Annotated in this window: 149 protein-coding genes, 3 tRNA genes, 1 other RNA gene, 1 pseudogene and 1 riboswitch; of the genes and pseudogenes, 99 read left to right on the plus strand and 55 right to left on the minus strand. The window is 64.4% G+C overall.

Annotation, left to right across the window (positions count from 1 at the left end; all coding sequences use genetic code 11):
- Positions 1 to 49 precede the first annotated feature (49 nt).
- Positions 50 to 2,503 (plus strand): ABC transporter permease, encoded by a 2,454-nt coding sequence (locus B8446_RS01275; protein ID WP_048846428.1) that lies wholly within the window; start codon positions 50 to 52, stop codon positions 2,501 to 2,503.
- Positions 2,504 to 2,512: 9 nt separating this feature from the next.
- Here B8446_RS01275 and B8446_RS01280 read toward each other — a convergent pair whose 3' ends face one another.
- Positions 2,513 to 4,372, minus strand: a complete 1,860-nt coding sequence (locus B8446_RS01280; RefSeq protein ID WP_048846431.1) for a putative bifunctional diguanylate cyclase/phosphodiesterase — start codon at positions 4,370 to 4,372, stop codon at positions 2,513 to 2,515.
- A gap of 166 nt (positions 4,373 to 4,538) precedes the next feature.
- Here B8446_RS01280 and B8446_RS01285 point away from each other — a divergent pair, with 166 nt between their 5' ends.
- Both B8446_RS01285 and B8446_RS01290 read left to right on the plus strand, forming a co-directional pair.
- Complete coding sequence (locus B8446_RS01285; protein WP_048846432.1) at positions 4,539 to 5,168, plus strand: NUDIX hydrolase; 630 nt, start codon at positions 4,539 to 4,541, stop codon at positions 5,166 to 5,168.
- Entirely contained in the window at positions 5,134 to 6,273 is a 1,140-nt protein-coding gene (locus B8446_RS01290) for a glycosyltransferase family 4 protein (RefSeq protein WP_048846434.1), read from the plus strand. Before B8446_RS01285 ends, B8446_RS01290 begins: the two co-directional genes overlap by 35 nt.
- Here B8446_RS01290 and B8446_RS01295 read toward each other — a convergent pair.
- Positions 6,248 to 7,231, minus strand: coding sequence for an aldo/keto reductase (locus B8446_RS01295; RefSeq protein WP_048846625.1), 984 nt, complete (start codon positions 7,229 to 7,231; stop codon positions 6,248 to 6,250). The genes B8446_RS01290 and B8446_RS01295 overlap by 26 nt on opposite strands.
- Positions 7,232 to 7,376: 145 nt before the next feature.
- On the opposite strand from B8446_RS01295, the gene B8446_RS01300 reads away from it, so the two are divergent.
- Positions 7,377 to 8,687 carry an O-antigen ligase family protein gene (locus tag B8446_RS01300; protein ID WP_148505789.1) on the plus strand — a complete coding sequence of 437 codons (1,311 nt, stop codon included), beginning with the start codon at positions 7,377 to 7,379 and terminating at the stop codon, positions 8,685 to 8,687.
- The gene (locus B8446_RS01305; RefSeq protein ID WP_048846435.1) at positions 8,687 to 8,869 is read left to right on the plus strand and encodes a hypothetical protein; all 183 of its coding nucleotides are present in this window, start codon (positions 8,687 to 8,689) and stop codon (positions 8,867 to 8,869) included. The genes B8446_RS01300 and B8446_RS01305 overlap by 1 nt, the downstream gene beginning before the upstream one ends.
- Positions 8,870 to 8,897: 28 nt before the next feature.
- On the opposite strand, the gene B8446_RS01310 is transcribed toward B8446_RS01305, so the two are convergent.
- The 4 genes from B8446_RS01310 to B8446_RS01320 all read right to left on the minus strand — a co-directional run bounded on the left by B8446_RS01310 (position 8,898) and on the right by B8446_RS01320 (position 10,744).
- Positions 8,898 to 8,972 (minus strand) — tRNA-Thr (locus tag B8446_RS01310).
- A gap of 103 nt (positions 8,973 to 9,075) precedes the next feature.
- Complete coding sequence (locus B8446_RS01315) at positions 9,076 to 9,303, minus strand: hypothetical protein (RefSeq protein WP_048846436.1); 228 nt, start codon at positions 9,301 to 9,303, stop codon at positions 9,076 to 9,078.
- Between the two features lie 112 nt (positions 9,304 to 9,415).
- Complete coding sequence (locus B8446_RS16390; RefSeq protein WP_199484024.1) at positions 9,416 to 9,583, minus strand: hypothetical protein; 168 nt, start codon at positions 9,581 to 9,583, stop codon at positions 9,416 to 9,418.
- Positions 9,584 to 10,744 (minus strand): Mrp/NBP35 family ATP-binding protein, encoded by a 1,161-nt coding sequence (locus B8446_RS01320; RefSeq protein ID WP_084711969.1) that lies wholly within the window; start codon positions 10,742 to 10,744, stop codon positions 9,584 to 9,586. It lies immediately after the preceding gene.
- A 258-nt stretch (positions 10,745 to 11,002) separates the two neighbouring features.
- Here B8446_RS01320 and B8446_RS01325 point away from each other — a divergent pair, with 258 nt between their 5' ends.
- The 7 genes from B8446_RS01325 (at position 11,003) to B8446_RS01355 (ending at position 22,424) form a co-directional block, all read left to right on the plus strand.
- Positions 11,003 to 12,160 (plus strand): OpgC family protein, encoded by a 1,158-nt coding sequence (locus B8446_RS01325; protein ID WP_048846437.1) that lies wholly within the window; start codon positions 11,003 to 11,005, stop codon positions 12,158 to 12,160.
- A gap of 80 nt (positions 12,161 to 12,240) precedes the next feature.
- Positions 12,241 to 13,776, plus strand: a complete 1,536-nt coding sequence (locus tag B8446_RS01330) for a DegQ family serine endoprotease (protein ID WP_048846439.1) — start codon at positions 12,241 to 12,243, stop codon at positions 13,774 to 13,776.
- Positions 13,777 to 13,789: 13 nt separating this feature from the next.
- The gene (locus B8446_RS01335) at positions 13,790 to 14,914 is read left to right on the plus strand and encodes an FUSC family protein (protein WP_241767580.1); all 1,125 of its coding nucleotides are present in this window, start codon (positions 13,790 to 13,792) and stop codon (positions 14,912 to 14,914) included.
- A gap of 61 nt (positions 14,915 to 14,975) precedes the next feature.
- Positions 14,976 to 16,442 (plus strand): mannitol dehydrogenase family protein, encoded by a 1,467-nt coding sequence (locus B8446_RS01340; RefSeq protein WP_048846441.1) that lies wholly within the window; start codon positions 14,976 to 14,978, stop codon positions 16,440 to 16,442.
- Between the two features lie 174 nt (positions 16,443 to 16,616).
- On the plus strand, positions 16,617 to 18,140 hold the full coding sequence (locus B8446_RS01345) for a glucan biosynthesis protein (RefSeq protein WP_048846442.1): 1,524 nt from the start codon (positions 16,617 to 16,619) through the stop codon (positions 18,138 to 18,140).
- Entirely contained in the window at positions 18,116 to 20,278 is a 2,163-nt protein-coding gene (gene mdoH, locus B8446_RS01350) for a glucans biosynthesis glucosyltransferase MdoH (RefSeq protein ID WP_048846444.1), read from the plus strand. The genes B8446_RS01345 and mdoH overlap by 25 nt, the downstream gene beginning before the upstream one ends.
- Positions 20,279 to 20,303: 25 nt before the next feature.
- Positions 20,304 to 22,424 (plus strand): S9 family peptidase, encoded by a 2,121-nt coding sequence (locus B8446_RS01355; protein ID WP_048846445.1) that lies wholly within the window; start codon positions 20,304 to 20,306, stop codon positions 22,422 to 22,424.
- An 8-nt stretch (positions 22,425 to 22,432) separates the two neighbouring features.
- Here B8446_RS01355 and B8446_RS01360 read toward each other — a convergent pair whose 3' ends face one another.
- Entirely contained in the window at positions 22,433 to 22,882 is a 450-nt protein-coding gene (locus tag B8446_RS01360; protein ID WP_048846447.1) for a hypothetical protein, read from the minus strand.
- A gap of 617 nt (positions 22,883 to 23,499) precedes the next feature.
- Positions 23,500 to 24,564, minus strand: coding sequence for a 2OG-Fe(II) oxygenase family protein (locus B8446_RS01365; RefSeq protein WP_048846450.1), 1,065 nt, complete (start codon positions 24,562 to 24,564; stop codon positions 23,500 to 23,502).
- 480 nt (positions 24,565 to 25,044) lie between these two features.
- Here B8446_RS01365 and B8446_RS01370 point away from each other — a divergent pair, with 480 nt between their 5' ends.
- The gene (locus B8446_RS01370; protein ID WP_048846452.1) at positions 25,045 to 26,604 is read left to right on the plus strand and encodes a Hint domain-containing protein; all 1,560 of its coding nucleotides are present in this window, start codon (positions 25,045 to 25,047) and stop codon (positions 26,602 to 26,604) included.
- A 102-nt stretch (positions 26,605 to 26,706) separates the two neighbouring features.
- On the opposite strand, the gene B8446_RS01375 is transcribed toward B8446_RS01370, so the two are convergent.
- Both B8446_RS01375 and B8446_RS01380 read right to left on the minus strand, forming a co-directional pair.
- Positions 26,707 to 27,390 (minus strand): extensin-like domain-containing protein, encoded by a 684-nt coding sequence (locus B8446_RS01375; RefSeq protein WP_048846455.1) that lies wholly within the window; start codon positions 27,388 to 27,390, stop codon positions 26,707 to 26,709.
- Positions 27,387 to 28,325 carry a LysR substrate-binding domain-containing protein gene (locus B8446_RS01380; protein WP_048846456.1) on the minus strand — a complete coding sequence of 313 codons (939 nt, stop codon included), beginning with the start codon at positions 28,323 to 28,325 and terminating at the stop codon, positions 27,387 to 27,389. The genes B8446_RS01375 and B8446_RS01380 overlap by 4 nt, the downstream gene beginning before the upstream one ends.
- A gap of 200 nt (positions 28,326 to 28,525) precedes the next feature.
- Here B8446_RS01380 and ahpC point away from each other — a divergent pair, with 200 nt between their 5' ends.
- The 3 genes from ahpC to B8446_RS01395 all read left to right on the plus strand — a co-directional run bounded on the left by ahpC (position 28,526) and on the right by B8446_RS01395 (position 32,031).
- Positions 28,526 to 29,089 carry an alkyl hydroperoxide reductase subunit C gene (gene ahpC, locus B8446_RS01385; protein WP_048846458.1) on the plus strand — a complete coding sequence of 188 codons (564 nt, stop codon included), beginning with the start codon at positions 28,526 to 28,528 and terminating at the stop codon, positions 29,087 to 29,089.
- A gap of 193 nt (positions 29,090 to 29,282) precedes the next feature.
- Positions 29,283 to 30,866: an alkyl hydroperoxide reductase subunit F gene (gene ahpF, locus B8446_RS01390; protein ID WP_048846461.1), complete on the plus strand. Its 1,584-nt coding sequence runs from the start codon at positions 29,283 to 29,285 to the stop codon at positions 30,864 to 30,866.
- Positions 30,867 to 30,954: 88 nt separating this feature from the next.
- Positions 30,955 to 32,031 (plus strand): DNA topoisomerase IB, encoded by a 1,077-nt coding sequence (locus tag B8446_RS01395; protein ID WP_048846462.1) that lies wholly within the window; start codon positions 30,955 to 30,957, stop codon positions 32,029 to 32,031.
- Between the two features lie 345 nt (positions 32,032 to 32,376).
- Here the strand turns inward: B8446_RS01395 and dps are convergent, their stop codons facing one another.
- A complete protein-coding gene (dps, locus tag B8446_RS01400; RefSeq protein WP_048846464.1) occupies positions 32,377 to 32,907 on the minus strand; it encodes a DNA starvation/stationary phase protection protein Dps in 531 nt (176 codons plus the stop codon).
- A gap of 122 nt (positions 32,908 to 33,029) precedes the next feature.
- Positions 33,030 to 35,534 (minus strand): glycosyltransferase family 2 protein, encoded by a 2,505-nt coding sequence (locus B8446_RS01405; protein WP_048846466.1) that lies wholly within the window; start codon positions 35,532 to 35,534, stop codon positions 33,030 to 33,032.
- An 85-nt stretch (positions 35,535 to 35,619) separates the two neighbouring features.
- On the opposite strand from B8446_RS01405, the gene B8446_RS01410 reads away from it, so the two are divergent.
- The 9 genes from B8446_RS01410 (at position 35,620) to B8446_RS01450 (ending at position 45,334) form a co-directional block, all read left to right on the plus strand.
- Positions 35,620 to 36,621 carry a glycosyltransferase family 2 protein gene (locus B8446_RS01410; RefSeq protein WP_158507506.1) on the plus strand — a complete coding sequence of 334 codons (1,002 nt, stop codon included), beginning with the start codon at positions 35,620 to 35,622 and terminating at the stop codon, positions 36,619 to 36,621.
- A gap of 113 nt (positions 36,622 to 36,734) precedes the next feature.
- Positions 36,735 to 37,682 carry a phosphate ABC transporter permease subunit PstC gene (gene pstC, locus B8446_RS01415; RefSeq protein WP_048846469.1) on the plus strand — a complete coding sequence of 316 codons (948 nt, stop codon included), beginning with the start codon at positions 36,735 to 36,737 and terminating at the stop codon, positions 37,680 to 37,682.
- A gap of 8 nt (positions 37,683 to 37,690) precedes the next feature.
- Complete coding sequence (gene pstA / locus B8446_RS01420; protein WP_048846633.1) at positions 37,691 to 38,530, plus strand: phosphate ABC transporter permease PstA; 840 nt, start codon at positions 37,691 to 37,693, stop codon at positions 38,528 to 38,530.
- Positions 38,527 to 39,330, plus strand: a complete 804-nt coding sequence (gene pstB, locus B8446_RS01425; protein WP_241767581.1) for a phosphate ABC transporter ATP-binding protein PstB — start codon at positions 38,527 to 38,529, stop codon at positions 39,328 to 39,330. The genes pstA and pstB overlap by 4 nt, the downstream gene beginning before the upstream one ends.
- A 20-nt stretch (positions 39,331 to 39,350) precedes the next feature.
- Positions 39,351 to 40,061, plus strand: coding sequence for a phosphate signaling complex protein PhoU (gene phoU, locus B8446_RS01430; protein WP_048846471.1), 711 nt, complete (start codon positions 39,351 to 39,353; stop codon positions 40,059 to 40,061).
- On the plus strand, positions 40,058 to 40,774 hold the full coding sequence (gene phoB, locus B8446_RS01435; protein WP_048846473.1) for a phosphate regulon transcriptional regulator PhoB: 717 nt from the start codon (positions 40,058 to 40,060) through the stop codon (positions 40,772 to 40,774). Before phoU ends, phoB begins: the two co-directional genes overlap by 4 nt.
- Positions 40,775 to 40,912: 138 nt before the next feature.
- Complete coding sequence (locus tag B8446_RS01440; protein ID WP_053053604.1) at positions 40,913 to 42,004, plus strand: sensor histidine kinase; 1,092 nt, start codon at positions 40,913 to 40,915, stop codon at positions 42,002 to 42,004.
- A 127-nt stretch (positions 42,005 to 42,131) separates the two neighbouring features.
- Positions 42,132 to 43,139, plus strand: a complete 1,008-nt coding sequence (pstS, locus tag B8446_RS01445; protein ID WP_048846475.1) for a phosphate ABC transporter substrate-binding protein PstS — start codon at positions 42,132 to 42,134, stop codon at positions 43,137 to 43,139.
- 98 nt (positions 43,140 to 43,237) lie between these two features.
- Positions 43,238 to 45,334 carry a prolyl oligopeptidase family serine peptidase gene (locus tag B8446_RS01450; protein ID WP_048846477.1) on the plus strand — a complete coding sequence of 699 codons (2,097 nt, stop codon included), beginning with the start codon at positions 43,238 to 43,240 and terminating at the stop codon, positions 45,332 to 45,334.
- 129 nt (positions 45,335 to 45,463) lie between these two features.
- Here B8446_RS01450 and B8446_RS01455 read toward each other — a convergent pair whose 3' ends face one another.
- Positions 45,464 to 46,393, minus strand: a complete 930-nt coding sequence (locus B8446_RS01455; RefSeq protein WP_048846479.1) for a LysR family transcriptional regulator — start codon at positions 46,391 to 46,393, stop codon at positions 45,464 to 45,466.
- A 132-nt stretch (positions 46,394 to 46,525) separates the two neighbouring features.
- On the opposite strand from B8446_RS01455, the gene B8446_RS01460 reads away from it, so the two are divergent.
- The gene (locus B8446_RS01460; RefSeq protein WP_048846481.1) at positions 46,526 to 47,245 is read left to right on the plus strand and encodes an SDR family oxidoreductase; all 720 of its coding nucleotides are present in this window, start codon (positions 46,526 to 46,528) and stop codon (positions 47,243 to 47,245) included.
- Positions 47,246 to 47,283: 38 nt separating this feature from the next.
- Here B8446_RS01460 and B8446_RS01465 read toward each other — a convergent pair whose 3' ends face one another.
- The 3 genes from B8446_RS01465 to B8446_RS01475 form a co-directional block, all read right to left on the minus strand.
- A complete protein-coding gene (locus B8446_RS01465) occupies positions 47,284 to 47,886 on the minus strand; it encodes a cysteine hydrolase (protein WP_048846484.1) in 603 nt (200 codons plus the stop codon).
- Positions 47,883 to 49,316 carry an amino acid permease gene (locus B8446_RS01470; RefSeq protein WP_048846486.1) on the minus strand — a complete coding sequence of 478 codons (1,434 nt, stop codon included), beginning with the start codon at positions 49,314 to 49,316 and terminating at the stop codon, positions 47,883 to 47,885. The genes B8446_RS01465 and B8446_RS01470 overlap by 4 nt, the downstream gene beginning before the upstream one ends.
- Positions 49,317 to 49,449: 133 nt before the next feature.
- Positions 49,450 to 50,637, minus strand: coding sequence for a lytic transglycosylase domain-containing protein (locus B8446_RS01475; protein ID WP_048846488.1), 1,188 nt, complete (start codon positions 50,635 to 50,637; stop codon positions 49,450 to 49,452).
- Positions 50,638 to 50,876: 239 nt separating this feature from the next.
- Between B8446_RS01475 and B8446_RS01480 the strand changes: the two genes are divergently transcribed.
- From B8446_RS01480 to B8446_RS01500, 5 genes are all read left to right on the plus strand, one after another.
- Positions 50,877 to 51,335 (plus strand): flagellar basal body-associated FliL family protein, encoded by a 459-nt coding sequence (locus tag B8446_RS01480; RefSeq protein ID WP_048846490.1) that lies wholly within the window; start codon positions 50,877 to 50,879, stop codon positions 51,333 to 51,335.
- Positions 51,332 to 52,387, plus strand: coding sequence for a flagellar motor switch protein FliM (gene fliM, locus B8446_RS01485; protein WP_048846492.1), 1,056 nt, complete (start codon positions 51,332 to 51,334; stop codon positions 52,385 to 52,387). The genes B8446_RS01480 and fliM overlap by 4 nt, the downstream gene beginning before the upstream one ends.
- Before the next feature lie 18 nt (positions 52,388 to 52,405).
- Positions 52,406 to 52,864 carry a DUF6468 domain-containing protein gene (locus B8446_RS01490; protein ID WP_241767582.1) on the plus strand — a complete coding sequence of 153 codons (459 nt, stop codon included), beginning with the start codon at positions 52,406 to 52,408 and terminating at the stop codon, positions 52,862 to 52,864.
- Positions 52,865 to 52,868: 4 nt separating this feature from the next.
- A complete protein-coding gene (locus B8446_RS01495; RefSeq protein WP_048846494.1) occupies positions 52,869 to 53,594 on the plus strand; it encodes a MotE family protein in 726 nt (241 codons plus the stop codon).
- 62 nt (positions 53,595 to 53,656) lie between these two features.
- Positions 53,657 to 56,215: a hypothetical protein gene (locus B8446_RS01500; RefSeq protein ID WP_148505791.1), complete on the plus strand. Its 2,559-nt coding sequence runs from the start codon at positions 53,657 to 53,659 to the stop codon at positions 56,213 to 56,215.
- 140 nt (positions 56,216 to 56,355) lie between these two features.
- Here B8446_RS01500 and B8446_RS01505 read toward each other — a convergent pair whose 3' ends face one another.
- Complete coding sequence (locus B8446_RS01505) at positions 56,356 to 57,519, minus strand: TetR/AcrR family transcriptional regulator (protein ID WP_148505792.1); 1,164 nt, start codon at positions 57,517 to 57,519, stop codon at positions 56,356 to 56,358.
- On the opposite strand from B8446_RS01505, the gene B8446_RS01510 reads away from it, so the two are divergent.
- The 14 genes from B8446_RS01510 (at position 57,448) to B8446_RS01575 (ending at position 74,670) form a co-directional block, all read left to right on the plus strand.
- Positions 57,448 to 58,587, plus strand: a complete 1,140-nt coding sequence (locus B8446_RS01510; protein ID WP_048846641.1) for an efflux RND transporter periplasmic adaptor subunit — start codon at positions 57,448 to 57,450, stop codon at positions 58,585 to 58,587. The genes B8446_RS01505 and B8446_RS01510 overlap by 72 nt on opposite strands.
- Before the next feature lie 3 nt (positions 58,588 to 58,590).
- Complete coding sequence (locus tag B8446_RS01515) at positions 58,591 to 61,740, plus strand: efflux RND transporter permease subunit (protein ID WP_048846503.1); 3,150 nt, start codon at positions 58,591 to 58,593, stop codon at positions 61,738 to 61,740.
- A 2-nt stretch (positions 61,741 to 61,742) separates the two neighbouring features.
- Positions 61,743 to 63,227, plus strand: coding sequence for an efflux transporter outer membrane subunit (locus tag B8446_RS01520; protein WP_048846506.1), 1,485 nt, complete (start codon positions 61,743 to 61,745; stop codon positions 63,225 to 63,227).
- Between the two features lie 20 nt (positions 63,228 to 63,247).
- Positions 63,248 to 63,631, plus strand: coding sequence for a hypothetical protein (locus tag B8446_RS01525; protein ID WP_241767583.1), 384 nt, complete (start codon positions 63,248 to 63,250; stop codon positions 63,629 to 63,631).
- A gap of 832 nt (positions 63,632 to 64,463) precedes the next feature.
- Complete coding sequence (locus B8446_RS01530) at positions 64,464 to 65,036, plus strand: hypothetical protein (protein ID WP_148505794.1); 573 nt, start codon at positions 64,464 to 64,466, stop codon at positions 65,034 to 65,036.
- A gap of 14 nt (positions 65,037 to 65,050) precedes the next feature.
- On the plus strand, positions 65,051 to 65,782 hold the full coding sequence (locus B8446_RS01535) for a flagellar hook assembly protein FlgD (RefSeq protein WP_048846511.1): 732 nt from the start codon (positions 65,051 to 65,053) through the stop codon (positions 65,780 to 65,782).
- A gap of 142 nt (positions 65,783 to 65,924) precedes the next feature.
- Complete coding sequence (gene fliF / locus B8446_RS01540) at positions 65,925 to 67,592, plus strand: flagellar basal-body MS-ring/collar protein FliF (RefSeq protein ID WP_048846512.1); 1,668 nt, start codon at positions 65,925 to 65,927, stop codon at positions 67,590 to 67,592.
- 4 nt (positions 67,593 to 67,596) lie between these two features.
- Positions 67,597 to 68,592 carry a flagellar motor switch protein FliG gene (locus B8446_RS01545; protein ID WP_048846514.1) on the plus strand — a complete coding sequence of 332 codons (996 nt, stop codon included), beginning with the start codon at positions 67,597 to 67,599 and terminating at the stop codon, positions 68,590 to 68,592.
- The gene (locus tag B8446_RS01550; protein ID WP_048846516.1) at positions 68,589 to 69,257 is read left to right on the plus strand and encodes a FliH/SctL family protein; all 669 of its coding nucleotides are present in this window, start codon (positions 68,589 to 68,591) and stop codon (positions 69,255 to 69,257) included. The genes B8446_RS01545 and B8446_RS01550 overlap by 4 nt, the downstream gene beginning before the upstream one ends.
- Positions 69,258 to 69,291: 34 nt before the next feature.
- Positions 69,292 to 69,597: a flagellar motor switch protein FliN gene (gene fliN / locus B8446_RS01555; RefSeq protein WP_048846645.1), complete on the plus strand. Its 306-nt coding sequence runs from the start codon at positions 69,292 to 69,294 to the stop codon at positions 69,595 to 69,597.
- 137 nt (positions 69,598 to 69,734) lie between these two features.
- Complete coding sequence (flhA, locus tag B8446_RS01560; RefSeq protein ID WP_048846647.1) at positions 69,735 to 71,783, plus strand: flagellar biosynthesis protein FlhA; 2,049 nt, start codon at positions 69,735 to 69,737, stop codon at positions 71,781 to 71,783.
- A 21-nt stretch (positions 71,784 to 71,804) separates the two neighbouring features.
- Positions 71,805 to 72,869: a flagellar biosynthesis protein FlhF gene (locus B8446_RS01565; RefSeq protein WP_048846518.1), complete on the plus strand. Its 1,065-nt coding sequence runs from the start codon at positions 71,805 to 71,807 to the stop codon at positions 72,867 to 72,869.
- Between the two features lie 11 nt (positions 72,870 to 72,880).
- Positions 72,881 to 73,729: a nucleotide-binding protein gene (locus B8446_RS01570; protein WP_084711977.1), complete on the plus strand. Its 849-nt coding sequence runs from the start codon at positions 72,881 to 72,883 to the stop codon at positions 73,727 to 73,729.
- A 140-nt stretch (positions 73,730 to 73,869) separates the two neighbouring features.
- Positions 73,870 to 74,670 (plus strand): NAD kinase, encoded by an 801-nt coding sequence (locus tag B8446_RS01575; RefSeq protein ID WP_048846522.1) that lies wholly within the window; start codon positions 73,870 to 73,872, stop codon positions 74,668 to 74,670.
- Between the two features lie 8 nt (positions 74,671 to 74,678).
- Here the strand turns inward: B8446_RS01575 and accC are convergent, their stop codons facing one another.
- Genes accC through aroQ form a run of 3 tightly spaced genes read right to left on the minus strand, consistent with a single transcriptional unit; the run spans position 74,679 to position 76,932 of the window.
- Positions 74,679 to 76,019, minus strand: coding sequence for an acetyl-CoA carboxylase biotin carboxylase subunit (gene accC / locus B8446_RS01580; protein WP_048846524.1), 1,341 nt, complete (start codon positions 76,017 to 76,019; stop codon positions 74,679 to 74,681).
- 11 nt (positions 76,020 to 76,030) lie between these two features.
- Complete coding sequence (locus B8446_RS01585; RefSeq protein ID WP_048846526.1) at positions 76,031 to 76,480, minus strand: acetyl-CoA carboxylase biotin carboxyl carrier protein; 450 nt, start codon at positions 76,478 to 76,480, stop codon at positions 76,031 to 76,033.
- Complete coding sequence (gene aroQ / locus B8446_RS01590) at positions 76,477 to 76,932, minus strand: type II 3-dehydroquinate dehydratase (protein WP_048846527.1); 456 nt, start codon at positions 76,930 to 76,932, stop codon at positions 76,477 to 76,479. Before aroQ ends, B8446_RS01585 begins: the two co-directional genes overlap by 4 nt.
- A gap of 393 nt (positions 76,933 to 77,325) precedes the next feature.
- On the opposite strand from aroQ, the gene B8446_RS01595 reads away from it, so the two are divergent.
- Positions 77,326 to 77,763: a septal ring lytic transglycosylase RlpA family protein gene (locus B8446_RS01595; RefSeq protein ID WP_148505795.1), complete on the plus strand. Its 438-nt coding sequence runs from the start codon at positions 77,326 to 77,328 to the stop codon at positions 77,761 to 77,763.
- Between the two features lie 21 nt (positions 77,764 to 77,784).
- Here B8446_RS01595 and B8446_RS01600 read toward each other — a convergent pair whose 3' ends face one another.
- The gene (locus B8446_RS01600; RefSeq protein WP_084711979.1) at positions 77,785 to 78,891 is read right to left on the minus strand and encodes a YihY/virulence factor BrkB family protein; all 1,107 of its coding nucleotides are present in this window, start codon (positions 78,889 to 78,891) and stop codon (positions 77,785 to 77,787) included.
- 458 nt (positions 78,892 to 79,349) lie between these two features.
- On the opposite strand from B8446_RS01600, the gene B8446_RS01605 reads away from it, so the two are divergent.
- Positions 79,350 to 80,483 (plus strand): type III PLP-dependent enzyme, encoded by a 1,134-nt coding sequence (locus B8446_RS01605; protein WP_048846529.1) that lies wholly within the window; start codon positions 79,350 to 79,352, stop codon positions 80,481 to 80,483.
- A 7-nt stretch (positions 80,484 to 80,490) separates the two neighbouring features.
- Here the strand turns inward: B8446_RS01605 and B8446_RS01610 are convergent, their stop codons facing one another.
- Genes B8446_RS01610 through B8446_RS01620 form a run of 3 tightly spaced genes read right to left on the minus strand, consistent with a single transcriptional unit; the run spans position 80,491 to position 82,282 of the window.
- Positions 80,491 to 80,856: a hypothetical protein gene (locus tag B8446_RS01610; RefSeq protein WP_148505796.1), complete on the minus strand. Its 366-nt coding sequence runs from the start codon at positions 80,854 to 80,856 to the stop codon at positions 80,491 to 80,493.
- Positions 80,857 to 80,885: 29 nt separating this feature from the next.
- The gene (locus tag B8446_RS01615) at positions 80,886 to 81,191 is read right to left on the minus strand and encodes a rod-binding protein (protein WP_084711980.1); all 306 of its coding nucleotides are present in this window, start codon (positions 81,189 to 81,191) and stop codon (positions 80,886 to 80,888) included.
- Positions 81,191 to 82,282, minus strand: coding sequence for a flagellar basal body P-ring protein FlgI (locus B8446_RS01620; RefSeq protein WP_048846656.1), 1,092 nt, complete (start codon positions 82,280 to 82,282; stop codon positions 81,191 to 81,193). The genes B8446_RS01615 and B8446_RS01620 overlap by 1 nt, the downstream gene beginning before the upstream one ends.
- A gap of 359 nt (positions 82,283 to 82,641) precedes the next feature.
- Here B8446_RS01620 and dksA point away from each other — a divergent pair, with 359 nt between their 5' ends.
- The 4 genes from dksA (at position 82,642) to B8446_RS01640 (ending at position 83,931) form a co-directional block, all read left to right on the plus strand.
- A complete protein-coding gene (gene dksA / locus B8446_RS01625) occupies positions 82,642 to 83,055 on the plus strand; it encodes an RNA polymerase-binding protein DksA (protein ID WP_048846532.1) in 414 nt (137 codons plus the stop codon).
- 59 nt (positions 83,056 to 83,114) lie between these two features.
- Positions 83,115 to 83,189: transfer RNA gene (locus tag B8446_RS01630), tRNA-Thr, on the plus strand.
- 62 nt (positions 83,190 to 83,251) lie between these two features.
- Positions 83,252 to 83,467, plus strand: coding sequence for a hypervirulence associated TUDOR domain-containing protein (locus tag B8446_RS01635; protein ID WP_199484025.1), 216 nt, complete (start codon positions 83,252 to 83,254; stop codon positions 83,465 to 83,467).
- A complete protein-coding gene (locus B8446_RS01640; RefSeq protein ID WP_053053610.1) occupies positions 83,464 to 83,931 on the plus strand; it encodes a DUF3465 domain-containing protein in 468 nt (155 codons plus the stop codon). Before B8446_RS01635 ends, B8446_RS01640 begins: the two co-directional genes overlap by 4 nt.
- Positions 83,932 to 83,984: 53 nt before the next feature.
- Here B8446_RS01640 and clpA read toward each other — a convergent pair whose 3' ends face one another.
- A complete protein-coding gene (gene clpA, locus B8446_RS01645) occupies positions 83,985 to 86,312 on the minus strand; it encodes an ATP-dependent Clp protease ATP-binding subunit ClpA (protein ID WP_048846534.1) in 2,328 nt (775 codons plus the stop codon).
- Positions 86,313 to 86,500: 188 nt separating this feature from the next.
- Positions 86,501 to 86,854 (minus strand): ATP-dependent Clp protease adapter ClpS, encoded by a 354-nt coding sequence (gene clpS, locus B8446_RS01650; protein WP_048846663.1) that lies wholly within the window; start codon positions 86,852 to 86,854, stop codon positions 86,501 to 86,503.
- 356 nt (positions 86,855 to 87,210) lie between these two features.
- Here clpS and B8446_RS01655 point away from each other — a divergent pair, with 356 nt between their 5' ends.
- The 3 genes from B8446_RS01655 (at position 87,211) to ggt (ending at position 91,074) form a co-directional block, all read left to right on the plus strand.
- A complete protein-coding gene (locus B8446_RS01655; protein ID WP_053053612.1) occupies positions 87,211 to 88,302 on the plus strand; it encodes a D-alanyl-D-alanine carboxypeptidase family protein in 1,092 nt (363 codons plus the stop codon).
- Between the two features lie 134 nt (positions 88,303 to 88,436).
- Positions 88,437 to 89,243 carry a type I methionyl aminopeptidase gene (gene map, locus B8446_RS01660; RefSeq protein WP_048846667.1) on the plus strand — a complete coding sequence of 269 codons (807 nt, stop codon included), beginning with the start codon at positions 88,437 to 88,439 and terminating at the stop codon, positions 89,241 to 89,243.
- A 1-nt stretch (position 89,244) separates the two neighbouring features.
- A complete protein-coding gene (ggt, locus tag B8446_RS01665) occupies positions 89,245 to 91,074 on the plus strand; it encodes a gamma-glutamyltransferase (protein ID WP_053053617.1) in 1,830 nt (609 codons plus the stop codon).
- Positions 91,075 to 91,086: 12 nt separating this feature from the next.
- Here the strand turns inward: ggt and nudC are convergent, their stop codons facing one another.
- A complete protein-coding gene (nudC, locus tag B8446_RS01670) occupies positions 91,087 to 92,028 on the minus strand; it encodes an NAD(+) diphosphatase (RefSeq protein WP_053053619.1) in 942 nt (313 codons plus the stop codon).
- 144 nt (positions 92,029 to 92,172) lie between these two features.
- On the opposite strand from nudC, the gene ffs reads away from it, so the two are divergent.
- The 8 genes from ffs to B8446_RS01715 all read left to right on the plus strand — a co-directional run bounded on the left by ffs (position 92,173) and on the right by B8446_RS01715 (position 100,385).
- Positions 92,173 to 92,270: signal recognition particle sRNA small type (gene ffs / locus B8446_RS01675), an RNA gene on the plus strand.
- Between the two features lie 476 nt (positions 92,271 to 92,746).
- Positions 92,747 to 95,167, plus strand: a complete 2,421-nt coding sequence (locus B8446_RS01685; RefSeq protein WP_084711982.1) for a TonB-dependent receptor — start codon at positions 92,747 to 92,749, stop codon at positions 95,165 to 95,167.
- A 34-nt stretch (positions 95,168 to 95,201) separates the two neighbouring features.
- A complete protein-coding gene (locus B8446_RS01690) occupies positions 95,202 to 95,987 on the plus strand; it encodes a tetratricopeptide repeat protein (RefSeq protein ID WP_048846538.1) in 786 nt (261 codons plus the stop codon).
- A 107-nt stretch (positions 95,988 to 96,094) separates the two neighbouring features.
- Positions 96,095 to 98,209 (plus strand): DNA polymerase III subunit gamma/tau, encoded by a 2,115-nt coding sequence (locus B8446_RS01695; RefSeq protein WP_048846675.1) that lies wholly within the window; start codon positions 96,095 to 96,097, stop codon positions 98,207 to 98,209.
- 29 nt (positions 98,210 to 98,238) lie between these two features.
- A complete protein-coding gene (locus B8446_RS01700; RefSeq protein WP_048846540.1) occupies positions 98,239 to 98,562 on the plus strand; it encodes a YbaB/EbfC family nucleoid-associated protein in 324 nt (107 codons plus the stop codon).
- Positions 98,563 to 98,566: 4 nt separating this feature from the next.
- Positions 98,567 to 99,169 (plus strand): recombination mediator RecR, encoded by a 603-nt coding sequence (gene recR / locus B8446_RS01705; RefSeq protein WP_048846542.1) that lies wholly within the window; start codon positions 98,567 to 98,569, stop codon positions 99,167 to 99,169.
- Complete coding sequence (locus tag B8446_RS01710) at positions 99,166 to 99,912, plus strand: SDR family oxidoreductase (RefSeq protein WP_048846544.1); 747 nt, start codon at positions 99,166 to 99,168, stop codon at positions 99,910 to 99,912. Before recR ends, B8446_RS01710 begins: the two co-directional genes overlap by 4 nt.
- Positions 99,909 to 100,385 (plus strand): GNAT family N-acetyltransferase, encoded by a 477-nt coding sequence (locus B8446_RS01715; RefSeq protein ID WP_048846546.1) that lies wholly within the window; start codon positions 99,909 to 99,911, stop codon positions 100,383 to 100,385. The genes B8446_RS01710 and B8446_RS01715 overlap by 4 nt, the downstream gene beginning before the upstream one ends.
- Here B8446_RS01715 and B8446_RS01720 read toward each other — a convergent pair.
- Complete coding sequence (locus B8446_RS01720; protein WP_053053621.1) at positions 100,355 to 100,954, minus strand: hypothetical protein; 600 nt, start codon at positions 100,952 to 100,954, stop codon at positions 100,355 to 100,357. The two genes, B8446_RS01715 and B8446_RS01720, sit on opposite strands and share 31 nt — an antisense overlap.
- The gene (locus B8446_RS01725) at positions 100,929 to 101,246 is read right to left on the minus strand and encodes a TIGR02300 family protein (protein WP_048846679.1); all 318 of its coding nucleotides are present in this window, start codon (positions 101,244 to 101,246) and stop codon (positions 100,929 to 100,931) included. The genes B8446_RS01720 and B8446_RS01725 overlap by 26 nt, the downstream gene beginning before the upstream one ends.
- Positions 101,247 to 101,428: 182 nt before the next feature.
- On the opposite strand from B8446_RS01725, the gene aroA reads away from it, so the two are divergent.
- The 6 genes from aroA (at position 101,429) to B8446_RS01755 (ending at position 113,312) form a co-directional block, all read left to right on the plus strand.
- Positions 101,429 to 102,775 carry a 3-phosphoshikimate 1-carboxyvinyltransferase gene (aroA, locus tag B8446_RS01730; RefSeq protein ID WP_048846548.1) on the plus strand — a complete coding sequence of 449 codons (1,347 nt, stop codon included), beginning with the start codon at positions 101,429 to 101,431 and terminating at the stop codon, positions 102,773 to 102,775.
- On the plus strand, positions 102,772 to 103,443 hold the full coding sequence (gene cmk, locus B8446_RS01735) for a (d)CMP kinase (RefSeq protein ID WP_048846550.1): 672 nt from the start codon (positions 102,772 to 102,774) through the stop codon (positions 103,441 to 103,443). The genes aroA and cmk overlap by 4 nt, the downstream gene beginning before the upstream one ends.
- Before the next feature lie 322 nt (positions 103,444 to 103,765).
- The gene (gene rpsA, locus B8446_RS01740; RefSeq protein ID WP_048846552.1) at positions 103,766 to 105,481 is read left to right on the plus strand and encodes a 30S ribosomal protein S1; all 1,716 of its coding nucleotides are present in this window, start codon (positions 103,766 to 103,768) and stop codon (positions 105,479 to 105,481) included.
- Between the two features lie 305 nt (positions 105,482 to 105,786).
- A complete protein-coding gene (locus B8446_RS01745) occupies positions 105,787 to 109,134 on the plus strand; it encodes a glycosyltransferase family protein (RefSeq protein ID WP_048846554.1) in 3,348 nt (1,115 codons plus the stop codon).
- 69 nt (positions 109,135 to 109,203) lie between these two features.
- Positions 109,204 to 112,218 (plus strand): glycosyltransferase, encoded by a 3,015-nt coding sequence (locus B8446_RS01750; RefSeq protein WP_241767585.1) that lies wholly within the window; start codon positions 109,204 to 109,206, stop codon positions 112,216 to 112,218.
- 71 nt (positions 112,219 to 112,289) lie between these two features.
- On the plus strand, positions 112,290 to 113,312 hold the full coding sequence (locus B8446_RS01755; protein WP_148505797.1) for a CgeB family protein: 1,023 nt from the start codon (positions 112,290 to 112,292) through the stop codon (positions 113,310 to 113,312).
- 87 nt (positions 113,313 to 113,399) lie between these two features.
- Here the strand turns inward: B8446_RS01755 and B8446_RS01760 are convergent, their stop codons facing one another.
- Positions 113,400 to 116,156, minus strand: a complete 2,757-nt coding sequence (locus B8446_RS01760; protein ID WP_373277117.1) for a M16 family metallopeptidase — start codon at positions 116,154 to 116,156, stop codon at positions 113,400 to 113,402.
- Positions 116,157 to 116,238: 82 nt separating this feature from the next.
- Between B8446_RS01760 and B8446_RS01765 the strand changes: the two genes are divergently transcribed.
- Positions 116,239 to 116,790 carry a hypothetical protein gene (locus B8446_RS01765; RefSeq protein ID WP_241767586.1) on the plus strand — a complete coding sequence of 184 codons (552 nt, stop codon included), beginning with the start codon at positions 116,239 to 116,241 and terminating at the stop codon, positions 116,788 to 116,790.
- A 12-nt stretch (positions 116,791 to 116,802) separates the two neighbouring features.
- A complete protein-coding gene (locus B8446_RS01770; RefSeq protein ID WP_084711984.1) occupies positions 116,803 to 117,819 on the plus strand; it encodes a glycosyltransferase in 1,017 nt (338 codons plus the stop codon).
- Between the two features lie 214 nt (positions 117,820 to 118,033).
- Here the strand turns inward: B8446_RS01770 and B8446_RS01775 are convergent, their stop codons facing one another.
- The 8 genes from B8446_RS01775 to B8446_RS01805 are packed head-to-tail and all read right to left on the minus strand — an operon-like array spanning position 118,034 to position 123,527.
- A complete protein-coding gene (locus B8446_RS01775) occupies positions 118,034 to 118,327 on the minus strand; it encodes a hypothetical protein (RefSeq protein WP_048846689.1) in 294 nt (97 codons plus the stop codon).
- Between the two features lie 28 nt (positions 118,328 to 118,355).
- On the minus strand, positions 118,356 to 119,078 hold the full coding sequence (gene ccmI, locus B8446_RS01780; RefSeq protein ID WP_048846558.1) for a c-type cytochrome biogenesis protein CcmI: 723 nt from the start codon (positions 119,076 to 119,078) through the stop codon (positions 118,356 to 118,358).
- The gene (locus B8446_RS01785; RefSeq protein WP_048846560.1) at positions 119,075 to 119,533 is read right to left on the minus strand and encodes a cytochrome c-type biogenesis protein; all 459 of its coding nucleotides are present in this window, start codon (positions 119,531 to 119,533) and stop codon (positions 119,075 to 119,077) included. Before B8446_RS01785 ends, ccmI begins: the two co-directional genes overlap by 4 nt.
- Positions 119,530 to 120,126, minus strand: coding sequence for a DsbE family thiol:disulfide interchange protein (locus B8446_RS01790; RefSeq protein ID WP_048846562.1), 597 nt, complete (start codon positions 120,124 to 120,126; stop codon positions 119,530 to 119,532). Before B8446_RS01790 ends, B8446_RS01785 begins: the two co-directional genes overlap by 4 nt.
- The gene (locus tag B8446_RS01795) at positions 120,123 to 122,105 is read right to left on the minus strand and encodes a heme lyase CcmF/NrfE family subunit (protein WP_048846564.1); all 1,983 of its coding nucleotides are present in this window, start codon (positions 122,103 to 122,105) and stop codon (positions 120,123 to 120,125) included. The genes B8446_RS01790 and B8446_RS01795 overlap by 4 nt, the downstream gene beginning before the upstream one ends.
- Positions 122,106 to 122,107: 2 nt before the next feature.
- A complete protein-coding gene (ccmE, locus tag B8446_RS01800; protein ID WP_048846565.1) occupies positions 122,108 to 122,653 on the minus strand; it encodes a cytochrome c maturation protein CcmE in 546 nt (181 codons plus the stop codon).
- Complete coding sequence (locus B8446_RS16395; protein WP_199484026.1) at positions 122,650 to 122,799, minus strand: hypothetical protein; 150 nt, start codon at positions 122,797 to 122,799, stop codon at positions 122,650 to 122,652. The genes ccmE and B8446_RS16395 overlap by 4 nt, the downstream gene beginning before the upstream one ends.
- Positions 122,796 to 123,527 carry a heme ABC transporter permease gene (locus B8446_RS01805; protein WP_048846691.1) on the minus strand — a complete coding sequence of 244 codons (732 nt, stop codon included), beginning with the start codon at positions 123,525 to 123,527 and terminating at the stop codon, positions 122,796 to 122,798. Before B8446_RS01805 ends, B8446_RS16395 begins: the two co-directional genes overlap by 4 nt.
- A 209-nt stretch (positions 123,528 to 123,736) precedes the next feature.
- Between B8446_RS01805 and B8446_RS01810 the strand changes: the two genes are divergently transcribed.
- Positions 123,737 to 124,156 carry an EVE domain-containing protein gene (locus tag B8446_RS01810; protein ID WP_048846567.1) on the plus strand — a complete coding sequence of 140 codons (420 nt, stop codon included), beginning with the start codon at positions 123,737 to 123,739 and terminating at the stop codon, positions 124,154 to 124,156.
- Between the two features lie 15 nt (positions 124,157 to 124,171).
- Here the strand turns inward: B8446_RS01810 and B8446_RS01815 are convergent, their stop codons facing one another.
- A complete protein-coding gene (locus B8446_RS01815) occupies positions 124,172 to 124,672 on the minus strand; it encodes a hypothetical protein (protein WP_053053623.1) in 501 nt (166 codons plus the stop codon).
- A gap of 277 nt (positions 124,673 to 124,949) precedes the next feature.
- Between B8446_RS01815 and B8446_RS01820 the strand changes: the two genes are divergently transcribed.
- Positions 124,950 to 125,789 carry an EcsC family protein gene (locus B8446_RS01820; protein ID WP_048846695.1) on the plus strand — a complete coding sequence of 280 codons (840 nt, stop codon included), beginning with the start codon at positions 124,950 to 124,952 and terminating at the stop codon, positions 125,787 to 125,789.
- Between the two features lie 6 nt (positions 125,790 to 125,795).
- Here B8446_RS01820 and B8446_RS01825 read toward each other — a convergent pair whose 3' ends face one another.
- Positions 125,796 to 125,981 (minus strand): hypothetical protein, encoded by a 186-nt coding sequence (locus B8446_RS01825; protein WP_048846569.1) that lies wholly within the window; start codon positions 125,979 to 125,981, stop codon positions 125,796 to 125,798.
- A 179-nt stretch (positions 125,982 to 126,160) separates the two neighbouring features.
- Here B8446_RS01825 and aat point away from each other — a divergent pair, with 179 nt between their 5' ends.
- The 8 genes from aat to B8446_RS01865 all read left to right on the plus strand — a co-directional run bounded on the left by aat (position 126,161) and on the right by B8446_RS01865 (position 135,113).
- On the plus strand, positions 126,161 to 126,757 hold the full coding sequence (gene aat / locus B8446_RS01830) for a leucyl/phenylalanyl-tRNA--protein transferase (RefSeq protein WP_048846697.1): 597 nt from the start codon (positions 126,161 to 126,163) through the stop codon (positions 126,755 to 126,757).
- A gap of 93 nt (positions 126,758 to 126,850) precedes the next feature.
- Positions 126,851 to 127,525 carry a hypothetical protein gene (locus B8446_RS01835; RefSeq protein WP_148505798.1) on the plus strand — a complete coding sequence of 225 codons (675 nt, stop codon included), beginning with the start codon at positions 126,851 to 126,853 and terminating at the stop codon, positions 127,523 to 127,525.
- A gap of 1 nt (position 127,526) precedes the next feature.
- Positions 127,527 to 128,105: a hypothetical protein gene (locus B8446_RS01840; RefSeq protein ID WP_241767587.1), complete on the plus strand. Its 579-nt coding sequence runs from the start codon at positions 127,527 to 127,529 to the stop codon at positions 128,103 to 128,105.
- Between the two features lie 144 nt (positions 128,106 to 128,249).
- Positions 128,250 to 128,615, plus strand: a complete 366-nt coding sequence (locus B8446_RS01845) for a hypothetical protein (RefSeq protein WP_048846571.1) — start codon at positions 128,250 to 128,252, stop codon at positions 128,613 to 128,615.
- Positions 128,616 to 128,666: 51 nt separating this feature from the next.
- Positions 128,667 to 129,149: a thioredoxin-dependent thiol peroxidase gene (gene bcp / locus B8446_RS01850; protein WP_048846702.1), complete on the plus strand. Its 483-nt coding sequence runs from the start codon at positions 128,667 to 128,669 to the stop codon at positions 129,147 to 129,149.
- 83 nt (positions 129,150 to 129,232) lie between these two features.
- Complete coding sequence (locus B8446_RS01855; protein WP_048846574.1) at positions 129,233 to 132,427, plus strand: AsmA-like C-terminal region-containing protein; 3,195 nt, start codon at positions 129,233 to 129,235, stop codon at positions 132,425 to 132,427.
- 49 nt (positions 132,428 to 132,476) lie between these two features.
- Complete coding sequence (locus tag B8446_RS01860) at positions 132,477 to 133,625, plus strand: HD-GYP domain-containing protein (protein WP_048846576.1); 1,149 nt, start codon at positions 132,477 to 132,479, stop codon at positions 133,623 to 133,625.
- A gap of 75 nt (positions 133,626 to 133,700) precedes the next feature.
- Positions 133,701 to 135,113, plus strand: a complete 1,413-nt coding sequence (locus tag B8446_RS01865; protein WP_084711991.1) for a replication-associated recombination protein A — start codon at positions 133,701 to 133,703, stop codon at positions 135,111 to 135,113.
- Between the two features lie 5 nt (positions 135,114 to 135,118).
- Here B8446_RS01865 and B8446_RS01870 read toward each other — a convergent pair whose 3' ends face one another.
- Positions 135,119 to 135,934, minus strand: coding sequence for an aminoglycoside phosphotransferase family protein (locus B8446_RS01870; RefSeq protein ID WP_048846580.1), 816 nt, complete (start codon positions 135,932 to 135,934; stop codon positions 135,119 to 135,121).
- Between the two features lie 65 nt (positions 135,935 to 135,999).
- Between B8446_RS01870 and B8446_RS01875 the strand changes: the two genes are divergently transcribed.
- From B8446_RS01875 to B8446_RS01890, 4 genes are all read left to right on the plus strand, one after another.
- Positions 136,000 to 136,971 (plus strand): RluA family pseudouridine synthase, encoded by a 972-nt coding sequence (locus tag B8446_RS01875; RefSeq protein WP_048846581.1) that lies wholly within the window; start codon positions 136,000 to 136,002, stop codon positions 136,969 to 136,971.
- 77 nt (positions 136,972 to 137,048) lie between these two features.
- On the plus strand, positions 137,049 to 139,526 hold the full coding sequence (locus B8446_RS01880) for an AsmA family protein (RefSeq protein WP_048846584.1): 2,478 nt from the start codon (positions 137,049 to 137,051) through the stop codon (positions 139,524 to 139,526).
- A complete protein-coding gene (locus tag B8446_RS01885; RefSeq protein WP_048846586.1) occupies positions 139,523 to 140,221 on the plus strand; it encodes an ATP12 family protein in 699 nt (232 codons plus the stop codon). Before B8446_RS01880 ends, B8446_RS01885 begins: the two co-directional genes overlap by 4 nt.
- Before the next feature lie 180 nt (positions 140,222 to 140,401).
- The gene (locus B8446_RS01890) at positions 140,402 to 140,593 is read left to right on the plus strand and encodes a hypothetical protein (RefSeq protein ID WP_148505799.1); all 192 of its coding nucleotides are present in this window, start codon (positions 140,402 to 140,404) and stop codon (positions 140,591 to 140,593) included.
- Here the strand turns inward: B8446_RS01890 and B8446_RS01895 are convergent.
- Both B8446_RS01895 and ispF read right to left on the minus strand, forming a co-directional pair.
- Entirely contained in the window at positions 140,586 to 142,097 is a 1,512-nt protein-coding gene (locus B8446_RS01895) for a hypothetical protein (RefSeq protein WP_048846589.1), read from the minus strand. The two genes, B8446_RS01890 and B8446_RS01895, sit on opposite strands and share 8 nt — an antisense overlap.
- The gene (gene ispF, locus B8446_RS01900) at positions 142,094 to 143,305 is read right to left on the minus strand and encodes a 2-C-methyl-D-erythritol 2,4-cyclodiphosphate synthase (protein WP_048846590.1); all 1,212 of its coding nucleotides are present in this window, start codon (positions 143,303 to 143,305) and stop codon (positions 142,094 to 142,096) included. Before ispF ends, B8446_RS01895 begins: the two co-directional genes overlap by 4 nt.
- A 575-nt stretch (positions 143,306 to 143,880) precedes the next feature.
- Between ispF and B8446_RS01905 the strand changes: the two genes are divergently transcribed.
- Complete coding sequence (locus tag B8446_RS01905; RefSeq protein WP_241767588.1) at positions 143,881 to 144,741, plus strand: PhzF family phenazine biosynthesis protein; 861 nt, start codon at positions 143,881 to 143,883, stop codon at positions 144,739 to 144,741.
- Positions 144,742 to 144,990: 249 nt separating this feature from the next.
- Entirely contained in the window at positions 144,991 to 146,427 is a 1,437-nt protein-coding gene (locus B8446_RS01910; RefSeq protein WP_048846594.1) for a glycosyltransferase family 2 protein, read from the plus strand.
- Positions 146,428 to 146,429: 2 nt separating this feature from the next.
- Here the strand turns inward: B8446_RS01910 and B8446_RS01915 are convergent, their stop codons facing one another.
- Positions 146,430 to 148,226, minus strand: a complete 1,797-nt coding sequence (locus B8446_RS01915; protein ID WP_048846595.1) for a glycosyltransferase family 2 protein — start codon at positions 148,224 to 148,226, stop codon at positions 146,430 to 146,432.
- A 329-nt stretch (positions 148,227 to 148,555) separates the two neighbouring features.
- Between B8446_RS01915 and B8446_RS01920 the strand changes: the two genes are divergently transcribed.
- Both B8446_RS01920 and B8446_RS01925 read left to right on the plus strand, forming a co-directional pair.
- A complete protein-coding gene (locus tag B8446_RS01920) occupies positions 148,556 to 149,731 on the plus strand; it encodes a glycosyltransferase family 2 protein (protein WP_048846596.1) in 1,176 nt (391 codons plus the stop codon).
- 96 nt (positions 149,732 to 149,827) lie between these two features.
- Positions 149,828 to 152,110, plus strand: a complete 2,283-nt coding sequence (locus B8446_RS01925) for a hypothetical protein (protein WP_048846597.1) — start codon at positions 149,828 to 149,830, stop codon at positions 152,108 to 152,110.
- Between the two features lie 75 nt (positions 152,111 to 152,185).
- On the opposite strand, the gene B8446_RS01930 is transcribed toward B8446_RS01925, so the two are convergent.
- From B8446_RS01930 to metZ, 4 genes are all read right to left on the minus strand, one after another.
- Positions 152,186 to 153,589, minus strand: a complete 1,404-nt coding sequence (locus B8446_RS01930) for a sugar porter family MFS transporter (RefSeq protein WP_053053627.1) — start codon at positions 153,587 to 153,589, stop codon at positions 152,186 to 152,188.
- A gap of 168 nt (positions 153,590 to 153,757) precedes the next feature.
- The gene (locus tag B8446_RS01935; protein WP_048846598.1) at positions 153,758 to 154,708 is read right to left on the minus strand and encodes a CPBP family intramembrane glutamic endopeptidase; all 951 of its coding nucleotides are present in this window, start codon (positions 154,706 to 154,708) and stop codon (positions 153,758 to 153,760) included.
- Positions 154,705 to 155,178 (minus strand): Co2+/Mg2+ efflux protein ApaG, encoded by a 474-nt coding sequence (apaG, locus tag B8446_RS01940; RefSeq protein ID WP_048846600.1) that lies wholly within the window; start codon positions 155,176 to 155,178, stop codon positions 154,705 to 154,707. Before apaG ends, B8446_RS01935 begins: the two co-directional genes overlap by 4 nt.
- Before the next feature lie 18 nt (positions 155,179 to 155,196).
- Positions 155,197 to 156,408 carry an O-succinylhomoserine sulfhydrylase gene (metZ, locus tag B8446_RS01945; protein WP_048846707.1) on the minus strand — a complete coding sequence of 404 codons (1,212 nt, stop codon included), beginning with the start codon at positions 156,406 to 156,408 and terminating at the stop codon, positions 155,197 to 155,199.
- Positions 156,409 to 156,498: 90 nt separating this feature from the next.
- A riboswitch (SAM riboswitch) is annotated at positions 156,499 to 156,578 on the minus strand.
- Between the two features lie 129 nt (positions 156,579 to 156,707).
- Here metZ and B8446_RS01950 point away from each other — a divergent pair.
- A tRNA-Gly gene (locus B8446_RS01950) sits at positions 156,708 to 156,781 on the plus strand.
- A 513-nt stretch (positions 156,782 to 157,294) separates the two neighbouring features.
- Here B8446_RS01950 and xylB read toward each other — a convergent pair.
- The 7 genes from xylB to B8446_RS01985 form a co-directional block, all read right to left on the minus strand.
- On the minus strand, positions 157,295 to 158,827 hold the full coding sequence (gene xylB / locus B8446_RS01955; RefSeq protein ID WP_084711986.1) for a xylulokinase: 1,533 nt from the start codon (positions 158,825 to 158,827) through the stop codon (positions 157,295 to 157,297).
- A 168-nt stretch (positions 158,828 to 158,995) separates the two neighbouring features.
- The gene (locus B8446_RS01960; protein WP_053053628.1) at positions 158,996 to 159,538 is read right to left on the minus strand and encodes a hypothetical protein; all 543 of its coding nucleotides are present in this window, start codon (positions 159,536 to 159,538) and stop codon (positions 158,996 to 158,998) included.
- Positions 159,539 to 159,590: 52 nt separating this feature from the next.
- A complete protein-coding gene (locus B8446_RS01965; protein ID WP_048846603.1) occupies positions 159,591 to 160,325 on the minus strand; it encodes a 2OG-Fe dioxygenase family protein in 735 nt (244 codons plus the stop codon).
- Between the two features lie 31 nt (positions 160,326 to 160,356).
- Positions 160,357 to 161,607 carry an NAD(P)/FAD-dependent oxidoreductase gene (locus B8446_RS01970; RefSeq protein ID WP_048846605.1) on the minus strand — a complete coding sequence of 417 codons (1,251 nt, stop codon included), beginning with the start codon at positions 161,605 to 161,607 and terminating at the stop codon, positions 160,357 to 160,359.
- Between the two features lie 119 nt (positions 161,608 to 161,726).
- Positions 161,727 to 162,308, minus strand: coding sequence for an RDD family protein (locus B8446_RS01975; protein WP_048846607.1), 582 nt, complete (start codon positions 162,306 to 162,308; stop codon positions 161,727 to 161,729).
- 81 nt (positions 162,309 to 162,389) lie between these two features.
- Complete coding sequence (gene argJ, locus B8446_RS01980; RefSeq protein ID WP_048846711.1) at positions 162,390 to 163,622, minus strand: bifunctional glutamate N-acetyltransferase/amino-acid acetyltransferase ArgJ; 1,233 nt, start codon at positions 163,620 to 163,622, stop codon at positions 162,390 to 162,392.
- A 218-nt stretch (positions 163,623 to 163,840) separates the two neighbouring features.
- Positions 163,841 to 164,758: a peptidylprolyl isomerase gene (locus B8446_RS01985; RefSeq protein WP_048846609.1), complete on the minus strand. Its 918-nt coding sequence runs from the start codon at positions 164,756 to 164,758 to the stop codon at positions 163,841 to 163,843.
- Between B8446_RS01985 and B8446_RS16675 the strand changes: the two genes are divergently transcribed.
- From B8446_RS16675 to B8446_RS02030, 10 genes and pseudogenes are all read left to right on the plus strand, one after another.
- The gene (locus B8446_RS16675) at positions 164,757 to 164,888 is read left to right on the plus strand and encodes a hypothetical protein (protein ID WP_264921691.1); all 132 of its coding nucleotides are present in this window, start codon (positions 164,757 to 164,759) and stop codon (positions 164,886 to 164,888) included. The two genes, B8446_RS01985 and B8446_RS16675, sit on opposite strands and share 2 nt — an antisense overlap.
- Before the next feature lie 176 nt (positions 164,889 to 165,064).
- Positions 165,065 to 167,776: a preprotein translocase subunit SecA gene (secA, locus tag B8446_RS01990; protein WP_048846611.1), complete on the plus strand. Its 2,712-nt coding sequence runs from the start codon at positions 165,065 to 165,067 to the stop codon at positions 167,774 to 167,776.
- Between the two features lie 174 nt (positions 167,777 to 167,950).
- Positions 167,951 to 168,700, plus strand: a complete 750-nt coding sequence (locus B8446_RS01995) for a YebC/PmpR family DNA-binding transcriptional regulator (RefSeq protein ID WP_048846613.1) — start codon at positions 167,951 to 167,953, stop codon at positions 168,698 to 168,700.
- Complete coding sequence (ruvC, locus tag B8446_RS02000) at positions 168,697 to 169,203, plus strand: crossover junction endodeoxyribonuclease RuvC (RefSeq protein ID WP_048846615.1); 507 nt, start codon at positions 168,697 to 168,699, stop codon at positions 169,201 to 169,203. Before B8446_RS01995 ends, ruvC begins: the two co-directional genes overlap by 4 nt.
- Before the next feature lie 10 nt (positions 169,204 to 169,213).
- Positions 169,214 to 169,819 (plus strand): Holliday junction branch migration protein RuvA, encoded by a 606-nt coding sequence (gene ruvA, locus B8446_RS02005; protein ID WP_048846713.1) that lies wholly within the window; start codon positions 169,214 to 169,216, stop codon positions 169,817 to 169,819.
- Positions 169,816 to 170,889: a Holliday junction branch migration DNA helicase RuvB gene (ruvB, locus tag B8446_RS02010; protein ID WP_048846617.1), complete on the plus strand. Its 1,074-nt coding sequence runs from the start codon at positions 169,816 to 169,818 to the stop codon at positions 170,887 to 170,889. Before ruvA ends, ruvB begins: the two co-directional genes overlap by 4 nt.
- The gene (locus B8446_RS02015; protein ID WP_048846619.1) at positions 170,882 to 171,295 is read left to right on the plus strand and encodes a YbgC/FadM family acyl-CoA thioesterase; all 414 of its coding nucleotides are present in this window, start codon (positions 170,882 to 170,884) and stop codon (positions 171,293 to 171,295) included. Before ruvB ends, B8446_RS02015 begins: the two co-directional genes overlap by 8 nt.
- Positions 171,296 to 171,378: 83 nt before the next feature.
- Positions 171,379 to 172,143 (plus strand): protein TolQ, encoded by a 765-nt coding sequence (tolQ, locus tag B8446_RS02020; protein WP_199484027.1) that lies wholly within the window; start codon positions 171,379 to 171,381, stop codon positions 172,141 to 172,143.
- Positions 172,144 to 172,148: 5 nt separating this feature from the next.
- Positions 172,149 to 172,583: a protein TolR gene (gene tolR, locus B8446_RS02025; RefSeq protein WP_048846621.1), complete on the plus strand. Its 435-nt coding sequence runs from the start codon at positions 172,149 to 172,151 to the stop codon at positions 172,581 to 172,583.
- 11 nt (positions 172,584 to 172,594) lie between these two features.
- Positions 172,595 to 172,899: pseudogene (locus B8446_RS02030) on the plus strand (energy transducer TonB); the annotation flags it as partial.

Genomic DNA, 172,899 nt, shown 5'->3' on the forward strand with positions numbered 1-172,899 from the left:
CCGCGTCATCCCCTACGATTCATAGTTCAGTGGACAAGCTCTAGCGGGTATGTGGGTGGCCCTGGCCTGTCTTGCGCTGGGCACGGCGGCAATGGCGCTTGTGGGGGGTGTTCGCGTATCGGTCGAGCACGGGATCGACGCGCAGCGACGCGCGCTTCTGGGCGGCGATCTGGTGATCGAGAGCCCCGACCCCATTCCGGATGCCGTGCGCGACGTTCTGATCCACGCTGGTGGTCACGTGATTGCGGGCGTGCGCATGCGCTCGATGCTGTATGGACCGTCCAGCGCACGTCTTCTGGTGGAAGCCGAGGGAGTAGAGCCCGGGTGGCCGCTGGTCGGACACGCGACCCTGGCGCCGAAGGGAACGATCGGGACCGGAATAGCCGGGAATGGCCTGCTGGCGGAGCCGATCATCGCCGACCGCCTTCATCTGCACGCGGGCGATACCGTGAGCCTCGGCGGCTATAACATGATCTATCATGCGGCATTGGCCGGCACGCCGGACGGAGGCAGCGTGGCCCTTGCACCGCGCGTGATCGTAGCACTCCCGGATCTGCAGTCGGCCGGCCTGATCCGGCCCGGCATGCTGGCGACATGGTCATTGCATGCCGCCTGGACCGGAGACGGCGCGAACAGGACGCAGCGCGTGCGCGCCGTGGAACATGAGCTTGCCGTACGTTTCCCGGGAGTGGGCTGGCATGTGCGCGACGTGCGCGATGCGGCGGCCGGCCTGTCGCGTCTCGTCACCGAGCTCGGGCAGTTCATGGCCCTGCTAGGCCTGACCGCGCTGCTGCTCGGAGGACTGGGCGTCTCATCGGGCGTTGCAGCCTGGATGCGGGGCCGTCGGCGAACGATCGCGATCCTTTCCAGCCTCGGCGCATCGCAGCGTCTGGTAGCGCAGATCATGGCGGCACAGATCGGCCTGCTTTGCGGGGCCGGCGTCGTCGCCGGCGCGATTGCAGGCGCCGTGATCGCGATTGCGGTGGTCAGGCTCAGTGCCGCCGTGCTGCCGGTCGCGCCCGCGGACGGTGCGATCGCGCTTTCGGCGCTATTTGCGCTGTTGATCGGCGGCCTGACGGCTCTGCTGTTCGCAAGCCCGTCCGTCATGCGTGGGCTCGCGGCGCCGCCAGCCACACTGTTCCGTGACGATGTCTCCAATGTCGAGCGGCCGCGCCGGATCGTGGCCGTGTCGACCGCCATCGGCATCGCGCTGTTCGTGATTGTGGTTGCAACCGCGCAGGATCGCATCGTGGCGCTCGGCTTCCTAGGGGCCATGCTCGTGGTGCTCGGGGTCTTCGCCGGTCTCGGTGCAGGTTTGCGCCGCATCGCGCATGCCGCGTCGCGCCGAAGCACGGGAGTAGTGCGGCTGGCATTGTCGTTCATCGGCCGTGCGCAAGGACCGGCACCGCGCCTCGTGCTGGCTCTCGGAGCCGGGTTATCGGGACTGGCAGCGATCTGGATCGTCGATGGTGCATTGCAGGCACAATTTGCGGAGACGATGCCCCGGACGGCGCCCTCGTTCTATTTCGTCGATATCCAGCCGGGCGACGTTCCGACCTTCGAGGCCATCGTGCATCGCATGCCGTTCGTGCAGGACATGCAGACGCTGCCGTCCATGCGTACGCGGGTCGTTGGCGTGAACGGCGTCCCGGCGGAACGGGTCGCAGCCTCGGCCCGGACACGGTGGGCCCTGCGCGGCGATCATGGTCTGACGATCGAACCGCATGCGGCGGCGGGCACGGACATCACGTCGGGACGCTGGTGGAGCACCGATTATGACGGGCCGCCGCTCCTGTCGCTGGATGCGGGGCTGGCCGAAGGGTGGGGCGCAGGCGTGGGCTCGCGGGTGACGCTCAACGTGCTCGGTCGGGACATCGACTTCCGGGTCGCCTCGTTGCGTCACGTGCAATGGCAATCCCTGCAGATGAACTTCGCTTTTATCGCATCTCCGGGATTGCTTTCCCATGCGCCCCACACCGTGATCGCGACGCTGCGCACGGACGGCAGCGTCGCGCATGACGCCGATCTTCTCGCGGCGGTCACCGACGCCCTGCCCGGCGTGACCGGTATCAGGGTGGCGGATGTGCTGGCGGTGCTGTCGAACCTGGTCGGCAAGCTCGCCCTGGCATTGTCCGCAATGGCAGGCGTCATGCTGGTTTCGGGCGTTTTGGTCCTGATCGCGACGTTGCTGGCGGGACGGCCCGAACGCATGGCGGACGGGGCGGTATTGCGCGCGCTCGGCGCATCGGACGCACAGTTGCGCCAGCTCTGGTTTATCGAATTCCTGTTTATTGGCGCAGTTGCCGGCGTGGGAGCGGGATGTGTGGGGATCCTGCTGGCCGATGTCGTCCTGCGGGAGGTCCTGTTCCTGCCAATGGCGATTGCGCCCCTGCGGATCGTGGCGGTCGTCGTGCTCTCGCTTCTGGTGATGTTCGGTGCCGGACAGTTCGCACTGCGCGCGATGCTGTCGGCACGGCCGGCCTCCCTGCTGCGCGGACGGTAAGGCCTCTGGTCAGGATGCGATCTGCATGACAGGCAGCGGATGCGCCGTGATCGATCGTGCGACAAGGTCCGCATAATACGCAATAGGGGCGGGGCGGCCGAACAGGTAGCCCTGGATCTGGCCACAGTTCAGGCTGCGCAGCAGATCCAGCTGTGCCGTTGTTTCGACGCCTTCGGCGACGACGGCAACATCCAGTGCCTCGCTCATGCTGATGATTACCTGCACAATGGAACGCGTCGCCGAATCATGGACCATGTCCCGCACGAAGGAGCGGTCGATCTTGATGCGATTGAAGGGAAACTGTCGCAGATAGGTCAGGCTGCAGTAGCCGGTGCCGAAATCGTCCATCGAGATCGGTGTGCCGCCGGCTCGCAGGCGGCGCAGCATGTCCAGATTTCGCGCCTGGTTGGTCAGCATGATCGATTCGGTTAGCTCCAGCTCCAGACGATGGGCCGCCAGCCCGCATTCACGAAGCGTCTCCGCAACGACGTCGGCCATGTCGTCCTGCTGGAACTGGGCCGCGGAAACGTTGACCGCGACATGGAGATGTGAGGGCCAGCGTGTGGCCTCCAGGCAGGCTTCGCGCAGCACCCAGCGGCCGATCTCGCCGATCAGCGCACTCTGTTCGGCCAGCCCGATGAACTGCAGCGGCGGCACGATGCCGCGCTTCGGATGCCGCCAGCGCAGCAGGGCCTCGAAGCCCAGCAGTTCCTCGCTATAGGCCCTGAACTGCGGCTGATATTCCAGAAACAGCTCACGACCCGCGATCGCGCTGTGCAGATCGGCTTCCAGGGTCGCGCGCATGACGGCCGCCGCGGCCATGAAAGGTTCGAACCGGCAGATCGTGCCGTGCGCCGTGTCCTTGGCACGATAGAGCGCCAGATCGGCCCGACGTCGTGCCGTGTCAGGGTCGGTCGCATCATCGGGTGCCACGCAGATGCCGATGCCGCTCGACATGTAGAGCGTCGCATCTCCGATCGGCAGGGCCGCGCAGATGGCATCCTGTGCGGCCTGCGCGACGGCAAGCGCATCTTCGGCGATGTCGATGGGCGCAATGATGGCGAACTTGTCGCCGCCCATGCGACCGACGATCGCCCCGGGCGCTGCCGACGCGCGAAGTCGTTCCGCCATACGGCAAACGACCTCGTCTCCCATCGTGTAGCCGTGCAGATCGTTCACGGCATGAAACCGATCCAGGTCCAGCGACAGGAGCGCCGATCTGGCTGCACGCGGACCGATCCGGGTCGCCATATGACGTTCCATCGCCTTGCGCCCAGGCAATCCGGTCATGGGATCGGTCTCGTCGAGATCGCGCTTCCTCAGCATCGGACGCGCATCGGTGATCAGCAGCAGGATCCCGGTTCGGCGTTGCACCCGGGTGCTGCGGGCAGACACGCGAGCCTCGAGACCGCCGCCACTGCAGGTCCGAAGTCTGGTAACCACCGTGCATCCACCCCCGTCTGCAGCGTTCCCGGCAAGATCGTCCAGAAGTGCCGGCGACAGATCCAGGGATTCGACACAGGCCCCCGCCCCATAGCCCGTCAGCATGCAGAAGGCAGGATCGGCATCCATGATGCGTGACGCCGATATAAACGCCATGGCGCCCGGCGCGGTCGCCGCCCATCCGTGGCGCGCGGCAAGCCATCGCCATTGAAGCGGCGACAGGCCAGAGGGCGCTGGCTGCCAAGCCGTGCCGGTCAGGGCGCTGGCGAGAATGGCGAGCAGACACAGGATGATAGGCGTCCCGGACGACAGCGCTGCTGCGTCGCCCGAGCGGGTGGCCGACAGGACCAGCGCCCCCGCGACACAGGCGCCGGTCGTGGCCGCCAGGGCCATCAGTCCGGAGCGTGGAAGCGGGAAATTGGGCATCGGTTGGGCTTTCGTCCGTCTCGGCGCGAACCAACCGCGTCGTCGAGGCTCCTCATGGTTGCCGAGCGCTGGTTAAAAAATCGAAAACTTTCCCCGCCCCCTGAAAGAGGCCATGAACGATGCCGCGTCATGGGGCACGTTACCGGGCAGGGAAGGACGACACGCAATGAGTGAACCGGACTGGCTGACGTGGACCCGGGAAATGCAGGCAATCGCGCAGACTGGTCTTGCCTACGCAACCAGCGTCTATGACCGGGAACGTTATGAGCAGCTTCGGACGCTCGCGAGCCGCATCATGGCGACCCATACCGGTGCACCGGCAGACCGCATCGCGGATCTGTTCGCAGGCCAGCATGGTTACGCGACCCCCAAGATCGACGTCCGGGCCGCAGTGTTCGACGAGGCAGGCCGCATTCTGATGGTGCGCGAGCGGCTGGATCACGACCGCTGGACACTGCCGGGCGGCTGGGCCGAGACTGACATCTCCGCCGCGGCGAACGCGGTCAAGGAGGTGCGTGAGGAGAGCGGCTATGGCGCACGGGTGCGCAAACTCGCCGCAGCCTGGGACCGCACGACACAGGGCCACCCGGCCGATCCGTTTGCGGCACTGAAGATGTTCTTCCTGTGCGACCTCGACGGCGGCGAAGCGCGCATCAGCATCGAGACATCGGAAGTCGGATGGTTCGCACGCGATGCAATCCCCGACGACCTGTCGCGCGGGCGCGTGCTGCCGGGCCAGATCGCGTGCATGTTCGCCCATCATGACAACCCCGGACGACCGACCGATTTCGACTGACACCGCGATCATCCTGCCGCAGAGGGAGCGCTACGCGCCGGGAGAGGCCGGTGCGATCGCCCTGCTGGCAGCGCGGCTTGCGGGGCGGGATGACCGGATCCTGGGTATCGCGCCCGCTGGTGCACCCTATCCGGCCGGATCCTTCACACCGGTACGCCCAGCCGCATTCGGGCTCAGCGATACGGCCCGTTATGCCCGGGGATGTGTATCGGCGCTCGGCAGCCGGCTGCCAGACCTGATCGAGGTCCATAACCGGCCGGATGTCGCGCTCGGGATCGCCCGCGCGCTCCCGCATATGCCGATGTTGCTGGTGCTGCATAACGATCCGCAGGGTATGCGCGATGCCCGCACGCCCGAGGCCCGCATCGCATTGCTGCGCCGCATGCGGATTGCGGGCGTGTCGGACTGGGTACGCGCGCGGTTTCTGGACGGGCTGCCGTCGTCTGCGGACATCATGGCGGTCCTGCCGAACTGCATCGACTGCAAGGCGCTGCCGAACCCGGTTCCCATGGCCGAGCGGCGTCGGGAGATCCTGTTTGCCGGACGTATCGTCGCGGACAAGGGCGCGGATGCTTTTGTCCGGGCCTGCGCACAGATCCTGCCGCGCTGGCCCGGCTGGACCGCGCGCATGATCGGTGCGGATCGCTTCGGCGCCGATACGCCACGAACGGCTTTTCTCGACGCCTTGGTACCGCAGGCCCGGGCGGCCGGGATCGTCATGGACGGCTATCGGCCGCACGACGTGGTCCTGAACGCAATGGCACAGGCGGCTGTTGTCGTGGTCCCGAGTCGCTGGCCGGAACCCTTCGGACTGACGGCCCTCGAATCGATGGCCACGGGCGCCGCCCTGATCGCATCCTCCAAAGGCGCCTTGTCGTGGGTCGTGCAGAACGGCGGCCTGATCGCGGATCCCGATGAGCCGGCCGTACTGGAGACGGCGCTGGAGCACGTCCTGAGCGATCTGCCCCTGCGTGAAAGCCTTTCCGCGCAGGGACAGGCCCGAGCCCGTCTCTTCGATGTCGCGGAGGCTCGCGAGCGCCTTTCTGTCTTGCGCGCGGACGTGCGCGCCCGGCCGTTTCTCAGTCCCGAACCGGCGGGGCCATGAATTCGGGGCCGACCGGGTCCGGCACGTCACGTGCCAGAATGGCGTCGATCTCGCTCTTGTCCTCGTCCGTAAGAGACCATCCGAACACGTCGCGCACGCCGTCGATCTGCTCGGGCTTGCGGGCACCCCACAGGGCGATCATCGGACCCTGATCCAGTACCCACCGGATGGCCAGTGCCATCAGCGACTTGTCGTGCCGGGCCGCGATCGCCCTGAACCCGTCGACGGCCGCCAGATAATGGTCGAAGCGGGGCTTCTGGAACTTCGGATCGCCGCTGCGCAGATCGTCCTTCGGAAAGGTCGTGTCCTTCGTCATGCGGCCGGCCAGCAGACCGCGGCAGAGCGGGCCATAGGCCAGTCCCACCATATCGTGCTCGATCATGAACGGCAGCAGGTCGCGCTCGATGTCGCGCTCGAACAGGTTGTAGGGCGGCTGCACCACGGACAGGGGCGCGTGCGCACGGAACGTCTCGATGTCGGCAATCGAATAGTTGCTGACGCCCAGGGCCCGGACCTTGCCTTCCTTCTGCAGGGCCGCGAGGGTCTCGGCGGTTTCGGCGATCGGTGTCTTCGGGTCGGGCCAGTGAACCTGATAGAGGTCGATCACGTCCGTGCGCAGGCGGCGCAGCGAATCCTCGACTTCCTTGCGGATCCGCGCAGGCGTACTGTCCCGGAAGGGCTTTTCGTCCTTCCAGTTCAGGCCGACCTTGGTCGCGACGGCGACCTTGTCCCGTCGGCCTTCCAGCGCCCGTCCGATGACGTCTTCCGAATGGCCGAAGCCATAGACCGGCGCCGTGTCGATCAGGTTGACGCCCTCGTCGATCGCGCGATGGATCGTGCGGATGGCATTGTCGTCGTCCGGACCGCCCCACATCCAGCCGCCTATGGCCCAGGTTCCCAGTGCGACGCGGGAGACGGGGCGGTCGAGACCGGGGATCGTGATCGTGTCGGATGACATGAAGTATTCCTTCAGCGGCTGCATGAAATGTTTCACCCGACACAATGAAGCGAGCGTTCTTCGGGTTTCATCGTGACGTCGAATACCTCTTGTGACGCAAAGGGGGGTTGCGGCATCGCGCGCGGACCGCCATCAGCGGCAAATCATGGTGCAGCGATCCAAACTCCTCAGAGGTCTCGACGGGATCGGCACTGCGGCGACGTTCCTTCTGCCGCTGGGACTGACGCATCTGCGCGGGATCGCGGAAGTCTGTATCGACATCCTGGCGATCGGGCTGCTGGCCCGCTCGGGCGTAAGTGGCACATGGGCCTGGGCGCGCGCGCCCTGGTTTGTGCTGTCGCTTGTGTGGTGGGGATGGCAGGTGGCGTGCTCGATGCCCGTCGCTCCGTTCGGAGCCGGCGGCTGGGGCGGATTTCTGCAAGCGCTCGCGGCCGTCCGTTTTCTGGTCATGGTCGCGGCACTGCAGAGCTGGACCCTGCGTGACAGGCGCGCGCTCGTCTGGATGATGGGCCTTCTGGCGGCCTGCTGCCTGTATATCGGGGGGCAGATCCTTATTCAGGCGCTCTTCGGCTACAACCTGTTCGGCGTGCCTCGCTTCCATGACGGCACGCTGACGGGTCCCTACCGCACCCCGCGCGCCGCGGCGCCGTTGTCGCGGCTCGCGCTTCCCACATTGATGCTCGGCTGCGCGTGGGTAGGGCAACGTCTGGCCGGGTTCAGGGCCATCGCTGCCATGAGCGGCCTTGCGGTTCTCGCGATTGCCCTGAACGTGCTGGCCGGCCAGCGGATGCCGCTGGCGCTGCTCGTCCTTGGTATTGCGATCTGCGCCGCGCTCTATCGCCCCTTGCGCCCGGCATTTCTGGTATCGGCGGTATTGCTGCCGGTTCTGGTGGCTCTCTCCGCCATCGTGTCACATGCCAGCTTCGTCCACCTCGTCGTGCTGGCGCATCAGCAGCTGACGCATTTCGGCCAATCGCCGTATGGGCAGATTTTCACGCGCGCAACCGTCATGGCGATCAGCAATCCGCTGACCGGGCTCGGCTATGACGCATTCCGGCACGGCTGCGCGGATCCCGCCTATTTCCATGGGCTCCGTCTTCTGGGAAGCGTGCCGGGCGACGATGGGGGCGGGCGTGCGATCTGCGTGCAGCACGCCCACAATCATTATCTGGAAGCCGTCACGAATGCGGGCCTTCCAGGGCTCGGACTGTTCTGCGCGATGATCGCAGGCTGGCTCGTGGCGCTCTGGCCTCAGCCGGCCAGCACGTCATCATCCGTGCAGGCGTTTCGGATCGGCGTGTTCGCAGCCATCATCGTGCAGGAATGGCCCTTCGCCTCGTCCAGCGATTTCATGAACCTGCCGCTTGGCGGCTGGGCTTTCCTTCTTCTTGGCACCGGACTGGCAGCCACGCATTTGCCACAAAGCGGGCGCGTTATGTGGGCGTGGAGGTCCTGATGACGTATCCGAGAATACTGTTGTTGCTGGTGACGGCGTGCACGCTGTCCGGGTGCTATGTCGGGCCGCCCGGCTGGCACCGGGGGTGGCATCGCGGCTATTATGGCGGCCACGCCGGCTGGTATGACGAGCATAACGCATGGCGCGGCGACTGGCACGGAGGCGGCTGGCGTTATCGCTGACGCCGAACTGACTTTTCCGGAAGAAGGCTGGTGCCGGGTGAGGGATTTGAACCCCCGGCCTTCGGTTTACAAAACCGCTGCACTACCACTGTGCTAACCCGGCGAACCAGGCGCCGTTTTCGGGCCAATGCCGTCGCGCGTCAAGAGCGCGTGACGGCATTGCCTGCATATCGTCGAGGGCTGTCGTGACGACGCAGTTCGCGCCGTTACTGCCATTCCGAGCCAACCGTCGAGACATTGACGATGAACGCAGGGACCGTATGGCCATCGGGGCGGCTCATGGCCGATGGCTGGCCGTGTGTTTCGTAGTCGTTCACGGATGATGCCTGGGTATCGACCGAGCGGTCGGGCATCATCGGCGGTTCACCCGGAACAGGCGGATCGACCGCAAAGACCGAAGGCGTTCTGTCCGGACGGTATCCCATCGCATGCATGGTCGCTCTCCTGAGATGCGGGCTGACGGACGATCCGTCGCGGCCCGCGATAAAAGCGACTTTGATGACAGACAGTTGCAGGACAAAGTGTTGCGCAACTGTGACAAGCGGCTCAGCGGGCTGGTTTTTCCAGATCATCCGGGGGCGGCAGGTGAGACGAGCCTTCGGTAAATCCATAGCCGTCACGCGATAGTCCGCGATGGTGAGGTGTTGTCCCGCACGCCGACAGCAGGACGAGGATCGCGGAGAAGGCAGCCGCGCGCAGCACAGGCAGGCGCATCTAGCGCCCCCTCAGACGGGCACCGATCGTCTCGGCAAGCGTCGTATAGGCGCGTGCGCCTTCGCTCTCGGGCGCCGCAAGGATGATCGGCGTGCCTTCATCGCCGCTGGCCCGGATGTCGGCGAGCAGCGGGACTTCGCCAAGGAAGGGCACACCCGCCCGCTCCGCCTCGGCGCGCGCGCCGCCATGCCCGAACAGCTCGGTGCGATGGTTGCAGTTCGGGCAGCAGAAATAGGACATGTTCTCGACCACGCCGAGCACTTCAGTGCCCATCTTCTCGAACATCGCCATGCCGCGTCGCGCGTCCAGCAATGCGATGTCCTGGGGTGTCGAGACGATGACCGCACCGCGCAGGTTGAGCTTCTGGGCGATCGTCAGCTGCGCGTCGCCGGTCCCGGGCGGCATGTCGATCACGAGCACATCCAGCGGTCCCCAGTCGACCTCGCCCAGAAACTGGCCGAGCGCGCCCATGACCATCGGTCCACGCCAGATCATCGCCTGGTTTTCGTCGACCAGGAACCCGATCGACATGGTCTTCAGGCCCCAGGCTTCGACCGGAATGATGCGACCGTTCACGACTTCCGGCTTGGCATGACTGCCGAGCATCCGGGGCAGGGAGGGGCCATAGATGTCGGCGTCCAGCAGCCCCGCGCGGAATCCCTGACGCGCAAGGCCGACTGCGAGATTGACCGCGGTCGTCGACTTGCCGACGCCGCCCTTGCCGGAGGCAACCGCGATGATGGCACCGACCTGCGGCAGCAGCTTCTCGCGCCCAGGGCCGTGCGGGCTCGGGGCTGGTCCGCCCGGCGCATTGGCCGCAGGGCCGAGATTGAACGGCCGATGTCCGCCGCCGGCGGCGGCGGGCAGGGGGCCGGGCGGCCGTGCGCCGGTGAGCACGATCGTCGCGCGCGAGATCCCGGGAAGGCGCGTGATGGCCTGTTCGGCCTGCGGACGCAGCGGCTCGATCCGGCTGGCATCGTCTCGGGATGTTGCCAGCGAGATCCGGGCGTGACCGTCGGTTACGGACACGCCATCGAGTTTTGCGAAGCTCAGCACGTTCGAGCCGTCGCGCTCGTCCCGTACCAGCCGCAGCGCGTCGGAAATGCGTCGTGCCTCGGGCGACTGCGCGCCTTCGGGATCGTTCGGAGGCAGATCGGTCATGAGCGCGGTCCAGAAAAAACGGTGTGAACGGGACAAAACGAGGCGGGGCCTGCAAGAGACCCCGAGTCTAGTTCAGGTGAGGTACATCAGGAAAGGCGGTCAACCAGAGGACAGCCTTTTCACATTTCGTAAGCTGTCACATCGATGCGGGCTTGCTATGCGACGCGCACGACGCACTGTGCGTTCCCCCGACTCGTCGCGGTCGCCGCGTCCGCTTGTGGACAAGATCCGCTCCCATCGCAGGAAACGAACGATTTCATGACGCTCGCGCGCCCGGCCACGCCGGTACAGCCAGACGCCGTATCCGAAATCCGCCCGGCTGCCCGACCCCATCAGCGCGATCACCGTGTCGATGCGCTGCGTGGCCTGGCACTCCTGATGATGCTGGTCGATCATGTGCCGGACGACATGGTCAATCGCATCACCATGCGCAATTTCGGCTTCGCGGATGCGGCCGAGATTTTCGTGCTGCTGGCGGGCTATGCGTCGTATCTCGCCTATGGACGCCTGATCGAGAAGAGCGGCTGGCGCGCAGGCATCGAGCGAATCCTCGGACGCTGCGTGAAGCTCTATTTCTACCAGACCGGCATGCTGATGCTGTTCGTCTGGACGGTCCGTCACTGGCGTCACTACCAGCCTGTGCCCGAGTACATCCTCGAACCAGAACTTGCGCATGGCTACGACTGGCTCTGGCGGGTGCTGACGTTCGATGCGCTGCCAAGCTATCTCAACATCCTGCCGCTCTACATCATCCTGCTGGCGCTGTTCCCCCTGTTCTATCTCGGACTGCGGGAGCGGCCCTGGATCCTGTTTGCAGGAAGCGCCCTCGTCTGGGCGGCGGCCAACCTCAATCCGGCCCTGACGCTCAAGAACTGGCTCGATCCGAACGGCTGGTATCTGGACCCGTTCGGCTGGCAGTTCCTGTATGTGCTTGGCATCCTGGCAGCCGCATTCGCGCGCGATCGGGGCGGCGATCTTCCCTATCATCCTCATGTCAGGGTCGCGTGCTACGCCTACATCGTGGGCGCGATCTACGTCTCGTTTCCCTATGCCTATTTCCATGTCCCGCAGCTCTGGCCGTGGCCGGTGCCCCCTGGCGAAGGCAAGACCACGTTCGCGCCGTGGCGTCTGCTCGACATCATGGCGATCTTCTATCTGGTGCAGTCGTCATCCGTGGCGCGGCGCTTCTCGGACGGCCGCATCGGCCAGGCGCTGGCCATGCTGGGACGGCATTCGCTCGAGGTGTTCGCGCTCGGCAGCGTTCTGGACCTGATCGGCCGTCTGACCTTCGGAACGTTCGGCAGCAGCCTGACGCTTCAGATTCTGGTCAACGTCGTGGGCCTCGGCCTGACATTCGCCCTTGCGATCCCGCTCGATCTCTACCGCAGGCGGAAACGGGCGGCAGCCAGACGATAGGGCGTCTACCGGTGCATGGCGTCATGACGATGCCACTCTGGTGACGGGCGCCCCGGTCGTGGGATAGACTGCGTGTCGTGATGACGCATATCAGACCGACCCGATCCGCCCGCCTGCGTATCGCCGCGACCCTGGCCACGAGCCTTGCGGCGTTCGCGGCCTTTCCTGCGCCGTCCCGGGCCGATGCTCCCGCGCCGTCCACGTCCACGCCGCGCATGATCCCGGTCAGCTTTGCCGACATGGCGCAGCGCCTTCTGCCAGCCGTCGTGAACATCTCGATCTCCGGGACGCTGCGCCCCGGTCAGGACGAACAGGACGATGGCGGCGGCAGCGGCGAAGAGGATCAGGGACCGCAGATCCCGCAATTCCCGCCCGGTTCGCCGATGGATCGCTTCTTCCATCAGTTCATGGACCATCCGCCGGGCGAGGAAGCCGAGCCGCGCAAGATCCAGGCGCTAGGCTCCGGCTTCATCATCGACCCGGCAGGCTATGTCGTGACGAACAACCACGTCGTGGCCGAAGCCGACACGGTGTCGGTCACATTGCAGGACAACACGGTCCTGCCGGCCAGAATCGTGGGCCGAGATCCCAGCACGGACCTCGCGCTGCTCAAGGTCGAGAGCAAGACGCCGCTGCCCGCCGTCCCGTTCGGGGACAGCGACACGGCCCGCGTGGGCGACTGGGTGCTGGCGATCGGCAATCCGTTCGGCCTGTCCGGCACGGTGACCGCGGGCATCGTGTCCTCGCGCGGGCGCGACATCCAGGCCGGGCTATATGACGATTTCATCCAGACTGACGCCTCGATCAATCGCGGCAATTCCGGCGGTCCGCTGTTCGATCTGCATGGCAACGTGATCGGCATCAACACGATGATCTATGCCGCAAGCGGCGGCTCGGTCGGCATCGGTTTCGCGATCCCGTCCGACGACGCGCGCGTCGTCATCGACCAGCTTCGCAAGACGGGCCACGTCTCACGCGGATGGATCGGCGTGAAGGTGCAGAACGTGACGCCCGAGATCGCGTCGTCGCTGAAACTCTCGCCCGCACGCGGCGCGCAGATCGCGAGCGTGGACGACAAGGGACCTGCGGCGAAGGCAGGGCTCCAGAAGGACGACGTCGTGCAGTCGGTGCAGGGCAAGCCCATCGAAGGGCACATGCTGCCGCGGCTGATCGCGCAGATGCAGCCGGGCAGCACGGTGGATCTCGGAATCTGGCGCAAGGGCAAGACGATGGCGATTACGGTCACCGTCGCCCGCTCGCCCGACCAGCCCGCACCACCGGCCAAGGGGCAGAAGCCGGGCCCGTCGGAAGTGTCGCTGGCACCGCTGGGCCTGAGCGTTTCCCTCCTGGATGATGCGTTGAGGCAGAAGAACCATCTGGGCGATGACCAGCGCGGCGTTCTGGTTTCGGCCGTGACGTCCGGTGGGCCCGCCGCAACGCATGGAATCAAGGTCGGCGACCTCGTGACCGAGGTCGGGCAGGATGAGGTCGATACGCCGGATGCGGTCCAGCAGGCGCTGACCCGCGCGCAGGGCCAGAAGGCGCGGTCGATCCTGCTCCTGGTCCAGAACGAGGCCGGCCTGCGCTGGGTGCCGTTCCCGCTTTCGCCGCACTGAGGGACAGCGCGGCATGACGGAGGACGCCGCCGAATCGCGGGTCTGTCAGGTACCGGGGCCATTGCGCCCGATCTCGCCCGAGCCGTTGCGTTCGGGCGTCCGCCGGACCGATATCAGGCCTGCCGTGCGGCAGACGGTCCGCATTCTGGTGTCAGTCATGGCGGCCTGGCTCGTCGGGCTGATCTTCGGGCTGCACGAGACCATCTGGGCGCTGGTCACGGCGCTGATCGTCACGCAGTCGAGCATATCGCAGACCGTGACGACCGCCCGCGACCAGCTCAACGGAACATTCGTGGGCGCTGTCGCCGGAACGCTCGCGATCACGGCGTATCAGTTCGTGGACGCGCGCTGGACGATCTTCTGGATCGCGCTGGCGCCGCTCGCCTTTCTCGCCTCCCTGCGTCCGTCCCTCCGTTTCGCAGGCGTGACGCTGATGATCGTCTATTTGTTCCCGTCCACCGGCAATCCGTACACGCCGCTGGCCGAACGATTGGGCGCGATCTTCAGCGGCGTCATCGTCTCGGTGCTCGTCTCCTATCTCGTGCTGCACGCAAGTGCCCGGAGGCATGCCTTTGACACGGCGGCAAAGCTGCTGCGCGAGGTCGAGGCGATGCTGGATGCCGCATTGCGGCAGTCCGAATCGTGGTCGCAGATCGAGGAACGCAACCAGGCCTGCGTGCTGGACCTGACGGAACTCACCGATGCGGTCGCCGAGGCGCGGCGGGAGTTTTTCGGCAATCTCGATCGGCGCGATCCGGTCCTGGTGACGTTGCCCGACCTGATGCGCAGGCTGCAGCAGGACGCGGCCCTGATCGCGCGTGCGATCGACGCGGGAAAAGGAGTGGGCGAAAGCGGGCGGGGGTTCGAGCGGCTGCATGCCGTGCGGCCCGGCGTCAGTCATGCGATCCGCACGCTGGCGCAGGTCTGCGAGCGTCAGGCGGCGCGCGGCAAGGACCGGCGGCCAAAGCTGACACGCGCCGATGTCTTCTCGAAACTCGAACATCTCGGCCCCGATGCGCTGCCGGAAATGCGCTTCGTCATGGTGCTTCTGCGGCAGGATCTGGAGACGGCCGTCAGTGTCCTGATGGAGTTCGGGGAGGCGAGCGCGGACAAGTTGCGGGCAACCGTGGCTCGGTGAGGGTCGTTGGACGTGATATGAACGCGCCGTTACCGGTTCGAAAACAAGAGGAGATTGCTCGATGATCACGCGCAAGACGCTGGATGCCCTGCCCGAGGGCGTACACGGTCCCGCCTATGACATCGGTTCCGTGACACCCGGGATCGTCCATTTCGGGGTCGGCAACTTCTTTCGCGCGCATCAGGCTTACTATGTCGATCGTGCCATGGCCCTGCCGGGTGCCTCGCTCGACTGGGGGATCATCGGCGTCGGCCTGACCGCCGGCGAGCGCTCCGAGCGCAAGGCCCGGACTTTCCGCGAGCAGGACTGCCTGTATTCGCTGACGGAAACGGCGGCATCCGGCGAGAGCCATGTCAGCATCATCGGCGCCCTGCGTGGCTACGAGCTGGCGCCCGGTGGCGAAACCGCCGTGCTGGATACGCTCGTTTCCCCCGCCATCCGCATCGTCTCCATGACAATCACGGAAGGCGGCTACAACATCGACGAGAACACGGGACAGTTCCGTCTCGACACCGACGCCGTGCGTCATGACCTTGCCAATCCCGACAAGCCGCGCACCATCTTTGGCTTTGTCGTCGAGGCGCTCCGCCGTCGGCGTGAGGCAGGCCATGGCGCGTTCACCGTGATGTCGTGCGACAATCTGCGTCACAACGGCGATGTGGCGAAGCGCGCGTTCCTCGGCTTTGCCAAGGCGCGCGATGCGGATCTGGCGGCGTGGATCGAAGCCAATGCGACGTTCCCGAACGGGATGGTCGATCGCATCACACCGACGGTGTCCGGCGCGATCGCCAGGCGGCTGAACGATGCGAGCGGTCTCGACGACGAACTGCCCCTGGTTGCCGAGGATTTCACGTCGTGGATTCTCGAGGATCGTTTCTGCGCCGGACGGCCGCCGCTCGAGAAGGTCGGCGTGAAGTTCGTGCCCGACGTCACTCCGTACGAACATATCAAGATCCGCATCCTGAACGCTTCGCACATCATGCTTGCGTTCCCCGGCATCCTGCTCGGTTACGAGCATGTTCACGAGGCGCTGGCCGATCCCGACCTGAAGGCGATGCTCTCGGCCTATCTCGACAAGGACGTCCTGCCGCAGATCGAGGCTCCGGCAGACGTGAACCTTCAGCAGGCCAAGGAGCAGGTGCTGAGCCGGTTCTCGAATGCCGCGATGGCGGACCAGCTGCTGCGGGTCGGCAGCGATGGATGCTCCAAGGTGCAGGTGTTCTGGACCGAGACGGTGCGCCGGTCGCTTCAGGCCCATCACGATCTCTCGCGCATCGCATTCGGGATTGCCGTCTATCTTGAGGTTCTGTGCGGTCATGACGAGCGGGGCGGCACGTTCGAGCTGTCGGAGCCGACCTATACCGACAAGGATCGCGCGCTGGCGAAGGACAGCGATCTGGCGGCAGGCCTGAAGCTTCCGGCATTCGATGCCTGGCGCGATCTGGATCATGCGAAGCTCGACGCGGCTGTCGTCGAGGCACGGCGCACGATCCGCGAAAAGGGCGTCAAGGCCGCACTGCCGCGCTGACGACACGCCGGCAAGCGTTCTTGACGCGAAATGGTCGGCCGGCGATGACTTTGTCGTAAAAAGGCCACCATTGCCTGTCGGAAGACTTGCAGGATACGGGCGTGTGCCTATGGTCGCGCCCGATTTGCCCCGTACGACGGGGCTAGTGTCGATCATTGGGCCGGAGGGGTTGATTTGCTGCGTCGCGATCTCGTCAAATTGGGCGCAGGCCTGTCATTACTGGGAGCTGCCGGCCGCGCCGGACGAGCCGTGGCAGCCGATGCGGGGCCCACGCCCTTCGATGACAGCACGGTGCGCGATATCGCGGCCAGGATGGCCAAGAGCAGTTACTCCGCGCCGTCGCAGAAGCTGCCCGACGCCATTTCCAACATGAATTTCGATCAGTTCGCAGGCGTTGCCTTCAAGCCGGATCAGGCGCTGTGGCACGGGCAGAACCTCGCGTTCGACATCGAGTTCTTCCCGCGCGGCTACCTCTACAAGCCCCGGATCGACATGTACGAAGTCGTGGACGGCAAGGCCGCGCCCGTGCCGTACAACCCCGACATGTTCACCTACGCGAACCCTGAACTGCGCGTCACCGATAACCTCGGTTTCGCGGGCCTGCGTATCCGCAACGCCATCAACACGCCCGGCGTGATGGAAGAATGCGCGGTGTTCCTCGGTGCGTCCTATTTCCGTGCGGTCGCCAAGGGGCAGAACTACGGCCTGTCGGCGCGCGGTTTCGCAAATGGGACCGGCGACCCGAAGGGTGAGGAATTCGCGACGTTCCGGGCCTACTGGATCGAGCGGCCGAATCCCGGTGTCGATTCGATGGTCCTGCACGCGCTGCTCGACAGCCCGTCGGTCGTCGGTGCGTTCCGGTTCACGATCCGGCCCGGCACCACGACGGTGTTCGACGTCCAGTCGCAGTTCTTCCCGCGCACGACTATCACGCAGGGTGGTGTCGCGGCCCTGACCGGCATGTTCTATTTCGACACCAACGACCGCAACCGCGTCGATGACTGGCGCCCTGCCGCCCATGACAGCGAGGCATTGCAGCTCTGGACCGGGGAAGGGCAGCAGCTCTGGCGCCCGCTTGCCAATCCTGTCGACCTCCAGTTCTCCGCCTTTGCCGACACGAGCCCGCACGGGTTCGGCCTGATGCAGCGCAAGCGTTCCTTCGTCGATTACGAAGACCTGGCCCTGAATTACGAGAAGCGCCCATCGCTGTGGATCGAGCCGATCGGCGACTGGGGCGAGGGTGCGGTCGATCTGGTCGAGATCCCGACGCCGAACGAGGTGAACGACAACATCGTCTCGTTCTGGCGTCCCAAGGCCCCCCTGCAGGCGGGCAAGGAATATACCTTCACCTATCGCATGTACTGGGGCTGGGATAATCCGTGGCCGACGCAGCAGGCCCGGATCGTCGCGACCCGCGTGGGGTCCGTCGTCGATCAGCCGACGGAACGGTTCTTCGTGATCGATTTCGCGGGCGCTCCGTTCGATCATCTGGCACCCGATGCGAAGTTCCATCTCCTGCCGCAGAGCTCGGTCGGCACGATCAAGAACGTGGTCGTGGAACCCAACCCCGACATTCATGGTTGGCGCACGACATTCGAGTTCGATCCCGCGGGCGCCAAGAGCGCGGAACTGCAGTGTCAGCTCGCCAATGATCAGGGACCGGTTTCGGAGAAATGGATGTATCGGTGGACGCCCTGAAGCATCGCACGGTCGCGCACGACACGGAGCCCGGGGCGTTTCTTCCGCCTGAGGCGCCGATTCACATGCCGGTCCAGAACCTCGCGGCGATGCCGGAGCGGTTCCACCGGGAAAGCACGCCGGAGACGGCCCCGCGCGGTCTCTGGGCGCGCCGCGCCTTTGTCTTCGGCGGCGCGATAGCCCTCACGCTGTTCGGCGCCTACGAGATGAACCTCGTGCTGAACAGCGAGGGTGTGACGATCCTCGGCGTGGTCGTACTGACGCTGTTCGTCATTCTCGGCGCCTGGATCGCGTTGTCGTTCATGTCGTGCCTTGGCGGCTTTCTTTCGGCGCTGACGGGCGGGGGCCTGGGTCTCGGCATCACGAAGGACGGGCCGCTGCCCACGCTTTCGACGCGCACGGCCATCCTGATGCCGACCTACAACGAGGATCCCAATCGGGTGCTCGCGGGGCTGCGGGCCATCTACGAGAGCCTCGTCGCATGCGGGCGGATCGACGCGTTCGACGTATTCATCCTGTCCGACACGACCAATCCCGATGTCTGGATCGAGGAGGAGCGCGCGTTCCTCGCCCTGCGCGACGCGATGGGAGAGGGTGCGCGCATCTTCTATCGCAGACGCGCGCACAACGTCGATCGCAAGGCCGGAAATCTGGGCGAATGGGTCCGGCGGTTCGGCGGCGCCTATCGCCAGATGCTCACTCTCGATGCGGACAGCCTGATGGACGGCGGCGTGATCGTGCGGATCGTTTCCGCGATGGAGCGGCATGAGCATGTCGGCCTGATCCAGACGTTGCCGATCATCGTGGGCGGACGCACGCTGTTCGCCCGCATGCAGCAGTTCGCAGGCCGGGTCTACGGACCGATGATCGCCCGGGGCATCGCCTGGTGGCACGGCTCGGAAGGCAATTACTGGGGGCACAACGCCGTCATCCGGACCAAGGCCTTCGCCGAACAGGCCGGCCTGCCGCATCTGCGCGGACGGCCGCCATTCGGCGGCCATATCCTGAGTCACGACTTCGTCGAGGCAGCGCTCATGCGGCGCGGCGGCTGGGCGATCCACATGGTGCCGGCGCTGATCGGCAGCTTCGAGGAAAGCCCGCCATCCCTGACCGATGTCGCGATCCGCGACCGGCGGTGGTGTCAGGGCAATCTGCAGCACTACAAGCTGCTGACGACACGCGGCATGCACTGGGTGTCGCGCCTGCACATGTTGATGGGCATCGGTTCCTACATCACGTCGCCATTGTGGCTTCTGTTCCTGCTGTTCGGAATCCTGATCTCGCTGCAGTCGCATTTCTACCGGCCGGAATATTTCGGACAGACCAAGACGCTCTATCCGCACTGGCCGCAGGTCGATCCGGTGCAGGCGAAATACGTGTTCATCGGGACCATGGCGGTCTTGCTGGCGCCGAAGGTATTCGCATTCATTGCCCTGTGCTTCGACCGTGTGGACATGCGCGCCTGCGGCGGCATGGTCCGCGTCTTCATTTCCATCCTGCTGGAAACGTTGCTGGGCGGTTTGATCGCGCCGATCGCCATGCTCATCCAGACAAGCGGCGTGCTGTCGATCCTGATGGGGCGTGATTCTGGATGGAACGCGCAGCGGCGCGAGGACGATCGCGTGCCGCTCGCCCAGATTGCGCGCAACTACTGGGTGTTCACGGCATTCGGCATCGTGTTGGCCGTCGCGGCCTGGTCGGTGTCGCAGGCCCTGTTCTTCTGGATGACGCCTGTGCTCCTCGGTCTGGTTCTGGCGATCCCGCTTGCCGCACTGACGGCGAGCCGCTCGGTGGGCTTACGCCTGCGGGCGATGGGCCTCCTGACGATCGTCGAGGAAACGCGCTTGCCGCAGGTCATGATGCTGGCCATTGCGGCCGATGAGGCGAGCGAAGGCATGGGCGGAGGCGAGGCCTGCGCGATGTTGCGGTCGAGCCCGATGCTGCTGGATGCGCATCGCTCCAACCTTCCGCCGGCCCGCAGACCCGGCGATCCCGTCGACGCGGCGCTGCTGATCGGTCTGGTGAAGCTGCGCGAGGCTGCCAGTCTGCAGGCCGCGCTGGCCAAGCTGACCCGTCAGGAAAAGGCGGCCGTTCTGGCCAGCGAGGAAGGCGTATCCCTCGTCACGAGCCTGCCCTGATCCACGTCTTCGGAAAGATCCGTCCATGACTGCTCCGACACTGCCGCAGGCGCACCGCGACCTTAAGGACATCACGCAGCTGGGGCGCAGGCGGACGGATCCTTACGCCTGGATGAAGGACGAGAACTGGCAGAAGGTGCTGCGCGACCCCGCGGCACTCAGGCCGGACATCGCGGCCCATCTGACGGCGGAAAACGCCTACGCGGATGCAACGCTCGAAGGACTTGCGGACCTCCGCAAGGCCCTGGTCGGGGAAATGGTCGGGCGCATCAAGGAAGTCGACGAATCGCTGCCCAGTCCGGACGGCGCGTTCGAATACCTTACCCGGTTCACGGCCGGAGCCCAGCATCCGATCCGCGTGCGCAGATCCCGTGGCGGCGGCCCGGAGGAGACCCTGCTCGACGCCGAAGCCCGCGCTCAGGGGCATGACTATTACGCGGTCGCGGCAGCACGGCACGCGCCCGATCACAGCCTCTATGCGCATGCCGAAGATGCGCAGGGCTCGGAAGTGTACCGGATCTTCGTGCGCGATCTGCAGACCGGCGAGATGCTGGGAGAGCCGGTGGAAAGCACGGCGGGCAGCTTCGTGTTCTCGCCAGACAGCCAGTGGCTGTTCTGGATCTATCGCGACGACAACGGCCGGCCGTCACGGATCTATCGCAGGCCCGCACGCGGCGGCGAAGACGTGCTCGTGCATGAGGAGCCGGACCAGGGATTCTTTCTTCAGATCTCGGTCAGTGCCTCCCGCGCGTTCATCATGATCGAACGCGGAGATCACGACACCAACGAGACGCTGCTGATTCCGGCGGACGAACCGACGGCGCGGCCGCAGGTCGCAGCCCCGATGGTGCGCGGCGAACGGTATGGCCTGACGCATTGGGGTGATCGTTTCGTCATCCTGACGAATACCGGCGGTGCGACCGACTTCAAGCTCTGCACGGCGCGTCCTGCCCCGGGTCAGATGCCGACGCGCGACCTGTGGGTGCCTCTGGTCGATCATCTGCCGGGCCATTTCATTCTCGATGTCGTGGCGCTCGAGGATCATCTCGCGTGGGCCGAGCGGTGTGACGGCAATATCCGGATCCTGACCGTCGCGCGGGCCGGGCTGCCGGGCGAGGGGACGGATGCGCGTTCCGTGGCACAGGCAATCGGCGAGGACGAAGCCGCTTTCGCGCTCGAACTCGTGCCGGGGTTCGAATACGCAACGACCACGCTGCGCTATGTCTACGATTCTCCCACCACGCCGCAGCACTGGTATGATCTGGATCTCGCAACCGGTGAGCGCACCCTGTGCAAGGTGCGTGAGATCCCCTCTGGCCACGACCCGGCGCAATACGAAACGCGGCGTCTGTTCGCTACAGCACCCGATGGCGCGCAGGTGCCCATCACGCTGCTGATGCGCAAGAAAACGCCAGCCGACGGGCAGGCACCTCTCCTGCTATACGGATATGGGTCCTATGGCATCGCCATGGACGCGAACTTCAACTCGAGCGTTCTGAGCCTGGTCGATCGGGGCTGGATCCATGCCGTCGCACATGTGCGCGGCGGATCGGACAAGGGATGGGGCTGGTTCCTCGACGGCCGGGGCACAAAAAAGCCCAACACATTCACCGATTTCGTCGCCTGCGCGCGCCATCTGGCTGCGAAGGGCTATGGCAGCGAAGGCCGGATCGTTGCCCATGGTGGATCGGCCGGCGGGCTGCTGATGGGCGCGGTCGCCAATCTGGCACCGGATCTGTTCGCGGGTATCGCGGCACAGGTGCCGTTCGTGGACATGCTGAACACGATGTCGGACGTCAGTCTGCCGCTGACGCCGCCGGAATGGCCGGAATGGGGCAATCCGATCGAGGATCCGGCCGCCTACGACCTGATCGCCAGCTATTCGCCCTATGACAACATCCGTCCTGTTGCGTATCCGCCGATCCTCGCCATGGGCGGCCTGTCAGACCCGCGCGTAACGTATTGGGAGCCGGCGAAGTGGATCGCGCGGCTGCGCGCGGAAGCCACAGGCGGTCCGTTCCTGTGCCGGATCAACATGGGCGCGGGGCACGGTGGATCGTCGGGACGGTTCAAGCGTCTCGAAGAGGTGGCGCTGGTGCAGGCTTTCGCGATCTGGGCCATGGAGCGAGCGCGGCCCGGCGCCTGAGACGCGCGTTATCGCGCGTCGTCGTCATCCTCGTGGCGGCGAAGTTCGCCGCAGGAGGCGGCAAACTTCGGATCGCTGTCGCCCTCGGTGCGGCAGAGGCGGCGCGCATCTGTTCCGCAATACTGCATGGCGTCTTCGAAATTGGAGTCCAGCACGTCGCGCGCAACGGGCAGGTCCTGATCCTTCGTCCGCTTTTCCTCGTAGGTGATCTGGTCCTGGGTCTTGTGAAGGTCGCGCAGCGCGGACACGCAAGCCTGGCTGGCCGCATCCGGCTTGACCTGCAGGACCGCGAGGTCACGCGCGAGAACCTTCGCGACACCGGCCGTCATCTGCTGGGTGGTGTCGTGCGGATCGTCCTCCTGCGCAAGAGCCGCCCGCCCGGACAGGCCAAGGCATGCGGCGGCACAGGACAGGAGGGCCAGTTGTCTGGCAGCGGTGCGGAGGGCAAGCGTCGTCATGGCGCGATCAGGGATACCGCATCGCCGCGAATATTGGAAAGAGGCAGCGACGGCCGAGGCTTCACGGCACCGCGAAGCCGGGCGGCGCACGCGGCGACGCGGGTCCGAAGGGAGCTCCTGGGGTTGCTGGTCCCACGCAAGGCCATCGGTGTCTGAGTGCGTGAAGTCCGTGTTTCCGGCAGGCCGAAACGCGGTCCGGATGGCGTGTCGCCCGGATACCCTCATACCGGGGACTTCGCTCCCAATGATCGCAAGGTGTGCCGGACGCTACACAGGTCCCGATCTATCGAGCCTCAGTTCTGTCGTGGCACCTGACAGGGGGCCGTGAACGGATCCTCTATCACGCCCGATCGGCAAGCGAAGACGCCGGGTTTTCCACGAATGGCTCGTGGATGTGCCGTCACCGGCAGAGCATCGGGAAGGCGGAGAGCTGTGAAAAGCGATGACGAAGGCTCGCGAAACTTGAAGTCGGAGATGAGAAATTTTCGTAACGGTCAGCGACGGTGATCTCTTTCCGCAGGACGCCAGCGACATTTGAAGCCATGCGTCCCGGAACACTCGCTTTGCGATGATGCACGACGCCGACGTGTCATCTCGTCGCATTTTTATGCGTCGGCCTATGCCGGGCGTTTTTCAGACTGAATGCGGTCCCAGTTGCGGCGCCGCAGGGCGGCAGCGGTTTCGTCATAGGCAAAGGTCAGGCAGGCGAAGCGCGCGCCTTGTTCCACCGGTTCGACCCGATGCAGGAGGCCGCATGAAAAGACGGCCGCGCCACCTGCCGGCGGGCGGAACCGTTTGGGACCGTATTCTGGAAAGACGAGTTCCCCGCCCGCAAATTGGTCGTTCAGGTTGATCGAGATCGCGAACTGCCGGTGTTCGGTCGCCAGCATCGTGTTGTCGCGGTGCGCACCGAACCGGCCGCGTTCGCGCCCGTCGTAGCTCGCGACGATGACGCGCTCCAGATAGCCCGCGCGGGACTGGAACACGCGGCCGATCTCCGGGACGATCCGGCGCAGGATGCGCGCCCGTGCCCCGTCCAGCAGGGTCTCGTCCTCGAGAATGCAATCGCGCCGGCGCTTGAAACCGGAGTCCATCGCGCGTGCGGTCTGTCCGCCCACGGTCTCGGTAAAGACGCCCGAATGCTGAAAGCCACGCGTATGATATTCGGTGATCAGCGCGTCGCAGAACGCAGGCTCGAATACGTCCGACATGATGATGGCCGGGATCGTCGGCGCCTCCGGCCTGTCGCCGAACGCCGGCACGCGTGCGAGCAGGTCCAGCACCATGTCTGTCTCAACGTCCGAGCCGCCGAGCACCGCCACGACATGCAGGGTCGGATCCAGAACCACCCAGTATGCTCCGTGTCCGTCATAGCCATAGGCGTGCGCGGCCCGGCGATCAGCGTCGAAGAGATGAAACAGGCCGGGTTGCGCCGGATCGGGTGCCAGGCCCGCGCCCGCCCCGTCGGGTGTCAGGGTGAAGATCAGGCGGCTGACCGCATCGGCCAGACCGGGGTGACGCGCGATCCGGGCGATTGCGGGGGCGGCCGACGCCGCATCATGCGTCAGAAGAACGGCGACAAAGCGGCCGCCTGCCTTGTCGAAATGATAAGGCCCGGAAGGATCCGAGCACGGAAGGACCAGCCACGGCGCCGGATCTCCGACCTGAATGCCGATCGTCATGAGTACGGCCTCCCGAACATCCTCCGTGAGACGACAATCGTACAGCACACATGCGGTGGTGACAAACAATCCCATGCGCACCGAAATTCGTCGCAACAGAATCATTAAAAAAGGTAAAAACCACTATTGGTATGTAACAAAATACGTATATAGTGTTAATTATGTTTCGGTCGGGTCATAAAGCAGCGAAAAATCGGCATGTTCCGGCGATCTAGTCGGAAATATTCCGTTAACGCGGCCTGAAAACGCGAAAACGGCTCAGCTGCGCGGGCGGGCCACGTATCTGTTCAGTCCATCCGGCGGCGGGCGTCTTCGCAGCCCTTAGGGAGATCTGTTTCCATGGCAACTACATCAAGCGGCTCGACATTCAGCGGGACCGTCGGTCCCGGCCAAAGCCAAACGATTCTCTCTGGTGGGCACGTCAATTCTGCGACGGTGTCCGGCGGCAGCGCCACGATGACAGTGTCGTCCGGTGCAAGCTTGTACAACACAACCATCGCTGCGGGCGGAACGGTCACGTTGTATGCCGGAAACGGCAATCCGGCGGCGAACGCGGCAGGTGGCAACACGATCAGTTCCGGCGGCACGCTGATCGTCGGGTCCGGCGGCAATACGAGCTCCGACACGATCCTTTCCGGTGGTGTTGTCAGCTTCACGAGCGGAGCTTACGACACATACGGTGGCGAAACCGTGTCTTACGGCGGTCGTGTCATTTTCGGCTATGGCGCGCAGCTGAGTGGAACGGCCGCAACGGTCAGCTCAGGTGGCACGGTCGAAATCGTCAACGGCGTCAATTATGGCTCGTCGGGTGTGGTCAACATCCTGGAAGGCGGCGTTGTCGACTTCAACGCCATCAAGTACAGCGCCGGAAATACCTATTCTGGTGTCGTGAGCGGAAACCGGCTTGCTGCCTACGTCAACGGTGGCTTCACCGCTTACATCTATCTCTCCACGAGTGCTTATAACGGGCAGACGTTCTCGGGCAGCGTTGACGCCTATGACGGCGGGCTGGACATCACGATCTGCTATCTCGGCGGCACGATGATCCGCATGGCCGACGACAGCGAAACCGCGGTCGAGGACATTGCGATCGGCGACAGCGTCCAGACATTCGTGGACGGGGCCGAGACCGCGCAGGCGGTGACGTGGGTCGGCGCCAAGCGTCAGATCGTGCGCGCTGGCGTCCCGGATGATCAGGCAGGCTATCCCGTTCGTGTCCGGATGGGCGCGCTCAGCGATGGCGTGCCGCACAAGGACCTTCTCGTGACGGCCGATCATTGCCTGTATCTCGATGGCGCGTTCGTGCCGGTCCGGATGCTCGTCAATGGCGGGTCGATCGATTACGACCGCTCGATCACGGATTACACGTACTATCACGTCGAAACCGAACGCCATGCCATCATCTCGGCCGATGGCGCGCTGGCCGAGACCTATCTCGACACCGGCAATCGCCATGGATTCTCCCAGCCCGGCCAGATCGTCGTGCTCAACTCGCGGTCGCTCGACTGGCACCGGGACGCGGCAGCGCCGTTGTGCGTAGATCAGGCGTTCGTCGAGCCGCTTCATGCCCGTCTTGCGCAGCGCAGTGGCACGGTGTCCGCGAGCCCGGTGACGCAGGCCGACCCGGAGCTGCATCTCGTCACCAACGACGGCCGCACGATCCGCGCACACCGCCAGGCTGGCCGGCATGTCCTGTTCATGCTGCCCGCGGGCACGACGGGCGTGCATCTGCGCTCCCGCACCGCCCGTCCGTGCGACACGGTCGGTCCGTTCGTGGATGACCGCCGGGATCTCGGTGTGCTGGTCGGCGCGGTGACGCTCTGGTCCGGCGATGAAAGCCGCGCCGTCGATACGCATCTGACAGGCGATCATGACGGCTGGGCCGGGCGCGAGCCGGGTGCGCACCGCTGGACGACGGGAGACGCCTTCCTTCCGCTCGAGGAAAGCATGCGCGACGGCGCGCTGCTCAGCGTCGAAGTGCAGGCGGGCGGTCCGTATCTGGTTGAAGTTAATCAGGACGACGTGCGCAACGTCGCCTGATCACGGGCCGCATATCGCGGGGTTTGGGACGGCCGGGTGCAGTGCACCCGGCTGTTTCCGTTTGCGGCATGATTCAAATCACGTGCATCGAGTCGCGCAACCTTATCGGCACAATCCGAAACCGCCGGCCTGAAGATGCAGATGGTTGGCATGCAGGCTGTCATAGTCCGGCGAAAGGACGATCCCGAACAGGGAACAGGCCCGGTCGCGCAGGTCATGCAGGAAAGCGGCATCCGCATCATGGCCCCGCCAGTGAGAGACGGGGATCGTCCGGCCGGTGGAGAGGACGAATGCGCTGACGTCGATCGCATTCGCGCGGGCGTGGGCGCTGAGCCGGCCCGGCTCGTTGCGGACATCGCGACAGGCGTAGGTCCCAAGGTGGTCGATCCGGACGAGATCGCTGCCGAAATGCGCACGGGCAAGCGGACGTGCCACATCGGTCTCGAACATGACCCACGAGACCGCCAGCGGACAGGATGCGAGAAAGCTCGATGGTGCGGTCGTGACAGGACCGCCACTGACGCGAACCGCATCCGTGACGGGGCATGCGCCGCGGGCAAGCCCTGGCGCCGGCACGATCGGGGCGGACGCCGTTGCCAGCGCTGCGCGACACAGCGCCGGATCGCGCTGGAGCAGAGCCAGTTTCAGGCGTGTGACGGGCGTGCGCGGGGCCTGCAGGTCGAGTGGCACGGTCGGATCCCATGCCGGCGGAACCCAGCTCCGGTGCAGCGCGATCGCGCCTGCCGTAAGCAGTGCGATCGCGAGCCAGACCCGGCCCCGGATCACGCGGCGGGATCGGCCGGTGTGCAGCCTTCCGGGCAACTGGCGCGCAGGAACCGGGCGAAGTCGCGGAAGACCGGACCGCGCGGATCCGACCGGCGCCACACCAGTCCGATCGTACGGGCCGCGTGGGCATCGAGCTCCCGGATCTCGACCAGATCCGTGAGCTGCGAACGGTTGTTCAATGCGAGGCGGGGGATCAGGGAATAACCCTCTCCGGCCGCAATCATGTGCCAGAGCATCTCGAGGCTTGTCGCCAGGCGCGAGTCGCCATCGTGCCCGACCTGGGCGCCGCAGACCGACAGTGCCTGCTCACGCAGGCAATGCCCGTCTTCAAGCAGGAGCAGTTCCGGGCCGTCGAGACGCTCGAGCGCCAGGGCATCGTGTTCGGCCAGTGCATGGCCCTTCGGAAACACGCCAAGGAACGGCTCGGTGAAGACCGGCTCGCTCACCAGCGTTTCCGAGGCGAGCGGAAGGGCGAGGAGTGCGAGATCGAGTTCGTTCTGGCGCAGCTTCTGAAGCATCGGCCCGGTCATGCTTTCCGTCAGCCGCAAGGCGAGCTGAGGATAGTGCGACCGCAGGCTCGGCAGCAGGCCTGGCACATAATAGGGGCCGAGTGTTGCAATGACCCCGATGCGCAACAGGCCGTCGAGCGGTCCGGTCCGGCTTCGCGCCACTTCGAGCAATGTGCGCGCGGCGGCGAGAACGTCGCGGCCGATGCTGATCAGGCGCGCACCATCCGGCGTGGGCGCAACATGGCGCCGCGACCGCTCGAACAGCGGCACGCCCAGAAGCAGTTCGAGCTTGCGGACCTGTTCCGAAAGCCCGGCCTGGCTGACGCCGCAGCGCTCGGCAGCGCGGGAGAAGTTCCGCAGGTCATCGACGGCAACGACATATTCGATGTCGCGCAGGGAAAGGCCGGAGAGGGGAATATATGCCATGGACCATAAATAATTCCTGTCTATCGATATGCAAAGCATAGTCGTGCCTATGACCCATATCGACAGGAACGATTTCCGTTCTCATGCGATCCGTGGAAGATACGATATCGCAGACGGGGTGAAGGGCAGGGCGTGTCTCGGCCAGGCCTGAAGTGTCCCGTCGCGAGTTGGTCCTACAGGATAGCGAAAAGGAATAACCCGTGCCGCTTATCAATTCCGTTGTGAAGCCGTTCAAGGCCCAGGCCTATCTCGGTGGCAAGTTCATCGAGGTGACCGAAGCCGACCTGAAGGGAAAGTGGTCGGTCGTCTTCTTCTACCCGGCCGACTTCACCTTCGTGTGCCCGACCGAGCTCGAGGACATGGCCGAGAACTACGAGACGTTCAAGTCGCTTGGCGTCGAGGTGTATTCGGTCTCGACCGACACGCATTTCTCGCACAAGGCGTGGCATGACACGTCGCCGGCCATCGGCAAGATCTCCTATCCGATGATCGGCGATCCGACCGGCCAGATCTCGCGCAACTTCGACGTACTGATCGAGGAAGCGGGCCTTGCCGATCGCGGCACGTTCCTGATCGATCCGGACGGCAAGATCCAGTACGTCGAGATCACCGCAGGTGGCATCGGCCGCTCGGCTTCCGAGCTGCTCGACAAGGTCCGTGCGGCCCAGTACGTCGCGGCGCATCCGGGCGAAGTCTGCCCGGCGAAGTGGAAGGAAGGCGAGACGACGCTTTCGCCGTCGCTCGATCTGATCGGCAAGATCTGATCAGGCCGGGTGTTGCGCGGCCTTCGGGCCGCGCAACACCCATCCTTCATACGCCGCAGGCCCGGCAGCGGAAGCGATCTCTCGGTCCCGCTGCCGGACCCGTCGGTTGACGGTGCGCCCGTCCCGACCCGGCTGGTCTCCAGACCAGCCACATCATACGACGCAATTCGCAAAAGCAGGGGACAAGCAATCGATGTTGCAGGATCCGATCAAGTCGCAACTCCGCACGCATTTCGCAAGCCTCGCGCATCCGGTCGAACTGGCCGCCTCCCTCGATGACGGCGCGAAATCCCGTGAACTGCACGAACTCCTGCACGATCTCGCCAGCCTGTCCGACAAGATTTCCGTGGCCGATTATGCCGAGGACGCGCGCCGCCCGTCCTTCGTCGTCCGCCGCCCGGGCGGGGTCGAGGGAATCCGCTTTGCCGGCATCCCGATGGGCCATGAATTCACGTCGCTCATCCTGGCCGTGCTGCAGGTCGGTGGCCACGCGCCGAAGTTCTCAGCGGAACTGGCCGAACAGATCCGCGCGCTGGACGGTGAATACGAGTTCGAAACCTATATCTCGCTGTCCTGCCAGAACTGCCCCGATGTCGTTCAGGCTCTGAACGCCATGACGGTTCTCAACCCGAACATCCGCCACACGATGATCGACGGCGCATTGTTCCAGGACGAGGTCGCGGCGCGCAACATCATGTCCGTGCCGCAGGTTTTCCTGAACGGGCAGCCTTTCGGATCGGGCCGCATGGATGCCGAGGGCATTCTCGTCAAGCTCGACACGGGTGCCACGGCACGTGCGGCGAAGAAGCTGGGCGAGAAGGCGCCGTTCGACGTGCTGGTGCTCGGCGCGGGGCCGGCCGGCGCATCGGGTGCGGTCTATGCCGCGCGCAAGGGCCTGCGGACCGGTATCGTGGCGGAGCGCTTCGGCGGCCAGGTGCTCGATACGATGGCGATCGAGAACTTCATCTCCGTGCCGGAGACGGAAGGACCGAAATTCGCAGCGGCACTCGAAGCTCATGTCCGTCATTATGAAGTCGACATCACGACCGGTCAGCAGGCGACTTCCCTGAAGCCCGCCGTCTCGCGCGGTGGCTTTCATGAAATCACCATGGCGAGCGGCGCGACCCTGCGGACCAAGTCGCTGATTCTCGCGCCGGGCGCGCGGTGGCGCCACATGAACGTGCCGGGCGAGGATTTCTATCGCAACAAGGGCGTCGCCTACTGCCCGCACTGCGACGGTCCGCTGTTCAAGGGCAAGCGGGTCGCCGTGATCGGCGGGGGCAATTCGGGCGTCGAAGCCGCGATCGATCTGGCAGGCATCGTGTCCCATGTCACGCTGCTCGAATTCGCCGATACCCTGCGTGCCGATGAGGTGCTGCAGACCAAGCTGCGTTCGCTGCCCAACGTCCGCATCATCACCGGCGCGCTGACGCAGGAAGTGCTGGGCGACGGGCAGCGCGTGACGGGGCTGACCTATCGCGAGCGTGCGAACGAGCGCGAGCATCGCGTCGAGCTGGAAGGCATCTTCGTGCAGATCGGTCTGGTCCCCAATACGGAGTGGCTCCGCGACACGCTGGCGCTGACCGAGCGGGGCGAGATCGAGGTGGATGCACATGGCGCGACCTCCGTGCCCGGCGTGTTCGCAGCAGGGGACGCGACTACGACGCCCTACAAGCAAATCATCATCGCGACCGGCGATGGTGCGAAGGCGGCGCTTTCCGCATTCGACTACCTGATCCGGCTGCCGGTGGTGAATGCCGACAAGGCAGCTGCCTGAACCCGTAATCCCGAGTGCATGTCGCACTCGGGAAACCCGCCGCCCGTGAGGCGTTTCTTCCGCCGAAGAGCGCGGAAGGGCGGCACGGATGGGCGACGCGGGCAGCGTTGATGCGATAACCCACGCGAAAGCGGCGGGACTACACTATGTCGACCATGCCGGGCCGGGGATTACCCGCAGACGGCACGGTCGGCATTTTTCCTATGTGGACCCGCGTGGTCAGGCGATTTCCGATCCCGACGAGATCGCGCGGCTCAAACGCCTGGCGATCCCGCCGGCCTATCGCGATGTCTGGATCTGTCCCGATCCTGACGGACATCTGCAGGCTGTCGGCCGGGACGCCCGCGGCCGCCTGCAATACCGTTATCATCCGAAATGGCGTCTCGTTCGTGACGAGGACAAGTTCGCGAAGGTCCTGATTTTCGGGGAAGTCCTGCCGAAATTGCGCAGGCGCGTGGACGCCGATCTGCGTTCGCCGGGCCTGGATCGTGAGCGGGTTCTCGCAAGTGTCGTCAGCCTTATGGAAAAGACGTTGGCGCGCGTCGGAAACGACGAATATGCGACCGCCAACAACAGCTTCGGACTGACCACGCTGCGTCATGACCATGCGGATGTGCAGGGGCGTCACCTGACATTCGATTTTCGGGCCAAGCATGGGATTGAACGTCACATCGATCTCAGCGATCCGCGACTGGCACGCGTTATCGGACGCCTTCAGGACCTGTCGGGCCAGCGACTGTTCCAGTATCTGGATGACGAAGGGCAGGCGCATATCATCCACTCGCAGGATGTGAACGCCTATCTGCGGGAAGCGACCGGCGAAGATATCACGGCGAAAGACTTCCGCACCTTCGCTGCGACGCAGCTTGCGGCCTTGGCGCTCGCCTCGTTCGAAGCCGTCGATACGAAGGCGCGGGCAAAGAAAAACCTGCTCAGGACAATCGAGACGGTAGCCGCCAAGCTGGGCAATACGCCTGCCATCTGTCGCAAGAGCTATATCCATCCTGAAGTCATGAATGGCTATCTGGACGGCTCATTGCGCGAAGCTCTCCTGAAACGGGCGGAAAGTGCGCTGGAGGATGCCGATGCATTTTCTCTGGGCGCGGACGAGCTTGCCGTCACGGCATACCTCGCGAGGCGCTTGCGTAAGCGGAAGGCGACCTGATGAACGGGCCGATCGTTTCGCACGGCGCAGGCTGCCATGGAACGGCCCGAAAGACTCCGCCTGCGGCTGCCACCATCTTGCAGAGCGACGGTTGGAAGACCACGGCCGCGGCGAAACGTGGAACTGGCTGAACTGGCTATCGACAGGCGTTGCGGACAATCCCTTGTGATATCGGGTGCGGCCGAACCGCTTTCCCTGAGAGACAGATGTTATCCGCCAACGGGTTTGAACTGGCGCGCCTCGGGCCCCGCGTCGGCCTGTGCGTTCCGAGTGTGGCGCCAATAAAAAACCCCGCATCGTTTGGCACGATGCGGGGTTTTTCAGGGCCGAAACGGCGCAGTGCGATCAGCGCTTGCCGGTGCCGTCACCGTCACGCATTTCGCCGGTCGGCTCCTGCACATGGGCTTCCAAGAACCACAGCTGCTTGTCGAGGCCACGCGACACTTCGGTGAAAATGTCGGCCGTATCCGGATCGCCCGCCTCGTCGGTCACATCGATGGACTGGCGGACAGCGTTGGCGACCGTAGCATAACGATCGATGAGCGCGGAGATGTGGTCCGCAATGCGATAGATGTCGGTCGGATACGGGGTGCAGATCGACTTCTTCGTCACATCCTGCGTCGTGCCGAACGCCGTGCCACCGAGCTGCGTCACGCGCTCGGCCGTGGTGTCGACGAACTCGTCGATGCTGGCGCGGAAGCCGTCCAGCATCTCATGGACGCCGATGAACTGCGGACCCTTGAGGTTCCAGTGTGCCTGCTTGGTGATCAGTGCAAGATCGATCAGATCAGCAAGACGCGCATTCAGCGTCTCGATCGAGACCTTCTTCGCGTTGTCCTGCATATTGTTGCGGGTAACATGTGTCCGCATCGGCATGGTCCATCTCCCAAATTCAAGGGCGGAGCACATCAGACTCCGTCCGAATGCGGTCAATACGCCCTGCGCTGCGGCAGGTTGCTGCATGCCTCACGCAATTGAGACATGCAGCAGGCGCGAAGTCAGAGTGTGTCCGGATCCACCAGATCGAAGAACGGCTGCCGGTCCACCGTGAAGAAGGCCGGATAGGCCGGGTCGCGAACGAAGAGCGGATGCTCGCCCCAGCGGCGCCTCATCGTCTCCGTCTCGAAGAAGAAGCGGGCCTCGTGCTCGGGCGACTGATCCGTGCCGCGTGACAGGCTCTCGTGGTGATAGGCGAGCCACTCGGCGCAGAACACGATCCGATAACCGGCATGTCGGATCTTCAGGCACAGGTCGACGTCGTTATAGGCGACCGTCAGGTCGATCTCGTCGAACCCGCCGACCTCGGCGAAGACGTCGGCACGCACCATCATGGCGGCAGCCGTCACGGCGGTCACTTCGTGGCTCAGCATCGTGCGGCCGATATAACCGTATTCCGTCAGGGGCTGCCCGCGATGGACATGGGCGCCGATCCCGGCCGGCCCGACAGCAACACCCGCATGCTGGATCGTGTCGTTCGGATAGAGCAGCTTGGCCCCCACGGCGCCGATATCGGGTGCGGCCTGAATTTCGCCCAGCGCCGTCTGGATCCAGCCATCCTGTTCCACGAACACGTCATTGTTCATGAACACCAGGTATTTCGCATCCGTGGTCGCGACTGCGAGGTTGTTCAGTCGGGAGTAATTGAACTTTTCCTCGACATCGAGAACGCGCACCTTCGCGGTCTCGCGCATTTCGGCAATGAACGCCTCGGCTTCGCGCGTGACGGACCAGTTGTTGACGAGCAGGATCTCGAAATTACGATATTTCGTGTGTTCCAGCAGCCGCTCGACGCATGTGCGGGTGGTGTCCACCTGGTCCTTGAACGGAATGATGATCGCGACCTTCGGCGCGTTGCGCACCTGCCAGTCGACCCCATAGAGCGTCAGGCCCCGGATCGAGGAGACCTTGGCGCGCAGGCCGCGGCGTTTGAGGTGATCGGCAACGCAGGCGACGCCGGCCTGGATCGCATAGGTCTTCTTCGAGACATCGACCGCCGTCGAATTGGGCGTCTTGCGCCAGTGATAGAGAACTTCCGGCACGTGCACGATCTGCGCCGCCGGGATCGTCTCGCTCACGCGCAGGACGAAATCGTGATCCTGCGCGCCGTCATACGTCTTCGAAAGCGGGCCGACCTCGCGCATCAGCGCCGTCTCGACCATCGTCAGGTGACAGATGTAGTTGCAGCCGAGCAGATAGCGGTAATTGAAATCCGGCTTGAGGTTCGGCTCGAGGAAATAGCCCGCTTGGTCGATCTTGTCCTCGTCCGAATAGAGCATGCGCGCGCCGGTCTTCTGCGCGGCCCGCACCATGACCTCGATCGCGACGTCGACCAGCATGTCGTCATGATCGAAGAAGGCCGTGTAGACGCCCTTGGCGGCATCCATGCCGACATTGGTCGCACCCGAAATGCCGGCGTTTTTGGCCAGCGTGATCAGGCGTATGCGCTTGTCCTGCTCGCAGAACGCGCGGATGCGCGCCGTCGTCTCCTTCGACTTGCCGGCGTCGTCGACGATGATCAGTTCCCAGTTTTCGTAGGTCTGGCCGATCACCGACTGAATCGCGGCCTCGAAATCGGACATCAGCGGCCGATAGGTCGGGCACAGGATCGAGACCAGCGGCCGGTCCGTGAGCGGATCTTCAAGCCGCGCGCGTGCCACCCGCTCGCGCAGGTTGGCGTAATAGCGCCGTGCCCAGCGGTCATAGTCGCCGAGATTGTAGCCGGGCTTCGGGATCGCATCGCGGATTTCCATCCGCAGATTGGCCAACTCGCGATAGAGCCGGTCGATCGTGGACGCGATGTCCACCAGTCTCGCCTCGAGCGCGTCATCCGCGACGGACGTGGTGAACGGGCTCCCGCTGAGCTCGATATTCCAGGGCAATACCTTGAGGGAAAAGGTCTGCGGGCTGGTTCCCTTGAACTGCTGCGGCAGGACGAATTCAAAGCCGCAGTTCGGATCGCAGCCGAGCACGGCTGCGACATCACCGCGATACCGATCCGCGCGGAGCTGCGCCACGCGCGCGCCATTGACGGTGACCGAGACAAGACAGTTGCCGCTCTGGACGCCGGTGCGGGGATGCTTCTGCAGGATCCAGCCGCGCAGGGCACCCTGTTTCACGCCATCCACGAAGCTCTGGAACTGGGGCGTCAGCACGCCGTCGAACGTGCAGGCCTCGGCCGTTTCGAGAGGTGAAGACGACACGACGAACGGGACGATCGAACGATCGGCGAAGCGGATCGCGATCGTATGGGAGCCGCCGTCGAAATAGCGCTCGGGCACCTGGTATTCGAAACCGAGCTTCTCGACGGGCAGCCCGAGCGCAGTCTGCGCGTCGGGGCGCGACTGGCGGCAGGTCACCCGATCGACTTCCTGACCGTCGATCAGGATGTGCAGGCGTGTGGGCACGTCTGCGGATCGGCGGTCGAGTGCCCAGCCCCTGGCGATACCGTTATCGAGCGAATCGAAATATCCCAGGAAGGCACTAGCTGCTGGTTGTTTGGCCATGGGCGTTCGTCGTATTCCGATTCGGGCGCGTGATCTGACACTCATGAGAGTGGACGCATTCCATCAAGGAGGGCAACCGACCAACATGAGTGCGCCCCGACATCCTTGCTCCGTACGTGTGCTCATGATGCAGCGCGACGAAGGGCCGTTGTTGCTGTCCTGGTTCAGTCATTATGCCCGTCTGTTCGGCATGGACAGGCTGACGGTCATGGATAACGGCTCCCGCGACCCGCTGACCCTGCATGTGCTGGCGCAGGCCGAGGCGCGCGGCGCCCTCATCGACAGGCGTCACTCGGGCCCTGAGGATTTCCAGGCGAAAGGCCTGCATTTTGCGCGTGTGATCCGGAGCTGGGATGCGGATCCCGGCATCGCCGGAACCTATGACATGGCGCTGCCGGTTGACTGTGACGAGTTCATTGCAGCCGTCGATGCGGACCGGATTTCGACCGCAACCGAGGCGGTTCACGATGCCCTGGCCGAGGTCGCCCATGAAAAACGGGCCCTGCGTCTCGAACTGTCGCTGTTCAACGTGCCCGACCGTCCGGGCTGGTTCGCGGTCGATCCGGATTTCTGCAAGGGCGCCATCCCCGCAGGCGGCGTCGATCTGATCGACAATGGCCAGCACATGCCCAACTCCGCCCTCGAACCCGGCTTCGCCGCTACGCGACTGACTTACCTGCACTGGCACAACCGCCCCTTCGACGAAATGCGTGAACGGGCCCGACAGAAGATCGGCACGTCCCTGATCGATCCGACCGACGATTCTGATCTCAGGCGCTATGCCATGGTCAGGCAGGCGCCCGGGCGGCATCTGCTGCCCGTGCTGCTGCGCGATGCACAATGGTATCGCGCGCGTTATGACGACTCGCTGCGGCTGTTCGTCCCGGAGGGCGCAGCACCCGGAGGCGCCGCATTGCCCGGCGAGACCGGATCGCCCGTGATCGAGGATCGCCGCGGGCGCCGTACATGGTCCGACACGGCCTATCTCGCGGCGAACAGCGATGTCGCGAACTACCCTCTTGGGCCGCTGCATCATTTCCTGCGATATGGCTGGGCCGAGGGGCGGCTCGAGCGGCCTTCGGCCTGACGGGTCATAAAACTTTCACAGATGGCGGCAATCACGCGCGGTTGTGCGGGCAGTGACCAGTCGCTAGAGCCGGAACCGATCATGATCACTCTCCTGCAAGCCGGGGCCATGCCTTGACCCACGACCGCGATGCCTCGTCGCTCGGCCGCCATTCCCGGTCGGATCAGATCTTCCAGATCCTGCTGGCCTGCTGCGCGGCAGCGGTCCTGCTGACGCTGGGCGGCCTCGTCCTGACCATGGCCTTCGGCGGTACGCGCGCCTTCGAGACATTCGGTCCGGGATTCGTCTGGCACAACGTCTGGAACCCCGTCTCCAATACCTACGGCGCGCTCGCCCCGCTGTTCGGCACGCTGATCACGACCATCATCGGCGTCGCGCTGGCACTCCCGCTCGCCTTCGGGACCGCGTTCTGGCTGACGACGATGGCACCGCCGCGGATCGGCGAGATCGTCGGCACCGCTGTCCAGCTTCTGGCCGCGGTGCCTTCGATCATCTTCGGCATGTGGGGCCTGTTCGTCATCAAGCCCATCATGGCGCGCGACATCCAGCCGTTCCTGACCCACCATCTGGGGCATGTGCCCGTCGTGCGGCAGATCGTCCATGGCGCACCGTTCGGCTACGGCCTCATGACGGGCGGCATCGTCCTTGCCGTGATGATCACGCCGTTCATTGCAGCCGTCATGCGCGACGTCTTCATGGCGACCCCGCCCATGCTGCGCGAGAGCGCGTTCGGGCTGGGGGCCACGCGATGGGAAGTCATGCGGCAGGTGACACTTCCCTGGTCGCGGGCCGGCGTCATAGGCGGCATCGTGCTCGGCATGGGACGCGCGCTTGGCGAGACGATGGCCGTCACGTTCGTCATCGGTGATTCCAACCGGATCGGCTGGTCGCTGTTCGCCCCGGCCAACACGGTCGCATCCCTGATCGCGCTCGAATTTCCCGAAAGCCCGGCCGGCAGCATCAAGCTCGCCTCCCTGCTGGCGCTCGGCTTCATCCTGATGCTGCTGTCGTTCGCAAGTCTCGCCGTCGCACGACTGCTCCTGCGGGAGCGCACGGCGTGAGTGCCGCGATGTCCTCCCGCGCGGCCGCGCGCAGACGCACGGACCGGATCGCGACGGTCTTCAGCATCGCGATGACGGGCATCGTCCTGCTGATGCTGGCCTCGATCCTGTGGACATTGATCAGTCACGGAATCCGCGGGTTGTCATGGCAGGTGATCGTGCGACCCATGGGGCCCCCGGGCTCGGACGCGGGCCTTGCCAATGCCATCGTCGGCAGCCTGATCCAGACGGGCGTCGCACTCCTGCTCGCGACGCCGATCGGCCTCGGGTGTGGCATCTATCTGGCCGAATATGGCGCGGGCAACCGGTTTGCCTCCGCCGTGCGGTTCGTCTCCGACGTGCTGCTGTCGGCGCCTTCGATCCTGATCGGCCTGTTCGTCTACCTGGTGCTCGTTGCGCCGACCGGTCGTTTTTCAGGGTTTGCCGGCAGTGTGGCGCTGGCGATCCTGGCCGTTCCGATCATCGTGCGCACGACCGAGGACATGCTGCGCCTCGTGCCGGTCTCGATGCGCGAGGCGGGCGCCGCACTCGGCGCGACGCGCTGGCGCGTGACGCTGTCCCTGAGCCTGCGTGCGGCCCGGCCGGGCGTGCTGACGGGCATTCTTCTCGCCGTCGCGCGTATGAGCGGCGAGACGGCGCCGCTTCTGTTCACGTCGCTCGGTAACGCCAACTGGTCGTTCGACCTGTCGCGCCCGATGGCATCCATGCCGCTTGCCATCTACCAGTATGCGGGTGCCGCCTATGAAGACTGGGTGCAGCTCGCCTGGACGGGCGCGATGCTGGTGACGCTCGGTGTGCTTGCGATCAACATCGTCGTGCGGTTCGGTTTCGGACGGACGAAAGCATGAACGCCTATTCGATGACGGGATCCACGATGGACGCCACGATGACTGCGGACGCGGCTCTGTCCGTCCGCAACCTCAGCTTCTTCTATGGGCAGACAGAGGCTCTCAAGAACATCACGCTCGACTTTCCCAAAGGCTGCGTGACCGCGATGATCGGCCCGTCGGGCTGCGGCAAATCGACGCTGCTGCGCGTGTTCAACCGCATGTATGACCTCTATCCCGGCCAGCGTGCGACCGGCGAGGTCATGTTCGATGGCGTGAACCTGCTGGAGTCCGGCGTCGATCTGAACCAGCTCCGGGCTCGCATCGGCATGGTCTTCCAGAAGCCGACCCCGTTTCCGATGTCGATCTACGACAACATCGCATTCGGCGTGAGGCTGCACGAGCGGCTGTCGCGCCGCGACATGGACCATCGGGTGGAAGAGGTCCTGACCCGTGTCGCCCTGTGGTCCGAGGTGCGGGATCGTCTGCGCAGCCCGGCATCCGGCCTGTCGGGCGGCCAGCAGCAGCGCCTGTGCATCGCGCGCAGCATCGCAACCAAGCCCGAAGTGCTGCTTCTGGACGAGCCGACATCCGCCCTCGATCCGATCTCGACCGCCCGTATCGAAGAGCTGCTCGACGAACTGAAGGATCATTTCACGATCGCCATCGTGACGCACAACATGCAGCAGGCGGCCCGCTGCGCCGATCAGGTCGCATTCTTCTATCTGGGAGAGCTGATCGAGATGGACAGCGCCGATCGCCTCTTCACGGCGCCGCGCCTGAAGCAGACGCAGGATTACATCACCGGCCGGTTCGGCTGAAGATCGGGGAGCAGGCGGGCATGGTACGCAACGGCACACACACGGTCAAAAGCTACGAGCAGGAACTCGGGCAGCTGCGCGCGATGGTGGCCCGGATGGGCGGCATCGTCGAAAGCCAGGTCGCCCGGGCCCTGTCCGCGGTCGCCGAGCATGACGGCGATGCCGCACGCCTTGTCCCCGAGCAGGACCCCGAGGTGGATGCGCTCGAGCGTGACGTCGAGGCGCTGGCCATCCGTCTCCTCGCCCTGCGCGCGCCGATGGCGGGAGACCTGCGGGAGATCGTCACGGCTATGAAGATGACCGGCGATCTCGAACGGATCGGCGACTATGCGGCGTCGATCGCGCGGCGTTCGCTGCGTTTCGATCTCGCGGACGGGCGCATCTCGTTGTCCGGCCTGCGGAGCATGGGACGTCTCGTTCAGGAGAACCTCCGTCGCGCGATCGACGCCGCGACGCAGCAGGACGCCGATCGGGCGATGGAAGTCTGGCATTCCGATCAGGCGGTCGACGACTATTACACGGCGCTGTTCCGTTCGCTGGTGACCTACATGATGGAAGACCCGCGGAATATCGGGCCCTGCACGCATCTTCTGTTCATCGCCAAGAATCTCGAGCGGATCGGCGATCACGCGACCAACATCGCCGAGCGCGTCTACTACTCCGTGACAGGCGACAACATGACGGGTTCACGGCCGCGCGGGACGGGAACATCTTCCGTGGATGCGTCATGAGCGGAACGACTGCCGTTGCCCGGGCGCAGGGCCTGGTCCTCGTCGTCGAGGACGATCCGGCACTGCGCGTGATGCTGCGCTACAACCTCGAGAAGCTCGGCTATCGCGCTGAGGTGGCGGAAGACGGTGAGGAGGCCTTGGCCGCGCTCGATCGTGGTCGCCCTGACGTGGTGCTGCTGGACTGGATGCTGCCCGGCATTTCGGGTCTGGATGTGTGCCGCGCCATCCGCGAACGTCCCAACCTGCGGGACGTGCCGGTCATCATGCTGACCGCGCGGACGGAAGAGCAGGACACGATCCGGGGTCTCGATACGGGTGCCGACGACTATCTGACCAAGCCCTGCAGCATCGAGGCGCTGGACGCACGGCTGCGCGCGCTCCTGCGGCGCGCCACGACGACTTATGAGGTCCTGACCTTCGAGACCGTACGTCTCGATCCGGAAACGCATCGCGCCGAGCGCGGCGGCCGCCGGCTGGCGCTGGGCCCCACCGAATTCAAGCTGCTCGACTTCTTCATGCGCAATCCGCGCCGCGTCTTCTCGCGCGAGGACCTGCTGCGGCGGATCTGGGGCGGCAACATCCATGTGGAACTGCGGACGATCGACGTGCACATCCGCCGTCTGCGCAAGGCGCTGAACGGACCGGGAGAGGCCGACATCGTGCGGACCGTGCGCGCGGCCGGCTATGCGCTCGATGATGCGCCGACGGACTGAGAATGACATGAGCGCTCCGAGGATCCGCGCCTGAGCGGCACGCTGATCTGGTGTGCGGCCGCGACCGGATGGGGGGCGGTATGCGCCGTCGCCGGGGCTGCGATCGCGCATCTCCGATGGGCGCCCCGCGTCGCCAGCATGATCGAGGAACAGGTGATCGTGCCGTCCGGCGAAATGCTGATCGGGCTGGTGCCGGCGGCCGTCGTGCTGGTCGATGTGCATGGCAGGGTGCTTCATGCCAACGTCGAGGCCCGCTCGCAGTATGGCGATGCGCTGGGTGCGGTCATGCGCGCACCGGAAGCCCATCGCGCGACGGCAACCCTTCCGCCCGGCGGCAGCGCCCATGCGACGCTCGCGCTCGATGTGCCGGTCCAGAGGGTGGTGCAGGCGTCTTTCCGGGTCCTGCCGCTGGAAGACGATGGTGTGGACTGGGGCGCCGCGCGCATGATCGTCGTGCTGGTCGACCGGACGGAAGCGCACGCCATCGCCCGGATGCGGACCGATTTCGTCGCCCATGCGAGCCATGAGCTGCGCACGCCGCTTGCCTCGCTGAGCGGCTTCATCGAGACCCTGCGCGGACCTGCGGCAGACGATCCGGAGGCGCAACGGCAGTTCCTCGACATCATGGCGGCCCAGGCCCAGCGGATGCAGCGCCTGATCGATCGCCTGCTGTATCTCTCCCGGGTGCAGGTTCTCGAACACCAGCGCCCGCGCGATGTGGTCGATGCGGAAGACGTGCTCGATCGTGTGCTCGATGAAACGGCGATGCTCCTGCGCGGGCGGCCGCTTCTCCTCGATCTGCAGACGCCCGAGACACCGTTGCGCGTCCATGGCGAGGAAGACCAGATCGTCCAGGTTCTGCTGAATCTCGTGGAAAACGCGATGAAATACGCGGGCGGCCCCACTGCGGGCCGCAGGCGGGACGGGCTCGTGACCATCAGTGTCTTCGCCCGCGAGGCCGGACGGGACAATGACCGCTGGCCCACCCATTCCGGCGTGCTGTTCGGCGTCTCCGACGACGGCATCGGGATCGCGCCCCAGCACCTGCCGCGCCTGACCGAACGTTTCTACCGTGTCGGCGGCAAACAGACAGGGGACGCCCCCCAGCCGGGAACGGGGCTTGGCCTTTCCATCGTCAAGCATATCGTCGATCGTCATGGCGGGCGGCTCGTGATCGAGAGCGAGCCCGGACGCGGCACGACGTGTCTCGTCTGGCTGCCTGCGGCCTGAACTGTCACAAAACGATCATGCAACGGCCACTCGCGGGCCGTCGGGCGGCGCGATAGAGAAGCGCCAGCCGGACCGGGCGGCCTTTGCCCGATCCGAATCGTCGCCGCCCTATGGAGGGATCTCCCCGATGAAGACGCGCCTGTTCTCGACCTCGACCCTGTGCGCGCTCGCGCTGTGCGCCGCCACGACGGCCCATGCGCAGAGCGTGACCGGCGCCGGATCGAGCTTCGCCGCTCCGATCTATCAGGCCTGGGGCCACAGCGCGCAAGGCACGACCGGCGTTGCCGTGAATTACCAGAGTGTCGGCTCGAGCGCCGGCCAGAACCAGGTGATCGCGCGGACGGTCGATTTCGGTGCGTCCGACAAGCCCATGGCGGCCGACGGTCTGGCCAAGAACAAGCTCTTTCAGTTCCCGACCGTCATGGGCGGCATCGTGGTCGTCGTGAACGTGCCGGGTGTCGAGCCCGGCAAGCTGCGTCTGGACGGCGAGACGCTCGCCGGCCTGTTCGACGGCGACATCACCGAATGGGACGACGACAAGATCAAGGCGCTGAACCCCGGCCTGAAGCTGCCGGACACCCCCGTTGCCCCCGTGCACCGCGCGGATGGCTCGGGCACGAGCTTCGTGTTCACGTCCTACCTGTCGAAGATGTCGCCGGAGTGGAAGCAGAAGCTGGGTGCTGGCACCTCCATCGCATGGCCGGGCGGCGCGGGCGCTCATGGCAATGATGGCGTAGCCGCGACCGTGCGCGATACCGAAGGCGGCATCGGCTACGTCGAATATGCCTATGCCGCGAACAACCACCTGAATGCGGCCCAGCTCAGGAACCAGGCCGGCCACTTCGTGACGGCCGATCTCAAGAGCTTCTCGGCGGCGGCCTCCGCTGCCGATTGGACGCATGCCGACCATTACGCCGTCGACCTGCTCGACACGGCAGGCGAGAGCGCCTGGCCGATCATGACGGCGACCTTCGTTCTGGTGCCGACCAACCCGTCGGATGCAGCCCAGGGCGCCGCCGTGCAGAAGTTCTTCGCATGGGGCCTGAAGTCCGGCGATGCGGATGCAACCAGACTCGACTACGTGCCGCTGCCGGCTTCGGTGAAGGCGGACGTGCTGGCGCAGTGGCCGCACTGAACAGACCAGCCGCACGCGCCGTGAACACGGCGCGACGGATTTTCAACAGGGCGTAAAACGTGACACTCTTCGGGCGGAATCCTGCCGGAGAGTGTCGCTTGAACCGTTTTTCATCGTCGCGCGTGCTGTGCGCATCCGTGGCGGCCCTGGCGCTGAGCGTGGCGCCCGCCCGCGCCGCGACGGTCACGTCGCCGCCCTATCTCGATGAGATCACCGGCGCCCGGGCGCTGGATTTCGTCAAGGCCCGCGACGCGCATACGCTCGATGTCCTGACGCACGACCCGCGCTATGCCGGCTTCTATAAAGACGCGCTGACGATTGCGCAGTCTCACGACCGGATCGCGGCACCGGAACAGCTCAACGGCCAGATCTACAATTTCTGGCAGGATGCGGATCATGTGCGCGGCATCTGGCGCCGCACCGGCGTCGCATCCTATCGCACCGGCAAGCCGGACTGGACGACGGTTCTCGATCTGGACGCGCTGTCTGCCTCCGAGCATGCGAACTGGGTCTGGAAGGGTGCGGACTGCCTGGAGCCTGATGAGACACGCTGTCTGATCTCGCTGTCCGACGGCGGCGAGGATGCCGTGACGGTCCGGGAATTCGATCTTGCGACGAACGCCTTCGTGCCGGGCGGCTTCGCGCTGCCGGGGGCCAAACAATCGGCCGACTGGCTGGACCGCGATACCCTGCTGGTCAGCCGTCCCTGGCGTCCGGGCGACCTGACGGATTCGTCCTATCCCTACATCGTGCGGCTCTGGCACCGCGGGACGCCGCTCAATGTCGCGACGGAAGTGGCGCGGGGCACGAAGCAGGACATGGAGGCGTCCGGCGAATCCTTCACGGACGGGCAGGGACACCATGTCGCCCTGATCCAGACGGCGCACACCATCTTCTCGAGCAGCTACGCCCTGCTGGAGAATGGGCATACCACGCCGCTCGACCTGCCGCGGAAGAGCGACATCCAGGGATTGCTGGACGGGCAGCTCGTCGTTCGGCTGAACGAGCCCTGGACGGCGAACGGCCAGACCTTTCCGACGGGCGCGCTGGTGGCCGTCGACCCGACACAGCCCGCGCCAAAGCCTGAACTGATCGCCGCGGCCGGCCCCCGCCAGATGATCGAAGGCGCCGCCGTCACGAAGGGCCATGTGCTGGTCGCACTCTACGACAACGTGCGCGGAACGGTCGTGTCGTATGCGCGCGGCAGCGACGGGTGGCGGGGGCGGCGTCTGGCGCTGCCAGGGGATGTTTCCGTCAGCATCACGAGTTCGACCATTCGCGATGACGACGCCTTCATCGGGGTCTCGGGTTTCCTGACGCCGCCGGAGCTTTGGCAGGCCAATGCCCGAACGGGCGGGCTGAACCGGCTCGTGGCAATGCCGCCGCAGTTCGATGCCGCCGGACTGACCGTCGACCAGTACGAAGCCGCTTCGACTGACGGAACCAAAATTCCGTATTTCCTGGTGCACCGCCGGGACATGGCGGAGAACGGGACCAACCCCGTGCAGCTCTATGCCTATGGCGGGTTTCAGATTTCGATGACGCCGCGCTACTCGGGCACGCTTGGCAAGCTCTGGCTGGATCGTGGCGGCGTCTATGCACTCGCCAATATTCGCGGCGGTGGCGAGTTTGGCCCGGCATGGCACGAAGCAGGCCTGAACGTGCACCGCCAGCGCGTCTTTGACGATTTCGCGGCTGTCGCCCGGGACATGATAGCCCGCCACGTCACATCGCCCGCGCATCTGGCGATCCGTGGCGGGTCGAACGGCGGCCTGCTGATGGGGGTCGAATTCACGCAACATCCGGAGCTCTGGAAGGCCGTGGTCATCGAGGTGCCGCTGCTCGACATGGTCAATTTCGAGACCATGTCTGCCGGATCGTCCTGGACAGGGGAATACGGCAGCGTGCGTGACGCGGCCCAGCGCGCGTTTCTGGAGCAGATCTCGCCACTTCAGAACCTGAAGTCCGGCGTGCGTTATCCGGTGCCGTTCATCATGACCTCGACCAAGGACGATCGCGTCGGCCCGGTCCATGCGCGTCGGTTCGCGGCACGAATGGACGCGCTGCATCTGCCGTATTTCTATGATGAGCAGGTCGAGGGCGGTCATGCGGCCGGTGCGAACCTGCGCGAGGCGGCACAGGAGGCGGCGCTTGAATACACTTATATGTGGCGGACCCTCGACGGGGCGCCGTAACGGAAAGCCGTCCGGGGCTGGTCGCGTCTGCCGCATCGTCCGGCAACTTCGCCTTCCGTAAGCCCGCCAAAGGTGAGTGCCCATCAGATTCCCTGAACGCGGCCGCGGCGGTCCGGAAGTCTTTTCCGATTACGCTTTCGGATAGGCCTTCCGGCAGATTCCGGTGATGAGGTCCCGCAGCCAGCGATGTGCCGGGTCAGCATCCATGCGCGGATGCCAGATCGCAACGATCTTGAATTCGGGAAGAGCGAATGGCGCCTCGAAAGTCGCCAAGCCCCGTGGTGCACCATGCTTGGGCGGCAGGGCATGTCCCAGGCAGGACCGAGGGACGAACGCGACCAGCTCGGATCCGCGCGCGATCCGCATGGCATCCGGGTAACCCGGGACCACGACCCGAACCATTCGCCCGAGATCGAGTTGCGCCAGCGCATGCTCGATCGGGTCAAGGCCATTGTCGTTCCGTGATGCGACGACATGGTCGCATGTCGCGAGGCGATACGGCGTGGGCCCATCGCCTGCCAGAAGCGGATGGCCTTCCCGGACCACGCCGACAAGGCGATCGGCAAAAAGGAACCGCGTCCGGATTTCCGGCGCATCGGTACCGCGAACGCCGATTTCGAGATCGACCGATCCATCCCGCAGCGGCGCGGCGTCTTTCGATGTCTTGGGGACGAACCGGAGCCGGACGCCGTGCGCCGTCCGGAGCACCGCTTCCACGACCGGGGCCGCGAGGAGATCGAGAAAGGCCTCGCTCGCCCGGATCGTGAATGTCCGCGTTAGCGACGCGACATCCAGATGCGCCGGCTGCGGCTGCAGTATCGCGCGTGCGTCCCGTGCCAGCGTCTGAACCCGATCACGCAGTTCGGCCGCGCGCGGCGTCGGGACAAGTCCGCGGCCAGCGCGCACCAGCAGCGGATCGCCCGTGGCGTCCCTCAGCCGTGCGAGCGTCCGGCTCATGGCAGACGCACTCAGCCCGAGACGCCGGGCAGCCGCCGTCACGCTGCTTTCGGCAAGCAGGACGTCAAGAGCATCAAGCAGGTTCAGATCCACATCGGCCATGGGTCACCGTAAACAGCCTGGCTCGCCAGTCATAGCGTCGGATGCAATCATACTGTGCGCGGCGTGCGTCTGGCGCCCGATGTCCGGACGCGCCAAATGCGGGCTAATAGTCCTCAATCGAAAGACGTCGCCATGACCGAAACGCGCATGCCTGCCTTCCGGCCGACCCTTCTCCTGATCGGTGCCTCGCGTGGGCTGGGCCACGCCATGGCTGCCGAATTTCTGGCCCGGGGATGGAACGTCGTCGGCACGATCCGCGAACCGGATGCCCGCACACCGTTTCACGATCTGGCGGAACGCTATGGCGAACAGGTCGAGATCGAGTGCCTCGACATCTGCGTGCCGGACCAGATTGCGGCGCTGAGGATGCGTCTATGCGATCGACGGTTCGACATGCTGTTCGTCAACGCCGGGACGACCAACGCCGATCCGACACAGACGATCGGCGCCATATCAACCGCCGAGTTCATGCATGTCATGATGACCAACGCGCTCAGCCCGATGCGCGTCGTCGAGAGCCTGCAGGACCTCGTGCCCGCGAGGGGCTTGATCGGCGTCATGTCGTCGGGGCAGGGAAGCGTCGCCAACAACAATGGCGGCAAGCGCGAACTCTACCGTGGCAGCAAGGCAGCCCTGAACATGTTCATGCGGAGTTTTGCAGCGCGCGAGGGGGCTTCACCGCGTCCGATGGCTGTCATGGCACCGGGTTGGGTGCGCACGGAACTGGGTGGCCCAGACGCGCCGTTGGGAATCGAGGACAGCATTCCGAACCTCGTGACTGTCCTGACCGGGAAGCAGGCGCGACCCGGTCTCGAATATCTCGACTATCTGGGACGCACCGTGCCCTGGTAACGCGCGCCGCCGGCGTCGCCCGCCCGGCGGCATCGATCTTACAGACGATCGAGAAACGCTCCGTGGGGCTCGACATGCGCAAACAGCGGCAGGTCATAGGCGACGGCCCCGTCATGCGCTTCGTGACTGGTCGCGGCGCAGCAATCGCTCAGCGCATGGACCGTGAAACCGCGCTCGTAGGCCGAGCGTACGGTCGATTCCACGCAGCAGTTGGTCAGGAAGCCGCAGACGGCGACGGTTTCGATGCCGAGGCTGCGCAGGATGAAGTCCAGATTGGTGCTTGCGAACGCATCGAGGCCGCGCTTGCCCTCGATCAGGATATCGCTTTCCGATCGCGGCAGGGCCTCGGTGATTTCGGCACCCCACGTGCCTGCGCGAAAGGCTTTTGCGTCCACGACACCCTTCAATACGCCATAGGGCTCGCGCGTGATCTCCCGATAGCCTTCGGCGAACCGGATCGGTGCCCAGAGGATTTGCGCGCCGGAGGCCCGTGCGCGCCGGATCAGCTCGGCGCTGTTGGCGAGCATGTTCTGCCGCGCCATGCTCGCCGCGACGGCACCGTGCATGGCGCCACCCTCGGTCGTGAAGTCGTTCTGGTATTCGATCAGGACGATCGCCGTGCGTCTGGCGTCCATGTTCATGCCCTCGTCATGTCAGGCCCGACCGGTCGCGACGCCGGACGACGGCGGCGCAGAAACGACCAGCCGATCACGAGCATCGCCACGATGACGGGCAACGCGACCAGCGTATAGGTTCCTTCCGGATAATCGAAGCCCATCATCACGACGACGAAGGCAAGGAAGCCAAGCGTCAGCCAGTTGCTGACGGGCGCCCACGGCATCGGAAAGCTGGTGGCGGGCAGTTCGCCACGATTGATCCGGGCACGCAGGCGCTGCTGGCACACCAGGATGAAGGCCCATGTGCTGAGGATGCCGAGCGCCGAGAAATTCAGGACGATCTCGAACACCTCGGAAGGGATGACGTAGTTCAGTCCGACGCCCACGAGATAGACCGCGGATGTCGTGAGGATGCCGACATAGGGCACCGAATTGCGGTTCATCCGCGCGAGCCCCTTGGGCGCCGAATCCCCAAGCGCCATGGCACGCAGCACGCGGCCGGTGGAATAGAGGCCGGAATTGAGGCTGGAGAGCGCTGCCGTCAGTACCACGATGTTCATGACCGTGCCGACGCCGGGCACGCCGAGTGCCTGAAAGAATGTCACGAACGGACTGATGCCCGGGTGATAGGCGGTCCAGGGAAGCAGGCAGACGAGCAGGATGACCGAGCCCACATAAAACAGGCCGATCCGCCAGATGACGCTGTTGATCGCCCGCGGCAGAACGGCGCGTGGATCGTCACACTCGCCGGCCGCCGTGCCGATCAGCTCGATCCCTGAATAGGCGAAGACCACGCCCTGCAGAAGGAGAAGTGCCGGCATGATTCCGTGTGGAAACAGGCCGCCGTTCTGCGTCACGAGATGCAGCCCCGTCGCGTGGCCCGCGACCGGCACGCGCAGCCCGAGGATCGCGACGCCCGCAATCAGGAAGATCACGAGGGCGACGACCTTGATCAGCGAAAACCAGAACTCCATCTCGCCGAAATACTTGACGCCGATCATGTTCATCGTGGCGACGATACACAGGGCCGCCAGCGCGAAAACCCATTGCGGGACGGCGGCGGTCGGCCCCCAGTACTGCATGTAGAGCGCGACGGCGGTGATATCGACGATCCCGGTCATCGCCCAGTTCAGAAACGACATCCAGCCCGCGACATAGGCCCAGCGCTCTCCCATGAATTCCCGGGCATAGGAGACGAAGTTGCCGCTGCTCGGCCGATGCATCGCAAGCTCGCCCAACGCGCGCAGGATAAGGAACGAGAAGGCGCCGCAGACGAGATAGACGAGAGCGAGCGATGGGCCGGCGCTGGCGAGCCTGCGTCCGGCTCCCAGGAAAAGGCCGGTGCCGATCGCGCCGCCGATTGCGATCATCTGGATCTGACGACGGCCGAGATCCTTGTGGTATCCCTCTTCCGATACCGTGCCCGGTGCGGAATGGGGGGACGAATGGGTCATGCGTAAGTGCCCCGAAAAGACATTTCGATCTGTTGATGTCATCGTAGGCGATAAGCCCCGCGCGTGACCAGCCGGGGGGCTCGGAGCGTCCGGTCAGGGGAGCCTCGCAAAGGCCTCCATCCGCGCCAACGGATCAGTGCCCCGGTGGCTCGACGATGCAGGCCATGCCCTGCTGCTGAAGCGTCGCACAGGCACCGGACGCGGCAGCGCGGCTCAAACCGGCAAGCCGCGCCCGATAGACCGTCCCGCGCCCCAGCGGCGTTACCGGCTGGACCACGCTCTGGGCGCCGGCCAGTTCGGCGAAGTCCCCCTGACGGGCGATGGTCGTTGCGAATCGCGCCTGTCCCGATGAGCCGAACGCACCGACCTGAACCGCATATGCGCCATATGTCGCGTGCGGCGGAGCGGCTGCCGCTGGAGGCGGCGAAACCAGACGCATCGCGGGACGTGGTGCCGACGCGTAGGCCACGGTGCGGTAGACAGGCTCAGGAGCGGGCGCGGGCGACGGCGGCGCACTCGGCTGGGTCACGGCGCATGGCACGTCGGGATCGTAGGCGTCGTCCGGGCTGCACGGGATGGGCGTCGGACGGGACAGGGAGGCGACCGCCACAGGGCGTGCGTAGGAACGGGCAGGGGCCGCAGGAGCCGGAGCCGCGCAGGCAGGATCGTCGGCGGCCGCCATCGTGCAGTCGGGCGGTCCGGCTTCGGCGACCTCGACCGGCGCCGCGCCCGGTCCGGCCGCGGGCGAGCCCTGGAGCTGCTCGGCACGGGCATAGGTTGCGAGCGGCCCTGTCATGGCGACTTCGGTGCCGAGATTGGGCGTGATGCTGGCGACATAATTGACGGTTTCGTTCGGCAGATCCCGGCCGCGATAGAGGTAGTCCTCAAGACGCTGCGGACCGGCGTTGTAGGCGGCAAGGAACGCGGGCGCGCCGTATTTGCCATTCAGGATACTGATGTAGCCGGTCCCCGCCATGATGTTGTCGTGCGGTTCGTAAGGGTCGGAACCGAGGTCGAACCGGGACTGCATGTCGGCGTAGGTCTGTGGCATGAGCTGCATGAGGCCCATCGCACCTGCCGATGACGTGATCGGCTGACCGTCGAGATACTCGTGCCCGCCCGATTCCTGATGAATCACGGCCCGGATCCACTGCTCGGAAATGGCGAATCGCCGGGCTGCCTCATGGATATAGGGGCCCCACGGATCGGCGGCGGTGCCGGGTGCGCGATAGGCGCCGGAGCCTGCGTAATATCGGTCGTATCCGCCGGTATGCGAGGCCGCGCATCCACCCAGGCCCAGCAGCAGGACGATGGAGCCCATCTCGCGGACCCGCGGCAGGCGCGATCTGGATGGACGAGTGGGGCTTGGTCGAGGGTGCATGAGCCAGACTGCCGCAATTTGCCTGAAATCGGCAAGTATTGTCATGAAGGCGGCGGATAACCTGTCAGTGCCCGTCGCCGAAGTCGTTGCGTCAACGACTTGTTAAGTATTGGCGATGCATGATCGGCAGGGCGGGAGACGTGAGAGTGTCCCCGATCGCTGGAGCCTGAACGATCCCGATGTCCGCATCCGAGACACAAGATAAGCCCAAGAAGTCGCGCAAGCTGATCCTGATCGGCGGTGTCGCGGCACTGTGCCTTCTGGGTGGTGGCGGCTACTTCGGCTGGCGGCATTTTCATGGATCGTCGAAGGTTCAGGCGAAGGCAGCGGTCCAGCAGCCGGCCATGCTCACCTTGCCGACCATCATGTCCAATCTGGACGCGGGCGACGGCCATACGCAGTTCGTGAAGCTGAATGCCCGGCTCGAGATCGCGCGTGCGCAGGACCAGGCGGCCGTCGAGGCCATGATGCCCCAGATCCTCAACGTGTTTCAGACCTATCTGCATGAGACACGCCCCGATGAACTGTCCGGCGGCGGCCTCTATCGTCTGCGCGAGGCCATGCTTCAGCAGATCGCCAATACGGTCGCCCCGATCCAGATCCGCGATCTCTATTTCACGGAACTCCTGACGCAATGAGCGAAGAGCAGGAGCCCATGTCCGATCCCATGATGGCGGAGGAGCAGGAAGACCGTATCCTGAACCAGGCCGAGATCGACAGCCTGTTCGGTGTCTCCGAGTTCGATGCACCGCAGGGGAACGACATCGAACGCCTGATCGGCGCACCGCTGGCCTCGCATGAGCGTCTGCCCATGCTGGAGATCGTCTTCGACCGACTGACCCGTATTCTATCGACCAGTCTTCGCAATTTCACAAACGACAACGTCGAGGTGTCGGTCGACCGGCTGAACTCGCAACGCTTCGGCGATTATATCGACAGCGTGTCCGGCCCATCCATGTATGCCGTCTTCTGGGTCGAGGAATGGGAAAACTACGGCGTTCTCGTCATCAGTTCGCAGCTCATCTACCTGATCGTCGACGCGCTGCTGGGTGGCGATCGCCGCAATGGAGTGGCGCTCGAGACGACGTCGTCTCGAACCCAGGGGCGACACCATACGACGATCGAGAGATCCCTGATCGAGCCGATGGTCCGGATCATCCTTGCTGATCTCGCAACGAGCTTTGCCCCGCTGTGCGCGGTGAATTTCCGGTTCGAGCGTCTCGAACTGAATGCGCGGTCCGCCGCGATATCACGCAATTCCAACGGTATCATCCAGGCGCGATTCTGCATCGAGATGTCGGGGCGTGGCGGCGATGTGGATCTGATCCTGCCGCACGCCACTCTGGAACCCGTGCGTGAAATCCTGCTCCAGCAATTCATGGGCGAGAAATTCGGCCATGATTACATCTGGGAGACGCATCTGGCTCATGAACTGTGGCTCACGGAAGTCGAACTCGATGTCGTCCTCGATGAACAGGTCATGAAATTGCATGACGTCATGGCGCTCCGGCCGGGCAGCCAACTGATCCTGCGCAATGGTGCGCGGACCTCGGTTCACCTGAGGTGCGGCGAGAAGACGCTCTTCGAGGGACGCGTCGGACAGCGCAAGGGCAAAGTCGCCGTGCGGATCGAACGTAATCTGAACGATCGCTCCGCCGACGGCGACGGTGCCGGCGCGGCATATAGCTGAGGCAGGGAAATGGATGTCATGGAACTGACGGTCGACCTGATCCTCTCGGCCTTGTTGATGGTCAGTATAGGGTTGAGCGTCTATCTCGCCCGTGCACTGGCGCGCCTGCGTCGCGACCGTGTCGAGTTGTCCAACCTTATCGAGAGCCTCAACGTCAGCAGCACGCAGGCTCACCAGGGAATCGATCATCTGCGCCAGACGGCCGATCTGGTCGGACGGCAGCTTGGCAAGACCGTGGAGCAGGCGCGTGCCTTGCGCGTGGAACTTGCCGATCTGAGCGAGCGCGCCGATCGCGTGGCCGGACGTCTGGAGCAGGGCCTGCAGCCGACGCGTTTCGTGCCCGCGACGGCAACGGATCTGCCGAGCGCTCCGAGAGCCCTGTCCGTGCCGGGACCCGCGCTTTCTTCTGATCATGCCATTGGCAAGAGTGCTGCGGAGCGCGACCTTATTCGCGCGCTCCGCATGAGACAGGGCTGAACCAATGCCGAAGCTCAGCCTTTCGCGGCTTCTGCCGGTCATGATCGCTGTCATGGTGGTCGTCCTGAGTGCGAAGGTCTATTCCCTGGTTCAGGTTCTGAACGGCAACGACCGTGACTATGGAGCCCACGGCATCGTCAATATGGCCTATGCGGCCGGGATGGCGCCCCAATCGTTGTCCGCGACGACATCCTCGGTGCTATCCCCATCAGCGCCCGTTCAGGTTCCTGTCGATTCGGCTGCCGCAAGTCTCAACGCCTGCGATCATGATGTTGCCTGCAAGGGGAAACCGCCTGAGGCAACGGCGACGCGCGATGATGGACTGATCAACGAAGTCGCCCGGCGCCAGCATCAGCTCGATGCAGAGACAACAGCACTCGACGAGCGCAAGCGTGCCGTGGAAGCGGCCGAGGCCGCTCTGCAGCAACGTGTAACATCCCTGACGACGACCGAGGCGGTGTTGCGCCAGTCCGAACAGCATGATGTTGCTCTTTCGGAAGATGATGCGAACCGTCTGGTCAAGATATATCAGGCCATGAAGCCTGCGGATGCAGCTGCGATCTTCAATGTTCTCGATCTTCGGGTTTCCACACACCTTCTGAACCTGATGGATCCGCGGCACGCCTCGGCGATCATGGGGGCCATGCTGCCACAGCGCGCCATCCTCGCCACACAGATGCTTGCCAAAAGCCACTCTCTCCCGCCGGGCCTTACAGGTCGCACGGGATGACATGCTTGCGCCTCGTGCGGGTCCTGTTGACGGCGTTGTTCGTCGTCAGTGGGAATGGTGTCATGCGTGCTGAAGCGGCGTCTTCGGTGCACTGGCCTCGTCTGGTTCTGCGCGGCCCGTATTACTCCATGGGCACGCCTCCGCCGGGCCGACGCGAGCAGTCGTCCCCTGAAACGCCTTCGCGCGCCGTGGAAGCGTCAGGAGCGGGGACGGCAGGACTTCCGGCCCTCCCGACGGGGTGGCGTTTTGTCGGTCGGCCTGTCATTCCGGGACCCCAGACAGACCCGAAAAGTCTGGCTGGCGACAAGGCCGTGTCTCATCCTGGCTCTGGCAACACGACGCCAGATTACGCGTCCCAACCAGTTGCGCCCCTGATGCCGAATGCGCAGGCGGACAGCCCTGCCAAAAGCGCATCACTCTGGATACCATTGGCGTCCGATGTGTCCCTAGGGGCATTTCAGACTGCGGAGCGCACGACCATCGTCATCGACGGACGGCATGCGTTCGATCTCGCAGCACTTCGAGGACTGCCGCTGTTTGCCGATCTCGACGTCGCAGCGACTGACGATACCACCACGCTGACATTCAGCGTGCCTTCAGGCCAGTGCGTGGACCTCGTGTCGCGCCCGGGCGGCTGGATATTAAAAGTGCGAAGACAGGGCGCCGGACGCGGCCCGCCGGACGATGCGGATGCTGCCGTAGATATCGATCCTGTTTCGCGCGGGACGACGATATTGTTGCCGACGCCGCATGCGGCCCGCGTCGTGACCATGGCGGATACGCGCTCCGGACGGCGGCTTCTGGTCGGGCTCGTGACGGGTGAAACGCGGATCGGCGTTGGTCGGCGTGGTATCGGGTTTGCCCTGCGTCCCAGCCTCGTGGGCGTGGTGCTTGCAAGTGATGCGGATCAGATCGCCATGCGTCGTGTGCGGGATGGCTTCATCATTGCAGCTCCCGACGATCCGGATTTTCCCCTGCGTGTTGCCGGACGTCCGGCACCAGTCGCGACCACTGGTCTGTTTCCAGGCAATATCGCTTCGCTCGATGATGTGCCCGCCCTGCGCGAAGCGGCGCGCCGTGCCGCAGCGCATGCGGCGTTCTCGCCACCAGGGCAGCGTTTCAATGCCCGCATCGATGCGGCCCGCGCGGCACTTGCGCTGGCGGACACGGCGACGGCGCGCGCCATCATGCAGGTCGCGTTGCGAGATGATCCGCAGGGCGCGAACAGGCCCGACGTTGCGCTGATCCGCCTTGTCCTGCAGGCGCTCGATCCTCGGGCGGGTGAAGACACGATCACGGATGATGACGAGACGTCGCCGGCGTTCGGCCCGGAAGCTACGTTCTGGCGCGGTCTGATTGCATCACGCCATGCCAGCGCCGGAGACGGTGCGCGTCAGGGTGTGCCGGCGAGCATGATTGCCGATGGTCTTCCACAGAGCATGCATTACCCCGCGCCATTGAGGCGGCAGGCTTTGCAGGCTGCGGCCGAAGTTCTTGCCAGAGCGGGTCACCCTCTGGCTCCGGATGTGACGGATACGATCCTTCCGCCTTCGGAGACCGCCTTTTTGCAGGCTCTGTCATCACTGCATGCGCCGCATCCTGACGATCAGGCCTTGGCGCGGCTGGCGCATGATGCCGATCCCGTCATCGCGGCGAAGGCGCAGGAACTCGATATCGACCGGCGCCGTGCGCTGGGCACGCTGTCGGCCGATCAGGCGGCGGACCGTTACGACCTGTTGAGACCGGGCGCGCGGCTTGCCAGTCGCGAGCTTGCCGTGAGCGAAAAAGAACTGATGGCGCTCGAGGCTGCCGGACGGTGGCAGGCCGCCGCAGATTTGTTGGCGACACTGGAAACGTCGCATCTGCTGTCTCGCGAGAATGCGCTGAAACAGCGCCGGCAGTTGATGACCGCCATGATCGCCGATCCGGCTCTCATGTCCGGCGATGCACGGCAGTCGCTGGGCCTGATCTCGCTCCTCTTGCCCCATCTGGATCTTCTCGTGCCCGAGACAGCACGAACGGAAGGAGCGATGCGTATCGCGCGGCGCCTTGCAACGCTCGGGTTGCGCGACAAGGCCTTGTCGGTACTGGACTCGATTTCGGCTGATCGGTCGGCTGAACCTGAAATAACGCTGTTACAGGCGGCATTGCTCCTCGATTCCGGGCATAAGGAAGATGCGCGCAAGGCTCTGGCGACCGTATCCGGTGCCGTGCTGGCAAAGCCCCTAGGAACAGAGCGTGCGCTCCTGTACGCGCGTCTTGCGCTGCTGGATGGCGATCCCCGTAAGGCAATTTCGAGTCTCGCAGGCGTCGATACGTCTGATGGCTGGAAGATCCTCGCGGACGCGTCCGAACAGGTGCAGGACTGGTCGGGGGCAACCCGGGCGCTGGATCATGTTCTCTCCGGCGCACTTGCCGGGAACGGTGCGTTGACAGGTGCCCAGCAGGCGGCTGTCGTCCGGCTTGGCGCCGATGCTCTCCGGAGCGGAGATCATGCGACGATCGATCGTCTCAAGGCACAGGCGACGGGACGGATAACCGATCCTGCCATGCAGCCGATGTTCGCTCTGCTGACACGTCCGGAATCAAACGCGACTGCGCTTCCTGCCGCGCAAAGATAGGATTGGATGCCGAAAAGCGTCGCGTCAGGCATGCGCATGTCTGATCGGCGCGCTTGCGAAATGTTTTTTAACAAAAAGCGCGTCCATGCTGACAAGCCAGCGGCTGGCAGCAAGCCTGCGATAGTCTGAGACAAATTGTCTCAGACTGTCTCCTGGATGTCGGTCACGTGGCTCCGATGCGCAAAAGTCAGGTTGCGTTCATCTTCATGCGCGAGAGCATGCGTATCGATCTGGTTCCGGGCAGATACCTGCTGATCGATCCCATAAAGAAAGACGGAGATCGCGTGATCGATCAGCTGATCCTGTTCGAGTTCCGTCCGGTTTGCACAACCGCCGGTCAGTTCTCCAAGCGTCATGAGGCCGAGCGTCATGCCGAACAGGAGATCCGTCTTCTCGTCGATATCCTCGCAGATGATGCGATTGAGGGCGCGCTGCTCGACAAGCCACGTGCGCAGCGGGAAGGACGCGCATTTCATTTCAAACAACTGGCCGACGATCTGCCGGATTTCCGGTGCCCGTGTCTCGGCGATGACGGTACGAAGCAGGCAGAGACGCTCCGTCTGCATGAATTCCCGACTCAAGGCTTTCAACGAACGCGATAGCTGCTCTGCGATCGATCCCGGTGCATCGTCCATCGGGGTCTTGATCGTCAGGAGGCGATCACTGATGAGGTTTTCGTAAAGCGACTGCTTCGAGTCGAACCACTGATAGAGCGTTTTTTTCGACATCCCGGCGGCCTTCGCCACCCGGTCCATGGATGCTGCGTGATATCCATATTGTTGCAGAGCGCAGCTCGCGGCATCGAGGATCGCCTCACGGCGCGTTTCAACATCGAGGACGCGCGGACGTCCTGCACCGTGGGCTTCCCGGTCACGATTGCCGGCCGAAGCCGGTCGGGTCGGGGCGCAGCGGTGTCCGGCGCCATGCATGACTGCGTCTTCCTCTCGATCGTTCAACCGGGCGGCCCAGAGAGGATCTTTGGCGCCGTTCCGATCGGTTGACGGAAATTTGGAAACCGTATAGTTCCCATGGCACGGAAACTCAAGTGTTTCCATATATACTTTGTCAACGACCCACGGCCATCGCGGCCAGGGGCCCGGCAATGCGCGTAAGAAAACCTGCCTCGATCCTGTCTGTATCTTTCGAGGATATGCAGTTCTCGGCGCCCGCATCCGCAACGGGTAATCTGTAGGATCGACGCAGTGACGACACGTGCCATGATGACACGCGCCATGACTGGGCCACGGCTTGTGATCGTGCCGCTTCTGGCCACGATTGGCCTCGCGGGTTGCGAGCGCAAGCATGCGCCGCCGCACATGCCGCCGCCCCAGGTCGGAATCGTCACGATGCACACGCAGTCGGTCAGCATCGACACGGATCTTCCCGGACGAACCGATGCCTATGAACAGGCCGAGGTCCGTCCGCAGGTCAGCGGTGTGATCGTCGAGCGGACGTTTGAGCAGGGCGCTGATCTCAAGGCGGGACAGCTCCTCTACAAGATCAATCCGGCGCCTTATCAGGCGGCCTATGACCAGGCCAAAGGCCAGCTCGCGAACGCGATCGCGGCTGAAGTGCGGGCGCGTGGGCAGCTCGAGCGCTACAAGCCCCTGGCCGCGGCACATGCGGTCAGCCGTCAGGACTACGACAACGCGCTTGCCGCAGAGGACGAGGCCCGGGCCCAGATCGTGGCCCAGAAGGGCGCGCTCGACGCGGCTGCGGTCAATCTTGGATACACCAACGTCCGCACGCCGATCGCAGGACGAATCGGTCGCGCGCTTCTGACGCCCGGTGCGCTGGTGACCGCAAACCAGACGACACAGATCGCCGTCGTGACGCGGCTCGATCCGATCTACGTCGACGTCAATCTTCCAGCCGTCGACATGCTGCGCTTCCGTGCGGAACTGGCCAAGGGGCAGATCCAGCGCACGGCGAGCGGCGACCCCGAGGTGGCCCTGCGTCTGGAAGATGGAACACCGTATCCCCATCAGGGACGGCTGGAGCTGTCCGAGGTCATCGTCGACGAGGCGACCGGCACACTCGTCATGCGGGCGGTCTTCCCCAATCCCGATCATCTTCTGCTGCCGGGACTGTTCGTGCATGCGCGCGTGACGGAAGGATCCGACCCCAACACGATCCTTGTGCCGCAGGTCGCAGTGCAGCGTGATCCGAAGGGCGATGCGGTCGTCATGGTGGTGAACGCGGACAATACGGTCCAGCAGCGCACCATCGAGATCGGACGCGCGATCAACGCGGACTGGGTCGCCACAAGCGGACTGAATACGGGAGATCGCGTGATCGTCAGCGGCCTGCAGAAAGTGATGCCGGGTCAGAAAGTCCAACCGGTCGCGGCCGACGCATCCAAGGCGGGCTGATCCATGTCTCGTTTCTTCATTGACCGCCCCGTTTTCGCGTGGGTGGTGGGCCTGATCATCATGCTGGTCGGCGGCGTCGCCGTCATGCGGCTGCCGATCGCCCAGTATCCCAGCATCGCGCCGCCGCAGATCGCGGTGACCGTCACCTACCCGGGCGCCTCGGCCGAGACCGTCAACAACACTGTTGTCCGGCCGATCCTGCAACAGATGTACGGCATCGATCATCTCGAATATCTGTCGGCGAGCTCCTACGCCAACGGCAGCATGGAGATCGATCTCACCTTCCAGCAGGGCACCAATCCGGATATTGCCCAGGTCCAGGTGCAGAACAAGTTGCAGCTGGCGCAGGCACGTCTGCCGACCGAAGTGACCCAGCAGGGACTGAGCGTCACGAAGGCGGTCAAGAACTTCATGCTGGTCGCTGCCTTCATATCCACGGACGGCAGCATGTCCGGTCAGGACATCGCGGATTACATCGCCTCGAACGTGTCCGATCCGCTGTCGCGCGTGACGGGCGTCGGCGATCACACCTTGTTCGGCTCGGAATACGCGATGCGCGTCTGGCTCGATCCAGCAAAGCTCTACAAGTACGGCCTGACCGTCGTGGACGTCGAGACGGCGATCCAGCAGCAGAACATCCAGGTGTCCTCTGGCGAACTCGGCGGGCTGCCCGCAGCCAAGGGTATCGGTTTCGATGCCACCATCATCGGGCCGACACGCTTCACCGATCCGGAGCAGTTCCGCAACATCCTCCTGCGCGTCCAGCAGGACGGATCGCGGGTGCTGCTGCGCAACGTGGCCCGCGTCGAACTCGGCGCGCAGGCATACACATTCGATACCTACTGGAACCAGAAGCCCGCGGCCGCCATGGCGCTCAAGCTTGCGCCGGGCGCCAACCAGCTGACGACGGAAGCGGCGGTGCGCGCGAAGATCGCCGACCTGTCGCGGTTCTTCCCGTCGGGGCTCAAGGTCGTCTACCCGCTCGATACGCAGCCGTTCATCGTGCTGTCGATCCGGGAGGTCGTGCAGACCCTCGTCGAGGCGATCTTCCTCGTCTTCCTCGTGATGCTGGTGTTCCTGCAGAACTTCCGCGCCACCCTGATCCCGACGATCGCGGTGCCCGTCGTGCTGCTCGGCACGTTCGGCCTGCTGTCGATCTTCGGCTACAGCATCAACACGCTGACGATGCTGGCCATGGTCCTGGCCGTGGGCCTCCTGGTCGACGACGCCATCGTGGTGGTCGAGAACGTCGAGCGCGTCATGACGGAAAAGGGCCTGTCTCCGCGTGAGGCGGCCCGGCAGTCGATGGATGAGATCTCCGGCGCCCTGATCGGCATCGTGCTCGTCCTGACGGCCGTGTTCCTGCCGATGGCGGCGTTCAGCGGCTCGACCGGCGTGATCTATCGCCAGTTCTCGATCACGATCGTCTGTGCGATGTGGCTGTCGGTTCTGGTCGCCCTGATCATGACGCCGGCGCTGTGCGCGACCATGCTCAAGCCGGTCGAGCACGCCAAGGATCGTGGCCTGGCGGGCTGGTTCAACCGGACGTTCGATCGGATCACGCGCGGCTATCTCGGTGGCGTGCGACGTCTGATCGGCAATCGTCTGGTTTCGATGGTGCTGTTCGTGGCTTTCACCGGAATTGCGATCTTCTTCTTCCTGCGCGTGCCCGCAGGCTTCCTGCCGGACGAGGATCAGGCGTTGATCTTCGGTCAGATCACGATGCCGCCCGGCGCGACGCAGGCCCAGACGGCCGCCGTCAATCACAAGGTCGCCGACTACATCATGAAGACCTACGGCAACGACATCGTGTCCGTGCTGTCGGTCAACGGGTTCAACTTCGCAGGGCAGGGCCAGAGCGCGGGGTCATTCTTCATCCGCCTGAAGGACTGGGACTCGCGCGTGGGTTACGCCCACTCGTCGATGGCGATCGCCAACAACATCATGATGCATTTCTGGACCGATCCGGAGGCGCAGATCTTCGCGATCAACCCGCCGGCGGTGCTTGAACTCGGCAACGCCACGGGTTTCGACGTCGAGCTCGAGGACAGCGGCCATGTCGGCCACGAGGCCCTGCTTCAGGCCCGCAACATGGTGCTGGGCATGGCGTCCAAGAGCCCAGCGCTGGCGGCCGTGCGTCCGCAGGGCATGGAAGATGCACCGCAGCTCAGCCTCGACGTCGATCGGGAGCGGGCCCTGGCTCTCGGCCTGTCGATGGCGGACGTGAACACCACGATCGAAGGCGCGCTCGGGTCGATCTACGTGAACCAGTTCACCCGCAGCGACCGCGTCAAGCAGGTCTACATCCAGGGTGAGCCGGACTCGCGCATGCGGCCCAGCGATCTGGAGAAGTGGTACATCCGCAATGCCGTCAACAGCCTCGTGCCGCTGAATGCGTTTGCGAGCAGCCACTGGATCGTCGGTGCCCAGAAGGTCGAGGACTACAACGGCCAGAACTCCTACGAACTGCTGGGTCAGCCCGCCGCGGGCGTGAGCTCCGGGCAGGCAATGGACGAGATGCGCAAGATCTTCTCGCACCTGCCGCGCGGCATCAGCTACGACTGGACGGGCCTCTCCTACGAGCAGGTCGCATCCGCAGGCTCGACTGGACCGCTCTATGCGCTGGCAGTGGTCGTCATCCTGTTCTGCCTTGCGGCACTGTATGAGAGCTGGGCGATTCCGTTCGCCGTGCTGCTCGTGCTGCCGCTCGGCGTGCTGGGCGCCATTCTGGCGACGCTGGTGCGAGGGCTGGCCAACGACGTCTATTTCCAGGTCGGTCTGCTGACCACCATCGGGCTGTCGGTCAAGAACGCGATCCTCATCGTGGAATTCGCGAAAGCGTTCTTCGAAGCAGGGGACTCTCTGGAGGAAGCCGTCCTGAAGGCGGGCCGCGAACGGTTGCGCCCGATCCTCATGACATCGATCGCCTTCGTCTGCGGCGTGTTCCCGCTCGCCATTGCAAGTGGTGCCGGTTCTTCGGCGCGTCGCGCGATCGGCACCTGCGTGGTCGGCGGCATGCTGTCCGCAACCCTGCTTGCGATCTATTTCGTGCCTGTCTTCTTCGTGGTCGTGCTGCGTATCTTCCGGGTGAAGCGCCTTCAGGATCGTCAGGATCCGTATGAACACCGCAACCAGATGGCCGGAGAGCATTGATCATGACGCGCAAGACTGCGTCCACGACCCGCAGGCTCGGGGTTCTCGGCTTGTCCGCGCTGCTGTGCGGCTGCACGATGGCGCCGGATTACGTCCGTCCGGCCATGCCGGTGCAGACCGCTTATCCCTCCGACACGCATGCGGCTTCCGTGCCGGCCCATGTCGTGGCGGCCGATCTCGGATGGCGGGACTTCTTTGTCGATGAACGTCTGAAAGCGCTGATCGCGTTGGCCATTCGTGACAACCGCAGCCTGCGCAGCCAGATCGCATCGATTTCGGAAGCGCAGGGACAATATGAAGTCCAGCATGCATCGCTTTTTCCGCCTATTTCGGCGACCGGCAATGGCGAGTATTTCGCCCCGTCCAGCACTGCGGGCTTCTCCTTCGCGCCGGGGCTCGGCCAGAACATATCGATGCTTCGCTACTACAGCGCGGGCATCGGATTTTCGGCATACGAGGTCGATCTCTTCGGGCGGATCCGCAGTCTCTCCCAGGAGCAGGCAGAAGACGCCTTGGCCTCGGAGGAAAACGCGCGTTCCGTGCTGACGTCGACGATCGCGGAAGTGGCGACGACATATATTTCCTGGCTCGCGGACCGCGAACTCCTGCGCGTGACGAATGACACGCTGGCATCGCAGCAGCATACACTCGACCTGACGCAGACGATGTATGACCATGGCGAGACGGATTTGCTGACGCTTCAGCAGACGCGCAGCCAGGTTCAGCAGGCTGCTGCCAACCAGGCCCAGTACGAACGTCAGATGGGGCTCGACGCCCATGCGCTCCAGCTGGCCGTGGGCGCACCGCTCCCCGCCGACCTGCCCGAACCGGCGCCGTTTGGTCAGCAGACCATTCTGTCCGATCTCCCGGCGGGGCTTCCGTCGGATCTCATCGCCCGGCGGCCGGATGTGGTTCAGGCGGAACACACCCTGAAGGCCGCGAACGCGAATATCGGTGCGGCCCGTGCGGCGTTTTTCCCGCGCGTGACGATCACGGCATCGGACGGGATATCGTCTCTTCAATTCCGCCATCTCTTTACGCCCGGTGCGACCACGTGGTCGGCCGCGCCCTCGATCACGCTTCCGATCTTCACCTGGGGGCAGAACGAGGGAAATCTACGCATTTCGAAGGCCCGCAAGCTCGAGCAGATCGCGACATACGAGCGCACGGTCCAGACCGCCTTTCGCGAAGTGTCCGACGCGTTGACCGCGCGTGAAACCTATCTGGCTCAGGATCGGCAGCTGGATGGCCTCGTGCAGTCCGATCAGGATGCGTATCGCCTCGCACAGATGCGCTTCTCGTCCGGCATCGACAGCTATCTGACGACGCTGGAGCAGCAACGCAGTCTTTATCAGGCGCAGCAGACCTCCATCGCCGTGAAGTCCGCACGTTTTCAGAATCTTGTAACCTTGTATCGGGCTCTGGGCGGCGGCTGGGTTGATCACACGCCGCCGACGAGGGTGGCTTCCGCGGCGGCGGCGCGGTAGAGACGGGAACGACGGCTTCGATGAAACCGGCGGGGGAGGGTAACAACATGCACCTGAAAAACAGGCTGCTTGTCACAGCATTGATCCTGGGGACGACGGCGCTGCCGACAATGGCGCGAGCCGATGGCGGTGACGGGCCGAAGAAACCCGACATGCATGAACTCGCCCGTATCTCGTCGCTGCCGAAAGCACACAAGGATTTCAGTGCATTCCGGTACCGGCCGCGCGGCGACAAGGTCATCGAGCAGGCCGATGCCAATCGGCTCATGTTCCGGACGCCTGACGGCCAGCCCGACGGATATGCCGAACGTCGAGGCGATGCGATCGTCTATTTCGACCGGCACGGACAGGTGATGCAGGTGCAATCGGCGCCGGTGGATATGTCCGAGACAGCAGCACGCTGACGCGCCTGTCGGTAACGCTTTATTAAACTGCACTGACCTATCCTCTCCTCTCCGTGCGCTGGCGGAGAGGGTCATGACGGTCGCAACACTTTCGAAACTGGGGTCTGCATCGCAGGTCTCGACCCTGCCGGCCGTTACAGCCGCCGAGACCGAGGGCGCGACCGATCGGTTCCACGCGTTCCTCGCGAGTTTCGAACATCCCTCTGCGCCGCCCGCGACCGCCCCCACACCGAGCCAAACCGACAGTCACCGATCAGACAACGCGCAAAACAGGACGGTCGCTACCGACGCGCGCGCCTCCACTTCTGTCACGACACATCAGTCGCCTGATGCCAAAAATACCGGTCGGGCGTTCCCTTCGCGCTCGGCCGCTGAGTCCAGCCATTCCGATGTCACCGGCAAAACGAACCAGACGGGGACGGCGGCTAAAAGCGTCACGGCCAACGAAAAAAAAATCGCGTCACACTCTGGAAGTCGACCAACGACAGGGCAGGGCAAAGGCGTGACCACTTCGCGACAAGGCACGAGGGAGCAGCCTTCCGCGTCTCACGGGGCGCATTCAGCAATCGCTACGCCGTTGTCGCCGGCGGCCGCCGCCGGACCTGCGGCCCCTGCCGTTCCGCAGAACACCGCTCCGCAGGATGCCGCTGTCCCTTTGATGCCGGATCCGACATTACAGCCTGGGTCGGCCGACCAATCCGAAGTCGCAACGGGCGATTCTGTAACGGGGGGGAGCCAGCCTGCTCGGCAGGTTGCCACCGTCGGATCGGCTAGTGACCCTTCTCAGGCAGGCGATGTTCCATCTTTGGACGAACTGCCGAACAGCGCGTCCTTGCCTGACGTTGCCATCGACACTGACGTTCCATTGCCGCATCTGGACGACACAACAGCGTCAAGCGCTTCGACGCCGGAAGCTCCCGAACTGCAAGATACCGGGGAAGAACCTGGCCAGGCCGAGGATACGACCGCGGATGCAGGTCTCACGATGGTGCATCAGGTCGTGGATGAGCAGCATACGACACATGTGACGCTGGATCTGGGCGAACGCGGCGCGGTTCAGATCGACGTTGCGAGAGATCACCACGGAACGGCGGTTTCCATTCGCGCGGGTGCCGGACTGGCGCAGGAACTTGGCGAGCACAGGGACGACATTGTTCGTGCCGTCAATGGCGTCTCGGCAGGGCAAGTGATCATGTCTCAGCAGATCCAGATTACCAGTGTCGGACCCGTCGGCGTGTCTTCGTCCCTGTCCTCGGCGGCGCCAAGCGCCGGCCTGCAGTCGACCGGCTCCCGCGGCGAAAGCGGATACGATGCATCCGAGCGTTCGGCAGAGGGACCGGAGCCCAGCGCCTCGAAACCCGGCGAGACCAGATATCGGCGCCGTTTCGTCAATGTCTTCGTCTGAGAGGTAATTTTTTCATGTCGACCACATCAGTCACATCGTCTCAGGGCACGACGAGCCTGATCAACGCTGCCATCAGCGCCGCTCAGACGGCGGCGTCATCGACTTCGGCGGCCGCGACCTCGTCTTCGAGCACGTCGACTGCCAGCGCATCTGCGCTCGCATCTCTCGGAACGAACTACAACGAGTTCCTGACCATGCTTACGACGCAGCTCAAAAATCAGGACCCGAGCAGCCCCATGAGCACGGACAGCTTCACAAGCGAACTCGCGCAGTTCGCGGGCGTGGAGCAGCAGGTCCAGACCAACACGAACCTTTCGTCGCTGATTTCACTCACGCAGGACAGCACGTTGACATCGGGCCTCAATCTGGTCGGCAAGAGCGTCTCCGTCGACAGTTCCTCGTTGCCGCTCCAGAACGGCAGCGCCTCATTGACCTACGATGCACCGTCCGCCGGGACGGTCGCCATTGCCGTGACGGACAGCAGTGGAAATGTCGTCAAGACCCAGGAGGTCGACGCGTCGGCCGGTACCAACACCTGGACATGGAATGGCGAAAACGATGACGGCACTCAACTGGCTGACGGCCAGTATTCCGTCGCGATCGAGGCGAGCACCGCCAGCGGTTCGACGACCGCTTTGACGCCGACAGTTACGGGAACGGTCACCGGCGTTTCGAACAGCGGGTCGTCCGTCGATCTCCAGATGGGCAGCGTCTCCACCAGCATCAATAATCTCGTCAGCACCTGATGGGAGCGTATTTAACCGACTGTTAATACCTGCTCGATAGAATCCGCTTCGAGATAAAACGCTTTCGGAGCGCCCGGATGAAGCAGCCGCACCGCCTTGATGACCTTGTCCGGTCCGCGAATGTCGGGATGACGCGCAGCTCATGAATGCGCTTATCGAAAATCTTCGCGCGCTCGGTAACCGCAGGCTGGCGGTGCTTGGCGCGGTTTTTGTCGGCATGCTTGCCCTTCTGGGCGTTGTCGTGCTGCAAAGCGGCGGCGGCAGTACCGACGCGCTGTTGTATCGCGATCTGGATCCCAAGGAAGCGTCCGGTATCGCGGATCATCTGGACAAGGCGCACATTGCTTACGCATTACGAGACCAGGGACAGACAATTCTCGTCGCCCAGGACAAGGTCGCAGCGGCACGGTTGCTTCTCGCAAAGGACGGTCTGCCTTCGGGGGGATCTGTCGGATATGAGCTGTTTGATCGTGGGTCAAATCTGACCCAGACGCAGTTCGAACAGTCGATCAACGAGACGCGCGCTCTGGAAGGCGAACTCGAGCGATCAATTCGTCTGTTGCGCGGCGTGAAATCGGCGCGAGTACATCTCGTCCTCGCTCATCGAGAGCTCTTCTCCGCTGAGGAGCAGACAGCCCAGGCAAGCGTATTGCTGACGCTCAATGGCAACCAGCGGCTGGACCCTGAGGGCGTGTCCGCGGTGCTTAATCTTGTCGCCGCAGCGGTCCCGGGCCTGCGGCCGCAAAATATCGCAATCGTCGATAATCGCGGAGACGTGCTTGCGCGAGCAGGTTCCATCACGGGCAGCGGCTCCGGTTCGCAAAGCGTCGAAGAGCAACGCCAGGCTATGGAAATGCGGCTGTCACGCTCCGTGGAGGACATGCTGAATTCCGTTGTCGGAATGGGTCATGTGCGGGTTGAAGCGGCCGTTCAAATGAATACCGACCATGTGCACGAAACGCAGGAGCGCTATGATCCCGACCAGCAGGTCTTGCGCTCGCAACAGACAAATACTGAAAAAAACGTCAATACCCAGGGATCTGCGAACGTCACGGTTGGGAACAACCTGCCCAACGCCAATGCCGGCCAGCCGCAATCCGGCAGCCAGAGCAGCCGGCAGCAGGAAACCGACAATTACGAGATCGGCAAGACCGTTCGCGTACTCGTCCAGGACCAGCCGCGCGTTTCCCGACTGAGCATCGCGGTCATGGTCGACGGCTTGACCCATATAGACGGTCATAACCAGCCTGTGTGGACCCCGAGGGACAAGGACGAACTCTCGCGTCTGACGGACCTGACCAAAAGCGCTGTCGGATATGATGCTGCCCGCGGGGACACGGTAACGGTCATGTCCATGCGCTTTACCTCAGACGACAATGAAGCGGCTCCTCACGAAAAAACAATCATGGGCCTGAATGCGGCGATGCTGCTGAACGGTCAGGTTACGCGGACGCTCGTCTTTGTGGTGACACTGCTGGCGGTGGGCTTTTTCATCGTCCGGCCGTTGCTCTCACCGAAAAGGATCGCACCGGCAGCAGGAGTGGCGCTTTCGCCAATGTCGGCCGGCGGCGCGATCGAACGCCTTGATCAGCAAGGTACAGCGCTGGTGGCGTCTTCAGGGCCGTCCAACGCGCTGAATGCCATCGCCAGTTCGGATGACGGCCTGATTACCGTCAGCGGCGTTGAAGGGCGTATCAAGGCATCCTCGATCCAGCGTGTCCTTGATCTGGTCGAAACCCACCCCGATGAAAGTATCGCGATGATCAGAGGCTGGCTGGCCTCGGAACAAGGAGGGCCCGAACGTGCTTGATAATATGCCCGTCCACGGCGCACAGAAAGCCGCCATTCTGATGCTGGCGCTGGGAGAAGAAAGCTGCTCGCGTCTTTTTGAAGCGATGCATGAGGAAGAAATTCGGGAAATATCCTCTGCGATGGCCCAACTGGGGACTATTTCCGCCGAGACTGTCGAACAGGTTTGTAATGAGTTCAGCGGATCCCTTGGCAATACGGAAGTCCTCGTCGGCAATATCGACAGCACCGAACGTTTGCTCAAGCGCGCCTTGCCGGCTGAACGTGCGGCCCAGATCATGGAAGAGATCCGTGGTCCGGCAGGGCGTACCATGTGGGATAAGCTCGGGAACGTTTCCGAGGTAACGCTCGCGAATTATCTCAAGAACGAATACCCCCAGACGGTTGCGGTTATCCTCGGCAAGATCAAGCCGCTGCACGCCGCCCGTGTCCTGTCTCTTCTGCCGGAAGAGTTCTCCATGGACGTGATGACGCGAATGCTGCGTACCGAAAATGTGCAGAAGGCCGTACTGCAAAGCGTCGAAAATACGCTTCGGTCGGAATTTGTCTCGAATCTGGCTCGCGGGGCCAAGCGGAACAGCTACGAGCAGATGGCCGACATCTTCAACAATTTCGACCGCCGTCTCGAAGGGCGGTTCATGACGGCTCTCGAACAACGCAGTCAGGACGATGCGGAGCGGATCAAGGCCCTCATGTTCACGTTCGAAGATCTGCAGCATATTCCACGGGAAAGCCTCTCGCAGCTCGTTGGGCGCATCAATCGGGAGGTGCTGCCCCTGGCACTCAAGGGAGCGTCTGAACAGTTGAGAGTGGCGTTTCTTGGAACAATGTCCGAGCGCGTCGGCAAAATGTTGTCCGATGAAATCGCGTCCCTCGGACCGGTCCGCGTCAAGGACGTCGATGCAGCGCAGGCCGAAATCGTACAGACGGCCAAGGAAATGGCGGATGCTGGCGAGATCGAACTGCAGAATCAGGGCGCCAGCAATGAGCTCATCCTGTGATCGTGCCGCGTGACAAGCGCAGCGGGAAGCCTATCTTCGACGAGATTTTCGACGATGTGGTTCTCGCGAACGCTGATTCCGGGCAAGACGCAGCTCAGAATATCGTCAACGACGTTGCAAAGGAGATGCTCTCTCAAGTCGAACCGCCGTCTCCTGTTGATCTGGACAAGATTCGCGAGGATGCTTTCCAGTTGGGACTAGCAAAGGGACGGGCAGAGCAGTTCGCTCTTGAGCAGGAACGCGAAGGGTTGGTGATCGAGCAGATCGTCGATCCTATCATCAGCTTTTTGAGTTCTCAGGACGAGCTTGCTGAGAATGCGGCGGTCCAGGTTCGTGAGCTGTTGAGCCAGATCATGTCAGTCGCTCTGCCTACTTTTATAGAGCGGCATGGCATTGGCGAACTGCCTGCGTTCGTGGATGCACTAAAACCTGTTCTTCGTGCAGAACGATGCCTGACGATAACTGCAAATTCGGAGACGATAGAGGCACTTCGTCAACAAATTGGTAACCATTCCGCGGCTACGGTGTCCTGGCAGACATCAAGTGCGGTAGCGAATGGCGATCTGACAGTGTCATGGGCGACCGGTTCGGCAGAACGTAATGCCGGCGACTTTTTGGATCGAATCAGCAAACTGCTTGATACGAGCAATGCCGGTCAGAAGTAATGAGAGTAATACAATGCCGAACGATTTTGACGAAATGGCAGACATTGCGTCGCATGATTCTCATGAGGCACCTAAATTCGCCCATGATTTGGAAGCGGTCTACGATATCCCCGTGACGGTGAGTGCTGTTCTGGGACGCGCGACTATGCAAGTCAGCCAACTCCTGAAGCTCGGTCGCGGCGCGGTTGTCGAACTTGATCGCAAGATCGGCGACTCTATCGATATCATGGTCAACAATCGCCTCATTGCGCGCGGAGAGGTCGTCATGGTCGATGACAGTCGACTTGGAATAACAATGACGGAGATCATCAAGGCAGAAAAATCGCGTAACGGCGCGTGAGGCCAGAGTAGTCGACGGGACACTATGGATCGGACGAGATGAGCGACAACGCATTGCCTGTCAGACGTTTTGGACGCCTTCCCGGCAGCCCTTCGCTGAAATTTCTGGAAGGACCATTGTCCCGGGTACAGGCTTTCATGCCGGGTTCGGACGTCGGGCTGGCCGTATCCGTCGCCGGGCTGCTATCGATCCTTGTTCTGCCGCTGCCGACCTTCATACTCGATGCCGGTCTGTCTCTATCCGTCACGTCATCAATTCTCGTCTTGATGGTCGCTCTCTTTTTGCAGCGACCGCTTGATTTCACGTCATTTCCCACACTTCTGCTTCTCACGACGCTGCTTCGTTTATCCTTGGAAGTGGCGACCACGCGGCTGATATTGAGCCATGGTTTTGAGGGACCTTTAGCTGCAGGCCACGTTGTCGCGGCCTTCGGCGGATTCCTTATGGGTGGCGATGTCGTTATCGGTGCCATCCTGTTCCTGATCCTCCTCGTCGTAAACTTCATGGTTATTACAAAAGGATCAGGCCGCATCGCGGAAGTCGCCGCGCGGTTTTCGTTGGATGCGATGCCCGGAAAACAGATGGCGGTCGATGCGGAATTGTCTTCCGGCGCAATTACCGATGTGGTCGCCCGTCGCCGCCGGCGCGAACTGGAAGAGGAAAGCGCGTTCTATGGCGCCATGGACGGAGCTGCGAAGTTCGTCCGCGGGGATGCGATTGCGGGCTTGATCATCACGGCAGTCAATATAGTCGGCGGTCTTGCAATCGGAGTTGGGCGTCACGGAATGTCGGTTGCGGCTGCGGCGGAATCATTTACGACACTTACCATTGGTGATGGCCTGGTTTCGCAGATTCCAGCACTTCTGGTGTCTACCGCCGCAGGTATTGTCGTTACAAAAGGCGGGACCGAAGGTGGAGCGGATGTGGCGCTGGCGCGCCAGCTTGGTGGAAGCGCGAAGCCTCTGGCGCTCGCCTCAGGTTCGGCAGTGCTGATGGCTTTCATGCCGGGGCTGCCCGCGGTGCCTTTCATAGCTCTTGGCTGCGCTGCCGGCGCGATGGCCTGGCATCGACATCGGGTTCCCCTGGTGAACCGGGATGTTTCAGAAGCCCCTGCGGTGTCTCCAGCCGAGGCATCGGCCTCTGCAGAGCCGCCGTTGTCGGACAGTCTGCGGATCGACCTGATTCGTCTCGACCTCGGGTTTAATCTCTTGTCGATCGCGAGCGGAGACGGCGCGCGGCTGACTGAGCAGATCAAAGTTCTGCGCCGCACGATCGCGGCCGACATCGGATTCATTCTTCCCCCGGTGCGTATTCAGGACAATCTGCAAATCCCGAGCGACCGTTATGATATAAAGATAAAGGAAGTGCTTGTTGCGGGCGGAGAAATTCGTGCAAGTCGATTTCTGGCAATGGATCCGCGCGGTGGGACCCCCAAAATAGATGGCGAAGTTACAAAGGAGCCGGCTTTCGGACTGCCGGCAGTCTGGGTCGATCAAAGGCTGCGAGAAGAGGCACTGGTTCAGGGATATACTGTGGTCGATCCGGCAAGTGTCATTGCCACGCACCTGACAGAAGTCATTCGCGAAAACATGCCCGATCTTTTATCTTATTCGGGTACGCAAAAGCTGCTGGACGATATGCCGCGCGAGCAACAGAAGCTCGTCATGGATCTGGTGCCATCTCTTGTAACTGTGAGTGCACTGCAACGGATCCTGCAAAGCCTTCTTGCCGAACGCGTCTCGATCCGTGACCTGCCAACGATTCTGGAGGCGATTCATGAAGCGTGCGGCATGGGTTGCAAGACGGTCGCGTCAATCGCTGCGCATGTTCGTGTGCGTCTGTCCCGACAGATCTGCGCGAATCTGACGTCGGCCAAGGGATATATCCCGATCATTACGTTATGTCCCGAGTGGGAGACGATGTTTCTCGAAAGCCTTGTCGGGCCACCGGAAGATCGGCAGTTGGCCATGGCGCCTTCGAAAATGGCTGACTTCGTCGGGCGTCTGAGGGTCGCGATAGAAGAGACGACCACGGCTGACCAGGCGCCGGTTCTCGTTGTCGGAAACGCCATTCGCCCGGGCATTCGATCCATTGTCGAAAGGATGCGCCCGTCGATGATGGTGCTGGCGCAAAGCGAGATCTTCCCGCGCGCGAAGATCAAGACAGTCGCATCGATCGGGATCTGAATATGACCGAAAGCAAAACTCATGCGTGTTAAGGTTGTTGTCGGAAAGACGATCGGCGAAGCCATGCAGACGGTTCGCTCAACGCTCGGTTCTGACGCATTGATTCTCGGGCAACAGAAGCGCCCTGACGGCACCATTGAGCTCACGGCTGCACTCGACACCGATGATGACAATGAGGGACGCTTTTCCGGTGAGCGGCCTGGTCGAGTGTTGCCTCAAACCGCGCAGTGGCAGCAGCGCACGACCGCACAAAGCGATCGTGAGACCCTGGCATGGCACGGTGTGCCGCCGTTCGTTCAGACGGGCCTTGTAGAGGCAGGATCCCTACGTCGGCTTCTTCGGAAGTGCTCTTTTGCGCCCATCGGCCCGTTGCTCGCACGGCAACCGGTCGTTGTGTCAGGCATGGCTGGGGGTGGAAAAACTACTGTCGCGATACGCTTCGCGGTTCGTCTCGTCATCGCGGGCGTCAAACCAGTGATTATAAACGTCGATGACCGCCGGGCAGGGGCAGACCATCAGATCAAGGCATACGCCCGACTGCTTGGGATCGAAGTGATTTCCGCGACGTCCACGAAAGACGTTGCGGGGCATCTCCAGACGATCAACGGGGAGCGGCCTGTTATCGTCGACACGGCCGGATTTTCCGCTTCGGATATGCAGGCGGCACGGCGCCTTGGCTCGTTTGCAGAGCGTATTGAAGGGGCTCTGGTCCACGTCATCCCGGCAGGACTGGACGCCTGCGAGTCACTTGACCTCGCGCGAACGTTTCTGGATGCCGGCGCCCGGCACACCGTCGTGACCCGCGTTGATTGTCACCGACGTCTGGGTGGCCTCCTTGCAATGGCGGTTGCAGGCATCCCTGTTTCCGAGATCGGCACGAGCGACGCGGTCGCTGGCGGCGGCCGGGCCCTGGATGAGCAAAGTCTTTTCGAGGCGATTTCCAGATCTGCCGATGAAATGGGTCAGAACGCAGCGCGCGCGCAGTCCCGAGTTGTCGCGAACGATATGTCCGCCGAAGCAGAAGTGACGCGGCCTCGGGGCGCGTCACTTCTGGCTCAGCATATTTCGGCCCAGAAAGAGAATTGAGGCTGCATCACATGCTTTCAGGTTTGCTACAGGACCGGACCACTGTCGGAGCTCACGGAAATCGTGACTCGAGGACAGCGTCATCGGCCAAGATCATTGCGGTTGCCTCCGGAAAAGGGGGAGTCGGCAAGACGTGGATGTCGATCTCACTGGCGGCACTTCTCGCCAGCTTCGGCAAACGGGTGCTTGTATTCGATGCCGACTTTGGTCTTGCGAACATCGATATCCAGCTGGGCATGGTCCCGACCCTCGATATTTCTGACTATCTGTGCCGAGACCGCACGCTGCAGGACGTTATCCAGACTGCCACGATAGAGCGCTCTCACAAGAGGGACGAGATCAAGATCGATGTTCTTCCGGGGTGTTCGGGAGCCTCGTTCATGTCGCGGCTCACCGAGCGCGATATCGATCCGATTCTGTTCGAATTGAGAAACATGAACAATTACGACGTTGTCATCGTCGATCTCTGCGCCAGCATCAACGACATGACGCGTCATGTCTCCTCGATCTCGGACCTTCTGCTGGCCGTCACCACGGAAGAGCCTACGGCGCTGGCGGACGTCTATGCGGTCATTAAGCTCTATATCAAGGACCGCAGGCGGCTACTCGGCCAAGAAGGCGCATGTCAGGTAATCATCAATCAGGCGGCCTCCCATCGGAGCGGCGAGCAGACATTTCGCAAGCTCAGCCAGGCCTGCAAGACGTTTCTGTCATGGTCGCCTGAGCTCGCAGGTGTTGTCCGCAAGGATTCACGCGTGCCGTCTTCGATCCGCCGTCAGCAATTGCTCATGATTGAGTCGCCGACCTCGCCCTCATGGCTGGACGCGACACGAATCGCGCGTGGTCTGCTGAACAGGTAATGCAGTCACCTCGTCAGTGAGCATGATTTGCCGGAGGTTCCTGCTCGCGCAGCGCCGTGCTAGGCCCATAGCTCGGCGACTGGACGAGGACGGCATGCGACACCGAACGCTCACTGGATCTGCTCCCTGTGACTGACGATATGGCCCAAGGCGAACAGCGGGCGCAAAATGCCCGCCGCGCGGACAGGATCGCGTTTGTTGCATCGCCCCATGAGCAGGCGCAGACCACGTTACGGAAGCTGAGCGAATGCTACGGTGGCGTGCCTTTCGACGATGCGGATGTCGTCGTCTGCCTTGGGGGTGACGGCTTCCTGCTGGAAACGCTTCATCGGGTCCTTGGGCGCGGCATTCCCGTTTACGGCATCAATTGCGGGACGGTCGGTTTTCTGATGAATCCGGCCTCGGACGGCGACCTCCGCGAGAAGGTGCGTAAAGCGCTTCCATCCGTTCTGCATCCTCTCAGAATGCAAGCTACGTCTCGTTCGGGCGAGCGTCATGAAGCACTTGCGTTCAACGACGTCTTCCTCTTCCGGCAGACCCGGCAGGCGGCGAAAGTGCGGATCGAAGTGGACGGCCGCGTCCGGCTTGAAGAGCTGGTCTGCGATGGCGTGCTTGTCTCGACACCAGCGGGCTCCACGGCCTACAATCTGTCAGCTCACGGCCCTATTGTTCCGCTGTCAGCGAACATTCTGCCGCTGACGCCGATCTCTGCTTTCCGCCCTCGGCGGTGGCGCGGCGCGCTTCTGCCATCGACGGCGTCGGTCGTGTTCACGCTGATCGAGCAGGAAAAGCGGCCTGCTGCCGCTGTGGCTGATTTCACCGAGGTGCGTGACGTTATCGAAGTGCGGGTGCAGGAGGATCGTTCGTTGGAAACGATCCTGCTCTGCGATCCTGATCATGCCTTGTCGGAACGCATCATCGCCGAACAATTCACGGCGTAAGCCCTAGGTTACTGGGCTGCGACGAATTTCTCCAGCCAGTGGATCGTATACTCGCCGCGCTGGAATTCCGGATTGGCCAGAATCTTGCGGTGGAGCGGAATGACGGTCTGGACGCCTTCGATGACGAACTCATCAAGGGCGCGCTGCATCCTTGCAATCGCCTCCGCGCGTGTCGGAGCATGCACGATCAGCTTGGCAATCATGCTGTCATAGTAGGGAGGCACGCGGTAGCCGGCGTAAATGGCGCTGTCCATCCGGACGCCAAGACCGCCCGGTGCGTGAAAGACGGTGATCGTCCCCGGATTGGGTGCAAATGTCTCGGGGTTCTCGGCATTGATGCGGCACTCGATGGCGTGACCGCTGAACGTGATATCTGCCTGCGTGTAGCCGAGCCGCTGACCGGCGGCGATGCGGATCTGCTCGCGCACGAGGTCGACCCCGCAGACCATCTCAGTCACGGGATGCTCGACCTGTAGGCGCGTGTTCATCTCGATGAAGCAGAACTGGCCGTCCTGATACAGAAACTCGAGCGTACCGGCATTTCGATAGCCAAGTTTGGTCAGCGCATCCGTGACCGTGGCACCGATTGCGTCACGCTGCTCGGCCGTAAGGACCGGCGAACCGGCTTCCTCGACGAGCTTCTGGTGCCGCCGCTGCAGTGAACAGTCGCGCTCGCCGAAGTGTACGACGTTACCGTGCGTATCTGCCAGGACCTGCAGCTCGATGTGACGCGGACGATCGAGATACTTCTCGAGATAGACCTCGTCGTTGCCGAACGCCGCACGGGCCTCGGTCCGCGCGACGCTCCATGCCTCTTCAAGCTCTGAGGCCTCGTGAGCAACCTTCATGCCCCGGCCGCCACCGCCGGCCGCGGCCTTGATTAGCACCGGATAACCAACCTCCTCGGCGACGCTGCGGGCCGTTTCCAGATCCGGCAATGCGCCGTCGGAGCCCGGCACGAGCGGTACGCCAAGCGCACGCATCGTCGTCTTGGCGGTAATCTTGTCGCCCATCATGCGGATGTGCGACGCCTTGGGCCCGATGAAGGCAAGTCCGTGCGCTTCCACCGTGTCGGCGAAGTCTGCGTTTTCCGACAGAAATCCATAGCCCGGATGGATCGCGTCGGCGCCCGTGATGGTCGCAGCCGACAGAATCGCCGCCACATTCAGATAGGAATCGCGGGCGGATGGCGGTCCGATGCAGACGGCTTCGTCGGCCAGGCGGACATGCATCGCATCGGCATCTGCCGTCGAATGGACGGCAACCGTCTTGATGCCCAGTTCGCGGCAGGCGCGCTGGATCCGCAGGGCGATCTCGCCGCGATTGGCGATCAGGATCTTGGAGAACATCAAGAGGTTCGTCACTCAATGATCGCGAGAGGTTCGCCGAACTCGACCGGATCGCCCGACGCCACCAGAACCTTCGTCAGCGTCCCGGCACGGGGGGCCTTGATCTGGTTGAACGTCTTCATGGCCTCGATGAGCATGATCGTCTGCCCGGCCGCAACGCTCTGGCCTTCTGTAACAAACGGCGGGGCCGACGGATCGGGCGTCAGGTACACCACGCCGACCATCGGGCTCGGGACCGCGCCCGGATGCTTGGTGGGATCGGCGGACGGCGCCGCCTGGGGGGCTGCGGTTGCGATCGGCGTGGCTGCAGCTGCCGTGGGAGCCACAACCGTCTGTGCCGTGCCGCGCGCAACGCGGATCCGGCTGTCCTTTTCGGCGATCTCGATCTCGGTCAGGCCGGTTTCGGTCAGGATGTCTGCCAATGCCCGGATGGCATCTGCGTCCACGAGCATGCGGCTCATTGCTGGTCTTCGTCCTCGATCATGTCGGTGAGCGCCTGAAGCGCGAGAGCGTAACCGCGAACGCCGAATCCAGCCATAACGCCGATCGCCGCGCGCGACACATAAGAATGATGCCGGAATGTCTCGCGGCGGAATACATTTGAAATATGGACCTCGACCGTCGGCAGGCCGACGGCAAGCAGTGCATCGAGCAACGCGATCGAGGTGTGGGAATACGCCGCCGGGTTGATGACGATGCCATCGGCCCGACCCCGACACTCCTGGATCCAGGTGACAAGCTCGCCTTCGATGTTCGTCTGCCGGAAATCGATCGTGACGTCGAGCCGCTCGGCGGCCTGAAGACACACCTGTTCCAGGTCGTCGAGGGTGGCATGCCCATAGACGTCAGGCTGGCGTAGGCCCAGCATGTTCAGGTTTGGGCCGTTCAGTACGGCAATGAGCGGTCGCTTCATGGTGGCGAGCCCGTAGCACTTTCAACAGCGTGGTTAAAGGCCCGCATCCGCGCAGCCCGAAAGATCGCCTTATTCGTGCCGTGTTCGCCGTGGATCGTGCCGTTCAGGAAGCGTTAAGGATCGCCTGTTAGCCTTTCGTGTGCAAATGCGGTATGGGTGTGCCTTCAAGATAAAAAGGGCATCGTCCCGACGGGCGTGAAGAACACGCGGAGGTGTGGGTCGTTGAGTGCTACCTTGGGTCGTCTGATATCGCGTCATTTCCTGTCCACGGTTGCCGTAGCGGTCCTCGGGGCCGCGCCATGCCTGGCTCAGGACGCGACACAACCGGCAGGGAACCACGCAGCGGTCAAAACGCCATGGGCGGATTCCGTGCGGCGGGCTTTGGCTGCCCGTATGCACCGCGTGGCCGAAGAAGGTCGCACGGCGTTAGCTTGGTCGCAGCATGGCGTGGCCAGCTGGTATGGGGCACGCTTTCACGGCCGGCGTACCGAGAGTGGTGCAATCTTCGATCGCAACGCGCTGACGGCGGCGCACCCCACGCTGCCGATCGGAACGAAGCTGCTCGTTCGGTCGGAAGACACGGGCCGGTCGGTCGTCGTGACCGTCAACGACCGCGGACCATTCAATCATCGCATCATCGATCTTTCGCGCGCTGCTGCGGAGCGGATCGGTATGGTGGCGTCGGGTACGGCACGCGTGGCATTGACGCCGCTGCCCGCGGCTGATCAACCGAGCGTCGAAGTTGCTCAGGCCGCCGACGAGGACACACCTGAGCAGGCCATCGCGGCGAGCGTGCCGTTGCCCGCCGCGTCACACATACGCCGGCGATAACGTCCGGTTATACGGACGTATTTACCGAGAGCGAGTCGCCTCGGCCCTAGATGCCACGTCGTTCGACACGGTCGGTTCCTGAGGCACACGTTCTGGGTTGACCGTATTGCTTACCTTGGGCTCAAGACCTGCGATGCGGTCTTCAAGCCCTGCGTTGAGCTCGGCGCCGAGCAGGACGACATAGGCGCTGACGAAGAACCACATCATGATGGCCACGACGGCACCTAGGGGTCCGTACGTTGCGCCGTATGATGCAAAGTGGCTGACGTACCAGGAAAAGCCGAACGACGTCACAAGCCAGAGACCCGTCGCTACCAGTGATCCGGGCAGTGACCAGCGCCAGGCCCCGGCCGGGCGCGACGGCCCATGCCGATAGAGCAGGGTTACGGCGCCGAATACGAACAGCAGCATGAGTGCCGGCGCCAGCAGGTGAACGACCAGCGGCAGACCCCATGTCAGGGCAGTATCGAACTGTGGCGGGATATGCAGGAAGGCAAGGTGAGACGGCAGGAAGTCCAGGAACGCGGGCAACGCCACCATCAGCGCGAGCGTCAGGCAGGCTCCCAGGACTGCGCCAAGCGTCGTGCCGAACGCGATCCCCTGAAATGCCAGGAAAGAGCGGAGTTCCGTGGTGTTGTACGCCAGATTCAATGCCGACAGGATCGATTTGGTGCTGGCCGACGCGGACCACAGGGCCACGCAGAGCGAAAAGATCAGCCCGATCGTCAGTGAGCTGTGCGACTGCTCCACGAGCGTGTGAATTCGGTCTCCGATCAGAGTGTAGGCTGCGGGCGGCAGAAGATCATGCAGGACGTTGAGCTGCGGTTCGACAGTATTGAGGTCGAACGCGAGTCCATAAAGAGAGAGTAGTGCACTGATCGCAGGGAAAAGAGAAAGCGTCGCATAAAACGCGCAGCCGGCCGCGGCGAGCGAGATCTGACTTGTTCCCAGCTCGTTGATCATCTGGCGGATCACGAGCTTCCAGCCGCCCCACGGCATCTTGAACGGCGAGGACACGCCTGTTCCGGGCGATGCCGTACCCTCGGCCGACACGCGATGAGCGTCCTGATACAGGGGAGCTGAAGCCGGTGCCGGCTGGGCCGACGTCGTTGCTTCAGTCTGGGGCATGGATGGCACGTGCTTCTCCTGGTCGAGGGCTACTCGTTGCGATGACCTGACGTAACGTCGGGTCTCGCTCGGCGCGCAGTCGGGAGGTGCGCATAGCGGTATTGTTACCGCAAGACTACGCGCCATCGTGAAAGTCGTTCCTATGGCGACTTCATCTGCCGCGGGCTGTGTCTTTGAGACGACGCGGGTGCTGAAAAGGCATCCAAAAAAAGCAAAAACGGTGGGACATTTTCTGTTGCGCGCGAGGGGGTTTGGCCTCATATGCGCCGCACGCAGCAACGCACGTGCCACTGGCCCCCTAAAGGTTACGCAACGACGTCAAGCGTTCTGGCAATCCGGGATCGGATCACGCATTTCGCGCGTTCGGTCTCGCCATGGTCGCTGGTCCGTTAGACCGTTTCGCAACATCGCTCGTTCGCTCACGAAAGCGACACGAGGCAAACATGGGAGGGGGTTTAATGACTCCCAAAATTTCCCGTTTTCTCTCGGAAAACCGTCCTGCTACGCCATGCCTGGTCGTGGATGTCGACCATGTGGCGGAGCGGTACGCAGCGCTGAAAGACGCGCTGCCGCTTGCACAGATCTATTACGCCGTGAAGGCGAACCCGGCGGCTCCGATCCTCCATCGCTTGGTCGATCTGGGATCATGCTTTGATGCCGCGTCGATCGAAGAAATCAGAATGTGTCTGTCCGCCGGCGCGACGCCACAGCAGATTTCGTTCGGCAACACGGTCAAGAAGGTGTCCGCCATCCGGGAAGCTTTCGAGGCAGGGGTCAATCTCTTTGTCTTCGACAGCGAGGAGGAGTTGGACAAGATCGCCCGGAATGCGCCCGGCGCGCGTGTCTATTGCCGTCTCGTCGTCGAGAACGACGGTGCGGACTGGCCGCTGTCACGCAAGTTCGGAACGACGGTGAAGCACGCCTATGACCTGATGCTTCGCGCAGGTGCATTGGGTCTCGACCCGTATGGCTTGTCGTTTCATGTGGGCAGCCAGCAGACCGGCATCGAGGCCTACGAGGCTGCGATTGCCAAGGTCGCCATGCTGTTCACGGATCTCTCGGCGGCTGGTCTCGATCTGCGGATGGTCAATCTCGGGGGCGGCTTCCCGATCCGTTATCGTGATGACGTGCCGGAGATCGAGCGCTTCGGGCTCGCGGTCGGGCAGGCGATGACGCAGCATTTCGGCAATAACCTGCCGCAGATGCTGGTCGAGCCTGGGCGGTTTCTGGTGGGAAGTGCCGGTGTCGTATCCACCGAAGTCGTGCTGGTCAGCCGACGTGGCGGCGCACCTGAGGCACCGCGCTGGGTCTATCTGGATATCGGCCGTTTCGGGGGGCTCGCCGAGACCGAAGGCGAGGCGATTCGCTATCCCGTGCGGACGGCACATGACGGAACCGAAAGTGGCCCGACCGTTCTGGCCGGTCCGAGCTGCGACGGTGTCGATATCCTTTATGAAAAGCGCAAGGTTGATCTGCCGCTGGCGCTGCGCGACGGCGACCGGGTCGAACTTCTGTCGACAGGCGCATACGTATCGACCTATTGCTCGACGGGGTTCAACGGGTTCGCGCCCCTTCAGGAACACTATATCTGAACGAGCTTCAGGCCGTGGTGGCTGACCACGGCCTGAGCACGTCTTGACTGGCGCGCGTCTGATAGACGCCGCTCTGTCCGTAAAGGCCGCGTGTCTGGTCCGGGCGGTTTTGTGCCAGCACCAATTCGACGATGCTCTGTTGCGCAGCCAGTGCGTTGGTCAGAAGAGTTTCATTGAGTTTCAAGGCGTTGGACAGGCGTGCGGCTGCGGTGCGGAGTGTCGGACGCGAGCATTCCTCGATATTTTTGCTGCCTTGCTTCACGGCGTCATGCAGTGCGCTCGCAGCTTTCTGTTTGCGCGACAAGAGGGCTGCGGCCGCTTGGAGTTGAGCATTCTGGAGCGCCGTGTTTTCCGCCTCCAGAACGTTGGCCATGTCGGATGCCAACTCTTCGAGACTGGGTATCATTTCGAGTCTTCCTGCATCTTCAGCATCTGATTGTAGATCGGCTGAGCAAGGCCCAGGCCGCCCGCCTTCTGCATCTCCTTGGCCATTTCGTTGACCAGCATCGGCTTCAGCTGTTCTTCGCCAGCGCCCCCGCTGAACATGTCCTTCGATGTATCGATTGTCGAAAACATCGGCTCGACCAGTTGATTGATCGTCATTGCCTCGAAGTCGGTCGCTGCTTTCCAGGTTTTCGCTTCATCGGCAGCGTCGGGCGTGTGGGCAAGGCTGTGCCGTGTGGCGATCGCCTGTATGGCCGAGGTCATCAGCGTGTCTCCAGATCTGCCTGCAGGGCGCCGTCTGCCTTGATGGTCTGCAGGATGCTGATCATGTCCCGCGGGCCGACGCCCAGGGCGTTCAGGCCCGTCACCAGGTCGCGCAGCGTTGCCCCGCCGCGAAGCACGGCCATGCGTCTGTTTGCGCCCGTCGTCACGCCGATATTCGTGCGTGGGACCGAGGTCGTCTGCCCGTTGCTGAGCGGTCCTGGCTGGGAGACCTCGGGGCTTTCACTGACCTGCACCGTCAGGTTTCCCTGAGCGACGGCAACGGTACTGATATGGACGTCGGCCCCCATGATGATCGTGCCGCTGGCTTCGTCGATCACGACCTTGGCAGGCGTGTCCGGCAGGATGGGCAGATCGCCGATCCGGGCGAGCGTCGAGACCGCATCGCGGCCCGTAAGATCGAGTTCGACCGTTCTCGGATCGTCCACGGTCGCAATCGGCCCCACGGCCTGCGCGATCGCGGCCGCGATCCGCGTGGCCGTCGTCAGGTCGGGGTTGCGCAGGCTCATATGCAGATGCGTGCGGGCGCCGAGGTCGAACGGGATTTCGCGCTCGACAATGGCGCCGTTTGCCACGTGTGCCGTGGTCGGCACATTGCGGGTGACTTCGGCCGCAGCCCCGCGCGCGGAGAACGAGTTCGCAGCCAGCGCGCCTTGCGCCACGGCATAGACTTCGCCGTCCGCCGCCATGAGGGGCGTGACGAGCAATGTGCCACCCAGAAGCGAGCTTGAATCACCCGCTGCGGAGACGGTGACGTCGATCCTGTTGCCGCTGTGGGAGAAGGCGGGGAGGTCGGCTGTCACCATGACAGCCGCGACGTCATGGGTCTGAAGCTGGGTTTCCTCGTTCCGGATATTGACGCCCAGCCGGTTGAGCATGCTGATCAGGGTTTCGCGCGTGAAGATGGAGTTGGTGAGCCGGTCGCCGGTGCCGTTCAGTCCGACAACGAGCCCGTAGCCGATCAGCTGATTGGCGCGTACGCCTTCCGTCTCCGTGATGTCCTTGATCCGGACGTACCCGGCCCGGGCCGGAAGCGGCGCGACGCTGAATGCGATCAGCACTGCCGCCAGGATGTTGCCGACCTTGCGTCGAACAGGGGGGGGGATAGGAAGCGGCACGATCCTCGGTCCAGTCTGGCGTCATGGACGGGTCCATGGTCGTCCTCGCCGTATCCTGGCCTGCCAGGCGTCAACAGATCCTTAACGGACGGGGTAGAATCCGGCATGGCGCAGCATGGCGACATGAAAGGGCTGATCGAATCGCCGGAGCGCCTGACATACGAGAAGACTTGGCGTGGGCGGTGGTGGTGGCTATAAGCCGCCGCAAGCGCGCCCGATATCAGTCTGTTTCAGGACAGAACAGATAGGGGCATGAGAGCTCGAGGGTTGGTGCGGCGCCCCTCACACAAGCGCGCCATAGGGATGTCTGATTGATGATCACGTTACCGCCGGATTATCGTCCTTCTGACGCCGAAGAGTTCATGAATACCCTTCAGGTCGAGTATTTCCGCCAGAAGCTGTTGCGCTGGCGGGGCGATCTGCTGAAGGAAGCCGACGGCACGTTGGCCAGCCTTTCCGAAGGCGGGATCCACGAAGCCGATATCACCGACCGTGCCAGCGTCGAGACGGACCGCGCCCTGGAGCTCAGGACACGCGACCGGGCCCGCAAGCTGATCGTGAAGATCAACATGGCGCTGCAGCGGATCGAGAACGGCAGCTATGGATTCTGTGAGGAGACAGGCGATCCGATCGGCCTGAAGCGGCTGGAAGCGCGTCCGATCGCCACGTTGTCGATCGAGGCGCAGGAGCGTCATGAGCGGATGGAGAAGATCCACCGCGACGACTGACGCGATCGTCGGTTTCGGGCTTGCAGATGCGGAACGTAGAAGCTAGAAGCCCCTTCGTCGCTGCTGTAGCTCAGTGGTAGAGCACTCCCTTGGTAAGGGAGAGGTCGACAGTTCAATCCTGTCCAGCAGCACCATCATGCGACAACTATTGCTGATAACCATGCGTTGGGATGCTTTCCAGAGAGGAGCATCCGTCGTGACCAAAAGCAGCATGCCAAAGAAGGGCGACAAGGTCGCCTGGAAGACGCCGCAGGGCGAGACCCACGGAACGGTCAAGGGCATCGCAACGAAAACCGTCAAGATCAAGCACAATACGATCCGTGCCAGCGAGGATGATCCGCGCGTCGTGGTGGAAAGCGACAAGACGGGGGCGGCTGCCGCACACAAGCCCGGCTCGGTCCACAAGCAATGAGCCGATTCGTATGTCTTCGCGGCTCGTCTGTCGGCGTCATCGGCCTGCTGTTGTCTGGTATTGCATGCGCTCAGACGCAGCCGGTGCCGTCCTCGTGCGACGATCAGAAATTCCTGGGCGATCAGCAGGCTTTTGAAGCGGGCGGTGATCACGCGCTGGATCTGCCGGAACATGTCTGCGGCACCGTGACCCGGGTTTCGCGTCAGCGCACGACGCGGAGCGGCCTGCACGGCTATTTCATGGTCGATGTCGGCCAGAACCAATGGGTGAGAATCGTATCCGATCTCGATGAGATGGATGCGCCCGCATGGCCTTGGGTGCACAAGGGCGACAAGGCCGAAATCGTCGGCCGCTATTACTACGACAACCGCCGCAGTCAGGGTATCGACTGGACACATCATGGTACAGGCCGAGAGTGGTCGATACCTGGCTATGTCGTCGTGAACGGAACGAAGTATCAATAAAGGAAAGGCCCCGGAGATTGCTCTCCGGGGTCTTTTTTGTTCGTCTCAGGGCTTCAGGACGCCGTCTCGGAGCGCCGTTCGCCATTGCCTTCGCCACTGTCGGGCTGCTGCGCGGACGTCTCGATAAACTCAAAATCCAACGCGTCGTTCTTGAGCCCGATCTTGACAGCACCACCGTTCGCAAGGCGGCCAAACAGAAGCTCTTCAGCCAGCGGCTTCTTGATGTGCTCCTGGATGACGCGGCCCAGGGGGCGCGCCCCGTAGAGTCGGTCGTAACCACGTTCGGCAAGCCATTCCTTGGCGGCCGACGAGATTTCGATCGTCACATGCCGATCGGCAAGCTGTGCCTCGAGCTGCAACACGAACTTCTCGACCACGCGCCCCACGATTTCCGGCGTGAGGTTTGCGAACGGGATGACCGCGTCCAGACGGTTGCGGAACTCCGGCGTGAATGTCCGCTTGATCGCATCCTCGTCTTCGCCGGTGCGCTCGGTGCGGCCGAAACCTACGGCTTCCTTGCTCAGATCGGCAGCACCCGCATTCGTCGTCATGATCAGGACGACATTGCGGAAGTCGACGATCTTGCCGTTGTGATCCGTCAGGCGGCCATGATCCATGACCTGCAACAGGACATTGTACAGGTCCGGATGGGCCTTTTCGATCTCGTCCAGCAGCAGCACGGCATGCGGATGCTGGTCGATGGCGTCGGTCAGCAGACCTCCCTGATCGAAACCGACATAACCCGGCGGCGCGCCGATGAGCCGCGAGATCGAATGCCGCTCCATATACTCCGACATGTCGAAGCGGATGAGCTCGATCCCGAGCGTCGAGGCCAGCTGCTTGGCGACTTCGGTCTTGCCCACGCCAGTCGGACCCGAGAACAGGTAGTTCCCGATCGGCTTCTCCGCATCACGCAGACCCGCACGAGACAGCTTGATCGCAGCCGTCAGGGCTTCGATCGCCTTGTCCTGTCCATAGACCATGTTCTTCAGGTCGCGAGACAGATGACGCAGTGTCTCGCGATCGTCGGACGACACGCTCTTGGGCGGGATCCGGGCGATCTTGGCGACGATGTCCTCGACGTCCTTCAACGTCACGGTCTTGCGGCGCTTGTTCTCGGCCAGCAGCATGCGGGACGCGCCGACCTCGTCGATGACGTCGATCGCCTTGTCCGGCAGCTTGCGGTCGTGAATGTATTTCGCCGCCAGCTCCACGGCGCCCCGCAGAGCCTCTTCCGTGTAGCGGACCTTGTGATGGCGCTCGTAGTTCACCTTCAGGCCGCGCAGGATCTTGACCGCGTCTTCGACCGAGGGTTCCGGCACGTCGATCTTCTGGAACCGGCGCACGAGTGCCCGGTCCTTCTCGAAATGCTGGCGGAACTCCTTGTAGGTCGTCGAGCCGATGCAGCGCAGCGTGCCGGCAGCGAGTGCCGGCTTGAGCAGGTTCGAAGCATCCATCGCCCCGCCGGATGTCGCACCCGCGCCGATGACGGTGTGGATCTCGTCGATAAACAGGATGCCGCCCGGATTGGCGTCCAGCTCGCTGACGACAGCCTTCAGCCGCTCCTCGAAATCACCGCGATAGCGCGTGCCGGCCAGAAGCGAACCCATGTCGAGCGCGTAGATCGTGCTCTTCAGCAGGACTTCCGGAACGTCGCCTTCAACAATGCGCTTGGCCAGCCCTTCGGCGATCGCCGTCTTGCCGACGCCCGGATCGCCTACGTAGAGCGGGTTGTTCTTGGTGCGGCGGCACAGGATCTGGATCGTGCGCTCGATTTCGGAATCGCGACCGATCAGGGGATCGATCTTGCCTTCCTCGGCGCGGCGATTGAGGTTCACGCAATAGGTGGAAAGCGCTTCCTGGTTCTTCTGCGTCTTACCGCCGCGTTCCTCGCGTTCGCCTTCCGGCGCATCCTTCGATGCCGTCGGACGCGAACGGGCCTTGTCCGGCGCCTTGGCGATGCCGTGCGAGATAAAGTTCACCGCATCCAGTCGCGTCATGTCCTGCAACTGCAGGAAATACACGGCGTGGCTTTCGCGTTCGGCGAACAGGGCGACGAGAACGTTGGCACCCGTGACCTCGTCCCGTCCGGTCGACTGGACATGAATCGCGGCGCGCTGGATCACGCGCTGGAAAGCAGCGGTCGGCTTCGGCTCGTTGGGCCGGTCTGCGGCGAGGCCTGCGAGATCCTTGTCGAGGAAATCGGTCAGGTCGGCGCGCAGTTTGTCGAGGTCGACGCCGCAGGCCTTGAAGACCGTGGTCGCGTCGGAATCTTCGGTGAGAGCCAGAAGCAGATGTTCGAGCGTCGCATATTCGTGACGGCGTTCGCCAGCCATCGTCAATGCGCGGTGGAGCGTCTGTTCGAGAGTGCGTGACAACATCGTGGCGCTCCTTTCAGGACCGGCCGGCAGGTCCGGGCGGTGTAACTGCCAGTCGGACCCGGACCGATAACACGTTCGGCCCTTCACTTATCTTGTCGTCTGGCGACGTGCAGTGCCAGCAGGAAACGCGGAAGGGCCGTCGAATTTCCCATGAAATCATATCGGATGCGTGTGTTTGCACGCTCCGTTCAGGCTTTCTCGATCGTGCACTGCAGCGGATGCTGGTTCTGCCGGGCGAGATCCATGACCTGCGTGACCTTGCTCTCGGCCACTTCGTAGGTGAAGACGCCACAGACACCGACGCCACGCTTGTGGACATGCAGCATGATGTTCGTCGCCTCGTCACGGGACTTGCTGAAAAACCGTTCGAGGACATGCACGACGAACTCCATCGGCGTGTAGTCGTCGTTCAGCATGAGCACCTTGTACATGGCCGGCTTGCGAGTCTTGGGACGCACGCGCACCACGACGTTGGTCTGCAGGCCATCATCGCCATCGTCGCCCTGCTTGCCGTCGTCACGGCCCGGCGGCTCCTGGGCCATGCGCGTGAGGTTCGGCAGAGCTGCGAATGCAGCGGAAAACCGCGTCATATGGGCATCGATGAACGTGTTCTTCAGCATGTTGCTACCATATGGGATTGCCGGCGTCGGTTCAAAGCCCCCGGTTGCAGGCGACAGTCAGGGCGCGATGCGTTCTTTCAAAGGTCAACAAATGATGAACGCTTTGCGGCCCGGATTGCCATGTTCGGCAGGTTGAACCCGAGCATCGCACAAGTTGCGAAAATACCGAGAAGAAACTGGACGTTGTGTTTCAAGTTTGCCTATCATCGCGCCGTTACACGATGTGAGCGGGGCGGCCGGTGATCAGTCGAGCGATGACAGTCTTCGGAAAGCACGCCATGCGCGGTCTGAACCCCCGAGCGCGCACCGGCTCCCTGGCCGCCGGCCTCGGCATGCTGACGGGTGTAGCCGTCCATTCGGCGCCCGCGCATGCGCAATATGTCGGACATGTCAGCGCCTACGTCATGGATGCGAACACGGGCGCCGTCCTGTCGCAGACAGACCCGGACCTCCAGCGTTATCCGGCGTCACTGACGAAGCTCATGACGCTGTATCTGACGTTCAAGGCGCTGAAGGCCGGTCAGATCACGCTCGATCAGCAGGTTCCGGTCTCCATTCATACCGCAACGATGCAGCCTTCCAAGCTCGGCCTCGTTCCCGGGACGCAGATCACCGTCGAACAAGCCATGCTGTCTCTCGTCACGCTGTCCGCGAATGACTCGGCCTGCGCGCTGGGTGAACTGCTGGGCGGCGGCGACGAAGTCCGCTTCGCCAACATCATGACGTCCCAGGCGCGGGCGCTTGGCATGACGAACACGACGTTCCGCAACGCATCGGGTCTTCCGGATCCGGATCAGGTGACGACGGCGCGTGACCTGGCAACACTCGCCCGTCATCTGCTGACCGACTTTCCCGAGGACTATCACTACTTCTCGGTACCGATGTTCCAGTTCCATCGTCGCATAATCATGAATCACGACACGATGCTCAGGGAATACGAGGGTGCGGACGGCATGAAGACCGGCTTCACGAGCCTTGCCGGACACAACCTTGCGACTTCCGCGATGCGCAGCAACGTCCGTCTCGTGGCAGTCGTGATGGGCGCGCCGTCGAACCCGACACGTGACCGGATCATGGCGGCTCTTCTCGACCGCGGCTTCGAGGCCGAGGGCGTGGCACCGCCTGCACATCCGATGACCAACCCCGTCGTTCTGGCGCGTGCGAGCTATTCGGCCCGTCATCATTATATGGTGGCCGCGGCGGCAGCGCGCTGGCCAGGTGCCGGCACAGAAGTCGCCGAGGCGCCCACGGGTCCGCGTCGTTACGGCCTGCGCCATCACGGCGCGGCGCATGTCGTGTCCACCGCGCATGTCCGCATGGTCAGCACGAATACGACGGCCCGTCACAAGCGACATCACGCACACGGCTGAGCCCGCGTGATCCTTCCCGGATCACGCATTGTTCTGATGACGGGTTGCGGTTCGAGCCGCTCATGCGCATTCTGACGGGCTAATCCGCAGGTCTCGGCCCCATGCCGTGCCTGACAGAACGGGAGGGCGGCGACATGGATGCTGATGGCAGCGAGCGGGGGGTCATCCTCCACGACACCAACGATTTCGAAAAACTTCGGGTCGCCGGGCGTCTTGCGGCTGAAACGCTCGACATGATCACGGAGCACGTTCGGCCCGGCATCACAACGGGCGAACTCGACCGGATCATCCACGAGTTCACGCTGGCGCATGGCGCGATTCCGGCGACGCTGAACTATCGCGGCTATCCCAAATCCTGCTGCATCTCGATCAACCATGTCGTCTGCCACGGCATTCCCGGCGAGAAGCGTCTGGCAGAAGGAGACATCCTCAACATCGACGTCACGTCGATCGTGGACGGGTGGTATGGCGACTCGTCGCGGATGTATGTTGCCGGACAGCCCCCGAAACGGGCGCTCAAGCTTCTCGATGCGACCTATGAATCGCTGATGATCGGGCTGAGCGAGGTGCGTCCGGGCCGCACGCTGGGTGACCTCGGGCATGCGATCCAGACCTTTGCGGAAGGCCAGCGGCTGTCGGTCGTGCGTGATTTCTGCGGCCACGGTATCGGGCGCACGTTCCATGCCGCACCCAGCATCCTGCATTACGGCCGTCCGGGGCAGGGGCTCGTGATCCAGCCCGGCATGGTCTTCACGGTCGAGCCGATGCTCAACCTGGGCCGCGCCGACGTGAAGGTGCTGGACGATGGCTGGACTGCCGTGACGCGCGATCGCTCGCTGTCCGCCCAGTTCGAGCACATGATCGGGGTGACGGAAGACGGCTGCGAAATCTTCACGAAGTCGCCGGCCGGCCTCGACCGACCATACGCGCCTCACATCTGACATGCTGCAAGGACCCACGGTGCCGCGTCTTCGTCTTCGCTGTCTCTTTTCCGTTGCTGCAATTTCCTTCGGCACCGTTGCTGTCGCAGCGCCGCCTCCGGCCCCGGCTGGTGTCCCGGATCCTCTCGCCTTTACGGGAGAGGCGGGGCGTGCCGTCGGTCCGGTTGTCGCGCATCACGGCATGGTCGTCAGCGCGCAGCATCTGGCGAGCGAGATCGGCGCGCGTATCCTGAGCCAGGGCGGCAATGCGGCCGATGCCGCCGTGGCGGTCGGTTATGCACTGGCGGTCGTGTTCCCGGCAGCGGGCAATATCGGCGGCGGTGGCTTCATGACGCTGCGTCCGGCCAACGGGCCTGCGGTCTTCATCGACTTTCGTGAGCACGCCCCGCTGTCCGCCACCGAAGCGATGTTTCAGGACGGGCAGGGGAAGGTCGTGCCCGGGTTGTCCATCAATGGATGGAAGGCCGTGGCCGTGCCCGGTACCGTGGCGGGCCTCGACATGGTGCTGCACCGCTACGGCCGGCTGAGCCGTGCGCGTGTCATGGCACCGGCGATCGCCCTGGCCCGCGACGGCTTCGTATTGCAGGCCTCGGATACGGCACTGATCAACAAGAGACTGGATGCCTTCCAGGCTGATCCGGAAGCGCGGCACATTTTTCTCAGGCCTGACGGCACGCCGCTGCAGCCGGGAGACCGGCTCGTGCAGAAGGAACTCGCGACCAGCCTCGAAGCCGTCGCAAAGGGCGGACCGGACGCGTTCTACCATGGGCCGATCGCCCGCGAGATCGCACGTGCCAGTGCCGCCGGTGGTGGCCTGCTGACGACGGCGGATTTCGCGGCCTATCATACGCGGGTGCTGCCGCCGATCACCTGTCATTATCGGGGCTATGACATCGAGACAGCCCCCCCTCCGAGCGGCGGCGGTGTCGCGCTTTGCGAGATTCTGAACATCCTCTCCGGTTACGACATGCATGCGCTCGGACTGCACAGCGCCGCGCGTGTGGAGCGTGAAGCCGAGGCGATGCAGCATGCCTACTCGGACCGGCGCGATCTCGGCGACCCTGCGTTCGTGAACAACCCGATCGCACATCTGACCGACCCGGCCTATGCGGACGAAATCCGGCGTGCGTTGCCGACAGACGGGCACGCCATTGCATCCGCCCGGCTCGTGCCGGGGATCGCGGCGCCGGGCGCACAGCAGGCGCAGTCCGGCTCCGATCCCGAGCGTCATGAGACCACGCAGTATTCGATCATGGATCGCGGCGGCATGGCGGTCTCGGTGACCTACACCCTGAACGGCTGGTTTGGCGCCGGCGTGATGGGCGGCCATACCGGCATCTGGATGAACGACGAAATGGACGATTTTTCGTCCAAGCCCGGTGCATCGAACATGTTCGGCATTGTCGGATCGAAGGCGGATGCCGTGGCTCCGGGCAAGACGCCACTGTCCTCGATGTCCCCAACGATCGTCTCGCGTGACGGTCATGCCGTCATGGTCATCGGCAGCCCCGGCGGGTCCCGGATCCCGACCATCACGCTGTCGGCTATTCTCGGCGTGATCGACTACGGACTTGATGTCCAGGCTGCCATCGACCTGCCGCGTATCCATGAGCAGTGGATGCCCGAGGCCGTACAGGTCGAGAAGGACGCCCTGACGCCGGATACGCTCGATGCGCTCAAGGCGGCCGGATACGAGATCGACCAGCATGGCCAATGGGGCGCGGCCGAAGGCGTGATGTATGGCGCGCCCACCGTCGGCGCGGCACGGTCAGGACTGTATTACGGCGGCGTCGACCTGCGTCGGGCCGGCGGGAGCGCGGTCGGGGAATAGAACCGCGCGTTTTCAGTCGCGCCCTTCACGCCACGCCGCGATCAGGTGATGCGCGATTGCGGCGGGTCCCGGGATTTCGAAGGCATGCGCTGACGGATCACGAACCTCGTCGCGTGTGACCCATCGGGCCTCGACAATCTCTTCCGTATCGATCGCAAGGTCCGTCGTCACCGCGTCCGCCATGAAGCCGAGCATCAGCGCGCCGGGATACGGCCAAGGCTGAGACGAGTGATAGCGGATGTTCGTGATGCGGATGCCGGTTTCCTCGAAGACCTCGCGCGCCACGGCTTCCTCGGCGCTTTCGCCCGGCTCCACGAAACCGGCCAGTGCGCTGAACAGGCGGCGTTCGGGCGGAAAGCGCGTCCCCCGGGCCAGCAATGCGCGATCGTTGTCTCGAACCAGCATGATCACCACGGGGTCGACCCGTGGAAAGATGAGATGATCGGCGTTGGCCGAGCACCGCAGGCGCGCCCCGCCGTCTTCGCTCGATGTCAGGGCGCCGCAGCGGCCGCAGAAGCGATTGGCTGCGCGCCAGGACAGCAGGCTGCGGGCCTGGGCGATCAGGGCCGTATCGGCGCCGGACAGCATGGCCGCGAGCGGACGGACCGGAACGAACGCGCCGGGCAGGACGGCCTCGTCGAGTGTGGATATGTCGACCGCAAAGACCGGCGTTTCGTCCCGCAGGCCCAGGAATACCGAAGGCCCATGCGCCGGATCGAATCCAAGCGTGTCGCGAGGTAGCAGGGCAAGCGCAGGCGTCGCGCTGTCGGCTGCGTCGATCAGATGGAGGTCGCGCCAGATCGGCAGAAAACGCGCGGACGGTCCGCTGAAGGCCTCGTTCAGCCATGCGGAATCCCGCCGCGGAATGGCCGCGCGATCATGGGTGCCGCCAGCATAGACACCAGCATAGACATGGGCCGAGGTGACTGGACCGGTCTGCGTGTTCGTTTCCATCCCGGCTCCGCTTGTCTGTTGTCCGAATGAAAAGCTTACCGGCCGCCGCTGTTTCCCGAAAGATGGGCGCATCAGGCGCTTCGGCGACTTTTCTCTCATCCGGGCCTTGCCGGATGTATCCCACCTTGTGCTAAGAACCGCCTCGGAAAGTCGGTCGCGGACGGGCACCTTGCCAACCTGGTCAGGTCCGGAAGGAAGCAGCCACCGTGAGTTTCGTCCGGGTCGCGGTCCGGCTTTCCACCTCCCCAACAATCAGGTCGGTTTTCCGTGGGTGATACCGCGTTGTGCGGTGTTCGCGTCACGTAATGGAGCCGATGACTGCCGGCATAGGCTGTACGCCGGCGCGGTGTCCCGCTCACGAGATCCTGTGACCGCGGGATGGCGCCAGTCCGCATGAACGCCATTTCGGCGCGCTCCGTCCGGCGGAGTAGCTCGGACACTCCATGCTTGCGGATGCGTTGGGTCGCGGGTGGTTGGCAAGCGCGGACGATAGCTCGGCGTTCGTGATCCCCGGAACACGCCTGAGCGGGCATGCCCATTTCATCATCGGTTCCAGCGTCGGCAGATATCGCAGCGGCTGGATGTGGCGCAGGCGCCACACGCACGGCCGGATCGACATTTTCTGCAAACATGATGCATTTCATGTCCGACCTGCGGTTGAGAATTACTCGCAACAGTGGCTAGTCTGCCCTCGCGTTCATCGAAGGGGGTTTTTCCGTTGATATCTCGTGTCAGGCGCCATGCGCATACTGTCTCTCTGGTCGCCGGTGCCGCGTTGGCGTGCCATGCGGTGGACGCGCAGGCCGACCAGACGGAGACGGTCCATGCCAAGGCGCGACATGTCCGGCATCGGGCCGCTCACAAGGCGTCGCATGCACAGCATGACGCGAAGCAACCGGCTGCTGCGAGGCCTGCGCCAAAAGCACCGGCTCCTGCGCGCGTCGTCGATGACCACACGATCGAAGCCAGCCCGGATGAAGCCGAAGACGTGCTGGCGCGGGGCGACAGGATGGACATCCTGCATTCCCCCATGGGGTTGAGCCGGATGCCCCAGGACGTTCTACACACGCCGCAGACCATCAATGTCGTGCCCCAGGCGCTGATGCAGCAGCAAAACGTGAAATCGCTCGACGAAGCCTTGCGCAACGTCCCTGGCATCACCGCCTCGGTTGGCGAAGGGGAGGGCGGAATGGCTGGCGACCAGTTCCTGATCCGCGGGTTTCAGGCGCAGAACGACATCTACGAAGACGGCCTGCGTGATTTCGGCGTCTACACGCGCGACAGCTTCGACTACGACCATGTCTCGGTCATCAAGGGCCCGTCGTCAGAGGTTTTCGGAAACGGCACCACGGGTGGTGCCATCAACATCACGACGAAGGTCGCACATCTGGGCGACAGCTACAGCGGGAGCTTCTCGGGCGGTTCGGCCGATTATTATCGCGGCACGTTCGACATCAACAAGCAGATCAACGACACCACGGCCGTGCGGATCGCCGGCATGGGGAACGAGAACAACGAGGTCGGCCGGGACGACGTCTATTCGCATCGCTGGGGTATTGCGCCATCGATCGCATTCGGGCTCGGCAAGCGCACGACCTTCACGCTCGAATATCTGCATCAGAGCGACAACCGCATTCCGGACTACGGCGTTCCCGTCATCACCAGGCCTGGGGCGACGGTGGGTGAACCGGCCACGGCTTACGGGATCAATCGAAACAACTGGTATGGCACGACCTACGATCAGGACGACAGCAGCGTCGACATGCTGACCGGACGCCTGAAATTCGATCTCAACCCGCACATAACGCTCTATGACGATCTGAGAGGCGGCATGTACAGCCGCTATTTTTCGGCATCCCAGGAAGGATGCGGCACGACCTGCGAGGACGCCTATTTCTCGGGCGACGATGCCGATGCGCTGGTCGACCGACGTGGCCCGAAGGGCGGCCCGCAGCCTTACCAGCAGAACGACTGGTCCGTGCAGAACGTCTTTTCCGGTGTCGCGAATTTCAACACCGGGCCGCTTCGCCATCAGATGATCGGTGGCGTGGACGTGGAGCATGTCTACGACCGCCGCACGAATTACGCATACAACTTCAATGGCCAGAACGGCACGCGCGAGGATGAGACAAGTCTTGTCTCGCCGTCATCCGTCCAGCCGGGACTTCTGCTTGGCGGCGTAGGGCAATATGCCTATGACCTGACGAATATTTCCGGTGCAGGGCAGAAGCTTTACAAGACGGGGGATGCGACCGATGTCGGCGTGTTCTTCTCCGAACAGATGTGGATCATTCCGTCCTTCTCGATCCGGGGCGGCGTGCGCTGGGACAACTGGAACAGCCATTATTCCGCGACCGAGGGTGCGACCTCGTCCGCGACAAGGCTCGGTCAGCAGCAGAATACCGTCAATCCGACGGTCAGCCTGATGTACACGCCCGACAAGACGACGATGATCTATTTCAACTGGGCGGAATCGACGACGCCGCTCGGTCTCTATGTCACGAACAGTTCGGAACCCTTGAGTTCCACGAGCCAGAATTACAGCCCGGAGCGCAGCCGCCTGTATGAGCTGGGCGTGAAACGGGACATGTTCAACGGGCGGCTCGGCCTCACGGCATCCATTTTCCGGCTTGAGAAGGATAATTCCCTGCTGACGGATCCGACGACGGGGAGCGTGACGTCGTCGAGCGACCAGCAGCGCAACCAGGGTGTCGAACTCAGCGCATCGGGCGAAATCCTGAGGAACTGGAACGTGATTGCGACATACGCCTACTACGATCCCAAGACCACATCGTCGCTCACGAAGGCGGATATCGGCAAGCAGATCGCCTTTGCGCCGCGCAATTCGGCCACGTTCTGGTCGACCTACAGCATTGCGCCGCATACGCCGTGGAACGTGACGTTCGGTGGCGGTCTCACCTGGCGTGACCGGGCATGGCTCAATGCCGCCAACACGGCCTATGTGCCGCATACGATGGAATGGGACGCCGTCATTTCCCACAATATCGGCAAGCACTGGCGCTTCGCGCTCAACGGCTACAACCTGGCAAATCGCCTCAACTATTCGAACCTTTTCAGCGGCCGTGCCACGCCGTCCACCGGTCGTGCTTTCCTCGGCAATCTGTCGCTCACCTACTGAAGGCCGGGGCGCGCCTGAGATGCCAAAGTTGAGCATGTCGTGGTTTCCCCGGTCCAGGCGGCGTCGTGGTAGGGCGCCTGCCGAAGGATCCGAGCTGCCTGCTCATATAGCCCTGATCCGGCAGAAAGCCCTGCAGGGCCACGTGCTGGAGCAGGTGCAATGGGGCGACATCCTGCTGTCGGGCCGCTACCAGCCGCGTGACCCGGCGGGCGCGCGTCAATGGTTCGCTATTGCAGCAGGGGCCGGGTATGCACCGGCGCACAACATGCTGGGCCGGTGTCATCATTTCGGCTGGGGATGCCCGAAGGATCTCGCGCAGGCGGCAGTGTCCTACGAAACGGCGGCTTCCCTGGGCGATCTGTGGGGCTGCTACAATCTCGGCATTCTGGCGATGCGCGGTCTCGGCATCCCGCGCGATCTGCCACGAGCCTTCGCTCTCTTCCGCAGCAGTGCCGAACGGGGGCATGCCAAATCCATGAACCTCGTCGGACGCTTCACCGAGGAAGGATGGTGCACCGCGCGGGATCCGGCGGCGGCGCTCTCCTGGTACAGGTGTTCCGCCGAAGGCGGGGATTACCGGGGGCAGCATAACTACGCGACCGCACTTCTGGCAGCCGGGGCACATGAAGAAGCCCTCGATTGGTGGAGCCGCGCCGTCGAGGATGCGACATCCGACGTGCTTCTGGCCATGGACCGGGTGCTTCATACGCTCGATGGCGAACAGGCACGCCATATTCTGGTCCGCGTACGGGCGCGGCTCGCGAGCATGGGAATCACAAACCCGGACCAGCCAGCCGTCACCGACAGGGCGTGCGCCTGACGTTTCGGCAGGTGACTTGAGCTCCGGGAAGCCGATAGCCCATTCGTTTCACACGGCATGCCACGGGGGCCTTGCCGTTGCGGTCCGCGTTCCGCATCTTCGCGCGCATGAGCGCGCCCCTGCCACCTGATTCCGACGACGCCCTTCCCGTGGAGGAGGGCGCGTTGCCGATGCCCGAGGCGGCAGGCGGCGGCCTGTTCGGCGATCCCACGCCTGCGCCCGCTCCAGAACCTGCGCCAGAAGCGGCACCGGCCGCGCCCTATCGCGTGCTCGCGCGCAAATATCGGCCGCAGACATTCGACGATCTGATCGGTCAGGAATCGACCGTCCGCATCCTGCGTCGCGCCTTCGCGCTGAACCGGGTTGCGCACGCATACCTGCTGACCGGCGTGCGCGGTGTCGGCAAGACCACGACCGCCCGGATCATCGCGCGCGCGCTCAACTGTATCGGCCCGGACGGGAAGGGCGGCCCCACCGCCGATCCATGCGGCGTCTGCGCCAACTGCACGGCCATTCTCGCCGACCGGCATCCGGACGTGCTGGAAATGGACGCGGCGTCGCGCACCGGCGTGGACGACGTGCGGGAAATCGTGGAGGCGACGCGTTATCGGCCGATCCAGGCGCGGATGAAGGTCTTCATCATCGACGAGGTCCACATGCTCTCGCGCAACGCGTTCAACGCGTTGCTCAAGACGCTGGAGGAGCCCCCCTCGCAGGTGACGTTCGTGTTCGCGACGACGGAACTGCGCAAGGTTCCGGTCACGGTGCTGTCGCGCTGCCAGCGGTTCGACCTCCGCCGCGTGCCCCAGGCCATGCTGACGGCGCATTTCGAGGCGATCGCGCAGAAGGAAGGCGCTGTCTTCGCGCCCGAGGCGGTGCAGCTGATCGCGCGCGCAGCCGACGGGTCCGTGCGTGACGGGCTGTCGCTTCTGGATCAGGCGATCGCATCGGGCCAGGCGGATGGCGCCGAGCGGATCGAGCCGAGTGCGGTTTCCGCGATGCTGGGGCTGGCCGATCGCGTCCTGATGTTCGACCTGCTGGATGCGCTGATGGCCGGCAAGCCGGATGCGGCACTGGCGATCACCGATCAGGCCTATGCGCATGGCGCCGATCCTTCGGCGGTCATGTCCGATCTGCTGGACCTGACGCATCTCGTGACGCGATTGAAAACGGTACCGGATCTGCGCGATGGCGTGGACCTCCCGGAAGCCGAGCGCACACGCGGCGGGGCGCTGGCGGATCGTCTGTCCATGGCGACTCTTTCGCGGGCCTGGCAGATGCTGCTCAAGGGCGCGGGCGAGGTCACGGATGCGCCGGATCCGCGCATGGCGGCCGACATGGTGCTGCTGCGCCTGTGCTACGTCGCGGAACTGCCGACGCCCGACGCCGTGATCCGCGCTCTTCGGGATGCGCCAGCCGGCGGGTCCGCCGGGGCGGCGGGGCAGGCGCCCGAACAGACTTCTGGAGGCAGCGACCCGACCGGGCATGTGGCGCCGCCTGGCGGGAGCGGCTCCGGCCTTGTCGGCGCCTATGGTCGCGGAAGCGGTGCACCCGACACGAGGCAAGGCACGCCGCCGCGCGCGCACCTGCGCCTCGTGGCCAATGGCGGCACGGTTGAGGAGCATGTTCCGGCGCCGGAACCGGAAACGGGCATGGCAAGCGTTCCCGAACCGGCTCCCGAGCCTGCGCCATCACCGGAGGAGGCGACGCCCAGCCTGCGATCGTGGCGCGAGGTCGTGGCGTTCGTCGCACAGACGCGCTCGGCGCGTCTGCATGGCCTTCTGCGCAATGGCGCGCATCTCGTGCGTTTTGCGCCTCCGGAAATCGTGCTGCGGTTCCAGCCCGGCATCCCGGCCCGTACCGATCGCGATCTGGAACGCCTGCTGCGTGAGCACGCGGGTCCGGACTGGCGGGTGGAACTGTCCCGTGAGGCTGGCGAGCCTACGCTCGACGAACAGGGCGCCGAGGTCATCGCCCTGCACCAGACGCAGGCGGAAGCCCATCCGCTGGTGCAGGCGATTCTCGCGGCGTTTCCGACCGCCCGGGTTGGCGAGGTGCGCGACCACACCCTTGACGAATACGGCCTGCCGCCCGAGGAACTGCCCGAGCATGACGGTGCGTCCGTGCCGACCGCGCTGGGCGGCGAGGCTGAGGCGCCGGATCTGGACTTTGCGCCCGACGATGCCGACTTCCTGGACGAGAGGGACGTGTTCGGCAGCTAGAGGGTTCGGGTGCCGACAGGAGAGAAACGATGAAGAATCTGGCCGGATTGATGAAACAGGCCTCGCAGATGCAGTCGCGCATGGAGGAGGTCCAGGCCAACCTCGCCGCATTGTCGGTCGAGGGATCGGCAGGGGCCGGCCTGGTCAGCGTGACGCTGGGCGGCAAGAACGACCTGCGTGCCGTGAAGATCGACCCCAAGCTGCTCGATCCGAACGAGGTCGAGATGCTGCAGGATCTGCTGATCGCGGCGTTCGCCGATGCGCGTGAGAAGGTCGATGCGGCTGCGGCCGAAGAAATGCGCAAGGCAACCGGCGGGCTCGACCTTCCGGCGGGTCTGAAGCTGCCGTTCTGATTTCATGGTGGCGCTGGGTGGAAGCGATATCGAGCGGCTGATCGCGATGTTGTCGCGTCTGCCGGGGCTCGGGCCGCGTTCGGCGCGGCGCGCGGCGCTGTACCTGCTGCGCGAACCGCAGACCCGTCTGGCGCCGCTGTCACGCGCCATGGATTCCGCCGCCCGTTCGGTCCGGACCTGCTCGACCTGCGGCACGCTCGATACCACCGATCCCTGCACGATCTGTGCCGATCCAGAACGGGACCGGGGGCTGGTGTGTGTTGTCGAGACGGTCGGCGACCTCTGGGCGCTGGAGCGCGCGGGTATTCATCGCGGCGTCTATCAGGTGCTCGGCGGTACGCTGTCGGCCCTGGCCGGCATGGGACCTGATGATCTTAACACGGCACCGCTGTTCGCCCGGATCAAGGCAGGCGGCGTGCGGGAGGTCATCCTCGCTCTCGCAGCGACGGTCGAGGGTGCCACGACGGCGCACTGGCTGCAGGAGCGGCTGGCGCCGACCGGCGTCGCCGTATCCCGCGTCGGACACGGCGTGCCGATGGGCGGCGCGCTCGATGTGCTGGATGACGGCACGCTGGCAGCGGCGCTGACCGCGCGACGGCCGGCATGATCGATCCGGCCATTCCGCGCGTGGCCCTGGTGACCGGCGGTGCGAGGCGGATTGGTCGTGCGCTGGTCCTGGCTCTTGCGGATGCCGGTTTCTCCGTAGCGATCCACTGCCGGGACTCGCGGGATGAGGCGAATGCGCTGCTCGCCGCAATCCATGGTCGGGGCTTCGTCGTGACGGGTGACCTCGCCCATGAAGACGTGGTGCTGCGTATCCATGCCGAGGCCGTCTCGGCGCTTGGCCCGATCGGTGTGCTGGTCAACAACGCCGCCGTTTTCGAACGTGACGAATGGGACGATGCGACCCGGGAGAGCTGGGACCGGCATCTGGAGACGAATCTCCGCGCACCGTTCGTCCTGTCTCAGGTCATGGCGAAGGGGCTGCCGGACGGTGCGCGCGGCATGATCCTGAACCTTCTCGATCAGCGCGTCTGGCGGCCGACGCCGCACTTCGTCAGCTACACGGTCGCGAAATCGGCGCTGTGGACACTGACCCAGACGCTGGCGCTGGCGCTGGCGCCGCGCATCCGGGTGAATGCCATCGGCCCCGGACCGGTAGTGCCGAGCCCGGGCCAGAGCGACGAACAGTTCGCGCGCATGGCGCAGCGCACACCGCTGTGTGCAGCGACCGCACCGGAGGATATCGGCCGCGCCGCCATCGCCCTGTTGTCGCTGCCGACCGTCACGGGGCAGATGCTCGCACTGGATGGCGGCCAGCATCTCAACTGGTCGCCGAGTCGCCCATGAATAGTGACGTCGTGCTGCGGCGTGCGAAGGCCGCCGATACCGATGCGCTGGCCGAGATCTGGCATGTCTCGCTGTGTTCGATGACAGGGGTGTCCGAAAGCCTGATCCTGTCCCGGGCACGTTGCCTTGAACGTCTGCTGACGGAAGGGCCGGGGTGGCAGATCGTCGTCGCCGACGCGGGCGACGGGATTGCCGCATTCGTGGCATGGATTGCCGCCGACGGGCAGGGCGAAGGCTGGCTGCGGGAGCTGTTCGTTCATCCGGCAGCGCAAGGACGCCGTTTCGGAAGCCGGCTGCTTGGCGCGGCAAGGGCGGAAATGCCTATGGGATTCTGGCTGCGCACGCCTGCGGACAATGTCGGCGGCCGCCGCTTCTATGAGCGCGAGGGACTGAGGTTCGATGGCCTGCGGCAGGATGACGGCCTGCCTTTCACATCCGCGATCTATCGCTGGGCCGGCACTCTGTCGTCATAGCGCTCGACCACAAGCGCGATCGGGGCGTCGTCTGACGCGCGATGCAGGACGGCCGTGTTCTGGAGTGTCATGCCACCGCTGGCGCGTGGATCGAGGCTGACGCTCGCGATACGTGTCCGTGTGAAGTGCGTGGCGGCGACGGCCCGACCGAAGGGCGTTTCCGTTCGCTCCAGTGTCTCGTTCATCATCGGGGTCAGGCGCTCGGGCGCATACCAGTTCCACGCCTCCGACAGCACCATCGTCCCGCAATGCAACCGGACATGGCGCAGGACGACCGGATCGGCCGCCGGGAGATCCAGCAGACGATGGACGTCGAGCGCCGGCGGACCTCCTGCGTCACGGAGCTGTTCCGCCGTGATCCTGATCCGGGCAGAGGAGATCCGGTCGCAGCGTGCCTGAAGCACGGCGGTGGCGCTCGGCGACTTCAGGAGCGCCTGAGCCAGATCGCCCGCGCGCGCGGCAGCCGGAAGCAGCGCGCCGACAAGGCACGCAACCGGCAGCATGCGGACCCGCAGGACCGCACGCTGCCGGAGGGCGACGGGATCAGTTCTCGTCGTTGTCGCGGTCACTTTCGACTTCGATGTCGTTGCTCAGATCATCATCGTCGTCGTCGAGATCGGAGGTATCCTCCATCACGTCGTCGCCGGTTTCCTCATCGCCCGCCAGATCTGCATCATCGGTGTTCTCCGCGTCGGGCTTGGGCTTCTCCGGCACCGGTTCGGCGACGCGGCGCAGACGCGGCGTCTCGGAGGGCTGCTCGGCGCCGCATTTCGGGCAGATCGCAGGCGTGCGGCCCAGATCGTAGAAGCGGGCGTTGCAGGATACGCAGGTGCGCTTGAGGCCGAGTTCCGGTTTAGCCATCGGGGACCCTGTCTTGAAAATGTGTTTAAGGACGAGTGGGGCCGCGCGCACGCGCCGATCCATCAAGGGACGCGCCCATGCCACCTTGTCCACGTATTGTCAAACCCGAAGCCGTTTTTCGAGGTGCATCGGGTACGCAACAGATTGACAGCGCGCGTGCGCCATCGGACATCACAATCGCCATGTCCCGAACCGAACAGATCAAACCCGCCCCGCTCGATGTCCATGCGAGCCCCCGTCCGCTGTCCGGCGATATCGCCGTGCCAGGGGACAAGTCCATCAGCCATCGCGCGCTTATGTTCGCGGGCCTGGCGCAGGGGACGACGCGTATCGTGGGCCTGCTTGAAGGCGAGGACGTGCTGCGAACGGCCGATGCGATGCGCGCGCTGGGCGCGGACATCCGCCGCGAAGGCCGCGACTGGGTCGTCGACGGTCGCGGGATCGGCTCGCTGGACGAGCCTGCGGACGTGCTGGACATGGGCAATTCAGGCACGGCCGCACGGCTGCTGTGCGGTATTCTTGCCAGCCACGACATGACGGCCGTGATGACCGGCGATGGCTCGCTGCGCAAACGCCCGATGCGGCGCGTGACCGGCCCGCTGGCGGAATGCGGGGCGACATTCCTGACCCGTTCCGGCGATCGTCTGCCGCTGGCCGTTCGGGGCGCTGCACAGGCACGTCCCATCTCCTATCGCCTGCCGGTGGCTTCCGCCCAGGTGAAGTCAGCGCTGCTGCTGGCCGGTCTGAATGCATCCGGCCTGACGCGGATCGAGGAACCGGTCGCCACCCGCGATCACACCGAGAACATGCTGCGCCATTTCGGCGTGCCGGTGGACGTTACGCCGCTCGAAGGCGGCGGATGCGCGATTTCGGTCCAGGGCCCTGCGCGCCTTGCCGCAAGGGACGTGATCGTGCCCGGCGATCCGTCCTCGGCCGCTTTTCCGATCGCGGCGGCCCTTCTGGTGCCGGGATCGTCGATCCTGCTGCGGGGTGTCGGCCTCAATCCGTTGCGCACCGGCCTGCTCCAGACCCTGCGGGAAATGGGTGCCGATCTCCGCCTCGAGAACGAGCGTGTCGAAGGTGGCGAGCCGGTTGGCGATCTGCGTGTCACGGCCGGTACACTCACGGCGGTCGACGTGCCGCCGGAGCGCGCGCCGTCGATGATCGATGAATATCCTGTCCTGGCGGTCGTCTGTGCGGCGGCAAACGGTCGTTCGCGTCTGCGCGGCCTCGCCGAGCTTCGGGTCAAGGAGAGCGACCGCCTGAGCGCCACGGCGGCCCTTCTCGAGGCGAACGGCGTGTCGGTAACGATCGAGGGTGACGATCTCCTGGTCAGCGGCTGCGGCGGTCCGCCGCCGGGGGGCGGTTCCGTGGCGACCCATATGGATCACCGGCTGGCGATGAGTGCGGTCGTGATGGGGCTGGCGGCGCGTCAGCCGGTCCATGTGGATGATCTGGGTTTCGTCGATACGAGCTTCCCTGGGTTCGTTCGGCTCATGAACGGCCTGGGCGCGGGGATCGGGGCGTGAGCCCCGCAAAACGTCCCGGCGTTCTGATTGTGGCTGTCGACGGCCCCGCGGCCGCGGGGAAGGGGACGCTGGCGAAGAACCTCGCGTCCAGCCTTGGCCTGCCGCACCTCGATACCGGCCTGCTCTATCGCGCGACCGCGCGCCGGATGCTGGACGCGGGGCTCTCGCCGGAGCAGGACGATGGTGCCGCCGAGGCTGCCGCGCTGCGTCCGGAGGATCTGGCCCGACCTGATCTGCGCGTGCCGGAGATTGATCGCGGTGCCAGTGCCGTGGCCCGTCAGCCGGGTGTTCGCGCCGCACTTCTGGAGCGCCAGCGCGCATTCGCACAGGCCGCCGGCGGCGTGCTCGACGGGCGCGATATCGGGACCGTCGTGTTCCCCGATGCCACCGTCAAGCTGTTCGTCACGGCGTCTCCCCGCACGCGCGCAGAGCGCCGGCTGCGCCAGTTGCACGGCGATGCGGCCGGGGCTGACGAGGCGCTGCTCGAGCAGACGGCCCAGGAACTGGCCGCGCGCGACGCGCAGGATGCGGCGCGCGCCGTCTCGCCGCTGCGCAAGGCCGACGATGCCGTCGTGCTGGAAACCGACCGGCTGGATGCGGACGCCGTACTGGCGCGCGCACTCGAAATCGTCCGGGAGCGCGAAGGCGCCCTTCCGTCAGCCACGTGACAGCCATCTGATCGCAGTGCCTGGCGTCGTGCTGCCCTGGCTCGGTTCAGGATGGCCGGACCGGCCACGGAGCACGGTTTTAGTTGACTTTCGCGACGTCCGGGTGTCTGTGCCAGCCAGCGTCGCGCGTGACCCTGTGTCAGGGCCCAGCGAACGTCATTTTCCGAACCGGCCGGACACGCCCAAGCCCTGCTTGGCCTGACGTATCCGGCAAGTCGTGACGGTCTTGCTCTGCATCGGGGATGTCTCCGAAGACCCTGTCGCGCATGAATGACCGGGTCGCGCCCAATCGCGTTCCGGACACAGGATCAATAGGTCACTCATGGCTTCTGCCACCACTCACCCCGCTCCGGCCGCGCATGGCATGGAAGATTTCGCAGCCCTCCTCGACGAGACGCTGGGCCGCGACACGGGCTTCGACGGTTCGGTTGTCACCGGTCGCGTCGTTCGCCTGACTGATGAATTCGCCATCGTCGACGTCGGCCTGAAGAGCGAAGGGCGCGTCGCGCTCAAGGAATTCGGCCCGCCGGGCGTAGCACCGGACGTGAAGCCGGGCGACGTGATCGAGCTTTATGTCGAGCGTTACGAAGACCGTGACGGCTCCATCGTGCTGTCGCGCGAGAAGGCCCGCCGTGAAGAGGCGTGGACCTCACTCGAGCGAGCGTTCGAGAACAACCAGCGCGTCAACGGCACGATCTATGGTCGCGTCAAGGGCGGCTTCACGGTCGACCTCGGCGGCGCCATGGCCTTCCTTCCGGGCAGCCAGGTCGATATCCGCCCCGTGCGCGACATCGGGCCCCTGATGGGCCAGCCGCAGCCGTTCCAGATCCTGAAGATGGACCGCGCGCGCGGCAACATCGTCGTCTCGCGCCGTGCGGTGCTCGAGGAGACGCGTGCCGAGCAGCGTTCGGAGCTGATCCAGGGCCTGAAGGAAGGCATGATCCTCGACGGCGTGGTCAAGAACATCACCGACTATGGTGCGTTCGTGGACCTCGGCGGCGTCGATGGCCTCCTGCATGTCACCGACATCGCCTGGAAGCGCATCAACCACCCGTCGGAAGCCCTGCAGATCGGCCAGCCGGTCCGCGTGCAGGTCATCCGCTTCAACGCCGACACGCAGCGTATCTCGCTGGGCATGAAGCAGCTCGAGGCGGATCCGTGGGAGAACGTCGCGATCAAGTACCCGTCGGGTGCGCGTTTCAGCGGTCGCGTCACGAACATCACCGACTACGGCGCGTTCGTCGAGCTGGAGCCGGGCGTCGAGGGGCTGGTGCACGTCTCCGAGATGTCCTGGACCAAGAAGAACGTCCATCCGGGCAAGATCGTCGCGACCAGCCAGGAAGTGGACGTCATGGTGCTGGACGTGGACAGCGCCAAGCGCCGCATCTCGCTCGGCCTCAAGCAGGTCCAGCGCAACCCCTGGGAGCAGTTCCAGGAGGATCACAAGGTCGGTTCGACGATCGAGGGCGAAATCCGCAACATCACCGAGTTCGGTCTGTTCGTGGGTCTCTCGGCCGACATCGACGGCATGGTCCACATGTCCGATCTGTCCTGGGACGAGCCGGGCGAAGTCGCCATGGCGAAGTACGAGAAGGGCCAGGTCGTTCAGGCTAAGGTGCTCGACATCGACGCCGAGAAGGAGCGCATCTCGCTCGGTATCAAGCAGCTTCAGGAAGATCCAGCAGCCGACACGCTATCCAAGGTCCAGAAGGGCGCTGTCGTCACCTGCATCGTGACTGCGGTTCAGAGCAACGGCATCGAGGTCAAGGTCGACGACGTGCTGACGGGTTTCATCCGTCGCGCCGAGCTGGCCCGCGACAAGGCCGAGCAGCGTCCGGAGCGTTTCGCAGTCGGCGAGCGCGTCGATGCGAAGATCGTTTCGGTCGACCGTGCGTCGCGCAAGCTGGCCCTCACCATCCGTGGTCGCGAGATGGAAGAGGACAAGCAGGCCATCAACGAGTATGGCTCGTCCGACAGCGGTGCGTCGCTGGGTGACATTCTCGGGGCCGCGATCCGTCGTCGCAATTCCGAGGGCTGATCCGCGACAGCATTCCGGCAGGATGTCGCCGTCGGGACGAATAACGTCCCCTATGACGGCGGCATCTCCCGGTCCGCATGAAAAGGTCGCTTCGGCGGCCTTTTTTTATGTCCGACGTTCAACGAATGCTTAACGGTTTGATCGTGCGTTAAAGCGCTTTGGACATCTTTGACGGAAAGGGCCGTTGGGATAAGGATAGCATGAGGAGCAGGCTGCGCCCGGCAGGGCCAGTTTTGCGCAGTAAGTCGGCGGACTGCTGTTCCGGCGTTGCAGAAGGGGTAGGCGCCCAGGCGTCTGGAGGCTCAATGGCTGTCATCTACAATACGAACTATACCCATAACCCCAACGCCTATCTGACTCTCGCCGTCGAGCGCTCCGCCAAGGCACTGTTCGGGGCCGAGAACATTGTCGTTGCCGACAATATGTCTCTCGGCCCCCTGGCCGCATCCGGCGAACACGATACGCTGATCTGCCTCGACGCGCAGCGGATCAACCTCCAGCTGATCCGTCGTGTCCGGCCGGCCTTCAAGACGATGATCCTCTGGACGTTCGAGGACCCGTTCATGCGGGACTTCAATGTCGAGAACGCGCATCTCTTCGACTATGTCTTCACCAACGATCCGTCCTGCGCGGAATACTATCGGGGCAAGGGCCATTACCTGCCCCTGGCGGCCAGCCGTTCGATTCACGAGCGCAAGGTCCGGGCTGCGGGGGATGTCGACTATGACATCTTCTTCGCGGGCACGATGTGGCCGAATCGCGTACACACTCTGCGGCATGTGATCGCGGCCTTTCCGGAAGCCCGGCTGAAGCTGATCTGCCCTGGCAACGAGTATCTTCCGCCGCTGCCCGCCGATCTGTCGGCATTGGCGATCCAGCGCCCTGTCAGCCATGAAGCCTTCATCGACTTTGCGAATGCGTCCGCCGTGACGCTGACGATGTTCCGCGACTATGCAAGCCATGGCGACGTCAGCCAGGCGACGGCGCCGGGACCGCGCTTCTACGAACTCGCCCTGGCCGGTGCAGCGCAGGTCGTCGAAGCACCCGAATCCATGGAATCGCGCTATTTCGACGAGGTCGACGGCACGCTTCTGGCGCGTGATACCCGCGGCGTGATCGATCATATCGCCCGCCTGCTGTCCAATCGTTCGCTGCGTCGCAAGAGCGCGATCGCTGGCCAGAAATCAGTGCTCGAGCAGCATCTGTACGACCACCGCCTGCAGCGGATGGCGGACATCACAGGCGCCAATTTCGGCCGCCGGTCGCGTGAAGACGTGCCGTTGATCTCGAATCGTCGGCGTCGTCTGCGCGTGCTGATGTGCACCCACTCCACAATCCATGAGCAGGCCTGGGGCGGCGTCGAGGTCTATCAGCAGATGCTGTGCGGACTTCTGGGCCGTGATGTCGAATTCTTCTACTGGCTGCGTCGCGGCCACCACTGCCGCCTGACGACGGCTGCAGGTCGTGAGGTGGAGCGGTTCGACGTGCCGGAAGTCGGCTGGATGGACGCCATGTGCGACGCGCCGGAAGAAATGGCTTTCTCCTCGGCCATCAGCCAGTACAATTTCGACATCGTCCATTTCCAGCATCTCGGCCATCATGCGCTGTCGCTGCCGATCATCGCCAAGGCGAACGGCGCGGGCGTCGTGTTCTCGGCCCACGACTTCTGGCTGGTTTCAGCGCGCTACAACCTGCTGAACCACGAGCTTCGGTACAACGAAGACGAAGTGAAGTCGGTCGTCGCAGCGGACATCACGCTCAAGGCTGCCGAAGGTGTCGAATACGGCGGAGAGCAGACGCGCCGGGCGTTCGTGGCCCTCATGCTGCAGTCGGTCGATGCGATCCTGTTCGGCACGAAGCATTCGCGTGACCTGACGCACGAGATCTATCCGCTGCTGGATCACAAGCTGAGCTACGTGCTCGGTATTCCGTCGCCCGAAAACACGGTGCCTGTCGCGCGCAAACCGTATGAGCCTCTGGATGGTCGCCCGCTGCGGATCGCGATCGTCGGCAACTTCCTGCGGACCAAGGGTGCCGACACCATTTTGTCGCTGATCGAACTGGCGCACCCGGACCATTTCGAGTTCCACATCTTCGGCTACGTGCATCCGGAATACGACTCTGTTCTCAACGCCGGAGCGCGTCCGAACGTGAAGGTCTATGGCCGCTATTCGGTAGGCGAGATCGAGGCGCTGAAGGTCGCAGACGTCGCGCTGAACCTGTCGATCTGGCCCGAGACCTACTGCATCTCGCTGTCCGAATCCTGGCAGAACGGTCTGGTACCCATCGTGACCGATGTCGGTGCCCTGGGCGATCGCGTGACGGACGGCGTGAACGGGTTCAAGGTGCCGATCGGTCGCCCGAGCATGGTCCTGGAACGTCTGGAACTGCTTCGCGCATCGGAAGGCATCCGCAAGCAGATGATGGCCAACATCACGCCGGCACTCTGGACGAGCGCGACGGACTACGGTGCGGCTCTTCTCGACATCTATCGCGATGTCGCGCCGCGGCGTGAGCTTGGCGTGGCGGAGCTCCAGTTCGATGCGGGCCAGGTTCACCTGCTGCCGCATCCGTCCTGGCGTCATCAGGCGCCGCCGCGCCATATTTTCGATCCGCCGACCACGCGCGATCTCGCCGTCGAACTGCCCGAGCCGGTCAACGACTGGAACTCGGTGCAGGGCGCCGAATGCTACGTGGACGATGTCTGCTGGCACGTGCTGAGCGACTATGAGGACGAGGACTTCCCGGGCGCGAACGAGTTCCACATCCGTGGCTGGTTCCTGCTGCCGGGCGTAAGCTCCGCAGGCAATCTCTATACGGTCCTGATCGGCTCGGGCGATCAGCCGATGATCTTCCTCAACTGCATCCGCGAACTCCGTACCGATCTGGGCTCGATCTTCCCGGGCGCACCGCGCCGGGCCGGCTTCGAGGGGCAGGTCGCCCTGCGCGGAAAGTGGTGCGAGGGTCGTTTCCGTGTCGGCCTGATCAATGTCGTGAACGGGCAGGGTGCATTCCAGCTCACCAAGATCCAGATCACGGTCGAAGGCGGCAAGGTTACGGAGATCCGGCGGGCGCAACCGTCCAACGGCGTCATCCTGTCGGATTTCGACCGGGTGTCGCATGGCGACGGCGTGCTGCGCGGTATCAAGCTGTCGCGCCTGAGCCAGCGTGATCTGCGCAGGCATCCCGATGGTGACCTCGAATACTACATCGACGACCTGAGCGGCCTGATCGGGGATGCGGCCGAGGGCCTTCCGGAAGATGGCTCGATCGCCATTCGTGGCTGGGCATTCCTGCATGGTCCGCAGCGTGCCGGCCAGCTCTACGTGGCATGCGTGCACGAGGAGCGCGACGAGACGATCCTGTTCGGCGCGGAACGCCTGATCCGTCAGGATGTCGGCACGTTCTTCGACGATGCGCCGCTCTGTGCCGGGTTCACTGCTCGCCTCTGGCTGGGCGATGGCTATGCCCGAACGATGGACGGCCGGTATCGCCTCAGCCTGGTCAACGTCGTGGACGATGTGCTCGGGATGCGTCCGACGGATATCGTGCTGGATGTGAGCGAAGGGCGTGTGACGTCGGTTGCGCGGGCTCCGCTCAGCGAGCAGACCGCCAGCCGGATCGTCCAGTTGCTGGAAATGGCCGGCGCCTGATCCGGCGATTGACCTGCACCGGGCTGCCCATCGTGGCGGCCCGACACCTGCAAGAGGACCGATCCCAGCGTGTCGACCGAAGAAATGCAGTCTGAAAAAACCGGCGCGCGCGCAGCAGCAACCGATCGGGCACCGGTATGGTCGGTTTTCGATGAAGCCTGGTACCTGCGGACGTATCCTGAAGTTCCGGAATGGATGGAGCGCGAGCACATCCCGAGTGCGCAGGATTTCTATACGGAGATCGGACAGCGCTACGGCCACTCTCCCAATCCGTTCTTTGACGAGAACTGGTATCGACAGGTCTATCCCGACATTTATCGCAGCATCGCGCGCAACGAGGTCCAGTCAGGCTTCGCCCATTATCGCGCCGAGGGCTGTCATGACCGCGACCCGCACTGGCTGTTTTCGGAATCCGCCTATCGGTGGGCGCACCCCGCACTGACAGATGCCCGTCTGGCGGAACAGGGATTCGCCAATGGCTACGATCATTTTCTTGCAGTCGGCGCGCTGGGATTTTCGAAGCCCCATGCGTTCTTCGATGCCTCCCTGTGCGAAGACATAACCTTCCGGCACGACGCGGCCTTCAACGGTCGATCGCTGTTCTCGGGCTATCTCTCCGCTGATGCAGCCGTCGCCGATTCCGGGCGCGTTTCCTGGTATTTCGATCCGGTCTGGTATCTGCAGACATATCCCGACGTCGCGCAGGAGATCGCCGAAGGCGTCTATCGCTCGGCACTGCACCATTATCTGACCAACGACACGCCGCGGCTCTTTGACCCGCAGCCGTTCTTTTCGGAAGCGCACTACGCGGAACAGAATCCGGACGTGATGCCCAGCATCACCGAGGGTCATTTCCGCAACGGATACGAGCACTTCGTGGGATTCGGCGCCTGTGAGGGACGCACACCCGCGCCGGGGGTGGATCTGCGCAGTTACGCAGCGCAGCCGCGCGTGCGCGCCGATATTGAAGACGGCCTCTATCCCGATGCGTATGCGCATTATGTCGCACGGCAGGTCGGTGGCGCAGGATTTGGCCTGTCAGGTACACAATATCCGATGGATACGGCCCCGCCGGACGAAGCCGCGACGCGCGCGATGTTCGTGCGTGAAGCCGAGGCCCTGCTCCCGGGCCTCATTCGTCGGCCGGCCGCCTTTCACACATCCGGCGTTCCCGAAATCAGCGTGATTGTCGTGGTCCACGACCAGCTGGCGCTGACGATGATGGCGCTCGCGTCGCTCAGGGCGAACTATGGCGGCAACATCGAACTGCTGCTGGTCAATTCGGGATCGCACGACGACAGCCGGCATTTCGAGACGCTGGTGCCTGGGGCCCGCGTTTTGAACTACCGATACAATCTGGGTTATCTCGAAGGCTGCAACGCCGCGCTGAAACTGGCCCGGGCGCCGGCCGTGCTGCTGCTCAACAACGACCTGCGGCTTTATCCGGGCGCTATCGCGCACATGCTGCGCAGACTTCACGCGGATCCAACGATCGGGGCCGTGGGCTCGAAGCTGATCCGCACCAACATGCGGCTTCAGGAAGCGGGCTCCATCATCTGGCGTGACGGCGCAACCTATGGTTACCGCAGGGAGGACGATCCCGGCGTTACCGAAGCCAATTTCGTGCGCGATGTCGATTACAGCTCGGCAGCCTGTCTGCTCGTCCGGGCCGATCTGATGCGTGCTCTGGGCGGCTATGATCCGACTTATCGCCCGGCCTATTTCGAGGATGCCGATCTCTGCCTGCGGCTGACGAAGCGCGGCGCGCGGATCGTCTATGAGCCGCTCGCCGTGGTCGAGCATCTGGAATTCGGCAGTTCGGGAAGCGTGGGTTCACAGACCCTGATCCGGACCAATCATCGTGTCTTCGCGCGCCAGCACGCGGATTTCCTGCGCCACCAGCAGCCGGCGCATGTTCGCAATGCCGTGCTGGCGCGCGGTCGTCGCGGCGCGGGTCGGCGGATCCTCTACATCGAGGATCGGCTGCCGCTACGGGCGCTTGGTTCGGGATATGTGCGGTCGAACGATGTCGTGCGCGAAATGGCAGCGCTGGGTCATCAGGTCACGGTGTTTCCAGTGCTGCCGCGCCGTGTCGACGTCGTGACGCTCTATCGGGACTTCCCCGAGACGGTCGAGCTGATCGCCGATCGCAGCCTCGCGGATTTCGCCGAATTCCTGCAGGATCGCGCGGGCTATTACGATCTGGTCTGGATCGGGCGTGTCCATAACATGGCGCGTCTTCTGCCGATCATGAACGAGATGAGCCGCTATCTGCCCCCGGGCGGCGCGGTGCTCGATACCGAGGTGGTGGCAACGCCGCGCACGCTGCGCCGGGCCGAGGTGCTGGGGCTCCCCATGCCTGCGGAGAGCATGGACGAGCTTCTGCGTCTGGAACTGGAGTCGGCCCATTTCTGCCAGCGGATCGTAGCCGTCACCGAAGCCGACGCGGCCCTGATCCGGCGCGCGGGTTACGACAACGTCTCGACGCTCGGGCATCTGGCGCATGTCATGCCGACGCCACGCCCCTTTGCCGAGCGCAGCGATATTCTGTTCATTGGCGCGCTGCATGACGAGGGCTCGCCCAATCACGATGCGCTGCTGTGGTTCGTCCAGGGCGTGCTGCCGCTTCTCGACGGGATGCTGGCGCCCGGCGTGAAGGTGCGGATCGCGGGCTTCCTGCATCCGTCAGTCGATCCGGGTCCCTTGGGGCTGCATGCGCGGGTCGAGCTGCTGGGGCCGGTTGACGATCTCGAGCCGCTCTATGATGCGCACCGGGTCTTCATCGCCCCGACGCGCTTTGCGGGCGGTCTGCCGTTCAAGTTGCACGAGGCGGCGGCGTACGGACTTCCTGCGGTTGCGACCGATCTCCTGATCGGGCAGCTCGGCTGGCAGCCGGACAGGGAAATCGTGTCCGGCGGCAATGGCAATCCTCTGGCCTTCGCACAGGCCGTGGCGCGACTCCATGATGATCCCGCACTCTGGGAGACGATCCGCGAAGGTGCGATCTTCGCCGTCTCGCAGGACTGCGCACCTGAACGCTTCCGCGAGACCCTGTCGGAGATTCTGGAGAGCTGCATGGTCTGAGCCGCTCGCGAACCCCGACCTTTTTCCTCTGCCTTCCAGATGCCCCTCGTTTTTGAGAATTGGACCGCTCGATGCCGCCATCCAAGACCAGTTCCGCCGACACCATGACCGTGCAGGCCAGCGCGATTTCCGGCCGCGTGCTGGTTTGCAGCGGCGGCCGCTATGAGTCCCAGGCCAATGCGCAGATCCGCGAGTCCATCATGGCCGGCTGGGCCGAGGTGTTCGGCGAGGAAAACACTCATGCCGTGCATATCAGCGGCGCGGCTGCCTCGATCGAGTGGCTGAAGCCCACGATCGTCTTTGCCATCGGCTCCTACCTGCCCGAGAGCACCTATTTCGGCGAGGTCTGCCGCGAGGCGAAGAAGGTCGGCGCGGTCACCGTCTTCTGGGCGACGGAAGATCCCTACGAGCAGGACGCCAACTATCGCGTCTCGCACGACTTCGACGTCGTGTTCTCCTGCGATCGTTGGGGCACCAATTTCTGGCAGCGTGAACGCGCGTTCCATCTACCGCTCGCGGCCTGCCCGAAGCTGCACTACGTGCCGATCGACGAGGAGGTCGAGAAGACGATCGACGTCCTGTTCTGTGGTGTCGCGTTCACGAGCCGCAAGGATATCGTGCGCAACCTGCTGCCGACCCTGCGCAACCTGAACATCAAGATCGTGGGTCCCGGCTGGGGCGAACTCGGGATCGGCTTCTCGGACGCGCGGATCGAGAAGGCGCAGCTTATCGAGCTGTATCGCCGTTCGAAGATCGTGCTCAACCTGGGGCGGTCGCTGCATTTCGAAAACAAGCGCTTCATGATCGCGCCGTCGACGCCGGGCCCCCGCACGTTCGAAGCGGCACTGGCCGGTGCGTTCCAGGTGTTCCACGAGGACACCTACGAGATCCACCGCTACTACGCGAAGGACGAGATCCCGGTCTTCTCGAACAAGGTCGATTTCGATCGTCTCGTCGCCCAGTACATCGACGATCCGAAAGCCGTGCTCGAGACAGCCAAGCGGGCGCAGGCGCGCACGAAGGCGGAGCACACGTATGGTCATCGCATCCGTCATGCGCTGGGCGTTCTGAAGCAGGAAGGCCTGCTGTCCTGATCCCGCGCTGACAGGCGTGGAGGCCGGCCTCCACGCCTCGGGCGTTCAATATTGGGGCCGCTCCGTTCGGAGCGGCCCTTTTTCATGTCAGTGCGACTGGGGACCCAGGATCAGTTCCGCCAGATCGGCCGGCCGCACCCAGGTGCGGAACGCCGTCTGAACGTCTGCCGCGGTAACCGCGTAGATCGCCTGTGCCGAATGCGCGGGCGTATCCAGCGGCTCGCCCAGATCGGCAAGGCGCAGATAGAGTCCGGCAAGGCCCGCGAAGCTCGCCCGCTGCAGCGGCATGCGCCGCAGCAAACCAGCCTTGGCCTGCACCAGCTCGTCATCGGTGACCATCGTATCGCGCATCGCCGAGACGTCCCGGATCGCGGCCTTCGTCGCGGCGCCGGCCTTGTCCGGATCGGCGCCGAAATTCACCACGAACGCGCTGCGGGTACGCCCGATCTGGGCACTGCTGCCTGCGAAATAGGCATAGCCCGTGCGCACGCGCAGATCCTGCAGCAGGCGCGATGTAAAACCTTCGCCAAGAACCTCGTTGCCGACCTGAAGCGCGTATCGATCCGGGTTGCTGACCGTCAGGCCCATGGTCTCCGCAAGGGTCACGTCGTCCTGCGAGCGGCCGGGATCGGGGGTATCGGCCTTGGACGCGCGGCTGTCCGGCCGGGGTGGCGAATCCACCAGCGGCTTCGGACCGTTGGCCGTCCATCCGCCGAACGCCTTCAGGATCGCGGCGTGAGCAGCCTCGGGCGTCGTGTCGCCCACGACGACGATAGTCGTCAGGTCGGGGCGGAAAGCATGGGTATAGAATGCGTGGACATCATCGAGCGTCAGATGGGCGATGCTCTCGGGCGTTGCTTCACGCAGAGCAGGATCACTGGGCACGTTGAGCGCGCGGAGTTCGCTGCGGCGGAAGCGATAGTCAGGCGACTGCATGACGCCTGCGCGAGACATCGCGGCCTGACGCTGCAGGATTGCAAAAGCCTGGCCGGGGAAGGCGGGATGCAGCTCGTTATCCGAAAGGATCGCAAGCCCCTTGTCGAAGTCCGGCGTCAGCACGCCAAGCGCGAAATTCGCACCCGCGTTTTCGTCGGCTGCGATATCATCGAGCGCCTTGGCCAGCGCCAGCCGGTCCCGGCTCGTGCTGCCATACTCGAACAGGGCGTCCGTCAGGGAAGCGACACCTTCCTTGCCCTTCGGTTCCTCCAGATTGGCGTTCTGACGGATCGAGCCGAAAAGCTGGATCGTGTGGCTGACATGCTCCGGCAGGACCAGAAGGCGCAAACCATTCGGCAACGTGAAGGCAGCCGGTGTGGCGGGCGGCGTGGGCACGGCCAGACGCGCAAGGGCAGCACTGGCCCAATCCGGTAGCTTCGTGCCCGCTGCCGGCGGCTTGGAGAAGGACTCGGAGCCGCCGAACCCGCCGGCACCCATCGGTGCGTTGCGTTCGCTCGGGATCAGATTGGCCGTAATGGCGGTCTCCGGCGTCAGCAGGCGCGCGGCCAAAGCGTTCACCTGCGCAGGCGTGACGGCCTGATACGCCCGGATCACATCCTGCGGGGACGACAGGCCGGAGAACGCCAGCGCCTGCGACCACGCGCTGGCCTGACCGCTGATCGAATTGGCATTGAACTCAAGCTGCGCGACCTCGCGGCGCTTGGCCGCTTCCACGAGATCGGCCGGAACGCCATGCGCGCGGGCATCGGCAATCACGACGCGCATCGACTCCATGAACGGCTTCGGATCAGCACCCTTCGGGAAGCCGGCGAGGGCCACACCGAACGACGCCTGAGGCGTTGCGATATAGTCGAAGCCGGCCGTCAGGGCCCGACCCTGGGGCACGAGACCATAGAGGGCATAGCGGTTGGAGCCGAGCACGTCGGAGAGGATGTCCGCGACCGCGAAATCCTGTGCGCGAAGCCCGGGCATCCGCCAGGCCATTGTCGCAAGCCCGATCGGAAGATCGGTGTCGAGAGACAGTGTCTTCGCCGTGACCGGCTCCGGCGAGAAGGCCGGGCGCGGGGGCAGGGGGCGTCTTGCGATACCGTCGAAAGCCGCGCGAACCTGCGACAGGGTGGCCTGCGGATTAACATCGCCCACGATGACGAGGATCGCGTTGTTCGGCGCGTACCAGGAATCGTAGAAGCTGTGCAGCAGCTTCGTGTCCGTCCGGTCGAAGCTCGGGCGCGTGCCGAGCGCGTCATGGGCATAGGGCGTGCCTGCGAACATGATGCCGCGCAGCTGGGCCGTGTAGCGATAGATCGGGCTTGAGAGATCGCGTGAGACCTCCTGCTCGATTGCGCCGCGTTCCGTGCTCCAGTCGGCGTCCGACAGCGTCAGGTTGCGCATCCGGTCGGCTTCGACGCGCAGCAGGATGCCGAGGTCTTCGATGGGTGCGGTATAGAAGTACTGGGTGACGTCCTCGGTCGTGTCGGCGTTGTTGTCGCCGCCCACGCGCGCCCCGATCGCATCGAGCGCATCGCCGCTCAGGCCTTTCGTGCCGCGGAACATCATGTGTTCGAGGGCATGGGCGGTGCCGGGGAAGCCGTCCGGAGCGTCCGACGATCCGACGAGGTAGTTGATTTCCGTGCTGACGACCGGCGCCAAATGGTCCGGGACGATGACGACACGCAACCCGTTATCCAGCGTGGCACGCAGGGGGGCCTGCTGCGCCATCGCGATGCCGGACGTGCCGAGGGAAAGAAGGACGGCGAGTGCGGCTTTTGCCGCGCCTCGGCAACGGGCGTGGGCGGCGGGCGGGCACAGCTTCTCGGATAACATGACGGTTCGGATACTCCGGACGGTTGGACGTCGTTCAGCCCACTTAACCGCGCGGATCGCCATGGTGTCCATGTCCGGCGGTCCGATATGCCAATGACGACGCATCAGGGGTGCAAATCGCGCGCGCGCTCGCTATATCGCTGCGATGTCCATCGGTGACCGCATCAATCAGATCGATTCCTGGCTGCTCGAGCATGTCTGGCAGCCGATCGCCGACCGGCTTCCCGAGCGGTGGCCTGCCATCGACATCGGCATGAGCTGTCAGCTCGGCGCGATCCTGCTGTCGGGTGTCGCGATCGCGATGATGATCATCGTCGGTCACATGGCCATCGGCGACGCCATGTTCAACGTGCTCGTATGGTGCGTCGGGCTGGCGTTCTTCGTGGGCATCAGCCGTGTGCGACAGCTCGTGCGTCGGGGCCAGCCCAATCCGCTGCGGCCGATGTTGTCCGGGATGCGGCCCATGTCGATCCCGTTCGCGCTGCTGGCCGCCTGGCAGGGCGCGGAAGCCCCGCCGCAACTGGCGCTGGGCTGCTGGTTCTTCACGCTTTCCTATGTCGTGTTCGTCATCGGCATCTATCTGATCTCGTGCGAACAGCGGCCGCCGAAGCAGCGCACGGCGCGTAATCCCCGCCGCGCCGTGCTGACGCCGCTCGAAGGCGGCCTGAGTGGTGGCGGCATGGGCGGACGCGGCTGACAGACAGCGCCCGTGCGTCTCCTGCATTGTCTCTCGACGCATGAACTCGCGGGCACCGAGCGTCACGTTGCCGGGCTGACGGAAGCCCTGAGCGCCGATCATGACGTTACGCTCCTGCTCGAACGCGACACGCACGATCCGGCCACCGGCGCCGACATCGCCGACATCCTACGCCCCGGTCCCCGCGTGCTGCGGGCAGGCCGCAAGGGGTATGCGGCCGGCTTGGCCAGCCTGCTCCTTCGGGAGCGCTTCGATATCATCCATACGCACCTGGGCCGGGCCAGCGCGCGGGCGCGTCTCCTGCGGCCGTTGCGCGGTCGGGCGAAGCTCGTGGCCACGCTCCACAATGCCTATCGCCCTCGGGCCTATGCCGGTCACGATGCGCTCATCTGCATCGCGCATTGGCAGAGCAGCGCCATTCCGTCACGCATTCCCCATCGTGTCATCGGCAACTGGCTCAATCCCGTGCCGATGCTGAGCCGGCAGGAGGCACGCGCCGTTCTGGGGATCGCAGAACACGATTTCATCCTGGTCGCTGCCGGGCGGTTCGTGCCGGAGAAAGGCTTCGCGAGCCTTCTGCGGGCGTTCGCCGCTGCTTCACGTGCCGATCCGCGCCTTGCCGACAGCAGGCTGTTCCTGTTCGGAGACGGGCCGGAGCGGCCGGCGCTGACGCAGCTTGCATCGCCAGGCGTCACCTTCATGGGCTTTCGTCCCGACCTGCGTCGGTTGCTACCGGCTTTTGACGGGTTCGTCCTGCCGTCGCGTCGTGAGCCGTTCGGCCTCGTCCTGCTCGAGGCCATGGCTGCGGACTTGCCCATTCTGGCAACGCGGGCCGGCGGTGTGACAGACATTCTCGATGACCGGACGGCGATTCTCGTGCCGCCGGAAGACGATGACGCCCTGATGCACGGACTGCTCCGTCTGCGGGAGGCGCAACCGCGTGCATATGACCTCTCATCGTTCATGCGGGAGAGGAAGATCAGGGAGACTGTGCAATTCTATGCGGAGCTGACCGGGCCTGCGCCCTGATCCGTCACGGGACGCAGATGCCGTGGCGGGATCGGCCGGTCATCTTTGAACGGACGTCGGGACAAGACTGTCTTTTGTGCCGACGCGCTGCCTTGAAAGCGATGCGGTGTCAGGCTCCACGAGCCCGGCGAAGTGCGGCCGGGTCTGGACGACGATCACGCCGGAATGCGGCAGCGCTCGATGAACGCGGCATTCGAGCGTGGGCCATCGGGGCCTATGCGTGACGTTTGCGGATCCACCGGTCTCCGCCAAAGCGGACGTTGGCGACGAAAAAGCCCAGGAGTCCGCCGATAACGACGAACAGTGCCAGCCAGGGTGAAGGCTTGACCAGGGTGAGGATCAGCGAAGGGACGGCCACCATGCCAAGCCCGGTGCAGATCAGCGATTCGATGCGGGTCGGGCCATACTGACGTTCGGCACCGCATTGCGGGCACAACTCGCTCGTCCGGCGCATCTTGGCCCGGCAGATCGGACAGATCTCGACCGCTCGCAATTCCGGCTCGAGCATCGGCAACGGCGCTGTTTCGGCATCAACTTCAACGGGTGGCAGACGCATCGTGCTCTCCCTCGGCGATGCGGGCTTCAATACTCATGCGATACGGTGCGTCCTGCGGAATGGCGGGGATTGCCTGTTTGTAGAGTGCAAGGCTGTCGGCACTGACATGGCCCTCGGCGCGCGTCTGCGCCTCGGCGGTCTGCAGCGCCAGCATGGGATCGAACTTCTGATCCAGCACGCGATGCCAGGCACGGGCCGCCGCCGCATAATGCTGACGGGAGGCTTCGGCCTGTCCGAGCAGCAAATAGCCTTGTGCATAACGCGGGTCGGTTGGCGCAAGCCCTGAAAGACCGTTACGCAGTTCCGCGATCAACGCATCGCTCTTCGCATCCTGTGGCGTGTGGCGCAGGCTGAGAGGCTGGGCGGGCAGGCTCGGATGGCCATTCGTGAGGTAGAGTGCAAAAGCCAGGACGGGAATGGTTGCCAGAATCCAGCCGGCCCGGCTGCGCCGCGGAGGGACGATCTCGGCGTCCTGCAACCGATCGGCGGCCAGCAGGCGACGCTGGATCTCAAGACGGGCGGCGTCGTATTCCGCAGCGCCGATCAGGCCGCCTGCGTGATCGCGATCAAGTTCCGCAAGCTGCCCGCGATAGAGCGCCAGCGCGGACTCGCGTTCGGAACGGGGGCGCGGCGCGCGACGCAGGCTGACCAGCGCGGGCAGCAGCGCCACCGCGCAGATCAGGACAATACCAAGCCACATCATGCAATCGGGTCGCTCAAATCAGTCAGTCGGGCGCGTTCGGCCTCGGTCAGGTCAGGCGGGGGAGTATTGCGACGGCGGAAACTCATGACCGCCAGACCGACGCCGATCAGCAGGGCGAGGGCCGGCATCGCCCACAGAAGGGCCGTCTCCAGGGTCAGGCGGGGACGCAGACGAATGAAATCGCCATAGCGCTGCGTCATCCAGGTCATGATCTGGCGATCGCTCTCGCCGGCCGCAACGTGCTGGCGCACGACATGCCGCAGGTCGCGGGCCAGAGGTGCGGAGCTGTCCTCGATCGACTCGTTCTGGCAGACGAGACACCGCAACTGCGACCCGATCCGCTCTGCCCGATGTTCCTGCGCGGGGTTGGGCAGCATCTCGGACGGATCGTCCACCGCCAGCGCCGGAAGCGCCATGCCCATGACGAACAGGAGGGTCAGCAATACGCGCTTCATGTCGGCAGCCCGGCGCGGTGCAGCTGCGGCGCGATCTGGCGCTCGTAGGCGTCCGGTTCCAGCCCGCCGGAGTAGTGCCAAGCGATGCGTCCGCCGGGCAGGATCAGGAATGTCTCTGGCACTCCCGACACGCCCCAGTCGATCGCGGCCGTTCCGTCATGATCCTGGGCTACCTGCGCGAACGGGTTGCCGTCGCGGGCGAGGAAGCCCAGCGCGTCGTCCGGTCGGTCCTTGTAGGCAATGCCCCAGACGGGAATTCTGGTTGCGATCGCCTGCAACGCCTTCGCTTCCGCGATGCAGGGAATGCACCACGAGGCGAAGAAATTGAGCAGGATCGGCTTTCCCTGCGCCGACAGCTCGGAGGCCGTGAAGCCTGCATGCGACCCGAGTCCGGGGAGGGCGAATGTCGGGACTGTCCGGCCGATGATGGGTGTATCGATGGCGCGCGGATCGAAACTGCCGTCGCCCATATGGCCCAGCATCCGCCAGAACCCGATGCCGAGCAGCCCGGCACCGGCCAGCGGGATTGCCGTCAGCAACCGTCGTCGCGTCGCCTGGCGGTGCGTGTCATGCGCGCTGTCCTGAGCGCTCATGATGCCAGCACGCCGGAAGACGTGCGTGCGCGACGCGGTGCACCGACCCGAAGCCTGCGATCGGACAGGGAAAGCCCGCCGCCGATCGCCATGACCAGCCCGCCCAGCCACATCCAGGGCGCGAGCGGATTGTAGTGCAGGCGCAGGATATAGGTCTGATCGGGTCCGCTGCCGTGGTGTTCGCCGACGACGGCATAGAGATCGGAGATCAGGTTGGTGCGGATGGCGACCTCGGTCGTCATCTGGTTCTGACTGGAGAAATCACGCCGCGAAGGATGGAGCACAGTGATGATCCGGTCATTATGGCGCACGACGATGGTCGCAACGGTGGCCTGATAATTCGGCCCCGGCATGGCGCGCACATTTTCGAGCGTCCAGTCATAGCCCGCAAGACGCTCGGTATGACCGACCGGGACCTCGACGATCGCGTGCTGCGCCTGTGACATGCCGCACAGGCCCAGAATTGTGATGCCTGCACCGATATGGGCGATCGCCGCCCCAAAGGCGGAGCGCGGCAGGGCGCGCGCGCGTGTCAGGCTCGCGCTCAGTGGCACGCGGAACAGGGACACCCGCTGCGCGAGATCCATGAGGCTTGCGGCAATGACCCAGACGGCGCCGATCGCGCACAGGATCGGCAACAGGCCCGACAGCAGCCAGATCGCGCACACGGTCGCGATGACGGCGGCGATGGCCGGCACCAGGAGGCGCGGCAGGACCGCGCCTAGTCGGGCGCGCTTCCATGGCAGCATGGTGCCGAACGCCATGAATGCGAGCAGGAGGACGGTCAGCGGAATGGTGGCCGCATCGAAGAACGGCTTGCCGACCGAGATCGTCCGGCCTGCGAGCAGCTGCATGAACGGCGGATACATCGTGCCGGTCACGACAACGGCGCAGATCGAACACAGGAGTATGTTGTTCAGGACCAGCGCGCCTTCACGCGACAGCGGTGCGAACAGCCCGCCAGTGACCAGCGAGGGCGCACGCCAGGCGAACAGCATCAGCGAGCCGCCGATGACCACCGCCAGTAGCGCCAGGATGAAGACGCCGCGCGCGGGGTCCTGCGCAAAGGCATGGACCGAATTCAGGATGCCGGAGCGGACGAGGAACGTGCCCGAAAGCGAGAACGAGAACGTGGCGATCGCCAGCAGCACGGTCCAGATCTTCAGACCCTCACGCTTTTCCACGACGATTGCGGAATGGACCAGCGCCGTACCCGTCAGCCACGGGATCAGCGATGCGTTCTCGACCGGATCCCAGAACCAGTAGCCGCCCCAGCCGAGCACGTAATATGACCACCACGAGCCCAGCGCGATGCCGCAGGTCAGGAAGCACCAGGCAGCCACCGCCCACGGGCGCACCCACCGCCCCCATGCCGCGTCGACCCGGCCTTCGATCAGGGCTGCGATCGCGAAGGCGAACGGCACGGCGAAACCGACATAGCCGGTGTAGAGAATGGGCGGATGGAAGGCGAGGCCGGGATCCTGCAGCAGCGGGTTCATGCCCTGACCATCCATCGGCGCGGGCCAGACCCGGTCGAACGGGTCTGATGTCCACAGGCAGAAGAGCTGGAATCCGCAGGAGACGCCGCCGAGGATTGCGAGAACCCGCCCGCGCAGGATCGCCGGAAGACCGCGGCCGAAACTCGCGACTGCCGCACCGCAGATGCCCAGGATCAGCGCCCACAGTAGGATGGACCCCTCGTGGTTCCCCCACACGCCCGTGATCTTGTAGAGCAGCGGTTTGGCGGCCGCCGAATTGGCCGCCACGTTCTGCACCGAGAAATCGTCGCGCACGGCGGAGATGACCAGGCACAGGAACGAGGCTGCAAGTGCCAGGCATTGTGCGAAGGCAAGGCCCGGTGCCAGGGCGACGAGGCGGGCATTGCCGCGATGCGCCCCCCACAGCGGGACCACGAATTGCAGCAGGGCCAGGACGCAGGCCAGCGCCAGCGCGAAATGGCCGGGTTCCGGTCCGAACATGCCTATCCTCCGGCCTGCGCCGTCTTGGTATCCATCTGCCGGGCTTCCGCGCGCGTCATCGTGTCCCAGCTTGCAGCGTCGGGAGCCTTGCCGAAGCGCGGATCCCATTTGCCGGAGCGCTTGAGCGCCTCGGCCACTTCCTTCGGCATGTAGGTCTCGTCATGCTTGGCGAGAACCTCGGATGCGCGGAAGCTGCCGTCGCCTTTCATCTCGCCGATAGCGACCACGCTCTGCCCCTCGCGGAACAGGTCGGGCAGGATGCCGGCATAGCGCACGGGAATGGCCGCCTGACCGTCGGTCACGTCAAAGCGCGCGATCGGCGTTTCGCCTTCGGTCTCGCGCTTCACCGAACCGGCTACCACCATCCCGCCGAGACGGATCGTCCGGTCGGAGCCGGGAGGATGAGCCCGCACCTGGCTGGGCGCCATGAAGAAGACGATGTTCGACGAAAACGCGTTCAGGACGAGCGCCGTCGTGATTCCGAGACCACCCAGGCAGAACACGACCAGCCAGAGACGCCGCGTCTTGCGCGTGAGACCACGTTTCACGACGGGCGACCTTCCGGAAACGAGCGCCCGACGAGCGCCAGCGCCTGTCGTGCCCGGCGCAACCGGATGACGGCGCCGATCCCGAGCACGGCGGAGGCGCCGAGCGCCAGCGCATAGGCCGCGACGATATAAGGCAGATGGGTCATGCAGCCTCCCTGTCGGCATGACGGCGCGACAGAAGCTGACGCGCGCGCGTTTCCATCAATGCCGCGCGCAGTCGTGCCATGACAACGGCCGCGAAACCGAGCGAGAAGCCCGCCATGCAGATGAACAACGGTGCGAGCATCGTCATCGACATCGTGGGCGCGCCGGTCAGCGTGATGCTGTCGGGCTGGTGCAGCGTGTTCCACCACTGGACGCTGAACTTGATGATCGGCAGGTCAACGGCACCTGCGATCGCCAGAATGGCGGCGGCGCGATAGCCGCGAGCCGGTTCGTCGAAGGCCCGGATCAGCGCGATATGACCGAGATACAGGAAGAACAGCACGAGGACCGAGGTCAGTCGCGCATCCCAGACCCACCATGTCCCCCACATCGGTTCGCCCCAGAGCGAACCGGTTGCAAGGCAGATGAAGGTCGCAACCGCGCCCACGGGCCCGATTTCGAGTGCTGCCAGATCGGCCAGCGGATGGCGCCAGATCAGCGACAGCGCACCGCAGACCGCAAGCGAGAAGTAGCCGAGCGATGCAAGCCATGCCATCGGGACGTGGACATACATGATCCGGACCGTATCGCCCTGCTGCCAGTCGGCCGGCGCATAGAACAATCCCCAGATGATCCCCACCGTCAGCGTCAGGACTGCAGCACCGCTCAACCATGGCAGCAATACGGACGACAGCCGCATGAACTGGCCGGGATTGGCAAACCGGTTCATGAAGCCCGGACGGCTGGGGCGGGCAGTTTGCGGCGGGATACGAGAGGTTGCAGGCAGGGTCACGATGATACGGGCTCCGGCGCCCTCGGCAGCGCTTCTGACATTGGATGTCACAAGCGGACATACGGCGAAATGCGCCTCCCGGAAACCCTTTGCCTGACGCATTATACCGATCACACAGATCGGTGAGCATGAACCATGGAGGCCGGATGCAGTATTGGCTGATTAAATCGGAGCCGGAGTCGTTCTCTTGGGCCCAGCAGGTCGACCACGATGTCGAACCATGGACCGGCGTCCGAAACCACCTCGCCAAGCGCAATCTCGAGGCGATGCGCGTGGGCGATCTTGCCTTCTTCTACCATTCGGTCAGCGAGAAAGCTGTGGTCGGCGTCGTCCGGATCGTGCGTGAAGCCTATCCGGATCCGACGGCACAGGACGCGAAAGGCAGTTGGGTCTGCGTGGATGTGAAAGCCTGCGGCCCGATGCCGAAGCCGGTCGCACTCGCGGACATCAAGGCATCCGGGAGCCTGTCCGGCATGGCCCTCGTGCGTCAGTCCCGCCTGTCGGTCTCCTCGGTGACCCGGGAAGAGTGGGACAAGATCTGCGCCATGGGCGGCTACAGGACGTAGCGCGCCCCTTGGAACTTATGGCTGGGGCTGCGGGCGGGCGGCGGTGCCGTAGGCGGCGACGCCCGATCCGTTGTAGTTCCGGCCCGAACTGCCGGCATAATTGCCGTACGTGAAATCCGTGTCGTAGGGCGGCGTGACCGGTGCATTGAACTTCACCGGAATGCCGGCAACCGAGAAATGCGAGGGCACGCTGTTGTCGTCGTTGATATTCTGGTGCGCGCCGACGGGCGGAAGGCCGGGCCCCTGACGCGAGGTGATGTCGGCACTGTAGGGGGCAAGCCGCGGATCGGTATCGGTCACTTCGGTATAGCCGTGCGGCGGCGGGGGGGCGCCTCCATCGGGGAGTGCCACCTGTTGCGCAGGCGTCATGTTCCGGTTGGCGGGCGCGATGTCCGACGGGTCCATCTGCATGGGCGGCAATGCAAGGGCAGTGCCCGTTGCTGCCATGCCGGCGATCAGGGCCAGAAGCGAACCTGCCGTGCCCTGATGATCGGCCGACTGTCTATTCCTGATCATGTCCTGCGTTTCCTGTCTTGTCGGATCGTTGCCACATTCAACTCCGAACCATGCTCCCGGTTTGGACCGGACACCAGATATGCGTGCGCCATGCAGCCAAGCAGTCCCTGCAGACGTTACGGGTTGCGTGTCGCACGGAAAGATGGCCGTAGCATTAATGAACGATGTTTCGTTTCCGACGCGATGAGCACCGGCCCGGCCTTCCGATGAAGGAGGCTGGATGCAGACGATGTTCATGTGCCGGACACATGATGTCCTTCAGGAGGAACCCGATACGATGACTGAAACGCAGGGCTATGCCCCGATCACCGCCGAGTTGACGTCGCTCACGCTCGACGAACCGGCGCTGAAGGAGCTTCAGACCGTGCTTGATCGGCTCGAGCACGGGCGCGGGGTGCTGGTTCGGCTGGCTGACCTGATGGGGAGCGCGGTCGGGCAGGCGGCCCGTCTGGGCGTGCGTGGCATGGGCATGGCGCCCGGGCTGCAGGCAAAGCTTCAGGGGCTGGCGGAAACCGCCATCGTGCGTGCATTCGATATCGCGGCCCTGGGTGTCGGCGCTCCGGGCGGTGCACCGCGTGCGGCCTGGCGGGAGCCGGCGGCGCAGGCGGCGGTCGCCGTCTCGGGCGCTATCGGCGGATTCGGCGGCATTGCAGGTGTCGTGCCTGACATCGGCTTCACGACGCTGACGATCATGCGGGAGATCGCCGAGATCGCGCGAGAGGAGGGCGAGGATCTGCACGACCCGGAGACGCGGCGGGCCTGCATCGAGGTTTTCGCGTTGCGCAGTTTCCCGGCGGAGCGTGGGACGGAAGAAAGCGAGCTCGGGTTTTTCTCGGCTCGGGCCCTGCTTCGCGGACGTCCGATCGTCATGCTTGTGGCTGAAGCTGCCGCACAATACGGAATTGGACTGTCCCGTCGCTTCACGGCGCAGATGGTGCCGGTGGCGGGTGCTCTGTGCGGTGCGTCGCTCAATGCGGCTTTCCTGTCGCATTATCGTGCGCTGGCACGGGCGCATTTCACCATCCGCAGGCTCGAACGTGCCTATGGGCCTGCTGTGCGTCAGAGTGCGGAGTCGATGAATGCAAACCGGCCCAAGCCGGATGTGTCGATGGCGTAAGAGGCCTCAGCTACGATTCAGGCCCCGTTTCCGCCGGGGCCAATACTGGATCGTGTCGATCACGCCCCAGACGACCATGAGGATCAGATACAGGGAGCCGACCGTTTTCGCGAGACCGAGATAGCGCGGGTCCAGCAGCGCGAAGGCGGCAAAGCCCACGGCGCCGAAAAGGTAATAAAAGGCCAGGGGCATGGGGTGTCCTTTGCGACAACCGGGTCGATGCCGCGGCCGCGCTGTCAGGATAGGTTAATGTCTTGCCGTCATTCTAGCGAGCGCGCCGTTCGGAGCACAAGGAGAGAGCCGCCATCGACCAGGGTCTGATCGTAACGCCCGAGCTTTTGTTGCGGGCTTATGCCGCTGGCCTGTTTCCGATGGCGCCGGCCCGGGACAGTGATGCGATCGAATGGTACTCGCCGCAGCATCGAGGCGTGCTGCCGCTGGATGACTTCCATGCTTCCCGCAAACTCATGCGCACGGTGCTCGGCGGCCGGTTCGAGGTCAGTGCGGACACGTCCTTTTGCGAGGTCATGAATGCGTGTGCGGCACCGGCCCATGGGCGGGAAGACACGTGGATCAGTACGCGGCTGACGGGGCTTTATGTCGCGTTGCACGACATGGGCTACGCCCATTCGGTCGAGGTCCGTCACGACGGCAAGCTCGTCGGAGGTCTGTATGGCGTCGCACTTGGCGGCGCGTTCTTCGGCGAAAGCATGTTTTCTCACATGACCGACGCATCGAAGGTCGCGTTGGTGCATCTGGTCGCGGGCCTGCGACAGGGCGGGTTTTCGCTGCTCGATGCCCAGTACCGGACAGACCATCTGGCCCGCTTCGGCTGCCGCGAAATTTCAGCCGGCGCCTATCACGACCGGCTGGCGGAGGCGCTCTCGCACTATTCGCACTGGCCGGACTCGTTTTCTCTCGATGCCCTGGGTGAAGAACTGCGGGCCGTCAGGGCTGTTCGGGCATGATGCGGGCCGCAGGGGGATTTGGGGGTTTCGGCGGCAGGGCATTTGGAGTTTGATCGACGTCAGAAAAGGCGAGGTTCAAAGACGATCATGTTCATGCTTCCCACACGCCGTCATATGATGCTGCTCGGCACACTGGCCCTGTCCTGCGCCCCGGTGGGCGCAGCATTCGCCGATCCGTCATCCCAGCATCCGCCGCTCGCGCCGACACGCGACGTTACCGTGGACTACACGGTGCAGCCGCAGGGTTCGCCCACACCCATTCCGGTGAAAGTCGCATTCTCGGGCGACGGCAACCTGCTTCGGATCGACGGCAATGGCGGCAAGTCGATCACGATCCTCGATCGGCAGAACCAGCTCGTGACGCTCGTGAGCACGATGCAGAAGATCTACATGCAGTTTTCGCCGCGCAGCGGCCTGCGCAATCCGTTTCTGCTGAGCATGTCGATGCATTACACGCCTGCCGGCACGGCAACGGTCGCAGGCCTTGCGTGCAACAAATGGGCGATTTCCACCGATCACGGTTCGGCGCAGGCATGCGTCACGGACGATGGCGTGATCCTGTCCGAATCCGGCGTCGACGCGGATGGTGCCCAGGGGCAGCTGACGGCGCAGACCGTTCAGTATGGCCCGGTTCCAAGCAGCCAGTTCCAGCCGCCCAGCGGCTACGAGCAGATCAAGCCGCATTCGGGCGGTGCCGGTGCCGGCGCTCCCGGGGCAGGCAACGGGCCGGTCACGGGGGCCGCACCCGGCGCGGTGCCCCCGCAGTAACGTGACGATCCTGAACTCGATCCGGGCCGGACTCTGGCTCGGGACGCTTGCGTGCATCGGCGGCGTTGCACAGGCGGCCGATGCGCCTCTCGTAACACCACTTGTCGATTCTGACGTGACCTATCGGATGACGGCGCCGAACGGCAGCGTCATGCATCAGCGCATGCGATGGAGTGCCCGTCGCTGGCGTCAGCGTCTCGATATCGACGGGGCCGCGACCTACATGGTCAGCGATTACAAGACCCATGTGATGGTCGTGTTCGACAGGACGCATCAGACCGCAACGGTCTCGGGATCTCCTTCGGCGTCCTTTCTGGCACCCGGTACGCCAGCCGATGGCGTCTGGCGAAAAACCGGTTCCGCGCTTCAGGTGGCCGGGCAGAACTGCACGGTCTGGGAAAGCGAGGACACCGACCGGCAGGCGGCCGACGTCTGCTATACGGACGATGGGCTTCTGCTTCAGGCGACGCGTGGTGGTGTCGTCATGCTCACCGCGCAAGCGGTCTCGCGCGATGCGATTTCGGACGAGATCTTCGCTGTTCCGTCTGGCTTCAGGCTCGTGCGACAGGCTCCGCAATAGATAGGGGCCGAACAGGCCGTCTGTTACAATTCGTCGGGCAATTGTGGCCGATACGTCTCAAAAACGTCATGGTGCGCGCCGATATTCCATCTTGAGGACGCAGCGCCCCGCGCGGTGTCCATCGATTGAACCGAGGAGGAATCCATGCGTCGTTTTGCACGTGTCAGCCTGATCGCCGCGAGCCTTCTGAGCGCCGGCACGTTCGGCGCCGTTGCGATGGCGCCCGCCGCCCAGGCCCAGGGATGGGGCAACCATGGGTGGGGCCGTCCGGGCTACGGATATCATCGCCCGTATTATCGCCATGGCTGGGGGCCGGGCGCCGTTGTCGGCGGCGTGATCGGCGGTCTGGCCGTCGGAGCGCTTGCGGCTGGAGCCGTCAATCACGGCTATGGCTATGCGCCCCCGCCGCCGGTTGTGTATGCGCCGCCGCCGCGCGTCGTGTACGCGGCACCGCCGCCGCCTGTCGCTTATGCGCCGCCGCCGGTTGCCTATGGTTATCCGGGTTACTGAAACCCGCGCGTGACGCTTGATCGGTTCGCCGCGAACGGGCAGGGTCGGGACATGTCAGACCCTGCACGCGCCCTGCCCGGAATCGGCGATCCGGCTCCTGCGTTCGACCTGCCCGCATCGGGCGGGACGAGCGTTTCGAGCAGCAAGCTCGCAGGCCGGCCGTATCTTCTGTATTTCTACCCGAAAGCGGATACGCCGGGCTGCACCACGCAGGCCTGCGGTATCCAGGAAGCGCTGCCGCAGCTCGGCAAGCTTGACCTGACGGTCATCGGGGTCAGCCCCGATCCGGTTCCCGCGCTCGATCGCTTCGCCGGGAAATTCGGCCTGACCTTTCCGCTCGCGAGTGACGCAGGGCATGTGCTTGCCGACGCCTATGGCGTCTGGGTCGAAAAATCCATGTATGGACGGACCTATTTCGGCATGGAGCGCAGCTCGTTCCTTGTCGACAGCGAAGGTCGGATCCGGGCTGTCTGGCGGAAGGTCAAACCCGCGGACCACGCGTCGCTCGTGGCAGAGGCCGCGGCCGGGCTCTGAGAAAGACGCCTGTCGCCGATAACGCGGCGACAGGCTGTTCATCGACGCGGCCCCTCCGGCCGGGACCACCCAAGGTTTTCACAATGAACGAGTTCGGCGTCGAGTGTCTCGTGGTCGCACGCCGCGCCTTGATTCTGGTTGTGTCCTTCGTCCTGCTGGTAGCCGTGCTATCGGGACTGCTGCTCTGGCGGCTCACCTTGCGGCCGCTCGACATCACACCCTATGTCTCCCGGGTCCTGCCGGTCACGGTGGCACGCGGCATCGGTCACCATCCGGCAGGTCGACTGACGTGGCAGCATCTCAGCCTGTTCTGGGATCATGCCGGCCGGGGGCGCGCGTCCGATCTGGTGTTGTCCGCAACGAACCTTGCGATCAGCCAGTCCAATGGAAAAATTGCGGATTCACTGGCTGACGTATCGGTCCGGCTGGGCATGCATGACCTGCTCCGTCATCGGATCGCGCCCTCGGTTGTCTCGGCCCATGGCGTCCGGCTGGCACTTCAGCGCCGACGTGATGGAAGTGTGGACCTCGACCTGCCCGATATGAGGCCGGGGGGCGCACCGCCGCCGATTTCCCTGTTGCAGCTCCAGCGGATCGCCCTTGCCGATGGGCGGATCACCCTGCGTGATGCCGTGTCCAATACGGTCATCGCCATCGACGCGATACAGGCTTCAGGACGTCGCGGAACCGGAGACACGTGGCTGGGCACGATGGGCATGATGGTGCGCGCCAGGGGCGAAAGTGCCCGGGTCGCCCTGTCGTCTCATGCAGGAAGCGGCTCTTCGACCGAGTGGTCCTATGAATCGAGCGCTGTCACGCCCGCGGCGCTGGCACCGTTCACCGCAGCCGCGCCGGACGTTGCCCGCACCCTGTCGGAATGGCACGTCCCCGTGGCCCTGCGCGCGTCTGCCCGCACGATCCCGACATCCGTCCACGACCATCGGGCGCTGGCTCTGCTGCCGGGGATGGCATTCGCCGGCATGTCGGCCCAGATCTGGCTCGGCGATGGGAGCGTAGGCCAGATGCGCGGGCCGGACATGCATGTCAGAGCCGGACAGGTGACAGCGGCGATCGACATGCCCAGGCCGGCACAGGCGCGTGCTGCGACACTCCGGATCACCCAGGCCGTGATCGCCCTCAACGATCCCACGCATCCCGATGTCCCGGACACCGTTTTTTCTGCCGACGCGCAAATCAATACCGACGATCTGGCGAAGCCGCTGGTCATTGACGGCGATGCGCATGCGTCTGCTTCGACACTCGATTTCGCAACACTCGGCGCAGTCTGGCCGAGCAGCATCATGCGCGGCGCCCAGATCTGGGTAACGCGCAACATTACCGCCGGAACAGGGCAAGGACTGTCGGCCCACGCGCATATACATGCCGACCACGGGCTGTCGTCGCTGACGGCGACCGCGCTCGACGGCGGCATGACGGCGGACGGGCTGCGGCTTGCGTGGCTCGCACCGGTGCCTCCCGTCGAAAATCTTCAGGCGAGTGCGACGTTTGATGGCCCGAACGCACTGGTCCTGAAATTCGGGCATGGCACTCAGCTGACGCGAGCGGGGCCCTTGATGGTGCCGAGCGGCTCAATGCGCATCAATGGCCTGATGGTGAAGGATCAGGACGCCGACATCAGTGTCGACAGTTCGGGCAGTCTCGCGCGTTTCGTAGCCCTGCTTTCGGAGCGGCGCCTCAACCTGCTCTCGCGCCATCCGTTTCCGTTCAGCGATCCTCAAGGCGAGGTGCAAAGCACGGTCGCACTGCATCTTCCGCTGACTGCCCGGGTTCGTGTCAGTGACATAACTCTGCATGCGCAGGCCGATTTCACGCGCGTTCATCTCGGCAACGTCGTCCTCGGCCGCTCCGTGGACGACGGACGCGGTCATCTGGAGGCGACCACGAAAGCGCTCGACGTCGTGGCGCATGATCCGTTGTCGGGTGTGCCGACCGACGTGACCGTCCATGAAGATTTCACGGACGGCGCGCCGGACCGCATTACCCGTCATATCCATGCTGTTTCATATCTCGATCCCGACAATGTCGTGCGCGCGGGGATTGCGCCGCCCGGCCTGTTCCAGGGGCAGCTCGAACTGACTTCGGACTATCGCGCCCGGCCGGACGGGCGGGCCGACATGGATCTCGACCTCGATCTGACCCGGGCCGACCTCTCCGTGCCCGTGTGGCACAAGGCCCGCGGTATTTCAGCCGATGCCCGCGCGCATCTGGCGATTGCCGGCGGACAGATCACGGCAGTGGACGCGATCGAAGCCGCCGGGCCGGAGCTGAGTGTCACGGGGCACAGCGCCGTGGCCGATGGCACGATCCGCGCGGTCGTGCTCGATACCTTCCGGATCAGTCGGTCCACGGGGCACGCAACGATCGGCGTGCCGCGCTCGGATCATGAGCCGATCGCTGTTTCCGTGACCGCCGATACGCTCGATCTCGCGCCGCTCGTGCATTCCAGAACACCGGCTCATCCGGCGGCGCCCGGCCGGAACAAGCGCGGCTGGATCATCGATCTTGCGGCACATCGGCTGTTCTATTCGCAGACGGGCGCACTCGGGACCGTGACCGCTCATCTCGAAAATGACGGTGTTCATCTGGCACGCGGCACGATCCACGTGGTCGACCCGACTGCCGTCGTCGTCACGATCGCACCGGCAGCCCGCGAGCGTCACGTCGCGATCGATATCGCCGATTTCGGCAGGCTTCTGAGCGCGCTTGGCGTGACGGAGCGGGTGGCGGGCGGACATGCCGTGCTGGCAGGCGATTTCCATGATCCCATGGCGCGCGTGACGCCGCACAACCCGTCGGGCACGCCGCCGTTCGATGGTACCCTCGATATCGGGGAATTCGCGTTCCTCAACCCGCCGGGTGCGCTAACGGCCGCGAGCCATCTCTCGGTCTATGACTGGTCCAAAAGCAATGCCCAGCATTTCGAGGTGACGCGGATGCATCTTCCACTGCATCTCGATCGTCCGATCCTGCATATCCACGACGGTCGTCTCGGCAATGACGAACTGGGCGCGACCGTGCAGGGGGATGCGGACCTGAGCGCACAGACCCTGAATCTGCGCGGCACGATCGTGCCGGTCTTCGCCATCAACGCCTTGCCCGGTCGCCTGCCCGGTGTCGGGCGGGTCTTCAGCCCGGAGAAGGGCGGCGGCCTTCTGGCGACCACGTTCCGGGTCACGGGGCCCATGGGCCAGCCGGCGGTGCATGTGCAGCCGCTCTCAATGCTGCTGCCGGGTGCGCTGCGCAATCTGGTGGAATGAGAGGCGCCGGCTTCACGGTTTGTTAAGGCAGACATGATTGCCTGCGGGCATGCTCACGATGCCTCATTCGACATTGCTCGTCATCGGTCCCGACAATATGCGTCAGGCCGCTTTGACAGCGGCTTTCGCGCCTTTCGGCACGACCGTGGTCGTCGATCTGGAAATGCCGGGCTTCAATCGGTCTGCGCTGCAGGACTGGGCCGGCAAGGGGGCTCCGGAAGTCAATCTGATCCTCGTGACGAGCCTCGAGACGATCGGGCGCGGCCATATGCAGGTGGCGCTCTCCGCGATCCCGCCGGAACTGCGCGCGGGCGTGCCCGTGGTGTTCGCGATGCGCGGTCCTTCGGCTCTGGAGCATATCCGCGCCACCATGTCCGGCGCGTCGGAGATCATCGATACACGCTGCTCGCCGGAGGATATTGCCGCGCGGTGCCATGTCCTGATCGAACTGGAACGCGACAGGCGGATGCTCGCTGCTGCGGGGGCATCGGAGATCACGTTGCGTGGGCTGCTGGATGCGGCAGGCAATGGCGCGCCGCTCGATCTCGAACAGACCGAGCGGACGGCGGGGCTTATGCTCGATGCGACGCGCAAGGACGGCGTCGGCCGCTGGATGACGACCGTCGCGCAGTTCCATGACCAGACCTATCGCCATTCGCTGCTGATGGCAGGGATCATGGCGGGTTTCATGGTGGCGCTGGGGGTCGGGACGCGGGACAGCCGCCGCATGACCTCGGCCGCCATGGTGCATGATGTCGGCAAGGCGCTGTTGCCTCCGGCCTTGCTCGACAAGCCTGCCCGGCTGACCGAGGAAGAATTCACGCTCGTGAAGAAGCACCCGATCTGGGGATATGACATGCTGCGCGCGCAGGGCGAGGCGGATCCGATGCTGCTTTCCGTGACGCGACATCATCATGAAATGCTGGATGGATCGGGCTATCCCGACGGACTTTCGGCTTCGGCCATCAGCGACCACGTCCGCATCGCCACGATCTGCGACATCTTCACAGCCCTCGTCGAGCCGCGCTCCTACAAGGCCTGTCTTTCGGCGGAAGACGCGCTCGTCCGTCTCCAGGATATGGGCGACAAGCTCGACCCCGACCTGCTGCGCATCTTCGAGACGCAGTTCCTCCCGCAGGTGCCCGGTATCCCGCTGAAATGCCCGGCGGAGATCCCGGACACCGCGATTTCGGCCTGAGACCTTACCGGTACCGCGCGGACACATTATGTTCCTGCCTGATGGCGAGACATGATGGACGCGAGGGATATGGCGATGGCAGGTCCGAGTGAGAGCGACCTGTTCGGTGCGCCGGCACCGAGCGAACATGCGGCAAAAGCCAAGCCCGCTCCGCGCAGCGCGTCGGGTGCCAAGGCACCATCCGCATCAGCGCCGTCCGCACCCGATCGGACCCCGGCACCCCGGACCCAGCCGCTTGCGGACAGGCTCCGCCCTCAACGCCTCGAGGATGTCGTGGGGCAGGATCACCTCTTGGGCGCGCGTGGCGCACTGTCGCTTATGCTGGCGCGGGAGACGCTGTCGAGCCTGATCCTGTGGGGTGGTCCGGGCTGCGGCAAGACGACGATCGCCCGTCTGCTGGCGGACCGCGCGGATCTTGCCTTCGTGCAGATCTCCGCCGTGTTCTCGGGCGTTGCCGACCTGAAACGCGCTTTCGAGCAGGCGTCGCAGCGCCAGCAGCTCGACGGACGCGGCACACTCCTGTTCGTCGATGAAATTCACCGCTTCAACCGCGCACAGCAGGATGGTTTCCTGCCTTATGTGGAGCGCGGGACCGTCGTGCTGGTGGGCGCGACGACAGAGAACCCATCCTTTGCCCTGAACGCTGCCCTGCTGTCTCGTTGCCAGGTCATGGTGCTGCACCGGCTGGACGAAACCGGCCTCGAAAAGCTGCTTGTGCGGGCCGAGACGCAGATCGGGCATCCGCTGCCGCTGACGGAGGCCGGGCGCGCGGCCTTGCGTGCCATGGCGGATGGCGACGGGCGCTATCTCCTGAACATGGCCGAGCAACTGGCGGCTCTTCCCGATCCGACACCGCTCGATCCCGGACAGCTGTCGGACATGCTGGCCAGACGTGCGATCCTGTACGACCGCGACCGGGAGGAGCATTACAATCTCATCTCGGCACTTCATAAATCGCTGCGTGGATCAGATCCGGATGCGGGTCTCTACTGGTTCGCGCGCATGCTGGAGGGCGGGGAAGACCCGCGCTATATCGCCCGCCGGCTGACACGTTTCGCCGCCGAGGACGTGGGGGAGGCCGATCCACAGGCCCTTCCGCTTGCGATCGCGGCATGGGAGACGTTCGAGCGTCTCGGTACGCCCGAGGGCGAACTGGCTCTGGCACAGCTCGTCGTCCATCTTGCGACAGCTCCCAAATCCAATGCGGTCTATGTTGGCTACAAGCGGGCGCGGGCCCTTGCCCGCGAGACGGGCAGCCTGATCCCGCCTGCCCATATCCGGAATGCCCCGACGAAGCTCATGCGCGAGCTGGGATATGGAAAGGGCTACGAATACGACCATGATGCGGACGGCGCCTTCTCCGGGCAGAACTATTTCCCAGACGGCATGCCGCGCGCGGTTCTCTACGAGCCGACCGGCCGTGGCCGGGAAGCCGAGATCGGGCGTCATCTCGCCAGCCTGCGGGCAAGGCGCGACCGGCGGGGCTGAAGGGCTCATGCGTCGAGCGTGGAGACGGCTTCGCGCGCGATCTCGAGCGCGACCGACGGATCCTGTCCATCTCCGAGCGCCCAGGCTACAGACAGCCCTGCAAACGCCGCGACCCACATCAGGAGTCGCCGGACCGGCAGATCGGCCATTTCGGCCACGATCCCCAGCCGATGCCCGAACCGCGCGACCGCGACCGGGCGGGACGGATCGGCAAGGTCAGGATTGAGGAACAGTGTCGCGTATTCGAAGCCGCGCTCGCCGATCAGGCCTTTCGGATCGATGGCGCACCAGCCGGCCGGACCGAAATCCAGCGCATTGGCGTGATGCAGATCGCCGTGGAGGACGACCCTGCCGCGCGGCGCGTCGAGCAGCGCGCAGCTCAGCGCGCTGCATCGCGTCAGCACGCCGCCATGCGCACGGGCGGCCGGTGGCAGCATCGCGAATGTCCGACGCAGCGGGCAAAGGCCGGGAGGCGCGGGATCCGGCACGGCGTGCAGGCGGCGCGCGATGTCGCACAGGATCCGCGTTGCCCGGTCGTCGTCTCCCGACCGCGCCATGTCATCGAGCAGCAGTGGACCTGTCGCCCGGACGAGCAGAAGGGCATCGCCGTCATGGGCATGGACGTCGGCCGTGCCACGTCCGCGCCACCACATCATGGCCTCATGACCGCGACGCTCTTCCGCGATGCGCGCGATCTTGAGCATGGCCAGTTGCCCCTCGTAACGGACAGGCAGGAGATGGCTGCTGGGCGTGGTGAGCGGTGGGCCATCCACGGCAAGCGACCACAGGCGGATGTGTTCGGCGAAGGGATCGAGCGTCATGATGGCGGTTCCTCTGCCAAGTTAGCGCTGGACAGGAAGCCTGCGTTGCGGGCAAGCGGAGCGGCATGAGTGTCACCACCGCGATCGTCAGCGAGGACGAAGCCGATATCCGCCTCGACCGCTGGTTCCGTCGCCATCATCCGAACCTGACGCAAGGCGCGTTGCAGAAGCTCTGCCGCACCGGGCAGATCCGCGTCGACGGCGGTCGCGTGACGGCCTCGACCCGCCTGGCGCCCGGCCAGACCCTGCGCATACCGCCGATTCCGCTGGCCGATCGTCCGGCGCCGCCCGTGCTCGATCCGCATCTCGCGCGCGAAGCCGAGCGGATGGTGATCTATCGGGACGAGCATGTGATCGTGCTGGACAAGCCGTCCGGCCTTGCAACACAGGGCGGGCCCGGCATCACGCGCCATGTGGACATGATGCTGGATGCGTTTCGCGAAGGAGACGGCGACCGCCCGCGGCTGGTTCATCGGATCGACCGCGACACGTCGGGAATTCTCCTGCTCGCGCGCACGCCGGGTGTCGCCGCGAAACTTGCGGCGGCGTTCCGCGGACGCGACGTGCGCAAGACGTACTGGGCGGTCGTCGTAGGGCGGCCGTCGCCTGCGAGCGGCGTGATCGACCAGCCGCTGGCCAAGGTCGGCGCCGGCGCGGGTGCGCTCGTCATCGGGGCGTCGCGCGACGATGAAGACGCGGCGAGCGCGCGCAGCGAGTATGAACTGATCGAGGCGGCGGGCCGGAAATTGTCATGGCTTGCACTGTCGCCGTTGACCGGGCGCACGCACCAGCTGCGCGTGCATTGCGAGTCTCTGGGCACGCCCATTCTCGGCGATCCGAAATACGGCGGCAAGGCCGCGCATATGGAAGGCTTCCCCGACCGGCTGCACCTGCATGCGCGCGCGCTTGATCTGCCGCACCCGGCAGGCGGGCGATTGCTGGTCGAGGCCCCACTCTCGCCTCATATGCGCGAGACATTCCGGACCCTGGGCTTCTCGCCCGGCGAGACGCGGCCGCCGAAACGCACGTCCCGCTAGGGCGATTTGCGGGCTTGAGCGCACAATGCCGTGGAGCCGGAACGTCGACGCGTGGCTGACAAGGGAAACCTGATCCGATGAAACGTCTGATCCTGACCATCGGCGCGATCGTGGTGCTGTTCGTGGTCGGTGTATCGATTGCAGCCAGGAAGCTTGTGGATCCGCAGGCCGTGCGCCGCGATCTCATCGCCGGCATCGAACGCCAGACCGGCCGCACGCTGCGGGTCGGGCAGCTTGATGTCTCGGTGCTTCCGTGGCCGAGCCTCCGTGCGACCGATGTCTCCCTGTCCGACCCGCCTGACTTCGCCCATCCGCTGATGCTGCAGGTGCGCGAGGTCAGGGCCAGCATCGCGCCGTGGCCGTTGCTGACGCGGCGGCTCCGGCTCGAGAACGTCACGGCGATCGGTCCGCGGATCTGGCTTGCGCGGAATGAAGCGGGGGTTGCGAACTGGCGCTTTCATCCCCGGCCGCAGCCGGCAGGTCCTGCAGGCCCCTCAGGTATTCATCATGCCCCGTGGGCGCTCGAAATCGGCAGCGCACGCGTGCTGGATGGTGCGGTCGCCTGGCGGGATGCGCAGAACGGCGCAAGCGGGGCGTTCGGGATCGACCAGCTCGACCTCGATGGTCTTGTGACGGACGCGCCGTGGATTGCGCTGCATGCCCGTCGCGGAGACACGCCCTTTACGCTGACCGGGCATATCGGTCCGCTCAGCGTCCTGCATGGCGCCCAGGTGCCTTGGCCGGTCAGTCTGGGCGCAACGCTCGGACCCTCCGGCGTCGGACAGGATCAGCTCAATCTGGATGGCCAGATCGCCAACATTGTTCATGGACGCGGCTTCGACCTGACGCTGCGCGGCGCGATCGCGCAGCTGCGCGATTTCGAGGGACTGTTTCCTCACGCCGGACTTCCGGACGTCCGGGGCATCGCAGGCGACGTGCGGGTGTCCGATGATCCGACGCCGCAGAAGCCAAGCGATGCCGAACCCGATTTTTCCGAGCGTGTGTTGGGAAGCCTCGAAGTGGATCGCGTTCATCTGAGCGTATCGGGAGCACAGCTGCCGCATGGGCTCACGGTCCGTCAGGCATCCCTGCAGGCCGAAGGACGCGACCAGCCTCTGACCGTCTCGGGCGGGCTGTCGCAGGCCGGGCATGACTGGCAGGTTACGGGCAAGCTCGGCAGTCTCGGACAGGCCGTGCAGGCCGTGCGGTCGCATCTGGCCTCCGCCATGCCGGTTTCACTCACGCTCAGTGGTGCGCAGACGACGCTTGGCGCGGACGGGACGCTCGGCGGGAGCCGGAGCGTGCTGGATATCGCAGGTCATGCACCGGATATCCTGGCCGATACGGTCACGCTGCATGACGTGGCGCTGCGCGGACATTTCGAGAGCGACGGGCATTCGACGCTGTCGGGCAGCCATCTGCTGTTTTCCAGCCGGGAAGCAGCGCTTGATGGCGACCTGACATGGACCAGCGGGACGGCACGGCCCGTGATCGCCGGTAGTATCCATGCCAGCCTGATAGATCTGGACGCGCTTCAGGCGCTGTGGGCGCATGGTAACGCATCGCATGCACCGGCTCCCACGCCGGCCGCACCTCCCGTGCCGCCGACCGTTCCGCAGGCCCTGCGACCGCAGACGACATCGCCGCCTGCGGCACAGGCTCCCGCGCCGGCTTCGCAGACACCTCCGCTCCCCGAGCTCGTGCGCCGTCTGCGACGCCAGAATGCGGATTTGTCCCTGACGGCTGATCGCGTGCTGTACGATCACGTCGATTACAGCGACATCACGGCTCATGTCGCGCTCAAGGATGGACATCTGCGGATCGATCCGCTGTCGGGCAAGGGGCCTGACACAAGTCTTGCGGGAACACTCGATTACGACGCCAGTCGTGATGTCCCCGTGCTGAACCTCACCTTTTCGCCCTTGATCCTGCCCTCGTCCCTGATCGAGCGCACGCTCGGCATTCCGACGCTTGTCAGCGGTCCCATGGAACTGGTGGGTGCACTTGCGGCGCAGGGCGACACGAAGGCCGCGCTGCGCGACAGCATGTCCGGCCATCTGGGCGCATCCGTGGTCGACGGACGGGTCGACTCGCGGGAACTGAGCGCACTGGTCGGCCGCGCGGTCGGACTCGCCTTCGGGCGGCATGACACCGATCTGCGGTGCTTCGGGACCCATATGAACATCGCCTCCGGCCAGGCGACCATCGACACGATCGGATTGGCCGCCGGACACGTGGCGGTCACGGGCAAGGGCACCGTGGGTCTTGCCGATCAGGCGCTGTCGCTGGATCTGACACCCAGCCTCGGGTTCGGCGGCGGCGATGCCACAGCGCCCGTGACGGTGACGGGTACGGTCGCGGCACCGCACGCGGCCCTTGGTCGGGACGCCAACGGGCGGTTCAATCTGACGATCGGCGGAGCAGCCCCTCCCGACCCGTGCATCGCAACGCTTGCAGCCGCGCGCGAGGGCGCATCCGGCCCTGCGCCTCAGGCCGCACCGGCGCATCACAGCCGGGCAGGCGACCTGCTGCGTTCGCTGGGGATCCTGCATTGAGCACGGCGCGACGACGGTTCTGGACGGATGTCTCGGTCGAGTCCGCCGGAACGGGCTTCGATGTCCGGCTGGACGGGCGGCCGATCCGTCTTCCGCAGGGGGCATCGCTCAGTGTCCCGACGCAGGCGCTGGCCGATGCGATCGCCGAGGAGTGGCGCGCCATTGCGCCGTCTTCCGCCTTTACGCCGGACGATCTGCCGCTGACACGGATCGCCGGCACGATGATCGAACGGATCGCGCCTGCGCCCGATGCGACGCGGGCAGCCCTTCTTCAGATCGGGCTGAACGACCTGCTGTGCTATCGGACGGATGGCGCCATGGGAGCTCTGCAGGCGGCGCGGTTCGATCCATGGCTTGGCTGGTTCGCGCCGCGTGGCGGCAGGCTTGCAACGACGAACGGGATCCTGCCCGTCGTGCAGACGGATGAGACCAGGCAGGCAATGACGCATCTGCTGACGGAACAGGGTGTGCCGCGGCTTGCAGCACTGGGCGTTGCCGCGCAGGCGAGCGGCAGTCTCGTGCTGGCCATGGCGCTCGTCGAGCGCGTGCTGACGCCCGAAGAGGCGCTGGCGCTGGCTTCGCTGGACGAGACGGAACAGTTGCGGATCTGGGGAGATGATCCACATCTTGCCGATACGATTGCCGGCCGCGGTACCGATCTTGCGGCAGCGGCTTGTTTTGCCGCGCTTTCATGAAACGAAATACGCTGCATACGCCGCTGCAGACCTTATTTCGCCACGATTACGCGACATATCTCCCGGGGTTGGAAATCGTGCTGTTGGCTGTGTGACCAATCGAGAGGATTGGTAACTCGACCACTGCAGCGCGATTGGACAACATCTCGTCATCGCATGACGCCGTCAGGGGAGTATGGCATGTCCGAACAGATGTCCGCTCTGGACCGGGGACGAATTGCAGGGTTTGACTGGGAGCCGCACCGCGCCGAGCGGTCGCGTCATCGCAGCCTTCGGGCGCGGGGTGCCCGGTTGTTCGCGACCTGTGCGCAGGGCGCCTGGGTTCTGCTGGCCGTAACGCCAGTGGTCGTCGTCCTGTTCGCCATCAGCTGAGATGGCCGGGACGGGCGGGGTAGACCAGAACCTCGTAGCGTCCCTGAAGAAATTTCCGGGCCGGCGTGCCAAGACACGCCCGTACATTCGCTTCATCGTAGGTTTCTCGCGGCGCAGGCACGAGCACGAAGAACGGCCCACGCATGATGTCCGATAAAGCGAAATAGGGGCGGATCTGTACCAAAGGCGACAGACCGCACTGACCGCCCGCAATGGCCGGGACGACATGTAACCGGTCCAATGATGCCACGTCGAAGGCGCCCGAGGCCCACCAGCTGCCGATTCCGTTGTGCAGCCCCTCTGCTTCCAGCCGGGCAACGAGCGCGTTGTCTTCGGCCGAGAGAATGCCGGTCGCGTGCCGGGGCAGAACTCGGGCGTTGCCTGCCACAGAAACGGACAGCGCCGCCAGGGCCCACAGGCCCGCGCGACGTGACCGCCCGAAGCAACAGGCGGCGAGCACCGTCAGATCGAACCAGAGTGGAAACAGATAGCGCGCTGTGGCGATCGAGCCGGCCTCGAGACCGATGCGATCGCTGGCCAGCAGCGCAAGTGCCGTCAGGGCCGATGCTGTGACCAGCAGGGTATTCCATGACGGCACAAAGTGCTGCCGGACGGTGTTGATTGTGGCCGCCAGCGCGAGCAGCAGCAGCGGCACGCGAAGCAGCTCGGGTAGCGTATCGCTCACGGCGCGTCCGGTCGGATCAGCTCCGAACAGCACCAGCATGTCGTGCAATGTCACGGCGAGGTTCGGGCCGAGTGCCTGGAAATCTGCAAACCGCAGGGGCAGTGGCGCTGTAGCGAAGCCGCCTGTCGCCGTATTGAGCGCCAGCAGAAGACGCGCCAGTGTCGTCGCCAGAACCGCGATGACGCCAATCCGCCACCGTCCGGAACGGGCGCTCAGCACGAGAACGGGCAGCGTGCCACTTACGATGACCAGTGGATCGCCGATGACACCAAGGAGCAGAAGGAGAGCGCAGGCCGCGCCGGCGCGGCGCTCTTCACGCAGGGAGGACGCGTCGAAGGCGCGGGCGGCCCAGAACAGTGCCCAGCCGGCATAAAGCACCGAGCCGAGATGAATCGCCGAAAGCGTCGTGAAATAGGCGACCGGCATCGCGAACAATGGTGTGCCCAGCAGGACGGCGATGATGGCGACGGCAGGCCATCTGCCGCCGCGCAGACGAACCATGGCGATCGCCGAGGCGACCAGACCCGTCCACATGATGGCGGGCTGAAGCATCGGGAGAAACGGGCTGCCCTCGGGACGTCCGAGCATGCGCCAGACCAGTGATAGCACCGCCGACAGCGCGATGTCCGACGTCCAGAAATCGGGCGGCGTCAGAAGCCAGCCGCCCAGCCGGAGATGCCCATGGGCGACGGCGACGCCTGCCTGAAAATAGCTTGTCTGATCGGTGGTCTTGGGAAACAGCGACGAGACTCGCGTTGCGAGCGCGAGATAGGCGAGGCCCGCGACCGTCCAGGGTATGGCCGCGCGGGCGCGTGTCACGGAGCGGAAGCGGTGGCTGCGCGTCCCGGCGTGGAAATGGCAGCCGTGCCCTCCGGCACGAGCACGGTCGCCGCGGCCGTGCAGGCGATGCCTTCCTCGCGCCCGGTGAAGCCCAGGCGCTCGGAGGTCGTGGCCTTTACCGAAATGCGGTCGATATCGACCTTCAGCAGGTCCGCCAGACGCGCGCGCATGGCCTGCGCGAGCGGGCCGATCTTCGGCCGTTCGCAGATCAGCGTAACGTCGGCATTGATCAGCATGCCGCCGCGCTTGCGGATCAACTCGCCCGCATGGACGAGGAAACGCGCGGAATCCATGTCTTTCCACTCGGCTTCGGACGGCGGGAAGTGACGCCCGATATCGCCCTCGGCCAGTGCGCCATAGATCGCATCGCACAGCGCATGGATGCCGACATCCGCGTCCGAATGCCCGGCGAGTCCCCGGTCGTGCGGCACCTTGATGCCGCAGAGGATCAGGTCGCGGTCGGGCGCGAACGCATGCACGTCATAGCCGACGCCCATGCGTGGCAGCGGCGTATGGCCGAGCAGTCTCTCCAGGCGCACGAGATCCTCCGGATGGGTGAGTTTGATGTTGTCGTCCGAGCCTTCGACGACCGCGACGGTCTGCCCCGCGGCTTCCAGAAGGGCTGCATCATCGGTGACGGGCCCCTGATGGGTCCGGTGCAGGTCACGCAACAGGTTGAAGTGGAAGCCCTGCGGCGTCTGGGCGCGCCAGAGCGCCTCGCGCGGGACGGTCTGGGCGATCACGCCATGCTCCACGCGCTTGAGCGTGTCGGCGACGCGCACCGCCGGGATCGCGCCGGGATGGCTGGAAAGTGCGGCGATCACAGCCTTGGTCAGCTCTGCCGGCACGAACGGGCGCGCGCCATCGTGGACGAGAACGACATCGGGGCTCTGGCCGTCCGGCAGCGCGTTCAGCGCCTCGAGGCCTGCGCGCACACTGTCCTGACGTTCCGCACCACCGGCGACCGGCGGCAGGCAGTTGAGACCGGCCAGAGCGTCGGCAACGCCCGGATGCGTGCCGACCGGCTGGATCAGATCGACATGGGGCGCCAGCGCGCGGGCGGCATGACGGATCACGGGTTCGCCGCCCAGCAGCGTGAACTGCTTCGGCGGGGCCGCGCCGCCCGGGCTGGATGCGGCGAAACGCTGGCCCGACCCGGCGGCGAGGAGAATGGCTGCAATACGCATGGCGCCGAGAAATGCGGGCTGGCTTGCGGCACGTCAAGCGGTGTCGCATCGCAGGCCTCCGAGCCTCGAGCCCGAGGCCGCGAGACGATGATCGCCTCCGGCCCGTTTTGGTGACGTGACTTCCTTCGCCCGGATCCTGTCCCCAGCGTTGCCGAGGTTGTTCTCCACAATCGCCTGCTGCCGGCGTGCTTGCCCCTGTCAGTGTTAGGGCGCCCCGCTCGCCGGGCGGGCAGGAGGCGGATGCGCTGCCGGCAGTCGGGCATGATGGTCCGCGCCGGCTTCCCGCAGGCATGCTCGGCCTCCTTGAGGCGCGCTCTGACAAAGCGGAAGTCACCATCGGAGTGATCGTTCGATACGACGGCCTGACGATGTCGTATGCGGCGCGTGTCGGTCACCGATGACGGCTATGGCGTCCGTTACGTTCTGCCTCGCATCCGTCGGCGATGCCGCTATCTTTGCATGGGTCAAGTTCATGTATCGGCGTTGTCGACGTTGGTGACCGACACGCTGTTCGGTGGGCGCATGATGCTGCGGTCCTGCTGTAACGTGTCACAGAACGGTCGTGGCGACAGGAGATGACGATGCGGACTTATGGCTTTCATCAGGTCGATGTGTTCGGGAGCGGGCCTTTGAGCGGCAATCCGCTTGCCGTCGTGCTGGAGGCCGACGATCTGGGCGAAAGCACGATGGCATCCTTCGCGCGTTGGACCAACTTGAGCGAGACCGTCTTCCTGCTGCGGCCGAACGATCCCGGGGCCGATTATCGCGCGCGCATCTTCACGCCCTTCGGCGAGCTGCCGTTCGCCGGGCACCCGACGCTTGGCGCCTGCGCGGTGTGGCTTGCTGCTGGCGGACAGGCGCGAGAGGACGCGGTCGTTCAGGAATGTGGCGTGGGGCTCGTTCCGGTCAGACGCGACGCCTCGGGCGAACTGGCGTTCCGTGCACCACCCTTGCTGCGAACCGGGGCGGTCGAATCGCCCCTGCTATCGCGCATCGCAGATGGGCTGGGCGTCGATCCGGACGCGATCGTGGACGCGGCCTGGGCCGATAATGGCCCCGGATGGATCGTGATCCGACTGGGCACTGAGGACGCCGTGACAGCGCTTCGTCCGGACTATGCCGTCCTGAAGGGGTTGAACGTCGGCGTGATCGGGCTGCGTGCAAAAGAGGCTGCTGCACGTGATGGCGTGTTCGCCGAAGTACGGGCGTTCTGTGCCGATGATGAGGGCAAAGGTTTTGAGGACCCCGTCACCGGAAGTCTGAATGCGGCACTCGGACAATGGCTGATACCAGCGGGTATTGCGCCTGCGGCTTATGTCATCACGCAGGGCCGGGCGTGTGGGCGGGCCGGCCGGGTTCGGGTCAGGGCAATCGGCGATGCTATCTGGGTCGGCGGCGGCGTGACCCCGTGCATCAGGGGAACCGTGTCGCTCTGACCCAGCCATTCTATCCGCCAAATCGGGCACTGTCCCGCGCGCGCCCGGGGTCACGGTGCCGGGCGCTGTGCCGACACGCAACTGGCGGATGGCCAACGCCGATGAGGGGGAAGGCCGGTGTTCCCGGAGCGTCTTTGACAAACAAAATCCGTCATTTGACTATGCCGTGCGTCTGTCGTGTCGAATGGATGGACGGGCTGAGCCGAGCCGGATGCAAGCGGAATTTCGGGACGCAAGAGCAGGATCTTCATGTCGGACGACCAGACCACCTACGAGAATGAGCTGCGGACATACCCCGTCGAGCCGCTGGGCGTGACGCGCAACGCCGGGGCCTGGCCGGCTCCCCGTCACCGGTTCAGTCTGGTCGCCTGCGCGCGGTGGGAAGCGCCGTATATTGCCGAGTGGTTGAATTACCATCGTTCGATCGGCTTCGAACACGCATATATCTACTGCAACGATGACGATCCATCGGAACTCTATGAGGCCCTCCTGCCGTTCATCCAGGGCGCGGATCCGTTCGTAACCTTTCATCACTACAGTTTCCAGGGACTGCAGTTTCAGATCTATCTGCATTTCATGCGGAACCACGGCACCGAGACCGAGTGGTTCAGTTTTCTCGATATCGACGAATTCTACTGCGTGCGCGGTTCGAACGATATCGCAGCACTGGTCGATCGCTTCACGCCCGCTGTGGATGCGATCTATTTCAACTGGTGCCATTACGGGCATAACGGCCATCAGACGAGACCGGCTGGCAGCGTCCTGAAGAACTACACGCGCCGCGAGATCGGCGTGACGCCCTTCACGAAAATGCTGATCAGGAGCCGGTCTTTTCCTTACGCGAACTACGTGACGTGGAACGACGGCCCGATCCAGCACGACGTGACGCATCTCACGCGAGATCTTACGCTGCGGAATGTGATCAACGAGGATTATGGCCTCTATTACCAGAACTTTCCGACCGACGCCTGGGCTTTCCTGAACGCCGACAACAGGCGCCAGCGTCTTCTCGATGTGGCGTATGTCGCCCATTTCAACATCAAGTCGGAAGAGGATTTCGACATCCGCGTCCGCCGTGGCCTGCGCGGGGATTATGCCGCGGAAGCGACGTGGGGACAGCGGAGTGCCGCCGAGCGGGCCTATCATCACGAACAGACAAATGCCGTCGAGGACACGTATCTTCACGACTACTGGCGCGACTATCTGGCCCGGTCATGGCGCCGCTCCGTTTTCCCGCGCTCGGAATGGGCTCTGCTTTCGGAGACGGGCGCCGTTGCCTCGCAGGAAACCACAGCCCATCCTCGCTCGGCAGCGGAAGACGCGCAGTCGCTTCTGTCCGGCAGGCTGACCGGACGGTCCCAGAACCATACCGATCTTCAGCACAATCCGTACTGGGCGATCGATTTCGGCCGGACCGTGCGCGTTTACGAAGTCCGGCTGTTCAATCGAATTGACGGTGTGCTGGAACGGATGGCGCATTTTCGGATCGAGAGCGCGATGACCGGTGAGGGCTGGCATCTGAGGTATGAGAAAACCGACGACAGCCTGTTCGGCGGCGCGGACGGCACGCCCTTCCGCTGGATCGATCCGGCGGGCTTTACCGCCCGCTACATCCGGATCGTCGTGCCGGGCGAAAACCGCTTTCTCCATCTGGATCAGGTGCAGATTTACGGCACCGAAACCTGAATTCAGCCTTGCTGCGCAGCCCAGCGTTCCACGAGGGCTGCCCAGCGTTCCTTATGCTCATCGGACAGTTGTGGATGTGCGTTCACGCTGGCCGTGCTGCCGCTGACCAGTGGGCCGATCTGAGCCTTGTAGCAGGCGACAACGTGTTCGCGGGCCGCGCGAATTCCGGGCAATGCGAGCAGGCTGTCGATCTCGCGTCTGACCCCTGGTGCGATCGCGGCATATCGATGATCGTCGTTTCCGGAATTTTCTTCGTGAAACGACAGAAAGTTCGTCACGACATCGGGCGTGTTGAAGCGAAAGACTTTCTCGGTCAGCACGCCGCTGCCGTCGTTTTCGCCACGCGCATATTTCCAGACGAATTCCTCGAGTGACCGGATGGCGTAGTGGCAGACGACGCCATTATGCGTCGTGGTTTTCATGACCGCCCGCTCATCGCCCTGCACGACACCATCCGCCGTCACCCAGCGTCGGATCTCATCGCGATATTCGTGAGGGTGATGGGCGTCCGCGAATGCAAAACGGTTGGTTCTGAAAGCGCTTTTGACGAGAGGGTTGCCGCCCGAACGGGTGTAGCGTAGACCGATCAGATCATCGCGCCATGTAAGCTGCTGCCCTGGAAAGAAGATCTGCCAGGGAAAGGCGATGCTGTCAGCGTTCGCGGCCCCTTGCGCGCGGAGGATCGGACGCAGGTCGTTCTGCCACATCGGTGCCGGCACGACATATTCGTCGAGATCGAGAACCAGCGTCCATTCGAAATCGAGAATCTGCGGCATGACGCTCAAGGCATGCGCGTAGGCCTTGCGCTGCATGTTCAAGGGGCCCGCATCCGGGCCGGGCGTATTGTCGAACCATGTGATGATGCCGGCCGCATCGAGCGCCGCGAGCAGGGCATCGGATCCGTCCGTATTGTTGTTTGTATAGAGGAAGACGTGCTCCACCCCGAGCACGCGGTGGTGGGCGATCCATTCGAGGATGTAGATGCCCTCGTCACGTGCGGTGGCAAGCAGCGCAAGTTCGCGTGTGGGTTTTGCGAGCCGTCTTGCATGGCGCAGGAAGCGATGCCCGGGCGAGGTCTGGGAAAACGATGTCAGGTCCAGGCCTGCACCCAGAAAGTCGTAGGTCTCATCGACGCGGCGCGGCGGCGCCTGACGATGCATCAGCGTCCGGCAGGCCTCGGCGAACCAGGGCTCGCGTGTCAGGCGCGATGGCCAGCCCGCGCCCTGCTGCGGCACGAGGCGCAGCAGGGCGCGGCACAGATCCTCGGCGCGCCGGTCGTCCAGCACCAGCAACAGAGCCTCAAGCACGTCTTCCGGACAGGGCCGCGAAGCATCTGTCAGCAGCGTCACACCAACATCGGTGAAGCGCCTGGCCGTGACGATGTCGCGGCAGAGTTCGGTCGTCGCTCGCAGGATAGGCTCGGTCGGTTCGGCGGGGAGGAGTTCGAACTCCTCCCATCCCAGAATCCACTCGGCACGGGTTTCAACGGCGCCCCCGGCCGGTCCGCAACTGAACATGCGTCCTGACACCGGATCGCGAAACGCGACGCGGTCGTCTCGTGCAGTCGCGCACAGCCAGACCGGGCGGAAACGCCGGGGCGCGGGCCGGCCCGCAAGGGTGATTGCACGACCGCTCGCTGCGATCAGGAAGCCCAGTTCCGGGCTGTCCGGATGACGGTAGAGATAGACGCTTTCCCAATGTCCGGAATCGGCAGACAATTCGGCCGGTCCCTGACAGATCTCGCCTGCGGCATCCACAGCCAGAAGGGCGGCGTTGTGGTTCCGTATGAGAAAGAGCATTGGCGTTTCCACGTCAGTTCGGGTCAATGGCGGCCTCTCCGCTCATGGCTCGCGGGTCACGTGCCCCCGCTTTCAGGGAGACATTGTCATGCGCCAGCGGACGTCCGATGCAGGCGGCAGCAGGATGTTGTCCAGTCTTCCGGGGCCTGACGCCGCCGGGGACTATGAATATCGCCGGACAGCCTGTCGAGGCGCTCAATTGTCACGGTTCCTGATCCCGGTCACTATGCCTCCATGACATATTTCAGGGACCCGTCGGGCAGTCTTCGCACCGTGCGCGGGCAGGATCGTGCGACGAAGACAGCGCATGCACATGAGAGAGATCGGTAATGGGCAAGACGACGCTGACGCTCGGCATCGGCATCACCACCTACAATCGCGCGGATCTCCTGACTCGGACGCTCGATGCCGTGCAACGGCACACGCTGACCAGGCACGTTCTCTTCGTCGCCAATGACGGGTCGGCCGACGATACCGCCGAACGCCTCGCGGCGCGTGAAAGTCTCGTGCATGTCAATGGTTCGAACCGCGGTATCGCCTGCAACAAGAACCGCGCGCTGTATTACCTTCACGCGTTGCGTCATTGTGATGTGGTGATCCTGCTGGAAGACGACACGTTTCCAACCGCCAACGGATGGGAATGGCCCTGGATCGAAGGCGCGATCCGCTACGGGCATGTCAACCTGGCCCCGTCGCACTGGAACGAGGATTTCATCCGGGGGGACGGCTCGGTCGCCAATCCGTTCGTGTCCTCCGTGTTGACCGGGCAATGCGCATCGTTCAGTGCCGCTGCCCTCGATCAGGTCGGCTATATGGACACGCGTTTTCGCCAGTACGGGCTGGAGCACGTGGAACATACGTTTCGCATGATCGGCGCGGGCTATGGTGGCGTCAGCGACGAGCACGGTGCGCCGACGCGTCCTTTCCTCATCCGCAGCGCATTGACCGTAACGGAGCTGACCAAGGGCCCGGATATGGAAGGGGTGCGTCATAACGAGCCCATTTTCGCGGCCCTGCGTCAGGAGCCGCTTTATCGTCATGCCTGGCGGACCGACGAGGAACTCGCGATCCTGCGGGCCGAAATGCAGCCTTTCCAGCTCGCCGGATCGGCCGCAACCCGATCCGCTCCCTGGTATATCGGCGCGTTCGACCAGCGCCCGCTGGTCCTGACCGAGCACAATTTGATCGAAACGGCCGTGACGACGGCAATCGGGCGCATCCTGCTGAGTGTGACCGGAACGAGCGCCCGGCTGGCTGTGGAATTCGCGGACCGCTCCCGTCGCTGGCTTGGAGAAGCGTCTGACAACCGGTTCGTGCCTACCAACGATTACGGTGCCGCGACCGTCTATGAGTTCGTGAGCGCGCGCGATGTCGGGTTCGGGCTGCGTCGGAACGGGGCGTATCTGTGCCGCGATCTTGGAGTAGGCGGCAGGGTCACGATCGGCCGCCTTGAAATGGCCGAGTGGGAAACATTCCGTTTTCTCGGATTTGCCCTGTCTCACTGATGTCCCGGCAGCCTTGGATCTGGCCGGTCCGGAGCTGCACGACAATCGGCGCCCACAACGGATGACGCATCAGCACCGGCATTGCAGGAAAATTCCATGAGAAAAGCCCTTTTCTTTGCGTCGGCCCTCTTCATGACGGGCGCGCAGGCACAGGGCGAAGATGAGACGATCGCGAATCGACCCACGCCACAGGGCTTCGCCATGCACGGTGCCATGCAGCCGATCAGCGCCGATCGTCCTGTGACAGGTGCTTTGTCGGCGCGGCCTGTCGATGTAAGGCAGGGTGATACTGTCGCAAGCGCGGAGCATGCAGGGAACGCCGGCTTGGCAGGAAATGCCGCTGCCGCCCACGCTTCTGCGATACCGGACGATTCTCGCGGTGGTACGGGTGCTCCGGCATCCCTGAGTCCCTTTCGGACCCTGCGTCCCGTCGGTCCGTCCGTTTTCCTGGGTGGGGTCTCGAATACGCGCTCGATGGCCGATCGCGATGCGATGGCGGACGTACTGGGAAGCGGAAAGATCAGCCTCTACGTTCATCCTTTCGCGCCGAATTTCAGCTGGGGCGGGACGGTGACGGCGGCCGTCACATCGGCCTTCAACCCGGTCGGCAAGGCGATGATCGAACTGGGATCCGGCGTCAGCGCCTCCCTGACGGAAGCGACGCTCGAGAATACGACCGGAGCGCCGGTAACGTTGCCGCCCCTGACGTCCTTTTCCGATGGCAGTCATGCGTGGCTTCTTGTGCAACCGACGCTGTATGCGCCGGTATCGGGCGCGCATGTGACCTGCGTGGTGGCCCATACCGAAGTCATCACGATCCCGGCGAACAGCCGCTGCGCCCTGCCGCTCAGATCGGCCGACATGGGCGCGGTGACGGTCAGCGCCAACACGCTCCGAAGTGCCCTGCACGGCATTCGGATGGTTTCTAATTATCCGGTGACGTCCAGATCCTATCGGAAGGGCGAAAGCGGCTATCTGGGCTCCCGGATGTCACCGGGGGATGCAGCCGCGAGCTTTACAGGCGGTGCGGGAGACAATCTGCCGCGCTACAGGTCGCTGGGTATTCAGCCGGTCATCAGCCCGGTCAACATCGACAACAGTGCTGCCGCCGATACGCCGGCCGAAACCGTGGCGTGGGATGCCTGGGTCGATGCTGTCCGGACCCGGAGTTCGATCAGGGTGCTGGCCCCGGTCCTGCAGCCATCATCCTGGGCCCTGACAGCCGCGCGACCCGATTTCGCATCCGATCCATTCATGACCGAGTTCAGGAAACAGGCAGTCCATGGCGGCGGCATTGCGTTCGATGCACCGCCAACCTGGGTGAAAGGTTTCGGTCGGGGCTATTTCATCTATCTCGCGCAGATGACGGCATGGGCGCGGGCGAAACATCTCGAGGTCATCTGGATCGTCTCACCGATGTCCGAGCGCGACATGGATTTCGTCGCCAACCTTCACTGGATGGTCGCCCAACTGAAGGCACGCGATGCACTGCCGACACGATGGGCTGTCGAGAACTATGCCTTCGACAGCGTCTCGCACCCTGACGCCTGTGCTGCCGTCGGCACAGCGAACGACAGGACCCGGACCGATGTAACGATCGATTGTCCCGCGGCACATGGTGGCGGACAGCGCTTTACATATCCCTATGCCGACAGTCTGAACGCTGCGGCCCTGTTCCTTGCCCAGTCCGTCGGCACGGCGCCGGCACCCGATCCATACCTCACGTCGGCCACTGACGAACAGGACGTGCGCTACTGCAGTTCCGCCTTGGGACTGCGCGACATTCGTCCGCAATACCTGTCTTCGAGCGATCTCTCGGACGGGGGTACCTTGCTGCACACATCCGATATCGGCGGCTCCGTGGTGGCCGAGGCACCAGATGGCTCGGCAAGACTCGGGCCGCTGACGATCTGGGGCAATCTCTCGTTCGATACGCCCACCGCCGGTCTTCTGCTGAATGGCATGTGGCTGTCAGGGGACGGCCGTCACGGCATTCACGTGACCTCGGGCGGTCCGGACGTTCTGCAGATTCATCCCGGAGCGGTCGAGTTTCCACAGCAGGTCGGCTCGATGAAGGAATATGGCAACATCACCTTCACCAATGACCGTGCCGGCCTCCTGCTCGGCAATCTGTGGTTGTCAGGCAGTGGCAGCGACAGGATTCATATTGTCGGGCGATCCGGAGAACTGGCGGCATTCACGCCCGAAGACGTCTCGTTCGCAGTGCCCGTGCAGGCGACGAGCTATCGGGAGAAGCTGAGCACGCCTGCGTCGTCGTCATCGTCCTGCGCGCCGGGACAGTTCACGGACGACGCCAACTACCACTATGTCTGCGTTGCACCGAACCACTGGAAGCGTGTTGCCCTGAGTTCGTTCTGATGGGCTTGCGCAAAAAAAAGCCCCGCATCGGTTTCGATGCGGGGCAAGCGGAAGACGGGAAGAGGGCAGGGAGAATCAGCGACCGATATCGCGCAGCTTCATGCCGGCATTGAGCTTGCGCTCGATCGCTTCGAGCACGACGCCGCGTGTTTCCGGCACGAAGGACATCGTGAACAGGATGAACAGGGCATTCAGCGCCGCATAGAGCCAGAACGTATGCGCCGGACCCAGTGCTGTCAGCAGCGTCAGGAACGTCGCACCGACCAGCATGTTGGCGGCCCAGTTCGTGAAGGTTGAGCAGGCGATGCCGAAGTCGCGGCCCTGCAGCGGCTGGACTTCCGCGCACAGGATCCAGATCAGCGGCCCGGCGGAAAAGGCGAAGCCCATGATGAAGAGCAGCAGCACCGCGACCGACAGATAGCGCGACAGATCGCTCGGCGTGCCCATGCCCAGCAAGGTCGCCAGCGCACCCATGCCGAACGCCATGATGATGAAGCCCGCGATCAGCATCGGGCGACGGCCCCATTTGTCGACAAAGCTGATGGCGATGAACGTCGAGAGCATGTTCACCAGGCCCACGATCGCCGTGCCCCACAGCTGACCGTCCTGACCGAAACCCGCCACTTCGAAAATGCGCGGCGCGTAATACATCACGACGTTGATGCCGGTCAGCTGCTGCACGATCTGAAGGCCGATCCCCAGGCCTACCGTGCGACGGAAGTTCGGGTTGGTCCGGAACAGACTGAAGCCAAGCTGCTTTTCCTGAAGCTGCGCACGGATGCTCTCCATCTCCTGACGCGCGACCGACGGGTCGTTGCGCAGGGCGGTCAGCGTCTCGAGCGCATCCTTGTCGCGACCGCGCAGCATCAGCCAGCGCGGACTGTCGGGCAGGAAGAACGAGCCGACCAGGAAGAGCGCGCCCGGAACGGCGACGATCCCCAGCATCCAGCGCCATGAGCCGAGATAGGCGAACAGCGCATCGGACACGAACGCCAGCAGGATGCCGCTCGTGATCATCAGCTGATAGACGGAAATCAGGCTGCCGCGGCGGCTCTCATCGGCGATCTCGGAGATGTACAGCGGAGCCACGAAGCTTGCGACGCCGATCGCAAGGCCCAGAATCGCGCGTGCGATGATCAGTTCGGCCACCGAATGCGCGGTCACACAGCCAAGCGCACCAATCACGAAGAGAGCGGCGCTGATCGTCAGGGACATGCGGCGTCCCAGCATGAACGAGGCGCGCCCGGATGCGAGCGCTCCGACGGCAGCGCCGAACATCATGGACGAGACGATCCATTCCTGTGCGGCTTCACTGGCCTGGAATTCCTGTGCGATGAATTTCAGGGCGCCTGAAATGACACCGATATCAAGGCCGAACATCAGTCCGGCCACAGCGGCCAAAACGGCTGCGAGAAACATGCGGCCGACCATCGGGCGTCGCGCCGATACCGGTGAATGGGTGAATACAGCAACGCTCATCGTCAATGTCTCCTTGCCCGCTGGGTTGCAGGCATAGGCATGGTCAGGAGTGACGAGGGCTGACCGGCGGCAGGCGAACCGCCGGGGACCAACTCGATGTCAAGACATTACACGGCGTTAAGGTCGAAGTAATTCCACGTTTGCGTGAGAAATGGATCATCCGTCCTGTTAGATTGTGATGCTTTTTGTCCCATGGGCGCGTCTCGCCGCGAGGCCGTATGGAACAACCATGAGTACGGTCCAGAAAATCATGGCCGGTAATCCACCCTCGGGTCCGACCGCCCCGCCGGATACCAGATCGGATCCCGTGGCCGTGCTGCGGAACAGCGAGCCCAGCGCCGGATAACCGCTGTCATTCGTGCCGAAGAAAGCGGTCTGGCCCCAGTCCCAGGCGGCATGAAACCCGATCATGAAACGCAGCGATCCCGTGAGCCACAGGACGCCGCATGAAAACAGCGCAAACTCCACGACCTGAACCGCGCCGATCAGCGGGTCCCGTCCCAGCACATGTTCGAGTCCGAACCAGAGCGACGTGATCAGGGCTGCCGGCATAAAGCCCACGGCATCGGACAAGGCATTCTGGATATAGCCTCGCGTGCCGAGTTCCTCGTTCACGCCGACCAGCAGGAAACCGAGGGCGAATAACGCCAGGGACGCGAGGTGCATGGCGACCGACCCGGGCGCAAGCACCACATGGTAGCCGCCACATGCGGCCTCGGCGCCGAACACGACCATGATCGAAGCGAAGCCGCACAAGGCGCCCGGCGCCATGCCCGCCCAGCGCGACACAGGACGGCGCATGTTCGTGGCGTCGAGCAGCGCTCCCGACAGCGGGCCATCATTGCGACGCCTTGCATGCAAGACCAGAAGGAGCGTGACCAGCAGGACGGCGACGACGGAGAGCGCTTCCGCGAAGGCGAGGGGACCGGGGGCGATCTTCCCGGACTGCAGGATGTTCGTCGCATCGTTCAGGGCCGGGAAGGCACGGCCGGCGAGATGCAGGGCACCCCGGATCAGGTCGATCGTCGTCGCACTCGCAAGATACCAGACGATGACACCGGCCAGGGCGGCCAGGCGGGCAGTCCGTCCGGCCGCGCGAAGCCGGAACAATGCGCTCAATGCATGATTCCGGACTGGTGCGGACAGTCGAGGCTAAAGGGGGGAATAGCGATGTCGAATTGCTGGCGATCAGCGGGGCGCACCATGTGGTACTGGCCGCGCATGAACCCGCCCGGGGTCTCCAGCGCCGCGCCCGAGGTGTATTCGAACTCGCCGCCTGCGGCGATCACCGGCTGCTCTCCCACGACCCCTTCGCCGCGGACGTGTTCGACCTGGCCGCGCCCGTCCACGATCTCCCAGGCCCGGCTCAGCAGCTGAACCGTCTCGTCCGAGCGGTTCTCGATGCGGATGTGATACGCCCACGCGAAATGATGGTCCTCGGGATGGGACTGATCCTCGAGCCAGAAGCTGCGGACCGTGACCACGATGTTGGCCGTGGTCGCCGTGAAGCACGGCGCCTGTTCCATCGCTTCGGCGAGGGCGGCTTCCGGATCCGTGATCAGGTGGTGCGGGATCGGCTTGTCGGACATGCGGCGTACCGTTTCGAATCAGGTGGGAGTGGCGAGGGCCGCGTCGAGCCCATGTGCCAGATCGGCAATCAGGTCGCGCGCGTCTTCAAGGCCGATGGACAGACGCACGGCGCCTTCGGTGATGCCGAGCGCCGCACGGGCTTCCGGTCCGACGCGCATGTGCGTGGTCGTGGCCGGATGGGTTGCAAGCGAGCGGGCGTCGCCCAGATTGTTCGAGATCGCGATCAGCTTCAGCGCATTGAGGAAGCGGAACGCACCCGGCCGACCGCCTTCGATCTCGACCGCGACCATGGTGCCGCCATTGCGCATCTGGCGCGCCGCCAGTGCATGCTGCGGATGATCCGCACGGCCAGGATATCGCAGACCTGCAACGCCTCTGGCGTCGGCCAGGAAATCGGCGACCTGGGCCGCATTCGACGCCATGCGCTCGACGCGCAGATCGAGCGTTTCAAGCCCCTTGAGCAGCACCCACGCGTTGAACGGCGACAGCGTGTTGCCGGTGTTGCGCGTGAACGGCTGCAGCGTGTCCGTGATCCAGGCCTTCCGGCCCAGAACCGCGCCGCCAAGGACGCGCCCCTGACCGTCGATATGCTTGGTGCAGGAGTAGATCACCACGTCCGCACCGAGCGTCAGCGGTGCCTGGCCGGCTGGCGAGGCAAACGCATTGTCCACCATCAGCAGGGCGCCGGCGCGGTGGGCGAGGGACGCGATACTCTCGAGGTCCACGATGTCGAGCATCGGGTTCGACGGGCTTTCCAGCAGCACGGCACTCGCGGGCTTCGACAGCGCGCGTTCCCAGGCGGCGAGATCGTGCCCGTCCACGAATTCTGTCTCAATGCCGTAGCGCGGCAGGAGCTGGTCCACGATCCAGTAACAGGACCCGAACAGCGCACGGGACGCGACGACACGCTCGCCGGTCCGGACATGTGAGAGCAGGGCCGAGGAAACAGCGCCCATGCCGGACGACGTCGCAATGCAGGCTTCGGCGCCTTCGAGGAGGGCCAGGCGCGTCTGAAGCGCATCGACGGTCGGATTGCCGAAGCGGGAGTACTGGTAGTGTTCGACATCCCCCGTGAATGTCGCCGCTGCCTGTTCCGCGCTGTCGTAGACGAAGCCGGAGGTCAGGAAGATCCCCTCGCTGGTCTCGCCGAAAGGCGTGCGCTCGACGCCTGCGTGCAGGAGGCGCGTTGCCGGGTGCCAGGCGTTGGAGGAATCGGAGGAATGGGTCATGTCGCGGAGTCCAGGATTCGGGCCCTCAGGCGCACGGCGGACCGCGCCCAGAGGACGGATCATGGCCGTGGAAGTCCGAGGGAAGCGTCAGACGCCGCCCAGGGAGCCTCTTTAGCGCTGTTGTTTCACCTCGCCGCAAGCCGGCCGTTCAAATCACGAGGACCGACGGATGAGCGTCGGCCTGCCGAACCTGCGCCGGGACGGGGGCGGCCGTCAACTCCGCCGGAAAAATTGCGGCATCCATCCCTTTGATCGTGGATTGCGCCAGCGCGCGTCCACCAGTATGGTGCGCGCCGTTCGCGGGTGTAGTTCAATGGTAGAACGGCAGCTTCCCAAGCTGCATACGAGGGTTCGATTCCCTTCACCCGCTCCAGCACGCTCTCTTTGCCCGCTGTCGCACCACAGCCTCGCTGCCGACAGTCGCATTATTCATGATGCGCGCGAAAGCTTCCTCACGACATGGCACACCCCGCAGTCCGCGCCGGGCGTCAAAGACGTTTTCCGGTCGCTGTCATTGCGGCTGGCCTGAAGGAAACCCCTGCGTGGTCTTGCTGCCGCAGGACCCTCTTAAGGCACGCGGGACGGACTCTTCAGGGTAGCAGGGTAGCAGGGTAGCGTCTGGACCGGTCCTGATGCCGCGCGTGTGGGATGGCCGTTCGGGCGGCATATAAGGCGTCATACGTGCGCTCCCGCCGCAGGGCTTCAATCGGTCATGCGGGGACCAACCGCTTCATAGTATGGGTCCGGACGGGGTCCCAGTAATGACCTGCCAGTCGTAATGGCTGTTGGGACGGCACGAAGGACGCCATCCTCTCTCGCCGCCGGACCCTAATCGGCCATGCGGCGAGCAGATTTTTCGATAGCAGTGCGGGTTCCGAATGGGCCCTCAGTGATGATGGCGCCCGTAGTGGTGGCCGTAATGGTGTCCATGCGGCCCCGCGTGGTGAGGCACGCCATGCCCGGCGGTCGTGATGGAGCTCAACAGCGGGTAAGCGGCCCGGTAACGCTCCTGAGCATCTTCGTATTCCTCGACCAGGGAAGGATCAGGAGCGATCGTCTCGGTCCGGACGGGGGGCACGCATACGTCTTCGACCGCATCTCCCGTTGCCGCGATCCGGGCCAGGCGCGCAGCCCCGAAGGCGCCCCCCTGTTCACCATGGGCGAGGCGATGCAGATCCAGATCCAGAACGGACGCGAGGATCGAGATCCATGTCCGGCTTCGCGATCCGCCGCCGACCATGTCGGCGCTCGTGGGGTTCGAACCTGCGTCGCGCAGCCCGTCGAGCGCGTCGCGGAAGGAATGCGCGACGCCTTCAAGCACGGCCTGCGTCAGCTCCGGTCGTTCCAGTGACCGGTCCAGCCCGAGAAATGCGCCGCGGACGCGACCATCGTTATGCGGGGTCCGTTCGCCGTTGAGATAGGGCAGGAACAGGGCGCGCGATGGCCGTTCGATCCTGTCCGGCAGCTCCGCCAGCAGCGTCGCCTCGTCGACGCCGTTGACCCCGGCCCACCATGCCAGCGACGACGCGGCGGAGAGCGTCACGCCCATCTGGTGCCACGTGTCGGGTATGGCGTGGCAGAATGCGTGGACCGCACTGTCGGTATTGGGGCGGAACCGGTCCGTCGTGCACCAGACCACGCCGGACGTGCCCAGCGAGACGAACGCATCACCCGCCCGCACGGCGCCAAGCCCCACGGCCGATGCCGCATTGTCGCCCGCGCTGCCGGCGATCACCGGTGCCTTGTCCATGCCCCAGCGTGCGGTCAGTTCGCGCGAAAGCGTGCCCGCGGGATCGACGCCCTCGCACAGGCGCGGCATCGAATCGATGTTCAGGCCGGTCGCCTCAAGTGCAGCTGCGGACCATTCCCGCTTGCCGACATCAAGCCAGAGCGAGCCCGAGGCATCGGACATGTCCTCGATCTTCTCGCCACACATCTTCATGCGCAGCCACGCCTTGGGCAGCAGCACGTGACGCGTCTGCCGGAAGATGTCGGGTTCGTTCTTGCGCACCCACAGCAGCTTCGGCGCGGTGAAGCCCGGCATTGCAATGTTGCCGCATACCGCGCGGCTTTCGGGGAACGCTTCCTCGAACTCGTGACACTCCTCCTCCGAGCGCACGTCGTTCCAGAGAATGCAGGGCCTGAGCACGCGGTCGTCATCGCCGAGCAGCACGGCGCCGTGCTGCTGTCCGGAGAGGCCGATGCCCGTGACGGCGGCGACCGCTTTCGAATCGTCCTGTTTCAGCCCGTCAATTGCTTCCAGTAAAGCTTGCCACCAGCTTTCCGGATCCTGCTCGCTCCAGCCAGTATGAGGCGTGGAGACGCGAAGCTTCACGGTGCGGCTCGCCCGGACTGTCTGATCGCGATCGACGAGGATCGCCTTCAGGCCTGAGGTTCCGGCATCGATCCCGATATACATGCAAACATTCCGTTCGATCTGCGACGACGGCAGACGATACGGCGCGGCTCATGCACAGGCTGCATCACGATGCTTGTGATCGCCTGTCTCTCTCAAAAATGTGTGGTTCGTCCCGCGCAGGGAGACGATGCGCACATGGGCGCATCGTTTCGCGCCGGACTGGCCGCATTACTGATGGCCGGCCTGATGGGCCGCGACATCCGCGCGCAGATTGCCGATCGGCGGGGCAGGCATCGTGTCCTGATATTCGTGACCATCCCAGGCCCAGCGATCGTCCTTGCCGACCAGAAGGTCATGCATGCCGCCATGAATGCGCGGCAGGACGCTGATCGTCCCGCTGACCGAATCCAGGATCTTGGTCCAGTGGTCACGATGACCCAGATAGATGGAGGTCGAGCACCCGGCGGAACCGCACAGGCGGGCGGACTGGATCTGCACGAACAGCGCAATGTCGCCATGGCCGGAGGCCGCCAGCGGGGCTGAACCGACGAGCACGATCGGCCGGTCGCCCTTGGCCGTCGCTGCCGAGATGTCACCCTGATTCAACTGGCGCGCTGCCTGATCGAGCGCCGAATTCGGCTGTTGCGTCAGGATGACGGGCTTTGCACCGTTGCTGCCGGAGGAAGCGTGACGATGATGGACACGGGCCTGGGCGACGGCAGGCGCAAGCGCCAAGCAGGAGAGAAGGACCAGAAAACGCAGGGACGGCATGAACGGCTCCGCAGGAAAGAGGCGCTCTTCTACCACAGGCCGGCTGCAGGCGTTACTGGTGCCGCAACGTCACCACCAGCACGTCGCGATGACTGGGTCGTGCGGGGTCGATCGGCTGCACGGCCGTGACGCCGTGATAGACGCGGTGATCGTCCACGAGTGCTGCATCGAGCGGATTGGTCAGCGTGAACGTGCCGAGCGATTCGCGCTGTTCGTCGTGAATCGTGGTCGTCCCGCGCTCGACGTTCTCGCGGCCGATCATCAGGACCAGAACCCAGTCCACACCATCACGATGCATGCCTTCCGGAGTCGGCTGGCCGGGAGTGCCGGGCAGGGCTTCGATCCGGAACTGATGCACCTCGCAATGCCACACATCCGGGCGCTGCGCCGCAGGCGTCAGGTCGAAGCCGATGCGGGCAACGACGCGCAACGCTGCGCGAAGGGCAGGGTGATTGCCGATGGCCTCTTCGATCGGTGCGAACCACCGCTCGATGCCGCCATTGAGAAGATTGTGATCCCGACTTTGATAATGCGGCTGATGGCGCTTGCGGACGATATCGGTCTCGGAAATGGCGAACGTCGCATAGCGCCGGCGCCGATAACGGCCACCATCGGCCATGTATCGATCAAGGCCGAGCCGGTTCCAGCTCGCGGCGAAACCGTCCCAGTCTGTCAGACCCGCATCTTCGAGGCAGGCCCGCATCGGTGCCGCCTGCACGAAGGCGAAACCGTCCTCGGCCAGGGCGGTTTCGGCCGCCTTCAGGGCTTGGGCCGCGTTGTCGGTCACGACACGACGTCTGGGACGATGCGGTGGCGCGTCACAGCGGGTGCTGGTCGCGCTTGCCGAAGAGGCCTTGCAGGAAGGCCGTCACACCGCGTGCATGGCCCGAGACCGTGCCCTGATGCTGGCGATACAGGATGTCATGGACGAGACGCGCGCCGATGCCACGCAGCGGGCCGCCGCCGAACGACTTGGCATTGGGCATCATGCCCCAGCCGTTGTAGTTGGCGAACGCCACGACCGAGCCGCGATCGCGATAGACGAACGGATCGACCGGTCCGCCGGCCGCGAAGCGCTCCATGTTCTGCGCGAGATAGATGCCCTGCTGGCGTGCGACCTGAGCCGTGGCGGGCAGCGGCTCCTCGTTGTTGCGCGCGCAATCGCCGATGGCGAAGATCGACGGATCCTTCGGGGTCCGCAGATGTGCGTCCACCGTGATCTGGCCGCCGCGTCCGCGATCGAGGTCCTCGAACAGGTTCGTCGCGTCGGTCGCGCGCACGCCGGCGGCCCAGACCTTGAGCGGGGCGTCGATATGAGTGCCGTCTTTCAGCGCAAAACCGGTCTCGTCCACGCCGATGACCATGGCCTCGCACCGCACGTCCACGCCGAGCTTCTCGAGCTGGGCCCGCGCTTCGGTCGACACGCGTTCGGGGAAAGCGGGCAGGATGCGCGGCCCGGTTTCGATCAGCGTCATGCGCAGTGTCCGCGCGCGGGCTGCCGGGCCGAGAGACGGGGTTTCATCGATCGCGTGGCACAGCTCGGCTGCGAGCTGGGTGCCCGTGGCGCCGCCGCCGACGATGCCGATGGCCAGCGGCCGCTGTTCGCGATCGGCTGCGATGAACTCGTCGCGGAACCGCGCGCGGAAGGCGCTGGCGTCCGACAGGCTGTCGATGAACGCACAATGTTCGAGCACGCCGGCGATGCCGAAATCGTTTGCCCGGGAGCCGAGTGCCACGACGAGTGCATCATACGGAATGCTCTGATGCGCGCCGCCGGCCGTCGTCACCGCGATCGACTTCGCGGCCCGGTCGACGCCGGACAGACTGGCCTGCACGAAGCGGAAGTTATGGCGTGCCGCCTCGACGCTGAAGTCGATGCAGTCCTGCTCGTGGCTGACGGTGCCGGCCGCAAACTCGTGCAGCATGGGCTTCCAGTAATGGACCGAACTGCGGTCGATGAGCGTGACCTCCAGCGGCGGATGTGCGGCGCGCTGCTTGCCGAGACCCACGACCAGCTCCATGCCGCCGACGCCGCCGCCTACGATCACGACGCGATAGGATGCTGACATGGCTTTCTCTTCCCTGACCTGTTCCATTCCGACACCGGCCAATAAGCGGCCTGCATCGCGAGGTTGTATGGGGGGCCCGGCACCCCTTCAAGATCGCCCCGGGCCACGAAATCGTGACGCTACGCCACGGACGGTGGCACGAACACCACTGGATCGGCATAGGAGGCTCGCAGAACCAACGTGCCTGCCGCGAGGTCATGCAAGCCTTGTTTCCGCCGCGTCCAGGCGATCATCAGGACGCCAATGATGGTGAACCCGGATACGATCCGGGCGCACTGCCGACCGAGTGAACGCCAGAACGAAATACGACGCGCGCCGAGATCCGTCACCCGCAGACGGCAGGCGAGCTTGCCTGGTGTGGCCTGCAGCCGCGAGCACTGGAAGAGCGTGCCATACAGCAGCGTAATGAGCCATGACAGCGCGTGGATGAACAGCCCCCGGATGCCGACATGAATGCCGGGAAAGGCCGCAAATGCCTTCGGCACGAACAGCGACACGGCGCGCGTGCTTTCGTCATCGAGCGTATCGAACGAGACCGTGCCGTGTGACGTCAGGATGTAGGTCACGATGCCGACCGGCAGCAATATGATAGCGTCGATCAGATAGGCCGCCACACGCCACCAGAACCCCGCATACACGAAGATCCGTTTCGGGTCCGCGGGCAGATCCCCGGCGGGCAGTGCGGATATCGGATCAGGCATCGAGTGGCTCGCAACGGCTGGATGGATTGCGCAAGCGTAGTCCAGCCGTCGCCTACCGCCTAGAGAACCCGTCCGTCGCGGTCAGCTTCGGTAGGATCCGTTGATGTCGATATAGCCGTGTGTCAGGTCGCACGACCACGCTTCCGCATGGCCGTTGCCGAGCCCGAGATCCGCCTGGATGTCGATGACCTCGCCCTTCATGTGCTCGACCACCGGCGTTTCGTCATATCCCTGGACGACCATGCCATGCCGCGCGATCCAGACACCCCCGATCGCAATCGACAGCGTGTCGCGGTTGGCCGGCTCACCGCACTTTCCGACGGCCATCACGACGCGGCCCCAGTTGGCATCGCCGCCTGCGATCGCGGTCTTGACCAGCGGCGAGTTGCCAATCGCCATGGCGACCTTGTGCGCCGACGCGTCCGAGACGGCCCCCGTGACCGTGATGTGGATCAGCTTGGTTGCGCCTTCACCATCTCGGATCACGAGGAGCGCGAGTTCCTGCAGCGCATCGCGAATCGCCGCCACGAAGTCTGCAAGCCGCGGGTCAGCCGCATCCTCGATCGCGGCATTGCCGGCGCGGCCCGTCGCGAATGCCAGCACCATGTCCGAGGTCGACGTGTCCGAATCGACCGTGATGCGATTGAAACTGCGGTCGACGGCCTCGCTCAGAATCTGCTGGAGCACAGACTGGGGAAGGGCGGCGTCGGTTGCGATGAACGACAGCATCGTCGCCATGTCGGGTGCGATCATCCCCGATCCCTTGGCGATCCCCTGAATGCGAATCGGCGTGTCGCCGATGGTGATCTCACGCACGGCAGCCTTGGGGAACGTGTCGGTCGTGACGATCGCCTGTGCCGCATCCGCCCAGGACAGTGGCGACAGCCGCGTGTAGAGATCGGGCAGCGCCTTCGTGATGCGGTCGTATGGCAGGATCTCGCCGATCACGCCCGTGGACGCGACGAACACGTCGCTTGCCGAACACTGCACGAGGCGGGCCGCGGCCGCGGCCGTCGCCTGTGCGGCATCGACGCCCGCGCGCCCGGTGAACACGTTGGCGTTGCCCGTATTGACCACAAGGGCACGCGCCACGCCGTGCGGGAGGGCTGCCTTGCACCAGTCCACGGGCGCGCCGGGACATTTGCTGCGGGTGAACACGCCTGCAACCGTGGTGCCGGGCACGAACTCGGCCATCATCAGGTCCGTGCGGCCGGAATAGCGGATGCCGGCTTCAGCACTCCCCAGGCGGACGCCCTCGACCGTGCCGAGCTCCGGCAACGGACGGGCAAGCGGGGAACGCGCTGGAGCGGCCATGGGGTGATCTCCCTGATCTGAAACGACGAACTTCGCAGCAACACGAACATGCGTGCGATGTTGCATTGTTTTTCGGGCATGCGACGCCGGTGCGCAAGCAGGCCGGGGACTGCGGTCGTAAGTCCGCATACGAAAAACCGCGGGAGATACAGGATTTCTCCTGTTTCCCCCGCGGCGTTCGGCAGCCCGTCACGATCACAGGATCGTGCGGGATAGGCTCAGTGATGAGCGGACGGCGTCGTCGTCTGGACCGGGGTCGCCATCGGCTTGCCCTGCTGATCGTACTGCACGATCTTGACGCCCTTCATGGCGGCGTCGACGGCGCTGCGGACGTCCTGCTGGATCAGCTTCTGGCGGATCTCGCCCTTGACCGAGTCATAGCTCGGGACCGGCGCGTCGCGCGTGCCGAGAACCTGGATCACGTGCCAGCCGTACTGCGTCTTCACGGGCGTCTGCGTGATGGTGTTGGGCTTCATCTTGAACGCGGCATCCGAGAATGCCGGAAGCATGTCGCCGCGCTTGAACCAGCCGAGATCGCCGCCGTTGGAGCCCGCCGAGCCCTTGTCGGTCGAAAGCTGGGTTGCAAGCTTGGCAAAATCGGCGCCGTGGTTCAGCTGCGCGATGATGTCCTTGGCCTGTGCCTCGGACGCGACAAGAATGTGGCGCGCATGCACCTGTTCCTCGGGCTTCGCCTTGGCATAGTTCGCCTGGTAGTACGACTGCATCGCGGCGTCGGTGACTTCCGGCGTGACCTTCTGTGCAAGGTAGGCGTTCTGCAGCGCGCCGTCGGCGGCCGCCTGCATGCGCGCATGCACGTCAGCCTGCTTGTCGAGCCCTTCCTTGTAGGCTGCGATCTGCACCGCGCGCTGCTGCACCAGCTGGTTGATCAGGATGCCGAAGAGCTGCTGCGGCGATGCCTGATTCTGCAGCTGAGGCGGCAGGTTGGCGGCAGCCCGCTGCACATCGGCCAGCGTGATGATCTGTCCGTTGACCGAAACCAGCGGCTGGTTGGGGTTCGGTGCCGCGGCCGGAGCTGCGGGTGCCGCGGCCGGCGCCGGAGCAGCCAGTGATGCGGTCGCGAGCGTGGTGGCGCTCAGAAGTGCGGCGCAGGCGAGCGCGGGGCGGATAAGCCGCATGGATATCGAAACCTCACAGGAAACGGGAATGGCGCGCATCATGGCGAAGGCCAATGAAGCCCGCAACCCACCGGCCGATGATAAGGCAAAGGCCGCGCGGGCGATACGCTCCACAGCGCTCGCAGGTTGACCCTGCGTCGGCCGCACCTTATCTGAACGTCGCGCGCACGGCGGCGTCCGCCGGCCCCGACATGCCAGACCCGTTTGTCGCGTCGTCCGGCCCGGCACGCGGGAGCCGCGGCCTTTCCGCCGGCTTCTACGTATCAGCCGCGCGCCGTTTGCTCGAAGTCTCGGCCAAGGACCCGCATGTTCGCACGTCTCGCACGCAGCCTGTTCGGCACCGCCAACGACCGATCGCTGAAATCGTTTCAGCGGCGCGTGCCCGACATCAACGCGCTCGAGCCGGCCATGCAGGCGCTCGACGATGCCCAGCTGTCGGGCAAGACGGCGGAGTTTCAGGCCCGTCTCGCAGCGGGCGAAACGACTGATGCCATTCTGCCCGAAGCGTTCGCCGTCGCCCGGGAGGCCGCGCGACGCGTCCTGGGGATGCGTCACTTCGACGTGCAGCTGATCGGCGGCATGGTCCTTCATGCAGGCAAGATCGCGGAGATGCGCACGGGCGAGGGCAAGACGCTTGTCGCGACATTGGCGGTCTACCTCAGCGCGCTGCAGGGCAAGGGCGTGCATGTCGTGACCGTGAACGACTATCTGGCGCGTCGCGATGCCGAGGAAATGAGCAGGCTCTATGCCTTTCTCGGTCTGTCGACCGGCGTGATCGTACCGAACCTGACGGACGACGAGCGTCGCACGGCCTATGCGTGCGATATCACCTATGGGACGAACAACGAGTTCGGCTTCGACTATCTGCGCGACAACATGAAATACGCGCTGTCGGACATGGTGCAGCGCCCGTTCCACCACGCGATCGTGGACGAGGTGGACAGCATCCTGATCGACGAGGCGCGCACGCCGCTGATCATCTCGGGGCCGGCCGACGACAGTTCGGAGCTGTATCGACTGGTCGATGCGGTGGTGGCCGAGCTGGTGAAGCTGCCGGACACGTTCGACAAGGACGAGAAGCTGCGCACCGTGATCCTGACGGAGCCGGGCGCAGAGCAGATCGAGGCGATGCTGGCGGAAGCCGAGGTGCTGCGCGAGGGCGGTCTGTACGACATCCACAACGTCGCGGTCGTCCATCACGTGCAGCAGTCGCTGCGGGCCCATGCCCTGTTCTCGCGTGATGTCGATTACATCGTGCGCGGCGGCAAGGTCATCATCATCGACGAATTCACCGGTCGCATGATGGAAGGACGACGCTACTCCGACGGTCTCCACCAGGCGCTGGAAGCCAAGGAACACGTGGCGATTCAGCAGGAAAACCAGACGCTCGCCTCCATCACCTTCCAGAACTACTTCCGGCTCTATCCCAAGCTGTCCGGCATGACCGGCACGGCCATGACGGAAGCCGACGAATTCGCCGAGATCTACAATCTCGACGTCGTGGAAATTCCGACGAACCTGCCCGTCGCCCGCAAGGACGACGATGACGAGGTCTACCGGACGGCGGCCGAGAAATACGCGTCCGTGGCTGTTCTCGTCGAGGAAGCAGCAAAGCGCGGACAGCCGGTTCTGGTCGGCACGACCTCGATCGAGAAGAGCGAATACCTGTCGTCGCTCCTGACGCAGCGCAAGGTGAAGCACAACGTGCTGAATGCGCGCTTCCATGAGATGGAGGCGACCATCGTCGCCCAGGCAGGTGCGCCGGGAGCGATCACGATCGCGACCAACATGGCCGGGCGCGGCACCGACATCAAACTCGGCGGCAATGTCGAGATGCTGGTGAAGCAGCGCCTCGAAGGCATCGAGGACGAAGCCGAGCGCGCGCGCATCGAGAGCGAGCTGCGCGCCAAGGTCGCGGCTGATCACGACATCGTCCAGGCCGCAGGCGGGTTGTATGTGGTCGGCACGGAGCGTCACGAGAGCCGCCGGATCGACAACCAGCTGCGCGGCCGGTCGGGCCGCCAGGGCGATCCGGGCGCCTCGCGCTTTTACCTGTCGCTCGAAGACGACCTCATGCGGATCTTCGGGTCCGAGCGCATGGGCGGGATGATGCAGAAGCTGGGCCTGAAGGACGGCGAGGCGATCGTTCATCCCTGGCTGAACAGCGCGGTCGAGCGGGCGCAAAAGAAGGTCGAGGCGCGCAACTTCGACATGCGCAAGAACACGTTGAAGTACGACGACGTGATGAACGACCAGCGCAAGGAAGTTTATGCGCAGCGCCGGGAGTACATGGCGTCGGACGACGTCTCGACAGTCATCGCCGAGATGCGCCAGGAAGCGATCGAGGAAAAGGTCGCGGTCCGTATCCCCGAGAAGTCGTTTGCGGAAGCCTGGAGCGTTGACGAGCTGACGGCCGATATCGAGCGACTGGTAGCCTTGAAGCTTCCGATCGCCGAATGGGCGCGCGAGGACGGGATGGACGCGGAGCATGTCGCGATCCGTATCGAGGAAGCGGCGGCCCAGTCGCAGGCGGCGCGCGCTGCCAATCTCGGCCCTGACTTCATGCGCTATATCGAGAAGCAGGTGCTGCTGACCTCGTTCGATGCCGTCTGGAAAGAGCATCTGCACGGGCTCGACCAGCTGCGTCAGGGTATCGGCCTGCGGGCCTACGGCCAGCGCGATCCGCTGAATGAATACAAGCACGAAGCCTTCCAGATGTTCACGTCGATGCTCGACGAATTCCGCGAGCGCGTGACGATGACCATGGCGCGGATCGAGGTGGCGCCGGCGCCCGAGGCGATGCCGTTCGCGCAGGCCTCCGAATCGCAGATGGTCGAAAGCCATCCTTCGCCGATGGCGAGTGCCGAGCCGCGTTACGCTGCCCAGCCTGCGGACGCCGTGGGTGCCGCCGCGATCACGGAAGGCGATGTGACGAGTTGGGGCGAGACCCCGCGCAATGCCCCGTGTCCGTGCGGCTCAGGCAAGAAGTTCAAGCACTGTCATGGACGCATGGCGTGACGGCGACGGTTCTCTTTCGTCTCTGGTAGAAGACGAAAGGCGGGACGGTTCGAGGATTTCAGCGTCCGGGGCGGGCGATCTCATGATGGCCTGCACGACTGGGCGCTTGGGCTCTTTCTCGCGAAAGAGCATGGATGGGCCGCGCATGGCGGCCGGAAAGACGGGTAGGGCGACATGGCAGGTCATTCGCAATTCAAGAACATCATGCACCGCAAGGGCGCGCAGGACGCCAAGCGCGCGCGCCAGTTCGCCAAGGTGATCCGCGAAATCACGGTATCGGTGCGCGCCGGCGCGCCTGACCCGTCAGCTAATCCGCGCCTGCGTGCAGCGCTTTCGATGGCGCGCGAGGCGAACATGCCGAAGGACACGGTCGAGCGCGCCATCAAGAAGGCCTCCGGCGCTGCGGGCGGCGAGGATTATGTGGAGGTTCGCTACGAGGGATACGGCCCGGCAGGGGTCGCGATCATCGTCGAAGGACTGACCGACAATCGCAACCGCACCGCGTCCGACGTGCGTGCCGCTTTCTCCAAGCATGGCGGCTCGATGGGCGAGACCAACTCGGTATCGTTCATGTTCCAGCGCCTCGGCGTCATCGCCTATCCGGCGGACGTGGCATCCGAGGACGACATGCTGGAGGCCGCGATCGAGGCCGGCGCCGACAATGTCGAGAGCTCGGACGAGGGGCACGAAATTACATGCCCGGTCGAGAGCTTTTTCGCGGTTCGCGACGCGCTTGAGGCCCGCTTCGGCGAGCCGCGCACGGCGAAGCTCGACTGGCGTCCCGGCAATACCGTTCCGCTGGACGAAGAGCAGGCACGCAGCGTGCTGAAGCTGATCGACGTTCTGGACGACAACGATGACGTTCAGGCGGTCTATGCGAATTTCGACCTGTCCGACGACGTGGCCGAGGCGCTCGCCGCTTGATCCGGCTTATCGGCATCGATCCTGGCCTGCGCTTCACCGGCTGGGGCGTGATCGAGGTCGATGGCAATCGACTGCGCCATATTGGTGACGGCGTTCTCGCGACTGACGGAGCCGACCCGGTGCCGATCCGCCTGCGTGTGTTGCACGAGGGGTTGAACCGCGTCATGGCCGAGTATCGACCGGTCGAAGCGGCCGTCGAGGAAACCTATGTCAACCGCAACGGCTCTTCGACGCTGAAGCTTGGCTACGCGCGCGGGATCTCGCTGCTGGCACCGTCCCAGGCGGGGCTGCCTGTTGCCGAATACGGTGCGATGGCGGTCAAGCGCGCGGTGGTCGGGACGGGTGCCGCGACGAAGGAGCAGGTCGAGATGATGGTGCGGCGCCTGCTCCCGGGAGCGCTGGTGCGCCGGGCGGACGCATCGGATGCTCTCGCCGTGGCGATCTGCCATGCGCATCATCGCGCAAGCGCGGCCCGGGTCAGTTCCGGTCAGCGAATGGCGTGAGGACACGATCGTGATCGGACAACTCACGGGGCTGGTCGGACACGTCGAGGCGGACCGCTGCCTGGTCGATGTGAACGGCGTGGGCTACGTCGTCTCGGCCTCCACGCGCACGCTCGCAGCCCTTCCTCATCCACCCGAGATTGCACGCGTGCTGATCGAAACCGTGGTGCGCGAGGAATCGATCTCCCTCTACGGTTTCGCGACCGGGGACGAGCGCGCGTGGTTCCGCCTGCTGACGACCGTGCAGGGCGTCGGTGCGAAAGTCGCGCTTGCGATCCTCTCGATCGCTTCTCCCGGTGAGCTGGTCGCCATCATCAATGCGGCCGACAAGGCGTCCCTGTCGCGCGCAGCCGGTGTCGGCGGCCGGCTGGCCGAGCGGATCCTGACGGAATTGCGCGGCAAGGTTGCGAAGATGCCGGGCGGCGGCGGGCCGACCCTGCCGGTCACAGGACCCGCACCGGGCGCCAGCGTCGAGAGCGATGCGCTGATGGCACTGGAAGGGCTCGGCTTTCGCCGCGTGGAGGCATTGCCGGTCCTGTCGAAAGTTCTGGGTGCGCATGAAGATGCAACGCTCGATCTGGCCATCCGCTTATGTCTGAAGGAGCTGGCGCGATGAGCGAGTGGAGCGACGAACGCGTCACTGAACCGCAGCGTACGCCCGAGGACGCCGCTGAGGCCGGTCTTCGGCCGCAGACGCTCGATGACTTCACCGGGCAGAAGGCATCGCGCGAGAACCTGTCCGTGTTCATCGCGGCGGCGAAAGCACGCGGCGAGGCTCTCGACCATGTGCTGCTTCACGGGCCGCCCGGCCTGGGCAAGACGACGCTTGCCCAGATCGTGGCCCGCGAACTGGGCGTCGGATTCCGCGCAACGTCGGGCCCCGTGATCCAGCGCGCAGGGGATCTCGCGGCGATCCTGACCAATCTGCAGCCGCGTGACGTGCTGTTCATCGACGAAATTCATCGTCTGCAGCCCGCGATCGAGGAAGTGCTCTATCCGGCGATGGAGGATTTCCAGCTCGACCTGATCATAGGCGAAGGGCCGGCCGCCCGCTCCGTGCGGATCGACCTATCACCCTTTACGCTGGTGGCGGCCACGACGCGGGCAGGGCTTCTGGCTACGCCCTTGCGGGACCGGTTCGGCATTCCGCTGCGGCTCGTGTTCTACACGTCCGAAGAGTTGCGCCAGATTGTCGCAAGGGGCGCCGTCAAGCTCGGACTCTCCTTGACCGAGGCGGCGGCCGAGGAGATTGCCCGTCGTTCACGCGGAACGCCTCGAATCGCAGGCCGCCTTCTGCGTCGTGTGCGAGACTTCGCGCTCGGTCGGGGCGAGGTCACGCGCGACATGGCCGACTCGGCCCTGTCACGGCTGGAAGTCGATAGCCGGGGGCTCGATGCGATGGACAGGCGCTATCTGTCGCGCATCGCCGATCATCACAACGGCGGACCCGTGGGCGTCGAGACGCTGGCCGCCGCGCTGGCCGAGGCGCGCGATACGCTCGAGGATGTGATCGAGCCGTATCTGATCCAGGAAGGGCTCGTGCTGCGCACGTCGCGTGGACGCATGCTGGGCGAGGAAGGATGGCGGCATCTGGGGCTCGTGCCGCCGATGCCGGACAACGCGCAGGCTGATCTGCTCCGGATGGCGCAAAGCCGAGCGGAACGGGGCGGCCCGGACGATGCATAGCGCGGTCTATCGCGTCTATTACGAGGATACGGATGCGTTCGGCATCATGTATCACGCGCGTCACATCGCCTTTGCCGAGCGGGCCCGCGCCGATGCCATGCGCGATGCCGGCGGATCGGTCAGCACGCTGGCGGCGGAGCATGGTCTGGGTTTCGTGGTCCGGCGCCTGTCGGTCGCATATCGGGCCAGCCTGAAGCTGGATGACGCCGTGCGCGTGACGACGGCCCTCAGGCATCTGCGCGGCGCGTCCTGCGCGCTCGAGCAGGTGCTCTGGCGGGACGATATCCAGGCCGCCGTGCTGGCCGTGGACCTTGCATGCGTCACGTTGGGCGATGCGCGTCCTGCCCGAATTCCGCCGCGATGGTGTGGTGTGCTCGAAACATTGCGCGACGTGGATCAAGCGTAACGTCCGGTTAACCAAATCGGACCTTCCATGCGGTTGCGCGAAATGCGATGGAGTGGCGCCGTACGCGGGATGTGCCGCGTATCATGGGGTCAGTTGCGGGCCGGTTTGAGGCCGATCGGGAGGATGGTTTGGATCGAGCGGTAGATGCGGCGAGCCTTGGGGCCGCAGCAGTGGGTGGCTTGTCGCCCTGGGAGCTGTTTCTTCACGCCTCCATCGTCGTCAAGCTGGTGATGATCGGGTTGATTGTCTGCAGCGTGTATGTCTGGGCGATCATCGTCACCAAGACGCTCACCATTCGTCGGATCAACCGCGAGGCGACGGAATTCGAGGACCGTTTCTGGTCCGGTGGCAGCCTCGACGACCTGTACGAGTCGGAAGGTGCGAAGCCTGTTCATCCGATCGCATCCGTGTTCGGCGCGGCGATGGGTGAATGGCGGCGTTCGGCGCGCATCTCCGGCGCGGATCTGGTCCGTGGCGGCGTGCGGGACCGGGTGGACCGGGCGATCTCGATCACGATCACGCGTGAGATGGAGCGGTTGGAACGTGGCCTGATCTTCCTGGCGACGATCGGTCCGGTGGCGCCGTTCATCGGTCTGTTCGGAACGGTCTGGGGCATCATGCACGCGTTCGGCGCGATCGCGGCCATGCACAATACCAACCTGTCCGTCGTAGCGCCGGGCATTTCCGAGGCCCTCTTCGCAACCGCGATTGGCCTTGTGACCGCCATTCCGGCCTATGTCGCCTACAACATGGCGAGCGCGGCGCTTGGGCACTTCTCGGACCGCATGGAAGCATTCGGCACCGAATTCGCTGCCATCCTGTCGCGCCAGTCCGAGGAGCGGAGCTAAACGCCATGGCGATGGGAGGAGCGGGCAGCGGCCCGCGCAACCGCAGGCGCAGGCCGGCTGCCGAGATCAACGTGACACCGCTGGTGGACGTGATGCTCGTGCTGCTGATCGTCTTCATGGTGACGGCGCCGATGATGACCAGCGGCGTGAACGTGGATCTGCCCAAGACGGATGCCAGTCCGCTGAACGCCGATACCAAGCCGATCACGGTCTCCATCAAATCCGATGGCAGCCTGTTCATCGGTGACGACGCGGTGAGCGCGGATCAGCTCGTGGCCCAGCTTCAGGCTCTGTCGCAGAACGACCCGACCCACCGGATCTTCGTGCGCGGCGACCAGCACATCGACTACGGTCGCGTGATGGAAGTCATGGGACGGATCACGTCAGGCGGCTTCACCCATGTCGCCCTGCTGGCTCAGCAGCCGGCATCCGGACAGTAAGGACCACGACGATGGTGCGGCCCCGCCGCTCCGAGCGTGTGCGTTTCCGCCGCGCGCTGGTCGCGTCCTGGGTGGCGCATGGGCTGGTTGTCGCATGGATTGCGATCAGCCTTCCGGAGTCCAAGCCCCCCGAGCCGCCGGAGCCCCCGGCGGTCGAGATGGATTTCACACAGAGCGGTCCGCCGTCCATGCCTCACAAGGCTGACCACGCCGCACCCAAGCCCGTGCCCGCGCCAGCCCCCGTGCGCCATGAAGCGCCTCCCGCGCCGACGCCGCCCAAGGCCGCGCCGACCGAGGAGCCGCCACCGCCGCCACC

This window comes from Tanticharoenia sakaeratensis NBRC 103193, assembly GCF_000963885.1.
GTDB classification, from domain to species: Bacteria; Pseudomonadota; Alphaproteobacteria; order Acetobacterales; family Acetobacteraceae; genus Tanticharoenia; species Tanticharoenia sakaeratensis.

What these genes read in the sequence shown, in the direction of transcription:
- fliN (WP_048846645.1), top strand. Translation starts at nt 69,292, where the DNA reads ATGGCAGACATTGCGTCGCATGATTCTCATGAGGCACCTAAATTCGCC.
- tolR (WP_048846621.1), top strand. Translation starts at nt 172,149, where the DNA reads ATGGCGATGGGAGGAGCGGGCAGCGGCCCGCGCAACCGCAGGCGCAGG.
- B8446_RS16390 (WP_199484024.1), bottom strand. Translation starts at nt 9,583, where the DNA reads ATGCGCCTGCCTGTGCTGCGCGCGGCTGCCTTCTCCGCGATCCTCGTC.
- clpS (WP_048846663.1), bottom strand. Translation starts at nt 86,854, where the DNA reads ATGGCCCAGGAGCCGCCGGGCCGTGACGACGGCAAGCAGGGCGACGAT.
- bcp (WP_048846702.1), top strand. Translation starts at nt 128,667, where the DNA reads ATGTCAGACCCTGCACGCGCCCTGCCCGGAATCGGCGATCCGGCTCCT.
- B8446_RS01615 (WP_084711980.1), bottom strand. Translation starts at nt 81,191, where the DNA reads ATGACCTCGGCCATACAGGCGATCGCCACACGGCACAGCCTTGCCCAC.
- B8446_RS01440 (WP_053053604.1), top strand. Translation starts at nt 40,913, where the DNA reads ATGATCGAGGAACAGGTGATCGTGCCGTCCGGCGAAATGCTGATCGGG.
- nudC (WP_053053619.1), bottom strand. Translation starts at nt 92,028, where the DNA reads ATGGAAACGAACACGCAGACCGGTCCAGTCACCTCGGCCCATGTCTAT.
- B8446_RS01300 (WP_148505789.1), top strand. Translation starts at nt 7,377, where the DNA reads ATGGTGCAGCGATCCAAACTCCTCAGAGGTCTCGACGGGATCGGCACT.
- B8446_RS01930 (WP_053053627.1), bottom strand. Translation starts at nt 153,589, where the DNA reads ATGAGCGTTGCTGTATTCACCCATTCACCGGTATCGGCGCGACGCCCG.
- B8446_RS01480 (WP_048846490.1), top strand. Translation starts at nt 50,877, where the DNA reads ATGTCCGCATCCGAGACACAAGATAAGCCCAAGAAGTCGCGCAAGCTG.
- B8446_RS01695 (WP_048846675.1), top strand. Translation starts at nt 96,095, where the DNA reads ATGAGCGCGCCCCTGCCACCTGATTCCGACGACGCCCTTCCCGTGGAG.
- dksA (WP_048846532.1), top strand. Translation starts at nt 82,642, where the DNA reads ATGATCACGTTACCGCCGGATTATCGTCCTTCTGACGCCGAAGAGTTC.
- B8446_RS01395 (WP_048846462.1), top strand. Translation starts at nt 30,955, where the DNA reads ATGGGCGACGCGGGCAGCGTTGATGCGATAACCCACGCGAAAGCGGCG.
- B8446_RS01810 (WP_048846567.1), top strand. Translation starts at nt 123,737, where the DNA reads ATGCAGTATTGGCTGATTAAATCGGAGCCGGAGTCGTTCTCTTGGGCC.
- aat (WP_048846697.1), top strand. Translation starts at nt 126,161, where the DNA reads ATGGCGCCGGCCCGGGACAGTGATGCGATCGAATGGTACTCGCCGCAG.
- B8446_RS01570 (WP_084711977.1), top strand. Translation starts at nt 72,881, where the DNA reads ATGCTTTCAGGTTTGCTACAGGACCGGACCACTGTCGGAGCTCACGGA.
- ggt (WP_053053617.1), top strand. Translation starts at nt 89,245, where the DNA reads ATGCTGCAAGGACCCACGGTGCCGCGTCTTCGTCTTCGCTGTCTCTTT.
- mdoH (WP_048846444.1), top strand. Translation starts at nt 18,116, where the DNA reads ATGGATGTATCGGTGGACGCCCTGAAGCATCGCACGGTCGCGCACGAC.
- map (WP_048846667.1), top strand. Translation starts at nt 88,437, where the DNA reads ATGGATGCTGATGGCAGCGAGCGGGGGGTCATCCTCCACGACACCAAC.
- metZ (WP_048846707.1), bottom strand. Translation starts at nt 156,408, where the DNA reads ATGACCCATTCCTCCGATTCCTCCAACGCCTGGCACCCGGCAACGCGC.
- B8446_RS01755 (WP_148505797.1), top strand. Translation starts at nt 112,290, where the DNA reads ATGCCGCCATCCAAGACCAGTTCCGCCGACACCATGACCGTGCAGGCC.
- B8446_RS01960 (WP_053053628.1), bottom strand. Translation starts at nt 159,538, where the DNA reads ATGCCGTCCCTGCGTTTTCTGGTCCTTCTCTCCTGCTTGGCGCTTGCG.
- B8446_RS01820 (WP_048846695.1), top strand. Translation starts at nt 124,950, where the DNA reads ATGACTGAAACGCAGGGCTATGCCCCGATCACCGCCGAGTTGACGTCG.
- B8446_RS01475 (WP_048846488.1), bottom strand. Translation starts at nt 50,637, where the DNA reads ATGGGCTCCATCGTCCTGCTGCTGGGCCTGGGTGGATGCGCGGCCTCG.
- B8446_RS01510 (WP_048846641.1), top strand. Translation starts at nt 57,448, where the DNA reads ATGACTGGGCCACGGCTTGTGATCGTGCCGCTTCTGGCCACGATTGGC.
- B8446_RS01710 (WP_048846544.1), top strand. Translation starts at nt 99,166, where the DNA reads ATGATCGATCCGGCCATTCCGCGCGTGGCCCTGGTGACCGGCGGTGCG.
- clpA (WP_048846534.1), bottom strand. Translation starts at nt 86,312, where the DNA reads ATGTTGTCACGCACTCTCGAACAGACGCTCCACCGCGCATTGACGATG.
- fliM (WP_048846492.1), top strand. Translation starts at nt 51,332, where the DNA reads ATGAGCGAAGAGCAGGAGCCCATGTCCGATCCCATGATGGCGGAGGAG.
- B8446_RS01325 (WP_048846437.1), top strand. Translation starts at nt 11,003, where the DNA reads ATGACGCTCGCGCGCCCGGCCACGCCGGTACAGCCAGACGCCGTATCC.
- B8446_RS01725 (WP_048846679.1), bottom strand. Translation starts at nt 101,246, where the DNA reads ATGGCTAAACCGGAACTCGGCCTCAAGCGCACCTGCGTATCCTGCAAC.
- B8446_RS01910 (WP_048846594.1), top strand. Translation starts at nt 144,991, where the DNA reads ATGTCGGACGACCAGACCACCTACGAGAATGAGCTGCGGACATACCCC.
- B8446_RS01905 (WP_241767588.1), top strand. Translation starts at nt 143,881, where the DNA reads ATGACGATGCGGACTTATGGCTTTCATCAGGTCGATGTGTTCGGGAGC.
- xylB (WP_084711986.1), bottom strand. Translation starts at nt 158,827, where the DNA reads ATGTATATCGGGATCGATGCCGGAACCTCAGGCCTGAAGGCGATCCTC.
- flhA (WP_048846647.1), top strand. Translation starts at nt 69,735, where the DNA reads ATGCCGGGTTCGGACGTCGGGCTGGCCGTATCCGTCGCCGGGCTGCTA.
- aroA (WP_048846548.1), top strand. Translation starts at nt 101,429, where the DNA reads ATGTCCCGAACCGAACAGATCAAACCCGCCCCGCTCGATGTCCATGCG.
- B8446_RS01545 (WP_048846514.1), top strand. Translation starts at nt 67,597, where the DNA reads ATGCCCGTCCACGGCGCACAGAAAGCCGCCATTCTGATGCTGGCGCTG.
- dps (WP_048846464.1), bottom strand. Translation starts at nt 32,907, where the DNA reads ATGCCGATGCGGACACATGTTACCCGCAACAATATGCAGGACAACGCG.
- B8446_RS01405 (WP_048846466.1), bottom strand. Translation starts at nt 35,534, where the DNA reads ATGGCCAAACAACCAGCAGCTAGTGCCTTCCTGGGATATTTCGATTCG.
- B8446_RS01605 (WP_048846529.1), top strand. Translation starts at nt 79,350, where the DNA reads ATGACTCCCAAAATTTCCCGTTTTCTCTCGGAAAACCGTCCTGCTACG.
- ahpF (WP_048846461.1), top strand. Translation starts at nt 29,283, where the DNA reads ATGTTGCAGGATCCGATCAAGTCGCAACTCCGCACGCATTTCGCAAGC.
- B8446_RS01315 (WP_048846436.1), bottom strand. Translation starts at nt 9,303, where the DNA reads ATGCATGCGATGGGATACCGTCCGGACAGAACGCCTTCGGTCTTTGCG.
- B8446_RS01610 (WP_148505796.1), bottom strand. Translation starts at nt 80,856, where the DNA reads ATGGCCAACGTTCTGGAGGCGGAAAACACGGCGCTCCAGAATGCTCAA.
- B8446_RS01760 (WP_373277117.1), bottom strand. Translation starts at nt 116,156, where the DNA reads ATGGCGATCCGCGCGGTTAAGTGGGCTGAACGACGTCCAACCGTCCGG.
- B8446_RS01365 (WP_048846450.1), bottom strand. Translation starts at nt 24,564, where the DNA reads ATGACGATCGGCATTCAGGTCGGAGATCCGGCGCCGTGGCTGGTCCTT.
- B8446_RS01280 (WP_048846431.1), bottom strand. Translation starts at nt 4,372, where the DNA reads ATGCCCAATTTCCCGCTTCCACGCTCCGGACTGATGGCCCTGGCGGCC.
- B8446_RS01460 (WP_048846481.1), top strand. Translation starts at nt 46,526, where the DNA reads ATGACCGAAACGCGCATGCCTGCCTTCCGGCCGACCCTTCTCCTGATC.
- B8446_RS01785 (WP_048846560.1), bottom strand. Translation starts at nt 119,533, where the DNA reads ATGAAGCGCGTATTGCTGACCCTCCTGTTCGTCATGGGCATGGCGCTT.
- B8446_RS01815 (WP_053053623.1), bottom strand. Translation starts at nt 124,672, where the DNA reads ATGATCAGGAATAGACAGTCGGCCGATCATCAGGGCACGGCAGGTTCG.
- B8446_RS01745 (WP_048846554.1), top strand. Translation starts at nt 105,787, where the DNA reads ATGGCTGTCATCTACAATACGAACTATACCCATAACCCCAACGCCTAT.
- recR (WP_048846542.1), top strand. Translation starts at nt 98,567, where the DNA reads ATGGTGGCGCTGGGTGGAAGCGATATCGAGCGGCTGATCGCGATGTTG.
- B8446_RS01975 (WP_048846607.1), bottom strand. Translation starts at nt 162,308, where the DNA reads ATGCCTGATCCGATATCCGCACTGCCCGCCGGGGATCTGCCCGCGGAC.
- phoU (WP_048846471.1), top strand. Translation starts at nt 39,351, where the DNA reads ATGGTACGCAACGGCACACACACGGTCAAAAGCTACGAGCAGGAACTC.
- secA (WP_048846611.1), top strand. Translation starts at nt 165,065, where the DNA reads ATGTTCGCACGTCTCGCACGCAGCCTGTTCGGCACCGCCAACGACCGA.
- B8446_RS01765 (WP_241767586.1), top strand. Translation starts at nt 116,239, where the DNA reads ATGTCCATCGGTGACCGCATCAATCAGATCGATTCCTGGCTGCTCGAG.
- tolQ (WP_199484027.1), top strand. Translation starts at nt 171,379, where the DNA reads ATGGGGTCAGTTGCGGGCCGGTTTGAGGCCGATCGGGAGGATGGTTTG.
- B8446_RS01985 (WP_048846609.1), bottom strand. Translation starts at nt 164,758, where the DNA reads ATGCGGCTTATCCGCCCCGCGCTCGCCTGCGCCGCACTTCTGAGCGCC.
- rpsA (WP_048846552.1), top strand. Translation starts at nt 103,766, where the DNA reads ATGGCTTCTGCCACCACTCACCCCGCTCCGGCCGCGCATGGCATGGAA.
- B8446_RS01860 (WP_048846576.1), top strand. Translation starts at nt 132,477, where the DNA reads ATGCTCACGATGCCTCATTCGACATTGCTCGTCATCGGTCCCGACAAT.
- aroQ (WP_048846527.1), bottom strand. Translation starts at nt 76,932, where the DNA reads ATGAAGCGACCGCTCATTGCCGTACTGAACGGCCCAAACCTGAACATG.
- B8446_RS01795 (WP_048846564.1), bottom strand. Translation starts at nt 122,105, where the DNA reads ATGTTCGGACCGGAACCCGGCCATTTCGCGCTGGCGCTGGCCTGCGTC.
- B8446_RS01410 (WP_158507506.1), top strand. Translation starts at nt 35,620, where the DNA reads ATGAGTGCGCCCCGACATCCTTGCTCCGTACGTGTGCTCATGATGCAG.
- B8446_RS01500 (WP_148505791.1), top strand. Translation starts at nt 53,657, where the DNA reads ATGCGTGCTGAAGCGGCGTCTTCGGTGCACTGGCCTCGTCTGGTTCTG.
- B8446_RS01775 (WP_048846689.1), bottom strand. Translation starts at nt 118,327, where the DNA reads ATGCTCGAGCCGGAATTGCGAGCGGTCGAGATCTGTCCGATCTGCCGG.
- B8446_RS01595 (WP_148505795.1), top strand. Translation starts at nt 77,326, where the DNA reads ATGCACCGCGTGGCCGAAGAAGGTCGCACGGCGTTAGCTTGGTCGCAG.
- B8446_RS01880 (WP_048846584.1), top strand. Translation starts at nt 137,049, where the DNA reads ATGAAACGTCTGATCCTGACCATCGGCGCGATCGTGGTGCTGTTCGTG.
- B8446_RS01995 (WP_048846613.1), top strand. Translation starts at nt 167,951, where the DNA reads ATGGCAGGTCATTCGCAATTCAAGAACATCATGCACCGCAAGGGCGCG.
- B8446_RS01495 (WP_048846494.1), top strand. Translation starts at nt 52,869, where the DNA reads ATGCCGAAGCTCAGCCTTTCGCGGCTTCTGCCGGTCATGATCGCTGTC.
- B8446_RS01970 (WP_048846605.1), bottom strand. Translation starts at nt 161,607, where the DNA reads ATGTCAGCATCCTATCGCGTCGTGATCGTAGGCGGCGGCGTCGGCGGC.
- B8446_RS16675 (WP_264921691.1), top strand. Translation starts at nt 164,757, where the DNA reads ATGGATATCGAAACCTCACAGGAAACGGGAATGGCGCGCATCATGGCG.
- B8446_RS01470 (WP_048846486.1), bottom strand. Translation starts at nt 49,316, where the DNA reads ATGACCCATTCGTCCCCCCATTCCGCACCGGGCACGGTATCGGAAGAG.
- B8446_RS01355 (WP_048846445.1), top strand. Translation starts at nt 20,304, where the DNA reads ATGACTGCTCCGACACTGCCGCAGGCGCACCGCGACCTTAAGGACATC.
- B8446_RS01690 (WP_048846538.1), top strand. Translation starts at nt 95,202, where the DNA reads ATGTCGTGGTTTCCCCGGTCCAGGCGGCGTCGTGGTAGGGCGCCTGCC.
- B8446_RS01575 (WP_048846522.1), top strand. Translation starts at nt 73,870, where the DNA reads ATGGCCCAAGGCGAACAGCGGGCGCAAAATGCCCGCCGCGCGGACAGG.
- B8446_RS02015 (WP_048846619.1), top strand. Translation starts at nt 170,882, where the DNA reads ATGCATAGCGCGGTCTATCGCGTCTATTACGAGGATACGGATGCGTTC.
- B8446_RS01640 (WP_053053610.1), top strand. Translation starts at nt 83,464, where the DNA reads ATGAGCCGATTCGTATGTCTTCGCGGCTCGTCTGTCGGCGTCATCGGC.
- B8446_RS16395 (WP_199484026.1), bottom strand. Translation starts at nt 122,799, where the DNA reads ATGACCCATCTGCCTTATATCGTCGCGGCCTATGCGCTGGCGCTCGGC.
- B8446_RS01655 (WP_053053612.1), top strand. Translation starts at nt 87,211, where the DNA reads ATGCGCGGTCTGAACCCCCGAGCGCGCACCGGCTCCCTGGCCGCCGGC.
- B8446_RS01515 (WP_048846503.1), top strand. Translation starts at nt 58,591, where the DNA reads ATGTCTCGTTTCTTCATTGACCGCCCCGTTTTCGCGTGGGTGGTGGGC.
- B8446_RS01870 (WP_048846580.1), bottom strand. Translation starts at nt 135,934, where the DNA reads ATGACGCTCGATCCCTTCGCCGAACACATCCGCCTGTGGTCGCTTGCC.
- B8446_RS01535 (WP_048846511.1), top strand. Translation starts at nt 65,051, where the DNA reads ATGTCGACCACATCAGTCACATCGTCTCAGGGCACGACGAGCCTGATC.
- ruvB (WP_048846617.1), top strand. Translation starts at nt 169,816, where the DNA reads ATGAGCGAGTGGAGCGACGAACGCGTCACTGAACCGCAGCGTACGCCC.
- B8446_RS01790 (WP_048846562.1), bottom strand. Translation starts at nt 120,126, where the DNA reads ATGAGCGCTCAGGACAGCGCGCATGACACGCACCGCCAGGCGACGCGA.
- B8446_RS01295 (WP_048846625.1), bottom strand. Translation starts at nt 7,231, where the DNA reads ATGTCATCCGACACGATCACGATCCCCGGTCTCGACCGCCCCGTCTCC.
- ispF (WP_048846590.1), bottom strand. Translation starts at nt 143,305, where the DNA reads ATGCGTATTGCAGCCATTCTCCTCGCCGCCGGGTCGGGCCAGCGTTTC.
- B8446_RS01305 (WP_048846435.1), top strand. Translation starts at nt 8,687, where the DNA reads ATGACGTATCCGAGAATACTGTTGTTGCTGGTGACGGCGTGCACGCTG.
- apaG (WP_048846600.1), bottom strand. Translation starts at nt 155,178, where the DNA reads ATGTCCGACAAGCCGATCCCGCACCACCTGATCACGGATCCGGAAGCC.
- B8446_RS01805 (WP_048846691.1), bottom strand. Translation starts at nt 123,527, where the DNA reads ATGAACCGGTTTGCCAATCCCGGCCAGTTCATGCGGCTGTCGTCCGTA.
- pstB (WP_241767581.1), top strand. Translation starts at nt 38,527, where the DNA reads ATGAACGCCTATTCGATGACGGGATCCACGATGGACGCCACGATGACT.
- B8446_RS01835 (WP_148505798.1), top strand. Translation starts at nt 126,851, where the DNA reads ATGCTTCCCACACGCCGTCATATGATGCTGCTCGGCACACTGGCCCTG.
- B8446_RS01875 (WP_048846581.1), top strand. Translation starts at nt 136,000, where the DNA reads ATGAGTGTCACCACCGCGATCGTCAGCGAGGACGAAGCCGATATCCGC.
- pstA (WP_048846633.1), top strand. Translation starts at nt 37,691, where the DNA reads ATGTCCTCCCGCGCGGCCGCGCGCAGACGCACGGACCGGATCGCGACG.
- B8446_RS01855 (WP_048846574.1), top strand. Translation starts at nt 129,233, where the DNA reads ATGAACGAGTTCGGCGTCGAGTGTCTCGTGGTCGCACGCCGCGCCTTG.
- B8446_RS01600 (WP_084711979.1), bottom strand. Translation starts at nt 78,891, where the DNA reads ATGCCCCAGACTGAAGCAACGACGTCGGCCCAGCCGGCACCGGCTTCA.
- B8446_RS01490 (WP_241767582.1), top strand. Translation starts at nt 52,406, where the DNA reads ATGGAACTGACGGTCGACCTGATCCTCTCGGCCTTGTTGATGGTCAGT.
- B8446_RS01330 (WP_048846439.1), top strand. Translation starts at nt 12,241, where the DNA reads ATGACGCATATCAGACCGACCCGATCCGCCCGCCTGCGTATCGCCGCG.
- B8446_RS01585 (WP_048846526.1), bottom strand. Translation starts at nt 76,480, where the DNA reads ATGAGCCGCATGCTCGTGGACGCAGATGCCATCCGGGCATTGGCAGAC.
- B8446_RS01825 (WP_048846569.1), bottom strand. Translation starts at nt 125,981, where the DNA reads ATGCCCCTGGCCTTTTATTACCTTTTCGGCGCCGTGGGCTTTGCCGCC.
- B8446_RS01700 (WP_048846540.1), top strand. Translation starts at nt 98,239, where the DNA reads ATGAAGAATCTGGCCGGATTGATGAAACAGGCCTCGCAGATGCAGTCG.
- ccmI (WP_048846558.1), bottom strand. Translation starts at nt 119,078, where the DNA reads ATGATGTGGCTTGGTATTGTCCTGATCTGCGCGGTGGCGCTGCTGCCC.
- B8446_RS01505 (WP_148505792.1), bottom strand. Translation starts at nt 57,519, where the DNA reads ATGCTTGCGCTCGCAACCCGCGAGGCCAATCGTGGCCAGAAGCGGCAC.
- B8446_RS01455 (WP_048846479.1), bottom strand. Translation starts at nt 46,393, where the DNA reads ATGGCCGATGTGGATCTGAACCTGCTTGATGCTCTTGACGTCCTGCTT.
- B8446_RS01380 (WP_048846456.1), bottom strand. Translation starts at nt 28,325, where the DNA reads ATGGCATATATTCCCCTCTCCGGCCTTTCCCTGCGCGACATCGAATAT.
- B8446_RS01565 (WP_048846518.1), top strand. Translation starts at nt 71,805, where the DNA reads ATGCGTGTTAAGGTTGTTGTCGGAAAGACGATCGGCGAAGCCATGCAG.
- B8446_RS01715 (WP_048846546.1), top strand. Translation starts at nt 99,909, where the DNA reads ATGAATAGTGACGTCGTGCTGCGGCGTGCGAAGGCCGCCGATACCGAT.
- accC (WP_048846524.1), bottom strand. Translation starts at nt 76,019, where the DNA reads ATGTTCTCCAAGATCCTGATCGCCAATCGCGGCGAGATCGCCCTGCGG.
- B8446_RS01320 (WP_084711969.1), bottom strand. Translation starts at nt 10,744, where the DNA reads ATGACCGATCTGCCTCCGAACGATCCCGAAGGCGCGCAGTCGCCCGAG.
- B8446_RS01890 (WP_148505799.1), top strand. Translation starts at nt 140,402, where the DNA reads ATGTCCGAACAGATGTCCGCTCTGGACCGGGGACGAATTGCAGGGTTT.
- fliF (WP_048846512.1), top strand. Translation starts at nt 65,925, where the DNA reads ATGAATGCGCTTATCGAAAATCTTCGCGCGCTCGGTAACCGCAGGCTG.
- B8446_RS01290 (WP_048846434.1), top strand. Translation starts at nt 5,134, where the DNA reads ATGACAACCCCGGACGACCGACCGATTTCGACTGACACCGCGATCATC.
- B8446_RS01275 (WP_048846428.1), top strand. Translation starts at nt 50, where the DNA reads ATGTGGGTGGCCCTGGCCTGTCTTGCGCTGGGCACGGCGGCAATGGCG.
- B8446_RS01335 (WP_241767580.1), top strand. Translation starts at nt 13,790, where the DNA reads ATGACGGAGGACGCCGCCGAATCGCGGGTCTGTCAGGTACCGGGGCCA.
- B8446_RS01340 (WP_048846441.1), top strand. Translation starts at nt 14,976, where the DNA reads ATGATCACGCGCAAGACGCTGGATGCCCTGCCCGAGGGCGTACACGGT.
- argJ (WP_048846711.1), bottom strand. Translation starts at nt 163,622, where the DNA reads ATGGCCGCTCCAGCGCGTTCCCCGCTTGCCCGTCCGTTGCCGGAGCTC.
- pstS (WP_048846475.1), top strand. Translation starts at nt 42,132, where the DNA reads ATGAAGACGCGCCTGTTCTCGACCTCGACCCTGTGCGCGCTCGCGCTG.
- B8446_RS01915 (WP_048846595.1), bottom strand. Translation starts at nt 148,226, where the DNA reads ATGCTCTTTCTCATACGGAACCACAACGCCGCCCTTCTGGCTGTGGAT.
- B8446_RS01360 (WP_048846447.1), bottom strand. Translation starts at nt 22,882, where the DNA reads ATGACGACGCTTGCCCTCCGCACCGCTGCCAGACAACTGGCCCTCCTG.
- B8446_RS01920 (WP_048846596.1), top strand. Translation starts at nt 148,556, where the DNA reads ATGGGCAAGACGACGCTGACGCTCGGCATCGGCATCACCACCTACAAT.
- phoB (WP_048846473.1), top strand. Translation starts at nt 40,058, where the DNA reads ATGAGCGGAACGACTGCCGTTGCCCGGGCGCAGGGCCTGGTCCTCGTC.
- B8446_RS01525 (WP_241767583.1), top strand. Translation starts at nt 63,248, where the DNA reads ATGAAACCGGCGGGGGAGGGTAACAACATGCACCTGAAAAACAGGCTG.
- B8446_RS01925 (WP_048846597.1), top strand. Translation starts at nt 149,828, where the DNA reads ATGAGAAAAGCCCTTTTCTTTGCGTCGGCCCTCTTCATGACGGGCGCG.
- B8446_RS01865 (WP_084711991.1), top strand. Translation starts at nt 133,701, where the DNA reads ATGGCAGGTCCGAGTGAGAGCGACCTGTTCGGTGCGCCGGCACCGAGC.
- B8446_RS01285 (WP_048846432.1), top strand. Translation starts at nt 4,539, where the DNA reads ATGAGTGAACCGGACTGGCTGACGTGGACCCGGGAAATGCAGGCAATC.
- B8446_RS01845 (WP_048846571.1), top strand. Translation starts at nt 128,250, where the DNA reads ATGCGTCGTTTTGCACGTGTCAGCCTGATCGCCGCGAGCCTTCTGAGC.
- B8446_RS01520 (WP_048846506.1), top strand. Translation starts at nt 61,743, where the DNA reads ATGACGCGCAAGACTGCGTCCACGACCCGCAGGCTCGGGGTTCTCGGC.
- B8446_RS01465 (WP_048846484.1), bottom strand. Translation starts at nt 47,886, where the DNA reads ATGAACATGGACGCCAGACGCACGGCGATCGTCCTGATCGAATACCAG.